This window comes from Pseudomonas sp. MF09156 (assembly GCF_059862305.1).
Window position 1 is genome coordinate 288,000 of record NZ_JCBCUR010000003.1, and the last position, 230,686, is coordinate 518,685.

Genomic DNA, 230,686 nt, shown 5'->3' on the forward strand with positions numbered 1-230,686 from the left:
GCCAGGGGTGGTGCAGGTGGAATGGGCGTTCAACCTGGGCCAGCAACTGCTCGATCTACCGCCGACCTTTGCCGGCATGGAAGTGCTCAAGTTCCAGCAACTGGTGCGCCCTGGCGACGTGATCGAGTTGCACCTGCGTTTTGATCGCGAGCGGGGCAAGTTGTATTTCGCTTATCGCAATGACAGTGCGGCGTGTTCCAGCGGGCGGGTTTTGCTGGAGAATTCTCATGCATAGGTTGGGTAAGCGCACATCCCAAATGTGGGAGCTGGCTTGCCTGCGATGCAGGCAACTCGGTCCATCAGGTGCCCACCACCATGCATAACCCCTGCGCCCTGATCCCGGTCTACAACCATGAAGCCGCCGTGCCCGCCGTGGTCCGCAGCCTGCTGGACCATGGCCTACCCTGCCTGCTGGTGGACGATGGCAGCAGCCCGGCCTGCGCCGCCGTGCTGGCGCAACTGGCAAGCCTGGATGACGTGTCGCTGCTGACCCTGCCCGTCAATCAAGGCAAGGGCGCGGCAGTGATGGCCGGCTTTCGCGAAGCTGCGCGCCTGGGCTTTACCCACGCCCTGCAAGTGGACGCCGACGGCCAGCACGACCTGCGCGAAGTCGCGCTGTTTCTCGACGCCTCGCGCACCCACCCCGACGCGGTGATCTGCGGCTACCCCGAATACGACGACAGCGTGCCCAAGGGCCGCCTCTATGCGCGCTACCTGACCCATGTCTGGGTGTGGATCAACAGCCTGTCGCTGCAGATCCGCGATTCGATGTGCGGCTTTCGCATCTACCCCCTGGCACCGGTGCTGGCCTTGATGGACTCGGCACGGATCGGCAAGCGCATGGATTTCGACTCCGACATCCTCGTGCGCCTGTCATGGCGCAACCAGCCGATGCGCTGGCTGCCGACCCAAGTGCATTACCCGGCCGACGGCCTGTCGCACTTTCGCCTGGTCCACGACAACCTGCTGATTTCATCCATGCACACCCGGCTGTTTTTCGGCATGTTGCTGCGTGCGCCAATGATCCTCTGGCGACGGTGGCAGGCATGAGCGACAACCCCCGGCACTGGGCCGACCGCCAGGAACGCGGCAGTTTCTGGCTGATGAAACTCACCGCATTCGCCGCCAAGGTCCTCGGGCGCCGGGTGCTGAGCCCGCTGCTGTATGGCATCGTCCTGTACTTTTTCGTGTTTGGCCGTGCCGCGCGCCAGAGCATCTGGCAGTACCAGCAGCGCCTGGCCGACTGGAGCGGGCGCGACGACCTGCGCCCCAGCCACACAAGGGTGTTCGGCCAGTTCATGGCTTTCGCCGACGCCTTGCTGGACAAGCTCGACGTATGGAACGGCAAGCTGCGCCTGGAACAGATCGAAATCATCGACCCGGCCCAATTGCGCGGGCAACTGCGCGGCGAACGCGGGCAGATGCTGGTGGGCGCGCACCTGGGCAACCTGGAAGTGTGCCGGGCCCTTGCGGAGCTGGGTGAGAAAGTCACCATGAACGTGCTGGTGCACACCAAGCACGCCGAACAGTTCAACCGCCTGCTGGGCGAAGCCGGGGCGAGCAACCTGCGGCTGATCCAGGTCAGCGAGCTGGACCCGGCGGTGATGCTGCTGCTCAGCCAGCGCCTGGACGACGGTGAGTGGCTGGCGATTGCCGGCGACCGCATCCCGCTGCACGGCGGGCGCACGGTGCGCGTGGATTTTCTCGGCCATAGCGCCGCCTTCCCCCAGGGCCCATGGCTGCTGGCCGGCCTGCTCAAATGCCCGGTCAACCTGCTGATGTGCCTCAAGCACCAGGGGCGCTATCGGCTGATCATCGAGCCCTTTGCCCCATTGATCGAATGGAAACGCAGCGACCGCCAGCAGGTGATCGCCCACTGGGCCGCCCGCTACGCCGAACGCCTGGGCCAGTTCTGCCTGCAAGCGCCCCAACAATGGTTCAACTTTTACCCTTTCTGGAAGACCGATGACGACGCATCTGCTTGAGCCGGTAACCTTCGGCGAACTCCCTTTGCGCATCGAAGACGTGCTGGCCCTGGCCAACCGTCAGGCGCCCACCCGCCTGCAAGACGATGCCGGGTATCGCCAGCGCATCGCCAAGGGCGCGCAGTTCCTCGATTCGCTGCTGGACAAGGAAGGCGTGATCTACGGCGTCACCACCGGCTACGGCGACTCGTGCGTGGTGGCGGTGCCGTTGCAGCATGTCGAGGCATTGCCGCGTCACCTGTACACCTTCCACGGCTGCGGCCTGGGCAAGTTGCTCGACGCCCAGGCCACCCGTGCGGTGCTGGCGGCGCGTTTGCAGTCGCTGTGCCACGGCGTGTCCGGGGTGCGGGTTGAACTGCTGGAGCGCCTGCATGCGTTCCTTGAACACGACATCCTGCCGCTGATCCCGGAGGAAGGCTCGGTGGGCGCCAGCGGCGATCTGACGCCGCTGTCGTACGTGGCCGCGACCTTGTCCGGCGAGCGTGAAGTGCTGTTTCGTGGCGAGCGCCGCCTGGCCGCCGACGTACACCGTGAGCTGGGCTGGACGCCATTGGTGCTGCGGCCCAAGGAAGCCCTGGCGCTGATGAACGGCACCGCCGTGATGACCGGCCTGGCTTGCCTTGCCTTCGCCCGCGCCGACTACCTGCTGCAACTGGCCACGCGCATCACCGCGTTGAACGTGGTGGCGCTGCAAGGCAACCCGGAGCACTTTGACGAACGCCTGTTCGCCGCCAAGCCGCACCCCGGGCAGATGCAGGTTGCGGCGTGGCTGCGCAAGGACCTGGCCATCGACGCCCCGACCGCGCCGCTGCACCGTTTGCAGGACCGCTACTCGCTGCGCTGCGCGCCCCACGTCCTCGGCGTGCTGGCCGACAGCCTGAACTGGCTGCGTTCGTTTATCGAGATCGAGCTCAACAGCGCCAACGACAACCCGATCATCGACGCCGAGGCCGAGCGCGTGTTGCACGGCGGGCACTTCTACGGCGGGCATATCGCCTTTGCCATGGACAGCCTGAAAAACCTGGTGGCCAACGTCGCCGACCTGCTCGACCGGCAACTGGCGCTGCTGGTGGACGAGCGCTACAACCATGGCTTGCCGAGCAACCTGTCGGGCGCCCCGGCGGACCGCGCGATGATCAACCACGGCTTCAAGGCGGTGCAGATCGGCACCAGCGCCTGGACCGCCGAAGCGTTGAAAAATACGATGCCGGCCAGCGTGTTTTCGCGCTCCACCGAGTGCCACAACCAGGACAAGGTCAGCATGGGTACGATCGCCGCCCGCGATGCAATCCGCGTGCTGGAGCTGACCGAACAGGTGGCCGCCGCCACCTTGCTCGCCGCCAACCAGGGCGTGTGGCTGCGCGCCCAGGTCACGGATGCCAGGCCGTTGCCGCCGGCCCTGGCCGCGATGCACATCGAGCTGGCCAAGGACTTCCCGCCGGTGATCGAAGACCGTGCCCTGGAGGGCGAACTGCGCCTGTGCCTGCAGCGCATCGCCGCGCAACACTGGAGGCTGCATGCGTAGCCCCGGCGTGTTGCATTGCGACACTGAAATCCTCGTGCCCTTCTTCGACATCGACACGATGAACGTGGTCTGGCACGGCCACTACGTGAAATACCTGGAAATCGCCCGCTGCGCGCTGCTCGACAAGCTCGGCCACAACTACACGGCGATGCTCGAATCCGGCTATGCGTGGCCGGTAATCGACCTGCAACTGCGCTACGTGCGTGGCGCCACCTTTGGCCAGACCCTCAACGTGCGCGCCAGCCTGGTGGAGTGGGAGAACCGTTTGAAGGTCAACTACCTGATCACCGACCTTGCCAGCGGCGAACGCCTGACCCGCGCCAGCACCGTGCAAGTGGCCGTCGAGATTGCCAGCCGCGAGATGCAACTGGCCTCGCCCACCGTGTTCATCACCGCCGTCGAAAGGGCCCTGGAATGCTGAGCTTGCCCGCGATGGTCGCCAACAATAACGCGGGGGGCCTGACACTGCGCAGCGCCCTCCGGTTTTTCGCGAGCAAGCTCGCTCCTACAGAGGGGCGTCGAAAGGACTTCCCTGTGGGAGCGGGCTTGCCCGCGATGGTCGTCAACGATAACGCGGGGGGCCTGACACTGCGCAGCGCCCTCCGGTTTTTCGCGAGCAAGCTCGCTCCTACAGGGGTTGGGTTGCTGCTGAGCGTTGGGGCTTATGCCTTCGACTTGCAACAACTGAGCGATCAGTTGGCCAAGCCCTCGGTGATCCACGGCAGCTTCATCCAGGAAAAGCACCTGCGCGCCCTGCCCCAGCCGCTGACCAGCAAAGGCACCTTCGTATTGGCCCGGGACCACGGCCTGCTCTGGCTGCTGAAAACCCCACTGCAACAGGACTATCGCTTCAACGCCCAAGGCATAGCCCGGCGTGATGCCAACGGTTGGCAACCGCTGCCGAACAAAAGCGCCGGCGCCGAGCAGAACCGTTTGTTCCTGGCCGTGCTGCAAGGCGACAGCAGCGGCTTGCAGCGCGACTTCGAGTTGCAGCTGCAAGGCGAGGCCAAGGCCTGGAAACTCAAGCTGATCCCCCGCTCGCTGCTGCTCAAGCAAGTGTTCACCCAGATCAATATCGACGGCGGCGAGTTGGTGCACACCATCGAACTGCTGGAAACCCAGGGCGACAGCACCCTGTTACGCATGCAAGACAGCACCAGCACGCAACCCTTGAGCGACGCGGAGCAACACGACTTTGCCCAGTGAGCGTTGGTTGCCGCGCCTGTTCCTGATCCTGCTGGTGGCCGTGCTGGCCCTGGCCGGCTGGCAATGGCGCGAGGGCGCGCCGTTGTCGGCCAACCTGATGGATCTGGTGCCGGGCAACACCCCGGACGCGCTGGAACTGGCGGCCGAGCAACGCATGCAAGAGCCGCTGAACCGCGAGATGCTGGTGCTGGTCGGACATGCCGATCGCCAGCACGCACTGGCCATGGCCCAACAGCTCGGTGAACAGTGGCAAGCCAGCGGCCTGTTTGAAAAGGTCACCTGGACCCTGCAAGCCGACCTGCCAGCCCTGCGCCAACAATTGCTGCAAGGGCGCCTGGCGATGCTGTCGACCAAGGACCGCGAGCAGTTGGTCAGCGAGCCCGAGGCGTTTATCGCGCAGCGGGTGCAGGCGCTGTTCGACCCCTTTACCGGCTTCAGCCTGGTGCCGAGCCAGGACGATTGGCTGGGCCTGACCGGACGCATCCAGAACAGCCAGCCGCAACACGGTGCGGTGCAGCTGGATATCGGCAGCGGCGCGTTGATTGCCGATGCCGACGGCAAAAGCTGGGTGCTGCTGCGCGCGCGTACCCAGGGCAATGCCTTTGATATGAAACTGCCGCTGCAAGTCGCCGACCTGCTGCAAGCCAGCCGCGACCAGGCCAGCGAGCAAGGCGTGCAACTGCTCGCCGCCAGCGGCCTGCTGTACGCGGCCAACGGCCAACAACAGGCCAGCCGCGAGATGACCTGGGTCGGCGGCGGCGCAACAGTAGGGATTCTGTTGCTGTTGCTGCTGGCGTTCCGTCGCTGGCGGGTGTTGCTGGCCTTTGTCCCGGTGCTGGTGGGCATGCTGTTTGGCGCGGTGGCCTGTGTGGCGCTGTTTGGCCATATGCATGTGATGACCCTGGTGCTGGGCGCGAGCCTGATCGGCGTGGCCGTCGACTACCCGCTGCATTACCTGTCCAAGAGCTGGAGCCTGCAACCCTGGCGCAGCTGGCCGGCCTTGCGCCTGACCCTGCCGGGCCTGAGCCTGAGCCTGGCCACCAGTTGTATCGGCTACCTGGCCCTGGCCTGGACGCCATTCCCGGCGCTGACCCAGATCGCCGTATTCTCCGCCGCCGGCCTGGTGGGCGCCTACCTGTCGGCGGTGTGCCTGTTGCCGGCGCTGCTCAACGGCCTGGACCTGCGCCCGGCGCAATGGCCGCTGCGGGTCGCCGAGTTCCTGCTGGGGGTGCGTGAATCCTTGCTCAAGCGCCTGCCGAGCCAGGCGCTGCTGGTGCTGGCCCTGCTGTTCTGCGCCGGCGGCCTGTGGCAGTTGAACAGCAAGAACGATATTCGCCAGTGGATCGGCGCACCGCCGCAGTTACTGCAAGAAGCCCAGGCCATTGCGCGCATTACCGGCTACCAACCCACCAGCCAGTTCTTCCTGGTGCATGCGGACAATCAACAACAGTTACTGGAGCGCCAGGCGGCGTTGAGCCAGCGCCTGGATCAACTGGTGCACATGGACAAGCTGCAGGGCTACCTGGCACTCAATCAACTGGTCAGTACGCCCGGCGAACAGCAACACGTGCGCGAGGCCCTGAATCAACTGCCGGCGCTGTGGCAACCGCTGCTCGACCTCGGCATCCCCGCCAGCGCCCTGCAAGCGGAGGTGGCGCAGTTGCAGGCGCTGCCCACCGCCGACATCGACGCCGCCCTCGCCGGCCCGCTGGCCGAGCCGTGGCGCCTGTTGTGGCTGGGCAATGTCGACAGCGGCGTGGCGGCGATGGTCAGCCTGCAAGGCCTGAACAACCCGGCGCTGCTGCGTATCCAGGCCCTGGACCTGCCGGGCGTGCAACTGGTGGATCGCCTCGGCGACTTGAACCAGGTATTTGCCGCGACCCAGGTCAGCGCCGCCGAACTGAAATTATTGTCCTGTGTACTGATCGTCTTGCTGCTGATCCTGCCCTTTGGCCTGGGCGGCGCGCTGCGCATTGTCGCCCTGCCGCTGTTGGCTGCGCTGTGCAGCCTGGCCAGCCTCGGGTGGCTGGGGCAACCGTTGACCCTGTTCAGCCTGTTCGGCCTGTTGCTGGTGACAGCGATCAGCGTCGACTATGCGATCCTCATGCGCGAACAGATCGGCGGGGCCGCGGTCAGCTTGCTGGGGACGCTGCTGGCCGCGGTCACCACCTGGCTGTCCTTTGGCCTGCTGGCGGTGTCCAGCACCCCGGCGGTGAGTAACTTCGGCCTGTCGGTCAGCCTGGGCCTGGCCTTCAGCTTTATGCTGGCGCCATGGGCCGGCCGCCAGGAACATGCGCAATGATGCCAACTAATTTTTTTTTGTTGAATGTGATGATCGCCAACCCGGCAAGGAGCCACAGTGCCCACAGTTGAAATGGAACGTCGCCAGGTCGTTGTGATCGGGGCCGGCCCGTCCGGTGCCATTGCGGCCGCGTTGCTCAAGCGCAACGGGCATGATGTGTTGATCATTGAGCGCGAACACTTCCCGCGTTTTTCCATCGGCGAAAGCCTGTTGTCCCATTGCATCGACTTTATCGAAGAGGCCGGCATGCTCGAGGCGGTCAACGCCGCCGGCTTCCAGCTGAAAACCGGCGCCGCGTTTGCCTGGGGCGAGCGCTACAGTGCCTTCGATTTCGGTGACACCTTCAGCGAAGGCAAGCCCACTACCTTCCAGGTCCAGCGCGCCGAATTCGACAAGTTGCTGGCCGATCAGGCGGCGTTGCAAGGCGTGGAGATCCGTTACGGCCAGACCCTGGTCGGGGTGGATTTCGCCGCGGGCCACCGCTACCTGCATGTACGCCGCGAAAACGGCCGCGAATACCACATCAAGGCCGGCTTTGTGCTCGACGCCAGCGGTTACGGCCGCGTGCTGCCACGCCTGCTGAACCTTGAGGCGCCGTCAAACTTCCCGTTGCGCCAGGCGGTGTTCACCCACGTCGAGGACCGTATCGAACATCCGGGCTTCGACCGCAGCAAGATCCTCATCACCACCCACCCGACCCAGCGCGATATCTGGTTCTGGACCATCCCGTTCAGCAACGGCCGCTGCTCGGTAGGCGTGGTCGCGGCCAAGGAGCATTTCGACGGTTGCGATGGGGATCTGGATGCCTGCCTGCGCGGCTTTATCGAGCAAACCCCGAGCCTGTCCAAGGTGCTGGCGAACGCGGTCTGGGATACCCCGGCGCGGACCATCGGCGGCTACTCGGCAAACGTCACCACCTTGCATGGCCCGGGCTTCGCGCTGCTGGGCAATGCCGCAGAGTTCCTCGACCCGGTGTTCTCTTCAGGCGTGACCATCGCCATGCGCTCGGCCAGCATGGCGGCAGGTCTCCTGCACCGCCAACTCAAGGGCGAAAGCGTGGACTGGCAAACCGAGTTCGCCGCGCCACTCAAACGCGGGGTCGATACCTTCCGTTGCTACGTCGAAGGCTGGTACGCCGGCACCTTCCAGGATGTGATCTACCACCCTGGCAGCTCGCAGGAAATCCGCCGCATGATCAGCTCGATCCTCGCCGGTTATGCCTGGGACGAGCGCAATCCCTTTGTCAGCGAACCCAAGCGCCGCTTGCGGATGCTCTCGGAAATCTGTGCGGGGGAAAACCTATGAGCAGCCCACCTGTGTCTAAAGAGTACTTGAGCAAAAACTACGTCGAAGAAACCAAGTTCGGCTTCTGGTTCCTGCGCAGCCACACCTGGCAACATCACGTACTGCGCGTGGCAATCAACGACCTGCGCAGCCTGTTCAGCACGCCGTTGCCGGAAGCACCAGTGCTGCTGGATGCCGGTTGTGGCCAGGGCAAGTCGTTTAGCTATTTACAGCAGGTGTTCGCTCCCAAGCGCCTGATCGGCCTTGACGCCGACCCGCACAGCCTCGACCTGAGCCGTGCCGAAGCGGCGCGCCAGGGCATTGAGATCGAGTTGATCGGCAGCGATTGCGCCACCCTCAAAGTGGCCGATGAAAGTGTCGACATCCTGTTCTGCCACCAGACTTTCCACCACCTGGTGGAGCAACAACGGGCGCTCACCGAGTTTTATCGAGTGCTCAAGCCCGGCGGCTACCTGCTGTTTGCCGAGTCCACCGAAGCCTATATCGACACCTGGGTGATTCGCTGGCTGTTCCGTCACCCGATGCATGTGCAGAAAAGTGCCGATGAGTACCTGGAGATGATCCGCGAGCAGGGTTTCGAATTTGGCCCGCAGAACGTGTCGTACCCGTACCTGTGGTGGAGCCGCTCGGCAGACTTCGGCCTGCTGGAGCGTTGGGGCTTGCGCCGGCCCAAGCCGTTTGGCGAGCGTGAAGAGACGTTGGTGAATGTGGTTGCACGCAAGCCACTCACAGGCCCGCCAGCATGATCCGCGCGCTGTTGATCGGCTGCCTGTTGCTGCTGGCCGCATGCGCCAGCCAGCCGCCGCTGCCGGTGCATACACCGAGCCTGGCCTTGCCCCTGCAATTGCATATCGAGCGCGAGCAGGACGGCCAGCGCCAGGACTGGTTGCTGGTGATCCAGCGCGAAGGCGAGGCCTTGCGCTGGTCGCTGATGGACCCGCTGGGCATCCCCCTGGCCCGGCAAAAGCTGGTGGCCGGCAGTTGGCAGGCAGATGGCCTGCTACCACCCAACCCCCAGGCCCGCGAGCTGTTTGCGGCGTTGCTGTTTGCCCTGACCCCGGCCGCCGAAATGCCCGGCAACTACCCCCAAGCCCGTGAAGACGATGGCGTACGGGTACTCAAGCCGCACTGGCAGGTGATCTACCGCGCCCCCTTGACCTTCAGCGTGAACATGCCGGGCCAGCACCTGAACTACCGCGTCACCGCGCTCGAGAGCAGCCCATGACCGCTTATCTCAATGCCCTGGGGATCATCTGCGCCCTGGGCCGTGGCCAGCAGCAAGTGCGGCGCAATCTGTTTGCCGGGGATTGCTCGGGCATGCGCGCCGAGAGCGGCTGGGTGCCCGAGCGAGTACTGCCGGTGGGCAGCGTGCCTGGCGAACTGGCGCCACTGCCGCCGCACCTGGCGCAACAGAGCAGTCGCAACAACCAGCTGTTGCTGGAGGCCGCCTTGCAGATAGAAGGCCCGATCCGGCAGGCGATCCACACCTTTGGCGCCTCGCGTATCGGGGTGGTGCTGGGTACCAGCACCTCGGGCATCGATGAGGCCAGTCGCGGCATCGCCCATTACCTGCGCGAAGGGCAGTTCCCCCAGACCTATGACTACCGCCAACAAGAGCTCGGCGCCCCGGCCAACTTCCTCGCCGACTGGCTGCAACTGAGCGGCCCGGCCTATGTGATTTCCACCGCCTGCACCTCCAGCGCCCGCGCAATGATGAGCGCACGCCGCCTGCTGGACCTGGGCCTGTGCGATGCGGTGCTGTGCGGCGGGGTCGATAGCCTGTGCAAGCTGACCCTCAATGGCTTCACCTCGCTGGAGGCGGTGTCTTCCGAGCGCTGCAACCCGTTTTCGCTGAACCGCAACGGCATCAATATCGGCGAGGCAGCGGTGCTGTTCCTGATGAGCAAAACACCAGCGCCCATCGCCCTGCTGGGCAGCGGCGCCAGTTGCGATGCGCACCATATTTCTGCGCCAGAGCCCAGTGGCAAGGGCGCATTGCAGGCGATGAGCAAGGCCCTGGCCAGTGCAAAATTGGCACCGGCGCAGATCGGTTACCTGAACCTGCACGGCACCGCGACCCAGCATAACGACGCCATGGAAAGCCTGGCCGTGGCCACCCTGTTTCCGGCTGGCGTGGCCTGTTCCTCGACCAAGCCGCTGACCGGCCATACCCTCGGCGCTGCCGGGGCACTGGAGGCTGCGTTCTGCTGGCTGAGCCTGGTCGAGGGCACACTGGCGCCGCATATCTGGGACGGTCAAGCCGACCCGGCGTTGCCCGCCCTGCGCTGGGCCAAGGTCGGCGACACCCTGGAAAAACGCTGCCTGATGAGCAACTCGTTTGCCTTCGGCGGCAACAACGTCAGCCTGATTATCGGAGACGCCCCATGAGCCATTGGCCACTCGCCGAACTGCTGCCCCACGCCGGGGACATGATCCTGATCGACCAGGTGTTGGCGTTCGATGAAGAACAGATCCACACCCGCGTCACCGTCAAGCCCGGCGGCCTGTTCAATCGCCCCGACGGCAGCCTGCCGGCCTGGGTCGGCGTCGAGTTGATGGCGCAAAGCGTGGCCGCCTATGCCGGCTGCCGCGCGCGCCAGAACGGCGAAGCGGTGGAGTTGGGCTTCCTGCTGGGCACGCGCAAGTTCGAATGCAATGTCGAGCACTTTCCCCTAGGTGCCGAACTGACCATCCACGGCCTGCGCTCCCTGGAAGACGACAACGGCATGGGTGTGTTCGAATGCCACCTGACCGGCGACGGGATCCAGGCCAGCGCGCGCCTGAACGTATTTCGACCGCCCCAGGCGGCCAACTATTTAGCTGAATCGAAGGACACGTGTCATGACTGAATCCGTACTGGTCACCGGCTCCAGCCGGGGTATCGGCCGCGCTATCGCCCTGCGCCTGGCCCAGGCCGGCCATGACCTGGTGCTGCATTGCCGCAGTGGCCGTGCCGAGGCGGATGCCGTACAGGCCGAAGTCGAGGCCCTGGGCCGCAAGGCACGGGTGCTGCAATTCGATGTGGCGGACCGTGCCACCTGCAAGCAGATCCTTGAAGCCGACGTAGAAACCCACGGTGCCTATTACGGCGTGGTGCTCAATGCCGGGCTGACCCGCGATGGCGCGTTCCCGGCGCTGTCGGAGGACGACTGGGACGTGGTGATGCGCACCAATCTCGATGGTTTCTATAACGTGCTGCACCCGGTGATGATGCCGATGATCCGGCGGCGCGCGGCCGGGCGCATTGTGTGCATTACTTCGGTCTCGGGGCTGATCGGCAATCGTGGCCAGGTCAATTACAGCGCGTCCAAGGCCGGCCTGATCGGCGCCGCCAAGGCCCTGGCCATTGAGCTGGGCAAGCGCAAGATCACCGTCAACTGTGTGGCTCCGGGCCTGATCGACACGGCAATGCTCGATGAAAACGTGCCGGTGGAAGAACTGATGAAGATGATCCCCGCGCAGCGCATGGGCACCCCCGAAGAAGTCGCCAGTGCGGTGAACTTCCTGATGTCGGCGGAAGCCGGCTACATCACCCGCCAGGTCCTGGCCGTGAACGGGGGCCTGTGCTGATGAAACGTGTGGTAGTCACCGGCATGGCCGGCATGACCTCCCTGGGCTGCGATTGGGACACCATCGTCGCCAACTTCCGTGCCCAGCGCAGCGGTATCCGGCGCATGGACGAGTGGGATCGCTTCAGCGAACTGAACACCCGTTTGGCCGGGCCGATTGACGACTTTGTCGTGCCGGCTCACTGGACCCGCAAACAACTGCGCAGCATGGGCCGGGTTTCGCGCCTGGCGGTGTGGGCTGCCGAACAGGCGTTGCACGACGCCGGCCTGCTGGGCGATGCGTCGATCAAGGATGGACGCATGGGTGTGGCCTGCGGCTCATCCACCGGCAGCACCGATGAGATCAAGGCGTTCGGCAATATGCTGCTCAACTCGGTGGCCGAGGGCCTGAACGCCAACTCCTATGTGCGCATGATGCCGCACACCACGGCGGCCAATATCAGCATCTTCTTTGGCCTCACCGGGCGCCTGATCCCCACCTCCAGCGCGTGCACCAGCGGCAGCCAGGGCATCGGCTACGCCTATGAAGCGATCAAGTTCGGCCGCCTGCCGCTGATGCTCGCCGGCGGCGCCGAAGAACTGTGCCCCACCGAAGCCATGGTGTTTGACGCGCTCTACGCCACCAGCCTGAAAAACGACGCCCCGCAGACCAGCCCACGGCCCTACGACAGTGGTCGCGACGGCCTGGTGATTGGCGAGGGCGGCGGCATGCTGGTGCTTGAGGAGCTGGAACATGCCCTGGCCCGTGGCGCGCATATCCATGCCGAGATCGTCGGTTTTGGCAGCAACGCCGACGGCCAGCACACCACACGTCCCGAGCAGGCCACCATGCGCCGGGCCATGGAGCTGGCCCTGGAAGATGCCGGCCTGGCGCCGGATGCCATCGGCTATGTCAACGGCCACGGTACCGCCACCGAACAAGGCGACATTGCCGAAACCCTGGCCACCAGCAGCCTGTTCGGCAGCCGCATGCCCATCAGCTCGCAAAAGAGTTTCCTGGGCCATACCCTGGGCGCCTGCGGGGCGCTGGAGTCGTGGTTCAGCATCGAGATGATGAACCGCGACCAATACGTGCCGACGTTCAACCTCGATCAAGTCGACCCACGCTGCGGCCAACTGGATTACCTGCGCGGCGAGTTCCGCCAGATGCACAACGATTACGTGATGAACAACAACTTTGCCTTTGGCGGCGTCAACACGTCGCTGATCTTTCGCCGCTGGCAGTAAGCCTTTTATCTGATTGGAGAGAACGCAATGTCTTCGTTGCTACGCGCCACCCTTATCGCCCTGACCCTGCTGACCGCTGCCGGCTGTACCAGCAAGCCGGTGCTCAACACCCAGCACGCACTCGCCGCCAACGAGCAGGTCAGCGAAGCGAAAATGAAACAGAGCATCCTCACCGCGCTGGACAAGCGCAACTGGACCGTACAACGCGCCGACCCACGCCTGATCCAGGCCCAGATCAACGTGCGCAACCGCTACTACGCCGAAATCGACATCCGCTACACCGGCACCAGCTACGCCATCACCTACCGCGACAGCCAGGAACTGGGCTACAAGGACGGCAAGATCCATCGCAACTACAACCGCTGGGTGAGCATGCTCGACCGCGACATCATGGCCGGGCTGCGCTCCAATGGCGCAGCTGAAGCGGGCACGGCGGCGCAGTTGTTCAAGGAGACGGGGACGTCGAAGCAGAACTGATCGGCGCCTGAAAAACCGGCACCTACCTAGCACCAGAAACGACAAAGGGCGCCTTTCGGCGCCCTCTTCACAAGCAGGCTGGCTTGTCATCGCCTTGACAGCCAAAAACTGCTCACTGGAAAGTTCAGCGATTTTGTCAAATCAACACGCTGCCTTCTTTGGGCTGATAGAGAAGTGTCATCCATGTCACTCAGTGAAAAAGAAACGATTCTGCGCAACGCCAAGGTAAATCACTAAATCGGTTCCGTTACCTGATATGTGACCGCGGTTACACCAACGCCTTGCGCGTCAGCAGCTCGACAAACGCCTTGGCCATGGGTGACTGCTGGTCCTTGCGCTGCACCAGCCACACCGCCGTTACCGCCTCCGGGTCGAGCAAGGTGCGGTAGACCACGCCATCGATGCGGATGCGCTGGTACGACGCCGGCAACACCGACACTCCCAACCCCGCCGCCACCAGGCCGATGATGGTCATGGCCTCGCCGGCCTCCTGGGCGAAGTGCGGGCTGAAGCCGGCGTCGCGGGCCAGGCTGAGTAACTGGGCGTACAAACCGCTGCCATAGGCCCGTGGGAAAAACACAAAAGGTTCGTCGGCCAACTGCGTCAGATGCAAGCCCCGCTCGCTGCCTTGCGCCAACGGATGGCCGGCACTGAGCACCGCCACCAGGGGCTCACGCATCAACTCCACGACACTTAGTGAGTCCGGCAACGGCAACGGGCGCATCAAGCCGACCTGGATCGACTCATCCACCAGCGCACCCGCCACTTCGGTACTGCTCATTTCCTGCAGGTTCAGGTGCACCGCCGGGAAGGCTTGGCGAAAAGCAAAAATCGCTTGTGGGATGCTGGAGTTGAACGGCGCCGAAGAGGTGAAGCCAATCTTCAGTTCACCCAGTTCCCCCAACTGCGCACGGCGCGCCACATCCGCAGCCTTGTCGACCTGCGCCAGCACCAGGCGGGCCTCCACGAGGAACAGGCGCCCAGCCTCGCTCAGCTCGACCCGACGATTGGTGCGCTCGAACAGCCGCGCGCCGACCTGCTGTTCCAGCGCCTGGATCTGCTGGCTCAAGGGCGGCTGGGAGATCCCCAAAACCTGGGCGGCCCGGCCGAAATGCAGCTCTTCAGCCACGGCGATGAAGTAGCGCAAGTGGCGCAATTCCATGAAAACCTCATTAGGTCGTAAAAGCTATCAAACAGGTCGAACAATATATTGGAAAGAATCATTAGCCAGCTATATTCTTTTTTGCATGGCCAGTCCTGGCTGCCTTTGCTTGCCGAGGTCCCGCGTGAAAGCTGCTGTCGCTCCACTTGCCCAAGAACGTCCGCCCACTGCCCTGGATGAGGTGGTGGCGCAGCTCAACGACGTGTACATCGAAAAAGGTACGCCGATGTTTATGCGTACAGTGCTGGCGCTGTTTTCCGGCGGTTTTGCCACCTTTGCCCTGCTGTATTGCGTACAACCGATGATGCCGGCGCTGTCCCACGAGTTTTCCATCAATGCCGCGCGGAGCAGCCTGATCCTTTCTGTCTCCACCGCGATGCTCGCCTTTGGCCTACTGATCACCGGGCCAGTTTCCGACCGCCTGGGGCGCAAGCCGGTGATGGTCACCTCGCTGTTCTGCGCGGCCGTGTGCACCATCGCCAGCGGCCTGATGCCGACCTGGGAAGGCATCCTGTGGATGCGCGCGCTGCTGGGCCTGTCCCTCAGTGGCCTGGCTGCCGTGGCCATGACCTACCTCAGCGAAGAGATCCACCCGCAGCACATCGGCCTGGCCATGGGCCTGTATATCGGCGGCAATGCGATTGGGGGCATGAGCGGGCGCCTGATCACTGGCGTGTTGATCGACTTTGTCAGCTGGCATACCGCAATGCTGGTCATCGGCGCGCTGGCGCTGATTGCGGCGACGGTGTTCTGGAAAATCCTGCCGCCCTCGCGCAACTTCCGCGCCAGCAGCCTCAAGCCGCGCAATTTGCTCAATGGTTTCGTCATGCACTTCAAGGATGCCGGCCTGCCCTGGTTGTTCCTCGAAGCCTTCTTGCTGATGGGCGCCTTTGTCACGCTGTTCAACTACATCGGCTACCGCTTGCTGGCCGATCCCTATGACCTGAGCCAGGCGGTGGTGGGCTTGCTGTCGGTGGTGTACCTGTCGGGCATCTACAGCTCGGCGAAGATTGGCTCGCTGGCCGACCGCCTGGGCCGCCGCCGCGTGCTGTGGGCCACCATCGTGCTGATGCTCGCCGGCATCACCCTGACCTTGTTCGGCCCGCTGGCACTGATCATCATCGGCATGCTGATCTTCACCTTCGGCTTCTTCGGCGCCCACTCGGTGGCCAGCAGCTGGATTGGCCGCCGCGCAGTCAAAGCCAAGGGCCAGGCTTCGTCGCTGTACCTGTTCAGCTATTACGCGGGGTCGAGCATTGCCGGGACGGCCGGTGGGTTTTTCTGGCACTACGCCGGCTGGAACGGGATTGGCGGGTTTATCGTCGCGCTGCTGATCGTTGCGCTGCTGGTGGCGTTGAAGCTGGCCAAGTTGCCACCGCTCAAACTGTAGGAGCTGGCTTGCCAGCGATGTGGCCCGAAGAATCACCGCAGGGCTCAGGCATGTCATCGCCGGCAAGCCGGCTCCTACAACAATCGTCAGCTAATAAAAAACCGGCCTGAGCCGGTTTTTTATTAGCTGATGCTTACTCGTGATACTGCGCCGACAACTCATGCACCGCCCGCAGGAACGCGCCCGCATGCTCCGGGTTCACTTCCGGGGTGATGCCGTGGCCGAGGTTGAACACGTGGCCGCTGCCCTTGCCGTAGCTGGCGAGGATACGGCCCACTTCGGTGCGGATCGCTTCCGGCTTGGCGTAGAGCACGGTTGGGTCCATGTTGCCTTGCAGGGCCACCTGGTTGCCGACGCGGCGACGGGCTTCGCCCAGGTCGCAGGTCCAGTCCAGGCCCAATGCATCGGCGCCCGCATCGGCGATGCTTTCCAACCACAGGCCGCCGCCCTTGGTGAACAGGATCACCGGCACTTTGCGGCCTTCGTGTTCGCGGATCAGGCCGCTGACGATTTTGCGCATGTAGGCCAGGGAGAACTCCTGGTACGCCGCCGCCGACAGGTTGCCACCCCAGGTGTCGAAGATCTGTACCGCTTGCGCGCCGGCCATGATCTGGCCGTTGAGGTAGGACACGACCGACTGCGCCAGCTTGTCCAGCAGCAAGTGCATGGCTTGTGGGTTGTCGTAGAGCATGGCCTTGGTCTTGCGAAAGTCTTTCGACGAGCCGCCTTCGACCATGTAGGTGGCCAGGGTCCACGGGCTGCCGGAGAAGCCGATCAGCGGTACGCGGCCGTTGAGTTCGCGGCGGATGGTGCTGACGGCGTCCATCACGTAGCCGAGGTCTTTGTGCGGATCGGGGATCGGCAGGGCTTCGATATCGGCCAGGGTGCTGATCACTTTCTTGAAACGTGGACCTTCGCCGGTTTCAAAGTACAGGCCTTGGCCCATGGCATCGGGGATGGTCAGGATATCGGAGAAGAGGATGGCCGCATCCAACTGTGGATAGCGGTCCAGCGGCTGCATCGTGACTTCACAGGCGAACTCCGGGTTCATGCACAGGCTCATGAAATCGCCCGCGTTGGCGCGGCTGGCGCGGTATTCCGGCAGGTAGCGACCGGCTTGACGCATCATCCACACGGGGGTGACGTCTACGGGTTGCTTGAGCAGGGCACGAAGGAAACGGTCGTTCTTGAGGGCAGTCATGTCGGCATCCGCAAAAAAAGTGCGGGCATTTTCTCAGAGCCGGACGCAAAAGGCACGGTTACAGGTCAGCCTTTTGTCTATCGGGTCAATTTGTCGCAATGGCTGGCAGCACAAACCTCAATAGGCAATGGGGTTTGTGTAGGAGCTGGCTTGCCTGCGATGGCATCAACTGGGCCTGGCTGACAGACCGAGTTGCCTGCATCGCAGGCAAGCCAGCTCCCACATTTTGATCCCGTTTCAACTCGGGATCAGATCAGACCTGCAGGTAGTCCAGGATGCCTTCGGCGGCGTTGCGGCCTTCGAAGATCGCCGTCACCACCAGGTCAGAGCCGCGCACCATATCGCCACCGGCGAAGATTTTCGGGTTGCTGGTCTGGTGCTTGTACTGGCCCTGTTCCGGGGCCACGACGCGGCCCTGGCTGTCAGTCTGGATCTGGAACTGCTCGAACCACGGCGCCGGGCTTGGGCGGAAGCCGAAAGCGATGACCACGGCGTCGGCCGGGATGATCTCTTCGGAACCCGGGATCGGCTCGGGGCTGCGGCGGCCACGGGCGTCCGGTTCGCCGAGACGGGTCTCGACCACCTTCACGCCTTCGACACGGTCTTCACCGACGATAGCGATCGGCTGGCGGTTGTAGAGGAACTTCACGCCTTCTTCCTTGGCGTTCTTCACCTCTTTGCGCGAGCCGGGCATGTTGGCTTCGTCGCGGCGATAGGCACAGGTCACCGACTTGGCACCCTGGCGAATCGACGTGCGGTTGCAGTCCATCGCGGTGTCACCACCGCCGAGCACCACGACCTTCTTGCCTTTCATGTCGACGAAATCTTCCGGCGACTTTTCAAAGCCCAGGTTGCGGTTGACGTTGGCGATCAGGAAGTCGAGCGCGTCGTACACGCCCGGCAGGTCCTCACCGGCAAAGCCGCCCTTCATGTAGGTGTAGGTGCCCATGCCCATGAATACCGCATCGTATTCTTCGAGCAGTTGCTCCATGGTCACGTCTTTGCCGATCTCGGTGTTCAGGCGGAACTCGATGCCCATGCCGGTGAAGACTTCGCGGCGATTGCTCAGCACGGTCTTTTCCAGCTTGAACTCGGGGATGCCGAAGGTCAGCAGGCCGCCGATTTCCGGGTTCTTGTCGAACACCACCGGGGTCACGCCGCCACGTACCAGCACGTCGGCACAACCCAGGCCCGCCGGGCCCGCGCCGATAATCGCGACGCGCTTGCCGGTGGGCTTGACCTTGGACATGTCCGGGCGCCAGCCCATGGCGAATGCGGTGTCGGTGATGTACTTCTCCACCGAACCGATGGTCACCGCGCCGAAACCGTCGTTGAGGGTGCACGCACCCTCGCACAGACGGTCCTGGGGACAAACCCTGCCGCAGACTTCCGGCAGGGTATTGGTCTGGTGCGACAGTTCGGCGGCGGCGAGGATGTTGCCCTCGGCCACCAGCTTGAGCCAGTTGGGAATGAAGTTGTGCACCGGGCACTTCCATTCGCAATACGGGTTACCGCACCCCAGGCAGCGGTGGGCCTGGTCGGCCGAGTGCTGGGGTTTGAAGGGCTCGTAGATTTCCACGAACTCTTTCTTGCGTTGACGCAACAGTTTCTTCTTCGGATCTTTGCGCCCGACATCGATGAACTGGAAGTCGTTATTCAGACGTTCAGCCATGTTAAAACCTCATCAAACTCTTCAGGCGCATATCACTGCGGGTTGGCACGGATGCTGGAAAGCAACGATTTCAAGTTGGCAGCCTTGGGCTTTACCAGCCAGAAACGACGCAGGTAATCATCGAGGTTCTCGGCGAGGTTACGGCCCCATTCGCTGCCGGTTTCCTCGACGTACTCGTCCAGCACGTGCTGCAAGTGGTTCCGGTAGGACTCCATGGCTTCGCCGCTGATCCGCTGGATCTCGACCAACTCGTGGTTGACCTTGTCGACGAAGGTGTTGTCCTGGTCCAGCACGTAGGCGAAACCGCCAGTCATGCCCGAACCAAAGTTGTAACCGGTCTTGCCCAACACGCAGACAAAACCACCGGTCATGTACTCGCAGCAGTGATCGCCAGTGCCTTCGACCACGGTGTGGGCACCGGAGTTACGCACGGCGAAACGCTCACCGGCGGTCCCTGCGGCGAACAGCTTGCCACCGGTGGCGCCGTACAAGCAGGTGTTGCCGATGATGGCACTGTCCTGGGTCTTGTAGATGCTACCCACGGGCGGGACGATCACCAGCTTGCCGCCGGTCATGCCCTTGCCCACGTAGTCGTTGGCGTCGCCTTCAAGGTACATGTGCAGGCCGCCGGCGTTCCACACGCCAAAGCTCTGGCCGGCCGTGCCCTTGAAGCGGAAAGTGATCGGCGCCTTGGCCATGCCCTGGTTGCCGTGCTTGCGCGCGATTTCGCCAGAGATCCGCGCACCGATGGAACGGTCGCAGTTGCAGATATCCAGGGCGAACTCGCCACCGCTGGCGTCATTGATCGAGGAGCCGGCCATATCGACCATCTTCTCGGCCAACAGGCCTTTGTCGAACGGTGGGTTGCGGTCGACCTGGCAGAACTGTGGCTTGTCTGCCGGGATGTGATCGCTGCCCAACAGCGGCGTCAGGTCCAGATGGTGCTGCTTGGCGGTCTGGCCCTGGAGGATGTCCAGCAGATCGGTACGCCCGATCAGCTCTTGCAGGGAGCGCACGCCCAGCTTGGCCAGCCACTCACGGGTTTCTTCGGCGACGTAGGTGAAGAAATTCACCACCATGTCGACGGTGCCGATGTAGTGATCCTTGCGCAGCTTCTCGTTCTGCGTGGCCACGCCGGTGGCGCAGTTGTTCAGGTGGCAGATGCGCAGGTATTTGCAGCCCAGGGCGATCATTGGCGCGGTACCGAAGCCAAAGCTTTCGGCGCCGAGGATTGCGGCCTTGATTACGTCGAGGCCGGTTTTCAGGCCGCCGTCGGTCTGTACCCGGACTTTGCCGCGCAGGTCGTTGCCGCGCAGGGTCTGGTGAGTCTCGGCCAGGCCCAGCTCCCACGGTGCACCGGCGTACTTGATGGAGGTCAGCGGCGATGCGCCGGTGCCGCCGTCATAGCCGGAGATGGTGATCAGGTCGGCATAGGCCTTGGCCACGCCAGCGGCGATGGTGCCGACGCCGGCTTCCGCGACCAGTTTCACCGAGACCAGGGCCTGCGGGTTGACTTGCTTGAGGTCGAAAATCAGCTGCGACAAGTCTTCAATCGAGTAGATGTCGTGGTGCGGCGGTGGCGAGATCAGGGTCACGCCCGGCACGGCATAACGCAGCTTGGCGATCAGGCCGTTGACCTTGCCGCCCGGCAGTTGCCCGCCTTCACCGGGCTTGGCGCCCTGGGCCACCTTGATCTGCAGCACTTCGGCGTTGACCAGGTATTCCGGGGTCACCCCGAAACGGCCAGTCGCGACCTGCTTGATTTTCGAGCTCTTGATGGTGCCGTAGCGCGCCGGGTCTTCACCGCCTTCGCCGGAGTTGGAACGCGCACCCAGGCGGTTCATGGCTTCGGCCAGGGCTTCGTGGGCCTCGGGCGACAAGGCGCCCAGGGAGATACCGGCGGAGTCGAAGCGTTTGAGGATCGACTCCAGCGGTTCGATTTCGCTAATAGCCAACGGCGTGTCCAGGGTTTTCACCTGGAACAGGTCGCGGATCATCGACACCGGGCGGTTATCCACCAGCGCGGTGTATTCCTTGAACTTGGCGTAGTCGCCCTGCTGCACAGCGGCTTGCAGGGTGCTGACCACATCCGGGTTGTAGGCGTGGTATTCGCCACCGTGCACGAACTTGAGCAGGCCACCTTGCTGGATCGGCTTGCGCGCGCTCCAGGCCTCCAAAGCCAGGGCTTTCTGTTCGGCTTCGATATCGACGAAACGCGCGCCCTTGATGCGGCTTGGCACACCACGGAAGCTCAGCTCGCAGACTTCTTCCGACAGGCCGATAGCCTCGAACAACTGCGCACCACGGTACGAGGTGACGGTGGAGATGCCCATCTTCGACAGGATCTTCAACAGGCCCTTGGTGATGCCTTTGCGGTAGTTCTTGAACACTTCGTACAGGTCGCCCAGCACTTCGCCGGTGCGGATCAGGTCGCCCAGCACTTCGTAGGCCAGGAACGGATACACCGCCGATGCGCCAAAGCCGATCAGCACCGCAAAGTGGTGCGGGTCGCGGGCGGTGGCGGTTTCGACGAGGATGTTGGAGTCGCAGCGCAGGCCTTTTTCGGTCAGGCGGTGGTGGACCGCGCCGGTGGCCAGCGAAGCGTGGATCGGCAGCTTGCCCGGGGCGATATGGCGGTCGGTCAGCACGATCTGGGTACGACCGGCGCGCACGGCTTCTTCAGCCTGATCGGCGACGTTGCGCACAGCAGCTTCCAGGCCGAGGCTCTCGTCGTAGTTCAGGTCGATGATCTGCCGCTCGAAGCCTGGACGCTCCAGGGTCATCAACGAGCGCCACTTGGCCGGGGAAATCACCGGCGAGCTGAGGATCACGCGCGAAGCGTGCTCTGGCGATTCCTGGAAGATGTTGCGCTCGGCACCGAGGCACACTTCCAGGGACATGACGATGGCTTCACGCAGCGGGTCGATCGGTGGGTTGGTCACCTGGGCGAACTGCTGGCGGAAATAGTCGTACGGCGTGCGCACGCGCTGGGACAGCACGGCCATCGGCGTGTCATCGCCCATGGAGCCGACGGCCTCGTAGCCTTGCTCGCCGAGTGGGCGCAGCACCTGGTCGCGCTCCTCGAACGTGACCTGGTACATCTTCATGTACTGCTTGAGCTGGTCGACGTCATAGAAAGCCGAACCGTGGTCGTTGTCTTCCATGGTCGCCTGGATGCGCAGGGCGTTCTTGCGCAGCCATTGCTTGTACGGGTGACGCGACTTCAAGCGGTTATCGATGGCATCGGTGTCGAGGATCTGCCCGGTTTCGGTGTCCACGGCAAGGATCTGGCCAGGGCCGACGCGGCCTTTGGCAATCACGTCCTGCGGCTGGTAGTTCCACACGCCGACTTCCGACGCCAGGGTGATGAAGCCGTTGGTGGTGGTCACCCAACGCGCCGGGCGCAGGCCGTTACGGTCGAGCAGGCACACCGCGTAGCGACCATCGGTCATGACCACGCCGGCCGGGCCGTCCCACGGTTCCATGTGCATCGAGTTGTACTCATAGAACGCCCGCAGATCGGGGTCCATGGTCTCGACGTTCTGCCACGCTGGCGGAATGATCATGCGCACGCCACGGAACAGGTCGATGCCGCCGGTGACCATCAGTTCCAGCATGTTGTCCATGCTCGAGGAGTCGGAACCCACGCGGTTGACCAGCGGGCCGAGCTCTTCGAGGTCCATCAGGTCGTTGGCGAACTTGGTGCGACGGGCCACGGCCCAGTTGCGGTTGCCGGTGATGGTGTTGATCTCGCCGTTGTGGGCGAGGAAGCGGAATGGCTGGGCCAGCGGCCATTTCGGCAGGGTGTTGGTGGAGAAGCGCTGGTGGAACACGCAGATCGCGGTTTGCAGGCGCTCATCGCTCAGGTCTGGATAGAAGGCGGTCAAATCCGCCGGCATCATCAGGCCTTTATAAATGATGGTCTTGTGGGAAAAGCTGCAGATGTAGTGGTCGGTGTCCAGGGCGTTGGCCACGGACGAGCGGCGACGCGAGGTGAACAGCTTGATCGCCATGTCCTGGTCGCTCAGGCCGTCGCCTGCGATAAACACTTGTTCGATCTGCGGCAGGCGCTCATGGGCCAGGCGGCCGAGCACGCTGGTGTCGATCGGCACTTTGCGCCAGCCGACGAGTTGCAGGCCGGCGGCGAGGATCTCGCGGTTCATGTTCTCGCGAGCGGCCTGGGCTTTGACCGGGTCCTGATTGAAGAACACCATGCCCACCGCGTATTGCTTGGGCAAATCGGCGCCGAAGGTTTCCTTGGCGACAGCGCGCAGGAACAGGTCGGGCTTTTGAATCAGCAAGCCACAACCGTCACCGGTCTTGCCGTCGGCGTTGATCCCACCGCGGTGGGTCATGCAGGTCAGGGCCTCGATGGCCGTTTGCAGAAGGGTATGACTGGGTTCGCCCTGCATATGGGCTATCAGGCCGAAACCACAGTTATCCTTGAATTCATCGGGTTGGTACAGACCTGCTTTCATAGACACTTTCTCACCAGGCTGCCTCTTATTTCGAGGCAAATTTCTTTTCAATTCAACCGGTTACCTTCCACGCCGAACGTACGCCGGCTTAGCGGGGGCAAAAGGGAGGTCATTGTACACACCGACACAGACGCCCACAAATTTGGCGACGAACTGTCGCAAATCTATGTCGCATTTATGAAAGGTTTAAAGCGATATGCTGTGCTAGTCAAAACTTTTTTAATTTTGACTGCTACTACTCAAAAGCTACTGTGAGGCAGACACCACAAAGCGCGCGGCCTTCAGGGCTGCACGCTTTGTTGTTTTTTTTGAGGTGCTGGGAGGGCGACCTGGGTAAGGTCGCCGGACTTCAGCGAGTTGTTGCGAGTTCTTGTTGAACGCTGGCAACAGTGCGAGGCCAAGGTTTACCAGCCTGAACCTTCGCTGGCAAGGCCTTGATCGCGGAATCGGCTGCCGCGCGGCTCGGGAAACTGCCGTAGGTGATCACGTAGAGAGGCTTGCCGTTGAGCACTTTCTTGAAATAACGGTACTCGCCGCCCTGCTCTTTGACGAACGCCTGGGCGTTGGCTTCGGAGCTGGTGCCGAGGATCTGCACCACGTAGTTCTTCGCCGGTTGGCTGCCGTACCAGCCGCTGCCGGCAGCGGCCTTGGCCACGGTCACCGGTTTTTCAGCAGGCTTGGCGACGGGTGCAGGCTTGGCCGCCGGGGCTGGCGTCGGCTTGACCACGGGTGCCGGGGCTGGCTTGGCGGTGGCAACCTGGGTCGGCGCAGGCGTCGGCTTGGCCGCAGGCACCGGTGCCGGGCTGGCTGTCGCGCCAGGCGGCGGAGCCACGGTGGTGACGGTCGGTGGCGTGGCGCTGGAGCCTTCTACCGGCACGCCGTCGTCGCCTTCGGAAATGGCACCGGCCTCTTCTGCCAACGGGCCACGCATGACCGGCTGGCCGACCATCGGCAGGTTGGTAGGCTGGCCAGAGCCGGCAAACTCAACGGCTGGTGCGCCATTGGTAGTGGGCTTGCCCAGTGGCAGTTGCGCCTGCTCGGTCGGTGCACCTGGAGCAGTCGGGGCCTTGCTACGGCCGGGAATCAGCCAGGCGGCGGCAACGGCAACCACGACAACAGCGGAAATCGCCAGTACGTGTTTCTTCGGCATGGTGAACCCCATCTTTGGACGCTTAACCGCAGAGCGGCTGGCAATCATTGCTTCGATCATCGCATCCCGGGCCACCTGGTTGATGGTGCCAGGCCAGCCGTCGGAGCTTTCGTGAATATCAGAGATCTGCTGGGCAGAGAAAAGTTCGATGCCCTGGCCGGCACCTTCAAGGCGCTGGGCCAGGTACTCGCGGGTTTCTTCTTCTTCGTAGGGCTGCAATTCGATGACGTGAAACAGCTCTTGCTCGCCACTGAGCTGCTCCAGGTCGGCAATCAGCGACGCCTCACCGAACAGGAAGACATGCGGGCGCCCTTCCGGCGTACCCGCCGCCAGGGCGAGCAACGCTTCCAGGGCGGACTCGTCGAGCTGCTCGGCATCGTCCACCAGCAGGTAGACTTCCTGGCCGGTCAGGCCCAGTTGCACTACTTGCTTGAGAATTGCAGTCGGCTCGGCATTGGCCACGTCCAGCGCCTGGGCGACCTGGCGCAACACGCCTGCCGCATCGCCGGCACCACGGGCGGAAACCACCACGCTCTGCACCGATTGCTTGTTGGTGCTGGCCACCAGGGCCTGGCGCAGCAGGGTCTTGCCGCTGCCCAAGGGGCCAGTGACCACCAACAGCAACTGGCTGTAGCGCGCCAGGTGGTGCAACTGCCCCAGCACCGGCTTGCGCTGTGCAGGGAAAAACTTGAAACCGGGGACCCGTGGCGCAAAAGGGTCATGGCTCAACTGGTAATGGCCGAGGAAAGCCTCGTCGGCATGCAAACTAGTCATCGGGATCTGGTTAACCTTTCAGCTGGGCCAGGGCGCGGTAATCCGCTCCCAGCGTGGCCTGTAGAATCTCTTTCGGATAATCGTCGGTCACTACCGCTTCGCCCATTCGGCGCAACAGCACCAGACGCAAACGACCATCGATCACTTTCTTGTCTATCGCCATATGTTCAAGGAAATCGGCTTCAGTCATCTCCTCGGGAGGAATGACCGGCAACCCGGCGCGCTGGAACAGGCGGATACCACGATCACGCTCTTGGACACTGATCCAGCCCAGGCGTTGCGACATCTCCAACGCCATCACTGTGCCAGCCGCCACGGCCTCACCATGCAGCCAGACACCATAGCCCATGTGGGTTTCAATCGCATGGCCGAAGGTGTGGCCCAGGTTCAGGGTGGCGCGCACGCCAGACTCACGCTCGTCGGCATTGACCACCAGCGCCTTGGCCGCACAGGAGCGGGAGATAGCCTCGGTCAGCGCCACCTGGTCCAGGTTGCGCAAGGCATCGACGTGATCTTCAAGCCAGGTCAGGAAAGGCTCATCGCAGATCAACCCGTACTTGATGACTTCCGCCAGGCCCGCCGACAGCTCGCGGGGCGGCAGGGTATTGAGGGTGGCGGTGTCGATCAGCACGGCATTGGGCTGGTAGAACGCGCCGACCATGTTCTTGCCCAGGGGATGGTTGATCCCGGTCTTGCCGCCCACCGACGAATCGACCTGGGACAGCAGGGTGGTCGGCACCTGGATAAAGTCCACGCCACGCTGGTAACAGGCCGCGGCAAAACCGGCCATGTCGCCGATCACGCCGCCGCCAAGGGCCACCACCGTGGTACGCCGGTCATGACGCGCGGTGAGCAGCCCGTCAAAGATCAATTGCAGGGTTTCCCAGTTCTTGAAGGCTTCGCCGTCGGGCAGAATCACCGAGATCACCGAATACGCCGCAAGACTGCGACTCAGACGCTCAAGGTAGAGCGGCGCGACGGTCTCGTTGGAGATGATTGCCACTTGTCGCCCGGCAATATGCGGCGCGAGCAACTCGGGCTGGTCCAACAAGCCTTCGCCAATATGGATCGGGTAGCTACGCTCGCCAAGATCGACCTTAAGTGTCTGCATGTGTCCCCGCGCTGAAGATGGAAGCAGGCGTCCTGCCCTGTATTAACGTTGTCGGCACCGTCGAGATCGGACGCTGCCTGATGGCTCTACGCCACACCTCGGACGGTTGCAACGCGCTGCCGAGGATAGCGCATTTCGGCCCTGGCTTTAACGGGGTGGCAACTGCTGCAAGCGTTCGAGAATGTCGATTACGACCATGCGCGGTGGCCGTTCATCGGTTTCCACCACCAGATCGGCGATTTCCCGATAAAGCGGATCGCGCAGGGTCAGCAAGTCCCGCAGGGTTTTCTCGGGGTTGGCGGTACGCAACAATGGCCGGTTGCGATCACGTGCGGTGCGCCCTACCTGCTGCTCGACCGACGCATGCAAATAGACCACCCGACCGCCATCCCGCAGCGCCCGTCGGTTTTCCTCGCGCATCACCGCACCGCCGCCGGTGGCCAATACCACGCCATCGCAGCCGCACAACTCGGCAATCATCGCCTGTTCGCGGTCACGAAAGCCCAGTTCGCCTTCCTTATCGAAGATCCACGGGATATTGGCGCCCGTGCGCAATTCAATTTCCTTATCGGAGTCTTTGAATGGCAGGCGCAGCTCTTTGGCCAGCAAACGGCCGATGGTGCTTTTTCCAGCCCCCATCGGCCCTACAAGAATCAAATTTCGCACAGAATCAACGACTCACAGCAATCGCCTGGTTATTCATAATACGCGGAGTCAGGAATACCAGCAGCTCGGATTTTCTTTGGGCAACGACATCACGCCGGAAAAGGCGGCCAAGATACGGCACATCGCCCAAAAATGGCACTTTATCTACCACCTTGCTCTGGTTTTTGGAGAAAACCCCGCCAAGGACGATGGTCTCGCCGTCCCTGACCAGCACCTTGGCGTTGACCTCGTTCTTCTTGATCGGCGGCACATCGTTGAGTTTGTTCAGGTAGTCCGGTTCATCCTTGGTCACCCGAACCTCCATGATTACCTGGTCGTCCGGAGTGATTTGCGGCGTCACCTCCAAAGAAAGCGAGGCTTCCTTGAACGAGACCGAGGTCGCCCCCTCGGACGTAGCTTCCTGGTAAGGAATCTCGGTACCCTTGAGAATCCGTGCGGTTTCCTTGTTGGACGTGACCACCTTGGGCTGGGAAATCACCTCGCCATTGCCGCCCTTCTCCATGGCGGTGAGCTCCAGGTCCAGCAGCACGTTATCGGTGATAAACGCGATGCCAAGGCCGGAGCTTGCATTGACGACGCCCAAGTCCACGAAGGGCGAGCTATCGGGAGACTCGCCATCCCCTGTCGGGCTTTTATCCACCCCGCCACCACTCCAGTTACCTTTATTGCGCAGCAACCCGCCCCAGCGCACCCCCACACTTTTGTCATAATCGATATTGGCTTCGACTATCCGCGCCTCGATCATCACCTGGCGCACCGGGATATCCAATTGATTGACGATGCGCCGCAGCTCCTCCAGACGCTCTCCCGTCTGGTAGGCAATGATGTTGTTGGTGCGATCGTCTACCGTCACCGAGCCACGCTCATCGGCCACCCCCTCAGGCCCGCTTACCGACTGGAACAGCTTGGCCAGCTCAGACGCCTTGGCGTAATTGACTTGCAGCAGCTCCCGGCGCAGGGGCGCCAGCTCGGTCATCAATTTGCGCGATTCCAGGGCCAGCAGCTCGCGGGCGGCCAGCTCTTCGGCCGGCGCCACCAGCAGCACATTGGCCGTCACACGCTTGTCGAGGCCCTTGGCTTGCAGCACCAGGTCCAGGGCCTGATCCCACGGCACGTCCTTGAGGCGCAGGGTAATCGAGCCGTGCACATCATCACCGGCCACCAGGTTAAGCCCGGCCACGTCGGCAATCTGCTGCAGTACTGCGCGGACCTCGATGTCCTGGAAGTTGAGGGAAAGCTTGTCGCCGCTAAACGGGCCACGCCCGCTACCCTGGGGCGAAGCACCGGGTGGTGGCAGGTGAATCAGGTCGATCCGATTGGGCACAGCCTCAGTCATCGGTGCCGTGAACGCTATCCATAGCGCCACACCGAAGGACGAAATAATCCTTTTCATTTTTTGCTTCCGTTATGAGTTCACGTTCAACACCAAGGTGCGCGGGCGCTCAAGCCAAGCGCCCTCGCCATCAGGGAAAAGTTCGACCAACTCCAACTGACCTTCATGGATCTTCACGACGCGCCCATGATCGGCACCCAGGTAATCCCCCACCGCCAGGCGATGAACCCCTGCTGCGCCGCGCAGCAGGGCAAATGTCTGCGCGCCCAGGGACAAGGTGCCGACCATCTGGAACTGGTCCACGGCAAACCCTTCGAGAAACTGCCGGGGGCGGTCTAGGTCCGGGGCAGGCCCGGGCTTGCCGGTGGGACGGCTGGCGGGTTGGTCCGGCGGCTGGAAAGGGTCACGCAAGGGAGTCGGGCTGGAGACAAAGCGTAGTCCCGGCAGTGTTGCAGGCGTTTCGTCAGCCAGCGGCACTGCCTGCTGGCGAATCGCTTGCAACTCGGCGTTCAGCGCCTGCAATTGCGGATCACTGTCGCATCCAGCAAGCAAGACCAGGCTAAGGCCCAGGCCCAGGCCCGCAACCTTGAAGCGGCTCATGGTAATGCTCCCTGGTTGCCGTACCGGTAGGTCTTGGCGAGCATCGTCAGGCTCAGCAATGCGCCAGCCTGGGAATCCACAGGGCGAATGACAAAGTCATGCAGGGTCACGATCTGCGGCAACCCGGCCACGCCACTGATGAAGGCCAGCAGGTCGTGATAGGTGCCCACCAGCTTGAGCTGCATCGGCCGCTCGACGAACACCGGTTGCACCTGCTCGTCCAGCACACTGAGCTGTTCGACCAGCACCCCGCTGACCTGACCCAGCCGGGCGAAGTCTTCCAGTAGGCCGGGCATTTGCGTAAGTGTCGGCATTTGGCGCAACTGCTCGGCAAAGGCAGTGCGCAGGGTTTCAAGCTCACGTACCACGCCCTCATGCTCGGCGGCTTGCCGGGCTTTGGCAGCAAACTGCTGGCGCAGCGTTATTTCTCCCGCCTCCTGGCGCTGCAAGACCTCACGGGCACCGCCCAGGTAGACAGCATCCCCCGCCGCCAGCACTAGCAAGGCGAGTACCGCGCCCAGCAGAATCCTGCCAGCCAAGGGCCAGTGGGCGATGTTGCGGTACAGCGTGGACAGTTGCAGGAGTGCCAGCCCTGACGGGCTGGACACAAGGCTCACCGCTGCGTCTCCTGGTGCTCCCCATGGTCCACCATCAACTGGAAGGCACTGCCGGCGGCGCCCTCCTCGGCCCGGACATGACGCAGATTGGGCGCCCGCAGGCTGTTGGAAGCCTCAAGGCTACGCATCAACCGCGCGACATCATCGTTGGACACCGCCGTGCCGGTGACTTGCACCGATGTGCCGCTGACGCTGACCTCACTCAGTTGGATACCATCGGGCATCGCGCGGGCCAACTGCTCGAACAATTCCTGGCCCGATGCACGATGGCCCTGGAGATCTTCGACCACCTTCATCCGCTCCATTAGTTGCTGGCGCTGTTCGCGCAGCTCGTCGATGGTCTTGATGCGCGAATCCAACACCGTGACTTGCTTGCTCAAGTGGTTGTTGCGGGCCACTTGTCGATCAATCGCCCGGTCAATGACCCGGTCGGCCAGCCATACGGCGGCCAATGCAATAGTGGTGATCACCAACAGGAAAATCAGGAAAAACTTGCGACGGCGCTCAGCGCGTTCTTCACGCCAGGGTAAAAGGTTGATTCTTGTCATCAATCGAAACTCCTGAGGGCCAAACCGCAGGCGACCCGCAATCCCTGGGCATCGGCAGCCCATTGTGCACTATTGATCCCACTCCCCGGCGCTATCCGGGCAACCACCTGGTCGGTCATCCGCGCCAGGGCAAACGCCTCTACATCCACCACTCGCGCAACCAGGCCGGCCAGGGCCAACACTGCTTCGCGCGCCTCCACCTGCTCCTTGAGGCACGCCACAAGCAGCACATCAACATAACCGGGTTCACGACCCGATGGGCCCTGCACCTGAAAATCAATTGCAACCTCATCTAACGGATAAGGAATGTACTGGTCGGCTTCACAGCGCAGGCGCTGCTCCATCTCGTCGGCCTCAAGCCCCGCCTCCAGCGCCACCACCCGGCTGATCACCGATGGCCCCGCCACGGCAACTGCCGCATGGGTGACCTGGGTCCGGGCCCGGAACAATGCCTTGGAAAGGGTCTGCGCGACAACCTCCAGATCAACGATATTACTGTCGAGCACCGCATGGCCGGGCAGAGGCTGGCTCGCATACGCGCGCACCGCATAGCCATCGCCGGCGCGGGCCAGCTCCAATATCTTCACGTTGCTGTCCTGGATGTCCACGCCCAGTACGGTATCGGCTTTTCGCCTGAAAAATCCCTTTTTCATAAAACTCCCTAAAGCTTTGCCTGTCTCAGGGCTGGTCAGTTCCGGGTTTGATGCATTCGGTCGGCTCGGTTGAGCGGCGCCCATGACGCCCCGAGGCGAAAAATGCTTTAATGCCCAGCGTTTTTTCCCGCTTTTTATCTGCAGGTCGGGTCGATACATCTTTAGTCATGCCTATCCCGACACCTAACTCATTCTTTTCTCTGGAAATCCAAAAGCCTTGATTCGTCTGCTGAAGTTTTTCGGGTACTCCTTCGTCGCTATCGTTTGCGGGCTGCTGCTCGTGTTCAGCGGCGCCTATCTCTACCTTAGTCCGGGATTGCCCTCGGTAGAGGCCCTGAGAAGTATCCAGTTGCAGATTCCTTTGCGGGTCTACAGCAGCGATGAAAAACTGATCGCGGAGTTCGGCGAAATGCGCCGCACCCCGATCCGTTTCGCCGACATTCCACCCAATTTCATCAATGCCCTGCTGTCGGCTGAAGACGATAATTTTGCCAACCACTATGGCGTGGACCCCAGCAGCCTGGTGCGCGCAGCCACGCAGCTGGTAAAAAGCGGACACATTCAATCGGGCGGCAGCACCATCACCATGCAGGTGGCGAAGAACTTCTTCCTCACCAGCGAGCGCAGCTTCTCGCGCAAGGCCACGGAAATCCTCCTGGCGCTGCAGATCGAACGCCAACTGACCAAGGACGAAATCCTTGAGCTGTACGTCAACAAGATCTACCTGGGCAACCGCGCCTATGGGATCGAAGCGGCGTCCCAGGTGTACTACGGCAAGTCGATTCGCGACGCCAGCCTGGCACAAATGGCCATGATTGCCGGCCTACCCAAGGCCCCGTCGCGCTTCAACCCGCTGGCCAACCCGGCCCGCAGCAAGGAACGTCGCGACTGGATCCTGGGGCGCATGTACAAACTGGGCAAGATCGACCAGAACGCCTATGAGACGGCGGTGGCCGAGCCGCTGAACGCCAGCTACCACGTGCCGACGCCAGAAGTCAGCGCACCGTATATCGCCGAGATGGCCCGCGCCGAAATGGTTGGCCGCTATGGCAGCGATGCCTACACCGAAGGTTTCCGCGTTACCACGACCATTCCGAGCAACTTGCAGGAAATCGCCAACCACGCGGTGCATGAAGGCCTGATCACCTATGACCAGCGCCACGGCTACCGTGGACCGGAATCGCGCCTGCCGGGCAAGACCCTGAGCGCCTGGACCGTCGAACTGGGCAAGCAGCGCTCCATCAGCGGCCTGGATCCAGCCATCGTCACCCAGGTAAAAAAGGATGGCGTGCAGGTCCTGACCCGCAGCGGCGAAGAACATGTGGCGTGGGACAGCATGAAGTGGGCGCGCCCCTTCCTGAACACCAACAGCATGGGGCCGATGCCCAAGCAGCCATCTGATGTGGCCCAGGTCGGTGACCTGATCCGCGTGCAGCGCCAGAAAGACGACAGCCTGAAATTCAGCCAGGTCCCGGTCGCCCAGGGCGCACTGGTCTCCCTGGACCCGCAGAACGGTGCAATCCGCGCCCTGGTCGGGGGCTTCGCCTTCGAGCAGAGCAACTACAACCGCGCCACCCAGGCCAAGCGCCAGCCCGGCTCCAGCTTCAAGCCATTTGTCTACAGTGCCGCGCTGGATAACGGCTACACCGCCGCCAGCCTGGTCAACGACGCGCCTATCGTGTTTGTCGACGAGTACCTGGATAAGGTCTGGCGCCCGAAGAACGACACCAACACTTTCCTCGGCCCGATCCGCGTGCGTGAGGCGCTGTACAAGTCGCGCAACCTGGTATCGATCCGCCTGCTGCAAGCGATGGGCGTGGGCAAGACCATCGACTACATGACCCGCTTCGGCTTCAACAAGCAGGACCTGCCGCCCAACCTGTCCCTGGCCCTGGGCACCGCGACCCTCACGCCAATGGAGATCGCCACCGGCTGGAGCGTATTCGCCAACGGCGGCTACAAGGTCACGCCGTACCTGATCGACAAGATCGAAAGCCGCAACGGCGACACGCTGTTTGTCGCCAACCCGCCGAGCGTGCCCAACGGCGTTGCCGCCAGCGATGGCCTGGCCGCGCCCGCCAATGGTGGCATCACCGTCGAGCCTGCGCCTGGCACGGCACCTACCGATGCCGCTTCTGCCCCGCAGGCACCGGCGGTGGCAGAGCGCGTGGTTGATGGGCGGACCACCTACATTCTTACCAGCATGCTGCAGGACGTGATCAAGCGCGGCACCGGCCGTCGCGCCCTGGCCCTCGGCCGCACGGACCTGGCAGGCAAGACCGGTACCACCAACGAATCCAAGGATGCGTGGTTCTCCGGCTACAACGCCGATTACATCACCACCGTCTGGACGGGTTACGACCAGCCAGAAAGCCTCGGTCGCCGCGAATACGGCGGCACCGTCGCCTTGCCGATCTGGATGAGTTACATGGGCGCCGCCCTCAAGGACAAGCCGGCTCACACCCAGGCCGAGCCGGAAGGCATCCTCAGCCTGCGCATCGACCCGATCAGCGGCCGCGCTGCAGCACCGGGCACGCCGAATGCGTACTTTGAACTGTTCAAGAGCGAAGACACGCCGCCGTCGATGAATGAACTGGGCAATGGCGTGGCACCGGGCAGCCCGCTGCCTGCGGATGAGTCGGCGCCGATCGATCTGTTCTGACAAACACAGATCCAATTGTGGCAGCGGGCCCGCTCCCACATTTTGACGGTGTACCCTCCCACCGTTTTGCACAGCCACAAAAAAGCCCCGACTCGCAAGAGCCGGGGCTTTTTTTGGTGCGCTACAACGGCTTAGCCGTTGAACACATCATCCACGCTTTGCAGCGGGTAGTTCTTCGGATACGGCAGGGTGGCCACACCTGTCTCGATGGCGGCCTTGGCCACGGCATCGGAGATCACGGTGATCAGGCGTTTGTCCATTGGCTTGGGAATGATGTACTCACGGCCAAATTCCAGCTTGGCGCCACCGTAGGCGTCGCATACGTCCTGAGGTACCGGCAGCTTGGCCAGTTCACGCAGGGCGTTGGCGGCAGCTACTTTCATCTCTTCGTTGATGCGCTTGGCGCGAACGTCCAGGGCGCCACGGAAGATGAACGGGAAGCCCAGTACGTTGTTGACCTGGTTCGGGTAGTCCGAACGGCCAGTGGCCATGATCACGTCGTTACGGGTGGCGTGCGCCAGTTCCGGGGCAATTTCCGGATCAGGGTTCGAGCAGGCGAACACGATCGGGTTGGCCGCCATGGACTTCAGGCCTTCGGCGCTCAGCAGGTTCGGGCCGGACAGGCCGACGAACACGTCAGCACCGTCAAGTGCGTCAGCCAGGGTGCGCTTGGAGGACGGGTGGGCAAACATCGCCTTGTACTGGTTCAGGTCGGTACGCTCGGACTGGATCACGCCCTTGCTGTCGACCATGTAGATGTTTTCAAGCCGGGCACCCATGCTCACGATCAGCTTCATGCACGAGATGGCCGCGGCACCGGCGCCCAGGCAGACGATTTTCGCGTCGGACAGGGTTTTGCCAGCGATTTCCAGGGCGTTGATCATGCCGGCCGCAGTAACGATCGCGGTGCCGTGCTGGTCATCGTGGAATACCGGGATGTCGCACTGTTCGATCAGGGCCTTTTCGATCTCGAAGCACTCAGGTGCCTTGATGTCTTCCAGGTTGATGCCACCGAAGGTGATGGAGATGCGCTTGACGGTGTCGATGAAGGCTTGCGGGCTTTCGGAGTCGACTTCGATGTCGAATACGTCGATGCCGGCAAAGCGCTTGAACAGCACGCCCTTGCCTTCCATCACTGGCTTGGAAGCCAATGGGCCGAGGTTACCCAGGCCGAGAATCGCGGTGCCATCAGAAATCACTGCAACCAGATTGCCCTTGCCGGTGTATTTGTAGGCCAGTTCAGGATCGCGGGCGATTTCACGCACGGGCTCGGCTACACCGGGGCTGTACGCCAGCGACAGGTCGCGTGCGGTAGCAGTGGCTTTGGTGAGCTCGACACTCAGCTTTCCTGGACGAGGATGGGCATGATATTCGAGAGCGGCAGTTTTCAAATCAGACATATCGGCATTCCGCTTTTTACTGTTGGACGACGGACCGCCGAGGATACTCGTGTCGCAAAGTCCCTACAAGACTGGGCAGTCACCGGTGTCAAGGGCCCTGCCCTACGACTTTCGGCCAAGAGCCACGGGATACAAGGCCTACAACTGTTCACAATCGACTGAAAAAATGTCTACAATTTTTTCTTATTGTGCCAATTGCAGCATGCCGGGATCGGTCAAGGGGAGCAGCCAGCGTGCCTGGCCACTTTTCAGGCCACCACGTCGGGAACGGTCCAGCACCCAGCCACGAGCCTCGACCTCCTGGCCTTGCAGGCGCTTGAGCAGGGCGTTATCAAATTGCCCGACCAGATTGGGTGCAACCCGTAATACCAGTGAGTCCTGCAATTCGATCCAGATCCCGCCGCGATTGCGTTCGACCTTGCTCACGCGCCCGCTGACCACGGCGAAGCCCGACTGCTGGATTTGCCCGGCTTTCTGCACAGGCGACTGGCGCCACAGGCCCAACCTGGCCGCCCGCGCACTGCGCTCGGCGGCTTGCTGGCAGGCGACCAGATCGACATTGGGCGCCACCGCCACCAGGAACCCGAGGCCCTCGGCGAGCAGTTGCGCCTCCAGATTCGCACCGTTGGCCCCATAAAGGTGCGCCAGGGTTCGCCCATAACGGTCCTTGCCCTCGCGACCCGACACCAAGCCGACCCGGCCACCACTGGCATCCACCAGCCCTTGCAGGCGTTGGCGCGCGGCCACGGCGAATGGCTCGTCCGGGCGGCCTTTCTTGCCGGTCTCAGGGGCGTTGACGCCGATCATGCGCACACTGCGCCCGTCCTTGAGACGGACGGTGTCGCCATCCACCACGCGCTGCACCTCGACGGCGCTGACCGAGGCCGGCGCTGGGCAAAACACCTCGGCCTGGGCGGCCGATAGCCAAATCGCGGGCACAAAAAAGGCGCCCACAAGGGACGCCTTCTTCATAAGCAGGTAAAAGCCCATCAGGCTTTCGAACCTTACTCTGCAGCAGCTGGAGCTTTCTTGCCGAAAGCACCGAAACGGTCGGCGAAGCGCTGTACACGGCCGCCAGTATCCAGAGTCTTCTGCTTACCGGTGTAGAACGGGTGGCACTCGTTGCATACGTCAGTACCCAGTGGCTTGCACAGGTTCGAACGAGTTTCGAACTTGTTGCCGCAGCTGCAAGTAACTTGGATGGTTTCGTACGCTGGATGGATATCGGCTTTCATGGTGTCTTCCTCAGGCTAGCGTGCCGCCACTCGACACTATTGTCGAATACCGCACGTAATTAGGCCGCGGATTCTACCAGAGCTTTTTAATCACGCAAGCGCCGCCATGCCCCCTTTCATCAGAAACTGTGGCAGGACACTCCCCTGCGGGTCTGCTAGGCTCGCGCCCTTCTTCACCGTCTGCCATATGAGAACCTCCCGCGTGCCCGACGCCATTTTGCGCCTCGCCCTGCCCTCGCCCCTGCGCCGCCTCTTCGATTATCGGGCGCCTGCGGGTGTCGTAAGGTCGCAGTTGCAGCCGGGGATGCGCGTGCGCGTACCGTTTGGCCGGCGGGAAATGATCGGGATTCTGATCGAAGTGGCAGACCACAGCGAAGTGCCGGCAGAAAAGCTCAAGCCGGCCCTGGCCATCCTGGACGCCACGCCGCCACTGCCGGCGTCGCTGTTCAAGCTGTGCCTGTGGACTTCCCAGTATTACCAGCACAGCCTGGGCGACACCTTGAGCTGGGCGTTGCCAGTGCTGTTGCGCCAGGGCGAGCTGGCCGAGACCCGCCAGGAGCGCTTCTGGTCGATAACGCCCGGCGCGCGCCTGGACGACCCGCGCATCGCCCGCGCCCCGCGCCAGCGCGAGGCCCTGGCCACCCTGGCGCAGCATCCACATGGCGTGGCGCACCAATTGCTGAGCAAACTGATGCTGAGCAAGGACAGCCTCGACCTGCTGCTGGCCAAGGACCTGGTGCAGGTGGAAATCCGCCGCCACGCCCCCGGCGAGCGCCACGAGCACTGGCTGGCCCAACCGGAACTGCCACTGAACCCGGGACAACGCGCCGCGTTTGAGGCCATCAGCGCCGGCGCCGACAGCTTCCACGCGTTCCTGCTGGCCGGCGTCACCGGCAGCGGCAAGACCGAAGTCTATTTGCAACTGATCCGCGAAACCCTGGAGGCCGGCAAGCAGGCCCTGGTGCTGATCCCCGAGATCAACCTCGGCCCCCAGACCCTGGCGCGCTTCGAGCAGCGTTTCAATGCGCGGATCGCCCTGGTGCACTCGGCCGTCAACGACCGCGAGCGCCTGGAATCCTGGCTGGCCGCCCGGGACGGCGAGGCCGACATTATTATCGGCACCCGTTCGGCGCTGTTCACGCCGATGAAAAATCCCGGCCTGATCATCATCGACGAGGAACACGACGGCTCTTATAAACAGCAGGAAGGCCTGCGCTACCACGCCCGCGACCTGGCCCTGGTGCGCGCCCGCCAGGAAAACATCCCGATTGTGCTCGGCTCGGCCACGCCCTCCCTGGAGAGCCTGCACAACGCCTACACCGGGCGCTACGGCCTGCTGCGCCTCAACGAGCGCGCGGGCGGCGCCAAGCAACCGCGCTTCCTGCGCCTGGATGTGAAAAGCCGGCCACTGGACAGCGGCATCTCCGGGCCGATGCAGCAAGCCATCGGCCAGACCCTGGCGGCCGGCCAGCAAGTGCTGGTGTTCCTCAATCGCCGGGGCTTTGCGCCGACCCTGCTGTGCCACGACTGCGGCTGGATGTCCGAGTGCAACCGCTGCGATGCGCGCATGACCGTGCACCAGCGCTCCGGCGAGCTGCGCTGCCATCACTGCGGCCATGTGGAGCGGGTCCCGCGCCACTGCCCGCAATGCGGCAAAGTCGACCTGCGTCCCGTGGGCGCAGGCACCGAGCGCGCCGAGGAACGCCTGGGGATTCTGTTTCCGGACTTCCCGGTACTGCGGGTGGACCGCGACAGTACGTCGCGCAAGGATGCGATGAACCAGCTGTTCGCCACCATCCAGAAAGGCCAGCCGTGCATCCTGGTCGGCACGCAGATGCTTGCTAAAGGCCATCACTTCCCACGGGTGACCCTGGTCTCGATCCTGGATGCCGACGGCGGGCTGTTCTCCGGGGACTTTCGCGCCAGCGAACGCATGGCGCAACTGATCGTGCAGGTCGCAGGCCGCGCCGGGCGCGCCGAAGAGCCGGGCAAAGTGATCATCCAGACCCACCTGGCCGACCACCCCCTGCTGATTCAACTGACAGAACAAGGCTATTTCGCCTTCGCCGAGCAGGCGTTGAGCGAGCGTCGCTCCGCCGGCTTGCCGCCCTTTGCGCACCTTGCGCTGTTGCGCGCCGAGGCCCATAAACCGGGGCAGGCCGAAGGTTTCCTGGACGAGGCATGCAGCGCCGCTGAACGTTTGCTCGGTGAGCTGGGTCTGAGCGGCATCGAGTTGCTGGGCCCTGTGCCAGCACCGATGGAGCGCCGCGCCGGACGTTATCGCGCCCAGCTCCTGTTGCAAGCCACCGCCCGCGCACCGCTGCATCGGCTATTAAGTAGCTGGTTACTTGCGCTGGAGCAAATGCCCAGCGGGCGACAGGTGCGATGGTCGTTGGATGTCGATCCGGTGGATTTGTACTGATAGATAAATTGCTATCGCAGGCAGGCCGGCTCCCACATTTGACGGTATTCACACATCAAAATGTGGCAACGGGCTTGCCCGCGATGAGGCCCGCAGGTCCAGTAACGGACCTTGAAGGTTGGCAAGCCCGCCCTCGCACCGGATAATGTCCAGTTTTTCCACCTGCGCATCGCGCACCGCCGCTTGCGGTCGAAAGAGAACACCATGAAAGACACAATTCGCCAGTTGATCCAACAAGCCCTCACCCAACTCGTCAACGAAGGTGTGTTGCCTGAAGGCCTGACGCCGGCGATCCAGGTGGAAAACTCTCGAGACAAGACCCACGGCGACTTCGCCAGCAACATCGCAATGATGCTGGCCAAGCCTGCGGGCATGAAACCACGCGACCTCGCGGAAAAAATCATTGCCGCGCTGCCGGCCGACCCACAGGTCAGCAAGGCCGAAATCGCCGGCCCAGGCTTTATCAATATTTTCCAGAACACCCAGGCCCTGGCTTCACGCCTGGACGCCGCCCTGGCCGACGCCAAGATCGGCGTGCGCAAGGCCGGCCCCCTGCAGCGCGTGGCCATCGACCTGTCGGCCCCCAACCTGGCCAAGGAAATGCACGTCGGCCACCTGCGCTCGACCATCATTGGCGACGGCGTGGCGCGGGTCCTGGAGTTTCTTGGCGACACCGTGATCCGCCAGAACCACGTGGGCGACTGGGGCACCCAGTTCGGCATGCTGATGGCGTACCTGCAAGAGAACCCCATCACCAGCAACGAGCTGTCGGACCTGGAAAACTTCTACCGCGCCGCCAAGAAGCGCTTTGACGAATCCGAAGAGTTCGCCAACCGCGCCCGTGGCCTGGTGGTCAAGCTGCAGGCCGGCGACCCGGAATGCCTGGAGCTGTGGGCACGTTTCCGCGATATTTCCCTGTCCCACTGCCAGAAAATCTACGAACTGCTGAACGTCAAGCTGACCATGGCCGACGTGATGGGCGAAAGTGCCTACAACGACGACCTGATCAATGTGGTCAACGACCTCAAGGCCAAGGGCCTGCTGGTCGAGAGTAACGGCGCCCAGTGTGTGTTCCTCGACGAATTCAAGACCGCCGACGGCGAGCCGCTGCCGGTGATCATCGTCAAGGCCGACGGCGGCTATCTGTACGCCACCACCGACCTGGCGGCCGTGCGCTACCGCAGCGGCGTGCTCAAGGCCGACCGTGCGCTGTATTTCGTCGACCAGCGCCAGGCCCTGCACTTCCAGCAAGTGTTCGAAGTGGCGCGCCGCGCCGGTTTCGTCACCCACCCGATGCACATGGAACACATGGGCTTTGGCACCATGAACGGCGCCGATGGCCGCCCGTTCAAGACCCGCAACGGCGGCACCGTGAAGCTGATCGACCTGCTGAACGAAGCCCAGGAGCGTGCCTACAACCTGGTGAAGGAAAAGAACCCGGAACTGGCGGAAGCCGAGCTGCGCAATATCGCCCGGGTGGTGGGCATCGGCGCGGTGAAATACGCCGACCTGTCCAAGCATCGCACCAGCGACTACAGCTTCAACTTCGAGCTGATGCTCAACTTCGAAGGCAACACCGCGCCGTACCTGCTGTATGCCTACACCCGTGTGGCGGGCGTGTTCCGCAAGCTGGGCAAGGATTTCAGCGAAGTCGACGGCCAGATCATCCTGCAAGCACCGCAAGAGCACGACCTGGCCGCCAAGCTGGCGCAGTTCGGCGAAGTGCTCAACAGCGTGGGCGAGAAAGGTACGCCGCACATTTTGTGCACCTACCTGTATGAAGTCGCCGGGTTGTTCTCCAGCTTCTACGAGAACTGCCCGATCCTGAGCGCCGACGACGAAACGCAAAAGCAAAGCCGCCTGCGCCTCGCCGCACTGGCTGGACGGACCCTCAAGCAAGGCCTGGAACTGTTGGGCCTGGAAACTCTGGAGCGTATGTAAGTTGGCAGCCAAGAAAAAACCTGCACCCAAGCGCGGCGCCAGCCGCTACCAGGCACCGGCCAAACAACCGATCCCGGGCTGGATGTGGCTGGCCATCGGCCTGTCGGTCGGTGCGTTTATCGTGTTCCTGATGAAACTGGAGCCGGGCCAGGGCGAAGACGTCAAGCGGGTCAAGCAGGAGCAGCAGAAGGCCAGCAAGATCGCCGAAGCGAACAAGACACCGCCGAGCCCAACCGCGCCTGTGAAGCCGAAATACGACTTCTATACGCTGCTGCCGGAATCGGAAGTGATCGTGCCGCAAGACGCCGTGCCGGAGAAAACCCTGCCGACGCCGCAAGTGCCGACCACCCCGGTAACCCCGGCGGAAGCAGCCAAGATCGACACCGCACGAGCCCAGGCGGCGTTGGCCGGGATTACCCCGCCGCCGGCACCACCGGTTGCCACTACCAAGGCGGCACCGGTCACCAAGTTCTTCCTGCAGGCAGGCTCGTTCCCCAAGCAGGCGGATGCGGACCGGGTGCGGGCGCAGATTATCCTGCTCGGGCAGACGGTGACGGTGGAATCCGGGACGGTGAAGGAAGCGACCTGGTATCGCGTGCTGGTGGGGCCGTTCAGCAATCGTGAACAGCTGACCGTGGCCCAGAAGCAACTGGCGGGTGCGGGCTTTAGCAACCTGTTGTTACAACAACGCCAGAGCCGTTGAGCCACAGGCAACACGGATCAGATGTGGGAGCTGGCTTGCCTGCGATGACGGTGTATCAGTCAATATTTTCAGTGACGGGTGCACCGCGATCGCAGGCAAGCCAGCTCCCACATTGGTTTTATAGTGCTCTTGAGCTTGTGCCGGCCCGCTAGACACCACTCGTCCGCGCACCCTTCCTACGGTTGAAATCTCCCCCGCCACCCCCATATGAGTTCCATCAGGGCATTTTCGCCCCGCAGCGTGGAGACTCTCCCCTTGACCACCATCGTTTCAGTTCGTCGCCACGGCAAAGTCGTCATGGGCGGCGACGGCCAGGTTTCCCTTGGTAATACCGTGATGAAAGGCAACGCCAAAAAAGTGCGCCGCCTGTACCACGGCCAGGTCCTCGCCGGTTTTGCAGGTGCCACCGCTGACGCCTTTACCTTATTCGAACGTTTTGAAGGCCAACTGGAAAAACACCAGGGCCATCTGGTGCGTGCCGCCGTCGAACTGGCCAAGGAGTGGCGCACCGATCGCTCCCTCAGCCGCCTCGAAGCCATGCTCGCCGTCGCCAACAAAGACGCCTCCTTGATCATCACCGGCAACGGTGACGTGGTGGAGCCCGAGAACGGCCTGATCGCCATGGGTTCCGGCGGTGGCTATGCCCAGGCCGCAGCCAGCGCCCTGCTGAAAAAAACCGACCTGTCGGCCCGGGAAATCGTCGAGACCGCCCTCGGTATCGCCGGCGATATCTGCGTGTTCACCAACCACAACCTGACCATTGAGGAGCAGGACCTCGCGGAATAAGCCGTCGGCTTGTTCCTGCTTGAGGACCACACACCACTATGTCCATGACTCCCCGCGAAATCGTCCACGAACTCAATCGCCATATCATCGGCCAGGACGATGCCAAGCGCGCCGTTGCCATCGCCCTGCGTAACCGCTGGCGCCGGATGCAACTGCCCGAAGAATTGCGCGTTGAAGTAACCCCCAAGAACATCCTGATGATCGGCCCGACCGGTGTCGGCAAGACCGAGATCGCCCGGCGCCTGGCCAAGCTGGCCAACGCACCGTTCATCAAGGTCGAAGCGACCAAGTTCACCGAAGTCGGCTATGTGGGCCGCGACGTCGAGTCGATCATCCGTGATCTGGCCGACGCCGCCCTGAAACTTTTGCGCGAACAGGAAATGACCAAGGTCAGCCACCGCGCCGAAGACGCCGCCGAAGAACGCATCCTCGACGCCCTGCTGCCACCGGCACGCACGGGCTTCAATGAAGACGCCGCCCCCGCCTCGGATTCCAACACGCGCCAGCTGTTCCGCAAGCGCCTGCGTGAAGGCCAGTTGGACGACAAGGAAATCGAGATCGAAGTCGCCGAAAGCGCCGGCGTCGACATCTCTGCACCGCCCGGCATGGAAGAAATGACCAGCCAGCTGCAGAACCTGTTCGCCAACATGGGCAAGGGCAAGAAGAAAAACCGCAAGCTCAAGGTCAAGGACGCGCTCAAGCTGGTGCGTGACGAAGAAGCCGGGCGCCTGGTCAACGAGGAAGAGCTCAAGGCCAAGGCCCTGGAAGCGGTCGAGCAGCACGGCATCGTGTTTATCGACGAGATCGACAAGGTGGCCAAGCGCGGCAATTCCGGTGGCGTCGATGTATCCCGCGAAGGCGTGCAGCGCGACCTGCTGCCGCTGATCGAAGGTTGCACGGTCAATACCAAGCTGGGCATGGTCAAGACTGACCACATCCTGTTTATCGCTTCCGGTGCGTTCCACCTGAGCAAGCCCAGCGACCTGGTGCCCGAGCTGCAAGGCCGCCTGCCGATTCGCGTGGAGCTCAAGGCCCTGACGCCGGGCGACTTCGAACGCATCCTCAGCGAACCGCATGCTTCGCTGACCGAGCAATACCGCGAGCTGCTGAAGACCGAAGGCCTGGGGATCGAGTTCCTGCCGGATGGCATCAAGCGCCTGGCGGAAATTGCCTGGCAGGTCAACGAGAAGACCGAGAACATCGGTGCCCGTCGCCTGCACACCCTGCTTGAGCGCCTGCTTGAGGAAGTGTCTTTCAGCGCCGGCGACATGGCGGGCGCGCAGAATGGCGTGGCAATCAGGATCGACGCCGACTACGTCAACAGCCACCTGGGCGAATTGGCGCAGAACGAAGACCTGTCTCGTTATATCCTGTAAGCCTTACACAGGAACCGCTCTGCTTTAATGTGGGAGCGGGCTTGCTCGCGAATGCGGTGGGTCAGTTTATGCAACGGTGACTGACCCACCGCATTCGCGAGCAAGCCCGCTCCCACATTTTAAAGCCGGTTCCTTCAGGATCATCTCTGAGCGGTTCCCCAAATGACCAAACTGCCTACCGCCATCAACCTGCACAAAGCCTCCAAGACCCTCTCGCTGACCTACGGCCCCGACGAGGTCTATCACCTGAGCGCCGAACTGCTGCGGGTCCACTCCCCTTCCGCCGAGGTCCAGGGCCACGGCAAACCGATCCTGCAATTTGGCAAGCTGAATGTCGGCCTGACCAAGATCGAACCTGCCGGGCAGTACGCACTGAAATTGACCTTCGACGACGGTCATGACAGCGGACTGTTCACTTGGGACTACCTCTACCAACTCGCCGTACGTCAGGACGAGCTGTGGGCCGATTATCTTGCCGAGCTCAAGGCGGCCGGAAAAACCCGCGACCCGAGCCAGTCCGTCGTCAAGCTGATGCTCTAACTCAAGCCTCTTGCTCATTAGTGGGCATTTTCTAATTTCATCTGCTTGAATGCCCCTCCGTGTGGCCAAAGATTGGCCCGCTTGCGAAAAAAATTAAACTCGGGTAACCAATGGAATTGGCAAGTTCCCTGCATTTGACGATGCGGTATTTACGGTCACCCGAGCAGCAGTACCAGGCTTGTGTTGTGCCTCGATAATTGGGAGCACAGCGGTACCCGGTACTCGTCTTTCGGACAATGGAGCGTCGTAGATGAGTAACAAGAATAACGATGACTTGAAACGCCAGGCCTCGGAAAACACCCTGGGGCTCAACCCGATCATCGCATTACGGAAAAAGGATTTACTGGCTTCTGCGCGCATGGTGCTGACCCAGGCCATCAAGCAACCGCTGCACAGCGTCAAGCACGTCGCCCACTTTGGCGTCGAATTGAAGAATGTGGTGTTCGGCAAGTCCGAGCTTGCCCCCGAAAGCGATGACCGTCGCTTCAACGACCCGGCGTGGAGCCAGAACCCGCTCTACAAACGCTACCTGCAAACCTATCTGGCGTGGCGCAAGGAGCTGCACGACTGGATCGGCGACAGCAACCTGTCGGAGCAGGACATCAGCCGCGGCCACTTCGTCATCAACCTGATGACCGAGGCCATGGCGCCGACTAACAGCGCCGCTAACCCGGCCGCCGTCAAACGCTTCTTTGAAACCGGTGGCAAGAGCCTGCTCGATGGCCTCTCGCACCTGGCCAAGGACCTGGTGCACAACGGCGGCATGCCGAGCCAGGTGAACATGGGCGCCTTTGAAGTGGGCAAGAGCCTGGGCACCAGCGAAGGCGCGGTGGTGTTTCGCAATGACGTGCTGGAGCTGATCCAGTACAAGCCGATCACCGAACAGGTGTACGAGCGCCCGCTGCTGGTGGTGCCGCCGCAGATCAACAAGTTTTATGTGTTCGACCTGAGCCCGGACAAGAGCCTGGCGCGTTTCTGCCTGCGCAATAATCAGCAAACCTTTATCGTCAGTTGGCGCAACCCCACCAAGGCCCAGCGCGAATGGGGCCTGTCGACCTATATCGAAGCGCTGAAAGAGGCGGTCGATGTGGTCACGGCGATTACCGGCAGCAAGGACATCAACATGCTCGGCGCCTGTTCGGGCGGCATCACCTGCACCGCGCTGCTGGGCCACTACGCGGCGCTGGGCGAGAAGAAGGTCAACGCCCTGACCTTGCTGGTGAGCGTGCTGGACACCACCCTCGACACCCAGGTGGCCCTGTTCGTCGACGAACAGACCCTGGAAGCGGCCAAGCGCCATTCGTATCAGGCCGGCGTGCTGGAAGGCCGGGACATGGCCAAGGTATTTGCCTGGATGCGCCCCAATGACCTGATCTGGAACTACTGGGTCAACAACTACCTCCTAGGCAATGAACCGCCGGTGTTCGACATCCTGTTCTGGAACAACGACACCACGCGCCTGCCGGCAGCCTTCCACGGCGACTTGATCGAACTGTTCAAAAACAACCCGCTGGTGCGGGCCAACGCCCTGGAAGTGTGCGGCACCCCGATTGACCTCAAGCAGGTGACAGCCGACATCTACTCGCTGGCGGGCACCAACGACCACATCACGCCGTGGCAGTCCTGCTACAAGTCGGCGCAGTTGTTTGGCGGCAAGGTCGAGTTCGTGCTGTCCAGCAGCGGGCATATCCAAAGCATCCTCAACCCGCCCGGCAACCCCAAGGCGCGTTACCAGACCAGCGAGAGCATGGGCGAGAAGGCATTGGACTGGCAGGAAAATGCCACCAAGCATACCGACTCGTGGTGGCTGCACTGGCAGGGATGGGTGGGTGAGCGTTCAGGCAAGCTCAAGAAGTCCCCTACGATTTTGGGTAACAAGGCCTACGCAGCAGCAGAGGCTGCGCCAGGCACATACGTTCACGAGCGCTAAGGCCACACTTTTGTGTGATTGCAATGAGATCAAATGTGGGAACTCGGTCAGGGTGGGAGCGGGCTTGCTCGCGATGCAGGCAACACGGTGTATCTGTCAGGCCGAGTTGATGCCATCGCGGGCAAGCCCGCTCCCACACACACCTGCTCCCGCATGGGCCGCATTCCAGCAGTAACACTTCACAGGGCTTGAGCATGCCGCAACCGTTCATCTTCCGTACCATCGACCTGGATGGCCAGACCATCCGCACGGCGGTACGACCGGGCAAGTCTCACTTGACGCCATTGCTGATTTTCAACGGCATCGGCGCCAACCTTGAGCTGGTGTTTCCGTTCGTCCAGGCTCTTGACCCGGACCTGGAAGTGATTGCCTTCGACGTACCCGGCGTCGGCGGGTCGTCGACACCCAGCCGCCCCTATCGTTTTCCCGGCCTGGCCAAACTCACCGCGCGCATGCTCGATTACCTGGACTATGGCCAGGTCAATGCCGTGGGGGTTTCCTGGGGCGGCGCCCTGGCGCAGCAGTTTGCCTACGACTACCCGGAACGCTGCAAAAAGCTGATCCTCGCCGCCACCGCCGCCGGCGCCTTTATGGTACCCGGCAAGCCGAAAGTGCTATGGCTGATGGCCAGCCCGCGGCGCTACATCCAACCGTCCCATGTGGTGCGTATCGCACCGATGATTTATGGCGGCTCGTTCCGCCGCGACTCGAAACTGGCCGCCGAACACGCGAGCAAGGTGCGTTCGGCCGGCAAGCTGGGCTACTACTGGCAACTGTTTGCGGGCCTGGGCTGGACCAGCATTCACTGGCTGCACAAGATCAAGCAACCGACCCTGGTACTGGCCGGCGACGACGACCCGCTGATCCCGCTGGTCAACATGCGCATGCTGGCCTGGCGCATTCCCAATGCCCAACTGCACATCATCGACGATGGCCATCTGTTCCTGATCACCCGGGCCGAAGCCGTGGCACCGATCATCATGAAGTTTCTCCAGGAGGAACGCCTGCGTGCGGTGATCCATCCGCAGCCGGCGCCCTATAGCAACACCTGAGCGGTATCGGGTCAGGACGACCCCTACGCGCAACTTGGCCAGAACCGACTATGGTTCTGAATTGGCGTGCTTGTTGGCGAATTGACGAAGGAGTGTTGACCCATGCGTGACCGACCCGTAAACGTCCCGGCGCCTACACCCGCCGCGTTCATCAATGCACAAAGTGCGATCACCGGGCTGCGCGGCCGGGATCTGCTGTCGACCCTGCGCAGTGTCGCCGCCCATGGCTTGCGCAACCCGCTGCACAGCGCGCGGCATGCGTTGGCATTGGGTGGGCAATTGGGCCGGGTACTACTGGGTGAAACCGTGCACGAACCCAACCCCCACGACAGCCGCTTCGCCGACCCCACCTGGACCCTCAACCCCCTGTACCGGCGCAGCCTGCAAGCTTATTTGAGCTGGCAGAAACAGACCCGGCATTGGATCGACGACAGCAGCCTGAGCGAAGACGACCGCGCGCGGGCGCATTTTGCCTTCTCGTTGCTCAACGATGCGGTGTCGCCGTCCAACACCCTGCTCAACCCGCTGGCGATCAAGGAGTTGCTCAACTCCGGCGGCAACAGCGTGGTGCGTGGCATGAGCAACCTGTTCGATGACTTGCTGCACAACAACGGCCTGCCGCGCCAGGTCACCAAGCAGGCCTTCGAGGTCGGCAAGACGGTGGCCACCACGCCTGGCTCGGTGGTGTTTCGCAATGAACTGCTGGAGCTGATCCAGTACAAGCCCATGAGCGAAAAACAGTACGCCAAGCCGCTGCTGGTGGTGCCGCCGCAAATCAACAAGTACTACATTTTCGATTTGAGCCCCGCCAACAGCTTCGTGCAGTACGCCCTGAAAAACGGCCTGCAGGTGTTTATGGTCAGTTGGCGCAACCCGGACGTGCGCCATCGCGAGTGGGGCCTGTCGACCTACGTGGCGGCCCTGGAAGAAGCCCTGAACATCTGCCGGGCGATCAGCGGCGCCCGTGAAGTGAACCTGATGGGCGCCTGCGCCGGGGGCCTGACCATCGCCGCGCTGCAAGGCCATCTGCAAGCCAAGCGCCAACAACGGCGGGTCGCCAGTGCCACCTACCTGGTAAGCCTGCTGGACAGCCAGATAGACAGCCCCGCCATGCTGTTTGCCGACGAACAGACCCTGGAAGCGGCCAAGCGCCGCTCCTATCAACAGGGCGTGCTGGATGGCCGCGACATGGCCAAGGTCTTCGCCTGGATGCGCCCCAACGATCTGATTTGGAATTACTGGATCAACAACTACCTGCTCGGCAAGGAGCCACCGGCGTTCGACATCCTGTACTGGAACAACGACAACACCCGCCTGCCGGCAGCCTTGCACGGCGATCTGCTGGATTTTTTCAAGCACAACCCACTGAGCCACCCCGGTGGCCTGGAAGTCTGCGGCACGCCCATCGACTTGCAGAAAGTCACGGTGGACAGCTTTAGCGTGGCAGGGATCAACGATCACATCACGCCCTGGGACGCGGTCTACCGCTCGACCTTGCTGCTGGGCGGCGACAAGCGCTTCGTGCTCTCCAACAGCGGGCATATCCAGAGCATCCTCAACCCGCCGGGCAATCCCAAGGCGAATTTTGTCGAGAACCTCAAGCTGAGCAGCGACCCCCGCGCCTGGTACTACGACGCCAGCCACATCGAGGGCAGTTGGTGGCCGCAGTGGCTTGAGTGGATCCAGCAACGCTCCGGGGTGCAGCGCGAAACCCTGACGGCCCTGGGCAACCAGAACTACCCACCGATGGAAGCGGCGCCGGGCACTTATGTGCGAGTGCGCTGAGCTCAACGATCAGATTAAGAAGACTGGATGAAAACCCGCGACCGGATCCTGGAATGTGCCCTGCAGTTGTTCAACCATAAGGGCGAGCCAAATGTGTCAACCATGGAGGTGGCCAATGAAATGGGGATCAGCCCCGGCAACCTCTATTACCACTTCCATGGCAAGGAGCCCCTGGTACTGGGGCTGTTCGAGCGTTTTCAGGGGGAGTTGGCGCCACTGCTCGACCCGCCGGCCGATGTGCAGCTGGCACCGGAGGATTACTGGCTGTTCCTGCACTTGATCGTCGAGCGCATGGCGCACTATCGGTTCCTGTTCCAGGACCTGTCGAACCTGGCCGGGCGCTTGCCGAAGCTAGCCAAGGGCATTCGCAACCTGCTGACCGCGCTCAAGCGCACCCTGGCTTCGCTGCTGGCGCGGCTCAAGGCCGAAGGGCAGTTGGTCAGCGATACCCAGGCACTGGGGCAGTTGGTGGAGCAGATCACCATGACCCTGCTGTTTTCCCTGGATTACCAACGCATCCTCGATCGTGAGGCCGAGGTGCGGGTGGCGGTGTATCAAGTGATGATGCTGGTGGCGCCGCATCTGTTGATGCCGGCGCGGTTGGCTACCGAGCGTTTTGCTCTGCGCTACCTGGACGACACGGACTAGAAATGTGGGAGCGGGCTTGCTCGCGATTGCGGTGGGTCAGCCAACAAATCTGGCACTGATACACCGCTATCGCGGGCAAGCCCGCTCCCACACAAGCCCACACACATTAGGAATGTGTTGTTGCAAGCACCCAGTAAAACGCCCGACCTTTGCAGGCCGGGCGTTTTTATACGTCCCGTGAATCAGGACTGACTGGATGGCGTCGGGGTGGCCGGCGTTACAGTCGGGGTCGCTGCGGCGGGCGTCGGCGCGGTGGCCGAGTTGGTCGCAGGTGCCGGGGTTGCAGGCTTGGCCGCTACAGCAGGCTTGGGCGTTGCAGGTTTCTTGGCTACGGCCGGCTTTTTCGCTGCTGGCTTTGCCGCAGGTTTTGCCGCTGCTGGCTTGGCTGCAGGCTTCGCGGCGGCCGGTTTGGCAGCGGGTTTTGCTGCCACTGGCTTGGCAGCCGGCTTGGCCGCAGCCGTTTTTGCCACAGGCTTGGCAGCAGGTTTCGCTGCCGGCTTGGCCGCTGGTTTTGCAGCAGCTTTAGCCGCTACTGGCTTCTTGGCAGCAGGCTTGGCGGCAGGTTTGGCTGCTGCCGTTTTCGCCGCTGGCTTGGCTGCAGGTTTAGCGGCTGGCTTGGCCGCGGCCTTGACCAGTGGCTTGGCCGCGGTTTTCGCCGCAGGTTTGGCCGCAGCCGTTTTCGCGGCCGGCTTGGCAGCAGGCTTGGCCGCTGCTTTGACGGGAGCGACTTTAGCACCGGTCAGCTTTTCGATTTGCTTGGTCAGGGTATCGACCTTGCTGTGCAGCGCCTTCACTTCATTGCGGCTCGGCACGCCCAGGCGCGAAATAGCACTGTTCAGGCGCTTGTCGAGTGCACCTTCAAGTTCGCCCCAAGTACCCAGTACCTGCTTTTTCGCATCACTGATACGGGACTTGGCCGAACTCGCGCTCGCCTTGGCCGCATCTACTTGTTTACCGACTGTGCTCTTGGTCAACTTCTCGGCCTTCTCGCCGTCTTTAACCAAAGTCTCGAAGAGTTTGCTGCCGTCACTGTCGATCTTCGAGTACACGCCTAAACCAGCCAGCCAGATCTTGCGGGAATATTCTTCAACTTTCCCGACCCAAGAGCTGCCTTCTTTCTGAGTAGTCTTTTTAACAGCCATCCGATGTCTCCTTAGTGTTTACGCGCGACACGTTCGAGCAATGCCGTTAGCTCATCGAGCTTAGCAGAGAGTGTCTCCACGTCATGTTTAGACGCAATGCCGATTCGATTCAAGGCACTTGCAACACGCGCGTCAAAAGCCTTCTCGACTTTATCCAGTCGCACTTCCACGCGACCTTTGACGCTGGAGACATTGCTCTTAACGTAATCAATCTGACTGTTGGCGGCATCAAGTTGTTCATTCACAACTTTTTTGCCTTTGCTTTCAACATGTTGACCAGTCTTAACGAGTTCCTTGAAGTACTCGCTGCCTTCGCTGCCGACCTTCGCGTAAGCCCCCAAACCCGCCAGCCAGATCTTGCGAGCATAGGTTTTAACGTCGCTCAGAGCGCTGATTTGGGTATCGATTTTTTTCTTCAAAATAACTTTGGCCATGGTGCACCTCACGCATAAAAGGGTGGAGGAACTGCCCACAGGAGTTGAGGGCTGAGTACAAAGTAGGGAGAAAAATTAGAATCGGCACCCTAAGAACAGCACAATGAGCCTCCAGCCAATGCGGCGCGCAGTCGCAGATCAGGCCAGGGCTTTATCCAGGGCCTTCTCGATTTCGGACTTGATGGTGCCACTCATGGCCGACATCAACAGGCCCAGTTCCACTTCAATCCTTAACGAATCCTCGGCCACTTTCAGCGTGCCTTTGACGCCGGAACGCTTGAGGTTCAACGTGTCGCCAGACCAAGATGGCTCCAGGCCATATTGTTCCTTGAGTTTATGCGCCAACTTCTCGGCTTTCGCCCTGGCAGCTTCCTTACCCAGTGCGTGGGCACGTTCAATCTGTATGCGGGCCATTTGAATGACTCCTCGTTATAAAGACGTATTGAGCACCCTGCTCACCCGCCATGCGGCAAAAGGTCTCGGCGGCCACCTATCTTACCTTCAGCCTTGCCAAGACAAAGCATGCCTTGGGGATTAGAATGCCCCCATTCTCTTTTGGTGACAGCGATATGACTGATCAGCGCAAAGGCAGCGATGCCGAACCCACCACTCACTTCGGCTTCAAGAACGTCCCGGAAAGCCAGAAAGCGGAAAAAGTCGCTGAGGTGTTCCACTCCGTGGCCGCCAAGTACGACCTGATGAACGACGTGCTGTCGGGCGGCATGCACCGCCTGTGGAAACGTTTCACCATCGAGTTGTCCGGCGTGCGCACCGGCAACCGCGTGCTGGACATCGCCGGTGGCACCGGCGACCTGGCCGCCAAGTTCTCCAAGCTCGTTGGCCCCATCGGCCAGGTGGTATTGGCCGACATCAACGGCTCGATGCTCAAGGTGGGCCGCGATCGCCTACTGGACAAGGGCGTGGCCGGCAACATCGAGTTCGTCCAGGCCGACGCTGAAAAGCTGCCGTTCCCCGACAACCATTTCGACTGCGTGACCATCGCCTTCGGCCTGCGCAACGTGACCCACAAGGAAGACGCCCTGCGCTCGATGCTGCGGGTGCTCAAGCCCGGTGGTCGCCTGCTGGTGCTGGAGTTCTCCAAGCCGACCAACGCGCTGATGTCCAAGGTCTACGACACCTACTCGTTCGCCTTCATGCCGTTGATGGGCAAGCTGATCACCAATGATGCCGAGAGCTATCGCTACCTGGCCGAGTCGATCCGCATGCACCCCAACCAGGAAACCCTGAAGTCGATGATGGTCGAGGCCGGCTTCGACCGCGTGACCTATCACAACATGACCTCCGGTATCGTCGCCCTGCATCGCGGCATCAAGCCCTGATGTTGTTCACGGGCCTTCTCGCCAGTGTCGAACACGGCCTCAACCGTGTCCTGCGCCTGGACAGCACCGCCCTGGCACGGCTGGCGCACCTGAACGGCAAGATCATTGCCGTCGATTGCACCAGCCCGGCCTTGCAGCTGTTTATCCTGCCCAGCGATGAAGGCCTGATGCTCGCCGCGCACTGGGCCGCCGATGCCGACTGCACCCTGCGTGCACCGGCGGCGAGCCTGCTGCGCCTGGCCTTGAGCCGTGACAAGACCGCGATCCTCCACGGCCCCGAGGTGACCCTTGAAGGCGACAGCGCGGTGCTGATGGACCTGGCCGCCGTGCTGCAAGACCTGGAGCTGGACTGGGAATACGAGCTGTCGCGCTGGCTCGGCCCGGTGGCCACCCAGTTGATCAGCGGGCACCTGCGCAGCCGTTCGCGCTGGTACCAGCAGGGTTTCGCCAGTCTCAATCAGAACCTCGCCGAATACCTGAGCGAAGAATCGCGCACCCTCGTCGGACAACGGGAAGCCGAAGCGCGCTTTCGTGAACTCGACCAGGCCAAACTCGACCTGGAACGGATTGAGGCGCGCTTCGAGCGCCTGAACCGCTCCCTTGATCCAAGCGATAACGCATGAAGCTGCTCGCCGTCCGCCGTCTGTTCCGAATCCAACGCGTCGTCATTCGCTACCGCCTCGATGACCTGCTGTTCGCCCTGCCGCTGCCGTGGTTGTTGCTGGCAGTGCGCTACGTGCTGCCGTGGCGCTGGTTCCCGCGCAAGACCCTGGACCTGAGCCGTGGCGCACGCCTGCGCCTGGCCTTGCAGGACCTGGGGCCGATCTTCATCAAGTTCGGGCAGATCCTGTCGACCCGTCGGGACCTGCTGCCCGAGGATATCGCCGACGAGCTGATGCTGTTGCAGGACCGCGTGCCGCCGTTCGACTCACAGCAGTCGATGAAGCTGATCGAAGAACAGCTGGGCAAGAAAATCAGCGAAGTGTTCAGCCGTTTCGACGTCGAGCCCCTGGCCTCGGCCTCGGTTGCCCAGGTGCACGCCGCCCAGCTTAAAACCGGCGAAGAGGTGGTGGTCAAGGTGATCCGCCCTGGCCTCAAGCCGATCATCGGCCAGGACCTGGCCTGGCTGTTCATTCTGGCCCGCGCCGCCGAGCGCTTCTCTGCCGATGCGCGCCTGTTGCACCCGGTGGATGTGGTCGCCGACTACGAAAAAACCATCTACGACGAACTCGACCTGTTGCGTGAAGCAGCCAACGCCAGCCAGCTCAAGCGCAACTTCGAAGGCTCGCCACTGCTGTACGTGCCGCAGGTCTATTGGGACTGGTGCCGGCCAAAGGTGCTGGTGATGGAGCGCATCTACGGCGTGCAGGTCACGGATCTGGCGACCCTGGCCGACCAGCGCACCGACATGAAGATGCTCGCCGAGCGTGGTGTGGAGATTTTCTTCACCCAGGTGTTTCGCGACAGCTTCTTCCACGCCGACATGCACCCCGGCAATATCTTCGTCAGCACGGTAAATCCATGGAGCCCGCAGTACATCGCGATCGACTGCGGCATCGTCGGCAGCCTCACGCCCGAGGACCAGGACTACCTGGCGCGCAACCTGTTTGCCTTCTTCAAGCGTGACTACCGGCGCGTGGCGCAATTGCACATCGATTCGGGCTGGGTGCCGGCCGAAACCAAGCTCAATGAGTTCGAGGCAGCAATCCGCACCGTGTGCGAGCCGATCTTCGAAAAACCGTTAAAAGATATTTCATTCGGCCAGGTACTGATGCGCCTGTTCCAGACCGCGCGACGCTTCAATATGGAAGTGCAGCCGCAACTGGTGCTGCTGCAAAAGACCCTGCTCAATATCGAAGGCCTGGGCCGCCAGCTGTACCCGGACCTGGACCTGTGGAACACCGCGCAACCGTTCCTCGAACGCTGGATGCGCGAGCGCGTCAGCCCGAAAACCCTGCTGGGCAACCTGCAAAGCCAGGTCGAGCAGCTACCGCACCTGGCCAACATGACCCGCGACCTGCTCGAGCGCATGTCCCAGCCCCACGCCAAGGACCCGGCGCCACCGTGGCACCAGCGCAAGGACGACTGGTTCCTGCGCCTGCTGGGCGCGGCGCACCTGGGCGGTGGCGCGGTGCTCGCAGCCGGTGGGCCGTTGAACGAGCTGGGTCATTGGCCGGCCGGGATCATGGTCGCCGTGGGTCTTTATCTGGTCGTGCGTCGATAGGCCGACCGGTTATACACTGTTGCACATTGCCGGGGCGGGTCGCGCACGGCTGTCGGAGTCGAAGATGAAAGACTGGCTGGACGAGATCAAATGGGACAGTGACGGCCTGGTGCCGGCCATTGCCCAGGACCACAAGACCGGGCGCATCCTGATGATGGCCTGGATGAACCGCGAGGCCCTGAGCCTGACTGCCGCCGAGCAGCGTGCCATCTACTGGTCACGTTCCCGTGGCAAACTGTGGCGCAAGGGCGAAGAGTCCGGGCATGTGCAAAAGCTGCACGAAATGCGCCTGGACTGCGACGCCGACGTGATCGTGCTGATGGTCGAGCAAGTCGGCGACATCGCCTGTCATACCGGCCGCCACAGCTGCTTCTACCGAGTGTTCGAGAACGGCGCGTGGAAAACCGTCGAGCCGGTGCTCAAAGACCCGCACGCCATTTACTCGGCAGGACATTGAACATGAGCGATACCCTGAACCGTGTGGCCCAGGTGCTGGAGGACCGCAAAGGTGCGGACGCCGACAGCTCCTATGTCGCCAGCCTGTACCATAAGGGCCTGAACAAGATTCTGGAAAAACTCGGCGAAGAATCCGTCGAGACCATCATCGCCGCCAAGGATGCTGAAATCAGCGGCGATTACAGCGATGTCATCTATGAGACCGCTGACTTGTGGTTCCATAGCCTGGTCATGCTCGCCCAACTGGGGCAGCACCCACAGGCCGTGCTGGATGAACTGGACCGTCGCTTCGGCTTGTCCGGGCACGCCGAAAAGGCCTCGCGCCCGTCCGCCTGAATAACTTTCTGACTGAGGAATTGCAGCATGGGCATTTTTGACTGGAAACACTGGATCGTCATTCTCGTGGTGGTCGTCCTGGTGTTCGGTACCAAGAAACTGAAGAACCTGGGCACTGATGTCGGCGAATCCATCAAGGGCTTTCGCAAGGCCATGAACGACGACGAAAAGCCGGCCGATACCGGCGCCACCCCGGTTCCACCGGCGCAACCTGTACACCCGCAGGCGGCACAGCCGATCACCGAGCGTCGCACCTTCGACGTACAGGCCGAGAAAGTCGAAGAGCCGTCCCGCAAAGACTCGTGAGCACTGACTAATGTTTGGTATCAGCTTCTCTGAACTGCTGCTCGTCGGCCTCGTTGCCCTGCTGGTGCTGGGGCCTGAACGCCTGCCCGGCGCCGCGCGCACGGCCGGCCTGTGGGTCGGGCGCCTGAAACGCAGTTTCAACGCCATCAAACAGGAAGTTGAACGGGAAATCGGCGCCGACGAGATTCGCCGGCAACTGCACAACGAACACATTCTGTCCCTGGAGCAGGAAGCGCGCAAAATCCTCGCGCCCCAGCAACAGGCGCCGACACCGGTTGAGCCGGTGGCCGAGCAGAGCATTGCGCCGGTGGCCGAGACAGCCCCGATCGCCACGCCCGCTCCCCCAGCAGAGCCTGCGCCGACGCCCGCCGCGTCGCCCGCTCCCCACGACCCTACATTGCCGCCGCGAGCCCCATGAGCGCTGATAAACCGGAAAACGACCAGCATATGCCGCTGGTCTCGCACCTCACCGAGTTGCGCACCCGCCTGCTGCGGTGTGTCGCGGCGATCTTCGTGATCTTTGCCGGGCTGTTTGCCTTTACCCAGCAGATCTACACCTTCGTCTCGACGCCGCTGCGCGAGTACCTGCCGGTGGGCGCGACGATGATCGCCACCGACGTGTCCTCGCCGTTCCTCACGCCGCTCAAGTTGACGATGATGGTGTCGCTGTTCTTGGCGATCCCGGTGATCCTGCACCAGATCTGGGGCTTTATCGCACCGGGCCTGTACAAGCATGAAAAACGCATCGCGGTGCCGCTGTTGGTGTCGAGCATCATGCTGTTCTACACCGGCATGGCGTTCGCCTACTTCCTGGTGTTCCCACTGATCTTCAAGTTCTTCGCCGCCGCCACCCCGGCCGGTGTGGAAATGATGACCGACATCACCAGTTACCTCGACTTCGTGATGACGCTGTTCTTCGCCTTCGGCGTGGCCTTCGAGATCCCGGTGGCGGTGGTGCTGCTGGTGTGGATCGGCGTGGTCGACGTGAAGTACCTGCGCAAGATCCGCCCGTACGTGATCATCGGCTGCTTCGTGGTCGGCATGATCCTGACCCCACCGGATATCTTCTCGCAAACCTTGCTGGCCGTGCCGATGTGGATGCTGTTTGAAATTGGCATCTTGTTTGGCAGCCTGATAAGCAAGCGCGGCGAACACCCGGATGACCAACCCGCCGATGACGACCAGCCGCCAGCGACCCAACCGTGAACCTGCTGCTGCTTGAAGAGGCCGACTTTATCGCGCCCGACCGGGTCGTGCTGCGTGACCGGCGCCTGGTGCACATGCAAGAAGTGCATCGCGCCGCGGTCGGCGACAGCCTGCGCGTGGGGCGCATTGGCGGCTTGATGGGCAATGCACAGTTGCTGCGCCTGGAAGCGGGCGAGGCCGAGCTGCAAATCAGCCTCGACCAGCCGCCACCGGCCAAGTTGCCACTGACCCTGCTGCTGGCCCTGCCACGCCCGAAAATGCTCCGTCGGGTGTTGCAGACCGTAGCGTCCATGGGTGTGCCACGGGTGGTGCTGGTCAACAGTTATCGGGTCGAGAAAAGTTTCTGGCAGACCCCGTTCCTGGAGCCCGAAGCCATCCGCGAGCAACTGATCCTCGGCCTGGAACAGGCGCGGGATACGGTGCTGCCCGAGATCGTCATCGAAAAACGCTTCAAGCCCTTCGTTGAAGACCGCCTGCCGGCCCTGGCCCAGGACACCCTGGGCCTGGTCGGGCATCCCGGCGATTACCCGGCCTGCCCACGCGGCCTGGATGAACCGGTGACCCTGGCCATCGGCCCCGAAGGTGGCTGGATTCCCTATGAAGTGGACTTGCTGGCCAAGGCCGGCTTGCAGCCGGTGCAACTGGGCGCGCGGATCCTGCGCGTAGAAACTGCCGTGACCGCCCTGCTCGCCCGCCTCTTCTAACCCCGCCCCTCCAAACACCACGGGGCTTTGTGCCGCTACAGAATCCCGCTCGCATGCCGATACCCTCAGGATAAGTCCAAGCCTTGTTCAGGGGAGTTCACCGCATGTACCGTTGGCTAGCTGAAAAACTGGGGAATGTGAGCGTCAATCGCAAGCTGAGCGTGGGCTTTGGCCTGGTCTTGGTCCTCACGCTGCTGATCACCTTCACCGGCTGGACGGGCCTGAGTGGCGTGATCAGCCGTGGCGATAAACTGGGTTTTATTTCCAGCCTCAACGAACTCACCAAAGACCTGCGCCAGGCCCGGCTGGACTATGAAATGCGCCGTGGCGAACAAGGCCCGGGGCTGGTCAACGATCTGATGGATAAACTCGACAGCGGCCTGAAGACCGCGCGCAGCCAGATCGAACAACCGGCCGATGTCGCCATCATCGATGAGCAGTTGGCCGCCGTCGCCAAGTATCGACAGGCCTTTGGCGCCATGGTCCAGGCCGGTGCCCACCGCGAAGATGCACGCAGCAAGCTTGGCGCTACCGCCGACAACGCCGTCGGGCGCGTCGCGGAAATCGAAAAAGTCCTGCTGCAAGGTGACAGCGTCCCCCAGTTCAACAGCGCGGTCGAACTGAGCAAGTTGATCCAGCAGGCGCGCTTCCAGGTGCGCGGCTATACCTACAGCGCCAAGGTCGAAGCTGAGCAACCGGCGCTGGATGCCATTGCCAACGCCCTGAAGAGCGCCGACAGCCTGCGCAGCCAACTGCCGGATCAATACAGCGCCAACCTGCAGGAGGCCAGCGACTCCCTCAAGGCCTACCTCGCCGCCGTCAGTCAGTTCCGCGATTCCCAGGTGGCCAGCGCCGCGGCCCTCAAGGCCATGGCCGAGCAAGGTGACCTGCTGTTCGAGCGCAGCAAAAAGCTCACCGCCTCCCAAACCATCATCCGCGACGCCGACGCCGCACAGGCCAAGTTCCTGCTGATGCTGGCCACCGCCCTGGCGCTGGTCTTTGGCATGGTGGCGGCCTGGGCGATTACCCGGCAAATCGTGATTCCACTGAGCCAGACCCTCAAGGTCGCCGAGCGCGTCGCCGCCGGTGACCTGACCCATGATCTGGTTTCGCAACGCCAGGACGAACTGGGCCAACTGCAACGCGCCATGCAAAGCATGACCATGGGCCTGCGCGACCTGATCGGCGGGATCAGCGACGGCGTGACGCAAATTGCCAGCGCCGCCGAAGAGTTGTCGGCGGTTACCGAGCAGACCAGCGCCGGGGTCAACAGCCAGAAGGTGGAGACCGACCAGGTCGCCACCGCGATGAACGAAATGGCCGCCACCGTGCAGGAAGTGGCGCGCAATGCCGAGGAGGCCTCGGAAGCCGCCGTCGCCGCCGACCAACAAGCCCGCGAAGGCGACAGGGTGGTCGGCGAAGCCATCGCCCAGATCGAGCGCCTGGCCGGCGAAGTCGGCAATTCCACCGAGGCCATGGGCCATCTCAAGCGCGAAAGCGACAAGATCGGCAGCGTGCTGGACGTGATCAAGTCCGTGGCCCAGCAAACCAACCTACTGGCACTCAACGCCGCCATTGAAGCGGCACGCGCCGGGGAAGCCGGCCGTGGCTTCGCGGTGGTGGCCGATGAGGTGCGCAGCCTGGCGCAGCGCACGCAAAAATCCACCGAAGAGATCGAAGAGCTGATCGTCGGCCTGCAAAGCGGCACCCAGCAGGTGGCGACCATCATGGACAACAGCCGTGGCCTCACCGACAGCAGCGTCGAGCTGACCCGTCGCGCCGGCAATGCCCTGGGGAACATCACCCGCACGGTCTCGGCCATCCAGGCGATGAACCAGCAGATCGCCACCGCCGCCGAGCAACAGAGCGCCGTGGCCGAAGAGATCAACCGCAGCGTGCTGAACGTACGCGATGTGTCCGAGCAGACCGCAGCAGCCAGCGAAGAGACTGCCGCCTCCAGTACCGAACTGGCGCGCCTGGGCACCCATCTGCAATCACTGGTCGGCCGCTTCCGGGTCTGACCCCTGCCCTTCGCGGCGATCCGTCCGGGTCGCCGCTCGCAGCTTGTGAAATTTCCTACACGTTTTTCAGGCCATGATCGGTACACCTGGCGCCTACGCCGACTAGCGTTCAAATGGATTCAATGTGTCCGCGCCCGTCGGCGCCCCGGCACGTCGAACGCCTTTGTTCACTTGCCGGAGGTTGGCCATGCTTCGTCGAATGACTCAACTGCTGGGTAACACCAGCGTCACCCTCAAACTGGTCCTGGGTTTTGCCTTGGTGCTGGCCCTGAGCCTTGTAATCGCCCTGACTGGCTGGCAGTCCCTCGCCGCCTCGCTCTACCGCTCACAAACCCTGACCGTGCTGGCGCAAATGGCAGTGACCGGTGAACAAGTGCGGGCCGACCGCATCGTGTACCGCACCCTGGACAACGCAACCAGCCTCAATAAATTGAGCGTCTCCATGGACAAGGTCGACGGGTACATGAGCGAGCTGTCAAACCGTCTCAAGGCGCCAAAAGCCCTGCAATACCTGCAGAGCATGGCCAGTATTTCAGGCAAGTTCAAAACCACGCTCAAGGATGTGCCCTCACTGGTCAAGCAGCGGGAAACTGCCCGCGAACAGCTGAAACAGAGCTCCATCCGTACCAGCGACAGCCTGGCGCAACTGGCCAGCGACCTGCCCGACCAGGACGACGAAAAAGCCCTCGATGCCATCGAAGCCCTGCGCCTGGCCATTGAACAAGCCGAAGACCGCGCCCTGACCCCGGCCTGGGCGGCCAGCAGCCTGGATACCTATGCCCAGGCCGTCAGCGACGCCGAGCGCAGCCTCGAACTCGCCCAGGCGGCCGTGGAGAAACTGCCCGTGGACAGCAGCGCATTGAAAAATGCCGTGCTCAGCCTGCGCACCCATCTGGCACGCCTGCGCGATACCCAGCTCACCACCGAAACGGCGCAAAACGAGTTGGAGCAGCAGCTGGATCAACTGCTGGTACAGAGTGACCTGTTGAGCCAGGACCAGACCCAGCGCCGCAATCGGGAAGCCGAACAGGCCCGCACCCAGACGCTCGCCATTACCGCTGCGGCTGTGCTCTTTGGCGCCCTGGCCGCCTGGATAATCGCCGGGCAGATCGTCAAGCCACTGCGCAGGGCCCTGGCCGTGGCCAATCGCATTGCCGACGGCGACCTCAGCCACGATGTGCAGACCCGGCGCCGCGATGAGCTGGGCCAGTTGCAATGCAGCATGGCGCAAATGACCCTGAACCTGCGGGGGCTGATTAGCAGCATCAGCGACAATGCCCGGCAGATCGCCAGCGCCGCCGAGGAGTTGTCGGCCGTCACCGAGCAAACCCGGGCGGGCGTGAATAATCAGCGTGACGAAACCGAGCAGGTGGCGACCGCCATGAACCAGATGCTCGCCACCGCCCAGGAAGTCGCGCGGCATGCCGAACAGGCCTCGATTGCCGCCGGCCAGGCCAATCAGCAGACCGAACTGGGCGACCAGGTGGTGACGGATGCGGTGGCGCACATTGAACACCTGGCCCACGAGATGGCGCGCTCCAGCCAGGCGATGCTGGGCCTGCAACGGGAAAGCCAGAAGATCGGCAGCGTGCTGGAGGTGATCAAGTCGGTGTCCCAGCAGACCAACCTGCTGGCGCTCAATGCGGCGATCGAGGCCGCACGCGCAGGTGAAGCCGGCCAGGGATTTGCCGTGGTGGCCGACGAAGTACGCAGCCTTGCCCAGCGCACCCAACAGTCCGCCGAGGAAATCGAAGAACTGATCGGCGGGTTGCACAGCGGCACGCAACAGGTCGCCGACATCATGGACAACAGCCGCGCCCTGACCGACCGCAGCGTCGGCCTGACGCGCAATGCCGGCGACGCCCTGACGGAAATCGCGCGCACTGTGCTGGTCATCCAGGAAATGAACCCACAGATCGCCGCCGCCGCCGAACAGCAAAGTGCGGTGGCCGAGGAGATCAATCGCAGCGTGTTGAAGGTCAGGGATGTGTCGGAGCAAACCGCCGCTGCCAGCGAACAGACGGCGGCGGCGAGTATTGAATTGGCACGGCTGGGCACGAATCTTCAGCAGTGCGTAGGCAAGTTCAAGGTATGAACCTGCCCCCGTGGGTTACAGAACCTGGCGCAGGAACGCCTGTGCCCGTGGGTCCTTCGGTGCATCGAAGAACTGCGCGGGTGCAGCGTCTTCCAACAGTTTGCCGTGATCGAAGAACAGCACCCGGTCTGCCACTTCACGGGCAAAGCCCATTTCGTGGGTCACGCAGACCATGGTCATGCCTTCCAGGGCCAGGGTCTTCATGACGTCCAGCACTTCGCCGACCATTTCCGGGTCCAGTGCCGAGGTGGGCTCGTCAAACAACATGACCTTGGGCTCCATGGCCAGCGCCCGGGCAATCGCCACGCGCTGTTGCTGGCCACCCGAGAGCCGCGAGGGGAACTCGTTGGCTTTTTGGGCGATGCCGACCTTTTCCAGCAATGCCAGGGCCTTGGCCTCGCGCTCCTTCTTGCCGCGCTTGCGCACGACTTTCTGCGCCAGGCACAGGTTTTCCAGCACGGTCATGTGCGGGAACAGGTTGAAATGCTGGAACACCATGCCGACTTCCCGGCGATAGGCGTTCACGTCGGTCTTGGGGTCGGCCAGTTGCAGACCATCAATGCTCACCGAGCCCGAATCGAACTCTTCCAGGCCGTTGAGGCAGCGCAGGAACGTCGATTTGCCGGAGCCGGACGGGCCGATCACCACCAGCACCTCGCCCTTGGCCACCTGGGTGGTGACGTGATCCACCGCGCGCACCACGTGCCCACGGGTGTCGAAGACTTTTACCAGATCGCGCACTTCAATCACTTTGGGCGAGCCTCCGCTCAAGCCGGCTGGCCATTTTCGACAGCGGCAGGTTGATCAGCAGGTACAGGCCTGCGACACAGAACAGGATTTCAAACGGCGAGAACGAGGTGGTGATGACCTCGCGACCGCTCTTGAGCAGCTCGGTAATGGCGATCACCGACACCAACGAGGTGTCCTTGACCAGACTGATAAATTGCCCGGCCAACGGCGGCAGCACGCGCTTGAAGGCCTGCGGCAGCACCACATGGCGCATCGACTGGCTGGCGCTCAAGCCCAGGGAGCGGGCAGCTTCGCCTTGGCCACGGGCAATCGACTGCACGCCGGCACGCACGATTTCGGCCACGTAGGCGCCGGTAAACAGCGACAGCGCGGCGATGCCGGCGAACTCGCGCGACAGGTTCAGCACCGTGCCGATGAAGAAGTAGAAAATGAAGATCTGTACCAATAGCGGCGTACCGCGTACCAGTTCGACATAGATCGTCGACAGATCGCGCAAGGTCGGATTATTCGACAAACGACACAGGCCGGTTGCCAGGCCGATGAACAAGCCCAATACCCCCGAGACCAGCGACAGCCACAGGGTGGTCCACAACCCCCACATCAATGGGCCCAGCGCCCAGTGCCGGGTCACGCCGATCACGTCGCCCTCGGCCACATCGTCGCCACGGGCCACTTGCAGGCTGTTTTCGGCCACCGTCAGGTGCTGTTCGGCGCCGGCGTCGTTGCGCAGGGTGACTTGCGCCACGTCGCCCTTGCGCACCAACTCGACCACCGTGGAAATATCCGCCGCCCGCTTGGACTCTTCAGCCTGGTAGGCGAAGTATTGCGGCACGCGGTTCCAGCGCCATTCGTAGGACATCAGCGAGGTGGCGTAGTACAACGCGCCGGCCATGCCGACCAGCACCAGCACGGTCAGCAGGTGCCAGGGCCATTGGGCTTTTTTCTGTTTCATTGCGGGTTCCGGGATGTGTATCGGCTGTCAGGCCGCCATCGCGGGCAAGCCCGCTCCCACACTGGAATACATTCCAAATGTGGGAGCGGGCTTGCCCGCGATGGGCGCGACGCGGTTTCTAGCTTATTCCATGTCCTTGAGCCACTCGGAGCTCTTGAACCACTTGTCATGGATGCGATCGTAGGTGCCGTCGTTGCGGATCTGGTGCAGGAAGTTATTGATGAAGTTGATGCTGTCGTAGTCGCCCTTCTTCAAACCGAATGCCAGCGGCTCGTAGGTGAAGGGTTCTTCGAGGTACACCAGCTTGCCATTGCCGACTTTTTTCTCGGCAACCACGTTGTACGGCGCGTCGTAGACAAAGGCGTCGGCCTTGCCGTTGACCACGTCGAGCACACCTTCCTGCTCGTTGTCGTAGCCGTGGTACTTGGCCTTGGAGATCAGCTTCTTGGCCACCATCTCACCCGTAGTGCCGAGTTTGGAGGTCAGGCGGTACTTCTCGTCATTCAGGTCTTTGTAGGACTTGATGGTACCTTCCAGTTCCTTGCGGATCAGCAGGGTCTGGCCAACCACGATGAAGGGTTCGCTGAAGTTCAGGCGCAGGTTGCGTTCCTGGGTCAGGGTCATGCCGCTGCCGATCATGTCGAACTTGCCGGTGAGGAAGGCTGGGATGATGCCGTCGTAACCGGTGGAGACCAGTTCCAGCTTGACCCCCATGGACTTGGCCATCGCCTTGAGCAGGTCGACTTCAAAACCAATGATTTCGCCACGCTTGTTGGTCATCTCAAACGGCATGTAGGTCGGATCCATGCCGACTTTCAAGGTGCCGCGCTTGACCGCTTCGTCAATCGCACCGGCCTGGGCCGTATTGACTGCCAGCAGGGCCGTAACGCCGAGCATCAGCATCGAAAGATACTTTTTCATCACCAAGTCCCCTGACTCATTTTATTTTGATGCAGGCCTTCACAGGGCTGCACTATTTCTTCGGGGAGCGATGCTAACCCACTCGCCCACCGGCACAAAGGTCTAGCCGGGATTTGTTGGCGGATATGACAGAAAAACCCCACAAAACCCCGGAGAAAAGCGCAGTTAGACGGCTTGACCTGACGGGTAAGCCCCTAGGAGTTATGTAAGCAGTTGTGACCATCATTCGATCTCCGACAACCAGTCCGTGTCCCGAAACCACTTGTCATGCAGCCGATCGTAGGTGCCGTCCTGGGCTATCTGATTAAGGAAGTGATTGATCCAGTTCAGGCTATCGTAATCGCCCTTTGGCAATCCAAACGCCAGGGGTTCGTAGGTGAAGGGCTGCTCCAGGGCCAGCAGTTCGCGGTTTTGCGGCTTGGCCAGGGCAATCAGGTTATAGGGTGCATCATGGATAAAGGCATCAACCCTCCCGTCGACCAACTGGCGCACGCCTTCCTCCGCCGTGGCAAAGCTGCGCAGTTGCGCAGCCCCCAGGAAGCGCCGCGCCGCCGCTTCGCCGGTGGTGCCGTCTGCGGCAGCAATCCGATAGCCGGCTTCGTTCAGGTCTTCAATGCTGCTGACTTTGCCGGCCAGGCGCGGGTGCAGCAGTACGGTCTGGCCAACGATGATGAACGAGTCGCTGAAGTTGAGCTTGAGGTTGCGCTCCTGGGTTACGGTCATACCGCTGCCGATCATGTCGAAGCGGCCGCCCAGCAGGCCCGGGATCAGCTCGGTATAGGCCACCGGGACCCATTCCAGCGCCACCCCCAGGGCATTGCTCATTTCTTCGAGCAGGTCAGCTTCAAAGCCGATGACACGCCCCTGCTTGTCGGTCATTTCAAAGGGCACGTAGTTGGGGTCGGTCCCCACTTTCAAGACCCCGCGCCGCACGGCCTCATCAATGGCGCCCGCGTGCGCCATCTGTACCTGTAGCAACGCGACAATACCCAGCAGTATCGACCAGTAACCCTTGATCATGAAAAGCCCCTTTTTCATTAAGCAGCCGCGTACCGTGCGTTGCGGGTCTAGCGCAAGCCACAGGCGGTCGAGTCAGATTTGGGGGGCGATCCTAACCCACTGGCAGGCACGGCAATACGCCTTGAACCAGGGTCTTTTGTATCGAAGTTAGAAGGCTAAGGCAGAAGCGAAAAACGCTGTAGGAAGGGCGTTTCAAGCGCCCCCGAGACGAATCCCGGGGGCGTCTGAATCAGGCTGGCTGAGCCTGGGATGACAGCGGCTTGAGCGGCAGCAACGGCGCATGCGGGTCGGCCTTGACCGATTCGCGCCAGGCGCCAAGCCATTCGGCATGCCCCTCGCTCCAGACTTGCTCATGCAGGCGCCCCAGGGCCACCGGGTCGCTGAGCAAAGCCACGCGCTCGTTGTTATTCAGACCCGCGGGGCCGACTTTCAGGGCATGTCGCACGCGATCGGCGCGCAGCCACTCAATCGGCTCCGCATGGCCATGGCGGGAGGTCGCCAGGGCACAGGCCAGGGCGTTCTGCTGCGGATCGACCACTGCCCGGATAAAACCGTCATTCAGTGCATGCCAACGGTTTTCGTGGGTGTAGCGGTCGGTCGACAGCAGCGCCTGCGGCGGATTGTATTCCTCGGGGATCAGGAACAGGCTTTCGTCGCGCGACTTGAGGCCCAGCTTGACCCGGCTGGAGATCACCGAGACCGGGATCGACAACATCAGCGAACCGACAATCGGCACCAGCCACCACAGGAAGCTTGGGTTCAACCACACCACCAGCAGCGCCCAGAAGAAGCCCAGCAAGGTCTGCGGGCCGTGGCGCTTGACTGCCTCGCTCCATGGCGTGGAGTCATCGTCACGTTGCGGCGAGTTCCAGGTCGCGGCCCAGCCGAGGAACGCGGCGAGCACGAAGCGGGTGTGGAAAATCATCCGTACCGGCGCCAGCAGCATGGAGAACAACATCTCCAGCAGCATCGACAAGGTCACCTTGAACTTGCCACCGAACTCTTTCGCGCCCTTGGCCCAGATCAGGATGATGCTCAGCAATTTAGGCAGGAACAGCAGCACGATGGTGGTGGAGAACAGGGCCACCGCCTTGTCCGGATGCCATTGCGGCCACAGCGGGTACAACTGGCGCGGTGCCATGAAGTACTGCGGCTCCATCAGGGTGTTGACCGCCAGCAGGGCCGTGGACAGCAGCAGGAACAGGAACCACAACGGCGCCGACAGGTACGACATCACGCCAGTGAGGAACACCGCACGGTGTACCGGGTGCATGCCCTTGACCAGGAACAGGCGGAAGTTCATCAGGTTACCGTGGCACCAGCGACGGTCACGCTTGAGTTCGTCCAGCAGGTTGGGCGGCAGTTCTTCGTAGCTGCCCGGCAAGTCGTAGGCAATCCACACGCCCCAGCCGGCACGGCGCATCAGCGCAGCTTCAACGAAGTCGTGGGAAAGAATCGAGCCGGCAAACGCACCTTTACCCGGCAATGGCGCCAGGGCGCAGTGCTCGATAAACGGCTTCATGCGGATGATCGCGTTGTGGCCCCAGTAGTGGGATTCGCCCAACTGCCAGAAGTGCAGGCCCGCAGTGAACAGCGGGCCGTAGACGCGGGTGGCGAACTGCTGCATGCGCGCATACAGGGTGTCCATGCCCGAGGCACGTGGCGCGGTCTGGATGATCCCGGCGTCCGGCGTGGCTTCCATCAGGCGCACCAGGCTGGTCAGGCATTCGCCGCTCATCACGCTGTCGGCGTCGAGGACCACCATGTACTTGTAGTCACCGCCCCAGCGACGGCAGAAGTCGTCAAGGTTGCCGCTCTTGCGTTTGACGCGACGACGACGGCGGCGATAGAAAATCTTGCCAAAGCCACCGGCCTCGCGGCAGACGTCGAGCCAGGCTTGCTGTTCGGCGATGCAGATGTCGGCGTCGTTACTGTCGCTGAGCACGAAGAAGTCGAAACGATCCAGATCGCCAGTGGCAGCGACCGACTCGAAGGTCGCGCGCAGGCCGGCAAACACCCGGGGCACGTCTTCGTTGCAGATCGGCATGACCAGCGCGGTACGGGCCTCCTTCGGGATTGGCTCGTCGCCGGCGCTTTTCCCGGAGATCCGGTACTTGTCGTGACCGGTAAGCAACTCAAGGAAGCCCATCAGCGCAGTCCAGAAACCCGCCGAAACCCAGCAGAACAGAATGCCGAACATGATCAGGATGCTGGTTTGCAGGGCGTAGGGCAGGACCTGGGTGGCAGTTTGCAGCAGGGTCTGGTTGCGCACCTCGTCAAAGTCGACGAAGGACCAGCCCTGGTACGGCATGATGCCTTTCATGTACCAGCCGGCCACGATCGTCTGGCCGAGCATCAGCACCAGCAGGATATAGCGGCGAATCGAACCGACCGTGCGCCAGCGCGCAGCCGGCAGCACGCGCTCGTCTTTGGGCGGCGCAGGCGGGTTGCTACGGCCGGTCAGCCGGCGCCAGCCACGCACCAGGATATTGGTGCGCCAAGGCTCGGGCACCACTTTGGTACGCCGGATCGGCGGCGTGGCCTTGAGGCAAACCCGACCGCTGGCGTCGAGCACCAGCATTTCGGCTTCCTCTAGCTCCTCGGCCGTGTTGAGGGTCAGCCTTCGGCCAACCGAGGCCTGCGCCGCGTCCACCGGGGTGTCAAAGGTCGACGACGACAGGCGCTCGTGCAGTTCGGAGAAGGACTTGCAGCCCGCCAGTTCGGCGCGCTGCTCGTCGGTCATCGGAAGATGCGCCAGGTACTCGGCAAGAGTCTCTGGCTGGACTTGGGAGTTACTCATCGGCAGGCAACTGATTGCTCCAGGTTTCGGTCAGGACTTGTTCTGTCTTGACTGGCTCCGGGGTGGCTGGGGCAGCTTCTGGCTGCTTGTCTTGCTTGTCCTTGGCGTCTTTCTTGGCGTGTTTCTCGTGTTGCTTGGCCAGGACTTTGTCAGCCTTCAGGACTTGGGTGGAAGCCTGCTCTGGCTCAGGCTTGACGATGTCCTGGACCAGGGCCGCACGCATTTCGGTCGGTTTGCCTGCATCCTTGATCTTCAAGCGCAGGGTCAGGCGCCAGCCTTTGGTGTGCGGGTTGTAGCGCACGCTGTTTTCCACGACTTCGCCGTTTTCACCGACGCTGACCTGGCTGCGCACTGCCGCATCTGGCTTCAGGGCCTTGAGGGACGGGCCCTCGAAGTCCACCAGATAGGCCACGCTGCCGTCTGGCTGGCGGATCAGGTTGGACTGTTTCACATCACCAGTAGAACGCAGGGTCTGCTTGACCCAGGCACTGTCCGGCGAGTGGAACGGTGCGTCGTTGAGAGTCCAGTGCAGGCGGTAGGCGATATCCAGCGGCTCGCCGGGCTTGGGCAGTTCGGCCGGGCTCCAGAAGGCAACGATGTTGTCGTTGGTCTCATCGGCGGTCGGGATCTCTACCAAATCGACGGAGCCCTTGCCCCAGTCGCCTTCAGGCTCGATCCAGGCGCTTGGGCGCTTGTCGTAGTTGTCGTCGAGGTCTTCGTACTGGCTGAAGTTGCGACCACGCTGCAACAGGCCGAAACCACGCGGGTTTTCTACCGAGAAGTTGCTGACCGACAGGTGTTTTGGGTTGTTCAGCGGGCGCCAGATCCACTCGCCGTTGCCGGCATGGATCGACAGACCGCTGGAGTCGTGCAGTTCGCGACGGTAGTTGAGCACTTTGGACGGCTGGTTGGCGCCGAACAGGAACATGCTGGTCAACGGGGCAACGCCCAGCTTGCTGACCTTGTCGCGCAGGAACATCTGCGACTTGACGTCGACAATGGTGTCGGTGCCCGGGCGCAGGATCAGGCGATAGGCGCCGGTGGCCCGTGGCGAGTCCAACAGGGCAAAGATCACCAGGTGCTTGTCACCCGGTTTTGGACGCTCGATCCAGAATTCGGTGAACCGCGGGAACTCTTCGCCGGACGGCAGCGCGGTATCAATCGCCATGCCACGGGCGGACAGGCCGTAGACCTGGTCCTTGCCCACGACGCGGAAATAGCTGGCGCCGAGCATGGTCATGATTTCGTCTTGCTTGTCGTCCTTGTTGATCGGGTACAGCACGCGAAAGCCGGCATAACCCAGCTGGTCGGTGGCTTTTGGATCAAACTTGACGTCGCCGAAATCGAAACGAGTCGGGTCGTACTTGATTTCCTGGACGTCGGTCGCGGTGATTTCGTTGATCTTCACCGGCGTGTCGAAGTGCATGCCCTGGTGATAGAAGGACAACTTGAACGGGGTTTTCTGATCGGCCCACTCGGCTTTTTCATTGCGGAAACGAATTTTCTGGTAGTCAGCGAACTTCATTTCGCGGAATTCGTTCGGCAGATTGCTGCGCGGGGCTTCGTATTTCTGCCCGGCCAGCTCTTTTGCCTTGGCCGACACATCGTCCAGACTGAATGCCCACAGTTGACCCGCGCCGAACAGGCAAAACAGGGCAGAGCCCGTCACCAGTGCGTTTCGTAACCGTTTGGCAGACAATTTTGGTGCATTACAGGGACTAACAATCACGAGCAACCCTCGCCGAAAACAGATCAAAAAACCAACGGCCAGCTATCTATATGCCAGGTTGGCGAGCATTGTTCCGACTCCGATGGGGCTAAATGATTCCCCACGGGCGAGCGGACAAGTCTCTACCTAAGTCAAAAATGGATCAATTTACGCTGATCCCCGTAGCGCGCGATTATCTAGTAGCCGGTGAGATAACGCAGCAGGGGCAGCGAAGTATTTGTAGCGAAAACTTGCGTTTTTGCGCATTAAAAGTCGTTTTTCATACAATCAGGTCTGTAAAAGGAAGGTGACCGGCCCGTCATTGACCAAATGCACCTGCATATCCGCGCCAAAACGCCCCGACGCCACAGTGCCATGCAATTGTTGCGCTTGTAGCAACAAGTGCTCGAAAAGTGCCTCGCCCACTTCCGGAGGCGCCGCTGTGGAGAAGCTGGGCCGCAGGCCGCTCTTGGTATCGGCCGCCAGCGTGAACTGCGACACCAGCAGCAAACCGCCGCCAACGTCCTTCAACGACAGGTTCATCTTGCCCTCGTCGTCACTGAACACCCGATAGTTAAGCAGCTTATGCAACAGCTTGTCGGCACTGGCCGCTGTATCTGAAGGCTCGACGGCCACCAGTACCAGCAAACCCTGGTCTATCGCGCCCACCACTTGCCCTGCCACTTCGACCCGGGCGCCACGCACCCGCTGCAAAAGGCCCTTCATGCTTCTTCAGGGGGCAGATCAAGCAGACGCCGTGCCATCTGGCTCGCGGCACGCACCAATGCATCGGTGATGCCCGGCTCGGACGCTGCGTGGCCCGCCTCGCGGATCACCTGCAGCTCGCTGTTGGGCCAGGCTTGGTGCAGCTCCCAGGCATTATCCAGCGGGCAGATCATATCGTAGCGGCCATGGACGATGATGCCCGGCAGATGGGCGATCTTGTGCATGTCGCGAATCAGCTGGTTGGGCTCCAGGAACGAGTTGTTGGTGAAGTAGTGGCACTCGATACGCGCAATCGACAAGGCGCGTTGAGGCTCGGAGAAGCGTTCGATCAACTGCGGGCTGGGGCACAGGCCCAGCATGCGGCCTTCCCAGGTGGACCAGGCCTTGGCGGCATGCATCTGGGCGATCTGGTCGTTGCCGGTGAGGCGCTTGTGATAGGCGCTGATCATGTCGTCGCGCTCTTCCAGCGGGATGGGCGCGATGTAGTCCTGCCAGTAATCCGGGAACAGGCGGCTCGCGCCGGCCTGGTAGAACCACTGGATATCCTGGGGGCGGGCCAGGAAGATGCCGCGCACGATCAGGCCATGCACGCGCTCGGGATGGGTTTGCGCATAGGCCAGGGCCAGGGTCGAGCCCCAGGAGCCGCCGAACAGCACCCACTTTTCGATGCCCAAGTGCTCGCGAATGCGCTCAAGGTCAGCGACCAGATCCCAGGTGGTGTTGTTTTCCAGGTTGGCCCGTGGCGTGGAGCGCCCGCAACCACGCTGGTCAAAGGTGACGATGCGGTACAGGTTGGGATCGAAATAGCAGCGGCTGTTGGCATCACAACCGGCGCCGGGGCCACCGTGGATGAAGACCACGGGCAAACCTTGCGGGGAACCACTTTCGTCGACATACAGCGTGTGGGTTTCATCGACGGCCAGATCGTGCCGGGCGTAGGGTTTGATCTGCGGGTACAAAGTCTGCATTGCGCACTCCGTAAGGGGTCGGTTCCATCCCTGGGGGGACGTCTATTATTTTGCCGTCTGGCATCATAAACCCGAATTGTGCAATGAGCATGTCCTTGAAGGCCTGGACCTGGGTCAGCGATCAGCCAGGAAGGTTCACGCAACCACGTGTGGGAGCGGACTTGCTCGCGATAGCGGCGTATCAGTCGACATATTCGTGAACTGACAGACCGCCGTCGCGCGCAAGCCCGCTCCCACCGTTTGATCTTCGTTGCCTCAGGTGTAGTGCTTCTGGCCCCAGGCCAATAGCCCTTGCAGCAACTGCCTCAACACCACCCGCGTCGGTTCGGCCAGATCCTGCCGATACCTGAACGGCTCAAACTCCTCCATATACGTGCACTGCCCCAACTCCAGCTGCACCGCATGAATATCCTGCGCCGGGTTGCCGTAGTGCCGGGTGATATGCCCGCCCTTGAAGCGCCCGTTCAGCACATGGCTGTACTGCGGATGCGCCGCACAGATGGCTTGCAGCTGGCTGGCCAACTCGGGGTCGCAGGCGGCGCCATTGAAGGTGCCGAGGTTGAAGTCCGGCAACTTGCCGTCGAACAGGTGGGGGATCACCGAGCGGATCGAGTGGGCGTCGAACAGCAACGCGTAGCCAAATTCAGCCTTGAGCCGTGCCAGTTCCTGTTGCAGGGTCTGGTGATAAGGCGTCCAGATCTGCTCCAGGTAGGTCGCCCGCTCCGCCTTCGACGGCTCCTTGCCTTCGATAAACAACGGCACGCCATCAAACAGCGTCGCGGGAAACAGGCCGGTGGTCGCGCCGACATACAACGGCTTATCGTCAGACGGCCGGTTCAGGTCGATGACAAACCGCGAATACTCGGCCGCCAGGGTGCTGGCCCCCAGTTCCTGGGCAAAGTCGTACAGCGTGGGGATATGCCAGTCGGTATCCGGCAGGCTTTGCGCCTCGGGGATCAGGCCCGCTGCAACCGCAGGCGTCAGATGCAGGCCGGCATGAGGCATGCTGATCAGCAGCGGCACACGGCCTTGTTTGAAGTTCAGAACCTTATCCACAGCAGTACTCCTTACTCACAAAGGCAGCCTTACACATCGACGTCGACGCCATGGCGCACGACGCGTTTATCCAGCTCGCCGCCCAGCCAGTAGGCCAGGTCGGCGGGGCGATCGATCTGCCAGGCGACAAAATCCGCGACCTTGCCCACTTCCAGCGAGCCGTGGGTGTCGCCCATGCCCAGTGCCGTGGCGGCATGTCGGGTGGCGCCGGCCAGGGCTTCTTCCGGGGTCATACGAAACAGGGTGCAGGCCATGTTCAACATCAGCCGTAATGACAGGGCCGGTGAAGTGCCGGGGTTGAGGTCGCTGGCAATCGCGATCTTCACCCCGTGCTTGCGCAAGGCATCCATCGGCGGCAACTGGGTTTCACGCAGGAAATAGAACGCCCCCGGCAATAGCACGGCGACAGTGCCGGAGGCGGCCATGGCGATGGCGTCTTCTTCGGTCATGAACTCCAGGTGGTCCGCCGACAGCGCCTGATACCGCGCCGCCAGGCTGGAGCCGTGCAGCGACGACAGTTGCTCGGCATGCAGTTTTACCGGCAAGCCCAAGCGCTGCGCGACTTTGAACACGCGCTCTACCTGCTCGGTGGAAAACGCCAGGTATTCACAGAACGCATCCACCGCATCCACCAACCCTTCTGCCGCCAGGGCCGGCAGCATCTCGTTGCAGATGTGTTCGATGTAGTCGTCGGCGCGATCCTTGTACTCCGGCGGCAAGGCATGGGCCGCCAGGCACGTGGCGCGTACGCTGACCGGCAACTCCTGCCCCAGGCGCCGGGCCACTCGCAGCATCTTGCGCTCGTTGGCCAGGTCCAGGCCGTAGCCGGACTTGATCTCTACCGTGGTCACGCCGTCACGCAGCAAACTGCGCAGGCGCTTGCGGCTGCTGTCGAACAGCTCGTCTTCGCTCGCCGCACGCGTGGCGCGCACGGTGCTGGCGATACCGCCGCCGGCCGCCGCGATCTCGGCGTAGCTCACGCCTTGCAGGCGCTGCTCGAATTCGCCGCTGCGGTTGCCGCCAAATACCGTGTGGGTATGGCAGTCGATCAGCCCCGGCGTGACCCACGCCCCTTGCAAGTCATGGGTCTGCGCGTAGTCGCCAGGCGGTAGCTCGGCACGGGGGCCGATCCACTCGATCAGCGAACCGGCCGTGACCATGGCGCCATCCTCGATGATCGAGTACTCGCCCCGGGCCATGGTTGCGATGTGGCAGTGTTGCCAAAGCGTTTTCATCAACGCCTCCCTAAGTTATCGGTGAGACAAAGCCGGGTCGTAATTGACCTTGGCCGCTTGCCCGGCTGCGGGCTTGACCCACAGCAGGTAGGCGAGGACCAGCAACACTATCCATACGGCGCCTACCAGCAGCGCGGCCTGGGTGTCCGGGAAGTAGCCCAGCACGCCAAAAATAAACAGCATGAACACAATGGCCGCCGCCGGCGCATAGGGCCAGAACGGTACCGGGAATTTCAGTTCGGCGATCTGCTCCCGGGTCATCGAGCGGCGCATTGCCACCTGCGTGACCAGGATCATCAGCCATACCCACACGGTAGCGAAGGTGGCAATCGAGGCAATCACCAGGAACACGTTTTCCGGGATCAGGTAGTTCAACACCACACCGCCCAGCAGCGCCGCGCCCATCACCACCACGGTCATCCATGGCACACCGTGGCGCGACAGTTGCGCAAAGCCCTTGGGCGCCTGCCCTTGCTGGGCCAGGCCGTACATCATGCGGCCTGCGCCGAAGATGTCACTGTTGATGGCCGAGACGGCCGCCGAGATCACCACGATATTGAGGATGGTCGCCGCCGAGCCAATCCCCAGGTTGCTGAAGATCTGCACGAATGGGCTGCCCTGGCTGCCGATCTGCGGCCATGGGTAGATGGCCATCAGCACAAACAGGGTCAGCACGTAGAACAGCAGGATGCGCAGCGGCACCGCGTTGATCGCCTTGGGGATCACCCGCTGCGGGTCCTTGGCTTCACCGGCGGTGATGCCGATGATTTCGATGCCGCCAAAGGCAAACATCACCACCGCAAACGAGGCGATCAGCCCGCCCACGCCATTGGGCATGAAGCCACCATGGGCCCAGAGGTTGCTCAACCCGGTGGCCGGGGCTTCGCCGGCCGAATGCACGCCGAACAGCATGATGCCGAACCCGCCGAGGATCATTGCGACAATCGCGCCGACCTTGAGCAGTGACAGCCAGAACTCCATTTCGCCAAATACCTTGACGTTGCACAGGTTCAGCCCGCCGATCAGCAGGACGATGCCGAGCACCCAGACCCAGCGTGCGACTTCGGGAAACCAGAAGCCCATGTAGATGCCAAAGGCGGTGACGTCTGCCAGGCAGACGATGATCATCTCGAAGGCGTAGGTCCAGCCGAGAATAAAACCGGCCATCGGGCCCAGGTAAGTGCTGGCGTATTGGCCGAACGAGCCGGACACCGGATTGTGCACGGCCATTTCCCCGAGGGCGCGCATCACCATGAACACGGCAGCGCCACCGATCAGGTAGGCCAGCAACACCGCCGGGCCAGCCATCTGGATGGCCGAGGCGGAGCCGTAGAACAGCCCGGTGCCGATCGCCGACCCCAGTGCCATGAAGCGAATATGGCGGGCGGTCAGCCCGCGTTTGAGACCTTGTGCTTGCTGGTGCATTTCTCGTCCCTAATTATTGTTATCCAGAGAGAATCCGAACCTATGGGCGATCACCTGGGGGAGCTGTCGAGCCTTGGCGAGACAGCTCCCACACGGGATCGGGGTGGTGCTTAGAGACTTGGCAGCAGCTTGGCCGGCACCAATTCGTTCAGGCAGCGGCTGGCCAACAGCTCGCTGGCAGCGTTGATGTCCGGGGCGAAGAAGCGGTCCTTGTCGTAGAAGCCCACTTTGGCGCGCAGGATCCCACGGGCCTTTTCCAGCTTGGGTGAGGTTTTCAGGCCATCGCGCAGGTCCAGGCCCTGGCAGGCGGCCAGCCATTCCACTGCGAGAACCCCACGGGTGTTTTCGGCCATTTCCCACAGGCGCTTGCCGGCAGCCGGCGCCATCGACACGTGGTCCTCCTGGTTGGCCGACGTCGGCAGGCTGTCGACGCTATGGGGATGGGACAACGCCTTGTTCTCGCTGGCCAACGCCGCCGCCGTCACCTGGGCGATCATGAAGCCGGAGTTGACCCCGCCATTGCCCACCAGGAACGGCGGCAATTGCGACATGTGCTTGTCCATCATCAGCGAGATGCGGCGCTCGCTCAGGGAGCCGATTTCAGCGATGGCCAGGGCCATGTTGTCGGCGGCCATCGCCACCGGTTCGGCGTGGAAGTTACCGCCGGAAATCACATCGCCTTCGGCGGCGAACACCAGCGGGTTATCGGATACGGCGTTGGCTTCGACCACCAACACCTCTGCCGCCTGGCGGAACTGGGTCAGGCAGGCGCCCATGACTTGCGGCTGGCAACGCAGGGAGTACGGGTCTTGCACCTTGTCGCAGTTCTGGTGGGACTGGGACACCTGGCTGCTGTCGCCGAGCAAGTCGCGATAAGCGGCGGCCGAGTCAATCTGCCCACGCTGGCCACGGGCCGCATGAATGCGCGCGTCGAACGGCGAGCGCGAGCCCAGCACCGCTTCCACGGTCAGGCCGCCACAGGCGATAGCGGCGGCGAACAGGTCTTCGCCTTCAAACAAACCGCGCAAAGCGTAAGTGGTGGAGACCTGGGTGCCGTTGAGCAGCGCCAGGCCTTCCTTGGCGGCCAGGGTCAGGGGCGCAAGGCCGGCGACTTTCAGCGCTTCGGTCGCCTCCAGCCACTCGCCTTTGTAACGGGCCTTGCCTTCGCCCAGCAGCACCAGGGACATATGGGCCAGCGGCGCCAAGTCACCGGAAGCACCGACCGAGCCCTTGAGCGGGATATGCGGGTAGACCTCGGCGTTGATCAGGGCGATCAGCGCATCGATTACCTGGCGGCGAATCCCGGAAAAACCCCGGCTCAGGCTGTTGACCTTGAGCACCATCACCAAACGCACCAGCGCATCGCTGATCGGCTCGCCAACGCCGGCCGCGTGGGACAACACCAGGGAACGCTGGAGGTTTTCCAGGTCTTCGCTGGCGATACGGGTCGAGGCCAACAGGCCGAAACCGGTGTTGATGCCATAGGCGGTGCGGTTCTCGGCGAGAATCTGCTCGACACAGGCCACACTGGCTTCGATCTGCGCCGAGGCGCTGTCATCCAGGCTGAGGGTTACCGGCTGCTGGTAGATGGCCCGCAGTTGGGCAAGGGTCAGTTGGCCTGGAATCAGATTTAGCGCAGTCACATTCATGCTCCTTTTGAAATAGGGTTCAGTGCAAATTCGGTAAAACGTGGTTCAGCAAATCAGGGGTGTTGAGCAGCTTTGCGGTGGTCGCGATATCCGGTGCCAACCAGCGGTCCTGCTCATAGGCCGGGACGTGCTCGCGCAGCAGGCGCCAAGCCGCGTGGGTGCCGGCGCCGAAGCCTTGGTGCTTGAGGAACTCAAAGGCCTGGGCCGCCAGCAGGTATTCGATGGCGAGGATCTGGGTGACGTTTGCCAGCACCGAATGCAGCTTGAGCGCAGCGTTGGTGCCCATGCTCAGGTGGTCTTCCTGCAGGCCCGAGGTGACGAAATTGTCGAGCACCGCCGGCTGCGCCAGTTGACGATTCTGCCCACAGAGGGAAGCGGCGACGTACTGCACGATCATCATCCCCGAGTTGACCCCCGGGTTGCTCACCAGGAACGCCGGCAAGCCGCTGACGTGAGGATTGATCAGGCGGTCCAGGCGGCGCTCGGCGATGGAACCGATCTCGGCCATGGCGATGGCCAGCATATCCGCCGCCAGTGCCACGGACTGCCCGTGGGGGTTGGCCTGGGACACCACGCGGTAGTTGTCTGGCGTGCCGAGCAGTAACGGGTTGTCGGTGGCGCCGTTGAGTTCGGTTTCAATCTGGCGGGTGGCGTGTTCCAGCTGATCGCGGGCGGCGCCATGGACCTGGGGGATCGAACGGATGCTCAGTGCGTCCTGGGTACGGATGCCCCGGCTGGCGGCAATCACCTCGCTGCCCGCGAGCAAAGCCCGCAGGTTGCTGCCGACCTGCTGCATGCCAGGGTGTGGCTTGAGGGCGATGATCTGCTCGTCGAACGCATCGATCTGCCCGCGCTGCGCTTCAAAGCTCATAGCGCCGATCACATCGGCCCATTGCAGCAAATGGTGGGCATCGGCCAGGGCCAGGCAGCTCAGGCCACTCATGCACGGCGTGCCATTGACCAGGCACAGGCCGTCCTTGGCGCCGAGCACCACCGGCTGCAGGCCTTCGGCGGCCAAGGCGGCCTGGGCGGTAACGATCTGGCCGCGATAGCTGACATTTCCTACACCCAGCAAGGCAATACCGATATGGGCCATATGGGTCAGGTAGCCCACCGAACCCTGGGACGGCACCTGCGGGGTAATGCCATGGTTGAGCAGCGCCAGCAACGAATGCACCACCTGCGGATGCAGGCCGGACTTGCCCTGGCTGTAGTTGAGGACAGCGGCGCAGATGATGGCGCGAGTCTGCTCATCGGTAAGCGGCGCACCGACACCGCAGGCGTGGCTGAGCAAGGTATTGCGCGACAGCTGGCTCAGTTGCTCGCCCTTGAGCGACACATTGCACAACGCGCCCAGACCGGTGTTGACACCATAGGCGCGCTCGCCGCCGGTGACGATGCGTTGCACGATGGACTGGGCATTGTCGATGCGCGCCCAGGCCTGGCCCGACAGCGCAAGCTCGGCGCCGAAGCGCGCGACGGCGACCACGTCCTGCCAGTGCAGGGGGGTGTCGGCGATGACGATTTTTTTAGCCTGGGACATCTTCATACCTTCTTCAAATTTTTGCGGCCTTGCCGGCCTCTTCGCGAGCAAGCCCGCTCCCACATTTGGAATGCGTTCCCCTGTGGGAGCGGGCTTGCTCGCGATGAGGCCGGCCAATTCACCACAAGGCTCGGTTCAGACCACCGCCGCCCGCCGCTGAACAAACCGATCCACGTACTCATCGGCCGGCGAATGCAAGATCTCCCGCGGCGTGCCGACCTGAATCAGCTTGCCGTCCTTGAGGATCGCGATGCGATTGCCGATGCGCACGGCCTCGTCCAGGTCGTGGGTGATAAACACGATGGTCTTGTGCAGGGTCTTTTGCAGTTCCAGCAACTGGTCCTGCATCTCGGCGCGGATCAGCGGGTCGAGGGCACTGAACGCTTCGTCCATCAGGATGATGTCGGTGTCAGCCGCCAGGGCCCGGGCCAGGCCCACCCGTTGGCGCATGCCGCCTGACAACTGGTGCGGGTATTTGTTTTCATACCCCTTCAAACCCACGGTTGCGATCCAGTGCAAGGCACGCTCGGCGCACACTTGCTTGGTTTCGCCGCGCACTTTCAGGCCATAGGCCACGTTGTCCAGCACGCTCTTGTGCGGCAGCAGGCCGAAGCTCTGGAACACCATGCTGATCTTGTGCCGACGGAACTGGCGCAAGGCGTCCATATCCAGTTGCAGAATGTCTTCGCCGTCCACCAGGATCGCGCCGCTGGTGGGGTCGATCAGGCGGTTGAAGTGGCGCACCAGGGTGGACTTGCCGGAACCCGACAGGCCCATGATCACAAAGATCTCGCCGGTGCCGATGCTCAGGGACAGGTCATTGACCCCCACCACGCAACCGGTCTGCGCCAGCACCTGGTCCTTGGTCTGGCCCTGGCCAATCAGCGCCAGGGCTTCCTTGTCACGGGCGCCGAAAATCTTGAATACGTTTTTAACTTCGATCTTGCTGACAGTAGTCATTTGCTCGCCTCATGCCGTGGACGACCATAGGCCTGGGTAATGCGGTCGATGACCACTGCGAGAATCACAATCGCCAGGCCAGCCTCCAGGCCGCGCCCGACGTTAAGGGTCTGGATGCCCACCAGTACGTCTTCACCCAAACCACGGGCGCCGATCATCGAGGCGATCACCACCATCGACAGGGCCATCATGGTGGTCTGGTTGATCCCGGCCATGATGCTCGGCAGGGCCAGCGGCAGTTGCACGCCAAACAGCTGCTGCCAGCGGTTGGCGCCAAAGGCATTGATGGCTTCCATCACTTCCCGATCCACCTGGCGAATGCCCAGGTCGGTCAGGCGAATCAATGGCGGCGCGGCGTAGATCACCGTGGCGAAAATCGCCGGCACCTTGCCCAGGCCAAACAGCATCAATACCGGGATCAGGTACACGAAGCTGGGCATGGTCTGCATGATATCCAGCAGCGGCATCAGCACCGAGCGCAGGCGATTGCTGCGCGCCGAGAGGATGCCCAGGGGAATGCCGATCAGCACTGAGATCACCGTGGCCACCATCATCAGCGCCAGGGTTTGCATCAGCTTGTCCCACAGGCCGACCGCGCCCACCAGGAACAACAGGCCGACGATCACCGCCGTGGTCAGCACCTTGCGGGTGGCGTGCCAGGCAACGCCGCCGACTATCGCCAGCATCAGCCACCAGGGCGCCGCGCGCAGCAGGCCTTCCAGGTTGACGATGGCCCACAGCAAGGTGTCGGAAATCTGCCGGAACACATCGCCGTAGTTGGTCACCAACCCATCGACCCAACCGTTGACCCAGTCGGCGATGGAAAACGTAAAACTCTCAGGAAACATAACGTGCTCTCGATCCAGTGGAGTGTGGCCGGGTGTCCGGCTGCCTGTTCAGGGTAGCCGGGAGCACTGTGCCTACAAGGCCGCGTCTATTTTCTTGGCTGCGTCTTCACTGACCCAGGCGTGCCAGACCTCTGGATGCTCCTTGAGGAAAATCTTCGCCAGCTTCGACGAATCAATCCGCTCTTTGCTCATGCGCGCCAGGTTCTGGTTGAGCAGGTCGATCGGCAGGTTGACCTTCTCCAGCACCGCCACCAGTTCCGGGGCCTGCTCGTGGAACGTTTTGGACAGGCCGACCTTGATGGTCACGCTTTTATCCACGCCGGGTTTTTCGTCGAGCTTGACCAGGTCCACCTGGCCCATCAGTGGCGTCGGCGACCAGTAGTAGAACAGGATCGGTTCGCCACGCTTGTAGCTCGACAGCACCGCTGCATCCAGCGCCGGGCCGGTGCCTGGGCGGAAGTTGGTGTAGGAATTTTCCAGGCCGTAGCTCTTGAGCATTTCGCTGTTGTCCAGCTCGCAGGTCCAGCCGGCCGGGCAGTTGTAGAAGCGGCCTTTGGCGGGCTCTTCCTGGTCCTTGAACACTGCGGAATACTTGGCCAGGTCGGCGATGCTTTTCAGGTCCGGGGCCTTGGCTTCGAGCTTGCGCTTGGCGTCGCCTTCGATCACGTAGCGCGGCACGTACCAGCCTTCAACCGCGCCGACCACGGGCGCACCGACACCCACGACCTTGCCGGCCTTCTCGGCCTTTTTCCACACTTCACTGCGGCCAACCCACTCTTCGGCGAAGATCTGGATATCGTTACTGCCCAGGGCGTTTTCCATGGTGATGGAATTGCCCGGCAGGCTATCGGTTTTACAGTCGTAGCCTTTTTCCAGGACCACTTGCAGGACGTCAGTCAGCAACATGCCGCTTTCCCAGTTCAGGCCGGCGAACTTCACCGGCTTGCCCGACTCGCACCAGCCGGCCGCCTGGGTGGCGCCAGCGCTGGCCAGCAGGCCGGCGGCGAGCAATGGGGTCAGCAGGGTCTTATGCATTCTCATTATGTGACGCTCCCAATCATGAAATGGATTACGGCAGTCAAAAGGCATCCTGCCTTGTCCACGTCCCATCAGGCTTGTGCACTCAGCCCGTTGTTTTTAGGGGTAACTTGGGGTGCAGCGCCCTGCTCTACCGGCAGGATCAGCCGCTCAGGAATCGCACCGTGCCATTTTTTCGCACACAGGTAATACAGGGCGGCGGGCAGTACCAGGCCGATGATCCAGGAAATATCCACACCCCCCAGGCTGGCCACCAGGGGACCGGTGTAGAACTTGGTGGCGATGAACGGCAACTGCACCAGCACCCCGAACACATAGACGCTGATCCCCAGCGGGTTCCAGCGGCCGTAGCGACCATTTGGATCGGCCAGCGCCGGCACGTCATAGCGATCGCGGGTGATGCAGTAGTAGTCCACCAGGTTGATCGCGCTCCAGGGCGTAAAGAACGCCAGCAAAAACAGGATGAAGGACTTGAACGCACTGAGGAACGAGTGCTGGCCGAGCAACGCGATCAACGTCGCCGCGCCGACGATGGCCAGCACGAAAACCAGGCGCTGCATGCGCGACACCTCCATGCGCCCGCGAAAACCGCTGACGATGGTCGCAATGCACATGAAGCTGCCGTAGGAGTTCAGCGTGGAAATGGTGACTTTGCCGAACGCGATGCTGAAATACAGCAGTGCCGCCGTAGCCCCCGTGCCGCCCAGGCCCACGATGTAGGCCACTTCGTTACCGGCAAATTTGCCGTTGGACATCGCAGCGGCAAACACACCGAGAATCATCGCCACCTGTGCGCCAATGACCGAGCCGGCGCCTGCGGCCAGGAAGGTTTTCACCGAGGACGTGTTGCGCGGCAGGTAGCGGGAATAGTCCGCCACATAGGGCCCGAAGGCGATCTGCCAGGAGGCCGCGAGCGATACCGCGAGTAGGAAGCTGCTCCAGCTGAAGTGACGGATTTGCAGGAGTGCGCCAACGTCGGTCTGGCTCATCAGACGGCTGAACAGGTACACAAAGGCAATCACGCCAATGACGCTGGCGACACGACCGATGAAATGGATCACCCGGTAACCGAGCACCGTGACCAGCACGATGACACTGGCGAAAATCAGAATGCCAACGCTGTCGCTGACCCCAAACAACTGGCCCAGCGCCTGGCCGGACAGCACGGTCCCGGTGGCGGTGAAACCGAGGTACATCAAGCACACCAGCACAATCGGGATGGCTGCGCCATACACACCGAACTGCACCCGGCTGGAAATCATCTGCGGCAGGCCAAGCCTGGGCCCTTGCGCCGCATGCAACGCCATCACGCCGCCGCCCAGCAGTTGACCGACCAACAGACCGATCAACGACCAGAACACATCCCCGCCCAGCACCACGGCCAGGGCCCCGGTGACAATCGCGGTGATTTGCAGGTTGGCACCCATCCACAGGGTGAACTGGCTCAATAGACGACCGTGTCTTTCCGCTTCCGGGATGTAGTCGATCGAACGCCTTTCGATCAACGGGGTGGAGCTTGCACGCGCGTCTTTTGCAGCCATGGGTATTCAACCTCTAATGGATTGTTTTCGGTGGTGCGGCTCAAACATGTTTCAAATACACAGCAGGTCAAATGTGGGAGCTGGCTTGCCTGCGATTGCATCACTGTGATCTGCCTGACAGACCCAGTCGCCCGCATCGCAGGCAAGCCAGCTCCCACAGGAACCGAGCCAGGCGTTACTTGATCATTGGCAGGTTCAGGCCCTGCTCCTTGGCGCAATCGATAGCGATCTGGTAACCCGCATCGGCATGACGCATCACCCCGGTGGCCGGGTCGTTGTGCAGCACGCGGGCAATGCGCTCGGCGGCTTCGTCGGTACCGTCGCAGACGATGACCATGCCGGAGTGCTGGGAGAAGCCCATGCCCACGCCACCACCGTGGTGCAGCGAAACCCAGGTCGCGCCGCTGGCGGTGTTGAGCAAGGCGTTGAGCAGTGGCCAGTCGGACACGGCGTCGGAACCGTCCTGCATGGATTCGGTTTCGCGGTTGGGGCTTGATACCGAGCCGGAGTCCAGGTGGTCACGGCCGATCACCACCGGTGCCGACAGTTCGCCGCTGCGCACCATTTCGTTGAATGCCAGGCCGAGCTTGGCGCGCTGGCCCAGGCCAACCCAGCAGATGCGCGCCGGCAGGCCCTGGAAGCTGATGCGCTCGCGGGCCATGTCCAGCCAGTTGTGCAGGTGGGCGTCGTCGGGGATCAGTTCTTTGACCTTGGCGTCGGTTTTGTAGATGTCCTGCGGGTCGCCCGACAGTGCCGCCCAGCGGAACGGGCCGATGCCACGGCAGAACAGCGGGCGGATGTAGGCCGGTACAAAGCCTGGGAAGTCGAATGCGTTTTCCACGCCTTCTTCCTGCGCCATCTGACGGATGTTGTTGCCGTAGTCGAAGGTCGGCACGCCCATTTTCTGGAAGTCCAGCATCGCCTTGACGTGTACGGCCATCGACTGCTTGGCGGCCTTGATCACGGCGGCCGGTTCGGTCTTGGCGCGGGCGCGGTATTGGTCCCAGGTCCAACCGGCGGGCAGGTAGCCATTGAGTGGGTCGTGGGCGCTGGTCTGGTCAGTGACCATGTCCGGGCGCACGCCGCGCTTGACCAGTTCCGGGAGGATTTCGGCAGCGTTGCCCAGCAGGGCGATGGAGATGGCCTTGCCTTCCTTGGTGTACTTGGCGATGCGCGCCAGGGCGTCGTCGAGGTCGCGGGCTTGTTCGTCGACATAACGGCTGTTCAAGCGGAAATCGATACTGACCTGCTGGCATTCAATGTTCAGCGAGCACGCGCCGGCCAGGGTCGCGGCCAGAGGCTGGGCGCCGCCCATGCCGCCGAGGCCGGCAGTGAGCACCCAACGGCCCTTGAGGTTTGAATCGTAATGCTGGCGACCGGCCTCGACGAAGGTTTCGTAGGTGCCCTGAACGATGCCCTGGCTGCCGATGTAGATCCAGCTGCCGGCGGTCATCTGGCCGTACATGGCCAGGCCCTTGGCATCCAGTTCGTTGAAATGCTCCCAACTGGCCCAGTGCGGCACCAGGTTGGAGTTGGCGATCAACACACGCGGGGCATTGCTGTGGGTCTTGAACACGCCGACCGGCTTGCCCGATTGCACCAGCAGGGTTTCGTCGTCGTTCAGGTTGGTCAGGCTTTCGACGATCTGGTCGTAGCACTCCCAGTTACGCGCCGCACGGCCGATACCGCCGTACACCACCAACTCTTTAGGGTTCTCGGCCACTTGCGGGTCGAGGTTGTTCATCAGCATGCGCAGCGGCGCTTCAGTCAGCCAGCTTTTGGCGGTGAGCGTGTTGCCACGGGCGGCGCGGATTTCAACGTCGCGGTACTTGGTAGGCTTGTTCTGGGAAAAGTCAGTCACAAAAAACTCCTCAGCAATCGATGCGCGAACACGATGGTGCGAAGAGGATGTTTAGCGACTCTTATGCACACACCTTTACTTGTACATACAAGCATATGCAATCGAGCGGCCAACTTGATGAGGGAGAGCTTAAGATTTTTTTGGGGTGGGCGTGCAGGCCTCTGAAATCAAGGCTTGGGGGCTTGATGAAATTTCTTAAAGCATTGGTTTGGACAGTTGGGGAGTTGTTACAAAAGCAGGGTATTGCGCCATGCTGGGGCATTCGGTAACAACTTGGTGCGGGGCTGGAAACAGATTGTGCAGCCTATACATAACCCATGTGGGAGCTGGACTGCCTGCGATAGCCATTTGTCTGACACACCGCAATCGCAGGCAAGCCAGCTGCCACATGTTTAATCGCGTGCGGTCAGTTCGATCAGGCAGCAGCGACCTGTCACGCTGATATCCAGCAAGTCACTGTTACCGTCCACCTGCAAACAATCATGATGGCCCAGCACTTCGCCCAGCACCTTCACCTCATCGGCCACACTGAACACCAGCACGGTGTGAGCGGTACTGAAAAACTGCTGCACTCCGTCCACCCATTGCAAACGTGCGTGGTAACGCTGGGGCGAATAGATCAGGTTGAAGTCGCGAATCGGCCCGGTGATCAGGCGGCACGCCACCTGGCTTTCACCCTTGAAGGCAAACGGCTGCAGAGGCAGCAGGCCGCGCTGCTCTTCGCCGTCCACCGTCAGCACCATGCCGGCACCCTGGATCACGGTGATGATCCGCTGATACCCGGCAAACGTGGAAAAACCACCCGACTCGCCGATGTCGGCAATCGACAGGCGCCAGCCAAAACCGTCGAGGCCCAAGCCTGCATCACGGGTGATTTCTTCGGTGCTGCCACCGCCGTTTTTCCACGGCATGCGTACGTAATCGGCGGCGCGCCAGACCTTGACTGCACTCATTTGCTGAAGCGTCCTTCGAGGCTATGCCGCGAACCTGGGTGGATCAGCCGCGCAGCGGTCACCGGCTGGCGCCCGGACCAGGTGCGCCGGCGAATCAGCAGGCACGGCTCGCCCGCCTCGATCTGCAGCAGCTTGCATTCCTGTGGGTCGGCCAGGATCGCTTCCACCACATGCTCACCCTCGGTCAGCGGCGCCACCTGGTTGAGATAGGCGTAGGGGGTTTGCTGGGTGAAATCCTGTTGCAGGTACTGGGGGGCGACCAGGGCGTTGACGAAACGGTCTTCGATTTGCACCGGGATATCGTTTTCGTAGTGCACGATCAGCGAGTGGAACACCCGCCCGCCTTCACGCATTTCCAGGGCCACGGCGCGCTCGGAACCAGCAGCCTCCTCGCCCAGGGTAATCACCTTGCAGGTGTGGCGATGGCCGCGGGAGGCGATCTCATCGGCGATGTTATGCACCTCGAACAGCGCCGACTGGCTCTTGGGCTCGGCAACGAAGGTGCCGACGCCTTGCATGCGCACCAGCAGACCTTCGGCGGTCAGCTCCCGCAGGGCGCGGTTGATGGTCATGCGGCTGAAGCCCAACTGGTTGACCAACTCGCTTTCCGACGGCACACGATAGTGCGGCGGCCAGTTGCCGTTGAGAATCTGCTGGCTGATCATCTGCTTGACGCGGGCATACAAGGGCGCCGGACTTTCGTCCATGTGGGCAGCCAGCGGGGACTTGGCGGGCGGAGTCGGCACGGGGAATCCTTGCAGGAGGAAAAGATGCATAGATTGCCGGAGTTTACCGAGCAGGCAAACGTCTGTATATGTATATACAAATAAACACACGACCGGGGTGCCTTGATCATGTCCGCTTTCTTTGCCGAACGCGCGCTGCTGCCTAATGGATGGGCCACTGATGTACGCCTTGAAGTCAGCGCCGATGGCCTGCTGACCAACGTGACGGCCAATGCCAGCGCAGACGGCGCCGAACGACTGAGAGGCCCTGTGTTGCCGGGCATGCCGAACCTGCACTCCCATGCGTTTCAACGGGCCATGGCGGGGCTAGCGGAAGTCGCCGGCAACCCCAATGACAGTTTCTGGACCTGGCGCGACCTGATGTACCGCATGGTCGGCCAGATCAGCCCCGAGCAATTGCAGGTCATCGCGCGCCAGCTGTATATCGAGATGCTCAAGGCTGGCTACACCTCGGTCGCCGAGTTCCACTATGTGCACCACGATATCAGCGGCCAGCCCTACAGCGACCCCACCGAACTGTCGCGCCAGATCAGCCTGGCCGCGGCCAGCAGCGGGATCGGCCTGACCTTGCTGCCAGTGCTCTACAGCCACTCGGGCTTTGGCGGCCAGGCGCCGAACGACGGCCAACGCCGCTTTATCAACAGCACCGATAACTATCTGGAGCTGCAAGCGCGCCTGCAACCGATCCTGGCGGCACAACCGGCCCAGCAACTGGGCCTGTGTTTCCACTCATTGCGCGCGGTAACGCCGCAACAGATCAGCGCAGTGCTGGCCGCCAGCGACCAGGCCTGCCCGGTGCACATCCACATCGCCGAGCAGCAAAAGGAAGTCGATGACTGCCTGGCCTGGAGCGGCAAGCGCCCACTGCAATGGCTGTATGACAATGTGCACGTCGACCAGCGCTGGTGCCTGGTGCACGCCACCCACGCCAACCCCGACGAAGTGACATTGATGGCCAACAGCCGGGCGATCGCCGGGTTGTGCCTGACCACCGAGGCCAACCTGGGCGACGGGATCTTCCCGGCGGTGGACTTCCTGGCCCAGGGTGGGCGCATGGGGATTGGGTCGGACAGCCATGTGTCCTTGAGCGTGGTCGAAGAACTGCGCTGGCTGGAATACGGCCAGCGCCTGCGCGACCAGCGGCGCAACCGGCTGTATCGCAGCGATCAACCGATGGTCGGCCGCACCCTGTATGACGCAGCCCTGGACGGCGGCGCGCAGGCGCTTGGGCAACCGATTGGCCGCCTGGAAGTCGGCAAGCGTGCGGACTGGCTGGTGCTCGATGGCAATGATCCGTACCTGGCGACGGCCCATGAGGATGGCATTCTTAATCGCTGGTTGTTTGCCGGAGGGGATCGGCAGGTGCGCGATGTGCTGGTCAACGGCCAGTGGGTGGTGCGCGATGGGCATCATGCGGGCGAGGAAGAGAGCAGCCGGGCCTTCACGCAAGTCCTCAGAGACCTACTGTCTTAAGAACAACACATAACCCCTGTGGGAGCGGGCTTGCCCGCGATAGCCGTGTGTCAGTCGAAATCGTCATCGACTGGCCCGCCGCCATCGCAGGCAAGCCAGCTCCCACATTGGGTAATGTGATGCCCTTCTGGTTTTGCAAAAAACCAGCAAAAAAAAGAGCGGGCTTTATGGCATGCCCGCCCTTCTTTACTCGACCTTGTTTCGGGTTACTGCGAGGTCTTGGCCATCTGTTTGTCCGACGTACGCCAGATCAACCGTGTGGTGTCGTAACCCTGCTGGCGCGCCCGGCTCAGCAGGTCTTCACGGGTGTCGGCGCTGACGGTCGGCGTGCGTGACAGCAGCCACATATAGCGCCGGCTCGGGCTGCCGACGATGGCGGTCTTGTAGTCATCGCTGACATACAACACCCAGTAATCGCCCTTGGCCACGCCCGGTAGCAACGCGGTGAACCAGTTATTGAATTCGACCCACAGCTTGTCGGTCTTGCCCGGTACCTGCGGCGTGGCCGTGCCCTTGGCTTCTTCCCACTTCCACTCGGTGGTCAGGCAACGGTTGAACACTGACATGTCGCCATCGGGCAACAGGGAGTAGCGGGCCTCGGATTGCGCGCAGTTGCGCTGGAAATACATGGGCAAGCGGGCCAGTTCGTACCAGGTGCCCTGGTAACGCTTGAGGTTGACGCTGCCGACAGTCTTGGGCTGCAGATCATCGCCAGAATGGCTGGCGCAGCCTGCCAAAAACAGGCTGGCGCAAAGGTATAAAACGAAACGCATCATTCTTCTTCTCCCGCAGGCTTGCGCCCCGGTTTACTTCAGGCCTTGCCCGGAAAACATCAGAACTTTGTCACCGGCGTACTGCACGCTGATAAAGCTGTTTTTATCGCCCCAGGTGCAACTGGACATGCCCAGTGCGCCAGAACAATCGGTGGGCTTGCCCAGCAACGACTCCACTTCAGCCTTGGCCATGCCAGCCGAGAGCTTCTGGTAATTTTCCTGGGTGACCTTGCTGCAAGCGGCCAACAGCACGCAAAAGCACAAGAGGGCGAGACGGCGTAACGACATGGTAGAGCTCCTGGAGGGACACGCAGCAGTGGGGGTCTGCCAGAAGCTTAGAAGGGAAAAGGGGGGTCTGGTTCCCGCAAGGCAAAAACAAAAAAAGCCCCGAATCGCTGAAACGTTTCGGGGCTTGATCTGACGTGCAAGGTTCACTGTAGGAGCGAGCTTGCTCGCGAAAAAGGTACAGCCAACGCAGCAATGCGCCTGGAATACTTTCGCGAGCAAGCTCGCTCCTACAGAAGGCGTTAAGCCTTCTTGTGGTAACCGGTCACACGCGCCACTTCTTCCTTGGACCCCAGGAACACCGCCACACGCTGGTGCAGGCCTTCAGGCTGGATGTCGAGGATGCGCTGGTGGCCGTCAGTCGAGGCACCGCCCGCCTGCTCAACCAGGAACGACATCGGGTTGGCTTCGTACATCAGGCGCAGTTTGCCCGGCTTGGACGGCTCGCGGCTGTCGCGTGGGTACATGAACAGGCCACCACGGGTCAGGATGCGGTGTACGTCGGCAACCATCGCGGCCACCCAGCGCATGTTGAAGTTTTTCTTCAGCGGGCCTTCTTCGCCTTCCATCAGCTCGTTGACGTAGCGCTTGACCGGTTCTTCCCAGTGGCGCTGGTTGGACATGTTGATCGCGAATTCCTGGGTCGAGGCAGGAATGGAGATGTCTTCGTGGGTCAGCACGAAGCTGCCCATTTCGCGGTCCAGGGTGAAGCCCTTGACGCCATCACCCAGGGTCAGCACCAGCATGGTCTGCGGGCCGTAGATCGCGTAGCCAGCGGCAACCTGTTCGGTGCCTGGCTGCAGGAAGGCCTTTTCGTTCAGCGCTTCGTTCTGGCTCAGGTATTCGTTAGGGCAACGCAGCACCGAGAAGATGGTGCCGACTGGCGCGTTGATGTCGATGTTCGACGAGCCGTCCAGTGGGTCGAATACCAGCAGGTACGCGCCTTTAGGGTATTTGCCCGGGATCTGGTAGGCATTGTCCATTTCTTCGGACGCCATGCCGGCCAGGTGACCGCCCCATTCGTTGGCTTCGAGCAGGATTTCGTTGGAAATCACGTCGAGTTTCTTCTGCACTTCGCCTTGCACGTTTTCAGTGCCCATGCTGCCCAGGACGCCGCCCAGCGCGCCCTTGGACACGGCGTGGCTGATTTCCTTGCAAGCACGCGCCACCACTTCGATCAGGAAGCGCAGATCGGCAGGGGTGTTGTTGCTGCGGGTCTGCTCAATCAAATAGCGACTCAGGGTAACGCGGGACATGGACGGCTCCGGAGAATGGGGGGGCTAAAAACCCGCGCAGTTTAGCGCGAGTCGGGGCGCATTTCCTCCTATCAGACGAGATAAGACTGACAGAGTTCATGTAGGCCCCGGCTCAGGGCCTGGCCGGCGGCTTGCGCAGCAGACTGTAGGCCATCGCCCCAAGTGCCGCCACGCCCAGTAACAGCACGGCCCACAGGCCGATTGTCTTCCAGTGGATACCTGCGGCATTTGGCGCAGGCGGTGTACTGGCGCGCCACGCGCCATCGACCCGGGCCTGGCCCAAAGTCGCGAGGCGCTGCGGGGTGTAGCCGGGAATCAAGGTGGTCAGTGCCAGGTTCGCGGCCTTGGCCGACGGGTTGCCCAGCGCCAGGGTAAACGGTGGTTCGCCCCGCGCCAGGAACACCACTTGCGTGGCCCGCACGGCAAAGCTCAACGCCGGCGCCTGCGCCCCCAGGCCACCGCCCCGTTCGTCCACCTCCAGCTTGAGCTGCCGCACCGGATAGCCCGGCAGTTGCAGTTGATCCTGGGTGACTTCTTGCCCGCCTTGCGCCAAGCGATAGAGCAAACCACGGCTCAACGGCTGCCATCCCTGCTTGCTGTCCTGACGCCCTTGCAGCCCCACCGGCGCCAGGCTGTTGGGCTGGCGCAACTCAACGCGCACCCGCTCGATATTCAACACCCCAGGCAGCTGCCAGCTGTACTGCCCAGGCTCAAGGGTGCTGCCGGCCAAAGGCTCGGACCACACCAGCGACAGCGGCAGGCTGCTGGTGCTTTGCACTTCAATGGAGGTCAACTCGGGCGCGGCCTGACCTTGCCATAGCAGGCGCAGGTAGCGCGCCGACTGCCCTGGCAAGGCGACTTCACGCTGCTCCACCCGATCCTCGGCAAATGCCAGGCGCGCCACCTGCCCGTCGCCCCAGGAGCGCCACTGCTGCAAATCGTCACTGGCTTCGATGCTGAAACGCTGGAAACCCTCGTGCTCGGCGGGCCAATCGAGGATCAGCTTTTGCAACGGCGCCTTGACTGCACTGGCATCAAGCAACCAGCCACGGCGCACCTGCGCACCGGTCGGCACCTCGCTGGACGGCTGCACCTGCACCAGGGTGCCCGTGGCGCTGGATTGCACGCGCACGCTGGGCACACTGTCGCTGGCATTATCGGTGGCATACAGCGGGAAGCCCTTCAGCCGGGCCCGGTTGTTTGCGCTTGCGGCCGACTGCCGCACTAATGCATATGCCTGGGGTTCGCCCGCCGCGTTGAACACCCGCAGGTCACCGAGATCCGCCTGGCTGGCGCTCAATTGCACCGCCAGCGGCAACTCCAGGCGATACCAGGGGCCGTCGCCGCTGACGGTCAGCGGCACTTGGGTGGTGAAGTCGGCGAGGCCTTCTGCGGCCGACGCCGATAACACGGCGCACAGGCCCACCAGTGCAATACTCAGTTTGCCGATCAAGAGGACGCTCCTTGGGTTTGAACCTCGGGTTCACTGCGTTTGGGCGGCAGCGGAGCAAAATAGCCCACCACCAGCAACAGCCCGCCCACGCCGATAAACGACACGATCCGCTCCAGCCCGCCACGGTTGCTCAGCTCGACGAGGAACAACTTGGCGACCACTACGCCGATCAGCACCGCGCCGACCAGCCACACTTCCCGGCGATTGCGCAGGTGCCCGCCGATCATCAGGCCCAAGGCAATCAGGGTCCAGACAATCGACAGGCCGGCCTGGACCAACATTGAGTCGAGCAACGCATCCAGATGAAACGGCACGCCGCCCCAATGGTGCGCCGCGCGCATCACCAATGCGGTGAAAAAGGCGAACAGCGAGACCCCGGCAACGCCCTGGGCAATCCACGGGGTGCGGCTGCCCAGTTGCGGCGCCGCGCTGCGCGCCCACAGGTACACGCCCAGCAGCGCAAACAGCAGGCCCAGGTCCAAGGGGTTGAGCAACGGCACATACGGCAATGGCCTGGCCGTGCCGTCGCTGAAAATATTGGCCAGCCAGAACCACACCAGCATCAGCGCGGCCAGCGGCAGCGCGGCCAGCAGGCGGTATTCACGCGCATAAGCAGATATCGGCCATGGCCACTGGCGCGGCGTAGCGACGGCTATCAGGTACAGGCTGGGGAAAATCGCCCAGCCCAGCCAGCGCCAGGCGTTGTAGTGCACCGAAAGCACCAACAGTCCATAGCGCAGCTCCAGGGCGAGCATGCCGATCAGCATCCAGCAGCCCAGCACATGGGCGACGCTCAGGGCCTTTGCCGCCGCCAGGTCGGCCAAATAACGCAGCGCGATGAAATGCACGGCGAACACCGCCAGCCAGGCCAACCAGCCCAATTCGGCCGCCGGGTGGTAATAGCGATGCAACGACACCAGCACCACCAGCGCCGCCGCTGGCATCAGCAACAGGCAGAGGGTACCCAGCGCGGCCCAGCGCAGGCGCAACGCCAGCAACATCCACAACGCCGCGCTGGCCGAAGCCGCCGCCAACAGGAACGCGGCTTGCAACTCTGGCGGGGTGAAGCGCAGCACTTCATGGTTCAGCGCCAATACCCACCACGCCGCGCCCCAGGCCAGCAGGCCGTTGGAAAGATGGGGCAACTTGAGCCGTCGATCACTGCCCTGCAAGCGCCAGGCGCCGACAAATGCGGCCAACCCCACCAGCATCGGCGCCCAGAAACCGATATGCCGAAACGCCGGCAGTTCTTCGCCGCCCCATGACGTGAGCATGAGCAACGCCCCCGCCAGCACTTGCACGCCAAGCGCGCAGAACAGGAAGGTGCGCGAAGCGATCTGCCAGCCGACGAACACCGTCACCAGCCCGGCCAGCGCCCAACTGATCGCGGTGCCCTGCTCGGCCAACAGCAACGGTGCCAATAGATACACAAAGCCCAGGCCAAGGCCGGCCAGGACCGGCAAGCCCTGGCGCTCCCACTTCGAGGTCTGCTCCAGCGCGGCCGTGCGCAGTTGCTGGAAGCTGAACAGCAACGCCACGCCGAGCAACAAGGCGCCCAGCGCCGCGCCGTCCAGCAGCGTGTGTTCGCCCACGTCCAGCTCACTGAGAAAGGCCAGCGCCGAGCCCAGTTGCAACAGCAGGCCGAACCCGCGCGCCAACGCTCGCTGCTGACGCAGGCCAAGCCAGAGGATGCCAGCGCCTTCCACCGCCCAGGCTGCGGCGGTCCAGCGCGCGTCCAGGCCCAGGGGGATCGCCAGGCTGGCGAAGATCACGCCCAGGGCCAGGCAGGTTTCTGCCAGCAACACGGTGCGCCCACCGCTGAGCACACGCGCCAGGACCATATAGATGATCCCCAACGCCAGTGCGCTGAATGCCGGAGCGAAGGCCAGGTGTTGCACCAAGGTGAACTGCAAACCAAACGCCACCAGCGGCGGGCCGAACAACAGGCCGCCATCCACATAATCACCCTTGGCCGCCGACCAGCGCAGCAGCGCGCCACGGCTGTCATCGGCCGGGGCGTCGGGGGGTTCCAGGAGTTTGCGCCGCGCAAACAGCAGGCCGATGGCCAGGTACATCAGGAAGAACAGGATCAGGAACGGCTCGGTACTCCACAGCAGTTCCGGGGTGTAGGAACGAATCCCCCAGGCGAAGCCAATGCCGAAGGTGCCGGCAAAGCCAATCACATTGAGCAGGCGCCAGGCCTTGAACCAGGCGATGGCGAGGATCCCGGCGTTGAGCAGGGCGAAGTAACTGAACAGCGCCACATGGCTGCCTTCGCCAGTGGACGCCAGGATCGGCGCGGCAAACCCGCCGAGGGCTGCGGCGCAGGCCAGGCCGATGGCGTCCTGGGTAATCGCCAGGATCGCCGAAAACACCGTCACCGCCACCAGCAGGCCCAGCGCCGCACCCGGATCGAGCAGCGGGTGCAGGCGCATGGCGGCGAACACCGTCAGGTACAACACGGCAATGCCCGTGCCTTGCAGGATCAGCGCGTAATTGCCCCGGCGCAGGCGCAGCCACCAACCCAGGCCCAGCAAGCCCAGGGCGCAGGCCGCGACACCGGCGTAGCGCATCTCGATCGGCACCACCATGCCTTCGGTGGCATAACGCAGCAAAAATGCCAGGCCCAAGAACAGCAACACCACGCCGACCCGCAGCACGGTATTGCCGCCCAGCAGCCAGTTGCGCGCGGCGCCGATGGCACGTTCGATCAGGTTGGGGCTACGGGGGATTTCGGGTTCAGCTTCGCGGGCAACGGCGGCCGGTTTCCACAGGTCGTCCGGCAGCGGTTGGCTCGGTTCGGGAGCAGGGGTGGATTGCAGTTCGGCGGGCAGCTCCCAGACCAGCTCTGGGGCGGGCGCGGGTTCGGCCCTGGACGGTTCAACCTGAGGCGGCTTTTCCAGCAGCGCGAGGCGTTGTTCCAGCGCCTTTACGGCACTGCCCAGGTTCGACAGGCGAATGGCCTGGCCAACCCCCAAACCCAGTAGTGCACCGAAGCCTGCATCACTAAACGATTCATCCAGCGCCCAGCCGAGCACCAGGCCAATGAGCATGAACATCCATTGCATGGTCCAAATCCCTAAGCAAACCGAGGCCCAGTATATAGACGCATAACCAATGTGGGAGCGGGCTTGCTCGCGATAGCGGTGCATCAGTCACCTATTTGCTAACTGACGCAGCGCTATCGCGAGCAAGCCCGCTCCCACATTTTTCCCCTGCGGCGTTTAGTCCAGGGCTTTCCAGATTTCGGTCGCATACTCGCGGATGGTACGGTCCGACGAGAACCACCCGGTACGCGCGGTGTTGAGCACCGCTGAACGCCACCATTCCTTGGAGTCATGCCAATGGGCTTCGACCCGCGCCTGGGCGTCCCAATAGGCGTCAAAATCGGCACACACCAGGAAGCGATCGTAGGCGATCAACGAGTCGATCAACCCCACATAGCGCCCCGGATCGTCCGGCGAGAACACCCCGCCACGAATCGCCTGCAGCACGTCGTTCAAGCGATGGGAGGCCGCGATATCCGGGCCGGCATTGAATTCACCCGCCTGTTTGCGCGCTTCGACCTGCTCGGCGCTGAGGCCGAAGATAAACATGTGCTCGCCGCCGATGCGCTCGTGCATCTCGACATTGGCGCCATCCATGGTGCCGATGGTCAGCGCGCCATTGAGGCCGAACTTCATGTTGCTGGTGCCCGAGGCCTCGAACCCGGCGGTGGAGATCTGCTCTGACAGGTCCGCCGCCGGAATGATGTTTTCCGCCAGGCTGACGTTGTAGTTGGGCAGGAACACCACCTTGAGCAGGCCGCGCACGGTCGGGTCGTTATTGACCGTACGCGCGATGTCGTTGGTCAGCTTGATGATCAGCTTGGCCTGGTGATAACTGGCCGCTGCCTTGCCGGCGAAGATTTTCACCCGCGGCACCCAATCCACCTCCGGCTCGGCACGAATCGCCTGGTACAGGGCGACGGTGTGCAGCAGGTTCAGCAACTGGCGCTTGTACTCGTGGATGCGCTTGACCTGCACATCGAACATCGCCGCCGGGTTGACCGAGATCCCCAGGCGCTCATGGATGATATCGGCCAGTACGCGTTTGCTGTGCAGGCGCTGCTCGGCGAAGGCCTTGCGGAACGCCTGCTTCTCGGCAAAGGTTTCCAGCTCCACCAGGCGCTGTTCCATGTTGTCGAGAATGTCCGGGCCCAGGGCTTCTACCAGCATCGCGGTGAGCTTGGGGTTGGCCTGGAATAGCCAGCGGCGGAAGGTGATGCCGTTGGTCTTGTTGTTGATACGCTCGGGGTAAAGCTTGTGCAGTTCGGAAAACACCGTGCTGCGCATCAACTGGGTGTGCAGCCCGGACACGCCGTTGACGCTGTGGGAGCCAAGGAACGCCAGGTTGCCCATGCGCACGCGGCGACCGTTGTCTTCTTCGATCAGCGACACTGCGCGCAGCACGTCGAAATCGTGGATGCCCTTGGCCCGCAGCGAATCGATGTGCTGGGCGTTGATCAGGTAGATGATCTGCATATGCCGGGGCAGCATGCGTTCCATCAGGCCTACGGGCCAGGTTTCCAGAGCCTCGGGAAGCAGCGTGTGGTTGGTGTAGGAAAGCGTCTCCACCGTAACCTGCCAGGCCGCATCCCAGGCGATGTCGTGCAGGTCGACCAATTGGCGCATCAACTCGGCCACGGCGATGGACGGGTGGGTGTCGTTGAGCTGGATGGCCGCGTGTTCGCCCAGGCTCAGCACCGAGCCGTGCATGTTTTTGTGGCGCCGCAGCAGGTCTTGCAGGGAAGCCGAGACGAAGAAGTATTCCTGGCGCAGGCGCAATTCCTGCCCTGCTTCGGTGCTGTCGGCCGGGTAAAGCACCCTGGAGATGCTTTCGGCACGGGCCACTTCGGCAACGGCGCCCAAATGGTCACCGGCGTTGAAGCGCTCCAGGTGCAGGTCTTCGACGGCTCGCGCACGCCACAGGCGCAAGGTGTTCACACTGGCACCGCGCCAGCCGACTACCGGGGTGTCGTAGGCCACCGCGCGCACGGTTTCATTGGGCGACCAGACCTGTATCGACTTGCCGGACGCATCCAGCACGGTCTCGACGCTGCCGCCGAAGCCGATCGGGTAGATCACTTCGGCGCGCTCGAACTCCCAGGGGTTGCCGAAATCCAGCCAGCGCTCGGTCTGCTCCTGCTGCCAGCCATCGACAATCGCTTGGCGAAACAGCCCGTGTTCATAACGAATGCCATAGCCATGGCCAGCAATGCCCAGGGTCGACATGCTTTCCATAAAGCACGCGGCCAGGCGGCCCAGGCCACCGTTGCCCAGGGCCGCATCGGGCTCCAGCAGGCGGATGCGCTCCAGGTCCACACCCAACTCGCCGAGGGCTTCGCGCGCCACCTCCAGCAGGCCGAGGTTGCTCAGGCTGTCAAACAGCAAACGGCCGATCAAGAACTCCAGGGACAGGTAATACACCCGCTTCTGCCCACGCCGGTAGATGTGCCGGGTGTGATCCATCCAGTGGTCGACCATGTGGTCGCGCGCCGCCAGGGCAATGGCTTCGAACCAGTCATGGTCGAAGGCGTGATCGGGATCCTTGCCCACCGCATAAGTGAGTTTGGTCAAGACAGCATCGCGAAACGCGGCTACCTCTGCTTCTCGTACAAGCGGTTCCTGAGACATCGGTGCGACCTCGGGCGAGATAGAAGAAGGGAAATCCTAGAGCCTAGACGGTCTGACCCATGGCATGGCTGACGGTTCGGCAGTTTTTTCACTCATTCACGCATGCAGGTTTTAGATGCAGGGGCCGTGCCCGTTTACGCCACCAAGCAGCCTTTGAGCCGAAACCCGCAAAATATTGTTCAAAAAATCACCAATCCCGGTATGATCGCGCGCCCGGACAAAGCCCCTCTTGGAAACCTGATGAAGCCTCAACTGATCGCCGCCGCGGAACTCGACCGTCTCGAAACGTGGCAGAAATACTCCAGCCACATGTGCGGCGGCTGCACGTCCAACTGCTGCACCCTGCCGGTTGAGGTGAAGATCAAGGATTTGATCCGTATTGGCATCGTCGATGAATTCGAGCGTGGCGACCCGCCAAAGAACATCGCCAAGCGCTTGCAGAAGGAAGGCATCGTCGAGCGCTTCAACTCCAAGTCCGAGATCTTTACCCTGCAGCGCATGAGCAACAACGATTGCCTGTACCTGGATCGTAAGACGCGCTTCTGCACTATTTATGACAAACGCCCGGATACCTGCCGCAATCACCCGAAAATCGGGCCGCGCCCAGGGTATTGCGCGTACAAGCCCAAGGAAGTGGTGCGCGAGACCAAGTTGCGCACGCTCGACAAGTTCTAAATGTTGGTTGCCTGACAGATCGCCATCGCAGGCAAGCCAGCTCCCACAGTTGATCGCGTTCATCCTCAATAAACTCGGTCAATGTGGGAGCCGGGCTTGCCCGCGATGAGGCCAGGCCAGACACCACACAATCTGCAGGCATAAAAAAACGCCCCCGGCCAACAGGCCGGGGGCGTTTTTATTCAGCTGGAACTAAGTATCAGTTCTTAGCCTTTTTGGCAGCGCGGGTACGCTCGCCTTCGTCCAGGATCTTCTTACGAAGACGGATGGACTTAGGCGTCACTTCGCACAGCTCGTCGTCCTGGATGAATTCCAGGGCCTGTTCCAGGGTGAAGCGAACAGGTGGAACCAGGGCGATGGTTTCGTCTTTACCCGAAGCACGCATGTTGTCGAGCTTCTTGCCTTTGGTTGGGTTGACGCCCATGTCGTTGTCACGGCTGTTCAAGCCAACGATCTGACCGTTGTAGATCTCTTGACCGTGTTCAACGAACAGCTTGCCACGCGCCTGGAGAGTTTCCAGGGAGTAGGTCAGCGCCTTGCCGGTTTCTACCGATACCAGAACACCGTTCTGACGGCCGGACATGTCGCCGGACTTCATGGTGTCGTAGCGATCGAAGATCGAGGTCAGGATGCCAGCACCGTTGGTCAGGGTCAGGAACTGGTTACGGAAACCGATCAGACCACGAGCAGGGATGTTGTATTCCAGACGCACACGGCCTTTGCCATCCGGCACCATGTTGGTCAGGTCGCCCTTACGCAGGCCCATCTCTTCCATGACCTTGCCCTGGGATTCTTCAGGGGTGTCGATGGTGACGTTTTCGAACGGTTCCTGCTTCACGCCGTCAACGGTACGGATGATCACTTCCGGACGACCAACGCCCATTTCGAAGCCTTCGCGACGCATGGTTTCGATCAGTACCGAGAGGTGCAGCTCACCACGGCCGGAAACCTTGAACTTGTCAGCCGAGTCGCCTTCTTCAACGCGCAGTGCAACGTTGTACAGCAGCTCTTTGTCCAGACGTTCCTTGATGTTACGGGAAGTCACGAACTTGCCTTCTTTACCGCAGAAAGGCGAGTCGTTTACCTGGAAGGTCATGGAAACGGTTGGCTCGTCGACGGTCAGAGGCTTCATCGCCTCGACAGTGTCCGGCTGGCACAGGGTGTCGGAGATGAACAGCGAGTCCATACCGCTCACGCACACGATGTCGCCGGCGAAAGCTTCTTCAACGTCGATGCGGTGCAGGCCGTGGTGACCCATCAGCTTGAGGATACGACCGTTGCGCTTCTTGCCGTCGGCGCCGATAGCCACAACCGGGGTGTTCGGCTTGACGCTACCGCGAGCGATACGGCCAACACCGATAACACCCAGGAAGCTGTTGTAGTCCAGTGCCGAGATTTGCATCTGGAACGGGCCTTCACGGTCAACCTTCGGCGGTGGAACGTGGTCAACGATCGCCTGGTACAGCGGGGTCATGTCTTCCGCCATGGCGGTGTGTTCCAGACCGGCAATACCGTTCAGGGCAGAGGCGTAGATCACTTGGAAATCAAGTTGCTCTTCGGTAGCACCCAGGTTGTCGAACAGGTCGAAGATCTGGTCCAGAACCCAGTCCGGACGCGCGCCTGGACGGTCAACCTTGTTGATGCACACGATCGGACGCAGGCCGGCTTCGAAAGCCTTCTTGGTCACGAAACGGGTTTGCGGCATAGGGCCGTCTTGAGCGTCAACCAGCAGCAGAACGGAGTCAACCATCGACATTACGCGTTCTACTTCGCCGCCGAAGTCGGCGTGGCCCGGGGTGTCCACGATGTTGATGTGGTAGCCGTTCCAGTTGATGGCGGTGTTTTTCGCCAGGATGGTAATACCGCGCTCTTTTTCCTGGTCGTTGGAGTCCATCACGCGCTCGTCGTTGAGCTCGTTGCGCTCCAGGGTGCCGGATTGACGCAGGAGTTTGTCTACCAGGGTGGTTTTACCATGGTCAACGTGGGCAATGATGGCGATGTTACGTAGATTTTCGATCACTTGTGTATCTCGATCAGAGGATTCGGTGTGCTGACAGGTCGTGGCAGCGATTAACAGTAGAGTCAGGCCTTGCCGTTACAGCTTGACGGCAGAGTCGGGGGGCCGGTGACGCAGGCCACAGGCAAACAGCCCCGGGCTCTTAGCTCGGTCGATAAACGCGCACATTGGCATGCCCCTCACTGAGCAAATGGTGGGCATGCAGGCGACTCATCACGCCTTTGTCGCAATACAGCAGGTACTGACGGCTGTTATCCAGTTCCTTGAAACGCGCGTTCAGTGCATAGAACGGCAGCGTTTGCACGTCGATGCCAGCGACTTCCAGCGGCTCGTCGCAAGCGGCATCCGGATGACGGATGTCGATGACAATCTGGCCGGCCAGTGCTTCGCTGACTTCTTCGATCTGCACATCCTGGCCCAGTTCGTCGATTACCCGATCGATCGGCACCAGTTTGGCGTTCTCGAGCGCTCGCTCCAGAATCGCCATGTCGAATTCTTTCTCTTCATGCTCCACGCGGTAGCGCTTGGCATGGGTCTTGGGGTTCACCGAAATGACCCCGCAGTACTCTGGCATGTGCTTGGCGAAATCAGCGGTGCCGATTTCGTTGGCCAGGTCGATGATGTCTTGCTTGTGGCTGGCGATCAGCGGGCGCAATACCAACTTGTCGGTCACGCAGTCGATCACAGACAGGTTCGGCAGGGTCTGGCTGGAGACCTGGGAAATCGCCTCGCCGGTGACCAGCGCTTCGATTTGCAGGCGGTCGGCGATTTTCGACGCTGCGCGCAACATCATACGCTTCAATACGACGCCCATATGACCGTTATCGACTTTTCCGAGAATTTCTCCCAGGACTTCCTCGAACGGCACGCTGACAAACAGCACGCGCTGGGAGCTGCCGTACTTCTTCCAGATATAGTGCGCGACTTCCATCACGCCCAATTCGTGTGCACGCCCGCCCAGGTTAAAGAAGCAGAAGTGGCTCATCAGGCCGCGGCGCATGATCTGGTAGGCCGCCACGGTGGAGTCGAAACCGCCGGACATCAGCACCAGAGTCTGCTCCAGCGCGCCCAGCGGGTAGCCGCCGATGCTGTTGTGCTGGCTGTGGATCACAAACAACCGTTGGTCGCGAATTTCGATGCGCACTTCGATTTGCGGCTCTTTCAGCGAGATTCCAGCCGCGCCGCACTCACGACGCAGCTTGCTGCCGACGTATTTCTCGACGTCCATGGAGCTGAACGGGTGCTTGCCCGCGCGCTTGCAACGCACCGAAAAAATCTTGCCCGCAAGGCTGTTGCCAAAGTGCAGTTTGCATTTTTCAGTGATGTCGTCGAAGTCGCCCAGCGGGTACTCGTCAACCTGCAGGAAATGCGCGATGCCCGGCATGCAGCTCAGGCGCTCGGTCATATCTTTCAAGGCTTTAGGGTCGCTGACGCGGGTTTCCAGCTCGAGATTGTCCCACACACCGTTCACCACCACGGCCGGGTCCAGGTCACGGAGCACAGCGCGGATGTTCTTGGCCAATTGACGGATGAAACGCATCCGTACCGGTCGGCTCTTGATGGTGATCTCGGGGAAGACTTTAACGATTAATTTCATGGAAACAGCGCGCGCAGGGCCAGCCGAAAAAGGGGGGCGCGGATTATAGCGGAAATCGCTCAAGGTTTAACCAGTTAATATACAAACGGCATGCAGCGCACCAAAGAGGTGCATTTAAGACTGTTTGCGCTACATTGCAGTGCGCGATTTTTGCCGTTTTGACGATTTGCACCTTTATAGGGGCCATTTTGAGCCAAAAAACCCATGTCGGGGCACTGGCATGCAATTTGCTCTCTTGTGAGGCAGGTTGCCATGGCGGACTATCCGCGCCGGCATCACCCACATTCTAAGGGCTACTCCACTACCCAAGCCCGAAGCCACCCGGAGGACACTATGTCGAAGTCGGTTCAACTCATCAAAGATCATGACGTTAAATGGATTGATCTGCGCTTCACGGACACCAAAGGCACTCAGCACCACGTGACCATGCCGGCTCGCGACGCGCTGGATGACGCCTTCTTCGAAGAAGGCAAAATGTTCGACGGCTCCTCCATCGCTGGCTGGAAAGGCATCGAAGCCTCCGACATGATCCTGATGCCGGACGACTCCACCGCCGTACTCGACCCGTTCACCGAAGAGCCGACGCTGATCATCGTCTGCGACGTGATCGAGCCTTCGACCATGCAGGGCTACGACCGCGACCCACGTGCGATCGCCAAGCGTGCCGAGGAATACCTCAAGTCCACCGGTATCGGTGACACCGTATTCGTGGGCCCGGAGCCTGAGTTCTTCATCTTTGACCAAGTGAAGTTCAAGTCCGACATCTCCGGTTCCATGTTCAAAATCTTCTCCGACCAAGGTTCGTGGATGTCCGACCAGGACGTGGAAGGCGGCAACCATGGCCACCGTCCAGGCGTCAAAGGCGGCTACTTCCCGGTTCCACCGTTCGACCACGACCACGAAATCCGTACCTCCATGTGCAACGCCATGGAAGACATGGGCCTGGTCATCGAAGTTCACCACCACGAAGTGGCGACTGCCGGCCAGAACGAAATCGGTGTGAAGTTCAACACCCTGGTGGCCAAGGCTGACGAAGTACAGACCCTCAAGTACTGCGTACACAACGTGGCTGTGGCCTACGGCCGTACCGCTACCTTCATGCCTAAGCCTCTGTACGGCGATAACGGTTCGGGTATGCACGTTCACCTGTCCATCGCCAAAGATGGCAAGAACACCTTCGCTGGCGAAGGTTATGCCGGCCTGTCCGACACTGCCCTGTACTTCATCGGCGGTATCATCAAGCACGGTAAGGCCCTGAACGGCTTCACCAACCCGTCGACCAACTCCTACAAGCGTCTGGTCCCAGGTTTCGAAGCGCCAGTGATGCTGGCCTACTCGGCGCGCAACCGTTCCGCTTCGATCCGTATTCCTTACGTGTCCAGCCCTCGCGCTCGCCGTATCGAAGCACGCTTCCCGGATCCAGCAGCCAACCCGTACCTGGGCTTCGCTGCCCTGCTGATGGCTGGCCTGGACGGCATCCAGAACAAGATCCACCCAGGCGACGCCGCCGACAAGAACTTGTACGACCTGCCGCCTGAAGAGGCCAAAGAGATCCCACAAGTGTGCGGCAGCCTGAAAGAAGCCCTGGAAGAGCTGGACAAGGGCCGTGCGTTCCTGACCAAAGGCGGCGTGTTCAGCGACGACTTTATCGATGCCTACATCGCCCTGAAAAGCGAAGAAGAAATCAAGGTCCGCACCTTCGTACACCCACTGGAATACGAGCTGTACTACAGCTGCTGATCCGGTAGCGCCGCTTAGTGGCGTGACAAAAAGGCCTCCTTCGGGAGGTCTTTTTTTTGCCTGAAACAATGACTATCCACCTTTGCAACCCCCATCAAAACTGTAGGAGCTGGCTTGCCTGCGATGGCGGTGTATCTGTCGCATCACGACTGACTGAACCACCGCTATCGCAGGCAAGCCAGCTCCTACAGTTTGATGGGGTGCTTCCAGGAAATATTTGATCGCTGAACAGAATGTGGGGATTCGCACTATATTGGTGCGATAGGTTGCACCCATGCCCACCAGCCAACCCATTTTGGGTCGAAATCTCCCGAGCAGGCTGGCAGAGCGCCATAGTTTCGCGCCTCAAGCCCCCATTTCAGGGCTTTTACGCTTCTTTTCGGAGCCTTGGTTTGGTTTTTGCATTTTCCTGGTATCAGCGTGTGCCTCAAGCCCACGCCTTGCTCCAAAAGAGGTCCTAATGACCATCAGCGACGCACTGCACCGCTTGCTACTCGACAACCTGACCACCGCGACCATCCTGCTCAATGACGAACTGCGCCTTGAGTACATGAACCCCGCGGCGGAGATGCTCCTGGCCATCAGCGGCCAGCGCAGCCATGGGCAATTTATCAGCGAGCTGTTCACCGAGTCCGCCGAGGCCTTGAGTTCCTTGCGCCAGGCCGTGGAGCAGGCCCACCCGTTCACCAAGCGTGAAGCGATGCTCACGGCCCTCACCGGCCAGACCCTGACCGTCGACTACGCGGTAACGCCGATCCTGAGCCACGGCGCCACCTTGCTGCTGCTGGAGGTGCATCCCCGTGATCGCCTGCTGCGCATCACCAAGGAAGAGGCCCAGCTATCCAAACAGGAAACCAGCAAGATGCTGGTGCGTGGCCTGGCCCATGAGATCAAGAACCCGCTGGGCGGGATTCGCGGCGCCGCGCAGCTGCTGGCCCGCGAGTTGCCGGATGAAAACCTCAAGGACTACACCAACGTCATCATCGAAGAGGCGGACCGCCTGCGCAACCTGGTGGACCGCATGCTCGGCTCCAACAAGCTGCCGTCGCTGGCGATGACCAATGTGCATGAAGTGCTGGAGCGCGTCTGCCAGTTGGTGGAGGCCGAAAGCCAGGGCTGCATCACCCTGGTGCGCGACTACGACCCAAGCATTCCCGACGTGTTGATCGACCGCGAGCAGATGATCCAGGCGGTGCTCAATATCGTACGTAACGCCATGCAGGCCATCAGCAGCCAGAACGAGCTGCGCCTGGGCCGCATCAGCCTGCGTACCCGCGCCTTGCGCCAGTTCACCATCGGCCATGTGCGCCATCGCCTGGTGACCAAGGTCGAGATCATCGACAACGGCCCGGGCATCCCGGCCGAACTGCAAGAAACCATTTTCTTCCCAATGGTCAGCGGTCGCCCGGACGGTACCGGGCTGGGCCTGGCCATTACCCAGAACATCATCAGCCAGCACCAGGGCCTGATCGAATGTGAAAGCCATCCCGGCCACACGACCTTTTCGATCTTTCTGCCACTGGAACAAGGAGCCCCATCGACATGAGCCGTAGTGAAACTGTCTGGATCGTCGATGACGACCGTTCCATCCGCTGGGTCCTGGAGAAAGCCTTGCAACAGGAAGGCATGACCACCCAAAGCTTCGACAGCGCCGACGGGGTGATGAGCCGCCTGGCGCGCCAGCAGCCCGACGTGATCATCTCTGATATTCGCATGCCCGGCGCCAGCGGCCTGGACTTGCTGGCGCGGATCCGCGAGCAGCACCCGCGCTTGCCGGTGATTATCATGACCGCGCACTCGGACCTGGACAGCGCTGTCGCGTCGTATCAGGGCGGCGCCTTCGAGTACCTGCCCAAGCCGTTCGACGTTGATGAGGCGGTGGCGCTGGTCAAGCGCGCCAACCAGCACGCCCAGGAACAGCAAGGCCAGGCCGTGGAACCGACCCTGACCCGCACCCCAGAAATCATCGGTGAAGCACCGGCGATGCAGGAAGTGTTTCGCGCCATCGGGCGCCTGAGCCACTCCAACATCACCGTGCTGATCAACGGTGAGTCCGGGACCGGTAAAGAGCTGGTGGCCCATGCCCTGCACCGTCACAGCCCGCGGGCGGCCTCGCCGTTCATCGCGTTGAACATGGCGGCGATCCCCAAGGACTTGATGGAGTCCGAGCTGTTCGGCCATGAAAAAGGCGCGTTCACCGGCGCGGCCAACCTGCGTCGCGGGCGCTTTGAACAGGCGGACGGCGGCACGCTGTTTCTCGATGAAATCGGCGATATGCCCGCCGACACCCAGACTCGGCTGCTGCGAGTGTTGGCCGATGGGGAGTTCTATCGTGTCGGCGGTCATACGCCGGTCAAGGTCGACGTACGGATCATCGCCGCGACCCACCAGAACCTGGAAACCCTGGTGCACGCTGGCAAGTTTCGCGAGGATTTGTTCCATCGCCTGAATGTGATCCGCATCCACATCCCGCGCATGTCGGACCGTCGCGAAGATATCCCGACCCTGGCCCGCCACTTCCTCAGCCGCGCCGCCCAGGAGCTGGCGGTAGAGCCCAAGCTGTTGAAGACGGAAACCGAGGAGTACCTGAAGAACCTGCCGTGGCCGGGCAACGTGCGCCAGCTGGAGAACACCTGCCGCTGGATCACGGTGATGGCGTCCGGGCGCGAGGTGCATATCAGCGACCTGCCGCCGGAGTTGTTGAACCTGCCGCAGGATTCGGCGCCGGTGACCAACTGGGAACAGGCCCTGCGCCAGTGGGCCGACCAGGCCCTGGCCCGTGGCCAGTCGAGCCTGCTGGACAGCGCCGTGCCGACCTTTGAGCGGATCATGATCGAAACCGCCCTCAAGCACACCGCCGGCCGGCGTCGTGATGCCGCCGTGCTGCTGGGCTGGGGCCGCAACACCTTGACCCGCAAGATCAAGGAGTTGGGGATGAAGGTCGATGGTGGGGATGATGATGAGGGCGAAGAGGGCTGAACACAGCTTTCCTTTGTAGGAGCTGGCTTGCCAGCGATGCATGCACCTCGGTTTTTCAGTGAGACCGCGGTGATGCTATCGCTGGCAAGCCAGCTCCTACATTGTTTTGTGCAATCGCAAAAAACCATGCACCGCTTCAACGCACCATGAACCGCTATCGCGCACGAACTCCAGGCCGCTTTCAAAAAACTCTGAACCCTGAAAACGCCAAAGCCCCGTAATCCGGGGCTTTGCGCTTTATAAAATATATTTCCCAGACAATCTCGCCACTCTGGCACGCCCCCTGCAATAACCCTGGTACTACCCAGTTTCGGGGACCTTGGTACAGGCAGGCCGAGAATCCCCTCTTTAATTCGAGCGTCAAACCGTTTTGGGAGCCCTGGTACAGGCAGGCCGGGAACTCCCTCTTTTATTGCTCCAGGAGATGGATCTCCAGTCGCCAGCGGTCATCGACCGCCTTGCCCGACCATTCCCCGCGCAGCGGCCGTGCCGCCACCAGGTTCAACAGCAAGCCGCCATCGGTCTTGCGCACGCGCCAGTTCACATCCTTGTCATTGACCTTCAATTGCCCCGCCTGGGCCTGGCCCTGGGCGTCGAACAGCAGCGCCACGGTGCCGTCGATATGCTCGCCGTGCAGCTTCGGCTCGCTGTTGAACCACACCACCAGGCCATCGCTGCCAGGCTCTACCTGCAGCAAGGCGGTTGGGTCCGAGGTGGTCAGGCGACCGATCATCAAGCCCACCATCAGCCCGACAATCGCCAGCGAACCCAGGACGCGGGGCAATAGCTGCGGCCTGGGGTCGTCTTCAGGGGTAGAATGCGCTGCATCTTTATCTTCGGAGCCGTGCATGTTTCACGTCATCCTTTTTCAACCAGAAATTCCGCCGAATACCGGCAACGTTATCAGGCTGTGCGCCAACAGTGGCTGCCACCTGCATTTGATCGAGCCGCTGGGCTTCGAGATGGACGACAAGCGCCTGCGCCGCGCGGGCCTGGACTATCACGAGTACGCCACCCTGCAGCGTCACGCCGACCTCGCCAGTTGCCTGGAGAGCCTGGGGCAGCCGCGCCTGTTTGCGTTCACCACCAAGGGCTCGCGGCCGTTTCACGATGCCAGCTTTGCCGAGGGCGATGCCTTCCTGTTCGGCCCCGAAAGCCGTGGCCTGCCGGCAGACGTGCTCGACGCCCTGCCCGACGGCCAGCGCCTGCGCCTGCCGATGCGCGAGGGCTGCCGCAGCCTGAACCTGTCCAACACCGTGGCCGTCGCCGTCTACGAAGGCTGGCGCCAGCTCGGTTTCAAATAACCCGCCTAAACAAATGTGGGAGCGGGCGTGTGTGGGAGCCGGGCTTGCCCGCGATGCAGGCACCTCGGTGTGTCAGTCACACAGAGGTGATGCTATCGCTGGCAAGCCAGCTCCCACACACGCCCGCTCCCACATTTAGAGCGGCGTCGGGTTCAGCTTACTGAACCGTCGGTGCGCCTTCCTGTTGCATGCGCTGCAGCTCTTGCGCATACAGGGCATCGAAGTTCACCGGGGCCAGCATCAGGGCCGGGAACGAACCACGGGTAACCAGGCTGTCCAGGGTCTCGCGGGCATACGGGAACAGGATGTTCGGGCAGAACGCGCCCAGGGTGTGGCTCATGGACGCATCGTCCAGGCCCTGGATCAGGAAGATACCGGCCTGTTGCACTTCAGCGATGAATGCCACTTCTTCACCGTTCTTCACGGTGACCGACAGGGTCAGTACCACTTCGTGGAAGTCGCCTTCGAGCTGCTTCTGACGGGTGTTCAGATCCAGGCCGACGCTTGGGGTCCACTCCTGGCGGAAGATCGCCGGGCTTTTCGGCGCTTCGAACGACAGGTCACGCACGTAGATACGCTGCAGGGAAAATTGTGGGCCTTGAGCCTCTTCTGCTGCCGCTTCGATGTTCGGTTGGTCAGTCATCTCGCAGATCCTTCTTGATCTTGGGGTCTTTTAGGTTTTTGGAGTCAGACGTGAAGCAGCGCGTCGAGTTTACCGGCGCGCTCCAGGGCGAACAGGTCGTCGCATCCACCGATATGCTTGGTACCGATCCAGATTTGCGGCACAGAGGTGCGCCCCGCCTTCTGGGTCATCTCGGCACGCACCGCAGGCTTGCCATCGACCTTGATCTCTTCGAAGGCAACCTGTTTGCTCTGGAGCAACTGCTTGGCTCGCATGCAATAGGGGCAATAATCGCTGGAATAAACGACAACCTGGCTCATATCACTTCACCAACGGCAGGTTATCGGCGCGCCAGCTGGAGATACCACCCGACAGCTTGGCGGCGGTGAAACCGCTCTTCATCATTTCGCGGGCATGGCCACCGGAGTGCTGGCCCTGGGCGTCGACCAGGATAATGGTCTTGGCCTTGTGCTTTTCCAGCTCGGCGATGCGGGCGATCAGCTTGTCCTGGGGGATATTCAGCGCGCCAACGATATGGCCGGCGGCAAAGTCCTTGGCCGGACGGATGTCGACGACAACGGCCTGGTCCTTGTTGACCAGCGCGGTCAGCTCGGCGGTGCTGAGGCTACGGCCGCCACGGCTCACTTCATGAGCAATCAGCAGCGCCAGCAGTACAACGAAGGCACCGACCAGCAGATAGTGAGAGGTAGCAAATGCAATCAGGTGATCAACCATCAAGGAGGTTCCAGGGCGTTAAAATGGCGGTAAGTATACACAGCCGCCATGGGGGGCCAACCCCCGTAAAGCGGTGACGGCATCGGAACTTCGCTTTAAACTGCCACTCCCTTTTCAATCGCCTTCCTTTAATACCGCCGCGAGAGGATCTATGACTACCACGCCTAAACCTTTGGTCCTGATGATTCTCGATGGCTTCGGTCACAGTGAAAACCACCACGACAACGCCGTATTCGCGGCGAACAAGCCCGTACTGGACCGCCTGTGCGCCAGCGTACCCAATGGCCTGATCTCCGGATCGGGCATGGACGTCGGCCTGCCGGACGGCCAGATGGGCAACTCTGAAGTCGGCCATATGAACCTGGGCGCCGGACGAGTGGTATATCAGGACTTCACCCGCGTGACCAAAGCCATCCGCGATGGCGAGTTCTTCGAGAACCCGACCATCTGCGCCGCGGTGGATAAAGCCGTCGCCGCCGGCAAGGCCGTGCATTTCATGGGCCTGCTGTCCGACGGTGGCGTGCACAGCCACCAGGACCACCTGGTGGCCATGGCCGAACTGGCCTACAAGCGTGGCGCCGAGAAGATCTACCTGCACGCCTTCCTTGATGGCCGCGACACCCCGCCCAAAAGCGCGCAATCGTCTATCGAACTGCTGGACGCGACCTTCGCCGCCCTCGGCAAGGGCCGCATCGCCAGCCTGGTTGGCCGCTACTTTGCCATGGACCGCGACAACCGCTGGGACCGTGTGTCCCAGGCCTACAACCTGATCGTCGACGGCAACGCCGAATTCAACGCAGCCACCGCCCAGCAAGGCCTGGAAGCCGCCTACGCCCGTGGCGAGAGCGATGAGTTCGTCAAGGCCACCACCATCGGCGAGCCGGTGAAGGTCGAAGATGGCGACGCCGTGGTGTTCATGAACTTTCGCGCCGACCGTGCCCGCGAACTGAGCCATGTGTTCGTCGATGAGGGTTTCAAAGACTTCGAGCGCGCGCGCCAGCCGAAAGTCGAGTTCGTGATGCTGACCCAATACGCCGCCAACATCCCGGCCCCATCGGCCTTCGCCCCGGGCAGCCTGGAAAACGTGCTGGGTGATTACCTGGCGAAAAACGGCAAGACCCAACTGCGTATCGCCGAAACCGAGAAATACGCCCACGTCACCTTCTTCTTCTCCGGCGGGCGTGAAGAACCGTTCCCCGGCGAAGAGCGCATCCTGATCCCGTCGCCGAAAGTCGCCACCTACGACCTGCAACCGGAAATGAGCGCACCGGAAGTTACCGACAAGATCGTCGACGCCATCGAACACCAGCGTTATGACGTGATCGTGGTCAACTACGCCAACGGCGACATGGTCGGCCACAGTGGCAACCTGCAAGCCGCGGTCAAGGCCGTGGAATGCCTGGACCTGTGCGTAGGCCGGATCGTCGACGCCCTGGAAAAGGTCGGCGGCGAAGCACTGATCACCGCCGACCACGGCAACTGCGAGCAGATGTCCGACGAGTCCACCGGCCAGGCCCACACCGCCCACACCACCGAGCCGGTGCCGTTCATATATGTCGGCAAGCGCGACTTCAAAGTGCGCGAAGGCGGCGTGCTGGCAGACGTGGCGCCGACCATGCTCATGCTGATGGGGCTCAAGAAGCCTGCCGAAATGACCGGCACCTCGATTCTGGTCTAAACCAAAACACCCTGTAGGAGCCGGCTTGCCGGCGATGGCGCCTGATTGATCACCACAAGGTTCAAGGCCCCCATCGCTGGCAAGCCAGCTCCTACAGTGAGTTAGAGGTGTTTTTGAGGGTGGCGTTTAGCCATACCCTGCCGTATGGCAGCTAACTTACCCATTGGGCGTTTTTTTTGCAGCGTGGGGCGGGCATACTAGGCCGTCCCTTTCCCTGGTGTCGCCCGCCTCTATGCTTCGCGCCTTGATTACCCTTGCTCTTGTCTGCGTGCTCCAACCGGCCTTGGCCGACGAGCGTGCGCAAACCCAACAACAGTTGGACGCTACGCGTCAGGACATTACCGAGCTGAAGAAACTGCTCGGCAAGCTCCAGGAAGAAAAATCCGGGGTGCAGAAAGACCTGCGCGGCACGGAAACCGAAATGGGCAAGCTGGAGAAGCAGGTCCAGGAGCTGCAAAAAGAACTAAAGAAGAGCGAGTCGGAACTGGAGCGACTCGACGGTGAGAAAAAAAAACTCCAGAGCGCGCGCGTTGAACAGCAACGCCTGATCGCAATCCAGGCCCGTGCCGCCTACCAGAACGGCCGCCAGGAGTACCTCAAGCTGCTGCTCAACCAGCAGAACCCGGAAAAATTCGCCCGCACCCTGACCTACTACGACTACCTGAGCACCGCGCGCCTGGAGCAACTCAAGAGCTTCAACGAGACCCTGCGCCAGTTGGCCAACGTCGAGAGGGAAATCGCCGATCAGCAAAGCCAGTTACTGGCCCAGAAAAGCAGCCTCGACACCCAGCGCGACGAGCTGGACAAGGTGCGCAAGGAGCGCCAGCAGGCCCTGGCCAAGCTCAACAGTGACGTAAAAGCCCGTGATGCCAAATTGCAGGCGCGCCAGCAGGACCAGGCCGACCTGGCCAAAGTACTGAAAACCATCGAGGAAACCCTGGCACGCCAGGCCCGCGAAGCCGAACAAGCGCGGCAGAAAGCGCTGATCGCCCAGCAGGAAGCAGAAAAACAGCGCCAGCGTGAAGCCGAGGCGCTCGCCAGCGACGCCCCGCGTAAACCGGCGCGTGCAGCCCCCGGCCCACTGGTTTCCAGCGCCGGTGAATCGTTTGGCGGGCCTTTTGCTACTGCCCGAGGCAAACTTCCATGGCCAGTTGATGGTCGACTACTGGCACGCTTTGGTGAAACCCGTGGCGATGACACCCGCACCAAGTGGGATGGCGTGATGATCAGCGCCTCTGCGGGCAGCCAGGTGCATGCCGTGCACGGCGGGCGCGTGGTGTTCGCCGATTGGCTGCGCGGCGCCGGTTTGCTGGTGATTCTTGACCACGGCAATGGCTATTTGAGCCTTTACGGCCACAATCAGACGTTACTCAAGGCCGCAGGTGATGTTGTAAAAGCCGGTGAATCCATCTCCACTGTCGGTAACAGTGGCGGCCAGGACACCCCGGCGCTGTACTTCGCTATTCGTCAGCAGGGCCGCCCGAGCGACCCTGCACAATGGTGTCGCGCCCAAGGATAGGCCGCACCTACATTAGGAGTTCGTTCGACATGCTGCATTTGTCCCGCCTCACTTCGCTGGCCCTGACGATCGCCCTGGTGATCGGCGCGCCTATGGCATTCGCCGACCAGACCGCCCCGTCAGCCACGGCAGCGACCACCAAGGCACCGCTGCCGCTGGACGAATTGCGCACCTTTGCCGAGGTCATGGACCGGATCAAGGCAGCCTATGTCGAACCTGTGGACGACAAGACCCTGCTGGAAAATGCCATCAAAGGCATGCTCAGCAACCTCGACCCGCACTCTGCCTACCTGGGCCCGGAAGATTTCGCCGAGCTGCAGGAAAGCACCAGCGGCGAATTCGGTGGCCTGGGCATCGAGGTCGGCGCCGAGGACGGCATCATCAAGGTGGTATCGCCAATCGATGACACCCCGGCGTCCAAGGCCGGCATCCAGGCCGGCGACCTGATCGTCAAGATCAATGGCCAGCCGACCCGTGGCCAGACCATGACCGAAGCCGTCGACAAGATGCGCGGCAAGGTCGGCCAGAAAATCACCCTGACCCTGGTGCGTGACGGCGGCAGCCCGTTTGACGTGACCCTGACCCGCGCCACCATCGTGGTCAAGAGCGTGAAGAGCCAGTTGCTGGAATCGGGTTACGGCTACATCCGCATCACCCAGTTCCAGGTCAAGACCGGCGACGAAGTGGCCAAGGCCCTGGCCAAGCTGCGCAAGGACAACGGCAAGAAGCTCAACGGCATTGTCCTGGACCTGCGCAACAACCCCGGCGGCGTGCTGCAATCGGCAGTGGAAGTGGTCGACCACTTCATCACCAAAGGCTTGATCGTCTACACCAAGGGCCGCATCGCCAACTCCGAACTGCGCTTCTCGGCCACCGGCAAGGACCTCAGCGAAAACGTCCCGCTGGCGGTGCTGATCAACGGCGGCAGCGCCTCGGCCTCGGAAATCGTCGCCGGCGCCCTGCAAGACCAGAAACGCGGTGTACTGATGGGCACCACCAGCTTCGGCAAGGGCTCGGTGCAAACCGTGCTGCCGCTGAACAACGAGCGTGCGCTGAAGATCACCACGGCGCTGTACTACACGCCTAATGGTCGTTCGATCCAGGCCCAGGGCATCGTGCCGGATATCGAGGTGCGTCGGGCCAAGATCACCAACGAGAGCGACAACGAATACTTCAAGGAAGCCGACCTGCAAGGTCACCTGGGCAATGGCAACGGCGGCGCCGACCAGCCAAGCGGCAGCGGACCGAAAGCCAAGCCGATGCCACAGGACGACGACTACCAACTGGCCCAGGCGTTGAGCCTGCTCAAGGGCCTGAGCATTACGCGCAGCCGTTGATATGCGTTTTGCGCTCATCCTCGCTCTGTTGTGCAGCCTGGCAGGAGTCGCCCAAGCGACTCCTGCCGACCAGCCCCACAAAGCCTACCTGACCCTGATCATCGACGACCTTGGGCAAAACCTGCCCAGGGATCGTCGCGTGCTGGCCCTGCCCGGCCCGGTGACGGCGGCGATCATGCCCGATACCCCGCACGCCGCCGAGTTCGCCCGCGAAGCCCATCGCGCCGGCAAGATCGTGATCCTGCACATGCCCATGGACCCGGCCACCGGCCCGTTCGCCTGGCACCCCGAGCTGCCTGTCGAAGAACTGGGCAAGCGCCTGGATGCAGCGTTCAAGGCCGTGCCCTACACCGCCGGCATCAACAACCATATGGGCAGCCGCATGACCGCTGAGCCTGGCGCCATGGCGTGGTTGATGGGCGAGTTGCAGCGCCGGCACAAGTTTTTCGTCGACAGCCGCACCAGCGCCAAGACCGTGGCCGCCGCCGAGGCACAGAAGATCAACCTGGCCCACGTCTCGCGGGATGTATTTCTGGATGACGAACGCACCGAAGCGGCCATCACCACGCAGTTGCAGACGGCTATCAAGCTGGCGCACAAACAGGGTTCGGCAGTGATGATCGGCCACCCATACCCACAGACCCTGGCGGTGCTGGAGCGCGAGCTGCCCAAGCTCAAGGCCCAGGGCGTCGAGTGGATTGATATCAAGCTGATGATCAGTGTGCGCAGCAACCAGGCCATGAGTGGCCACGGCAAAAATGGCATCTACCGCTAGATAGCTACCGCACCGCCGCACGTGAACACCTGAATAGTGAGCGGACAACACTCAACTATCAGGATGATCATGACCCCCTCTCGACACCTTCTCTCTGGGCTGTTGCCCAGCACCCTTTACACAGCCCTCATCGCTGCGCCCAGGCTTCTGCACAATAACCGGCAACAGCACCAAAGCCAGGCCCTGTGTACCGCCAGCCTGCTGGATACGCGCAATGCGCACGGAAAATCCGGTCCGGCCTATGTGGTGACCAGCAGCCATTGTCTGCATCGTCTCGGCGGTCTGGTGCATGAGGATCTGCCGATCAAGGGCAGCGTCAACTTCAACTATTTCGACGACACCCTGGAAACCATCAAGGCTTATCCACTCAAAACCCTCAAGTGGAGCAGCAGCCAAGGGGTGGACCTGGCCATCGTCGAGCTGCACACCTCGCTGGCAAGCCTGATTGACGATGGGATCACGCCCTTGAAACTGGCTGAGGCCGCGCCCGCCGATGGCGCTGACATTCTGGCCCTGACAGCGCGCCTATCGACGCCCGCAACGCCTATATCAACGACCCTATTGGCCCGCAAACCGCCCAGAACCCATCGCTCTGTTTCGCCCACTCGATGACGCGGTCAGCGGGCCAGAGGACCACCTCACCAAGATCCTTTTTGTAAATAACAAGCCTGTCAAAGTCTGCACCTATGCCTGTGATCAGGCCGACCAACCCTCAACCCTACGGGTTGACTTCATAAAGCCTCGCTAACAACCGGAGCCCCACGAATGGAATCGATAAAATTTGGCAATCTGCTCATTAATTTCACAACGGAGTTCAGTCGACTCTGGGACAACAAGGGTTCACCCAACGCAGCACCCGTCAGTTTTTGGCGCCCGGTACCGTCCGCCGACTTCCTCACCGACTATTTTCCGCTCGGCGACCATGCGATTGCCGGACACGACGGTATCAACCATAAAGCCACGGTCGCTGTGGTATCGGAGGCCCCTGCACTAACCGAAGAAGAGCGCAGTAAAGGCAACGCACTCATGCCACCCATCGAGTTCGAAAAAGTGTGGGATGACAAAGGCTCCAGTGCCCATTCGAACGGGGCCATCTGGCGCCCGCTTCCACCCACCGGCTATGTAGCAATGGGACTGGTGGCCACTGACGGCTACGAAAAGCCCTCACTCAACACGATCCGGTGCGTTCGAGCGGATCTGGTGATTGCCTCATACATCAGCGACCCGATCTGGAACAACAAGCGCAGCCCCGCCCGGCTGGACTTCAGCGCCTGGGGCATCAGCCCTCCAGGGGCGGCGGCAGGCGAGGTGTACCTGTCGGCAGGAACCTTTGTCGGAGTCGCCAGCTATACCAAACCCTCGGTACACATTGCAGCTTATTCATTGCGCATGCAGATCCCCCTGCAGGCCAAGGCCCCGCCTCCGGCGCCAGCACTTGCAAGCGAGAGACAGCCTTCGCCTTTCGAAAAGGCCGAAGTGACCTATATCGCAAAACTGGCCTGGTTTACCGTCACGGACCCCAATCTGTCGCCCCTCCAACAACTGCGTACGTCCCCCACTTACCGACTGGAACGATCGGACAAATACATATTGGTCGGGTTTGGTCATAACAACAGCTCGCTGAACCAGACCTTCAAATGGACCGCTACGCGAGGGCAGAACGGCAGTAGCCTCAAGACACTGACCGACACCACGGCCATCGAAATTGGCACTGAATGGGGTTTCAACGTGTGGGGCGCTTCGGGCAAGGTCTCGGCAAAACTCAGCGGCAGCCTCACGCACACGCAAACGTCCTCCGAAGGGTGGACCAGCTCGACCACTTTTGAAGTCAACGCCACAGTTCCCGCGCACAAGGCGGTAGCCGTCTATCTGGTGCAAAGCAATTACAAGCTGCTGCGGGAAAACGGTACGCAAGTGTCAACTAGCATCAGCTACACCGACGGTGACAGTGTGTATTGGAGCGAATACCCACCGGCCCGTGAATGCGCGGTCACTTGCAAGCCGTTGCCAGCGCCTGCCTCATGAACCGCTAGAGATAGCGCGCCATGATCTGATCGACCACGCCTTCCTTACGTAGCTGGTCCAGCGCCGCCTGCAGTTTGGCCACCACCTCATCCGGCACGTCCTTGTTCAGTGCCAGATACAGCTGGGCGCTGTTGAAGCGCAGCACCGTCTTGAGCCCGGAAACACCGACCTGGCGCGCCAGATACCGCCCGGCGGGGTCGCCGGTGGCCCAGAGGTCGATCTGCCCCTCCATGAGCTTTTGCGCATTGTCCTGGTCGCGCAGCACGATAATCGGCTTGAGCCCGCGTTTTTCCAGGGTCTGGGCAATGGCATCGCCTTTATAGGCACCGATCTTGTAGGTGCGGGCGTGCTCAAGGTCGGTCAGTTGGATGCTGCTGTCGGCCCTGGCCAGCAGCACCCAGTCATCCGGGCCGATGGGGCCGACCCACTTGAACAACGCTTCGCGGTCCGGCAGGCGCGCCATCACGAATACGCCGTAGCCTGGCTGTTCCAGGGCGAGTTTATAGATCCGCTCCCAGGGGAAGCGCAACGTGAGGTTGTAGGAAATGCCGGCCTGCTTGAAGGTCTCGCGGACAATGTCCACCGCAATGCCTTCGATGTTCTCGTCCTTGGCAAAATTCTTGCCGTTTTTCGCCATGTTGTAAGGCGGAAAGTTTTCCGTCAGCAGCACCAGGGAGGTGCCGGAAGGCTCGGCGGCGTTGGCCGAGCCCGCCAACAGAATGGAAGAACTGGCGAGGGCAAGCAGCAGGTCTTTGAACATGTAGGGTTACCGGAATCCATGGCAGGCCCCAGAGTGCCGCGAGCCTGTCATGGTGTCCAGTGGCGTTTAGCGTACGACGATGCCGCGTGCAGCCATGTAGGCCTTGGCCTCGGGAACGGTGTATTCGCCAAAGTGGAAAATGCTCGCCGCCAACACCGCACTGGCGTGGCCTTCGATAACGCCGTCGGCCAGGTGTTGCAGGTTGCCCACCCCACCGGACGCAATCACTGGAATACCCAGCGCATCGCTGATGGCGCGGGTCACGCCCAGGTCGAAGCCATTTTTCATGCCGTCCTGGTCCATGCTGGTCAGCAAAATTTCACCGGCGCCCAGGCCTTCCATCTTCATCGCCCACTCCACCGCATCCAGGCCGGTAGGCTTGCGCCCGCCGTGGGTGAAGATCTCCCAACGCGGGGTTTCACCGGGGCCTGAGACTTTCTTGGCGTCGATGGCGACGACGATGCATTGTGAACCGAAATGCTGCGCGGCCTCGCCGACAAACTCCGGGTTGAACACCGCCGCAGTGTTGATCGAAACCTTGTCTGCACCCGCGTTAAGCAGGTTGCGGATGTCTTGCACGGTGCGCACACCACCGCCCACGGTCAGCGGGATAAACACCTGGCTGGCCATGCGCTCCACGGTATGGAGCGTGGTGTCGCGGCCGTCGACGCTGGCGGTGATGTCGAGAAAGGTAATCTCGTCGGCACCCTGCTCGTCGTAGCGACGGGCGATTTCCACCGGGTCGCCGGCGTCACGGATGTTCTCGAACTTGACGCCCTTGACCACCCGACCGTTGTCGACGTCCAGGCAAGGGATGATGCGTTTGGCCAGCGCCATGGTCAGTCCTCAGCCTTTGTAGGCATCGCAGTAAGCCTGGGCTTCGGCGACGTCCAGGGTGCCTTCGTAGATCGCGCGGCCAGTGATGGCGCCAATGATCCCCGGCGCCTTGGCGTCCAGCAGCGACTTGATATCGCCCAGGTTGTGGATGCCACCGGAAGCGATCACCGGGATTTTGGTGGCGGCGGCCAGCGCCGCGGTAAACGGTACGTTGCAGCCCTGCATCATGCCGTCTTTGGCGATGTCGGTATAAACGATGGCGGACACACCGTCGGCTTCGAACTGCTTGGCCAGGTCGATTACCTGCACGGTGCTGATTTGCGCCCAGCCGTCTGTAGCGACGAAACCATCCTTGGCGTCCAGGCCCACGATGACCTTGCCCGGGAACGCGCGGCAGGCCTCGGCGACGAAGGCCGGGTCTTTCACGGCCTTGGTGCCGATGATCACGTAGCTCACGCCCGCCTTGACGTAGTGCTCGATGGTTTCCAGGGAGCGGATACCGCCACCGATCTGGATCGGCAGGTTCGGGTAGCGCTTGGCGATGGCCGTCACCACTTCGCCATTGACCGGCTGGCCTTCGAAGGCGCCGTTCAAGTCCACCAGATGCAGGCGACGGCAGCCGCCCTCCACCCACTTGGCAGCCATGCTCACCGGGTCATCGGAGAACACCGTGGAATCTTCCATGCGGCCCTGGCGCAGACGTACGCAAGCGCCGTCCTTGAGATCGATAGCGGGGATAATCAGCATCTGGCAAACCTTATTCGATATTCAGCATTGCTCGGAAAATCAGGGTTTTTCGAGCGCCCACAAGTCGCTTTCGATGCTTTCGAACCTTTCTTTAAGGTGCGTCTGCACATCGAAAATCGCCCTGTTGTAATAGTGCGGAGCAATTTCAGTGGTGAACAGTTCGAGGATCTCAGCCACCTCGAACGACCCGAGACGGAGCTCGAAGCGGTCTTCCATGAAACGCTTGATCTTGTCGGTCGCCTCACTCTCTTGCTGGGGAGTGAGGTTGAGGATCGGCGGCTTGATCTTCTTGGCCATTACCAGCGCCCGTCCCAGCTGGCGAAGTTCTGCAGCAACTGCAGGCCATGGGTATGGCTTTTCTCCGGGTGGAACTGCACGGCAAAGCGCGAGCCTTCGGCCAGGGCTGCGGCGAAATCGACGCCGTAGTGCCCGCCACCCACCACCTGGCGCGGGTTACCGGCGGCAATGTAGTAGCTGTGTACGAAGTAGAAACGCGCCATGTCCGGGATGTCGTGCCACAACGGGTGATCGACGGTGCGGCGCACTTCGTTCCAGCCCATGTGCGGGACTTTCAGGTGTTCGCCGTCTTCGTGCAGGTCCTTGCCGAAGAACTTCACATCCCCCGGGAACAGGCCGATGCAGTCGACGCCGCCGTTCTCTTCACTGCGGTCGAGCAAGGCTTGCATGCCCACGCAGATCCCGAGGAACGGCCGGTCCTGGCTGACTTCGCGCACCAGGCTGTCAAAGCCCAGGCGGCGGATTTCGGCCATGCAATCGCGAATCGCGCCCACACCGGGGAACACCACACGGTCGGCTTCGCGGATCACCTGCGCATCGCTGGTGATCAGCACCTTGCCGGCGCCGACGTGTTCGAGGGCCTTGGCCACCGAATGCAGGTTGCCCATGCCGTAGTCGATAACCGCGACCGTCTGCATTACAGAACGCCCTTGGTCGACGGCATTTGCCCGGCCATGCGGTCATCCAGCTCCACCGCCATGCGCAGGGCGCGGCCGAAAGCCTTGAACACGGTTTCGATCTGGTGGTGGGTGTTGGTGCCGCGCAGGTTGTCGATGTGCAGGCTGACCAGGGCGTGGTTGACGAAGCCCTGGAAGAACTCCTGGAACAGGTCCACATCAAAGCCGCCCACGGTGGCGCGGGTGTAGGGCACGTGCATCTGCAGGCCTGGGCGGCCCGAAAAGTCGATGACCACACGCGACAGCGCCTCATCCAGCGGGACATAGGCGTGGCCGTAACGGCGAATGCCTTTTTTGTCGCCGATGGCCTTGGCAAACGCCTGGCCGAGGGTGATGCCGACATCCTCCACGGTGTGGTGGTCGTCGATATGCAGGTCGCCCTTGCTGACGATATCCAGGTCGATCAGCCCATGACGGGCGATTTGATCCAGCATGTGCTCAAGAAAAGGGACACCGATATCAAATCGGGCCTTTCCGGTGCCATCCAGGTTGATCGAGGCTTTGATCTGGGTTTCCAGAGTGTCGCGCTCGACGGACGCCTTACGTTCGGCCATCACCAGCTCCGCAAAATCATTGGGCGAAAAAGGTGGCCATTATAGGGGCTGCGGGCGCTAAACAGAAACATCGAAGGGGATAAGACTGACGGCCTGTCGGGGATAGACATGTGCATACAACCCCCGACAAGCACGCAACAACCCTTGTAGGAGCCGGCTTGCCGGCGAAGCATTCGCAAGATCAGCATCGACCTCACTGACGCCATCGCCGGCAAGCCGGCTCCTACAGGTTTTTACATCAGTGGAATAGCACTGCAGTCTTCTGCAAGGTCACCCACACGCCCCACGCCAGCGGGATACCTACAACCAGCCAGGCAGCAATGGCCAATGGCACGGTGCCAGAGGCTGCTTTCCACTCCAGGGAAGTGCTGGCATCGGCGCCCTTGTCATGGCCCAGGGCCTGTTCGGCAGCCAGTTCGGCGTCGGTCATGAAGTACTTGTCGGCCACCGGGCGTACCAGCAGGTTGCAGATAAAGCCCAGCACCAGCAGGCCGGCGAGGATGTACAAGGTGATGTCATAGGCCGCGGCGCGTTCGACGCCGATGCTCAACTGATACTCACGCAAGTAGTTCACCAACACCGGGCCCAGCACGCCGGCCGCCGCCCAGGCGGTGAGCAGGCGACCGTGGATCGCGCCGACCATTTGCGTGCCGAACAGGTCCGCCAGGTAGGCCGGTACGGTCGCGAAGCCGCCGCCGTACATCGACAGGATGATGCAGAACGCCGCCACGAACAGCGAGACGTTGCCCAGGTGGCCGAGGTTCGGGATCAGCGCATACAGGGCAAAGCCCAGGGCGAAGAACACGAAGTAGGTGTTCTTACGGCCCAGGTAGTCGGAAAACGACGCCCAGAAGAACCGCCCACCAATGTTGAACAGGCTCAGCAGCCCGGTGAAACCCGCCGCGATGGCGGCGATGGAGGCCAGTTGCCCGGCATCCAGTTGACCAAATGGCACGTCCACGCCCAGCAGCTTGCCGCCAAACACTTCCTGCAACAGCGGCGACGCCATGCCGAGGATGCCGATACCGGCCGATACGTTCAGGCACAGCACCAGCCAGACCAGGCGAAATTGCGGGGTTTTCCAGGCCACGTTCACGTGCACGTGACGGTGGGTGATCATCGCGTTGCTGGCTTTTTTCGCCGGCGCGGTCCAGCCCTCAGGCTTCCAGCCGGTCGGTGGCACGCGGTAGGACAAGGCACCGCCGATCATGAACACGAAGTAGATCGCGGCCATTACCAAAAAGCTCTGCCACACGCCCACGCCGGTCGGCGAGGCAAAGTGGCCCATCAGCGCTGCCGCCAGCGGCGCACCGACCATCGCCCCGCCGCCAAAGCCCATGATCGCCATGCCGGTGGCCATGCCGCGCTTGTCCGGGAACCACTTGATCAGGGTCGAGACCGGCGAGATATAGCCCAGGCCCAGGCCAATACCGCCGATGACCCCGGAGCCGAGCCACATCAGCCAGATCTGGTGGGTATAAATCCCCAGCGCCGAGATCAGCAGGCCACCACACCAGCACAGTGCCGAGACCACACCCGCCTTGCGCGGCCCCGCGTGTTCCAGCCAGCCGCCCCAGATCGCTGCCGAGCAGCCCAGGAAGATGAAGAACAGGGTGTAGATCCAGCCCAGCATGGAGATCGGCCAGTCGCAGGACGACGAGAAGATCTGCGCGATAAAGCTCATGTCCGGCGCACAAACCACCGGCGCGGTCACACCCAGCGCCTTGGACAGTGGCAGCCAGAACACCGAGAAGCCGTAGGCCATGCCGATGCACAAGTGGATGGCAAGGGCGGCCGGCGGAACCAGCCAGCGGTTGAAACCGGGCTTGGCGATGATGCGCTCCTTGGACAGGAACGCAGGCTGCGCAGCAGTAACGCCGGCCGCAGTGCTAGTGTTCATTGGTGTTTCCCCCAGTTATTGGTCTGTGTTCGCCAGGCGCTCTCCTCCTCGGCCTTTGCACGCAATGCGTGGCCGTTTTGTCGAGTGAAGCTCCTTGTAAGCGCGACGTTTCGTCGCAGAAGGCGGGCGAACGCGCAAAGATTAGCATCTGGCGCAGCGAGAGAAACCAAACTGACACTACCTTTTTCGGTTCATCTGTTTTGTTTGACACTATGTAACGATGCGTAAACAGCCGTGGACCTCGCGGCGTTATACTCTGCGGCTAAATTTTAAAATCGACACACAAGGACTCGCCCATGAAAGCGTTCGGCAAAATCCTGGGTCTGGTACTTCTCGGGCTGTTGCTGATCATTGTGGCTCTGGGCTTTGCCCTGACCCACCTCTTCGATCCCAACGACTATAAAGACGAGATTCGCCAGATTGCCCGCGACAAGGCCCACATCGAGCTGACGCTCAATGGCGATATCGGCTGGAGCCTGTTCCCCTGGCTGGGCCTGGAGTTGCATGAAGCCAGCGTGGCTACCCTGAGCAATCCTGCCCAACCATTTGCCGACCTGCAGATGCTCGGCCTGTCGGTACGCGTGCTGCCGCTGCTGCGCCGCGAAGTGCAGATGAGCGATGTGCGCGTCGAGGGCCTGAACCTGCGCCTGACCCGCGACAAGCAAGGCCATGGCAACTGGGAAGATATCGGCAAGGCACCGCCCGTTGCGGCTACCGGTACCGCCGAGGCACCTGCGACGACTGCGCCAACCACGGCGCCAGCGCCGGAGAAAGCGGCCCAGCCGATCCGCCTGGACATCGACAGCCTGACGGTCAACAACGCCCGCATCGAGTACAACGACGAGCAGACCGGCAAGCAGTTCAGCGCCGAAAGCATTCAGTTGAGCACCGGTGCCGTGCATGAAGGCGCAAGCATTCCGGTCAAGCTCACCGCGTTCTTCGGAAGCAACCAGCCGGTAATGCGGGTCAAGAGCGAGCTCAACGGCGAGCTGCGTTTTGATCGTGCCCTCAAGCGCTATCAGTTCGAAGACATGAAAATCGCAGGCGAAGCCACTGGCGAGCCGCTGCAAGGCAAGACCGTGACGTTTGCCACCCAGGGCCAGTTGCTGGTGGACCTGTCGGCAAACATTGCCGAGTGGACCAGCCTCAAGCTCTCGCTCAACCAACTGCGGGCACTGGGCGAACTGAAGGTCAACGACCTGGATAAAACCCCGCAGATCAGCGGCGCCCTGTCGATTGCCCAGTTTGACCTGGCCAAGTTCCTCGACAGCGTCGGCCAGCCGCTACCGGCCATGGCCCCAGAGAGCCTGAGCAAGGTCGAACTGGTCAGCCGCCTGCAAGGCACGCCGTCGAGCATGGCCCTGGAAGACCTCAACCTCAAAGTCGATGGCAGCACCTTCACCGGGCGCCTGGCGGTGGAGGACTTTGCCAAGCAAGCCCTGCGCGTGCAGTTGAAGGCCGACACGTTCAATGCCGACCACTACCTGCCCGCCAAGTCCGAGGCCGCCAACAGCGCCGCCGTTGCGCGCAAGGCCGAAGTGCAGAGCAGCGAAGCCGGGGCCATGGCCGCCGGTGGCACCACGCCGTTGCCGGACGCGCCGACCAAAGGCGCCTGGAGCACCGACAAGCTACTGCCACTGGCGCGCCTGCGCAGCCTGGACGTGATTGCCGACCTGTCCTTCGGCCAACTGACCCTGAGCCAGTTGCCCATCGAGAATGCAGCACTCAAGGCCTCCGGCCAGGGTGGCCAGCTCAAGCTCGACACCTTGAGCGGCGGTCTCTACAACGGCACGTTCCAGGCCAGCGGCAGCCTCGATGCACGGGAGGATGTGCCGGTGCTGGCGCTACAGACCAAAATCAAGCAAGTGCCGGTCGAGCGCATCCTGCAGGCCCAGGGGCAGACCCCGCCGGTCAAGGGCCAGATCACCCTCGACAGCAACCTGAGCGGGCGTGGCAACAGCCAGAAAGCGCTGATCGACAGCCTCAACGGCACCGCCAGCTTCGTCATCAACAATGGCGTGCTGCTCAATGCCAACCTTGAGCAACAACTGTGCACCGGCATTGCCCTGCTCAACCGCAAGACCCTGGCCGCCACACCGCGCAGCAAGGACACTCCGTTCCAGGAACTCAAGGGCAACCTGACCTTGCGTAATGGCGTGGCCAGCAACCCGGACCTGAAAGTGCGCATCCCCGGCCTGACCGTCAACGGCAATGGCGACGTGGACCTGCGCGTACTGGGCATGGACTACCGCGTGGGCATCATCGTCGAAGGCGACAAGCGCGACATGCCGGACCCGGCCTGCCAGGTCGGCTCGAACTTCCAGGGCATCGAAGTACCGCTGCGCTGCCGTGGCCCGCTGGAGCTGGGTGCCAAGGCCTGCCGCCTGGACAAGGACGGCCTGGGCCAGGTGGCCGCTAAAATGGCGGGCAACAAGCTCAGCGAGAAGATTGAAGAGAAGCTCGACAAGGTCAATCCCAAGCTCAAAGACGCCCTCAAAGGTTTGTTCAACCGATGAGAAACGAGCAATTTTCAGCGGCCGTGCTCGACTGGTACGACCGTCACGGCCGCCATGACCTGCCCTGGCAACAGGGCATCACCCCGTATCGGGTGTGGGTCTCGGAAATCATGCTGCAACAGACCCAGGTCAGCACCGTGCTCAATTACTTCGATCGCTTCATGGCTTCGCTGCCAACGGTCGAAGCCCTGGCGGCCGCGCCGGAAGATGAAGTGCTGCACCTGTGGACCGGGCTGGGCTACTACACCCGGGCACGCAACCTGCAAAAGACCGCGAAGATTGTCGTCGCCGAATACGGCGGCGAGTTTCCCCGCGATGTAGAGAAGCTCACCGAGCTGCCGGGCATCGGCCTGTCCACCGCCGGCGCCATCGCCAGCCTGAGCATGGGCCTGCGCGCGCCGATCCTCGACGGTAACGTCAAGCGCGTGCTGGCACGCTTTACCGCCCAGGAAGGCTACCCGGGCGAGCCCAAGGTAGCCAAGCAGCTGTGGGCCACTGCCGAGCGCTTTACCCCCCACGACCGCGTCAACGCCTACACCCAGGCCATGATGGACATGGGCGCCACCCTCTGCACCCGCAGCAAGCCCAGTTGCCTGCTGTGCCCCCTGGAAAAGGGCTGCGAGGCGCACATGCTGGGCCTGGAAACCCGCTACCCGATCCCCAAGCCACGCAAGACCATCCCGCAAAAGCGCACGCTGATGCCGATGCTGGCCAACCAGGAGGGCGCGATCCTGCTTTACCGTCGCCCCTCTACAGGGCTGTGGGGCGGGCTGTGGAGCTTGCCGGAACTGGACGACCTGAACGACCTGGAACACCTGGCCAACCAGCACTCACTGGCGCTGGGCAAACATCAGGAACTACCTGGGCTGGTGCACACCTTCAGCCACTTCCAGTTGGCTATCGAACCCTGGCTGGTGCAGGTCGAGGAATCGGCCCATCACGTGGCCGAGGCCGACTGGCTCTGGTATAACCTCGCCACCCCGCCGCGCCTGGGCCTTGCCGCCCCGGTGAAAAAACTGCTGAAGCGCGCGGCCGACGTATTGAACGCAGGAGTTTCGTCATGACCCGCACCATCATCTGCCGCAAGTATCACGAAGAACTGCCCGCCCTTGAGCGCGCCCCATTCCCGGGCGCCAAGGGCCAGGACATTTTCGACCACGTCTCCGCCAAGGCCTGGGCCGACTGGCAGAAGCACCAGACCCTGCTGATCAACGAAAAACGCCTGAACATGATGAACGCCGAAGACCGCAAATATCTGCAGGGCGAGATGGACAAGTACTTTTCCGGCGAGGATTACGCCAAGGCCGACGGCTACGTGCCGCCTGCTCAATAATTGAGCAAAAACCGGGGTTGGCACGTAAGCGACGGTAATAATTAAATATTTTTTGAAAACTTGCTTGACGACCCCCTGAAAAACCCGTTTAATGCGCCCCGTTGCCCAGATAGCTCAGTCGGTAGAGCAGGGGATTGAAAATCCCCGTGTCGGCGGTTCGATTCCGTCTCTGGGCACCACTTATTAGTTTCAGGTGGTGCAAACATCATCTGAAACACACAAGAAACCCGCCTAGTGCGGGTTTTTTGTTGCCTGCGATTTAGTGCGCCAGCGCCCCTCTGGTTACTTTTAGGTTAACGCCAAGCCTCACGGGCATCCGATGTGTTATTTATCGCGCTGCTCAACCGTCTAGCCTTAATCCACTCTTCAGCAAGGTAGTTACTTCATGACCCGGTATTTGTTCTGCACGCTGTTAATGCTGACAGCGCTGCTCAGCGGATGCGCCACGACGATGGACGTCGCGATCAATGCAACCCCTGATCCGGACTATCACTTTGACCGACAGGCGCCCGTGCTGGTGACATCGGTCGGCGGCAATAGCGAGAATGCGCTCAATGCCCGCTACTACCTGCGCGACATGGTCAGCGCCATGAAGGACCAGGGGTTTCGCGAGGTCTATACCGACGTGACCCTGCCCAAGAATCGCACGCCAAAAATCACCATCACCCTCGATATCGACAGCCACCAGGTGACCTACCGCTATACCGCCACCGAGTATGGGCAGGTGCCAACCAGCACCTCTACCGTGTGCAAGAACAGCAAGAAAAAAAGCGACCAGATGATCTGCACCAGCACGCCGAACACCACCTATGGCCCGGTAGGCAGTTCGGAACGCACCGGCTACACCACCCTCACCACCTTCACCGCCACGGCTCGGGATGAAGCGAGCAAACGCGCGGTGTACCTGCTGCGGGTAACGTCCTACAACGAGGACTGCCAAGCGGCCAAGGTCGAGGCCTTCCTGGTGCAGCAGGGCCTGCAGAACCTGAACTTCCAGGACCGTGTGCAGCGCAACTACAGCGTCACGATGCCCGAGGGGTATCGCTGCAAATAGTTCGTCGCCCCATTCCAGGTAGTGCACGGCGAATGTCACTTCGCAGTCCTGCCTGACGGCCAGCCTTGATTGCCCCTCCCCGCACAGGGCGACCCCACCCGGTCGCCCGCATCAAACATCCCCCCCGCCAAAAAGCCAGGCTCGACTGAAGCCCATAGTTGCTAATAGCAATTATTATCATTTAAGCTGGCGCGCAAAATCCCCCCTGCACCACTAAAAATAATCAAGGAGCTGCGATGCCTTCTGCACGCGAGCCAGGTTCATGGTTGAAGGCACTTGGCCTTGCCCCCTTGGGATTCGCTTCGATGCTTGCCCCCGCCGCCTTCGCGGCCGAGGAAAAAGGCCAGCTCGAACTGCCCAGCCAAAGCATTACGGCAACTGCCTCAGAAGAAACGGCCGACGGCCCGGTCAAAGGCTATGTTGCCAAGCGCAGTGCAACGGGGGTCAAGACTGACACCCCAATCACTGAGATCCCCCAGTCGATCTCCGTCATCAGCGCCGACCGCATGCGCGATCAGGGCGCACTGACCGTGCAAGACGCATTGCGGTATGTTTCCGGGGTGCGGGCCGAGACCTTCGGGCTCGATAGCCGGGGAGACTGGTCGAAAGTGCGAGGCAGCTCGCCGGCCCTGTTCCTGGATGGTTTACAGCAGAGCTTCGGTACTTACACCAACGTGCGCACCGACCCCTTCACCCTGGAGCGCCTTGAAGTGCTCAAGGGCCCCGCATCGATGCTGTATGGGCAAAGCCCCGTGGGGGGCCTGATCAATCAGGTCAGCAAACGCCCCAAAGCCGAACAGCACACCGAAGTGCAACTGCAGTACGGCAATTACAACCGCAAGCAGGTCGCCGTGGACACCACCGGCTCCCTGAACCCACAAGGCACGCTGCTGTACCGACTGGTGGCGATCCAGCGCGACAGTGACACTCAGGTTGATCATGTCAAAGACAACCGCCAGGTCCTGATGCCATCGCTGACCTGGCGCCCCAACGACGATATCGACTGGACCCTCCTGGCCAACATCCAGCACGATGACAGCGGCTCCACCACGCAGTTCTTCCCACACAAAGGTACCGTCTGGAACGCGCCATATGGCCGGATCCACAGCAACCGGTTCGCCAGCGAGCCAGGCTTTGACGAATACGACAGTGACCAGACAGCGCTGACGTCGCAATTTTCGTGGCATCTGAACGATACGTGGACCCTGCGCCAAAACCTGCGCTGGCAAAAAAGCAAAGTCAGCTACCAATCGATTTACTCGGTATTTGCCAAAAACCCACCGTTCAAGCCCGATAACCAGACCCTCGACCGCGTCTATTACGTTTCCAAACCCGAGGTCAAAGTGTGGGTCGCCGACCAAAACGCCGAGGCTCGATTTGACACCGGCCCGCTCCAACACACCCTGTTGCTGGGAGGCGATTACCAGCATGCCGTCTCCAACCGGGACGGCGCCAGCGGCAACGCAACACCCCTGAATGTGTACGACCCGGTGTATGGCACCTTTGACCCCTCTGTCATTCGCCTCACCGCAGACCCGGAACAACGGGTCATGCAAAAAGGGCTTTATGCCCAGGACCAGATCAAATACGAGCAGTGGTTGTTGACCCTGGGCCTGCGCAAGGACTGGTCCGCCAGCCAGACCCAAGGTAGCGCCCGACAAAAGGACGACAAGCTGACCGGCCGCGCGGGCCTGACCTATCTGTTCGACAACGGCATAGCGCCCTACTTGAGCTACAGCGAATCATTCCAGCCCCAAATCGGCCTCAACCGGCGAACGCTGGAGCCCTACATACCGCTCAAGGGCAAACAATGGGAGCTGGGCGTGAAATATCAGCCGGTTGGCAGCAACAGTCTCTACACCGCAGCGGTGTATGACATTCGCGAGCAGAACCGGCGCATGCCCGACCCCCTGGATGCGATGAACACCCTGCAAAGTGGTGAAACCCGTGCCCGTGGCCTGGAGCTCGAAGCCCTGGTGACAGTCACGCCCGCCTGGGACCTGATTGGCACCTACAGCTACACCGACACCACCGTCATCAAGGGCTCGCCCGCCGAGCAAGGCAAACGCCTGGCCAGCGTTCCAGAGAACATGGCGTCGGTATGGAGCCAGCATCGATTCAGCATCGGCGACATTTCCGGGTTCAGCGTCGGCGCAGGCATTCGCTATGTAGGAACCAGCTGGGATGGGGCCGACCGGCTGAAAACACCGTCTTCCACCCTGGTGGACGCGATGCTCGGGTATCGCTACCAGAACTGGAACCTGAGCCTCAACGCGACCAACCTTGAAGACAAGACCTACTACACCACATGCCTGGCACGAGGTGACTGCTTCATCGGCAACCGTCGTACGCTCGTCGGTACACTGGCCTACAACTTTTGATCGAGCTGTAAGGCCACGACACTGCGGCGGCTGATCACGGCACCCGGAACACCAACAACGGGTTGTCATTGAGTCGCCCATTGAACGCTGGGGCCAGGTGCTCCAGCGGCGTGGCCTGCAGCAGTTCGGTTTCCTTGCGCGCGACGATGACCCAGGACGAACGCGGCAGCGCGTTCAGTTGCGCAAGGTCGTCACGCCCGACAAACAGCGGCTGCTCGTCATGGCCCAGGTTCATGATGTAGCGAATGGCCCAGGTGTCCTTGCCGAGGTTGAGAAACACCAACGGTCCGGGGTGTTCGGCCCGCAGGTTTTCCACCGCACCCACAAAGTTCCTGGTGTCGAATTGCAGATCCTTGGCCGGCTCCACGACCGTCACCAGTACCAGCCATTGAGTGGCCAGCGCGATCAGGCTGAGCGTCACCAGTCGCGGCCCCACACGGCCGTGCAAACGACGCCAGGCAGCCACCGCCGCCAGTTGCAGGACGACCAGCAGCGCAATCAATCCCGGCGCTGAAACATCAGGCCAGTAACCGTGCTTGCTCCACAGCTGCCGGCAGACCAGGACCACGACAAGCCCCAGCAGCGGCAGGACCGCCACCAGCCACTCATAACCCCGACGCACCCCAAGCAACCAGCCCCGGGCCTGTAGCAGCCCGTAGGCCGCCACCGCGGCAAACATCGGGACCATCGGCAGGATGTAGTAGGCGCGCTTGAAGTTCGGCACCGATAACCCCAGCAGGATCATCAGGCCACAGCCGCCCAGGCGCAGCATCAGCCGCACATCGGCATCGTCGTTGCGCGCCGACCAGGTGTGGCGCAGGGCAATCAACGTCGCCAGCGCCAGCGGGATCACCGGGAAATAGCGATACAGGCTCAGCTTGAAGTAGAAGTAGAACGGTTCGCCGCTTTCATCCAGGCGGCCGGCCACCTGCATCTTCATCACCTCATCGGCAAAAGCATCACCCCCGGTGATCCGCGCCAGCTTCAGCAACACCCACCAACAGGCAAGGAGTAGGACCAGGCCGATCACGCCGTGGGCAATCACCTTTTTCAGCAAGCCAATCTTCTCTTCCCGCGAGCGGGCAGGCCCCAGCGCCCAATACACGCAGGCAACACCACAGACCTCGATCAACCCCAAAGGGCCACGAATGGCAAATGCCGCCACAAACAGGGGAAAGATTGCGTATTGGCGCAGCCGCGAGCCCAGGCGCTCGCCGGTGTGCAGCAGGTAGAAACAGCCCAGGCACAGCAGGGAGACCATCTGGTCCAGGCAGACTGAACGCGACTTCTCCAGCAATTGCGCGGTCAAGGCCGTCAGCACTACCGTCAGCAACGCCCAGGCCCGCCCGGAGGGCACCAGCAAACGGTAGACCAGGGCCATGACCCCGGCCGACGCCAGGGCGGTGGGCAGCACGTTAGCCAGGTCGTTAGGCGCACCGAACAACCGGGCAAAGAGCAGGCTGAAATAAGTCGCCGTCCCTGGGTAATCCGGGTAAGGCTCACCGTAGGTGGTAGGGAAAAGGCTCGCGCCGTGGCGGAACATCTCCTGCATGAACACCGCCCAACGCCCGTCAAACCCTTGCGGCTGTTGATCCCAGATGCCCAGGGTAAATAACAACAAGGCCACCAGGAAAACACCCAGGGCCTCCACACGAAAACGGTTGCGGTGTTCCATGGTTTAACCTGCCAGGGCGGGGGAGATGCTGGCGTATATTGCCGGCAGCACGCCTGAATCGCGCCTGAACCAAACGCAACATTGCGATGGCACAGACAACAACTCACTGTAGGCGCTGGCTTGCCAGCAAAAAATCGTCAACGATCACAAGAATGCTGGCTCACTCCCCCTATCCACAGCGCATGGATCAAGGCCTTTCATGAACCTGCCCACCCGCCCTCACCCCGAGACATTCCGCGAGCCCGCCGCCGACCACTACCCCATCGGCGGTTTCACCTGGCGCCATATCCGCCGCGACATCGAGCGCCCAGTGGTGATCATCAACGCCGCCACCTCGGTACGCTGCCGTCACTATTCGCGCTTTGCCGCGTACTTGTTTGCCAATGGCATGGACGTCATCACCTACGACTATCGCGGTATCGGCGAGTCGCGTAGTGGCTCATTGCGCGGGTTCAAGGCCTCGTGGTCAGACTGGGGCCGGCTGGATTTCGAGGCCATCGTGCAACGGGCGCAGCGCGAGTTTGCCGGGCAGCCCATTGATGTGGTCGGCCACAGCTTTGGCGGCTGCGCGGCCGGGCTCGGGGCGTCGGGGGCGGCGATCAGGCGCTTGGTCACCGTAGGGGCACAGTTCGCCTACTGGCGCGACTATCAAGCGGACGGGCGCTGGCGGATGTTTGCCAAATGGCACCTGGTGATGCCACTGGTCACCGCCGTGTGCGGATATTTCCCGGGCAAGCGCCTGGGTTGGCTGGAAGACACGCCCGCCGGGGTGGTGCGCGACTGGAGCACGCCCACGCCTACCTACGAGACACGCCCCAGCGGGCGGGCCTTGGGCGTGTTGCCCTTTGCCCGGGTGCAGGCACAGATCCTGGCGATCAGCATCAGCGACGACCCGTTTGGCACCGTGCCCGCCATCGAGCGTCTGCTGAACTACTTCCAGGCCAGCGAGCGCACGCACCTGCGTATCGCGCCCATGGATATTGGCGAAAAGGCCGTCGGGCATTTCGCGTTTTTCCGTAGCGAATATCAAGATCGGTTGTGGCCGATTGCACTGGCCTGGTTGCAGCATGGCCAGTTGCCGGCCGACACGCCGGGGTCACGGCTGTAGAAACCCTTGGGATTTCGCCAGACCTGCGCTTCAATACGCCACCCAGATCCTGAACCAAGGACGTGAGCCCATGGCTTCGCTAGACAAGCAGCAAAAACGTGCCCAGCGGGCAAAAGCCAAGGCCAAGCAGAACCGCACCCAGCGCGCCAATGCGCCCAAGCAGGATGCGTTTGCAGGTGACGACGAGCGTATTGACCTTGAGTCGGTGGATTTGACCGAACTGTTCGTGCAAATGCGCGCGGCCGGCGAGACCAGCCAGCAGGCGCTGTGTGCGGCATTCCTGGCGCACCCGTTGCTGGCGCTGGTGCTGGAGCAGGAAGGCGAAGAAAACGCCACGGACTTTATCCTGGCGGCGCTGATCGAGTATCGGCAGTGGTCCACCGACAGCGATGATGAAGCGGCGGCGTTGGCGTGGATTGAATCGCCAGAGTTCCAGGCGGACTACGTGGCGGCATCCCAGGCGCTGACCAGCGCGCAGGATTGATACAACACCAATGTGGGAGCGGGCTTGCTCGCGAAGACGTCGGCCCAGCCAACATTGATGTTGACTGACCCACCGTCTTCGCGAGCAAGCCCGGCTCCCACAGTGCTTTGTGGCGCTAGACAGCAAGCATTTCAACTCATCAGTTGAGTACCGCAGCCCCCAACTTCTGGGCCCGGCGCCGACTTGCCACCAGCAACCCCGCCAACACCACCAGCAGGCTCAACACACCGGTCGCGATAATCTCCACCCGATGCGCTTCCTGGAGCAACATGATGGTCAACGCGCCGACGATAAACACGATCACCGCGTAAGTCAGGCCGGGGAACAACCACATCTTGAAGGCAATCTTCTCGCCCGCCGCAGTACGTTTCTGCCGCATGCGCAGTTGCGACACGGCAATCACCAGGTACACCAGCAGCGCAATCGCGCCGGAGCTGGCCAGCAGGAATTCAAACACCGCCGCCGGCGCCACGTAGTTGGCAAATACCGCGAGGAACGCCGCGCCGGTAGACAGCATCACCGCCCAGTAAGGCGTGCCGCTCTTGTTGGTGCGCTTGGCTACCGCCGGTGCATCACCACGACGCCCCAGGGAAAACAGCATGCGTGACGCGGTGTACAGCGCCGAGTTCAAGCAACTGGTCACGGCGACCAACACCACCAGGTCGACGATCAGCTTGGCATTCGGGATGCCCATGCGTTCCAGCACAGTCTGGTAGGAACCGACGGCAGCCAGGGTCGGATCGTTCCACGGCACCAAGGCCACAACGATGAAGATCGACACCAGGTAGAACAAGCCGATCCGCCAGATCACCGAGTTGGTGGCCTTGGTGATCTGCTGGCCAGGGTTCTTCGATTCTGCAGCCGCGATGGTCACGATTTCGGTGCCCATGAACGAGAACATGGTGGTCAAAATCGCCGCCAGCACTGCACCCATGCCGTTGGGCAAAAAGCCTTGGGTGTCGAACAGGTGCGAGACGCCGCTGACCTGGCTGCCCGGCAGCAAGCCAAAGATCGCCAGTACGCCGAGGATCACAAAGCCGATGATCGCCACCACCTTGATCAGGGCAAACCAGAACTCGAACTCGCCGTAGTTCTTCACGCTGAACAGGTTGGTCGCGGTCAGCAGCAGGGTGATGACCAGGGTGAAAGCCCAGATCGCCACGTCGGGGAACCAGGCATGCAGGATAGTTGCGGCGGCGTTGGCTTCCAGGGGAATCACCAGCACCCAGAACCACCAATACAGCCAGCCGATGGTAAAGCCGGCCCAATGGCCGATAGCCCGGTCGGCGTAAGTGGAAAATGAGCCAGTGTCTGGCGAGGCAACGGCCATCTCGGCCAGCATGCGCATCACCAGCACCACCAACGTACCGGCTGCGGCATAAGCCAACAGTACGGCGGGCCCGGCTGCCGCAATCGCGTGGCCGGAGCCGACAAACAAACCAGCGCCGATCACACCGGCAATCGACAACATGGTGACATGCCGCGGTTTGAGCCCCTGTTCGAGGTCATTGGAGCTTTGCGTACTACTCATTGACACACCTTTGCGAGGAATTGCGTATACGGTCCACCCGGCCTGCCGCCTCTTCGTGAAAAGAAACAAACGGGGCGTTCTTTATTTTTTACGCAAGATTTGCGCCAAAATGTTACAAAGCCAAGGTTGACGCGGCCTGTAGGACAATCCCTCAGCGCTCGCAAGCCATTGAGATTACTGGCAATCCGCCACAGCGTTACCGCTCGACTCACTTCAAGAACGAATGAGCGCACCAAAAACACACACAAAAAGTAAGTGACGCCCAATTAAAGGGCCGATAGGCACCGTTTACCCGTTTAACCCTTCCAACACCCGGCCAAAGCTGGCACCATCGCGCCCTTTTTTACGCGACTGCCACGGGTTTATCGGTTAAAACGGCTGTTCGGTTGTTGATGGCGCGACACGCTACTGTGCCGATGCGACAACCTGTCACACACCGTCTGTTTAACGCCCGTGGCGCTGTTGGCTGTCATCCGGACGCTATGCTAGCTTGGCGCCACGCCAGGAAGGCGACCCAACAGCAGGAACGCAATGAACACAATGAGGACCGCACATGGCTTTGGCCGCGCCCGCGCTTGAAATCCGCAACTTGCATAAACGCTATGGTGAGCTGGAGGTGCTTAAAGGCATCTCGCTGACCGCTCGCGACGGCGATGTGATCTCGATCCTGGGTTCGTCCGGTTCCGGCAAGTCCACCTTCCTGCGCTGCATCAACCTGCTGGAAAACCCGCACCAGGGCCAGATCCTGGTGGCCGGCGAAGAGCTCAAGCTCAAGGCCGCGAAAAACGGCGAGCTGATGGCCGCCGACGGCAAGCAGATCAATCGCCTGCGCAGCGAAATCGGTTTTGTCTTCCAGAACTTCAACCTCTGGCCGCACATGAGCATCCTCGACAACATCATCGAGGCCCCACGCCGCGTGCTCGGCCAGAGCAAGGCCGAAGCCATCGAAGTGGCCGAGGCGCTGCTGGCCAAGGTCGGCATTGGCGACAAGCGCCACGCCTACCCGGCGCAATTGTCTGGCGGCCAGCAGCAACGCGCCGCCATCGCCCGCACCCTGGCGATGCAGCCTAAAGTCATTCTGTTCGATGAGCCCACTTCGGCACTTGACCCGGAAATGGTTCAGGAAGTACTTAATGTGATCCGCGCGCTGGCCGAAGAAGGCCGCACCATGCTGCTGGTCACCCACGAAATGGGCTTTGCCCGCCAAGTGTCCAGCGAAGTGGTGTTCCTCCACCAGGGTCTGGTCGAAGAGCAAGGATCGCCACAGCAGGTGTTTGACAACCCGCTTTCGGCGCGCTGCAAACAATTCATGTCCAGCAACCGCTAACGGAGCAACATGCATGCAGAACTATAAAAAATTCCTCCTGGCCGCCGCCGTTTCCATGGCGTTCAGCGCCACGGCCATGGCCGAGACTTTGAAAATGGGGATCGAGGCGGCCTACCCGCCCTTCAACAATAAAGACGCCAGTGGCAACGTTGTCGGCTTCGACAAAGACATCGGCGACGCCCTGTGCGCCAAGATGAAAGTCGAGAAGTGCGAAGTGTATGTCTCGGACTGGGACGGCATCATCCCGGCCCTGAACGCCAAGAAGTTCGACTTCCTGGTGTCGTCGCTGTCGATCACCGACGAGCGCAAGCAAGCCGTTGACTTCACCGACCCGTACTACTCCAACAAGCTGCAATTCATCGCGGCCAAGTCCATCAAGGACTTCAAGACCGACGCCGACTACCTCAAGGGCAAGATCATCGGTGCCCAGCGTGCGACATTGGCCGGTACCTACCTGGAAGACAAACTGCCAGACACCACCGCCAAGCTCTATGACACCCAGGAAAACGCCTACCTCGACCTGACGTCCGGCCGCCTGGACGGGATGCTCGCCGACAAGTACGTGCAATACGAGTGGCTCAAGAGCAAAGACGGTTCGGCCTACGAGTTCAAGGGCGATCCGGTTGTAGAAAGCGACAAGATCGGCATCGCCGTGCGTAAAGGCGACCCGCTGCGCGAGCGCCTGAACAAAGCCCTGGCGGAAATCAAGGCCGACGGCACCTACAAGAAGATCAACGACAAGTACTTCCCTTTCAGCATCGAATGATCCTGATTGGCCAGACCGGCGCGCTCCGTTGAGCGCGCCGGTTTTTCGCAAGCCTTGCGCGATATGAAAAAACCATGAATTTCGATCTCTACGGATTCGGCCCCGCACTCGCTGCCGGCGCGCTGATGACCGTCAAACTGGCACTCACGGCGTTATGCCTGGGGCTGGTGCTCGGCCTGGCCGGCGCCTTGGCCAAGACTTCCCCGTACAAGTTCCTGCAATGGCTTGGCGGCGCTTACTCGACCATTGTCCGGGGCATTCCCGAACTGCTGTGGGTGCTGCTGATTTATTTCGGCACGGTCAATATGATGCGGGCCCTCGGGGAGTTTTTCGGTAACCCCGACCTGTCGCTCAGCGCCTTCGCTGCCGGCGTGATTGCCCTGGGCCTGTGCTTTGGCGCCTATGCCACCGAAGTGTTCCGTGGCGCGATCCTGGCGATCCCCAAGGGCCACCGTGAAGCGGGCATTGCCCTGGGCCTGTCGAAGCTGCGTATCTTCACCCGGTTGATCATGCCGCAGATGTGGCGCATCGCCCTGCCGGGCCTGGGCAACCTGTTCATGATCCTGATGAAGGACACCGCACTGGTCTCGGTGATCGGCCTGGAAGAAATCATGCGCCACGCGCAAATCGGCGTGACCGTCACCAAGCAGCCGTTCACCTTCTTCATGGTCGCAGCCTTCATGTACCTGGGCCTTACCGTCCTGGCCATGGCCGGCATGTACTTCCTGGAAAAACGCGCCGCTCGCGGCTTTGCGAGGAGCACGCAATGAACGGCGACTATAGCTGGCTGGCGCATTTCGACCTGGGCCTGAACTGGGCCGTGATCATCAAGTGGCTGCCACGACTGGCCCAGGGCGCGACCTTGACCCTGGAACTGGTGGCCATCGCGGTGATCGCCGGGCTGCTGCTGGCGATCCCCCTGGGCATCGCCCGTTCTTCACGCCTGTGGTACGTGCGCACCCTGCCTTACTGCTACATCTTCTTCTTCCGTGGCACGCCGCTGCTGGTGCAGCTGTTTTTGGTCTACTACGGCCTGGCGCAGTTCGACGCCGTGCGCGAAAGCGCCCTGTGGCCCTACCTGCGGGACCCATTCTGGTGCGCCACCGTCACCATGACCCTGCACACCGCCGCCTACATCGCCGAGATCCTGCGCGGCGCGATCCAGGCTATCCCACCCGGGGAAATCGAAGCGGCGCGGGCGCTGGGCATGTCCAAGCCCAAGGCGCTGTTCTACATCATCCTGCCGCGCGCCGCGCGCATCGGCCTGCCGGCCTACAGCAACGAAGTGATCCTGATGCTCAAGGCCAGCGCCCTGGCCAGTACCGTGACCTTGCTGGAGTTGACCGGCATGGCCCGCACCATCATTGCCCGCACCTACCTGCCGGTGGAGATCTTCTTTGCCGCCGGCATGTTCTACCTGCTGATGGCCTATGTGCTGGTGCGCGGCTTCAAGCTGCTGGAACGCTGGTTGCGGGTCGATGCCTGCCAAGGACGCTGACAGCGGGTTGACGGGCGAGCGACTGCTAACCCGTTTTCTCGCACTGGATGCGTTCCTCACCGAACATCAAGGGCTGTGGCGACCACGGCCCTTCACCCATCTGCAATTGCCTTGGGAAGCCCAGCATCCAGCGCTGGCCCAATGGCTGCGCCAGCGCTCGCTGGCAGAGGCCGAAAGCAGTCACAACCTGCCCACCGAACTACAAGCCCCGGCGCCGTTTCCCCAATGGGCGCAGCTGGCGGCGCGTCTCAGTGCTGTGGATAAGTTACCGTCGAGCGCGCTGCATGCGCCGTCGTCGCGCCTGAATGTGGATGTACCGGGGCGCAAATGGCAGCAGATCGAGGCGTTTGGCGCCGCCTTGCAGTTTGCCGAGCACCCCACCCATTGGCTCGATTGGTGCGCCGGCAAAGGCCACCTTGGCCGGCGGCTGCTGCAACCGGGGCAAAGCCTGACCTGCCTGGAGTACGATCCGGCGCTGATCGGCGCAGGCCAAATCCTCAGCGACCATCATCAAATGCCCGCCCGCCACCTCCAGCAAGATGTGATGGCTGAAAGCGCTGTGCAGCAACTCACCGATAAACACACCCCAGTGGCCCTGCATGCCTGTGGCGATCTGCACGTACGCCTGCTGCAATTGGCCAGCGCCGCCGGCTGCCAGCACCTGGCCGTGGCGCCCTGCTGTTACAACCGCATCAGTAGCGAGCAGTACCAGGCGCTGTCGGCCCCGGCTCGTGCTTCGGCGCTGCGTTTGTCGCGCGAAGACCTCGGCCTGCCCCTGAGCGAAACCGTCACCGCAGGCCTGCGGGTGCGCCTGCAACGCGACACCTCCATGGCCCGGCGCCTGGGTTTCGATCAGTTGCAGCGGCAACTGCGCGGGTGTGACGAGTACCTGCCCACGCCTTCGTTGCCCAGCGAATGGCTGCACCGGCCCTTCGCTGATTACTGCCAACACCTGGCGGCGCTCAAGGGTTTATCCACAGGGCAGCAGGATTGGGCAACCCTGGAACAGCACGGCTGGCAACGCCTGGCCCATGTACGAAACCTGGAACTGGTACGTGGCCTATTTCGCCGCCCGCTGGAATTGTGGCTGGTGCTGGATCGGGCATTGTTCCTGCAAGAAAACGGCTACAAGGCTCTAGTCGGTCGCTTCTGCGAATCGTGCCTGACACCGCGCAACCTGATGGTGCTCGCCGAGCGCGATCAAAGGGCAGCAAGCCCTGTGGATAACTCTGTTGATGAAATTCTGTAGGACGCCGTAAAAGCGGGCGCCATAGGCCAAAATCCTGACTGATCATTTTTTGTTCATAAAATAAAACGCACGAAAAACAGGCAGTTGCAGCGTAATGAGAACAACTCCACAAAATGACTGTTTCAACACCTGTCCGACCAACAGATTGTGCATAAGCATCTGCGGTTAACCGTATAAGGCGTGGGTCAGGGCACGTTTGGCGGGCTATCCAGCAACTGGCACAGCCCATGGATATCGTCACAGGCCAGGCTCACCGCCTCGTTATCCAGGGGGTCCTCGCCAAAGGCCAGCGCCTCGCTGATCTGCGGGTCGCGATGGATCACCTCCAGGCCATCCTCCCCGAGGCGCTGCTTGAATATGTCCAGCATATCCAGGCTGAAGGCACTGCCCTCATCCAACTGGTTGACGAACACATGGCAACGCGGTGCCGACGGGCGCGCAAGGTACGGCGCCAGCAACCGCTGCATCTGCTCGAGCGCACCCAGTGACGCCGCGTCTGCCAGGGCAACCACCACCACCCTGTCGGCGACGTGCAATGCCTGGTGCAGGTAGACGTTATTGCCGGCGGGGGTGTCGATGATGACCGTGGCCTGCTCACTCAAGCCCAGGCGCGACAAGTGCTGCGCCAGCCACTGCGGATCCTGCTTGAGCCAGCGTTGCAGGTCTTCCTGCTGTTGCAGGTCGGTCTCGCCAAAGACCACTACCCGACAGCCACAAAAGCCGGGTTGGGCGATCGGCCCCCAGGGTTGCTTGCACAGGCTGGCACGCCCGATTCCCAGGGTGTCGTGGGGCAGGCCAAAGTGCAGGTGCAGGGCGTTTTGTGGGTCCAGTTCCAGCACCGTCACTGCGCGCCCCAGGCGTTGCAAACCACTGCCCAATGCCGTCGCCAGGGTGCTGCGCCCTACGCCGCCATTGCCCGACACCAACGCCACAACCTGCGCGCGACAGGCCGGCATGGCGGTTGGTTGGGGTTGCTCAATGGAGGAAGGCGCATCGTCGATGGGGGTATCTTCGAAGAACTGCAGCGTCGACGTCACCGGGTGATCATGACTGGCAAGATTCTTGGCAAAACGTTCGTCGGCATGGCTCACAGACCACCCTCCTTTGTCACGGCACCTCTTTTAGGACATGGGTGCACTTGTTGTTCAAGCAGTGTGTGACAGGAGTAGGTGAGTGTCATTATTTTGGTATTTTTTAGCGCAGCAATTTCGACGAGCGGTTAAAAGTCAATTTAATGACAATCCTTTATCCGCTCCCACTGCTGCGCAACCTGCTCGGCACTGGAGGCCCCGACCCGCGCCAGGTCAACGGGATAATCCACCCCCGGATTCTCGACAAACCGCGTCGCGGTAAATTGACCATTGCTGGCGCGCAGAACATAGCCGGTGTCCTGGCAGCGCTCCGACGCCAGAAACACCACCCCCGGCGCTACCCACTCTGGCTTGAGATTGCCCGGCTCACCCTCAACGCCCCACATGCGCGTCTTGGCCACCGGCGACACCGCATTCACCAGAATCCCGGCGTTTGCGCCTTCCATACTCAAGGCATTCATGATGCCCAACTGCGCCATCTTCCCCGCCGCATAGGCCACCAGCCCGGGCTGGGCATATTGCTGGTACATCGCCCGATCAGAAGACGTCAGCACCACCCGCGCAGCGGTGGATTGCTTGAGGTGTTTCCAGGCATGTTTGCACAGCCATATGGGCGTATAGAGATTGATATCCAGCGCACGCCCGATAAACGCCGCGTCCGCCTCCTCAATGGATTGATAACCCACCCAGCCGGCGTTATGAATCAGGATGTCGAGCTGCCCAAACGCCGCGATGGCCGTCTCGACCAATTGCCGACAGCCTTGCTCGCTGGACAAATCCCCCTGATGAGCAACCGCGCTCAAACCCTCGGCCTCAAGGCGGCGTGCCGCGTCGAGGGCGATGGAGGCATCGCTTCCCGAACCGAGGTTATCGGCGCCGATATCACTGATCACCACATTGGCCCCGCGCCGGGCCAACGCTTGTGCGTAGACAAACCCCAAGCCACGGCCTGCGCCGGTGATAACGGCGGTTTTTCCTGCGAAGTTCATTGGCTTTTCCTCATTGAGTGCCCCCTCAACTTAGCAATGAACAACGGCGTTGTTTAATACTGATCAAGGGGCGGTTTGATACCTTCTGCGTATCAAGCCTCAGGCCTCGCCATCGGCCCTCATCACCCTTTGTGAAACCGCTGGAGCGTGCGACTGCCAGCGAAAAAACCACGCACTGAAAAATAGTCAGAATTCAGGGGTTTACAGAACCTTTCCAATCGCTATAATCGTCGCCCTAACACGCCGGTATAGCTCAGTTGGTAGAGCAACTGACTTGTAATCAGTAGGTCCCGGGTTCGACTCCTGGTGCCGGCACCATACAAGGTTCCAGAGAAGGCTTTCAAAATCTCTGAAACCCCCGAAAAACCCGCCTTCTGGCGGGTTTTTTCGTTTTGGGGTTCCATCGGTTTCCGTCAGAAACTGGTGGATTCCAACCGTTTTAAGGGTAGAGTTTGGGATACAGGTCACTTCGATAAAAGGGAGTACCCTTATGTCGCGCACCACAGCTCCGCTCTCCGACGCAGCTTGCCGCTTGGCAAAACCTACAGTCCGCGCCTACAAGCTTTTCGACGGCGATGGCCTCTATCTTCTAGTCCAACCCAATGGCCGCAAAGGCTGGCGGCTCCGTTACGTCAAACCTGACGGACGCGAAGGACTGACCTCGTTCGGTAACTACCCCGTCATTGGCCTCGCCGATGCGCGCCGCAAGCGCTTGGAAGTCAAGCGAATGCTGGCAGATGGCGTTGATCCCATAGAGACCAAGCACCAAGCCAAGGCGGAAGCCGTGATCAAAGGCAGAACCTTTGAAAGCGTTGCGCTGGACTGGCACACGGAAATGTCGGCCAAGTGGGCACCAGGCCACTCCAAGACAGTGATGAGCCGCCTCAAAACCCACGTATTCCCGCTGATCGGCGCACGCGCCATTGTTGATCTCGACACCCATGACCTTATGCAGCCCTTGGAAGCGATCAAGAAGCGCGGAACGATCGACGTTGCTTTAAGGGTACAAAACTACCTGCAGAGCATCATGCGCGAGGCAAAGCGCCTCCGGCTTATCACCATAAACCCTGCTTACGACCTCGAAGGCTCGATCAAGGCCCCGCGGGTGGTGCATCGCCCCGCTCTACCCTTATCGCGACTGCCGGAACTGCAGGAGCGGATCGACACCTATAAAGGCCGGGCACTTACCCGTCTGACGGTGATGCTGTCGCTGCATGTGTTTGTACGATCCAGCGAGCTGCGTTTCGCACGCTGGAGCGAGTTCGACCTCAAGCGCGGCACCTGGGAGATACCGGACACTCGCCCCGCGCTGGAAGGAGTACCCTTTTCCACAAGGGGTACGAAGATGGCAGGGGATATCCATTTAGTACCCTTATCGCCGCAAGCAGTGGCGCTACTCGAAAAAATCCATGCACTCACAGGCAAATTCGCACTGGTCTTCGCAGGGGATGCCAAACCCTGGAAACCCATGTCCGAAAATACCGTGAACAACGCGCTTCGGACGATGGGATACGACACCAAAACCGATATCTGCGGGCATGGATTTCGTTCGATGGCCTGTAGCGCACTGATCGAGTCAGGATTGTGGTCGGAGACAGCCATTGAACGGCAGATGAGCCACAAGGAGCGCAACAACGTCCGCGCCGCTTACATCCACAAGGCCGAGTTCATCGAGGAGCGCAGGCTGATCATGAACTGGTGGAGCCGGTACCTGGAGGCCAACCGGCAGGAGCATGTCACTCCACACGAATTCGCGAACCAGACCGGACCGAACGTCACTCGCTTAAAAGCAAAACGTGGCGCAACTGAGTAAGCGCTCGGTCTTTATATCTCAGTGATCCGCTTGTCCACGCGGGTCCATCCAAACAGGGCGGCAAAGCCGCCCTGTTTGGATGGACCTCACTTAAAAAATCTAAAGCCCATACAGCTGTCTGTGGAAAACCACTGATTTCCACCGGTGGATAATTTCATCCACAGCCGCAGAACTCCCGAAAATTGGAGTCTTGACCCGAATTATCCACAGGCGTAGAAAAGATCGGGCAAAGCGCTGTCGCCGACAGCAACCCAGGTAGCCAGAACCTTTAAGGCTACGCCACACGGTGGTGGTTCTCCCAAAGTGCGATTAGCGTCCGGCGGCTCGCACGGTCACTGCGATGTGATGGATGCCTACTTTTTCCAGTGTGCCCACTGCGGCAACTCATCCCCTTTCATAGCTGCCCTGCAGCAACCTATCCGCTTGGCCATTCCCGTGCGCCAACCTGCGCCCGTCTCTTTCTCCCGGAAAGAGACGGGCGCTCCTACCGCTGCTGCAGCCCACCTCGTACAAGGCTTTGCGGCATTCCCCCTCGTGACAATTGGCGTGACAAACACCGAAGTCACCAGCAACAGCGATGCAGATGATGGTGCCGCAGCCCACGGAATGGACTGCACCTGACTGACAGTCAGGCATGCCCCCGGTCATCGCATCACTGCCTTCACCCGACTCAGGATCTCGCGGCGCCGGTCTCGTCAGCCAGTGCAACCTCCACCCGCCCACTTCTTCGGAAGTGCTCAGGAGGTCAGATCATGAGATGCCCAAGCTCCCGGTCGTAAGGAGCCGCAAGTCCCGCGTTAGTGGACAACCCCCACAGGTCGCAGGGACCTTGATCCCTGATAACACTCAACATCCTTGGCGGGATGACGTGGGGATTGGCTTTAAAGGTTTGGCTTCGAGAGGAGTTTGATCATGGCACTGGTGGGCAGGCGAGATGGACGCAATTTTGGCTATGGGCGACAACTGAGTTATGCCGGGCCGCAGGCGCTGAAAGATCTATTTGGCGGCGGGCATTACGGCACGGTCAAGGCGCACAGTGATCGGTGGCTGGCGTTTGTGCGCTGGTGTCGCTCGGAGGATGGGCCGAGGGTTAACGATGCGCGGCAAATTGATCGGAAGACCTTGTTGGACTATGCCGAACATCTGCGCCAGCAAGTTGAACAAGGTGAACTCGCCATCGCCACTGCGCAAAACCGATTGTCCAGCGTCAACCGGACCCTGGCAGCGCTTCGAGGTGATCAGCATGTGAAAGTGCCGAGTCCGAGCAAGGCGCTAGGAATGCGGCGCACCAGTGTTCGTCGTTCGGTGCCGCAAGGCCAAGACCGTGAACATGTGAAGAGGGTCGTAGAGGTGCTTTGCGCACACCAGCAGCCGCGTGCCGCGGCCATCGCTCAGTTAGCGCGAGCCACCGGCATGCGCTTACGTGAGGCCATTTTGGCCGACCTTCCGCGCCTGAAGCGTGAGGCCGAACAGTACGGCAAGATCAACATTCAGGACGGCACCAAAGGTGGTCGATCAGGCGCATCAGCCCCTCGCTGGATAACAGTGAGCGATCACATTCGTGATGCACTCATCTTCGCCCTTCAAGCCTCGCCTGACGGAAGCTGCAACCTGTTAGCCCCTACCGATCGCTACCGGAACTTCATACGCGACTCCATTCGCCCTGCTCGGGCAATACTCCATTCGCACGGACTAAGCGGCTTTCACGAGCTGAGGGCCGCGTATGCGTGCGAACGCTATGAGCAAATGACCCATCATCCCGCGCCCATTTACGGTGGGAACTGCTACCAGCTTGACCCACACCTCGATAAAGAGGCCAGAGAACAAATCAGCCACGAACTGGGACACGGACGTATAGACGTGGTTTCTGCTTACATAGGGGGCCGAGTATGAGCAAGGAATTCGATATGGAATTATTCCTAACGGGTATTCTGACAGGCTCTCATACCACGCGCCGGCGCCACCTTAGACAAGCTAACGCTATTCAAGAAGCGATCTCGGATCGATGGCACCGGGATAATCCTTGGACCTGGCAGCGAAAGCACCTTGCGTGGTTTCTAAGCTGCCACGTGGACCGGCACGCCAAACCGACGAACTATTACTACCGCCTTACAGTAAACCTGATCACTCTTCGCTTAGGAAAACCGTGGCAGTTCAACCACCCGTCGAAGAGTTAGCACAACCTTGGCATCGCAATGAATAACAACTGAGCTAGGCTTCCTGCACCCTGTCTGAACCATGCTGGGAGGCAAGATATGCTGCGCATCCATTGTTAGCCCTTCTTAAGTTCCTTCGGAAGAAATGCATCAATCTCCGCATCGGAAAACGTCATGTCTTCGAGTTTCTTCAACGCTTCTTGCGCCTTCTTATATGCTTGATATGTTGTACTTGGAGCACCTGAGTAAACTGCATGTAATTGCTCCAACAGGCTATCTCTCACCTTTTGTAGAGTTTCGATGGGTTTCTCGCCCATTCGTAAATCCGTGATGAGAGAAAGATATCTTTCTCTGATAATCCAGAGATCAGCGCCTGCCTGTCGATGCTTTTGAGCGAGCTCTCCTAAGTCGTAATTCTTTGTGTAGGCGTTCAATATAAGCAGTATTGTAGACACAACGATTCCAACAAGCGCTGCATTCTCACCGCCACCCAAAGCCGCCGCGACAAAGCCTCCGGTTGTTACAGCCGATAGGATGATCTGCCACAGCTTGATGTTGGAAAGCCTACCCAAGAGGATGTCTGCACACTTCTCATGCGTTTTATGAGAGTACACAACACGTCCATAGCACTCGCGTAATTGTCCCTCTAGGACGGCTCTTGAGTCTAGAGAGTCATTAGTCTGGGAATGAGGTTCCAAATATTTCTCTCCATTTTTGCTTTGCTGACCACTCACGCTTTGGACTAGCAACTTCATGTTCTATTGCCTCGCGTGCAAGATTGTAGCACCTGGTGGCTTTCCATTGAAATAATCCTTTGCCGTAAACGTGCTGCCCGCTTCCGGGAGCTTTCCAATACTCCTTTTGACTATCTTGATTTGACATAAAGTAAAAAAAGTCGCGACACATAAAATCGTAATACAAGTATGATTTATCTTTATGCTGCCACGTATCAATAAACTGATAAGCGAGCGTATCAACGAGCAAGCCACTAATCGGTACGTCCCACTTTTGTTTCCATGCCCGCATCATTCGACAAAGTAGGACCAGATTTCCGTTGCAGGCTGCATTTCTCGTTCTTATTGCAGAAATCTCTGGCTTTGGATTCGTAACCCGCCAACATCCCCCACCGTTCGCGTCGGGGTAGGTGTAGCTGTCATCATCGTTGATGAACGCGGGTAATACTTCGAATGTTATTCCATCAGTAAAAGGGATAAGTATGACTTGGCCATCGCCTCTGATACTTGTAGTTGAATATGTTTTTTCGATGGACTTTTTGACCGCTTGGAGCAGAGAGGATTGACCGTTGCCATTATAGTTGTTGTACTGCTGATAAATTGAATATGGAAGTTGAAAAAGTACATCCAGATCGCTGATGCCCTGGATCGCAGTGTTTCGCCCATACGACCCCAAATAAAGTCCGTGAGCAACATCGGACGTAGTATTCCAGAATTCAGTGTTTAGACGGCGAGTAATGGCCTTATAACGACTAGGAATAGTTCCTGCATCCTGCGTTCTAATATTGTAGCAAAACGTACTAAACCACTCTGCCAATGCCATAATAAAGCTCCTTTATTAACCTTTCAGAGCAGCGTATTTTTTTGGACCACCCACAAAATAAATTCCAGCTTACATTCTTCACCTTCAACTAATTACTCTTGATATGTCGAGCTAGATTGAAGGCCATGGTGACGTAGGACATTGCATCTTCCTCGCTTAAATTCAGCTCTTCCGCATGAGCTGCCTTATTGCGGAGCTTTTGAAGCTTTTTGTATATACTTAGCTGCTTATCATCGATTACTTTGCACTGATGTAAGTATTCTCCCAAATTGGGTAGATTACGCATTGTCTCGTTAGGCGACTGACTCCAAAATGAACTTGCAACCTCTACTGCCGCTGTTTCAACATCAATCCACGCCTCCATAATTGCCGCACGCGTAGACAGGGACACCAAGTCCAATGCTTTGGAGGTGGTAGCGGATAGATCCTCTTTTTGTGGCGAATCAAGAACAGGTGATGCTTCAGTCTTTAAGGCAAGTACCTCTTGTGAAAACTCAAGCTCAAGCTCTTTATACTTAAGCTTTCTCATTAGCGGGACAAGCCCCACTAATGGTTTCCGCAATAGACATGCCAAAATAATTGTTGCAGCGGGCCAAGCTAAAGCCTTGATGAGCTCTGATGTAAAGGTAAGTCCGTCCATATTCTCTCGAGATCTAAGTCAGTTTTTATCACTGAAAATAACGCCTGCACTCGCATAACCAGCAGAAAGCACGATAGATATTTAAGTTGCCTACGCACCAAGTTTCAGACGAAGCAAAAGCAGATTTGATCTAAATATCACAACCAATAAAATCACTATTACCACCATACACCAAAACATAAATGACAGTGGTATTTTATCCCTCAACAACCGAAAATGCTTTTTCTCATCCACCCAATCTATCTGATATTGCCAGAAGAATTTGTAATGAGCATACCAGTCACTAAACAAAATCTGTTTGCTAATGGCGGCATTATAATATTCGTCTTTCAACACTGAAAGCCTTTCGCGGTAAGGCATAAGAGGTTCATCCGCTAGCCCTTCAACTTCTCTGTACAAGTCTCTTAAAGACTCATATATACGAGTCAGCTTTACCGCCGTGATTTCATAATCTTTTTTCTTGTGATCATAGAATGAAATGTATAAGCCAATAACACCTAATACTAGCAGTGACGCTGAAGGGATTTTTGTCCCTAACTCATCCCAAACCAATGCAAAGATACCAATAGCCATCGAGAAAAAGCTGATAAGTCCTGGAACCTTGTCTACTATGTCGAATGTTGCCCAATGCTTTCTTCCACCGAAACCAACATTATACCCGGTGTCGGCGACTATTTTTAATAGAGCATCCTTATTCATATTTGCTCACTCAATAGGGACATGAATTCTATCCTTTGCAACGACGACATTATTTTTGACTATGTAGCATTCTACAATGTGATCGCCAGAAAAATTAGTATGTTCCTCTATCTTCTCCAAACCAGAATCTTGGACAACTTGCCCACGAACACAATCTCTGCGTTTAGCTTCATCGCCTCGATTCAAGACTTTCCAATACACATCATAGTCACCCGCCGTGTCATTTTCCACGATGTTGAATTTCAAAGACTTTTTCGGGCTTAGCTTAAAACTCCTCATTAGCATATTACGAAGTGAGTCTGGGCGATACCCATTCTGCGTTACTTCACAGTCGATCCTAAGTTTATTTCGAATATCAACAGAATAACTATTTTCGACAAACTCTTCTGTACGCTTATAATCTTGTTTATAAGTGCTAGCTTCGGCCTTCTCCACAACAACAGCCGAAGGAAATTGGCGCCCATAAATTTTTTGCCATTTCGCATTTTCGGTATCGTTACCGTTATCTTCAATAGCCTTCAAGCATAACTCATAGGCCTTGTTTGCAGACTTTTGAAACTTCTCTTTAACCTTAACACGCTGTCCACTTCCAAGAGCGGCGTAATATTCTTTATCAGGTTGATCTGCCAAAAACTTAAAAAAATCCCTGCTCATCCAATCATAATAGAGATAGCTTTTTTCTTTGTAGTCATCATTCGCTTTGATAAAATTATGAGCGAGGGTATCGATAAGTAACCCACCCATCCCTACACCGTGTTTATTCTTCCAAGCTCTAACCATTTTGCAAAGTCGACGGAGGTTACGATTATAATCTTCATTAACCGTCTTCATGGCATCCATTTCTTCACGAGGCTTTGTAGTTTTCCAGCTTCCTCCATTTCTAGTATCTGGATATAGATAACTTCCATCATCTTGCTTAAATACGGGCTGCACCTCCACATGGAAGTTCGTATACAACACCCTCACCACGGGACTATCTACGAAAATATCAGTCCTTGAATATCGGGCTTTTATAGCATTCTTTGTATCCTGTAACAATTTAGACTGTCCACCATTTTTATAATCGTCCCACTTTCCAGCGGGCATAATATAGAGCATATCTAAATCGGAAATGCCCTTAATGGCTGTCCATCTACCGTAGGATCCGACCCGAAGGTTATTAGCTGTACTAGAATCGGAATCCCTAAACTCTTTATTTAACGCTAGCGTGATTTCGCCATATCGATCGCTAATCTGTTCATCGTTAGAAACTTTTATATTATCCAAAAAGCTTTTGAATTTATCTGCAATACTCATATTTCATCCCTGAATTTAGGTCTTGAGCTGATGCTACTGAAGGGCCACCATCAATGTCTATTTCTTTATGCGCAGACGTGCAAAAGATCTGCATAAAGGCTAATTACTCCCATAACGCACAACTTAACGGTCAAAGGAATCACGCCCACTACCACTCAGCGAGCCAATTCGGGCTGTTCTGACTATGTATAGGAATGGAGGTTACGAGGACTGCGCTACGAATGACTGTGCCAGGATCGAATGAAGGCTGCGGGTATTTTATGAGGTAGCACCACGAATAATTAAGATTAACTTATTTAAAAACAAGTGGTTAGCTTATGCTTCGACTCCTGGTGCCGCACCATACAAAACAAAGCCCCCACAGAAATGTGGGGGCTTTGTTGTTTCTGGGGTTCGGGTTTGTGCCCCCCACAAAATGTCCACACCTTTCCCTCCCTGGCGCAGAAAAGTCTCTTGCATAAAAATCATGCCATCACGACAATGAGAGCGATTACCATTTACGCATCGGTGGCACGCTCATGTCAGCGCTTGATCAATCAGCTCTTCATCAGCTGTATAGCGAACACAACAGCTGGCTGAAAGGCTGGTTGCGAGTCCGCCTGGGCAATGCCGCCGATGCTTCGGATCTGGCTCAGGACACGTTTGTGCGGGTCATGACGGCCCGCAATGACGCGCCGATCCGCGAGCCTCGAGGTTATCTCAGTGCCATTGCGCGTTCTCTTCTGATCGATAAGGCCCGCCGCCGCACTATTGAGCAGGCTTATCTGCACGCGCTGGCTCAAAGGCCAGAACCTGTGGATGTCTCACCAGAGATACGGTTGTCGATCATCGAAATGCTGGTTGCCGTCGATAGCCTGCTCGATGAGTTGGGCACCAGGACTCGGGAGATTTTTCTCGCCGTGCAACTGGAAGGGCTGAGTTATGTTGCAGCAGCTGAGCGATTCGAGGTGTCAGTGACGACGGTCAAAAATCACTTGATTCGTGCCATGACCCGTTGCCTGTTGCTGGTCGACAGTTGATGACCTCCTCTCTGGATCTCAAGACGCTCGAGGCTGCGGCTACCTGGTACGTGCAACTCAATGACGGTACGGTCAATGAAGCCAGAACCCAGGCCTGGCAGGCTTGGATAACGTCCGACCCACTGCACTCGCAAGCCTGGGAAAGGGTCGAAACGCTTCAACGGCAATGGGCGTTGATGCCCAGGCGAGCCGCCCTCTCCAGCCTGGACGCAGCGAAGACACAGCGCCGTGATGTTCTGAAACTGCTTGGCATGTTGGTGGCCGCTGGCGGCTGTACTTGGATGGCGGCGGACCAGATACCGTACCGCTCGATGCTCGCTCAACAACGCACCGGGTCCCGTGAGCGTCGCACGCTGCAGCTTGACGATGGCTCGCAGCTGGAACTGAATGCCGGCACCGCCCTGGATGTCCGCTTTGACTCAAAACAGCGCGTGATCCAGCTATACAGTGGTGAGATTGAGGTTCAGACCGCCAAAGACCCCGCCCTGCGTCCGTTTATCGTTCAAACTGGCGAGGGCAGCGTACGCGCGCTGGGTACTCGGTTCAGCGTCCGTCAATTGCCTGAGCAAACACTCGTCGGCGTACTGCAATCGGCTGTGCAGGTATGCCCAAGTCAGCATGTCGAGCGGACGCTGCGCCTGGAAGCCGGGCAGCAAGTGACTTTCAGTCGCGATGAAGTCCACAAGGTGCGCCCGTTACCCGCGGGCTCAACTGCGTGGGTCCAGGGGATGTTGAGTGTGGATGACTGGCGCCTGGGAGACTTTATCGAAGAGCTGGGTCGCTATCGTCCAGGCGTATTGCGCTGTGCCGCGTCTGTACGGGGTATGAGTATCTCGGGCGCGTTCCGTATCGATGACACCGATACGGTGTTGGAAAACTTGAGCAAAACCCTACCCGTTAAGGTGAGCTATCTGACCCGGTATTGGGTCAGCATCGAGCCGGCATAATCCCCTGGTGCTGATTCTTGCCCAACGACCTTGCTGATTTTGATTCTCATCCGTCAATGACATAAGCCGCGATAACAGCGGGTTTCTGCCATGACAACGCAAGGATCAACGAATGCTCCCGCTCCCCCTCAATGTCACTCCCAAGATAACGCGCGCCATACGCTTTGCAGTATTTGGCATGTCCCTCGCCGGGTTGCCGGGTTTGGCACTGATGCCGCTGCCGGTGCTGGCCCAGAGCCTAAAGGCTTACCAGATTCCTGCAGGCCCGCTGGGTAGCGCCCTGACCCGGTTTGGGGTGCAAGCGGGGGTCACTATTTCATTCGACACCGAGCAAACACGCCGCCTTTCTACCGCGGGCCTTACTGGCACCTACAGCATCGAGGAGGGGTTATCGCGCCTGTTGGCAAACAGCGGATTACTGGCGCAACGCCAACGCAACGGGGGCTTTGTGTTAATTGCTGGCAATAACGAATCAGCGGTGCTACTCGGCACAACCAGCATCTCAGGGCAGAGCCTGGACGCAACGACCGAAGGTACCGGTTCCTACACCACAGGTTCCATGAGCACCGCGACCAAACTGGCCACCTCGATGCGCGAGACGCCGCAGTCAGTAACGGTCATCACCCGCCAGCGCATGGATGATCAGAACATGCAGTCCCTGGAGGACATTTCGACCTACACCCCGGGCCTGACCATGCGCAAGACCGGCGGCGAACGCCCGCAGTTCTACTCGCGTGGCTCGGCCATCGACAACATCATGATCGATGGCCTACCCGTGGCATATGACACCGACACTCTCGGCACCTCGACAATGGCGATGTTCGACCGGGTCGAGGTGGTGCGCGGTGCGTCGGGCCTGATGATCGGTGCCGGCAACCCGTCCGGCACGCTCAACCTGATCCGCAAACGCCCGACCGTCGAGCCACAAGTATCGGTGACCGTAGGTGCCGGTTCGTGGGACAACTACCGCACCGAACTCGATGCCAGCAGCGCACTCAATTCCAGCGGCTCGATCAGGGGGCGTGTGGTCGGCGCCTTTCAGGACAAAGACAGCTTTACCGATGGCTACAGCAGCAAGCGCCAGTTGCTGTACGGCATCACTGAATTTGACCTGAGCGAAGCCACTACCCTGACCCTGGGCGCGTACTACAACCGCGAAGACAACCCAGGGGCCGACTGGTCGGGCATACCAACCAAAGCCAATGGCACGTTCCTGCCCATCTCCCGCTCGACGCGCATGAGCCCGAAGTGGACCTACTGGAACAAGAAAAACACCAGTGCCTTTGCCGAACTCGAACACCGTTTTGACAACGACTGGAAACTGCGCCTGAACACCACCTGGTTGCGAGGCGACCTGGACATGCTCGGCACCAGTTTCTACCGACTGGACCCCGCAGCCGACCAACTGAACCTGAACGTGGGCCGATACACCTACCAACACACGCAAAAAAGCGTCGACGGCTACGTTTCCGGGCCCTTCATCCTCTTCGGCGCCACCCACGAACTGGTGCTTGGCGCCAGCTATCGCACCGATAACACCGACGATGGTCCCGGCGGCGGCTTCCTCAACGACCCGAACGTCGTGCTCGACCCGTCCAATTTCGACTATCACGGCGTGGATAAACCCACCATCAACTACAACTGGTCGCGCAAAGGCCAGGTCGATCAGTACAGCACCTACGCCACCACGCGCTTGCACCTGCGCGATGACTTGAAACTGATCCTCGGCTCACGCCTGGATTGGTACGAGTACGAACAGAACACTATTTCCGGTGAATACACGTTCGGCGCCGACTACAAGGATACGCGCGAATACACCCCCTATGCCGGCCTGATCTACGACATCAACGACACCTACTCGGTGTACACCAGTTGGACAAAAATCTTCCAGCCCCAGGCCAACGTGAATTACTACGGCAGCCTGCTGCCGCCAGTCACGGGCACCAACCGTGAGGTCGGGATCAAAGGCGAATACTTCGAGGGTGCCTTGAACGCCAGCGTGGCCTATTTCCAGCTGACTCAGGAGAACCGCGCCCAAAGCCTGGACACGTGCTTGCCGGGGGTCGCGTCTTGCTCGGTAGCATCCGGTGAAGTGCAGACCAAAGGTGTCGACATGGAGCTGCAGGGCATGCTCGCTCGTGGCTGGCAGGCCTCGGCCGGCTACACCTATGCCGCCGCCAAGAACGTCAAGGGCGGCAGCGGCCGCTTCGACAGCGACACGCCGTACAACTTGCTCAAACTGTCCACCACTTACCAACTGCCGGGCGACCTGGAAAAATGGTCCATTGGCGGTTCATTGCGCAGCCAGAGCAGCACCTATACCTCGTTCGGCGTTACTCAGGGCGGCTACAGCATCTTCGACCTGATGACTGGCTACAACGTGAACAAAAACCTCAAGGTACAAGCCAACCTCAACAACGTGTTCGACAAGCGCTACTACCAAAGCATCAGTAACCCTGCCGGCGCGAACCTCTTTGGCGACCCACGTAACGTGGCGGTGACCATGAGGTGGAGCATGTAAGGCGCAGCCGTTGAAAACGACAATACCCTGCTTGCGCACGGTATTGTCGCGCTTAACAGGCGTGATACCTCAAGGCACGTTCTTCGCAAAATACCGACTCGGCACCTCCCCCAACACCCGCCTGAAGACACTCGTAAACGCACTCGAGCTGCTATACCCCAAATCAATCGCCACCCGTGTCACCGACTCCCCATTCCCCAATCTGACCACCGCCGCCAACAGGCACGCTTGCTGGCGCCATTCCACAAAGCTGATGCCCGTCTGCTGGCGAAACAAGCGGGTGAAGGTGCGGCGGCTCATGCCGAGGCGTTGGGTCATGTCGTCGATGCTGGTTTCCAGTGATGGCTGTTCCAGCAGGTGGCGGCAGATGTCGGCCAGCCGGGGGTCGTTGGGAAGTGGGGCGTTGAGTGACAGGGGGCGCATGTCGGCTATTTCGTCGAGCAGCAGGGTCATCAGGCGGCCGTGCAGATGGTCCTTTTCGTACAGCGCCGGTACATCGATGGCGCGGCTCAGCAGTTCGCGCAGCAGCGTTGATACGCCGAACACCTGGCACTGCGCGGGCAGGTTGAGGCGGGTTGCGGCGTGGGTGCGGATGTAGGTGTTGAGCATGGTCACCGGGCCGCTCATGCTCATTTCGTGGGGCACGCCCGCCGGGACCCAGATGGCACGGTGGGGTGGCACCACCCAGTTGCCCTGTTGGGTGAAGACGGTGATCACGCCGCAGGCGGCGTAGGCGAATTGCCCGCGCCGATGGGTATGCAACGCAAAGTGCTGGCCGTCGGCATAGTCGTTGGCCGTGACCACGGCGTCGCGGGGGGTGTTTTCGTAAGGGTCGATGTCAGTTTCGCGCATGGCCCGAATTTAATGATTTATGACCTGATAGTGCAAGCGAGCCAGCTCACCTATTGCGCATAGTTGCGCCTTGGCTGACGCACACAGGAATCAGAACACTATGCAAAAGAAACACTTGGCCCTGGCCGTGTTGGTGACGGCTGTCTGGGGGCTGAATTTTCCGATTACCAAGCTGGGGCTGGCGGGGATCGATCCGCTGTTGCTGACCGCCCTGCGCTTTACGCTGGCGGCGTTGCCGTGGGTGTTTTTTGTGCGGCGTCCGGCGGTGGCGATGAAGTGGCTGGTGGCCTATGGCTTGATCTTCGGGGTGGCGATGTGGGCCTTGATCAACCTGGGGATTGAATGGGGTGTGCCGCCAGGTACGGCAGCCTTGTTGATCCAGTTCAGTGCCTTTTTTACCCTGGGTTGGGGAGTGTTGTTGTTTCGCGAGCAACTGAGCGTCGGCCAGATCCTCGGAGTGGGGCTGGCGGCTGTAGGACTGATCGGCATTATCGCCGGCAGTCCGGGCGAGGCGACAACCCTGGGTTACGGCATGCTGCTGGTAAGTGCGTTCAGTTGGAGTGTGGGCAACGTCATCATCAAGCAATCAAAAGTGCGCGAGATGTTTGCCTTTGTGGTGTGGGCCAGCCTGTTCCCGCCGCTTCCGTTGCTGCTGCTGACGTGGCTGGCCCATGGATCGGCGCCGTTCACTGCGCTGGTCACCCATATGGAGTGGCTGACGGTGTTCTCGCTGTTATTCCAGGTGTATGCGGCCACGCACTTTTGTTACTGGGGCTGGAACCTGCTGCTGCGCGAGTACCCGGTCTCCAAGGTGGCGCCGTTGTCGTTGCTGATCCCGGTGTTTGGCGTCACAGGTTCCATGCTGTTGCTGGGGCATCGGGTCGATCTCAACGAGGGGATCTCGATTGCGCTGATTTTGTCTGCATTGGCCGTGGGGCTGGTGAAATCGCGCCCGGCGGGGACGTCATCTGCCGCTTGATGCCGAGGGCGGCGGGCGCCAGATGGCACTTAGCCATATTTCTAATTGACACCCCCCTCCCCGTCCTTTAAAACCCCATGCATTCGCTGCGGGAAACCTGCCCCCAACAGCACCCGCCGTTTTTTATCGAGACATGGATGTCGAAGAACCCCCCGCTTTTTAATCGTCGTCGCTATTTGCTCGCGTTTTTTATCGTGTTGCTAGCGGTGCTCGACCCCTTCGGCCTGGCCAGTTCCAGTGACAAGGCATCCGCCCAGTGGCTCAACCGGATGTTCTCCAGCAATTACCCCGGCACCGGCCAGCAACATATCACCGTGGTGTTGATCGACGACGCCTACCTGATGCGCAACAACACCTCGTGGCCGATGCCGTATAGCGAGCAGAGCAAGTTGTTCAAACGCTTGCTGGCCTACAAACCCAAGGCGGTGTTTGTGGACTTGCTGTACAGCCACGATCACTCCCTGGGCGATCCGACGCGGGGCAGCCAGTTGTTGGCGAATGTGTTCGAGCGCTATCAGCGCCGGGGCATTCCCCTGCTGCTGGCCAATACCGGGGTGACGCGGGGCGAGAATGGGCAGGCCAATACCCTCGAGCAGTTTGCCGCGTTCAGCCAGCCGGGGCTGGTGGTGTGGGACGGTGTGGACGACAAGTACCCCTTGGCGATGCCGACCGCACTGGGGGTGATGGAAACCCCGGCCCTGGCCCTGTACCGCCAGTTCTGCAAGGGCCAGCCGTGTGCCAGCCAACTGCCCCGGGATGCTGAAGCCGCGGCGCAGCTACAGCCGATCGCCGTGCAGTGGGGCTTGAAGCTGGCGCCGCAGCAGGCGCAGATCGCGGATATCCGGCACTGCGCACCACCGCGCAACTTTGTGCTGGATTGGGTGGCGCAATTTTTCCAGGCAGTGTTCTGGAAACTCGACGACTCCGCCCAGGCCCGTTGCCCTTATAGCCTGACCCTGTCGGCCAGCGACCTGGAGGTCAGCTCACCGGAAGACCAGGCGTTGGTGGCCGGGTTGCTGCGCGACCGACTGGTGATGGTCGGGGCCAGCATCACCTCCACCGGCGACCTGGTGCAGTCGCCCGTGCATGGCCTGATCCCCGGGGTGTACCTGCATGCCATGGCCCTGGACAACCTGATCAACAAGGGCATGGATTACGACCGCGAGCCGGCCAATTTCCCGAGGTTGAACCTGCACTGGGTAGACGTCCTGGAGCTTGGGCTGCTGGCGCTGATTATCGTACTCAAGGCCCTGCATGCCCGGCGCCTGGCCGGCTTGCCCACCTGGACGCGCTGGCAGGATCAAGAGAGTCGCTTTTTTACCTCGCCCTACCCGTCGTGGGGCGTGGTGATGCTGGTGCTGCTGATTGTGTGCGGGGTGCTGTATCTGAACCACATCACCCTGGTCAACGTGCTGGGTATTGTTTTGCTGTCATTGGCGCTGTTCAGCGAGCGGATCGAAGCTTTCTTCGACCGTGGCCGCTGAGGGTGCCGCCATGTCGTCTCACTCAAGGAAACCAAGGATGAACAGAATCCTCATCGTGTTACTCGCCGCGCTCTACAGCCAGGGTGTGCTGGCCGAAACCCACGTCATCAAGGAATTCCTGGCCGACCCGGTGGAGGTGGTAGACGAGCAGGGCAAGCTGCTGCGGGAAATCGCCCGCAAAGACACACCCAAGCAACCCGTTCAGGTGTTGCAACTCAACAAGGAGCTGGAGTTGGTCCTGGTGGAGCTGGCTGGGCAGAAAGTCTGGCTGGACACCAGGGACCTGCGAATCGACCCGCCCCTGAATGTCACAAAGCTGCCGTGCCAGCTCATGCCCCAAAGCCTGGCCAAGGACAGTAACAACAAGTCCACCCTCGGCTACGGTGCCGGCTGCAATCAATAAGGGAGTACCGCGGTGAAGGGATATCTATTGCTGGCCAGTGCATTGCTCAGCGGCTGCGCCACCTTGAAGGGTGCAGACCAGGCGTTTCTGAACCTGGTGGGGCCGTCGACCCAGTCGCGCGTCGAAGGCCACTATGTGGACAACGCTGACGTGCGCCAGTACTACAAGCTCGACCCGCAGCGCGCGGGCCAGCAGCGCTTGAGTTACGACGGGCGCACCGTGCCTGCGGCCGAGGCGCGCCAGCAGAACCTGGTGGATATCCCGATGTTGCAGGTGTACTTGCAGGGCATCGTCACGCGCCTGTCCAAGGGCTGGCCGGGGCAGTTGCCGCTGTTGCAGGTGAAGATCACCGACAGCTACAGCTTCGGACCGTCGGCGGACCCGTACGGCAATATCTTCGTGCCCCTGGGCATGCTGGAGAACGTCGGCAGCGAAGACGAAATCGCCGCCATGCTCGGCCACGAAATGAGCCACGTGCTGCTGCACCACCATGATCGTGCCGCTGCCTTCCAGCAACAGAAGGACATGTTCACCACCGTGGCCTCCACCGTGGCCCTGGCAACCGTGGCGGCCAATACCGGGGTGGACCGCAGTTCGGGCACCATGAAACTGTTCAGCAAGGACCCGGCCGGCACGCAAAAAACCATCGGCAATACCGTGTTGTATACCTCGCTGGCCAACAGTTTTTCCGACAACGTGTGGAGCACTGCCTGGGGCCGCAGCCAGGAGGACCAGGCAGATTTGCTCGGCACCGACCTGATGATCCGGGCCGGCTACGCGCCCCGTGCGGCCACCCACAGCCTGGAGCGCCTGAATGATTTCCAGGGCAAGCAAAAGCCGCTGCTGACGGGCTTTCTCACCGCCCGCAAGGACGCGATGCAAGATTCATTGCAGCAGTTCAACCTCGACCGCTTTACCAAGGAGCTGGACGTGCTGGTCAAGGACGGCCTGACCAATACCATCACCGCCACCACCGATTACTTCAACCGCTCCCACATGTCCGCCATCGACCGGGACACCGAGCTGCGCCAATACCTGCAACGCGAGTACCGCAAGGAGCGCCGCGCCCGGGTCAACACCACGAGCTGGCCGAAGGTGCGTGACGCCGCGCCTGTGGCCAAGGCCATGCAGGGTTACAAGGACGCCTACGCCGCCACCGCCGCCCTGGCCAAAAACAAGGTGCCCGAGGCCGATGCGTTTATCCGGCGCGCCTTGAGCTCGCCGGTCAAGGACCAGCCGAACATCCGCCGCACCGCCTACGCCGTGCGCCTGGCCCAGGGTAGAAATGCCGATGCCCTCAAAGAATTGCAGGCGATCAAGGACTGGTCCCTGGCCGGGCCTTCGACCTATGACTTGATGATCAGCTACTACCTCAAGCGCGGCGACGGCAAGGCCGCCCTGGCAATGATCGACACGGCCGAGCGTCACCTGGGTTCGGAGGAGCTGTTTATCACCGAGAAGCTATTGGCCAACCAGCAACTGCAGAACACCCAGCAGGTGCAAAGCGTGTTGCGCAAATGCGGGCAGTACCCGGCGCGCAAGGCCAACTGCCAGAAGTTGGCGCAGGTCAAGGCGTAGGGTTTAGGCAGCCATAAAAAAAACCCCGACAAGTCGGGGTTTTTTATTGCCTGGTATCAGGCACGACGCACGATCTTAGAACACGTTGATCGGGTAGTCGGCGAACAGGCGGATTTCGTTACCACCAACGTTGTAGTTGTTGGCGTTGGTCGAAACACGCAACCAGGAGGCACGGGCACGCAGGCTCAGGTCTTTAGCCGGGCCGCTCTGTACTACGTACTTGAACTGGTTGAAGATTTCACGCTCGGTGCCATCGCCACGGTTGCTACCGTCGTCGATGTTGGTGCCACGCACGTAAGCGATGTTGTAGGTCAGGCCCGGTACGCCGAAGGTGCTGAAGTCAATGCCGTAGCCGACCTGCCAGGAGCGCTCGTCTTTACCGTTGAAGTCAGACCAGTAGGAGTTGGCCAGCAGGATGGTGTTACCACCGTCGCCGATACCACTACCCTTGGTGTTGTTACGGTAGCCGCCGTACATGTAGCCGGTGTCACCGGTGCTGCGCTGGTGAGCCAGGGTCAGGCTGTGCGGACCGAAGGCCCAAGTGGCGCCCAGGCTCCAGATCTTGTTGTCGCGGGCGTCAGCATCACCTTGGGTCAGCTGGGCGAAGCTCTTGTCCAGCTTGGTCTTGTAGCCGTTGAAGTCAAAAGTCAGCGACTGCTCTTGTGGCAGGGCCAGCACGTAGTTGACGTTGACGTATTGCTTCTTCAGCACGTCTTCCATGTCGGATGCGTACAGCGCGGCCGACAGGCTTTCGGTGAATTTGTAGCTACCGCCCAGGTAGGCGATGTTTTTCAGGTTGCCGCTGTCGGTGCCTTCGGCGCCTTTTTGGGCTTCCTTGGTGAAGTAACCACCTTGCAGCTCCAGACCCTTGATCTCTTTGGAGACGATCGAGGTACCGGTGTAGGTTTCCGACAACAGACGGGAGTTGTCGTACTGCAGGACCGGCACGGCTGGCATCTGGTCACCGTACTTCAGCACAGTGTTGGAGATGCGTGCCTTGACGGCTGCGCCGCCCTTGGCCAGGTCGTGTGGTGCTGCGCCGCTGTCGCCTTGCTTGAAGAAGTTGATGCCGCCAGCGCCGCTGCGACCTTTACCACCGTCCAGACGGATGGCGTATTGGCCGATCACGTCCACACCCACACCAACGGTGCCTTGGGTGAAGCCGGACTCGAACTTACCGATGAAGCCTTGGCCCCACTCGGCTTTATCTTTACCACCGTCTTTGTAGTCGCGGCTGATATACGCATTACGCGCCGCGATGTTCAAGTGGCTGTCTTCCACGAAGCCTTTGGATTGCTCCTGGTCGTTTGCCATTGCCTGAGTAGCGCTCAAAATCCCCAGAGCAATCAGACCCATCCGTTTATTCAACATTTTTTTATTCCTTATTACTGGTTGAGTACGCGCTGTGACACCTGGCTCCATTTGGCTTTTTTGGTATCGACTTTCCCCGGATAAAAAAAGGCCCGCGGACGACCGAATATGCCGCGGGCCTTTTTTATAGAGAAGTCATGGCGGTTAGCCACAGGCGTTGAGGCGAATCCTATCCGCGCCCTGAACCGCGTGTCAATTTAGTGAATCGTCTGTATTTAGGCAAAAAAAGTCTAAGCGATATTATTTAGCCATTATTTACGCGATATATACGCTCGGCCAATTCATCGTGTGAATAAGCCGCTGGTGGGTAACGCATTTTCCATTGATGCGTAAAATTCCCTCAAAAACACATTTTGTAACAAATGCCCGAACAGGCAGCGTAAGAATAAATCACGCGCGCAAATAGCAAGCATTATCATTCGCGCATTATTTACCCTCCCTCTTACGGATGCGCCCCTAGATGCCTGCCTCTCGCCTGACGCCCATGACCCTTGGGCTTTCTGCACTGCTGTGTGCCGAATTTGCCTGCGCCGCGACCACACTGCCCGCCACCGCCATCAGCGCCGAAGCTGACGAAGACGACCCACGCGTCAAAGACACCAACACCGCCACGCGCACAAGTACGCCGGTGCGCTACGTGCCCCAGGCGATCGACTCGGTAAAGACCGAGAACCTGCGCGCCTACGGCACCAACGACCTGGGCCAGGCGTTGAGTGGCATCCCCAACGTCAGCAGCGGCGCCGACACACGCTTCGACAGCTTGCGCATCCGCGGCTTCGAGGCCAGCAGCGACTTCTACCTCGATGGCATCCGCGACGACAGCCAATACGTGCGCGACCTGCACAACATCGAGCGCATCGATGTGCTCAAGGGCCCCGCCGCGGTGTTGTACGGCCGTGGTGGCCAAGGCGGGATCGTCAACCGCGTCAGCAAGCTGCCCCAGGCCGGGCGCACCTCCAGCGTCGAGGCCCAGGGCGGCACGAACGGGCTGCGCAGCCTGTACACCGACTTGAGCGCCGATCCGACCGAAAACATCAGCCTGCGCCTGAACATGGGTAACGAAGACACCGATAGCTTTCGCGATGGCATCAGCGGCAACCGTAAATTATTCGCCCCGTCGATGAGCTGGCAACTGACCCCGCAACTGAACTGGCTGGTGCAATACGAATACAGCCGCTACGACCGCACCCCGGACCGGGGCATCCCTGGCGTGCGCGGGCGCCCGGCCGATGTGAGCCGCGACACTACCTACGGCGACCCACGGGACTATATCGACGACACCACCCAGTCCCTGCGCTCCAAGCTCGCCTATGAACTCAACGACAGCTGGCAACTGCGTCACACCCTGGGTGTGTTCAAGCTCGACAGTGATTTCGACAACACCTACCTGACCGGCTACGACCCCAAGACCAACACCGTCGGGCGCCAGCGCTGGCAGCAGGACCTGACGACGCGCAACGTATTCAATAACGTCGAGCTCGAAGGGGGCTTCAATACCTTTGGCCTGGAACACCGCCTGCTGACCGGCGTGGAGCTGGGCAGCCAGCGCCGTGATCCGAAGTTGTACAGTGGCCAGGGCGTCCCGGCAGTGGATCTGAACCACCCCAACCGCCATCTGAGCCATACCGGGCCGATGACGATCTCCAGCAACAACCACACCGAGGTCGAAAGCCAGGGCCTGTATGTGCAGGACCAACTGCGCCTGAACGATCAGTGGCAGTTGCTCGCCGGTTTGCGCTACGACCGTTTTGAAGTGGACACCACCAATAAAATCATCAACCTGCGCAAAAAGGTCGACAGCCACAACACCAGCCCACGGCTGGGCGTGGTGTGGACGCCGCTGGAGAACCATTCGTTCTACGCGTCGTGGAGCAAGACGTTTTCCCCCACCGGCGGCGGCCTGATCGGCATCACCCCGAATGCCACGGGCAATACCAATGACCTGAGCCCCGAGCTGACCAAGCAAAAGGAAATCGGGGTCAAGAGCGACTGGCTCGACGACCGCCTGAGCACCACCCTCGCCGTGTATGAACTGGAACTGTACAACCGCCGCACCCGCGACCCGGAGAACCCGCTGATCACCCTGCTCAGCGGAATCCAGCGCTCCCGTGGTATCGAGCTGACCACCACCGGCAAAATCGTCGGCAACTGGTATGTGCGCGGTGGCGTCGGCGTGCAGGATGCCAAGGTGGTGAAAGACAACAATGGCTTTGAAGGCAAGCGCATCAGCGACGTGGCCAAGCGCAACGCCAGCCTGTTCGTCACCTGGAAACCGAAGATGGGCTGGTACGCCGAAACCGGCCTGACCCTGGTGGGTGATCGTTATGCCGATAACGCCAACACCGTGGTGTTGCCGGGCTATGGCCGCTGGGACGCCCTGGCCGGGTTCCGGCACAAGGACTGGGATGTGAAGGCGGCGCTGAACAACATCAGCGACAAGACGTACTACGCGTCGGCGACCAGCGCCAACCAGATCCAGTTTGGTGAGCCGCGCAGCCTGGTGGTGACGGGGACGTACAACTTCTAAGCCACATGCAGTTCCTGTGGGAGCGGGCTTGCCCGCGATAGCGGTGTATCAGTCACATATGCATCAACTGACACACTGCTATCGCGGGCAAGCCCTCTCCCACATTTGGATATCAGCGTCCGTCAGTCCTGGATCAATTCGCACAGCACCTGCACCTCATCCTCACTGAACAACCCCAGCGGGTAGCGCTCACTCATCACCCTGCGTGGATCCGCCTGCCGGATCCGGCGCGAGCCGTTTGCCTTCAACCAAAGTGCCAGCGTGTGAATCGCGTCACCTCGCACGACCGAAGGATGGGGCGCGCGTTTATAGACCAGGTTGATATCGGCGTTCATTTCAGCGCTCTCTCCTACTGCTTGAGCGGCTAACTTACTCAAGGTTTATGACAGAACTGCGCAGTCACAAACCCCGATCACTGTCACAACGCCGATACAAGAGCTGTGCCAAAGCGTCCGGTTTATAGGCCTGCGGACACAAAAAAGCCCACGACCCCGACGGGCCATGGGCTTGCTGTTATTACCCGGCGCACTTGCCGGCAATCAGCCGAGGTGCAGCGAAATTGCCTGTTACAACTGCACTCAGTTTTTGTGCGGCGCGGGCTGTTGTTGAGTCAGGCAATGGATATTGCCGCCACCCAGTAACAGTTCACGGCCCGGCACCATCACCACTTCATGCTGCGGGAACAGGCCCTGGAGGATTTCCTGGGCGCGGCTGTCCAGCGGGTCATCAAAACTCGGCGCGATAATGCCGCCGTTGACGATCAGAAAGTTGACGTAGGAACCGGCCAGACGCACGGTCGGATTACGCTCCTGGGAACCGTCCACCGGGTCGACACCGGCGCATTCTTCCTCAGTGGCGTACAACGGCCCCGGGATCGGCATTTTATGCACGGTAAACGCGCGGCCCTTGGCGTCGGTGCTGTTTTGCAGCACGTCCATGGCAGCATGGCAGCGTGCATAGTTCGGGTCTTGCGGATCGTCCGTCCAGGCCAGCAACACTTCACCCGGGCGCACGTAGCAGCAGAAGTTATCCACATGGCCGTCGGTTTCGTCGTTGAACAGACCGTCGGGCAGCCAGATGATCTTATCCACAGCCAGGTTGGCGCTCAGGACCGCTTCGATCTCTTCGCGGCCCAGATGGGGGTTGCGATTGCGATTGAGCAGGCATTCCTCGGTAGTGATCAGGGTGCCTTCACCGTCGACGTGAATCGAACCGCCTTCGAGCACAAAACCCTCGGTGCGATAACGCGGGCTGCGCTCGATCTCGAGGATCTTGCCGCCCACCTGGGAGTCGCGGTTCCACGGCGCATACAGGCCACCGTCAAACCCGCCCCAGGCATTGAAGTCCCAATTCACGCCACGGACTTCGCCGTGGTCATTGATCACGAAGGTCGGCCCGCTGTCGCGTACCCACGCATCGTCGCTGGACATCTCCACCACCCGGATATTCGGCACATCCAGGCGCGCCCGGGCGTTTTCGTACTGACCGGCGGAAACCGCAACCGTCACCGGCTCAAAACGCGCAATGGCCTTGGCCACTGCCACGTGGGCCGCCTGCGCCGGTTTGCCGCCCAGGCGCCAGTTGTCCGGGCGCTCGGGCCAGATCATCCAGGCCTGGGTCTGGGGTGCCCACTCGGCTGGCATATAGAAGCCGTCAGCGCGAGGCGTGCTGTGCAAAGTGGTCATGGCGATCAGGACTCCAGGGAACCGTCGAGGGTCTTGAGCGCGCCGTACAGGTTCGGCCGGCGGTCACGGAACGAGCCCCACGCGCTGCGGATGTGCTCCAGTTCATCGAGGTCGAAGCTGTGCACCAGGATGCCTTCTTCGGTTTCGTTGAGCTCTTGGACTTTTTCGCCGAACTGGTTGGCAATGAACGACGAGCCGTAGAAGTCGATGTCGTAGCCGTCCTGCTCTTCGTTGCCGATGCGGTTGCTGGCGATCAGCGGCATCAGGTTGGCGCCGGCATGGCCTTGTTGCACGCGCTGCCAGTGGTCACGGGACGAGATGGTCTTGTCGTGTGGCTCGCTGCCGATGGCGGTCGGGTAGAACAGGATCTCCGCGCCTTGCAACGCCATGCTGCGGGCGCATTCCGGGAACCACTGGTCCCAGCAGATGCCCACGCCGATTTTCGCGTAGCGGGTGTTCCACACTTTGAAGCCGGTATCGCCCGGGTTGAAGTAGTACTTTTCGTGGTAGCCAGGGCCGTCCGGGATGTGGCTTTTACGATAAATCCCGAGGTTGGAGCCGTCCGCGTCGATGATCGCGATGCTGTTGAACCGCGCACGGCCGGCCAGCTCGAAGAAGCTGATCGGCAGGACCACTTGCAGTTCCTTGGCGATTTTCTGGAAGTGCTTGATGGCCACGTTTTCTGCAACCGGGGTTGCCAGTTGCAGATAGTCCGGGTTTGGCTTCTGGCAGAAGTACGGGCTTTCGAACAGTTCCTGGATCAGGATGATCTGCGCGCCTTTGGCTGCGGCCTCACGGACCAGCTTTTCAGCGGTCTCGATATTGGCTTCGAGGTCCCAGGAACAAGCCATCTGGGTAGCGGCGACGGTAACGATACGGCTCATGAATCATCTCCTGGGCGGTGGTCAGCGGCCAGGATAACCGGGGCCGATGACAGAAAGGGGAATGCTGGCCGACTTTATAGCGGATAAAAATCGGCTTTTAAAGCTTGCAAACATCCAACCGTCTAAAAAACTCAAAATATTCCCGATAACAATCGGGTTAACGTCTGAAACCCCATCACCCTTGTGGGAGCGGGCTTGCTCGCGAAAGCGGTGTGTCTGTCTACAAATCTGTCACTGATACACCGCTTTCGCGAGCAAGCCCGCTCCCACAGGGGTGATCTCATTTCAACTCATAGAAAGGTGTTTACAACCCTTCATCCAACACCTTCGACAACATGTCGACAAAGAAATCCACACTGCGTTTAGACGTGACCATCGGCGGCTTGATCTTGAGGATGTTCAGATAGTCCCCGGTCGGCTGCATGAAAATCCCCAGCTCACGCAAGCGATCACACAGCTTGGCGGTTTCTTGCGTTGCCGGCTCCAGGGTCTGGCGGTCGCGCACCAACTCCAGTCCCAGATAGAAGCCCGAGCCATGCACCGCCCCCACCAGGGGATGGCGCTCGATCAACGCCTCCAGCCGCGCCTTGAAGTGCCCGCCGACCACCTGGGCGTTTTCCCAAAGCTTTTCTTGCTCCATCACATCCAGCACCGCCATGCCAATCCGGCAACTCACCGGGCTGCCCCCCGAGGACGAGAAGAAATACCCTTCGGCCTCCAGCGCTTCGGCGATTTCCCGGCGGGTAATCACGGCGCCAAGGGGCTGGCCGTTACCCATGCCTTTGGCCATGGTGATGATGTCCGGCACCACGCCCTGTTCTTCAAAACCCCAGAAGAAGTGGCCCATGCGGCCGTAGCCGACCTGCACTTCATCGGCGATGCACACCCCACCCTGGGCACGCACCAGGGCATACACCTGCTGCAAATAGCCCGGCGGCAGGGAGATGCCACCGGCATTGCCATACACCGGCTCGCAGATAAAACCCGCCAACTGGCGCTGGCTGGCGGCGATTTTCGCCAGGTTGTGCTCCACGCTGCGCACATAATCCGGCGCACTGTGCGGGCCACGGAATTGGCCGCGATAGGTATTGGGTGCGGTCACCGGGTGCACCCAATCCGGCCGGCTGCTCAGGGCCTGGGGGTTGTCGGCGATCGAGGTGGACACCGCATCGGCGGCCACCGACCAGCCGTGATAGGCCTCCAGCACACTGAGCATGTCGCGCCCGCCGCTGTAGGCCCAGGCCAGGCGGATCGCCAGGTCGTTGGCTTCGGTGCCACTGTTGACCAGGAACACCCGGTCCATGGACTCGGGCGCCAGCGCCAGCAGCCGCTCGGAGAACTCGGCAATCGCGGCGTAATGAAAGCGCGAGTTGGTATTGAGCAGCGACCACTGCCGCGCCGCCACCTGGGCCATGCGTGGATGGCCGTGGCCCAGCACCGCGACATTGTTGAGCATGTCCAGATACGAGCGGCCCTGCATGTCGATCAGATGGTTGCGCCAGCCGCGTTCGATGCGCGGCGGGTCGACGTAATAGTGCTTTTGCGAGCGCGCAAAGCTGGCGTCGCGTCGGGCCAGCAAGGCTTCTGGATCCAGCTCCGACTCGGCGTCACAGGCAAGGCCCAGCAGCGTCGCCGGCGAGGGGCACAACACCTGCCAGGCCGCAGCGCGGGACGGTGTGCAAAACAGTGGCGGATCAAGGTCAACCCGGCACATCTGCACAGTCAATGCCCCGCCCGCCTCCCCCAGGACCTGGCCCTTGAGCACCGCGGCGCCGGGTTGCAACGCATTTTTCAGGCCCAGCAGCCGTACATTCAGTTGCGCGCTATGCAGACTTAATACGCCATCGGCAGTGCTGCGCAGGATGCCGGCGAACGGCGCCTCTACGACACTGCCCTGGGGCACATACAGTTCAACGTGCAGGGCGAACGTTTGCGGTTCGCTCGCGCAGTCGGGACGCGTGCGGGACAAGCGATACTGACCATAACGACTGGCCGCCAAGCCATGGACCGTTGCGGCCTGCTGCAATAAATGTTGGTCGATGCCAGGGGTTTCCCAGTTTCCGGCTTCGAAATGCTCACTGAGCACACCCAGGTCAATCAGCGCGAACTCGCGCCCCACCAACCCCGGCAGCAGCGGGGCGAAGCCTTCGCTGGCCACTGGTTTGGGGGTTGCACCGACGCACACCTGGATCGCCGCCTCCATCAACTCAAACGGCACCGAGGTGGCAACCTGGAAGATTTCCCACTCGTGCTCGGCATTCTTCAACAGGTAGGTGTTATCCGGGTCCAGGCGCTGCTGCTGTTCGCTGCTCAGCACCAGGACCGCCGCACGGGCCACGATCAGCGGCCACAGCGCCTGCAATTCCTGGGGTTGCAAAGGGGTCAACGCGTGACAGGCCCGGATCGCCGGCAGGATCGCAAACGGGTCGCCCTCGGCGTGGTGCAGCAAAGCGGCACAGGTCACCGACAAGTCCGCAATCCGCCAGGTGTGCACCAGGTCGCCGAAATCAATGACACCCTGCACTTGCCAATGCCGCTCGGCATCGCGCTGCCACACCACATTGTCGTCGGTGATATCCATATGCACGGCCTGCCAGGGCAACTGATCGACCAAGGGCCGCAGGCGCTGCTCGACCTCTACCGCGACCCGCTCCAGGACCGCGCGCTGCGGCAGGTTGTCGAGCGTCGACAATAAATGGCTGATCAGCTCCCGGGCATGGCGCGGGTCCCATTGCAGGGTGCGCTCCAGGCCCGCGTGCGCAAAATCGGCCAATGCCTGGCTCATCTGCCCGCACAGCCGGCCAAAACCTGTGATCAACGCGCGGCCCAGATGCGGCAGGTGGGTCAGCGGCTGGCCTTCGATATAGTCCAGCAACCGCAGGTGCAAGGCCTGCCCGGCCAGCGTCACGCTCAGTAGTTGCTCGCCGCCGAGGGTGCTGATGACCTTGGGCACCCGGACGCCGGCGTGTGCCTGCAAGTGCGCAAGAGCGGCGTGCTGGGCGTGCAGCTCAACGGCGGCGTACTCGCCCCGGCAGATTTTCAGGACGAAGCGGCCACGATCGCTGTCGACGCGGTAATTGAGGTCTTGCTGGCTGCCCAGGGACTGCAGGGTGCCGCTGAGGCCGTAATGCTGCTCAAGCAACTGCAAGGCTTGCTCCGCGCTGACCTGCGGGCACGGCAAACGGGTGCGATGGATCAATGTATCGAGCAGCATGTGACGGTCCCTGGTTTTTTGTTGGGCGCTTATATCGCCATTGTTAATAGGTCAGATGCAACCCCGACCCCATTGAGATTGTCTTCTTTAAAGCACGCAAGCTGGGCCAATCTGACCACCGCCCCTTGCACGCCCCATCGCAAGCCCGCAAGCTATGCCCCATTCGCTCAATGTCCGTCTAAGGAAAAGGCCTCTCGACATGCGTATTCTTGTTACCGGTGGCGCCGGTTTTATCGGTTCCGCACTGATCCGCCATTTGATTCAAAACACTGAACATGAAGTTCTCAACCTCGACAAACTGACCTACGCCGGCAATCTTGAGTCGCTGACCAGCATCGCGACCAACACCCGCTATGAGTTCGTCCAGGCCGATATCATCGACCAGGCCACCGTCAGCGCAGTGCTGGCGCGTTTCCAGCCCCAGGCCATCATGCACCTGGCGGCCGAGTCCCATGTCGACCGCTCCATCGACGGCCCGTCGGACTTTATCCAGACCAACATCGTCGGCACCTACAGCCTGCTTGAGGCCACTCGTGCCTACTGGCAACAGCTGGCAGAGCCGGCCAAGAGCGCCTTCCGCTTCCATCACATCTCCACCGACGAAGTGTATGGCGACCTGCATGGCGTGGATGACCTGTTCACCGAAACCACGCCTTACGCGCCAAGTTCGCCTTATTCCGCGAGCAAGGCGGCGTCCGACCACCTGGTCCGCGCCTGGCAGCGTACCTATGGCTTGCCGGTACTGCTGACCAACTGCTCGAACAACTACGGGCCGTTCCACTTCCCCGAGAAATTGATCCCGCTGGTGATCCTCAATGCCTTGGCAGGCAAGCCGCTGCCGGTATATGGCGATGGCCTGCAAGTGCGCGACTGGCTGTATGTCGAAGACCACGCCCGTGCGCTGCTCAAAGTGGTCACCGAAGGTGTGGTAGGCGAGACCTACAACATCGGCGGGCACAACGAGCAGAAGAACATCGACGTGGTGCGTGGTATCTGTGCGCTGCTCGAAGAGCTGGCGCCACAGCGTCCGGCCGGCGTTGCCCAGTTCAGCGACCTGATCACCTTCGTCAAGGATCGCCCAGGCCATGACCAGCGCTACGCCATCGATGCCAGCAAGATCGAACGCGAGCTGGGTTGGGTCCCGGAAGAAACCTTCGAGACCGGCCTGCGCAAGACCGTGCAGTGGTACCTCGATAACCTGCAATGGTGCCGCCGGGTCCAGGACGGCAGTTATCAGGGCGAGCGCCTCGGCAACACCGATGCGAAGGACCTGATTGCATGATGAAGGGAATCGTACTGGCCGGTGGCTCCGGGACGCGCCTGCACCCCATTACCCTGGGGGTTTCCAAGCAGTTGCTGCCGGTGTACGACAAACCGATGATCTACTACCCGATTTCCGTGCTGATGCTCGCCGGAATCAAGGAGATCCTCGTGATCTCCACGCCCGTGGACTTGCCGCAATACCGCAACCTGCTGGGCGACGGCAGCCAGTTCGGCGTGCAGATCAGCTACGCAGAGCAGCCTTCGCCAGACGGCTTGGCGCAAGCCTTCCTGATTGGCGAAGCGTTCATCGGCAATGACCCGGTATGCCTGATCCTGGGTGACAACATTTTCCACGGCCAACACTTCAGCGAGCAACTGCGCACCGCTGCCAAACGCCCAACCGGCGCCACAGTGTTCGGCTACTGGGTCAAGGATCCGGAGCGCTTCGGGGTGATTGATTTCGATGGTGAAGGCCGCGCCCTTTCCATCGAGGAAAAACCCGCCAAGCCCAAGTCCAGCTATGCCGTGACCGGCCTGTACTTCTATGACAACGATGTGGTCAAGATCGCCAAGGCCGTCCAGCCATCGCCACGCGGCGAACTTGAAATCACCGACGTCAACAATGCCTACCTCAAGCGTGGCGACCTGCATGTCGAGCGTTTCGGCCGTGGTTTTGCCTGGCTCGATACCGGCACCCATGACAGCCTGCTGGAAGCCTCGATCTATGTTCAGACCATTGAGCATCGGCAGGGCCTGAAAGTGGCTTGCCTCGAAGAAATCGCCTACGAGAACGGTTGGATCGATCGCGACCATTTGCTTAAGCGGGCCAAATACTTTGGCAAGACAGGCTACGGCCAGTACCTGTTCACCCTCGCCGGGGAAACCAAATGACTGGGAGCGGGACACCGTTGAAAATCCTCATCACCGGCCAGCACGGCCAGGTTTCCCGTGAACTGCAACAGCGGCTCCAGGGCCTGGGTGAACTGGTCGTGCTCGGTCGCGACCAGCTCGACCTGGCCAACCCCGAGCAGATCCGCCAACAGGTACGCAGCCATCGCCCGGGGCTGATCATCAACGCGGCGGCGCATACCGCTGTCGACCAGGCCGAGAACGAGCCCGATGTGGCCTTCGCGATCAATGCCACGGCGCCCGGCATCCTGGCCGAAGAAGCCAAGGCCCTGGGCATTCCGTTGATCCACTACTCCACCGACTATGTGTTCGACGGCAGCAAGCCCGCGCCCTACACCGAAGACGATGTGCCCAACCCCTTGGGTGTCTACGGCCAGAGCAAGCTGGCGGGCGAGCAGGCCATTGCGGCGGTGGGCGGTCAGTACCTGATCCTGCGTACCAGCTGGGTGTATTCGAGCCACGGCAAGAACTTCCTGCTGACCATGCAGCGCCTACTCCAGGAAAAGCCGCAGATGCGCATCGTCGCCGACCAGATCGGCGCGCCGACCTGGGCCGGGACCATCGCCAACAGCACCCGTGCCCTGATCGAGCGCTGGCAGGCCGGCCAGGCCGCAGATTGGGGTGTCTATCACCTGACGGCCCAGGGCGAGACCTCATGGTTCGGCTTTGCCCAGGCCATTGGCGAGCACCTGCTGGCCGAAGGCAAGGCGTGCGCCGAGCTGGAAGGGATTCCCGCCAGTGACTACCCAACGCCCGCCAAGCGTCCGTTGAACTCGCGCCTGGATTGCAGCCGCCTGCAACAACAATGGCAAGTCGGCCAACCGCAGTGGCGCGAAGCATTGCGCGAGTGTCTTGCACAGCAGCACTAGGCATAATGCGCCTGTACCCTCAGGCGCAGACCTACATGACTCCACCTCTTCCACGAAGACCCCGCTGGCGCAGCCTGGCCTTGCTGGCACTGTGCCTGGCGCCGTTGCTGTGGCCGCTGGAGCATCTGGCCGAGCGCTACTATCGCAGCGAACTGGCCGGGCAGAACCGCCAGACCCTCGACCTGTACGTCGCCAACCTGCTGGGCACCCTGCATCGCTACGAAGTACTGCCGCAGATCCTTGGCGACTTGCCGGCCCTGCGTACCGCCCTGGCAGCGCCCCACGTCAGTACCAACCTGGTCGCGGCCAACCAGTTGCTCAAGGAGGTGGCAGCCCAGGCGGGCGTGGAAGTGATGTACTTGATGGACACCCGTGGCAAGACCCTGGCCGCTTCGAACTGGGACAAACAGGACAGCTTCGTCGGCCGCAACTTTTCCTTTCGACCTTATTTCAGCGAAGCCATGGCCGGGCGCCTGGGGCGCTTCTTCGGCCTGGGCACCACCTCGGCCAAGCGCGGGTATTTCTTCGCCGCTGCGGTGCGTGAAGATGAACATGTGATCGGCGTGCTGGTGGTCAAGGTCGACCTGGACCACACCGAAAGCCTCTGGGGCCAGACTCCCGAGCAATTGCTGGTCACCGACCACAACGGCGTGGTGATCCTGACCTCGCGCCCACAATGGCGTTTTCGTGCGACCCGGCCCCTGACCGAGGCCGAGCGCCAGGCGATCATCGCGATCCAGCCCTATCCGACCCGCGATCCGCAACCGCTGGTTTTCAGCTCCAGTGCCTGGCTGCGCCAATCCACCGAAATTGCCGAAACCGGCTGGAATGTGGAGATCCTTGCCCCGCGCACCTTGATCGACCGCCCGGTGCGCACAGTGGTCGCCGTCGGCGGCGCGACCTTGCTGGTGCTGATGCTGCTGCTCGGCCTGATGATGCAGCGCCGTCGTCATTACCTGGAACGCATCGCCTTTGAAGCCAAGGCCCGGCGCGAGCTGGAAATGCGCGTGGCCGAACGGACCAGCGACCTCGAAGGCCTCAACCGCCGCCTGCGCCAGGAAGTGCTGGAGCGCGAAAATGCCCAGCAGGAACTGGTGCGCGCCCAGGATGACCTGGTGCAGGCGGGCAAGCTGTCGGCGCTGGGCACCATGTCGGCGAGTATCAGCCATGAACTCAACCAGCCCCTGGCCGCCATCCGCAGTTACGCAGAAAACGCCGAGATTCTCCTCGACCACCAGCGTACCGACGACGCCCGCGGCAACCTCAAGCTGATCAGCGAATTGACCGGGCGCATGGCCTCGATCATCGCCCACTTGCGCGCCTTTGCCCGCCGCGACCGGCATGCCCCGGAAAGCGTGGCCCTGCAACCGGCCCTGGACGACGCGCTGGCATTGCTGGCCAAGCGCCGGCGGGCCATGGAAGTGGAACTGATCCGCGACTTGCCAGAGGCATCCCTGTGGGTAGAGGCCGGCGAAACCCGCCTGCGCCAGGTACTGGGCAACCTGTTGGCCAATGCCCTGGACGCCCTGACCGAAAAAGGCCCGCCGCGCAAACTGTGGCTGAGTGCCGAATCCACCGAGCAGGGCGTCAACCTGTACATCCGCGACAACGGGCCTGGGTTCTGCATGGAAGCCCTGGGTCGCGCCGGCGAGCCTTTCTACACCACCAAGACCCGCACCCAGGGCCTGGGGTTGGGCCTGGCCATCTGTGACACCCTGATGCGCGCCTTTGGCGGTGAACTGTTGTTTGCCAACCACAAGGAAGGCGGCGCACTGATAACCTTGAAACTGCGCGCCGGCGCCCCCGGCGTCAGTCTGCAACCGTCCGAGGACCGCAGTGTATGAGTATCGATAACCAGATTCAGGTGGTGTTGATCGACGATGATCCACACCTGCGTCAGGCCCTGTGCCAGACCCTGGACCTGGCCGGGCTGAAAGTCCTGCCCCTTGGCGAAGCCACCGGCCTTACGGCGCGCCTGTCGCGGGACTGGCCGGGGGTGGTGGTCAGCGACATCCGCATGCCCGGCATGGACGGCCTGGAGCTGCTCACTGAGCTTCACAGCCAGGACCCGGAGCTGCCGGTGCTGCTGATCACCGGCCACGGCGATGTGCCACTGGCGGTGCAGGCCATGCGCGCCGGCGCCTATGACTTCCTCGAAAAGCCCTTCGCCAGCGACGCCCTGCTCGACAGAGTGCGCCGCGCCCTGGCCCTGCGCCGGCTGGTGCTGGACAACCGCAGCCTGCGCCTGGCCCTGAGTGATCGCCAGCAACTGAGCACGCGCCTGGTGGGGCAATCGGCGCCAATGCTGCGCCTGCGCGAGCAGATTGGCGCGCTGGCGGCGACCCGCGCCGATGTGCTGATCCTTGGTGAAACCGGCGCCGGCAAGGAAGTGGTGGCACGCGCTCTGCACGACCTGTCGAACCGTCGCACCGGGCCGTTTGTCGCCATCAACGCGGGCGCCCTGGCCGAGTCCGTGGTCGAAAGCGAGCTGTTCGGCCATGAACCGGGGGCCTTTACCGGTGCGCAGAAGCGGCGGATCGGCAAGTTCGAATTTGCCAACGGCGGCACGTTGTTCCTCGATGAAATCGAAAGCATGAGCCTGGATGTACAGGTCAAGTTGCTGCGCCTGTTGCAGGAGCGCGTGGTCGAGCGCCTGGGTGGCAATCAGCAGATCCCCCTGGATATCCGCATCATCGCCGCGACCAAGGAAGACCTGCGCCAGTCCGCCGACCAGGGCCGCTTTCGCGCAGACTTGTACTACCGCCTGAACGTTGCGCCGCTGCGCATTCCGCCCCTGCGCGAGCGGGGCGAAGATGCCTTGATGCTGTTCCAGCACTTCGCCGACGAGGCCAGCAGCCGCCACGGCCTGCCGCTGCACGAGTTGCAGCCTGGCCAACGGGCAATGCTGTTGCGCCATAACTGGCCGGGCAACGTGCGGGAGTTGCAAAACGTTGCCGAACGCTTCGCCCTCGGCCTGGAACTGGCCCTGGACAGCACACCGGACGGCCCGGCGCCGGGTGTGCCGATGTCTACCGGGGGCTTGAGCGAGCAAGTCGAGCACTTTGAAAAAGCCCTGATCGCCGCCGAGCTTGGTCGCCCCCACAGCTCCGTGCGTAGCCTGGCCGAAGCCCTCGGGGTGCCGCGCAAGACCCTGCATGACAAGTTGCGCAAGCATGGGCTGAACTTTGCCGACAGCGGCAACGCTCACACCGATGACGAGTGACCCTTTCCACCAGCCAAGAGACCACCATGAGCCGCGATAGCCGTTACCTGGAATCCATTCTGCACCATGACATCCCCCTGACCCGGGAGATGGGCCTCAAGGTGCTCGACTGGCAGGACCGGCAATTGCGCCTGCACTTACCGTTGCAGGCCAATATCAACCACAAGAGCACTATGTTTGGCGGCAGCCTGTATTGCGGCGCGGTCTTGGCCGGCTGGGGCTGGCTGCACCTACAACTGCGCGAGGAAGGGATTGAAGACGGGCACATCGTGATTCAGGAAGGGCAGATCAGCTATCCGCTGCCTGTCACCCAGGACGCCACCGCGATTTGCCAGGCGCCGGAGGACAAGGTGTGGAAGCGGTTTTTGGCGACCTACCGGCGCCATGGCCGGGCACGGCTGGCCCTGCAGACGTGGATTGTGAATGAGGGCAGTGAAGAGCAGGCGGTGGCGTTTACCGGGCAGTACGTGTTGCACCGCTAAACCTGCAACACATAAACAATGTGGGCACAGGGCTTATGTGGGAGCGGGCTTGCTCGCGAAAGCGGTGTATCAGTCAGCACTTGTATTGGCTGATACACCGCTTTCGCGAGCAAGCCCGCTCCCACATTTTTGATCGCGGCGGTTTATGACCTTGCCAGGGCCAGCAAACGCTCGCGCCAGGCGGCCTTGGCCGGCAAGGCCAGGAAGAACGGGTTCAGCAGCGACTCGCGCGCCGGGTAGCTGAACGGCTGGCCATTCAACTCCAGCACTTCGCCACCCGCACCTTCCAGCACGCCCTGGGCCGCAGCGGTGTCCCACTGCGACGTCGGCGCCAGGCGCGGATAGCAATCAGCGCTGCCTTCGGCCAACAGGCAAAACTTCAACGAGCTGCCGATATTGGCCAGCTTCAACTCCCCCAGCCCTTGGCTCAACCCGTCGAGCAAGCGCTCCTGTTCGGGGCTGGTATGGCGACGGCTGGCGACCACGGTGAACGCTTCGCCTGCGACTGGCTTCTGGCGCACCTGGATCGGCCGGGGCGCGGCATTCACGTCGGAGCGCCACGCCCCAAGGCCCGCGCCGCCGAAGTAGCAGCGGCCACTGGTGGGCATCGACACCACGCCGAACACCACCCGTCCCTGTTCGATCAAGGCGATGTTGACGGTGAATTCTTCACTGCCGCTGATAAATTCCTTGGTGCCATCCAGCGGGTCCACCAGCCACCAGCGCTGCCAACGGGCACGCACGCTCTGGTCAATGTCGGCATCTTCTTCCGACAGCACCGGGATGCTGGGGTCCAGCGCGGTGAGGCCGGCGAGAATCAGGTGGTGGGCGGCCAGGTCGGCGGCGGTGACTGGCGAATCATCGGCCTTGGCTGTCACGGCCACATCGGCGCGCCAATACGGCAGGATGACCTCGCCGGCCTGGCGAGCCAGTTCAATCACGGGGGCGATGTAGGCGTGGCCGAGGAACAATTCGCTCATGGCTGGTAGGCCCCGCGCTGGGTCAGCAGGTCCCGCACCAGGTACAGCGCGGCGAGGGCACGGCCTTCGCTGAACTGCGGGTTCTGCGCCAGTTGCGCCAGTTCGCGCAGGTTGACCCGGTCCACGCGCATCGGCTCGGGCTCGTCGCCCTCCAGGCGTTCTTCGTACAGCTCGGTGGCCAGCACCACCTGGATTTTCTGGCTCATATAGCCGGGGGACAGGGACAGCTCGGTCAAGTGCTCCAACTGCCGTGCGCCGTAGCCTGCTTCTTCCTTGAGTTCACGATCTGCCGCCGCCAGCACATCTTCGCCCGGTTCGATCAGGCCCTTGGGCAAGGACAGTTCATACTCATCCGTGCCACCGCAGTATTCCTCCACCAGCAGCGCGTGGTCAGCGTCGATCATCGCCACGATCATCACCGCGCCATACCCTGCACCCCGGCCCACCAGGCGCTCGTAGGTCCGTTCAACGCCATTGGAAAAGCGCAACTGCACTTGCTCCACGCGGAACAAACGACTACTGGCGACAATTTCGCGGGCGAGGACGGTGGGTTTCTGGCGCATAAAGGGCTCCTTGGCGTGATCGGGTTACTATACCGTGGCTTTTCCGATTGTCTGTGTCGGATGTATTTACTTACCTGCTTGAGAGCCCACCATGCCGCCACTGCCCTGGTCTGATATCGATACCGTCTTGCTGGACATGGACGGCACCTTGCTCGACCTGCATTTCGACAACCACTTCTGGATGGAACACCTGCCCCGGCGCTATGCCGAACTGCACGGGGTGAGCCAGGCCATGGCCGAGATGGAGTTGCAGCCGCTGTTCGAGCGTAACGCTGGCCAGTTGCAATGGTATTGCCTGGATTTCTGGAGCGCCGAACTGCAGATCCCGGTGCGCGAACTCAAGCTGGAAACCGCCCACCTGATCGCCCTGCGACCGGACGCCGATACCTTTCTGGCGGCAATCAAACAGGCTGGCAAGCGCGTGATCCTGATCACCAACGCCCACCGCGACTCGCTGTCGCTGAAGCTGGAACGCATTGAGCTGGCGCCGTATTTCGAGCGGCTGATCAGCTCCCACGACTATGGCTTTGCCAAGGAAAACCCGCAGTTCTGGGACGCCCTGCAAGCGGATATCGATTTTGACCCGGCGCGCAGCCTGTTTATCGACGACACCTTGCCGATTCTGCGCAGTGCGCGGGATTTCGGGGTGGGGCATTTGCTGGCGGTCAAACAGCCGGACAGCCGCAAAGGGCCCAAGGATACGGCGGAGTTCGATGCGGTCGGGGATTACCGGGAATTGATTGTCGGGCTCTAAAACTATATGTAACACCCCTGTGGGAGCGGGCAAGCCCGCTCCCACATTATTTAGTTGCCTTGGGTATTACTCAGGAATACGCAGCGTCTGCCCTGGGTAGATTTTGTCCGGGTGCGACAACAGCGGCTTGTTGGCCTCGAAGATTTTGTTGTACTTGTTGGCGTCGCCGTACTCAATTTTGGCGATCGCGCTCAAAGTGTCGCCCTTTTTCACCACGACAAAGCGGGCAGCCGCAACAACAGGGCCCGACACGGTGATTTTATCTTCCACGGTAGCCACGCCAGCAATATTGCCCAGCGCCAGCAGAATCTTCTCTTTCTCCTCCTGGGTGGCGACTTCACCGGTCACCGTCACCTTGTCGCCATCCACCGTGGTCTGCACATTCGGGTTACCCAGGCCGACCTTGGCAACATGATCCTTCAACTGTTCACTCGCGTTCGCATTACCCGGCGTCAACAGATCAACGATTTTCTCGCCGGCTTCTTTGATAAAGCTAAAAAGACTCATAGTGCGCTCTCCTTGGGATTAGGTTTCCAGATGCCAAAGACTAGACCAGTCTTACAGACCTTGGTTCCAGCCCGACCAATGACGCAAACGCGCTAGAATCCCCCCGCTATTGGAATAAGAGCCCCGGAGCGAAGATGGACATCAAACAGCTGAAATTCCTCATCGCCCTCGACGAAACCCGTCACTTCGGCCAGGCAGCCGCGCGCTGCCACATTACCCAGCCGACCCTGTCGATGCGCCTGCGCAGCCTGGAAGAAGAGCTAGAGCTGCCGCTGGTCAACCGCGGCCAGCGTTTCGAGGGCTTTACCGCCCCCGGCGAGCGGGTGCTGGCCTGGGCGCGGACGGTGCTGGCAGCCTACGACGGCCTGCAGGCCGAAGCCGCCGCCTGCCGGGGCAACCTGGTGGGGACACTGCGCCTGGGCGTGGTGCCGCTGTCGAGCTTTGATCCGCTGGCCTTGATGCAACAACTGCACAAGCAACACCCCAGCCTGCGCTTTGAGTTGTCGGCGTTGAGCTCCGAACAGATCCTCGAACAACTGGCGAGCAATCGCCTGGACCTGGGCGTGTCCTACCTCGAGCGCCTGGACGCCGAGCGCTTTGACTCCCTGGCCCTGGAAGAAACCCGCATGGGCCTGCTGTACGACCAACGGTTCTTCAGCTTCGGCGAAAAGCCCCTGAGCTGGGAGGCGCTGATCGAACTGCCCCTGGGCATGCTCACCAGTGGCATGCACTTTCGCCAGTCCATCGACCATAACTTCCACAGCCGGGGCCTGACGCCGCAACCTCTGCTGCAAACCGATGCCGTCCATCAGTTGCTGCAGGCCGTGCACGGCGGCCTGTGTTGTGCGGTGATGCCGCTGGATGGCGGCCTCGACGCCCTGACCGAACACCTGCGCCTGCAACCCATCGAAAACGCGCAAACCCTGGCCAAGCTGGGGCTGATCATGCGCCGCAGCGCGCCGCGCTCGGCGTTGGCCGAGGCGTGTTTCGCGCTTTATCAGTAATCGCTGGTAAAGCCTTGATCGACGTCATCTATCGGCAGATCAGTACTGACGATTAGACGCGACCCTTTGTCGCGCCTAGTCTTCACTCTGAACACTTCGCCGGTGACTAGACTTGATGAACGCCCAGCGCCCAGCATGCGCGGCGCCCGCCCTGACAACGCCCGCGCCTGCCGCCAGCCAGAGTTATCAATACTGCAACCTCGACCATACGGAATCGGCCAGCACCGCGCTGGCCGAGGAAGTCGCGTTGGCGATTGCCTATAACGACATCAACCAGGCGGTAATGCTGGTGACGCCCACCGATCTTGAAGACTTTATCGTCGGCTTCAGCCTGGGCAGCGGCATCATCAGCGACATCAGCGATATCTATGACCTGCAACTGAGCGGCGCAGGCTCGGCCCAGTACGCCCAGGTGCAGATCTGCAGCCGCGCCTTCTGGAACCTCAAGCAACAGCGCCGGCAACTGGCCGGCACCAGCGGCTGCGGCCTGTGTGGCGTGCAAGCCCTGGAGCAGGCGCTGCCGGACCTTCAGGTGCTGCCGGGCGCACCGCTGCCGCCTGCTGCCTGGCTGGAGGGCTTACGCCAGCGCATCAGTGCCTTTCAGCCGCTGGGCCAGTACAGCGGCGCGGTGCATGCGGCGGTGTTCATGGATAACCAGGGCGAACTGCTGCTGGGCCGCGAAGATATCGGCCGGCATAACGCCCTCGACAAACTGATCGGCGCCCTGGTCCGCCAGCGCATCCCGACCGCAGGCGGCGTGGCAATTGTCACCAGCCGTTGCAGTCTCGAATTGATCCAGAAAGTCCTGCGCGCGGGCATCCAGACCCTGGTCAGCCTGTCATCGCCCACCGGCCTGGCCCTGCAATGGGCGCGCCGGCATAACCTCAATCTCATCCACCTGCCGCAAAAAAGCGCGCCGCGGGTCTACAGCCCTGCGATGGAGTACCAGCCATGAGCAATCATCACCAAGCCGACCAAACCCCGACCCCGCGCTACAAGCCCTATAAAGGCCCGGCTGGCGGCTGGGGCGCGCTGATCAGCGTGGCGCAGGCGTGGCTGACCAGCGATAACGCGCTGAAAAATATCCGCATGATGCTCAAGACTAACCAGAACGGCGGCTTCGACTGCCCAGGTTGCGCCTGGGGTGACTCGCCGGAAAGCGGCATGGTCAAGTTCTGCGAGAACGGCGCCAAGGCGGTCAACTGGGAAGCCACCAAGCGCCGGGTAGATGCGGCGTTCTTCGCCAAACACAGTGTCAGCGCACTGCTGGAGCAGAGCGACTATTGGCTGGAATACCAGGGCCGCCTGACCGAGCCGATGAGCTATGACGCCCAGACCGACCGCTACAAACCCATCAGTTGGGAGTCGGCCTTCGACCTGATCGGCCAGCACCTGCGAGCCCTGCCAAGCCCGGACATGGCCGAGTTCTACACCTCGGGCCGGGCCAGCAATGAAGCGGCGTACCTGTATCAGTTGTTCGTGCGCGCCTACGGCACCAACAACTTCCCGGACTGCTCGAACATGTGCCACGAAGCCAGCGGCGTGGCCCTGGCGCAAAGCGTAGGTGTCGGCAAAGGCACTGTGACGTTTGATGATTTCGAGCACGCCGACGCGATTTTCGTCTGGGGCCAGAACCCCGGCACCAACCACCCGCGCATGCTCGAACCGCTGCGCGAAGCGGTGAAGCGCGGCGCCCAGGTGGTGTGTATCAACCCGCTCAAGGAGCGTGGCCTGGAACGTTTCCAGCACCCGCAGCACCCGCTGGAAATGCTCACCAACGGCGACAAGCCGACCAACACCGCGTATTTCCGCCCGGCGCTGGGGGGCGACATGGCGATCCTGCGCGGCATGGCCAAGTTCCTGCTGCTGTGGGAGCGCCAGGCCCAGGCCGAAGGCAAGGAGACAGTGTTCGACCACGACTTCCTCAATGAACACACGATCAATGTGCTGGATTACCTGGCCAAGATCGACGACACCTCCTGGGATGAAATCGTCGAGCAATCCGGCCTGAGCCTGGTGGAGATCGAGCAAGCGGCGCGCATGTACGCCAAAGGCAAGAACGTGATCATGTGCTGGGCGATGGGCATCACCCAGCATCGGCACTCGGTGCCGACCATCCAGGAAATCGCCAACCTTATGCTGCTGCGCGGCAACATTGGCCGCCCCGGTGCCGGCCTGTGTCCGGTGCGTGGCCACAGTAACGTGCAGGGCGACCGCACCATGGGGATCAACGAACGGCCACCCGTGGCCTTCCTGGATGCTCTGGAGCGTCGCTTCCAGTTCAAGGTACCCCGGGACAACGGGCATAACGTGGTCGAAGCGATCCACGCCATGCTCGAAGGCCGCGCCAAGGTGTTTATCGGCCTGGGTGGCAACTTCGCCCAAGCGACGCCCGACAGCCCTCGCACCTTCCAGGCCTTGAGCAACTGCGACCTGACGGTGCAGATCAGCACCAAGCTCAATCGCAGCCACCTGGCCCACGGCAAGCAGGCCTTGATCCTGCCGTGCCTGGGCCGCACCGACATCGATATCCAGGCCGATGGCCCGCAAGCGGTAACGGTGGAAGACTCGTTCAGCATGGTGCATGCCTCCAATGGCCAGTTGCAGCCGCTGTCGAAACTGATGAAGTCGGAACCGGCCATTCTCGCCGGCATCGCCGCCGCCACCCTGGGTAGCAAGCCGGTGGACTGGAACTGGCTGGTGGCCGATTACCGCCGCATCCGCGACTTGATCGCCGACACCATCCCCGGCTTCAAGGACTTCAACGAGCGTGTGCAGCACCCAGGCGGTTTCTACCTGGGCAACAGCGCCGGCGCCCGCCGCTGGAATACCCCGTCAGGCCGGGCGAATTTCCGCGCCAACATCCTGCCCAAGGACTTGGTGCATGAACGCACTCGTGCCACTGGCCAGTTGCCCGACCTGATCATGCAATCCATGCGTTCCCACGATCAGTACAACACCACCATCTACGGCCTGGATGACCGTTATCGTGGGGTCAAGGGCCAGCGCGACGTGCTGTTCGTCAACGAAGCCGACATCATCCGCCTGGGCTTCAAGCCGGGGCAGAAGGCCGATATCGTGTCGATCTGGGATGATGGCCGTGAACGCCGGGTCAAGGGTTTTACCTTGCTGGCGTTCGATATTCCGGCGGGGCAGGCAGCGGCCTATTACCCGGAGGTCAACCCGCTGGTGCCGTTGGAAAGCACCGGGGATGGTAGCCATACGCCTACCTCCAAGTTCGTGGCGATTCGCCTGGAAGCGGCCAGCGACAAGGGTTTGATCATGGCCCGAACTGCCTGATCGTCTCCATGGCTGGGAACGATCTTCACGGGCACAAAAAAGGCCGCTTTTGTATAAAAGCGGCCGTTGCGAAGTAACTAAAGACCGGCAAAAACGACTTAAGTTCCCTAGATAAAACAGCAACTTAGCTAATTGTATACAACCTGCACCACTGGTCGGAATTCGATTGTAAGAATATTCCGACAACCTCAGGATCGCGCCGTCATCCCCTTGAGGTTCACCTATGAAGTTCTCCTCGATTCTCTTGTTGTCCCTTGGCCTGGTCAGTGGCGCAGCCATGGCCGGTGGCACCACCGAAGCCGGTGTAGGCGGCGCATTGGGCGGGGTTTTAGGTTCTGTCGTCGGCCAGCAGATCGGCGGCAATACCGGTTCGGCCATTGGTGCAGCCCTGGGCGGCGCTGGCGGTAGCGCAGTAGGCGCAGACAAACGCAGCCGTGGCGAAGCAGCCATTGGCGGTGCACTGGGCGCAGCGGGCGGCAACGTGGTCGGGCGCAGTGTCGGCGGTAGCACCGGCAGCTTGATCGGCGCAGCAGCAGGCGGTGGCGCTGGCGGCGCACTGGGTAACTATATGGGCAACAAGAGCGATGACGACGACCGCCGCGATCGCGGGCGTGATAACCGTCGCTATGACCGTGATGATCATCGTGGCCGTGGGCATGCTTATGGCCATCGCAAGAACAAGCATCACTACCGTCACCGGTAAACACAGCAAACTCAATGTGGGAGCTGGCTTGCCTGCGATAGCGCAATGCCAGCAACCAATAGGTGGCCTGACACTGCGCTATCGCGGGCAAGCCCGGCTCCCACATTAGCTCTTCATTGTTTCGCAGGCCGCAGTCAGACCGCCAGGTGTTGCAGTGCTTCGCGCAGTACCTGTGGAATCGTCACCGGCTGGTTCGTCGCCCGGTCCACAAACACATGCACAAACCGCCCCGCCGCACAGGCCTCATCCTCGCCGGCCTTGAACACCGCCAACTCGTACTGCACTGAACTGTTGCCCAACTTGCCCACCCGCAGGCCGATATCGATACGGTCGGGAAAGGCAATCGAGGCAAAGTAGTCGCACGCCGAACTCACCACAAACCCCACCACTTCGCCGTCATGGATATCCAGCCCGCCCTGTTCGATCAGGTAGGTGTTCACCGCCGTGTCGAAAAAGCTGTAGTAGGTGACGTTATTCACATGCCCATACACGTCATTGTCGTGCCAGCGCGTAATGATCGGCTGGAAGTGACGGTAATCGGCACGCTGCGGCATTGAGTCAGGCATGGACAAGTCTCGTTGAAGTGAATTTACAGGTCGCTCAGATGGGTCTCGGCCCAATCCCGCACCTGGGCATACGGATATTCTTCCAGCACGCCAGATCCTGGAATCCCCCGGGCCTTGAGCTTGGTAAACAGCGGCACGCTGATCCCACATAGAAACCGCGTCAGGCGTTCCGCCCCTGGCAGGCTGCCGGTGTGCTGATGATGCCTGTGGATAAAATCCCCGCACAGCCCCTGGAAATTTTTATCCACAAGCGGTGCCAGCCCCGGTGGTGCCGGCAGATGGGCGACCTGGCCATGACACACCGAACAATGCCCGCACTGGCGCGGCGCCTCGGCATCGCCAAAGTACTCCGCCAACCGATAACCCAGGCAGCGTTCGCTGGCAAACAACGCCAGCATCCCATGGATGCGCGCCACTTCCGTGGCTTCGTGCTGCTTGAAGCCTGTGTATAACTCTTCGCTCAAGGCCTGGGGGTCAAACCCGCTATCGAGCAGGCTGTAGACTTCGGTCATCTGCTTGCTTTCCAGCTCGATCAGGCCCTGTTCCTGGAAATAGTCCAGCGCCTTGACCACCCGGCCACGCTCGGCCTGGTGCTGTTGATAAAGCGCGTCGAAATCCACGGTAGCCCAGCTCCTGGCCCGTTTGCACACCTGGATGATCGCGGCGACAAACTGCTGCCGCTCCCCGGAAAAACGCGCCAGCAACACCTCCGGCTCCACCAGGTACTTGAAGCGATACTCGGCATAAAACGCATAGCGCGGTGCAATGACCCCCTTGAGTTCCAATTGCACCAGCAAGGTCTTGAGCGGTAGCTCGCGGATGTTGCTCAGCTCTGCCAATGACCTCAGCAGAAACTCCCATTGCCCGTCATCAGCGGCCGCCAGCAGTTCTTCCAGCACCAACCGAATGCCTTCCTGCTCCGGCGTATCGCCGTACACAAAGTTCTCCAGCACATTAAGGCTGTCGCGGTTGGCCAGCACCAGGCACTCGGAAGGCTGGCCATCGCGCCCGGCCCGGCCGATTTCCTGGCTGTAGTTCTCGATGGATTTGGGCAGGTCGAAATGCACAACGTTGCGGATATCGCTCTTGTCGATACCCATGCCAAAGGCAATGGTGGCGACGATGCAATTGGACTGGCCGCCCATGAACCGATGCTGGATGCCCTCGCGCTTATCGTGGGGCAAACCTGCGTGATAGGCCTCGGCCTGGATGCCATGGCGATTCAGATGCTCGGCGATCTGCTCGGCGGTTTTCTGCAAGGTGACGTAGACGATGCTCGGCTGGTTGGCCCGCTCGCCCATCCACTCCACCAGGCGCCGGCGTTTGTCTGCGCCGCTGACCGGTTCCACCAGCAGGTTGAGGTTGGGTCGATAGAAACCGGTGGTGATCACGTCTGCGGGGGCGATGGCGAACTTGGCCTGCATGTCCACAATCACCTTGGGTGTGGCGGTGGCGGTCAACAGCAGCGCCTGGGGAATCTTGAACTGGCGCTGGTAGTCGGGGAGCTTGAGGTAGTCCGGGCGGAAATTATGGCCCCATTCGGAAATACAGTGCGCCTCGTCCACCACCAATAATGAAATCGAAACGCTTTGCAAAAAGTTGCGAAAGCGCTCGTTCTTCAGGCGCTCTACGGAAATCATCAGGATCTTCAGCTCGCCGGAGCGAGCGCGGGCCATTACGTCATTGGCCTGATCACGACTTTGCGTCGAATCGATGCTGCCGGCCGAAATACCATGACGCTGCAAAAAGCCCAGTTGGTCCTGCATCAACGCCAACAGTGGCGACACCACCAGTGTCAGGTGCGGCAGCAGCACGGCTGAGAGCTGGTAACAGAGGGATTTGCCGGAACCTGTGGGAAAGATCGCCGCCGCCGAACGACCGGCCAGCACGGCGCTGACAGCCGCCTCCTGGCCAGGGCGAAACTGTGGATAACCAAAGACCTGTTGGAGGGTGTCGTGCATGAGCTGTCACTCCATTGACCGCTGAACAGGCCTAAAACATAGCCCGGTATTTTCAGCGGATCGAAAAAGGTCGCGAGGAAAAGAGAGACAGGATGATACACAGGCTGCGAGGGTGAACCGACAATCTACAGAACACCGCAAAACAAATGTGGGAGCGGGCTTGCCCGCGATAGCGGTGCCCCAGTCGATACTTCTGTTGACTGTTACACCGCTATCGCGGGCAAGCCCGCTCCCACATTTTCAGACCTTTGCTACCGCTCGATCAGCGGTTTTGCACACGCTCAATGGCTTTGTCATACACCGGGTTGGCCTTCTGTTCCTTGGCCAATTGGTAGTGACGCAACGCATCGGCAAACTGCCCGGCCGCTTCGTAGATTCGCGCGATGTTGTAGTAGGACCCGGCACGCACGGTGGCGGCTGTCGGGCCGCTGGCCAGGGCAATCGCCTTGCGGTTGGCCCAGATCGACTCGGCGGTGTTTCCGGCTTTCTGATAGGCCAGGCCGAGATTGCCGTAGGCTTTACCGAAGGAATTATCCAGCTCGATGGCCTGGCGGAAGTAGTCGATCGCCTGGTCCAGGTTACCGGCCTGGTAGGCCGCTTCGCCTTTGAGGTTCAGCTTTTTCGCATCACCCTGTACCGCTGAACTGACCACCACGGCATCCACGGCAACGCTGTCGTTGAGCAGGGGTTTGACTTCGTTGAGCACATCCTTGGCCTCGACCAGCACGCCGGTGAAGGTATTGATGTCCTGGAAGTCACCGCTGCCGGTCATGCGGAACACAGTCCACAAGTTACCGGTGCGATTGGTCGGCACGTAGTAAGTGCGGACCAGGGACTGGCCCATGTACACAAACACCTTGGCCTGGCTTTCGGACAGCGCCGTGGAACCGGTATTGGTGCGGTTGGAGAAGTCATGCACGGCGTACACGTAGCTTTCGCCGTAGTGTTTTTTCTGCAGGGTGATGGTTTCCGGGCCGTAGCTGTCGGTGTCATCCACATCCAGCTCGGCATCGGTGCCGGTCTTGCTGTTGAAGTAGATGTTGTTGCCGGGGAAGATCATGTGGGAGTCGAGGTCCGAAGGCGATCGCCCCCAGGTCAGCACCACACGCAGGCCGTCGAGGTTTTCCATCACCGGGCTGATGGCATAGGTCATGCCTTTGCACGGGCACTTGACCACCAGGTTGGAGTAGCCGGGCTTCTTGATGATCAGCAGGTTGTCGGCACCATCGGCAACTTCGCTGGTGAGAGTGACTTGGCCCTGGGCATTGGTGCGCCCCACCACATTCTGTGCGCCGTTGCGTTGCAACAAGACTTCGGCGTCGGCGATTTTCTGGTCCTTGACCACCGCACTGAGCACCTCGATCGGCAACTGCTCGGCCTGGACCGAAAACGCCACCGCACACAATGACATCGCCGAGGCGACACGAAGCAAACCCATGCTTAACTCCCTTTAAGTAGTGGGCGGAATCGCCCTATAAGATTTTGCGGTGAAACATACGCTGAATTCAGGGGTTTTGCCGGGATTTTATACAGAATGTGACGTGGTTTTTATCCCACCTGCGCCAGGGTGCCCCGCAGCCAAATCGCAAACTTCGGAAGCCTCCGTAGGAAATCGCCAAGCCGGGCCCCATACGCTTCCCAAACTTCCTCCAACCTACACTTGACCCTCTACAGAATCAGCCAACCCTGACCGAAACTAGCGCCTTCGCCATCTGCTCGGTAAAAGTCCGTGAGCGATGCTCAGCCATCAAGCCTCTCAATGCATGTGTACACACATGAGTCCTAGTCCGACGCTCTTCTTACAGTCGGCGATCTTCTTTGCCCTGATCTTGATAGGCTTGGCGCTCTTCATCAGCCGAAACAAACTGCGCCAGCAAGGCGACCATCCCTCTGACCCACTCCCGCGTGCCCCCACCATGAACCTGGCCCCCAACTTCCCCCAAGACCCTGTCATGCAGCAGCTCCTGCAATTACTGCACGAAGAAATCGGCCTGCCCAAGCACAAGACCATCCGCCTTAAAACCTCGCTCAACTTTGACCTCGGTTGCGACGGCGCAGAAGCCAGGCAGTTTATGGAGACTCTGGAGCAGGCATTTGATCTCGACCTGGGTGACTATGATGCTTATCGTTACTTCAATCCGCCGGTGTTCGATGTATTCCTGAAACACCGCGCCAAGGGCCGCGGCGAGAAGACGCCGCTCACCATCGGCATGCTCTACCTGGCTATCAAGACCCATAGCTGGGATACGCAGACGCTGGAAAACCTGAGCTGAAGAGCTCTGGGGAATTAATGTGGGATGACTGGTGCACCGCTTTGTTCTCAGGCTCTTCGCCCGCAAGCCGGGTTCCTACAAAACTGTTTCGCGCACAAAAAAGCCGCCCACTAGGGGCGGCTTTTTAACAGCTACCGAATCTTACAACTTCGGACCCGCTGCCTTGATCGCGTCGCTGACTTCAAACTTCTTGAAGTTCTCGACGAACAGGCCGGCCAGGGCCTTCGCTGCTTCGTCGTAGGCAGCCTTGTCAGCCCAGGTGTTACGTGGGTTCAACAGGCCGGTCTCAACGCCCGGTACGGCCAGTGGCACGTCGAGGTTGATGGTGTCCAGGTGCTCGGTTTGCGCACCGATCAACGCGCCGCTCTGGATCGCTGCGATCACCGCACGGGTGGTCGGGATGTTGAAGCGTTTGCCAACACCGTAGCCGCCGCCGGTCCAGCCGGTGTTGACCAGGTAGACCTTGGAGCCGAAGCCACGGATGCGCTTGATCAGCAGCTCTGCGTATTCGCCAGCCGGGCGCGGGAAGAACGGCGCGCCGAAGCAGGTGGAGAAGGTCGACTTGATGCCGCTGCCCGAACCCATTTCAGTCGAGCCCACCAGTGCGGTGTAGCCGGACAGGAAGTGGTAGGCCGCCTGTTCTTCGTTGAGGATCGACACCGGTGGCAGCACGCCAGTCAGGTCGCAGGTCAGGAAGATCACTGCGTTTGGCTCGCCGCCCAGGTTCTTCTCGGAACGCTTGGCAACGTGCTCCAGCGGGTAGGCCGCACGGCTGTTCTGGGTCAGGCTGACATTGGTGTAATCGGCGTGCTTGGCATCGTCGATCACCACGTTTTCCAGGACGGCGCCGTGCTTGATGGCTTTCCAGATGACCGGCTCGTTTTTCTCGGACAGGTCGATGCACTTGGCATAGCAACCGCCTTCGATATTGAACACCACGCCCTCGCCCCAGCCGTGTTCGTCGTCACCGATCAGGTAACGGCTTTCGTCGGCGGACAGGGTGGTCTTGCCAGTGCCCGACAGACCGAAGAACAAGGTCACATCGCCTTCTTCGCCGATGTTGGCAGCGCAGTGCATTGGCAGCACGTCAGCGGCCGGCAGCAGGAAGTTCTGCACCGAGAACATGGCTTTTTTCATCTCGCCGGCGTAACGCATGCCAGCAATCAGGACTTTTTTCTGGGCGAAGTTGAGGATCACGCAACCATCGGAGTTGGTGCCGTCACGCTCAGGGACGCATTCAAAGTTGGCAACGTTGAGCACTTGCCACTCTTCACGCCCGGCCGGGTTGTACTGGGCCGGGTTGATGAACAGGCAGCGACCGAACAGGTTCTGCCAGGCAGTCTGGGTGGTCATTTTCACGGCCAGGTAATGCTCTTCGGCAGAACCTACATGCACGTGGGAAACGAAATGCTCTTGCGCGTTGTTGAAAGCCTCGACGCGAGCCCACAGGGCATCGAACTTGTCGGCCGGGAACTTGCGGTTGATCGGGCCCCAGGCGATGGCAGCCTGGGTGGACGGCTCTTCAACGATGAAACGATCGACCGGCGAACGACCGGTACGGTGACCGGTTTCTACGACCAGCGCGCCAGTATCGGCAAGCACGCCTTCACCGCGCTGCAGGGCTTCTTTGACCAGATCGTCAACACTCAGATCGGTGTATACGGCGTTATTGGCTTGCGTCATGAGGTTCCCCGTCGGCCTATGGCCGAGTGCTCCAAACGTTTTGTAGTAGAAAGTTGCGCACTACTACCGCGAAAAAAGTGGGCCGGATTATGCCAGAAAAGCCCAAAAAGAGTAGGGCCCTCCCGTCAGAACACCTCTAATCCGGCGTTTGTCAGGTGATTTACCTGTGCTTAAACGTTTTAGTGGTGGGTGCCCGAAGGGGTGTCAACGCCAGCGCCAGCGAACAATTGGGCGATATCGGCAGCGTCGAACAGGTAGCGCTGGTTGCAGAACTGGCAATCGATCTCGATTCTGCCGCCGTGCTCTACCGCCAGGTTTTGCGCATCTTCCAGGCCCAGGCTCACCAGGGCATTGCCCGAACGCTCGCGGGAACAGCTGCAGTGGAAACGCAGCGATTGCGCATCGAACAGGCGCACTTCTTCTTCGTGGTAAAGGCGGTGCAGGATGGTTTCGTTGTCCAGGCCCAGCAGCTCTTCAGCGGTCAGGGTACCGGCCAGGGCGGTCAGACCGCGCCAGCTCTCTTCGCGCTCATCCTCATCCTTGATACGGTCCGCCGGCAGCTGTTGCAACAGCAGGCCACGGGCACGCTTGCCGTCCGCGTTGAGCCAGAAGCGGGTGCCCACTTGCTGGGACATGACGAAATAGTTGGTGAAGCAGTCGGACAGGGTTTCACCGTCCAGGTCGACAATGCCCTGGTAACGCTGGCCAACGGTCGGGTCGATGGTCAACGCCAGCACGCCGTCGGGCATCAGGTCGGCCAGGGTCGCGTCCGCCGGGATCCGGTCTGCGTCATACCGGGCCAGGCCACGGATTTCGCGGTTGCTGGAGCACTCGATCATCAGCATGGGCACCGGGCCTTCGGAACGGGCCTGGAGAATCAGCAAGCCATCGAACTTCATGGTGCCCACCAGCAGCGACGCGGCGGCCATCAGTTCGCCGAGCAACTGCGCGACCGGCTCCGGATAGGGGTGCTTGGCAAGGACTTCGGCATAGCTGCGCTCCAGGGCAACCAGTTCGCCACGCGCGTCGTTGTCGTCAAAGAGGAAACGTTGGGTGAAGTCGGTATCCGGTAGATCAGTCATAGGTCTGGGTATCTGAATTGATGACAAAGTGATGACAATGTTTCTAAAATTATGCGCTTTAGCACCAATTTGGTGCGATTTTCTTCTGATAGGTGAAGAGAGTTTAGAGCGAAGAGGAAACAGTTTATGAACAATCCGGGTTTGTTCCAAGCCAAGTGGAACCTCGGGCGATTGGCCCTGTGCAATTTACTCGCTCTGGGGCTGCTGTGTTTTTGGCTATGGCCCGCGGGCCAGATGCTTTGCGTGATATTCGACGAATGGCTGTTTCATCTGCTCAACGACCCGCTGGCCAGCAACCCGGCCTGGCTGCATGTATGGGCGATCGCCAGCCTGCGCCCCTTTGATGCGGTGGTCGGGGTGATTCTGCTGATGCTGCTGATTCGCGGCGAATGGGTATTCAAGGCGATTGAAGTGCGCCAGGCGTTTTTCGGCTTCCTCGCGATTCTGCTGTTGCTGCTGTTTATCCGCATGCTGTTTTCCAAGCTCGCGGCGCAGATGGGCTGGCAGCACAACAGCCCGTCAATGGTGATCAGCGGGGCGATCCACATGAGCGATTACTTCCCTGACCTGGAAAAAACCTGGGAATTGAAGGATCGCTCCAGCCAGAGCTTCCCCGGTGATCATGCTTCGGTGCTGCTGATCTGGGGGATGTTCATGAGCGTGTTTGCCAAGCGCGTTGGCCAGGTTGTGCTGATCTGGGCCCTGGCGCTGCTGTTCATGATGCCGCGTCTGGTGGCGGGTGCGCACTGGGGGCAGGACGACTATATCGGCGGTGTGCTGCTGGCGTTGTTGGCACTGGGCTGGGGTTATTACACGCCGTTTGCGGCGAAGGTGTCGGGTTGGCTGCTGCGCGTGACCGCACCGTTATTCGGGTTGTTGCAACGAGTACCTGTGATCAATCGCTTGAGCGTGATCCGCAACGCCTGACCTGTAGGAGCCGGCTTGCCGGCGAAGAGGCCCTCGACGGCACTGCAACTGTTGCAACCGCCATTGCTGGCAAGCCAGTTCCTACAGCAGATAACCGATATTCAGTCGTCATTGCCGCTGCCGCGAAACTTGAACAGGTCGCGGCGCTGTTTCTTGCTGGGCTTGCCATCGGTGCTCATGCCCAAGGCTCCGGCCTTGCGCATGGCCGCCGCATTCTCGCGCTTGGCAATACTGGCAGGTGTCTCGGTGTACAGTGCCTGGGCTTCGGGTGCGCCACGGCGAACGACGGAAAGCGCCTCGACCAACACCGTTTTTTCATCAAACCCGACGCGGATCTGCAACTCATCACCCACACGCGGCTCCTTGCCTGGCTTGCAGCGCTCGCCACGGCAATGCACCTTGCCGCTCTCGATGGCGGCCTTGGCCAAGGCCCGGGTCTTGTAGAAACGTGCAGCCCACAGCCACTTGTCCAAACGGACTTTTTCGTCCTCTTCCTGCTTTTGAGCCACTTGAATTCCTCGCTCTGAAAAATGTCGCAACTTAACAGTCGAAGCCCTTCGACGCACAAACGCCAAGGCTCACCTAAGATACGCCAGCTGTCAGGCAGTTTCCCCTCAGCCGTGGTTTTTTGTGGCGTGAAGATATCTGTCGCCATTTGGTGAATATTCTGCGTGAATACCGCGAATTCGGCGCCAAGCGCTCGTCAACGTTCCTGGGTTGTCACAATCTGTGAGCAGTAGGACGCTAGTGTCGTGTGACGTCGAAACATTTCTGATTGCCGGTTGTTCATATTGAAGACATTTGACCATTTGACCGTTGTCGGTCTGCGTGAATGGGTGGCACTGCCCGATCTGGGAGTGGCGGGCCTGCGCGCGAAGATCGACACCGGGGCCAGTACCTCCAGCCTGCATGCCACCGAGATCGAGCCTTTTGAGCGTGACGGTGAAAGGTGGGTGCGTTTCACCGCCCACCTGGGCAGCGTGGTGCAGCTGCGTCACCGGCGCTGCGAGGCGCCGCTGGTGGCGATGAAAACCATTAAAAGCTCCAACGGCCAGGCGCAGGTGCGCTACGTCATCAGCACCACCCTGGCCCTGGGTGATCGGGTATGGCGGGTGGAGTTCACCCTGGCTTGCCGCAAGACCATGCGTTACCGCCTGTTGCTAGGTTCCAAAGCCCTGATCGACGGCCAGTTGGTGGTCAACCCGGGGCTCAAGTACGTTCAAGACAAGCCGGTGTTCCCGGTCTCTACTATTGCTGCCACAGGTGTTGCATGAAGATCGCTGTGCTGTCGCGTAACCCGCGTCTGTATTCCACCCGTCGTCTGGTCGAGGCCGGCACCGAACGGGGCCATGAGATGGTGGTGATCGATACGTTGCGCGCCTATATGAACATTGCCAGTCATAAGCCGCAGATCCACTACCGGGGCAAACCACTGGAAGGCTTCGACGCGGTGATCCCGCGTATCGGTGCCTCGGTGACCTTCTACGGCTGCGCGGTACTGCGCCAGTTTGAAATGATGGGGGTGTTTCCACTCAACGAATCGGTGGCCATTGCCCGTTCCCGGGACAAGCTGCGCTCCCTGCAATTGCTCTCGCGCCGGGGCATCGGCTTGCCAGTGACTGGCTTTGCCCATTCCCCCGATGACATTCCCGACCTGATCGAGATGGTCAACGGTGCCCCATTGGTGATCAAGGTACTGGAAGGCACCCAGGGCATTGGCGTGGTGCTGTGTGAAACCGCCACGGCGGCAGAGTCGGTGATCGAGGCGTTCATGGGCCTGAAGCAGAACATCATGGTCCAGGAGTACATCAAGGAGGCCGGCGGTGCCGATATCCGTTGCTTCGTGGTGGGAGACAAGGTGATTGCGGCGATGAAACGCCAGGCCAAGCCGGGAGAATTTCGCTCCAACCTGCACCGAGGCGGCAGCGCCAGCCTGATCAAGATTACTCCGGAAGAACGCATGACCGCCCTGCGTGCAGCCAAGGTCATGGGCTTGAGTGTGGCGGGCGTGGATATCCTGCGCTCGAACCACGGGCCACTGGTGATGGAAGTGAACTCTTCACCGGGCCTGGAAGGGATTGAAACCACCACCAACAAGGATGTGGCGGGGATCATCATTCAGCATCTGGAGAAGAACAGCGGGCCGAACATGACCCGTACCAAAGGCAAGGGCTGAAATACTCCCTTTAAGGCAACACAAACCAGTGTGGGAGCCGGCTTGCCTGCGATGACTGACTAACATTCAACATCACTGTTAGGTTTTTCGCAGGCAAACCAGCTCCCACATTTGATTTTCGTCGTGGCTTAGACCGCATCTCTTGGCAGCATCAGCCCCAATGGCAAGCGCACTCGCGCTTCCAACCCGCCATCGGCACGGTTACGCAGTTCGACATTGCCACCATGCATCGAAGCAATCCGCCGCACAATCGCCAGGCCCAGGCCGGTGCCTTTGCCACCACGGGCACGATCACCGCGGGTAAAGGGGTTGAAAATGCCTTCCAGCTCTGCCGGATCGATCCCGGCGCCACGGTCCATGACACTCAGCACCACATAAGGCGCATTTGTGTCACCCGACACATAGGCGGCGACTTCCACCTCGGTGCCCGCGTGATGCAAGGCGTTGCCGATCAGGTTGTTCAGCAGGCGCTTCATCGAGACCCGGCGCAACGCAAAGGGCTGGATCGGCTCCAGGCGCATGTGCACCTGCTCGCCATTCTGGTTGTAGGGCGCCACGACCTCGCGGACCAGGTCGGTCAGGTCCACCTCTTCCACCACCTCGTCACGACCATCGCGGATAAACGCCAGGAACTGGTCGAGAATCGCATCCATGTCTTCGATATCACGGACCATGTCATCGGTCAGGTCGGTATGGTTGCCCATCAACTCCAGGGACAGACGCAAACGTGTCAGCGGCGTGCGCAGGTCGTGTGAAACCCCGGCCAGCATCAGCTCACGCTCACGACCGGCCTGTTCGACATCCTCGGCCATCTGGTTGAACGCGCTGTAGACCTCGGTCATTTCGCTGGGAGTGTCGCTGATCGGCAGGCGCACGCTGCGACCCTGCCCCAATTGCCTGGCCGCAAATACCAGGCGCTTGAGTGGCTGGTTGAGCTGACGCACGAAGATCCAGGCCGACGCAGTGGAAAGCAAGCCAATGGCCAGGAACCAACCGAGCACGTTCCAGATCTTCTGACCCCGCAGCGGGTGGGGATACAACGGCACTTTCAGCCATCCATCCCCCAGGCTCGGGGCTCGCACCCACAAGGCTGGCGAAACATGCATGCGCAGCCGCACCTCAGTGTCTTCGCCCAATTCGGCCTGCATCTGGCGCTGGTAGATCTCGCTGTAGGGCCAATGCTGTTCGCCCTCCGGCACGCCCGCACCCACCACGCGAGTCAAGGTTGCCGCCTTGGCGATTTTTTCACGATTCTCCGGGTCGGCAGCCCAGTAGGCACGCAACGTCAACGCAACACCGTGACTGTACTGGCGGTCTACCAACACGTCTTCGTTCATCAGCAGGTAAACGAGGGTCAGCGCCTTGGAAAACAGCACGACGATCAGCACCAGCCAAAGGGTGCGGGAGAAGAAACTTTGCGGGAACCACAGCGGGGTTTTCATAGAAGACAGCTAGACACCTGGCAAGAGCGAGCCACGCTCGCAGAATTGCAGACGCCGGGCATCCGGCCGACCCGCTGGGATCGAACTCCGGAATACCCGCATGTGCAAATCATCGGTTACTTGGTTGCCGTGCCATCCGGCACAAACACGTAACCCACGCCCCACACTGTCTGGATATAACGCGGCTTGGACGGGTCCGGCTCGATCATCCGGCGCAGACGGGAAATCTGCACATCGATGGAGCGCTCCAGGGCGTCCCATTCACGACCACGGGCCAGGTTCATCAGCTTGTCACGGGTCAGCGGTTGGCGAGCGTTCATCACCAGCGCCTTGAGTACCGCGAATTCGCCCGTGGTGAGCATGTGGACTTCTTCGCCACGCTTGAGCTCACGGGTGGCCAGCGACAGCTCGTAGTCACCAAAGGTCACGCTTTCGTCTTCGCTGCCTGGAGCGCCCGGAACCGGAGCCGCCTGGCGACGCAATACAGCCTTGACCCGCGCCATCAGCTCGTCGGGGTTGAACGGCTTGGCCAGGTAATCGTCGGCGCCCAGTTCCAGGCCTTTGATCCGGCTCAGTTCATCGCCCTTGGCGGTCAGCATGATGATCGGAATCTGGTTGTTGGTGCTGCGCAGGCGCTTGCAGGCGGTCAGGCCGTCTTCACCGGGCAACATCAGGTCGAGTACGACCAGGTTGAAGACCTCGCGCCCCAGCAGGCGGTCCATCTGCTCGGTGTTCGGCACCGCGCGGGCACGGTAGCCCTTGGAGGTGAAGAACCGCTCCAGCAGGCTGCTCAGCCCCGGATCGTCATCAACGATGAGAATTTTTTCGCCTTCAGCAGTTTGTGCAGTGCTGCTCATTGGATGCTCCTCTTATCTGGCGCGCATTATGGCTTAGCTGCCGTTATACGCACGGTACGCATTGTTAGCAGATTTTTCTCCAACCACCAGTACGCCTGCTCCTGGCGCAATCCCCCCAAGGACGGATCGCTGGTTATAATGCCGCGCCTCAGTGCCGGGCAATACCAAGGCCGGCCTGGTGTTTTTTTCATCTGCTAGTCGTGACTTTTTCGATTTCGAGGGTCAATAGGCTGCCTCTTGACCCAGGCAGCGGCGCCAGTCGGGCCGCTCAACCAGCCGCGCAGGGCCTTGTTTTGCGGGCCTGCACACTGCTTTCAAGAATTTCAGGTGGTTTTATGGACAGCATCAACAGCCGCATCGCCGAGGAACTCGGTGTACGCCCACAACAGGTCGAAGCGGCCGTCGCTCTACTGGATGAAGGCTCCACGGTGCCCTTCATCGCCCGTTACCGTAAAGAAGTGACCGGCAGCCTCGATGATATCCAGCTGCGACATCTGGAAGAACGCCTGCGCTACCTGCGAGAACTCGACGAACGGCGTGTCAGCATCCTCGCCAGCATCCAGGAGCAGGGCAAGCTGACCCCGCAACTCGAACGCGACATCAAGCTCGCCGACACCAAGACCCGCCTCGAAGACCTGTACCTGCCGTACAAGCAGAAACGCCGCACCAAGGGCCAGATCGCCCTGGAAGCCGGCCTCGGCGAACTGGCAGACGGCCTGTTCAACGACCCGTCCCTGGCCCCGGAAACCGAAGCTGCGCGCTTTGTCGATGGCGAAAAAGGCGTGGCCGACGTCAAGGCGGCCCTCGAAGGCGCCAAGTACATCCTCATGGAGCGCTTCGCCGAAGACGCCAACCTGCTGGAAAAACTGCGTAACTACCTGAAACAGGAAGCCACCCTCAGCGCCCGCGTGATCGCCGGCAAAGAGGAAGAAGGCGCCAAGTTCCGCGATTACTTCGAGCACGACGAACCGCTCAAGAGCATGCCGTCCCACCGCGCCCTCGCCATTTTCCGCGGGCGCAACGAAGGTATTCTCAGCTCCGCGCTGAAAGTCGGCGACGAACTGCCGGGCACCATGCACCCGTGCGAAGGCATGATCGGCCAACAATTCGGCATCCAGAATCAGAATCGTCCTGCAGATAAATGGCTCGGTGAAGTCGTGCGCTGGACCTGGAAGGTCAAGCTCTACACCCACCTGGAAACCGACCTGCTGGGCGAACTGCGCGACGGCGCCGAGACCGAGGCGATCAACGTATTCGCCCACAACCTGCACGACCTGCTACTCGCCGCGCCGGCCGGCCCGCGCGCGACCCTGGGCCTGGACCCGGGCCTGCGCACCGGTTGCAAGGTCGCCGTGGTCGACGCCACCGGCAAGCTGCTGGACCACGCCACCGTGTACCCGCATGTACCCCACAACAAGTGGGACCAGACCATCGCCATCCTGGCCGCCCTGTGCGCCAAGCACGCGGTAGACCTGATCGCCATCGGCAACGGCACCGCCAGCCGAGAAACCGACAAGCTGGCCCTGGAGCTGATCAAAAAATACCCAGGCATGAAAATGACCAAGGTCATGGTCTCCGAAGCGGGCGCTTCGGTGTACTCGGCGTCGGAGTTGGCCTCCAAGGAATTCCCGGACCTCGATGTATCGATCCGTGGCGCAGTGTCCATCGCGCGCCGCCTGCAGGATCCACTGGCCGAACTGGTGAAGATCGACCCTAAATCCATCGGCGTCGGCCAGTACCAGCACGATGTGTCGCAGCTGAAACTGGCGCGCGGCCTGGATGCAGTGGTGGAAGACTGTGTGAACAAGGTCGGCGTCGACGTCAACACTGCCTCGGTCGCCTTGCTCGCACGGATTTCCGGCCTCAACTCCACCCTGGCGCAGAATATCGTCACCCATCGTGATGAAAACGGCGCGTTCAAGACCCGAGCGGCACTGAAAAAAGTCGCACGCCTTGGCGAAAAAACCTTCGAACAGGCCGCAGGCTTCCTGCGCGTGATGAACGGTGACAACCCGCTGGACGCCTCGGCGGTCCACCCCGAAGCCTATCCGCTGGTGCAACGCATTGCCGCTGAAACCGACCGCGATATCCGCTCGCTGATCGGTGACGCCGGGTTCCTCAAGCGCCTGGATCCGAAGAAGTACACCGACGAAACCTTCGGCGTGCCGACCATCACCGACATCCTGCAAGAGCTGGAAAAACCCGGTCGCGACCCGCGTCCCGAGTTCAAGACCGCCGAGTTCCAGGAAGGCGTCGAAGACCTCAAGGACCTACAGCTGGGAATGATCCTCGAAGGCGTGGTGACCAACGTGACCAACTTCGGTGCCTTTGTGGACATCGGCGTGCATCAGGACGGTTTGGTGCATATTTCTGCGCTTTCGGAGAAGTTCATCAAGGATCCGCGTGAGGCGGTGAAAGCCGGGGATGTGGTCAAGGTCAAGGTCATGGAAGTCGATATCCCGCGCAAACGCGTGGGCCTGTCGATGCGTATGAGCGATACCCCCGGCGAGAAAATCGACGGCGCCCGTGGCGCACGCCCAGGTTCAGCGCCGCGCCAGTCGCAAAACCGCTCTGAAAACACTGCACCGCGCAAGGAAACCGCCACCGCAGCCCCGGCCAACAACGCCATGGCTTCGTTGTTCGCCAACGCCAAGCAACTGAAAAAACGCTGATGGAGCTGCCAGCCGGCCTGACCCACAGCGCTTTCAGCGAACTGCTCGGCTGCCGCCTGCAACGCCTGGACCAGGGCGTTGCCGAGGTTGCCCTGAGCCTTGAGCCGCAACTGCGCAACCGCGCGGGCAAGCTCCATGGCGGGGCGATTTTCAGCCTGGTGGACATTGCCATGGGGCTGGCCTGTTCCAGCGCCCATGGTTTCGACCAGCAGAGTGCGACCATCGAGTGCAAAATCAATTACATCCGTGCCGTGTCCGACGGTGACGTGCTGTGTACCGCCCGGGTCATCCACCCCGGCCGGCGCACGCTGGTGGTCGAGGCCGAGGTGTATCAGGACGAAAGACTCGTCGCAAAAGCACAAGGCACCTTCGCTGTCCTATAGCTCCCGGTCATCAATTTGGGTTAATTTCGGCGCTGCAAAAACAGCGTCGGAATTTTCTTCCTGCGCGATAGCCTAATTCAGGGAATGAAGTCGGCACTTTCAGAGCAGGTTATTCCGGCTCGAAAACCAGGCGATAACGCCAGTTTTAACTTCACCCTTGTAGACCGTCTTGCCCACCCCCATATTGGGGCGACTGACGCGTGAAGGAATCCAACTTGAGCGAACTTCTCAACCGCCGCCTGGCTCTGCTCGGCAAGCGCGAACACCTCTCTTTGCTTGAGCATTGCCTGCACGGCATCGAGCGTGAATGCCTGCGTGTCACCGGCGAAGGCCGCCTGGCTCAAACGCCGCATCCAGAGGCCCTGGGCGCGGCATTGACCCATGAATCGATCACCACCGACTATTCCGAGTCGCTGCTGGAGTTCATCACGCCGGCGCTGCCCAACCCGGCAGATACCCTGCGCAGCCTCGACAAGATTCATCGTTTTGCCTACAGCAAGCTCGGCAACGAGTACCTGTGGAGTCCATCGATGCCGTGCCCGTTGCCGGCCGAGGAAGATATTCCGATTGCCTACTACGGCACCTCCAACATCGGACAGCTCAAGTACGTGTATCGCAAGGGCCTGGCCCTGCGCTACGGCAAGACCATGCAGTGCATCGCCGGGATCCACTACAACTTTTCCCTGCCGGAAGAGCTGTGGCCGCTGCTCAAGGAAACCGAGGGTTTCGTGGGCACCGACCGTGACTACCAGTCCACGGCCTACATCGCCCTGATCCGTAACTTCCGCCGCTACAGCTGGCTGCTGATGTACCTGTTCGGTGCCTCGCCGGCCCTGGATGCGGGTTTCCTGCGCGGACGTTCCCATCAGCTTGAACAGTTCGATGCCGACACCCTGTACCTGCCATATGCCACCAGCCTGCGCATGAGCGACCTGGGTTACCAGAGCAACGCCCAGGCGGGCCTGACCCCTTGCTACAACGATCTGGCCAGCTACACCGACAGCCTGCGCGAAGCGGTGGCAACGCCCTACGCGCCCTACGTCGAAGTCGGCACCCATAAGGATGGTGAGTGGGTCCAGCTCAACACCAACATCCTGCAGATCGAAAACGAGTACTACTCCAACATCCGCCCCAAACGCGTGACCTACACCGGCGAGCGGCCGATCCAGGCGCTGATGGCCCGTGGCATCCAGTACATCGAAGTGCGCTGCCTGGACATCAACCCGTTCCTGCCGATGGGCATCGACTTGCCGGAGTCGCGCTTCCTCGACGCGTTCCTGCTGTATTGCGCGCTGAACGACAGCCCGCTGTTCGAAAACAACGAGTGCGCCAATGCCACGTCGAACTTCCTCAGCGTGGTCAAGGAAGGCCGGCGCCCGGGCCTGCAATTGCAGCGTCGCGGCGAATCGGTGGAAATGAAGGAATGGGCCGCCGAGCTACTGGAAAAAATCGCACCGCTGGCTGCGCTGCTCGACCAGAGCCAGGGCATCAACGAACACAGCCAGGCACTGGATGCCCAGTTGGCGAAGATCAAGGACTCCTCCCTGACCCCGTCGGCCCAGGTGTTGGCGACCATGCAGGAGCGCAAGGAAAGCTTCGCGCAGTTCTCCCTGCGTCAGAGCGAAGTGCATGCCGAGTACTTCCGTAGCGAGCCGTTGCCGGCAGACGAGCAGGCGCGCTTTGAAGAGCTGGCCCGCAGTTCCCTGGCACAACAGGCCGAGCTTGAGCAGAACGAAGTGGGCGATTTCGATGTGTTTGTCGGGTCTTACCAGGCCAGCATCCTGGCGATCAGCAACTGACACGCCCTTTGTAGGAGCGAGCTTGCTCGCGAAAAACTCAAGCACGCCGCGTTTATCCAAGCCGAACGCGTCATCGTTAAGGTTTTTCGCGAGCAAGCTCGCTCCTACATAAGCTAATTCGAAAATGTTATTTATTTTCGGATTCTTAGATCATTTAGTCTCCTCACACGCCGACCTGCGGCCGCCTGATGAGGAGCTTTTCCATGCTACGACCTTTCCCTTTACGCCTCCTGGCGGCCCTGTCCCTGGCCGGCGCCAGCCTGCTTGCCCAGGCGGCCGACGTGACCATCGCCTATCAGACCACCGTTGACCCGGCCAAAGTCGCCCAGGCCGACGGTGCTTATGAAAAAGCCACAAACGCCACTATCGACTGGCGCAAATTCGACAATGGCGCCGATATCATTGCCGCCATCGCTTCCGGCGATGTGCAGATCGGCTACCTCGGTTCCAGCCCGCTGACCGCGGCCATCACCCGCAAAGTGCCGGTGCAGACCTTCCTCGTCGCCACCCAGATCGGCGGCGCCGAAGCCCTGGTGGCGCGCAACGGTTCCGGGATCAACAGCCCGCAGGACCTGATCGGCAAGAAAATCGCCGTACCGTTTGTCTCAACCGGCCACTACAGCCTGCTGGCCGCGCTCAAGCATTGGAACATCGACCCATCGAAAGTCACCGTACTCAACCTCGCCCCGCCCGCCATCATTGCCGCCTGGAAGCGTGGCGATATCGATGCCACTTATGTCTGGGACCCGGCCCTGGGCGTGGCCAAGGAAAACGGCAAAGTGCTGATCACCTCCGGCGAACTGGCCAAGTTCGGCGCGCCGACCTTCGATGCCTGGATCGTGCGTAAGGACTTTGCCGAGAAGCACCCGGAAATTGTCAGCGCCTTCGCCAAAGTCACCCTCGATGCCTACGCCCAATACCGTAAAGACCCACAAGCCTGGCTGGCCGACAAGGGCAATGTCGACAAACTGGTGAAGCTCTCCGGCGCCAAGGCCAGCGACATTCCGCTGCTGCTGCAAGGCAACGTCTACCCGCTGGCCGCTGATCAAGTAACCCTGCTCGGCGCCCCGACCACCAAGGCCGTGACCGACACCGCCGCGTTCCTCAAGGAACAAGGCAAGGTCGAGGCCGTGCTGGCGGACTACGCCCCTTACGTCAGCGCCAAGTTCATCACTAACTGATCAGGAGTTCACCGCGATGGCCTTGCTACAGCTGGAGCGCATCAGCGCACAGTACCCAGGCGCGACCACGCCCGTGCTGGCGGACATTTCCCTGACCCTTGGCCCCCAGCAATTGCTGGTGGCCCTCGGCCCTTCCGGCAGTGGCAAGACTTCGCTGTTGAACCTGATTGCCGGCTTCGTCGAACCCAGCGCCGGGCGCATCACCCTAGATGGCGTGCCCGTCCAAGGCCCGAGTGCCGAGCGCGGCGTGGTGTTCCAGGACGATGCCTTGCTGCCCTGGCAGGATGTGCTGGCCAATGTCGGCTTCGGCCTGGAGCTGGCCGGCGTGCCCAAGGCCCAGCGGCAAGTCCGCGCCCGGGAAATGCTCGCCCTGGTGGACCTGGCCGGCTTTGACAGCCGGCGCATCTGGCAGCTGTCTGGCGGGCAGAAACAACGCGTCGGCCTGGCCCGCGCCCTGGCGGCCGACCCACGGGTGCTGCTGATGGACGAACCCTTCGGCGCCCTCGATGCCTTCACCCGCGAACAGATGCAGGAGCTGCTGCTGCAAGTCTGGCGGCGCACGGCCAAGCCGGTGTTCCTGATCACCCACGACATCGAAGAAGCGGTCTTCCTCGCCACTGACCTGATTTTGCTGGCACCCAACCCCGGGCAAATCGTCGAGCGCCTGAGCCTGGATTTCGGCCAGCGTTACGCGGCCGGCGAGCCGGCCCGCGCGATCAAGTCCGACCCACGGTTTATCGAAACCCGCGAACATGTGCTGGGCAAAGTGTTCTCGCAACGGCAGGTGTACGCATGAGCAGCTATGAAATCCCGGCCACCGCCGCCAACCCAATCACCCCGCCGTTGCGCCGCAGCCTGAGCACGCGCTGGATCAGCCTGCTGACCCTGGTTGCGCTGCTGGCGCTGTGGTGGGCCGTGACCGCCAGCGGGCTGATCGAGCCGCTGTTCCTGCCGCCACCGTCTGCCGTGCTGCAAAAAGGCTGGCTGCTGGCGACCAGCGGCTATATGGATTCCACCCTCTGGCAGCACCTGGGCGCCAGCCTTGGGCGTATCGGCCTGGGCCTGGGCTTTGCGGTGCTAACTGCCGTGCCGATCGGCATTGCCATCGGCGCCAACCGCATCGCCCGCGGCATTCTCGACCCGCTGATCGAGTTCTACCGGCCGATCCCGCCGCTGGCCTATCTGCCGTTGATCGTGATCTGGTGCGGCATCGGCGAGCTGTCCAAGGTGTTGCTGATCTACCTGGCGATCTTCGCCCCGATTGCCATCGCCACCGCCACCGGCGTACGCACGGTCGACCCGGCCAAATTGCGCGCAGCACAGTCTTTGGGCGCCACCCGGGCGCAGTTGATTCGCCATGTGATTCTGCCCAGCGCCCTGCCCGACATTCTCACCGGTGTGCGCATCGGCCTGGGTGTGGGTTGGTCGACCCTGGTGGCCGCCGAGTTGATCGCAGCTACCAGCGGCCTGGGGTTCATGGTGCAGTCGGCGGCGCAGTTTCTGGTGACCGATGTGGTGGTGCTGGGCATCCTGGTGATCGCGCTGATCGCCTTTGCCATGGAAATGGGCCTGCGCGCCCTGCAGCGTAAATTGGTGCCGTGGCATGGCCAGGCACACTAAGAAGAGAACAACATGAGCCGCCTGACCGTTACCCCTTTAAGCACCGCCCTGGGCGCCCAGATCAGTGGCGTCGATATCAGCCAGCCGCTGAACCTCGAACAGCGCGACGCCATCGAGCAGGCGTTGCTCCAGCATTCGGTGCTGTTCTTTCGCGACCAGCCGATCACCCCGCAGCAGCAAGCGCGCTTCGCGGCGAATTTCGGTGACCTGCACATTCACCCGATCTACCCCAACGTGCCCGAGCAGCCAGAAGTGCTGGTGCTCGACACTGCCGTCACTGACGTGCGCGACAACGCCATCTGGCACACCGACGTGACCTTCCTGCCCACCCCGGCCCTGGGCGCAGTACTCAGCGCCAAGCTGCTGCCAGCCTTTGGCGGTGACACACTGTGGGCCAGCGGTATCGCGGCCTTTGATGCGTTGTCAGAACCGATGAAGGCTTTTTTGACCGGCCTGACGGCAACCCATGACTTCACCCGCTCGTTCCCTCTGGAGCGTTACGGCAACACCGCCGAAGACCTGGCCCGCTGGGAGGAGGCCCGCAGAAAGAACCCGCCACTGTCCCACCCGGTGATCCGCACCCACCCGGTCAGCGGGCGCAAATCGCTGTTTGTCAGTGAGGGCTTCACCACCCGGATCAACGAACTGGAGCCGGCCGAAAGCGAAGTCATCCTCAAGCTGCTGTTCGCCCACGCCACCCGGCCGGAATTCACCATCCGCTGGCGCTGGCAAGCCAACGACGTGGCCTTCTGGGACAACCGCGTGACCCAGCACTACGCCGTGGACGACTACCGCCCACAGCGGCGAGTGATGCACCGGGCGACGATTCTGGGTGACGTCCCCTTCTAACAAACCCTTGTAGGAGCGAGCTTGCTCGCGAAAAACCCAAAGACGCTGCGGGGCATCAGATGCCCCGCGTTTTCGTTGGCGATCTTCGCGAGCAAGCTCGCTCCTACCGTTTGTTCAGCGGACCAAATGCAGGAACTGCAAGTGCCGCTCGTACTGGTCGAGGATGTCGTTGATGATCTGCTCCTTGGTGTAGCCCACCAGGTCGTAGTCCTGGCTGCCCTCGCTCAAGTGCACTTCGGCGCGGTAGTAGCGACGGTTGTTCATCTCTTTGGAACCCATGCCGCCACGGGCAAAGGACGGCGTGAAGTAGCCGCGCATCTGCACCTGGTAGACAAACGGATGCTCTTCGCCGTGGCCGATTTCCAGGCTGACGCTGTCGTTGGACGGGTCGGGCTGGGTGACCACGTTCAGGCCCTTCTCGACAAACACGGCGGTCACTTCTTCAATCGCCGGGCGGACCGTGGTTTCGAGGAAGCGGTAGACCTCGTCCCGTGAAGGGAAATGCACCGCCTGGCTCAAGCGCTGGCGCCAGCCGCCACGGCCCTTGCGTGATGCCGACACCGGGGCCAGGGAGTGCAGTTGGGCGATCTGCTTCTGGGATTCGAGGTAGAACGCCTTGTGCAGCCCCCACATCATCAACAGCAGGATCATCGAGAACGGCAGCGAAGTCAGCACCACCGCGGACTTGAGCGAGTCGATGCTACCGGCAAACAGCAAGGCGCTGGTCACCAGCGCCGTCATCGCGCCCCAGAACACCCGCAGCCACTTGGGCCCGTCTTCATCGGCGTTGCCGCCCTTGGACGACAGGGTCGACAGCACCACGGTGCCGGAGTCGGCCGAAGTGACAAAGAACACAAAGCTGATAAACACCGTGACGGCGATCACGGTCTTGCTCCACGGGTAGGTTTCCAGCAGCAGGTACAGGCTCATCGACGGGTCGTCGATGGCCGACTGACCCAGGGCAACCATGCCGTGGTTGAGCACCTGGTCAATCGCGCTGTTGCCGAAGATCGACATCCACGCCAGGGTGAAGCCCAGCGGGATCAGCAGTACGCCAAAGACGAACTCGCGGATGGTGCGACCACGGGAGATCCGTGCGATGAACAGGCCCACGAACGGCGACCAGGCGATCCACCAGGCCCAGTAGAACACCGTCCAACCGCCCAGCCAGTCGCTGGGCTTGTCGTAGGCGTACACATCAAAACTCTTGCTCGGCAACGCGCCAAGGTAGTCACCGATGTTCTGGATCAGGGTGTTGAGCAAATGCTGGGTGGGCCCGGCGAACAACACAAACAGCAGCAGCGCACAGGCCAGCAGCATGTTGATGTCGGACATGACCCGCACGCCCTTGTCGACACCGGCCACCGCAACCAGGATCGCCGCGCCCATCATCAGGGTGATCAGGCCGACCTGGATCCATTGGGTGTGGGCGATGCCAAACAGGTAGTCCAGGCCCGAGTTGAGGTGCAGCACCCCAAAGCCCATGTCAGCCCCCAGGCCGAACACCGTGGCGATAATGCCGAAGCCATCCACCGCGTAGCCGATGGGGCCATTGATGCGCTTGCCGATCAGCGGATACAGCGCCGAACGCAAGGCCAGCGGCAGGTTATGCCGGTAGGCGAAGTACGCCAGGGCCATGCCGACAAACGCAAATACCCCCCAGCCATGCAGGCCCCAATGCAGGAACAGCACCTGCATGGCCTGGCGCGCCGCGTCGGCGTTCAAGGCCTCGCCCTGGGGCGGTTGCACCAGGTGGGTCAAGGGTTCCGAGACGCAGAAGAAAAACAGCGTGATGCTGATCCCGGCGGCAAACAGCATGCCGGCCCAGGACAGGTAACTGAATTCGGGCTCGTCGTGGTCGGCACCGAGTTTGATCTTGCCGTAGCCAGACAACGCGGTGACCACCACGAAGACCAGATACAGGGTCATCGCCAGCATGTAGTACCAGCCGACCGTATTGGCCGCCCAGTTTTGCGCGGCCAGCAACCAGGCGCCGGCCTGTTCGGGGATCGCGATTACGGTGACACCAAACAGCAGGATGAAGCTGGCGGCGAAGTAAAACACCGGCGCATTCATGCGCACCAGGCCGCTTGGAGGGACAGACGATGCACTCATGAACCGTGCACCTCGAGGGTGTGGGATGTGGCTGTATAAAACGGACTCAGCAAAGGTAAGCCTCCTGTTGTGAGCGGGCAGCGAACCACCGGTTTAACTTGAACGAACGTTCAAGTTAAACATGGATAGGCGGTCTGGGACTAATCGCAGGGCTGAGTGGTAGGTAATTCCTACACTAGCTCAAGGAAGGGTATGACGGATGGGAGAGGCAAAACGTTCAGCGATTGCTTACCTAAATTGAAATGCTATCCCCTGTGGGAGCGGGCTTGCCCGCGATAGCTTGGAGTGTCAGGTTAGCGGCATTTGACTGGCCTACCGCCATCGCGGGCAAGCCTGCTCCCACACAAGCCCGCTCCCACATTAGGTCGTCACTACTTCTGCGTCCCATCATCATGCTGCAAATTCGCCTGCGTGATGTTCGCCCCCGCCGGCACGCTGCGCGTCAGCCACACGTTGCCGCCAATGGTCGAGCCCTGGCCGATGGTGATCCGCCCCAGGATCGTCGCCCCGGCGTAAATCACCACATCGTCCTCGACAATCGGGTGCCGTGGATGGCCCTTCTGCAACTGCCCGTCCTCATCCGCCGGGAAACGCTTGGCGCCCAGGGTCACCGCTTGATAAATGCGCACCCGCTCACCAATGATCGCCGTCTCGCCAATCACCACACCCGTGCCGTGGTCGATAAAGAAACTCGGGCCGATCTGCGCACCGGGGTGAATATCGATGCCGGTCGCCGAATGGGCGATTTCCGCGCTGATCCGCGCGAGCAAAGGCAGCCCGGCGCGATACAAATGGTGGGCCAGGCGATGGTGGATCACCGCGAGGATCCCCGGATAGCACAGCAACACCTCATCCACACTGCGCGCGGCCGGGTCGCCGTGATAGGCCGCCAGCACATCGGTGTCCAACAGGCTGCGCAGCGCCGGCAAGGCCAGGGCAAAATCCTGGATCAGGCGAATGGCCAATGCATCGACTTCATTATCGGCCCGGCCGCCTTGGCGTGCGGCATAGCGCAACTCCAGGCGTGCCTGGGCGAGCAGGGCATTGAGCGCCACATCGAGGGTATGGCCGACGTAGAAATCCTCACTCTCCTCGCGCAAATCCACCGGCCCCAGGCGCATGGGGAACAGTGCGCCGCACAGCGCTTCAAGAATCTGCGCCATCGCATCACGGGAAGGTAACTCGCGACCGCCCTGCTCGCCGCTGACCCGGCCGTTGCGCGTACGCCACTGATCCCGGGCGCCGCGCAACTGGCTGACGATGGTCTGTAATTGCCAATGACTGGAACGCTCGCTCACGGTAATCCCTCCTGAGGTAATGGCCATCACTTTACGGTATGCAACCGGGCCGCTCTTAATAACCAATGGTGCGATGCTCATAACGTTCTGGCATAAGCAACTGGCGGTTGCCCGCGCAAAAAGCCCTGCCTATAGTCCCTCCCATCTTCTATTACCCGTGCGTAACCATGATCAAACAACAGCTCGAGCGTTTTAACCGTCTGGAACTACTGGGTGGCGCCACCGCCCTGGAAAAACTCGAACGACTGTCGACCTGGCTGGGCCGTGATATCTACGTCAAGCGCGACGACACCACGCCGCTGGCCATGGGCGGCAACAAACTGCGCAAGCTCGAATACCTCGCCGCCGATGCCCTGGCCCAGGGCGCCGATACGCTGATCACCGCCGGCGCGATCCAGTCCAACCATGTGCGCCAGACCGCAGCCCTCGCCGCCAAGCTGGGCCTGGGCTGTGTCGCCCTGCTGGAAAACCCCACGGGCACCGACGACCCCAACTACCTGGGCAACGGCAACCGCTTGTTGGTCGAGTTGTTCGACGCCAAGGTCGAACTGGTCGAAAACCTGGACAACGCCGACGAGCAACTCCACGCCCTGGCCGAACGCCTGCGCAGCAACGGCAAGACCCCCTATCTGGTGCCAATCGGCGGCTCCAACGCCCTGGGTGCCCTGGGCTATGTGCGGGCCGGGCTGGAATTGGCCGGGCAGATCCAGGACAGCGGCCTGCAGTTTGCGGCGGTGGTCCTGGCCTCCGGCAGCGCCGGCACCCACAGCGGCCTGGCCCTGGCGTTGAGCGAAGTGCTGCCGGACTTGCCGGTGATTGGCGTCACCGTGTCGCGCACCGACGAGGCGCAACGGCCCAAGGTCCAAGGCCTGGCCGAACGCACGGCGCAATTGCTGGGGGTGGCGGTACCCGACGCGTTCAAAGTGATTTTGTGGGACGAATACTTCGCCCCGCGCTATGGCGAGCCCAACGCCGGAACCCTGGCGGCAATCAAGCTGCTGGCGAGTCAGGAAGGCCTGTTGCTGGACCCGGTCTACACCGGCAAGGCCATGGCCGGGTTGCTCGATGGCATCGGTCGCGACGCGTTCGGGGAAGGCCCGATCATCTTCCTGCACACCGGGGGGGCGCCGGCGTTGTTTGCCTATGATTCAGTGTTCTGACTGGACACATTGAATCTGCACCTGATATGCAAAAATGGAATATAAAACTTAATTTATATTATTTTTAACGCTTTAAAACTCGCCCTATAGTCGCGCTCCCACACACCGCGTTTTTAGGGCAGGATACGACCACTGCGTCACCTGCTTCGCACACCATAAAAAGCACAGGGGCTTGTCATGACTATTTCTGTATTGCGTCGTACGTTGCTGGTTGGCACTTTGGGCCTGGCCCTTGGCGCCGGGTTGTTGGGCCAGGCGGTTGCCGGCGAACAGCTGGGCAATATCAAGAAGGCCGGCGAGATCAAGATCGGCCTGGAAGGCACCTACCCGCCGTTCAGCTTCGTCGATGAAGACGGCAAGCTCAGCGGCTTTGAAGTCGAGCTGTCCGAAGCCCTGGCCAAGGAGCTGGGCGTCAAGGTCAAGCTGCAGGCCACCCCGTGGGACGGCATCCTCGCGGCCCTGGAATCCAAGCGCCTCGACGCGGTGGTCAACCAGGTGACGATCTCCGAAGAGCGCAAGAAAAAATACGATTTCTCCAAGCCCTACACCGTCTCCGGGATCCAGGCGCTGACCCTGGCGAAAAACGTCGACACCATCAAGACCGCCGACGACCTGGCCGGCAAGAAAGTCGGGGTGGGCCTTGGCACCAACTACGAACAATGGCTCAAGGACAACCAACCCAAAGCCATCATCAAGACCTATAACGACGACCCGACCAAGTTCCAGGACCTGCGCATCGGCCGTATCGACGCGATTCTGATCGACCGCCTGGCGGCCCTGGAATATGCGAAAAAAGCCAAGGACACTGCCGCTGCCGGTGACGCCTTCTCCCGCCAGGAATCAGGGATTGCCCTGCGCAAAGGCGAGCCTGAGCTGCTTGAGGTGGTCAACCAAGCTCTCGATAAACTGCGCGCCGACGGCACTTTGAAGAAGCTGTCCGAGAAATACTTCAACGCTGACGTCACTCAATAATGGAAGCAGGTTTCCAACTCGCGCTCGACTCCGCGCCCTTTTTGCTCAAGGGCGCGTATTACACGGTGATCCTCAGCCTCGGCGGGATGTTTTTCGGCTTGCTGCTGGGCTTCGGCCTGGCCTTGATGCGCCTGTCGCGCTTCAAGCTGTTGAGCTGGACGGCCAGGGTCTATGTCTCGTTCTTTCGCGGCACGCCGTTGCTGGTGCAGCTGTTTTTGATCTACTACGGCTTGCCGCAAGTGGGTATCGAGCTGGACCCGATCCCGGCGGCGATGATCGGCTTCTCGCTGAACATGGCCGCCTACGCCTGTGAAATCCTGCGCGCGGCCATCGGCTCCATCGAGCGTGGCCAGTGGGAAGCTGCCGCCAGTATCGGCATGACCCGCGCGCAGACCCTGCGCCGGGCCATCCTGCCGCAGGCGATGCGCACGGCCCTGCCGCCCTTGGGCAATAGTTTTATTTCGCTGGTCAAGGACACGGCGCTGGCCGCCACCATCCAGGTGCCCGAGCTGTTCCGCCAGGCCCAATTGGTATCGGCGCGCACCTTCGAAATTTTCACCATGTACCTGTCTGCGGCCCTGGTCTACTGGGTCCTGGCAAGCATCCTGGCGCATTTTCAGAACCGCCTGGAAGACCGGGTCAACCGGCATGACCTGGAGTCTTGAAGCATGATCGTGGTTGAAAAACTGACCAAACAATTCAAGGGTCAGGTGGTGCTCAATGGGATCGACCTGGAGGTCAAGGAAGGCGAAGTTGTCGCCATCATTGGCCCCAGCGGCTCCGGCAAGACCACCTTCCTGCGCTGCCTGAATTTCCTCGAAGAACCCACCAGCGGCCGGATCAAGGTCGGCGACATCGAGATCGACGGCAGCCGTCCGCTCAACCAGCAACAGGCCCTGGTGCGGCGCCTGCGCCAGCATGTGGGCTTTGTGTTCCAGAACTTCAACCTGTTCCCCCATCGCACCGCCCTGGAAAACGTCATCGAAGGCCCCCTGGTGGTCAAGAAGATGCCGCGCGACGCCGCCGACCGTCTCGGGCGGGCCCTGCTGGCCAAGGTCGGCCTGGCAGGCAAGGAAGACGCCTATCCACGGCGCCTGTCCGGTGGCCAGCAGCAACGGGTGGCCATTGCCCGGGCCTTGGCGATGGAGCCGGAAGTGATCCTGTTCGATGAGCCGACCTCGGCCCTCGACCCGGAGCTGGTGGGCGAAGTACTGGCGACCATCCGCAGCCTTGCCGAAGAGAACCGCACCATGGTCATCGTCACCCACGAAATGAGTTTTGCCCGGGACGTGGCCAACCGCGTGGTCTTTTTCGACAAGGGCGTCATCGTCGAGCAAGGCGACGCCAAGGCGTTGTTTGCCAACCCCAAAGAAGAACGCACCCGACAGTTCCTCAGCAAATTCCTCACCCACTGACCCTGCCCTTGTAGGAGCCGGCTTGCCGGCTCCCACATGTATCCTCCCTTTCGGAAAAGTCCCCGTAATCATTGGGCAAAGCGCCTATCAAAGCCGCCTTTAATAGCAGCCATCAGTAAGACCCTTCTGAATAATCCCCAACCCGCCGTTTAGCCTTTTGCCTCCATTGACGCCCCCTGGCCAACCCTCTTATCTAGGGCCCACTGGATTGGATCCTATCCTGGCTTTTCAAAAAAACGTTCCTTTCGAACCCCATGCCTGAGGTTCGGAACGATCGCTGCTGGCTGCATCAAGGAGATTATTTATGAAGCACATTCCCCCCCTGGCCATGCTCGCCGCGCCGACAGTGCCCCAGGCTCTCAAACAAGGTATCAACGCGCAGGCCGCCACCTATTTGCAGGTCGATATCGCCCCCTACCCGGACATGGGCAAGGGCGACTTGATCGAGCTGTTCTGGAACAACTGCTTTGCCGCCTCCAAGCGCGTGAGCGCCGCCGATATCGGCCAGCCCAGCAGCCTGCGGGTACCGGAAAGCTTTGTGCAAAATGGTGCCGCACGGATTCACTACCGGGTCATGCAAGTGGGGCGCGGCCCGGCGCGCTCGATGATTACCCGGGTGCAGGTCAAGACCGCCTGCCCGGGCGGCCCTCCATCGGTGCTGTGTGGCGCAGAAAACCAGAACCTGGCCCCCGTGGGCCTGCCTGAAACCATCCGCCGCCATGGCGTCAACCCCAGCCAGATCCGCCGGGGCGTGCCATTGACCATCGAGCCCTACCTGAACATGGCCGCCGGAGATGCAATCACCCTGCGCTGGGGCGATGCGCGCCTGGACCTGCCCCCCATCCACCCCACCGGGGTGGGGCGGCCCGTGCAGGTTTGGGTGCCTTCGACGCTGATCCTCGAAGCGGGGGACGACGCGCGCCAGGAGGTCACCTACTGCGTGATCGACCGCGTGGGCAACAACTCGCGGTGGGCGCCCGGGCGCATCGTGAGCATCGCCCAGGCCAAAGCCCCAGGCCCGGCCGAGCCCTTGTCGGTGTACCAGCCACGGCGTCCTGGCTCACCGTGCGAGCCGGGGTGACAGACCTTCTATGCATATTCCTAAAAGTTAGTTTATTTAAAAAATAAACACGCTTAGGGTATATGCACCGGACCACCGGACATTCCTGATTTTTTAGCTTTTCCACGGATGTGAGGTAGGTATGGTCAAAATTACCCCGGTGCACAACGCCAGGGCATTACGTGTAGCCACGCAGGGGCGCACCGATGTCTAACTTGGCGCAATCGCCCCTCCAGAGCGATCTGGATATCGCCCCGCTGCTACTGCCCGCCAAGGTGCTGCGCAACGACAGTGAAGCCCTCGCCGCCGCTCACGAGCTTGCCCAGGCCGCCCGCCTGCAAGCCGGCCTGCGTGACCGCCAGCGCAAACTGCCTTGGGCGGAAATCGAACAGTTCACCCGCAGCGGCCTGGGCAGCATTTCCATCCCCCGCGAATACGGTGGCCCACAAGTGTCGTTTGTGACCCTGGCCGAAGTGTTCGCGATTATCAGCGCCGTCGACCCGGCCCTGGGGCAGATCCCGCAGAACCACTTCGGCATCCTCCACGTGCTGCAAGGCGCCGCCAGCCAGGAACAGAAAAAGCAGCTGTTCCAAAGCGTCCTCGACGGCTGGCGCATCGGCAACGGCGGGCCGGAACGCGGCACTAAAAATACCCTGGATTTGAAGGCCCGGATCAGCGCCGAGGGTGACGGCTTTGTCATCAACGGCCAGAAGTTCTACTCCACCGGCGCACTGTTTGCCCATTGGGTCGCGGTCAAGGCCCTGGACGACGAAGGCCGCCAGGTCATGGCTTTTGTACGGCGTGGCACCCCGGGATTGCGTATCGTCGATGACTGGTCGGGCTTTGGCCAACGCACCACCGCCAGCGGCACCGTGCTGCTGAACAACGTGCCGGTAGATGCCGACCTGGTGGTGCCGACCTGGCGCCTGGGGCAGACCCCAGGCATCCAGGGCGCGGTCTCGCAATTGATCCAGGCCGCCATCGACGCCGGTATCGCCCGTGGCGCCCTCGACGACACCATCAGTTTTGTCCGCGAACGCTCGCGGCCGTGGATCGACGCCAAGGTCGAACGGGCCAGCGACGACCTCTATGTGATTGCCGACATCGGCAAGCTGAAAATCGAACTGCATGCCGCCGAAGCCCTGCTGCGCAAGGCCGGCCAGGTGCTGGACCAGGTCAGCGCCGCGCCCATCACCGAACACTCCGCCGCCCGGGCTTCGATTGCCGTGGCGCAAGCCAAGGTGCTGACCACCGAAGTCTCGCTGCTGGTCAGCGAGAAGCTCTTCGAACTGGCCGGCAGCCGCGCCACCCTCGCCGAATTCAACCTCGACCGTCACTGGCGCAATGCACGGGTGCACACCTTGCACGACCCAGTGCGCTGGAAATATCACGCGGTGGGCGCCTGGCACCTCAACGGAACATTGCCGGCCCGGCATTCCTGGATCTGACGACCAGACATCTGGAGAAAAACATGACGCTTTCCCATCCCGTCGCGGTCATCACCAGCGACGAGCAAGCCCTGATTGTCGCCAGCGACCTGGCCGAAGACTTTCGCCGCGACAGCGCCCTGCGCGACCGCGAACGCCGCCTGCCACACGCCGAGCTGGAAGCCTTTTCCCGCTCCGGCCTGTGGGGCATCAGCGTACCCAAGGCATACGGCGGCGCTGGCGTATCCAACGTCACCCTGGCCAAGGTCATTGCCCTGATCGCCCAGGCCGATGCCTCGTTGGGGCAGATTCCGCAAAACCATTTCTATGCCCTGGAAGTGCTGCGCGTAAATGGCAGCCCGGCGCAGCAACAACGCCTGTACGCCGAGGTGCTGGCCGGCCAGCGCTTTGGCAATGCCCTGGCGGAACTGGGCACCAAGACCGCCCATGACCGGGTGACGAAACTTGTGCGCGAGGGCGACGGATTTCGCATCAGCGGCCGCAAGTTCTACGCCACCGGCGCGATCTACGCCCAGCGCATTCCCACCTCGGTGGTGGATGAACTCGGCGTGCAGCAACTGGCCTTCGTGCCGCATGACAGCCAGGGCCTGACGGTGATCGACGACTGGAGCGGCTTTGGCCAGCGCACCACCGGCAGCGGCTCGGTGGTGTTCGACAATGTGTGGGTCGCCGCCGAAGACGTGATCCCGTTCCAGAGCGCCTTCGAGCGCCCGACCACAGTAGGCCCGCTGGCGCAGATCCTTCACGCGGCCATCGACACCGGCATCGCCCGCGCGGCCTTTGAAGACGCCCTGCATTTTGTGCGCACCAAGACCCGCCCATGGATCGACTCGGGCAATGACAAGGCCAGCGAAGACCCGCTGACCCTGAAAAGCTTCGGCCACCTGAGCGTCCGCCTGCACGCCACCGAAGCCCTGCTGGAGCGCTCCGGCGAATTCCTCGACCGCGCCCAGGCCGACAGCACCGCACACACCGTCGCTGCGGCATCGATCGCCGTGGCCGAAGCACGCGCCCTGAGCACCGAGATTTCCCTGGCCGCCGGCAGCACCCTGTTTGAACTCGCCGGCAGCCAGGCAACCCTCGCCGAACATGGCCTGGACCGCCACTGGCGCAACGCCCGGGTGCACACCCTGCACGACCCGGTGCGCTGGAAGTACCACGCAGTCGGCAATTATTACCTCAACGATGAAAACCCGCCGCTGCGGGGGACCATCTGATGGCGAAGAAAAAGATCCTGCTCAATGCCTTCAACATGAACTGCATCGGGCATATCAACCATGGCCTGTGGACGCACCCACGGGATACCTCGACCCAGTACAAGAGCGTCGAATACTGGACCGAACTGGCGCAACTGCTGGAGCGCGGGCTATTCGACGGCTTGTTTATCGCCGACATCGTTGGCGTGTACGACGTCTATCAAGGCTCGGTCGATGTGCCGCTCAAGGAGTCGATCCAACTGCCGGTCAACGACCCGCTGCTGCTGGTCTCGGCCATGGCTGCGGTGACGAAAAACCTCGGCTTCGGCCTGACCGCCAACCTGACTTACGAGCCGCCGTATCTGTTCGCCCGGCGCATGTCCACCCTCGATCACCTGAGCCGTGGCCGGGTGGGCTGGAACATCGTCACCGGCTATCTGGACAGCGCCGCCAAGGCCATGGGCCTCACCGAGCAGGTCGAACATGACCGGCGCTACGACCAGGCCGACGAGTACCTGGAGGTGCTGTACAAGCTGTGGGAAGGCAGTTGGGAAGACGACGCGGTACTCAACGACCCGCAACAACGGATCTATGCCCAACCGGGCAAGGTGCACAAGGTCGAGCACCACGGCGAGTTCTATCAGGTGGAGGGTTATCACCTGTGCGAGCCGTCGCCGCAGCGCACGCCAGTGTTGTTCCAGGCCGGCAGTTCGGAGCGCGGCCTGCTGTTCGCCGGGCGCCATGCCGAGTGCGTGTTCATCAGCGGGCAGAACAAGGCCGCGACCAAGGTGCAAGTGGACAAGGTGCGCGCCAGCGCGGTCGAGGCCGGGCGCAACCCGGACGATATCAAGGTGTTCATGGGCCTCAACGTGATTGTCGGCGCCACCGAGGCACTGGCCTGGGCCAAGCATGCCGAGTACCTGAGCTACGCCAGCGCCGAGGCCGGGGTGGCGCATTTCAGCGCCTCCACCGCCATCGACTTCTCGCAATACGAGCTGGATGAACCCATCCAGTACGTGAAGAGCAACGCGATCCAATCGGCCACCAAAGCCTTGCAGAACAACGACTGGACCCGTCGCAAGTTGTTGGAGCAACACGCGTTGGGCGGGCGCTATATCACCCTGGTGGGCTCACCCGCGCAGGTGGCTGATGAGCTGGAATCCTGGATCAGCGAGACCGGCCTGGATGGCTTCAACCTGACGCGCATTGTTACGCCGGAGAGCTATGTGGATTTCATCGAGTTGGTGATTCCGGAGTTGCAAAAACGGGGGTCGTACAAGACCGCTTATGAGAGCGGGACGCTGCGCGAGAAAGTGTTCCACCGCGATGCTCGCTTACCCGAACAACACACCGGCTCTCACTACCGCCACTAAACCAAAAATGTGGGAGCTGGCTTGCCTGCGATAACGGTGTGCCAGTTGATGCAGTTGGCACTGACACACCGTTATCGCAGGCAAGCCAGCTCCCACATTAGATCTTCGTTGTTTTTCCCCACACCTTATGACTGGAAATCGACCATGAAAAAAACACTGCTGTCCCACCCAGTCAAAGCACTGGCCCTGGCCCTCGGCCTGTTCAGCTCGGCGGTGTTTGCCGCCGATGCGCCGCTGAAAGTCGGCACCACGGCGGCCTTCGCCATCCCCCTGGAAGCCGCCGTCGAAGAGGCCGGCAAACAGGGCCTGAAAGTCGAGCTGGTGGAGTTCACCGACTGGATCGCGCCCAACGTCAGCCTCGCCGCCGGCGATATCGACGTGAATTACTTCCAGCACATTCCGTTCCTGGAAAACGCCAAGGCCGCCGCCGGTTTTGACCTGGTGCCGTTCAAGCCGGGGATCATCAACAACGTCGGCCTGTACTCGAAAAAATACAAAAGCTTCGATGAGCTGCCCCAGGGCGCCAGCGTGGCCATCGCCAACGACCCGATCAACAGCGGGCGCGGCCTGCAACTGCTGGCCAAGGCGGGCTTGATCACCCTCAAGCCGGGCGTGGGCTACAAGGCCACCGAAGAAGACATCGTCGCCAACCCGAAAAAGCTCAAGATCCTGCAAGTCGAAGCAGTGCAGCTGGTACGCGCCTATGACGATGCCGACCTGGTGCAGGGCTACCCGGCCTACATCCGCCTGTCCAAGACTTTCAATGCCGAGTCGGCGCTGCTGTTCGACGGCCTCGACCACCCGGAATACGTGATCCAGTTCGTGACCCAGCCCAAAGGCACAACCGACCCGCGGGTGATCAAGTTCGTCGAGATCTACCAGCATTCGCCGGTGGTGCGTGCTGCCCTGGATAAATCCCTCGGCACGCTGTACCAAGTCGGTTGGGAAGGCTGAACATGAGCGCCGCCAACAGCCAACTGCGCGACCTGGGCACACCGCCCAGGGACGCCCGGCAGACCGAACTGCACCCAGACCTCAACCGCGCCCATGTGCGTTTTATCAACCTGGGCAAAACCTATGACGGCACGGTGCATGCGCTGCAAGGCATTGACCTGGCGATCCAGCACGGCGAAGTGTTCGGCATCATCGGCCGCAGTGGCGCCGGCAAGTCGTCGCTGATCCGCACCATCAACCGCCTGGAGCAACCCAGCAGCGGCCGGGTGCTGATCGACCAGGTGGATATCGGCGAGTTCGACGAAGACCGCCTGGTGGCCCTGCGCAGGCGCATCGGCATGATTTTCCAGCACTTCAACCTGATGTCGGCCAAGACCGTGTGGCAGAACGTCGAGCTGCCGCTGAAAGTCGCCGGTGTGCCCAAGCCACAGCGCGCACAAAAAGTCCGCGAACTGCTGGAGCTGGTGGGCTTGCAAGACAAGCACAAGGCCTACCCGGCGCAGTTGTCCGGCGGGCAGAAGCAACGGGTAGGCATCGCCCGCTCGCTGGTACACGACCCGCAGATCCTGCTGTGCGACGAAGCCACCTCGGCCCTGGACCCGGAAACCACCCAGTCGATCCTCGGCCTGTTGCGCGAGATCAACCGGCGCCTGGGCCTGACCATCGTGCTGATCACCCACGAGATGGCGGTGATCCGCGAAATCTGCGACCGCGTGGTGGTGCTGGAACACGGGCGGATCGTCGAGCAAGGGCCGGTGTGGGAAGTGTTTGGCAACCCCAGGCATGAGGTCAGCAAAACCCTGCTGGCGCCCCTGCAACATGGCTTGCCCGATGAGCTGCAAAAGCGTTTGCAGGCCACGCCGCCGTCGGCGCAGGCGGCCGTGGTGCTGCGCCTGCAATTTACCGGCGCCAGCGCGGATGAACCGGACCTCGCCGCACTGTTCGGCGCTCTGGGTGGGCGCGTGCGCCTGCTGCAAGGCGGGGTCGAGCGCATCCAGGGCCACGCTCTGGGGCAGTTGCTGCTGGCGGTGAGCGACTCCACCCTGGATCCCGATACATTACGCACCCGCGCCGAGCGCTGGGCACAACAGGCCGAGGTGCTGGGCTATGTGGTTTGATCGTTTATTGCAGGGCGCCATCGACACCTTGTTGATGGTCGGGGTGTCGTCGTTGATCGCGCTGTTGGTGGGCATCCCGCTGGCGGTGTTCCTGGTCACCAGCGACAAGGGCGGCATCTACCAGGCCCCCGCGTTGAACCGGGTACTGGGGGCGTTCGTCAACCTGTTCCGCTCCATCCCCTTCCTGATTCTGATGGTGGCGCTGATCCCGTTCACCCGCCTGATCGTCGGCACCACCTACGGCGTATGGGCCGCCGTGGTGCCGCTGACCATCGCCGCCACGCCATTCTTTGCGCGAATCGCCGAGGTCAGCCTGCGCGAGGTCGACCATGGCCTGATCGAAGCCGCCCAGGCCATGGGCTGCCGGCGCTGGCATATCGTCTGGCATGTGCTGTTGCCGGAAGCGCTGCCGGGGATCGTCGGCGGGTTCACCATTACCCTGGTGACCATGATCAACTCGTCGGCCATGGCCGGGGCGATCGGCGCCGGTGGCCTGGGGGATATTGCCTACCGCTACGGTTACCAGCGTTTTGACAGCCAGATCATGCTCACGGTGATTGTATTGCTGGTTCTGCTGGTGGCCGCGATCCAACTGGGCGGCGATCGCCTGGCGCGCGGGCTGAACAAGCGCTGAGGTATAGTCGGCACCTTTCTTTGCCCTGGTGCCGACTGCCATGAAACTCGCCCCCGACGACCTCGACCAGATCACCTCCACCACCCTGGGCCACTACAACCAGGTGGCCGAGGACTTTCGCGAAGGCACCCGCGACCATGATGTAAGCCAGAACATCGACGCACTGCTGCGGCATATCCAGGCGCCCGCACCGTTTACCGTGCTGGACTTCGGCTGCGGGCCGGGGCGGGATTTGCAGACCTTCACCCGGCTTGGGCATATCGCCGTAGGCCTGGATGGCGCCGAGCGTTTCGCGCAGATGGCGCGCCAGGACAGCGGCTGCGAGGTACTGCAGCAGGACTTCCTCAAGCTGGATCTGCCGGCCGCGCGCTTCGACGGGATTTTTGCCAATGCGGTGCTGTTCCATATCCCCAAGCAGGAGTTGCCGCGCATTCTCCAGCAACTGCATGCTGCGCTGAAACCGGGCGGGGTGTTGTTCAGCTCCAATCCCAGGGGGCAAAACCAGGAGGGCTGGAACGGGCCGCGTTATGGCTCGTATCACGACCTTGCGGCCTGGCAGGCGCTGCTGGCGGCGGCGGGGTTTGTGGAGTTGGAGCACTACTATCGCCCGGCGGGGCTGCCGCGCGAGCAGCAGCCCTGGTTGGCCAGTGTGTGGCGTAAGGTAGAGGTTGTCTGAGCGGACGCTATCGCAGCGATGCGGCGACCCGACAAGCCAGCTCCCACATTGGTTTTGTGGTGCGTCCAGAATTCCCTGCCTGATCGAGAACCCCTGTGGAAGCGGGCTTGCCCGCGATGGCGGTAGTACAGGCACTATCTTTGGTGGCTGACATACCGCCATCGCAGGCAAGCCAGCTCCCACATTGGTTTTGTGGTGTGTCCAGAACTCCCTGCCTGGTCGAGCCCCCCCTGTGGGAGCGGGCTTGCCCGCGATGGCGGTAGTACAGGCACTATCTTTGGTGGCTGACATACCGCCATCGCAGGCAAGCCAGCTCCCACATTGTTTTGTGGTGTGTCCAGAATTCCCTGCCTGGTCGAGCCCCCCTGTGGGAGCGGGCTTGCCCGCGATGGCAGTAGTACAGGCACTATCTTTGGTGGCTGACATACCGCCATCGCAGGCAAGCCAGCTCCCACATTGTTTTGTGGTGTGTCCAGAGCTCCCTGCCTGGTCGAGCCCCCCCCTGTGGGAGCGGGCTTGCCCGCGATGAACTCAAGGGCGCTGCTGATCCACCTGATACACCACCGGACTTTCACCCACCACCCACGCCGTCACACTCCGCCCCGGATACCCGTCCCTCTGCTCCTGCGCAAAGTTGGCCACCAACCGCGTGCCATCGGTAAACGTGGTCTGCTGCACCAGCCGGTCGTTGCTCAGCCAGCGAAAATCCGTCATTGCCTGGGTCGCCAGACGCTCATGCAACGGGCGGAAAAACCCATCCTGACGCTGGATCATCGGCAAGCGTTGCTTCAAGGTAGCGGCGCTCAAGTGATAGAGCGGCGGCACGTTGTAAAGCAGCTGGGTCAACTCGTTTTCCGCCTGCACATTGCTCAGCTTCAGGCTGTCGAACAGCCAGTGATGGCTGGTAATGACCGAGCCATGGAACACCGCCTGATACAGCGGCAGGCGCATCGCCGGGGCAAAGTACACGCTGCGCAGCGGCTCTTTGAGCGGCACGCGCTTGAAGAACACCGCCGGTTCCTCCGGTGGATACCAGGCGCCCACGTAGTAAGGCGATTGCTTGTCCTGGGTCATCTCGCGGTCGCCCCAGCCCATGACCGGGGTTTGCATGCCATGGGCGAACAACACGCCGCGGGCGGTGGTGGCATTGCCGTCTTCGGAGCCCACCGGCAACTGGAGGTGGCTACCAATCCAGCGCGCCGCGTCGATATTGCCCTCGGCGTTCTGCGCCTGGGTCATGCCCAGTACCGAGCGATAGCTGTCAAACAGCATGCCGGTGGCGTAGGCATCGAGAAACCAGGCATTGAACCCGGCCCTGGCCTGCACCGCTGTCACCCGTGCCTGCAGCAGCGGGCGCACGCAACGCGGGTCGGTGTAGTGCCCGGACTTCTGGAAGCCGGTCTTGAGCTGGCCATTTTTCAACATGATCGCGCAGTCGCGGTACGCCCGGCTGCCCAGGTGCGCGGTGGTCCAGTCGGGGTTCTCCGTGTCCGCCAGCGCGGTTTCATAGGAATCATAAGGCGCCATCAAGTACCCGGCCTCGACACCCTTGCGTACCGCCTCAGGGTGCCAGAGCCCGCCCTCCCAGCCTTCGCCCAGGGTCAATAGCAAGCGTGGTAGGCCACTGTCTTGCAGGGTCTTTATAGTTTTGGCGGATAAGGTGCTACCCCAGGTTTCGGGGGGCGCGGTCAAGGCGCTGGCAAACTCCTGCGCCAATGCCTGACGGACCACCCCATAGCCTTCGGCGAGGGCCTGCATATCGGGCTCGGTCTTGGCTTGCCAGCCCTGGCGCGCCTTTTTGTCGAGGGCCGCGTTGAGCCCTCTTAACAACACGGCTTGCTGGTAACGATCCAGAAACGGCTGGGTGACGTGCACCACCTGCGTCGCCTGCGGGTCAAGCAGGCCCCTGAGTTGCGCGCCCAACCCATCAGCCGCGCGCAGCAATGTGCGTAGCTGCTGCCAATCGCGTACATCACCAAGGCCCAGCAGGTCGTTGCCCCACAGGTACACATGGCTGGCACCCAGCAGTTTTTCGCCGTCAGGCAGGCGTTGCAGCTTTTGCGCCAACGGCTCGTAAAGGCCCTGCTCCACCAGCCACTGGCGATAGCGCTTGGCACCGGCCAGCAAGTCGGCTTCGCCCAGGTTCAGGCGCAGTGTCATCGGTGCGCCAGGGTCCAGGGCGGTGAACTCATGGCGCAACGTCAAGCCCAGGCGCTGGCCCTCGGCATGCCACTGCAAGCGATTGTTGTAGGGGTTGGTCAGCAGCCAGTTGAGGGTAAAGCTGGCGTGGTCGACGCCCCATAACGGCAGGCTGAGGTCTTGGGTGCTGTTCACATCGCCGTAATCGAGCAGGAAGTCTTGCCACAGGCGATTGCCGGCGGGGATGTAATGCCCCTCGGCGAGCGGCCAGATCAAACCCTTGCCCATGGCGCTGGCCGGTTGCCGGAGGATGTCCAGTTCAGCAGCCTCGCGTGCGGTGACGCTAAGGATCAGGTCGCGCTGCTCCAGAGTGGCGCTCAGGTGATAGGCCCCCTTGTCCCATTGCCAGTTGGCCTGTTGATCGGCCTGTTGCAACTGGCTGACCTCATGGGCCGCCACGCCGCTTGAGGCCAGTACCGGTTCGCCGCCAGCGGGGGTAACGCGTACAGCCAGGGTCGCCGCGTCGAGTTCGATACGCCATTGGGCGTTTTCCAGCACGGTGCCGGCAACCGCCAGGGGTGAGAGCAGTAGCATGCAAACCATTAAGGTAAGGCGCAGACAACGAGGCATGGCAAAGACCTTCACACAAGTGAAAGCCTGGAGGGTAAAACAATTGGTTACCTGAGAAACGCCCCATTAGGACTTTGAGACGTTTCCCACGGCCCCTACCGCGCTGTAGGAGCCGGCTGGCCGACTCCTACGCGGGCTCGCGAATTTTGTACCAGGCCACATACAACGCCGGCAAAAACAGCAGCGTCAGCAGGGTGGCGATGATGATGCCGCCGATCATCGCGTAGGCCATCGGCCCCCAGAACACTTCCCGGGCGATGGGGATCATGCCCAGGCTGGCGGCCGCCGCCGTCAGCAGGATCGGCCGGCGCCGGTGTTCGGTGGCCTGCACCACCGCCTCCCACGGTGTGTAGCCATCACGCTCGTAGGCGTCGATCTGGGTCACCAGGATCACCGAGTTGCGGATGATGATACCGATCAACGCCAGGATCCCCAGGATCGCCACAAAGCCCATGGGCGTGCCCGTGGGAATCAGCGCCAACACCACGCCGATCAGGCCCAGTGGGGCCACGCTGGCCACCAAGAACATTTTCTGCACGCTGTGCAACTGGATCATCAGGAAGGTCGCCATCAAGAACAGCATCAACGGCACCACACTGGCAATCGGGCCCTGGGCCTTGCCGCTTTCCTCCACGGTGCCACCGGTAGCGACCGTGTAGCCCACCGGCAAGCCGGCGCTGAATTTCTCGATTTCAGGCTTGAGCTGCTTGACCAGGTCGGTCGGCTGCATCTCGTCGCGCACGGCGGCCTTGATGGTGATGGTCGGCTTGCGATCACGGCGCCACACCAGCGGCTGCTCCAACTCGTAGCGCACGGTGGCAAAGGCCAGCAATGGGATCGAGGTGCCGCTGGGGGTGACGATCTGCAGGTTCTGCAAGGTTTCCGGGGTGCCGCGCTCGGCGTCTTCGGCGCGGCCGACCACGTTGATCAGGTAGATATCGTCGTGTACCTGGGTCACGGCCGAGCCGCTGACCACGCTGTTCATCAACTGCGCCACGTCTTCGGACGACAGCCCAAGCTGGCGCGCCTTGTCCTGGGCGATATCGACCCGCAGCACTTTGCCCGGCTCGTTCCAGTCATAGATGATCTCGCCCAGGTGCGTATTTTTATCCAGCAACGTCGCCAGTTCGATGGCGTGTTTGCGCACCTGGTCGATGTCCTTGCCAGACACCCGGTACTGGATCGGCCGCCCGACCGGCGGGCCCATTTCCAGGGGTTGGACAAAACTGCCGACGCCCACGAAGTCATCGCGCAAACGTTTTTGCAGGCGCTCGATCAACGCGCCGCGCTCCTCCAGGCCCTTGCTGACAATCACTAACTGCGCGTAGTACGGGTTCTCCAGTTGCTGGTCCAGGGGCAGGTAGAAACGGATCGCCCCTTGGCCGATATAGGTGCTCCAGCGTGCGATGTCGGGGTCGTCCTTGATGATTGCCTCAAGCCGATCCACGGCCTTGCGGGTTTCGTTGATCGAGGCGTTTTGCGGCAGGTTGAGGTCGACGAGGATTTCCGGGCGATCCGACGACGGGAAAAACTGGTTCTGCACAAACTGCATGGAAAACACCGACGCCACGAACAGCAGCACCGTCAGGCCAATCGCCCACCAGCGGTTGCGCATGGCCCACAGCATACCGGCGTTGAACACCCGCCCGATCCGCCCCGGCTCTTCACTGTGGGGTTTGACCTTACTGCTGAGGATATGCACGCCAATCACCGGCGCAAACAACACGGCCACCACCCACGACACCAGCATCGCCACCGCAATCACCGCAAACAGGGTGAAGGTGTATTCGCCGGCCGAGCTGGCATTGAGGCCAATCGGCACGAAGCCGGCCACGGTCACCAGGGTGCCGGTGAGCATGGGGAACGCGGTGGAGGTGTAGGCGTAGGTCGCGGCCTGTTCCAGGGTTTCGCCTTTTTCCAGGCGCGTGATCATCATTTCCACGGTGATCATCGCGTCATCCACCAGCAAACCGAGGGCGATGATCAACGCACCCAGCGACACCCGCTGCATGGTGATGCCGCTGTACTCCATAAACACAAACACCAGTGCCAGCACCAGCGGGATCGAGCACGCCACCACCAACCCGGCACGCAGGCCCAGGCTGATAAAGCTCACCACCAGCACGATGATCACCGCTTCGAACAGCGCACTGGTGAAGCCGCCGACGGCCTCTTCCACCACCTCTGCCTGGTCCGACACCTTGTGCACGCCGATGCCCACCGGCAGGTCGGCAGTCAGCTCGTCCATGCGCTGGTGCAGGGCCTTGCCGAATTCCTGGATATTGCCGCCCTTCTGCATGGCGATGGCCAGGCCAATGGCTTGCTGGCCGTTGAAACGAAACATCGGCCGCGCCGGATCCACATAGCCACGGCTGATATCCGCGATATCCGCCAGGCGGTAGAAGCGGTCATTGAGCCGCAGGTTGACATCAGCCAGATCCTTTTCCGAGGCGAATTGCCCGGAGGTACGCACCGAAATCCGCTCCGGCCCGGCCTCGATCACCCCGGCCGGGGTCACCGCGTTCTGCGCTTGCAGGCTCTGCACCACTTGGCGCTGGTCAATCCCCAGGGCGGCCAGTTTGCGCGTGGAAAAATTCAGGTAAATCACTTCGTCCTGCTGGCCGATCATCTCGACCTTGCCCAGCCCCGGCACCGCCCGGATTTCGGCGCGCACCTGCTCGACGTAGTCGCGCAACTGGCGCATCGACATGCCATCGGCGGTAAAGGCATACACCGAGCCAAACACATCACCGAACTCGTCGTTGAACGACGGTCCCTGCAAGCCCTGGGGGAAGGTGCCGCGAATGTCGTCGATTTTCTTGCGCACCTGGTACCAGATCTCGGGGATCGCCTTGGCGCTGGTGGTGTCCTTGAGGAACACAAAAACCGTGGATTCACCGGGCCGGGTGTAGCTTTTCACATAGTCCAGGGAGTCCAGCTCTTCGAGCTTTTTCTCGATGCGGTCGGTGACCTGCTTGAGGGTTTCTTCCTGGGTCGCGCCCGGCCAGCGGGTCTGGATCACCATGGTCTTGATGGTGAAGGACGGATCCTCCTCGCGTCCCAGGTTCATGTAGGAAAACACGCCCATCAGCAGCGCAACGAACATCAGGTACCAGACGAAGGACTGATGCTTGAGTGCCCAGTCGGATAAGTTGAAGCTCCCTTTCATCGCGGGCTGTCCTCGTCGGTTTTGACTTTTTGTCCGGGTTTGAGGCTGTTGACGCCGGCGCTGACCACCCGCTCGCCAGGCTGCACGCCGCCGTTGAGCACGACACTGCTGGCATCACGGCTGACCAGGGTCACCTCACGGGGTTGCACGGTCTGCTGCTGCATATCGATGACCCAGATGCGGGCCTTGCCCTCGACATCCTGCACCGCGCTGGCGGGCAACTCGATGCGTGGTGCGATGGCCGAACTCAAGGTCACACTGATCGCCGTGCCCAACCGGAACGCCGGGGGCGTCTGGGCCAGGGTCAGGCGCGCGCGACGGGTGCGGGTTGCGCTTTGTGCCTGGGGCTCGATCTCGCGCACGGTGGCGGTGGTGTTGATGCTGGGGTCCAACTGGCTGGCCACCAGGAACACCACATCCGGCGGCAGACGCTCGGCGAGGCCGGCGGGCAGGTCGATCACCGCTTCCTTGATATCCGGACGGGCCAGGGTCACTACTTGCTGGCCGGCGCTGACCACCTGGCCGGCCTCGGCATTCCAGGCGGTGACGATGCCACCGTGGTCAGTGCGCAACTCGGCGTAGTTGAGCTGGTCCTTGGCCTGGTCCACCGAGGCCTTGGCCTGGTCGAGGGAGGCCTGGGTAGTTTTCAGGTCGGTCTGGGCAATGTCCAGTTGCGCCTGGGCGCCGACGCCACGGTTGAACAACTCCTGCTGGCGCCGCGCATTGGCCTGGGCGTTGATAAATTGCGCCTGGATCCGCGCCAGGTCGCCCTGGGCGGCGCGCAGTTGGTTCTGCTGGTCGGTGGGGTCGAGCACCGCCAGCAAGGCGCCTTTTTCGACTTCGGCCCCCACATCCACCGCGCGCCGGGCGATGCGCCCTGGCACCCGGAAACCCAGGTTGCTTTCATAACGCGCCTGGATGCTGCCGGCAAAGCGCCCGAGGTGAGCCTGGTCTTCGGCCTTCACCTCGACCCAGAGCACCGGCCTTATAGGCTCCGGCGCCGGCTCTTCCTTGGAACAGGCGATCAGCAACAGGCTGCTGGCGAGGATCAGCGTCAGGTGCTTCATGGCTGCACGCCCTTGGCCTGGGCCTGGTCCGGCGCCTGGGCGATCTCCACCACCATGCCTGGATGCAACAATTGCCCACCGGCCACTACGACTTTTTCGCCGCCCTTGAGGCCATCGCTGATGATCACCTTGCCGGTCAGGTAGCGCGCGACAGTGACCTTGTGTAATTGCGCCTTGCCGTCGCCATCCACCAGCCACACGGCGGGCTCGCTGAGATCCTTGGTCAGTGCAGCCCAAGGCAGTTCGATGCTGGCCTTGGCTTGCCCGTTGGCGGTGGCGCTGACCACCGAACCCAGTTGCATGCCCTTGGGCAAGGCCTCCAGGGCGATCTTCACCTGCACCGTGCCGCTGCTGGCCGCAACGGCCGGGGTCACTTCACGCACCCGGCCCACGGCCTTGATGCTCGGGTTATCCAGCAGGCTGACGGTGATTGGCGCATCCGGCGGTGGCTCCGCCAGCAGCGATTCGTAGACGTTGAATACCGCGTCGCGCTCGCCGTCACGGGCCAGGCTGAAAATCGGCACGGTGGCCTGTACCACCTGGCCGACTTCGGCCTGGCGCGCGGTAATCACCCCCGGCGCTTCGGCGATGAGGGCGGTGTAGCCCAACTGCTCGCGGGCGTTGGCCAACTGCGCCTGCGCCGCCGCCAGGGCACTTTGGCTGCTGCGCAAGGCGGCCTCGGCCGCGTCGTACTCGCTGCGGCTGGTGTAGCCCTTGGGCAGGAGTTTCTCCTGGCGCACAAAGGCCGCCGCCGTCTGTTTGACCCGCGCCTGTTCCGCCACCACCTGGGCCTGGGCGGAATCGACGTTGGTCTGCAAATCCTTGGGATCGAGCCTGGCCAGCACTTGCCGGGCCGTCACGCGGTCGCCCACATCCACCATGCGCTGGATAATCTTGCCGCCCACGCGAAACGACAAATCGGTCTGCACCCGCGCCTGGATATCCCCGGTAAGGGTCACCGCCGCCGCGAAATCGGTCGGCTGCACGGTTTGCACAAACACCCTGGAATGGGCCTTGGGTTCAGGCTTTTGCTGGCCACAGCCGCTCAGCAATGCCAGCAGGGCAACGCCACAAATAACTGTTGAGGTGGGACCGCCCATGCAGGCTCCTTTTGCGTGATACCGACGTGCCAGTGTGTATGCGACTGTGAGCTTAGTTCAGGGTTCCGCCTTCGACTATGGGAATTACATGGCCTCGGTTGATCGCCGGCAAGCCGACTCCTACAGGGTAAGATGGCGGTCCATACCGGCCGGGAACGCCCCTGATGCTGAAAACCTTAGCGGTGGCCAATTACCGCTCGATCAATAAATTGGTGGTACCGCTGGATCGGCTGAACCTGATCACCGGCCCCAATGGCAGCGGCAAATCCAACCTGTACCGCGCCTTGCGCCTGCTGGCGGAAACCGCCCAGGGCGGCGTGATCAATGCCCTGGCCCGTGAAGGAGGCCTGGACTCGACGTTCTGGGCCGGCCCCGAAAACATCAGCCGGCGCATGCTAAAGGGCGAAGTCGCGGTGCAGGCCAGCGTGCCCCAGGGCGTCAAGCGCTTGCGCCTGGGCTTTGCCGGCGAAGACTTCAGCTACGCGATTTCCCTGGGCTTGCCAGTACCCAGTTCGTCGTACTTTTCCCTGGACCCCGAGATCAAGAAGGAATGCATCTGGGCCGGCCACGTCTATCGCCCGGCCAGCCTGCTGGTGCAACGCTCGGGGGCGATGATCCGCGCCCGAGACGGGCGGGCCTGGGATGTGCTGGCCCAGCACACGCCCGACTACCACAGCCTGTTCGACCAGGTCGGCAGCCTGCGCGGCTCGCCCGAAGTGCTGATGCTGCGCGAAAGCATTCGCGGCTGGCGCTTCTACGACCACTTTCGCAGCGACGCCGATGCGCCGGTGCGCCTGCCCCAATTGGGTACGCGCACACCGGTGTTGCACCACGATGGCCGCGACCTCGCGGCCGCGTTGCAGACTATCCGCGAAATCGGCGACACCGAGGCCTTGCAGCGCGCAGTCAGCGATGCGTTTCCCGGCGCACGCCTGAATATCCAGCCGTTGCAGGGCGGACGTTTTGCCATTGAGTTTTATCAGGAAGGGTTGCTGCGGCCACTGTCGGCGGCGGAGTTGTCGGACGGCACCCTGCGCTACCTGCTGCTGATCGCCGCCCTGCTGACGCCACGCCCGCCAACGATGATGGTGCTCAACGAACCGGAAACCAGCCTGCACCCGGACCTGTTGCCGGCCTTGGCGCGCCTGATCATCCAGGCATCAAGGCAATGCCAGGTGTGGGTGGTGTCCCATGCCAGCCGCTTGATCGCGGCGTTGCAGCAGGACGAGGGATGCAATTCGATTGTGCTGGAGAAGGTGATGGGCCAGACGCAGATTGTGGGGCAGCGGGTGTTGGATGAGCCGGCGTGGCATTGGCCTCAGTAAGCGGCGTCTGTCGTGCCGCCATCGCGAGCAAACCCGCTCCCACATTTGAATGTATTCACTAATCAAATGTGGGAACGGGCTTGCTCGCGATGGCAGTAGATCAAACAACACAGAGGCCAGGGTTCAACCCTGCCACTTACCCCCTTCAACAATCACACTCTCAGGCTTGGTGTCGTCGCTCAGTTCTTTACGCACGTACTGGTCATACAGCTTGAGCAAGAACTTCTCTTCACCCAACTTCGCCAACTCGGCATTCACCCAGTCGCGCAGTTCGATATTGCCCTTCTTCACCGCCGGTGCAATCGGCGCTTCGTCGCCCAGCTTCTGTTCGAGCACGCGGTAGCCCGGGTTCTGTTTGGCCCAGCTGAACAGCACCAGGTTGTCCTGGGCATAGGCATCGCCACGCCCAGCCGAGAGGGCTTGTAGCGACTCGGAGTTTTTCTCGAACTTGAGCAGTTTCCAGTCTGGATGGTTCTTGGTCAGCCAGATATCGGCCGTGGTGCCGGTGGTGACGATGGTGGTGCGGGTCGCCAGGTCGTCGAGGCTTTTGACCACGCTGTCGTTAGGCACCAGGGCCTGGACCGCGACTTTCAGGTTGGGGTTGGTGAACTCCACCGCTTCCTTGCGCTCCGGGGTCACGGTCATGTTGGCGAGGATCAGGTCGACCTTGTCGCTCTGCAAAAACGGGATGCGGCTGGCCGGCTCCACGGCCACGAACTCGACCTTGTTCTCGTCACCCAGCAGGTCCTTGGCAAACCGGCGGCCGATGTCGGTATCAAAGCCCACGTAGCGCCCGGCTTCATCGACAAAGCCAAACGGCGGCTTGTCGGTAAACACGCCGACGATCAGCTTGTCGCGGGCCTTGATCTTGTCGATGTAACTCACCGCCGCCGGCGCGGCAGCGGCGGGTTTGGCCGGTTCTTCAGTTTTATTGCAGCCGGCCAGTAAGGCGAGGCCGAGCAGCGGCAGTAACAACTTGGCAGTTTTCATGACAGCTCCAGTTCCTTGATTTTCTTGGGCAGTGTTGAAACAAACGAGAATTTCTCGAGGAACTGCTGCGCGCGTGCGGTCTGCGGGTTCGTAAAGAAGGCCTCGGG

196 protein-coding genes, 2 tRNA genes and 3 pseudogenes (2 of these 201 only partly in view) are annotated in these 230,686 nt (G+C 61.3%); 110 read left to right on the forward strand and 91 right to left on the reverse strand.

Translation table 11 applies throughout. From position 1 onward, the window contains the following. From AC19YY_RS10380 to AC19YY_RS10450, 15 genes are all read left to right on the forward strand, one after another. On the forward strand, window positions 1-235 hold the 3' portion of the coding sequence (locus tag AC19YY_RS10380; protein ID WP_172312536.1) for an acyl-CoA synthetase family protein. 1,436 nt of this gene lie to the left of the window's left edge; 235 of the gene's 1,671 nt are visible here — the last part of the coding sequence; its start codon lies beyond the left edge, outside the window; it ends in the stop codon at window positions 233-235. Window positions 236-315: 80 nt separating this feature from the next. Next, window positions 316-1,050 carry a glycosyltransferase family 2 protein gene (locus AC19YY_RS10385; protein ID WP_500604143.1) on the forward strand — a complete coding sequence of 245 codons (735 nt, stop codon included), beginning with the start codon at window positions 316-318 and terminating at the stop codon, window positions 1,048-1,050. Continuing rightward, the gene (locus tag AC19YY_RS10390; protein ID WP_169952347.1) at window positions 1,047-1,985 is read left to right on the forward strand and encodes a lysophospholipid acyltransferase family protein; all 939 of its coding nucleotides are present in this window, start codon (window positions 1,047-1,049) and stop codon (window positions 1,983-1,985) included. Before AC19YY_RS10385 ends, AC19YY_RS10390 begins: the two co-directional genes overlap by 4 nt. Further along, window positions 1,966-3,510, forward strand: coding sequence for an HAL/PAL/TAL family ammonia-lyase (locus tag AC19YY_RS10395; RefSeq protein ID WP_169952349.1), 1,545 nt, complete (start codon window positions 1,966-1,968; stop codon window positions 3,508-3,510). The genes AC19YY_RS10390 and AC19YY_RS10395 overlap by 20 nt, the downstream gene beginning before the upstream one ends. Beyond that, window positions 3,503-3,931: an acyl-CoA thioesterase gene (locus AC19YY_RS10400; RefSeq protein ID WP_169952351.1), complete on the forward strand. Its 429-nt coding sequence runs from the start codon at window positions 3,503-3,505 to the stop codon at window positions 3,929-3,931. The genes AC19YY_RS10395 and AC19YY_RS10400 overlap by 8 nt, the downstream gene beginning before the upstream one ends. Before the next feature lie 134 nt (window positions 3,932-4,065). Further along, on the forward strand, window positions 4,066-4,716 hold the full coding sequence (locus AC19YY_RS10405) for an outer membrane lipoprotein carrier protein LolA (protein WP_500604204.1): 651 nt from the start codon (window positions 4,066-4,068) through the stop codon (window positions 4,714-4,716). Beyond that, window positions 4,706-7,018, forward strand: a complete 2,313-nt coding sequence (locus AC19YY_RS10410; protein WP_500604144.1) for an MMPL family transporter — start codon at window positions 4,706-4,708, stop codon at window positions 7,016-7,018. Before AC19YY_RS10405 ends, AC19YY_RS10410 begins: the two co-directional genes overlap by 11 nt. A 57-nt stretch (window positions 7,019-7,075) precedes the next feature. After that, complete coding sequence (locus AC19YY_RS10415) at window positions 7,076-8,323, forward strand: NAD(P)/FAD-dependent oxidoreductase (RefSeq protein WP_500604145.1); 1,248 nt, start codon at window positions 7,076-7,078, stop codon at window positions 8,321-8,323. Window positions 8,324-8,334: 11 nt separating this feature from the next. After that, the gene (locus AC19YY_RS10420; protein ID WP_500604205.1) at window positions 8,335-9,069 is read left to right on the forward strand and encodes a class I SAM-dependent methyltransferase; all 735 of its coding nucleotides are present in this window, start codon (window positions 8,335-8,337) and stop codon (window positions 9,067-9,069) included. After that, window positions 9,066-9,548, forward strand: coding sequence for a DUF3261 domain-containing protein (locus tag AC19YY_RS10425; RefSeq protein WP_169952355.1), 483 nt, complete (start codon window positions 9,066-9,068; stop codon window positions 9,546-9,548). Before AC19YY_RS10420 ends, AC19YY_RS10425 begins: the two co-directional genes overlap by 4 nt. After that, window positions 9,545-10,711, forward strand: coding sequence for a beta-ketoacyl-[acyl-carrier-protein] synthase family protein (locus AC19YY_RS10430; RefSeq protein WP_432754936.1), 1,167 nt, complete (start codon window positions 9,545-9,547; stop codon window positions 10,709-10,711). Before AC19YY_RS10425 ends, AC19YY_RS10430 begins: the two co-directional genes overlap by 4 nt. Further along, window positions 10,708-11,172: a hotdog family protein gene (locus AC19YY_RS10435; protein ID WP_432754935.1), complete on the forward strand. Its 465-nt coding sequence runs from the start codon at window positions 10,708-10,710 to the stop codon at window positions 11,170-11,172. Before AC19YY_RS10430 ends, AC19YY_RS10435 begins: the two co-directional genes overlap by 4 nt. Next, window positions 11,165-11,893 (forward strand): 3-oxoacyl-ACP reductase FabG, encoded by a 729-nt coding sequence (fabG, locus tag AC19YY_RS10440; RefSeq protein ID WP_169952361.1) that lies wholly within the window; start codon window positions 11,165-11,167, stop codon window positions 11,891-11,893. The genes AC19YY_RS10435 and fabG overlap by 8 nt, the downstream gene beginning before the upstream one ends. Next, on the forward strand, window positions 11,893-13,119 hold the full coding sequence (locus AC19YY_RS10445) for a beta-ketoacyl-ACP synthase (protein ID WP_492634005.1): 1,227 nt from the start codon (window positions 11,893-11,895) through the stop codon (window positions 13,117-13,119). The genes fabG and AC19YY_RS10445 overlap by 1 nt, the downstream gene beginning before the upstream one ends. Window positions 13,120-13,146: 27 nt before the next feature. Beyond that, window positions 13,147-13,596, forward strand: coding sequence for a hypothetical protein (locus AC19YY_RS10450; protein ID WP_169952365.1), 450 nt, complete (start codon window positions 13,147-13,149; stop codon window positions 13,594-13,596). Window positions 13,597-13,864: 268 nt separating this feature from the next. Here the strand turns inward: AC19YY_RS10450 and AC19YY_RS10455 are convergent, their stop codons facing one another. Then, complete coding sequence (locus tag AC19YY_RS10455) at window positions 13,865-14,758, reverse strand: LysR family transcriptional regulator (protein WP_169952367.1); 894 nt, start codon at window positions 14,756-14,758, stop codon at window positions 13,865-13,867. A gap of 172 nt (window positions 14,759-14,930) precedes the next feature. Here AC19YY_RS10455 and AC19YY_RS10460 point away from each other — a divergent pair, with 172 nt between their 5' ends. Next, window positions 14,931-16,148: an MFS transporter gene (locus tag AC19YY_RS10460; RefSeq protein WP_262381095.1), complete on the forward strand. Its 1,218-nt coding sequence runs from the start codon at window positions 14,931-14,933 to the stop codon at window positions 16,146-16,148. A 133-nt stretch (window positions 16,149-16,281) separates the two neighbouring features. Here the strand turns inward: AC19YY_RS10460 and hemE are convergent, their stop codons facing one another. From hemE to pilM, 11 genes and pseudogenes are all read right to left on the reverse strand, one after another. Beyond that, a complete protein-coding gene (gene hemE / locus AC19YY_RS10465) occupies window positions 16,282-17,349 on the reverse strand; it encodes a uroporphyrinogen decarboxylase (RefSeq protein ID WP_169952372.1) in 1,068 nt (355 codons plus the stop codon). A gap of 253 nt (window positions 17,350-17,602) precedes the next feature. Continuing rightward, complete coding sequence (locus tag AC19YY_RS10470; RefSeq protein WP_010213750.1) at window positions 17,603-19,021, reverse strand: FAD-dependent oxidoreductase; 1,419 nt, start codon at window positions 19,019-19,021, stop codon at window positions 17,603-17,605. Between the two features lie 32 nt (window positions 19,022-19,053). Then, a complete protein-coding gene (gltB, locus tag AC19YY_RS10475; protein WP_500604146.1) occupies window positions 19,054-23,499 on the reverse strand; it encodes a glutamate synthase large subunit in 4,446 nt (1,481 codons plus the stop codon). A 349-nt stretch (window positions 23,500-23,848) separates the two neighbouring features. Then, complete coding sequence (locus tag AC19YY_RS10480; protein ID WP_500604147.1) at window positions 23,849-25,423, reverse strand: SPOR domain-containing protein; 1,575 nt, start codon at window positions 25,421-25,423, stop codon at window positions 23,849-23,851. A 10-nt stretch (window positions 25,424-25,433) separates the two neighbouring features. Then, window positions 25,434-26,534, reverse strand: a complete 1,101-nt coding sequence (gene aroB, locus AC19YY_RS10485) for a 3-dehydroquinate synthase (protein ID WP_500604148.1) — start codon at window positions 26,532-26,534, stop codon at window positions 25,434-25,436. 147 nt (window positions 26,535-26,681) lie between these two features. Then, complete coding sequence (gene aroK, locus AC19YY_RS10490) at window positions 26,682-27,200, reverse strand: shikimate kinase AroK (protein WP_169952380.1); 519 nt, start codon at window positions 27,198-27,200, stop codon at window positions 26,682-26,684. A 4-nt stretch (window positions 27,201-27,204) separates the two neighbouring features. Beyond that, complete coding sequence (locus AC19YY_RS10495; protein ID WP_500604206.1) at window positions 27,205-28,536, reverse strand: type IV pilus secretin PilQ; 1,332 nt, start codon at window positions 28,534-28,536, stop codon at window positions 27,205-27,207. Between the two features lie 69 nt (window positions 28,537-28,605). After that, a pseudogene (locus AC19YY_RS10500) lies at window positions 28,606-29,031 on the reverse strand (pilus assembly protein PilP); the annotation flags it as partial. 98 nt (window positions 29,032-29,129) lie between these two features. Continuing rightward, window positions 29,130-29,750, reverse strand: coding sequence for a type IV pilus inner membrane component PilO (locus AC19YY_RS10505; protein ID WP_500604149.1), 621 nt, complete (start codon window positions 29,748-29,750; stop codon window positions 29,130-29,132). Next, window positions 29,747-30,298, reverse strand: coding sequence for a PilN domain-containing protein (locus AC19YY_RS10510; protein ID WP_169952387.1), 552 nt, complete (start codon window positions 30,296-30,298; stop codon window positions 29,747-29,749). The genes AC19YY_RS10505 and AC19YY_RS10510 overlap by 4 nt, the downstream gene beginning before the upstream one ends. After that, on the reverse strand, window positions 30,298-30,951 hold the full coding sequence (gene pilM, locus AC19YY_RS10515; protein ID WP_170042387.1) for a type IV pilus biogenesis protein PilM: 654 nt from the start codon (window positions 30,949-30,951) through the stop codon (window positions 30,298-30,300). The genes AC19YY_RS10510 and pilM overlap by 1 nt, the downstream gene beginning before the upstream one ends. A 220-nt stretch (window positions 30,952-31,171) precedes the next feature. On the opposite strand from pilM, the gene AC19YY_RS10520 reads away from it, so the two are divergent. Further along, complete coding sequence (locus tag AC19YY_RS10520; RefSeq protein ID WP_407073411.1) at window positions 31,172-33,613, forward strand: penicillin-binding protein 1A; 2,442 nt, start codon at window positions 31,172-31,174, stop codon at window positions 33,611-33,613. 131 nt (window positions 33,614-33,744) lie between these two features. Here AC19YY_RS10520 and AC19YY_RS10525 read toward each other — a convergent pair whose 3' ends face one another. The 3 genes from AC19YY_RS10525 to rpmE all read right to left on the reverse strand — a co-directional run bounded on the left by AC19YY_RS10525 (window position 33,745) and on the right by rpmE (window position 36,248). Next, complete coding sequence (locus AC19YY_RS10525) at window positions 33,745-35,013, reverse strand: malic enzyme-like NAD(P)-binding protein (protein ID WP_057958076.1); 1,269 nt, start codon at window positions 35,011-35,013, stop codon at window positions 33,745-33,747. A gap of 183 nt (window positions 35,014-35,196) precedes the next feature. Then, a complete protein-coding gene (locus tag AC19YY_RS10530) occupies window positions 35,197-36,003 on the reverse strand; it encodes a thermonuclease family protein (RefSeq protein WP_169952395.1) in 807 nt (268 codons plus the stop codon). Window positions 36,004-36,017: 14 nt separating this feature from the next. Continuing rightward, window positions 36,018-36,248: a 50S ribosomal protein L31 gene (gene rpmE, locus AC19YY_RS10535; protein ID WP_029296053.1), complete on the reverse strand. Its 231-nt coding sequence runs from the start codon at window positions 36,246-36,248 to the stop codon at window positions 36,018-36,020. Window positions 36,249-36,450: 202 nt separating this feature from the next. Here rpmE and AC19YY_RS10540 point away from each other — a divergent pair, with 202 nt between their 5' ends. From AC19YY_RS10540 to AC19YY_RS10585, 10 genes are all read left to right on the forward strand, one after another. Continuing rightward, window positions 36,451-38,670 carry a primosomal protein N' gene (locus AC19YY_RS10540; protein WP_500604150.1) on the forward strand — a complete coding sequence of 740 codons (2,220 nt, stop codon included), beginning with the start codon at window positions 36,451-36,453 and terminating at the stop codon, window positions 38,668-38,670. 204 nt (window positions 38,671-38,874) lie between these two features. Beyond that, the gene (argS, locus tag AC19YY_RS10545) at window positions 38,875-40,611 is read left to right on the forward strand and encodes an arginine--tRNA ligase (RefSeq protein ID WP_500604151.1); all 1,737 of its coding nucleotides are present in this window, start codon (window positions 38,875-38,877) and stop codon (window positions 40,609-40,611) included. Window position 40,612: 1 nt separating this feature from the next. After that, window positions 40,613-41,314, forward strand: a complete 702-nt coding sequence (locus AC19YY_RS10550) for an SPOR domain-containing protein (RefSeq protein WP_029296044.1) — start codon at window positions 40,613-40,615, stop codon at window positions 41,312-41,314. A 255-nt stretch (window positions 41,315-41,569) separates the two neighbouring features. Then, window positions 41,570-42,100: an ATP-dependent protease subunit HslV gene (gene hslV / locus AC19YY_RS10555; RefSeq protein WP_017738857.1), complete on the forward strand. Its 531-nt coding sequence runs from the start codon at window positions 41,570-41,572 to the stop codon at window positions 42,098-42,100. 38 nt (window positions 42,101-42,138) lie between these two features. After that, complete coding sequence (gene hslU, locus AC19YY_RS10560; protein ID WP_169952401.1) at window positions 42,139-43,476, forward strand: ATP-dependent protease ATPase subunit HslU; 1,338 nt, start codon at window positions 42,139-42,141, stop codon at window positions 43,474-43,476. A gap of 162 nt (window positions 43,477-43,638) precedes the next feature. Further along, complete coding sequence (locus tag AC19YY_RS10565) at window positions 43,639-44,016, forward strand: gamma-butyrobetaine hydroxylase family protein (RefSeq protein WP_169952404.1); 378 nt, start codon at window positions 43,639-43,641, stop codon at window positions 44,014-44,016. 250 nt (window positions 44,017-44,266) lie between these two features. Then, on the forward strand, window positions 44,267-45,946 hold the full coding sequence (gene phaC, locus AC19YY_RS10570) for a class II poly(R)-hydroxyalkanoic acid synthase (RefSeq protein WP_170058125.1): 1,680 nt from the start codon (window positions 44,267-44,269) through the stop codon (window positions 45,944-45,946). 194 nt (window positions 45,947-46,140) lie between these two features. After that, window positions 46,141-46,998 carry a poly(3-hydroxyalkanoate) depolymerase gene (phaZ, locus tag AC19YY_RS10575; protein WP_029296035.1) on the forward strand — a complete coding sequence of 286 codons (858 nt, stop codon included), beginning with the start codon at window positions 46,141-46,143 and terminating at the stop codon, window positions 46,996-46,998. A gap of 102 nt (window positions 46,999-47,100) precedes the next feature. Next, entirely contained in the window at window positions 47,101-48,783 is a 1,683-nt protein-coding gene (gene phaC, locus AC19YY_RS10580) for a class II poly(R)-hydroxyalkanoic acid synthase (RefSeq protein WP_169952408.1), read from the forward strand. 27 nt (window positions 48,784-48,810) lie between these two features. Beyond that, window positions 48,811-49,431, forward strand: coding sequence for a TetR/AcrR family transcriptional regulator (locus AC19YY_RS10585; RefSeq protein WP_169952410.1), 621 nt, complete (start codon window positions 48,811-48,813; stop codon window positions 49,429-49,431). Window positions 49,432-49,613: 182 nt separating this feature from the next. Here the strand turns inward: AC19YY_RS10585 and AC19YY_RS10590 are convergent, their stop codons facing one another. The 3 genes from AC19YY_RS10590 to AC19YY_RS10600 all read right to left on the reverse strand — a co-directional run bounded on the left by AC19YY_RS10590 (window position 49,614) and on the right by AC19YY_RS10600 (window position 51,421). Next, window positions 49,614-50,573: a phasin family protein gene (locus AC19YY_RS10590; protein ID WP_169952412.1), complete on the reverse strand. Its 960-nt coding sequence runs from the start codon at window positions 50,571-50,573 to the stop codon at window positions 49,614-49,616. Between the two features lie 11 nt (window positions 50,574-50,584). Continuing rightward, window positions 50,585-51,007, reverse strand: coding sequence for a phasin family protein (locus AC19YY_RS10595; RefSeq protein ID WP_432754926.1), 423 nt, complete (start codon window positions 51,005-51,007; stop codon window positions 50,585-50,587). Window positions 51,008-51,145: 138 nt separating this feature from the next. Next, complete coding sequence (locus tag AC19YY_RS10600) at window positions 51,146-51,421, reverse strand: polyhydroxyalkanoic acid system family protein (protein WP_032862236.1); 276 nt, start codon at window positions 51,419-51,421, stop codon at window positions 51,146-51,148. A gap of 155 nt (window positions 51,422-51,576) precedes the next feature. Here AC19YY_RS10600 and ubiE point away from each other — a divergent pair, with 155 nt between their 5' ends. From ubiE to AC19YY_RS10660, 12 genes and pseudogenes are all read left to right on the forward strand, one after another. Then, complete coding sequence (gene ubiE / locus AC19YY_RS10605) at window positions 51,577-52,347, forward strand: bifunctional demethylmenaquinone methyltransferase/2-methoxy-6-polyprenyl-1,4-benzoquinol methylase UbiE (RefSeq protein WP_500604152.1); 771 nt, start codon at window positions 51,577-51,579, stop codon at window positions 52,345-52,347. Next, complete coding sequence (locus AC19YY_RS10610) at window positions 52,347-52,970, forward strand: ubiquinone biosynthesis accessory factor UbiJ (RefSeq protein ID WP_500604153.1); 624 nt, start codon at window positions 52,347-52,349, stop codon at window positions 52,968-52,970. The genes ubiE and AC19YY_RS10610 overlap by 1 nt, the downstream gene beginning before the upstream one ends. Then, entirely contained in the window at window positions 52,967-54,571 is a 1,605-nt protein-coding gene (gene ubiB, locus AC19YY_RS10615) for a ubiquinone biosynthesis regulatory protein kinase UbiB (protein WP_169952416.1), read from the forward strand. The genes AC19YY_RS10610 and ubiB overlap by 4 nt, the downstream gene beginning before the upstream one ends. A gap of 64 nt (window positions 54,572-54,635) precedes the next feature. Beyond that, window positions 54,636-55,028 carry a phosphoribosyl-AMP cyclohydrolase gene (gene hisI / locus AC19YY_RS10620; RefSeq protein ID WP_169952418.1) on the forward strand — a complete coding sequence of 131 codons (393 nt, stop codon included), beginning with the start codon at window positions 54,636-54,638 and terminating at the stop codon, window positions 55,026-55,028. Between the two features lie 2 nt (window positions 55,029-55,030). Then, on the forward strand, window positions 55,031-55,363 hold the full coding sequence (locus AC19YY_RS10625) for a phosphoribosyl-ATP diphosphatase (protein WP_029295998.1): 333 nt from the start codon (window positions 55,031-55,033) through the stop codon (window positions 55,361-55,363). A 27-nt stretch (window positions 55,364-55,390) separates the two neighbouring features. Next, window positions 55,391-55,669 (forward strand): twin-arginine translocase TatA/TatE family subunit, encoded by a 279-nt coding sequence (locus tag AC19YY_RS10630; protein ID WP_170042383.1) that lies wholly within the window; start codon window positions 55,391-55,393, stop codon window positions 55,667-55,669. 10 nt (window positions 55,670-55,679) lie between these two features. Further along, the gene (tatB, locus tag AC19YY_RS10635) at window positions 55,680-56,087 is read left to right on the forward strand and encodes a Sec-independent protein translocase protein TatB (protein ID WP_170042382.1); all 408 of its coding nucleotides are present in this window, start codon (window positions 55,680-55,682) and stop codon (window positions 56,085-56,087) included. Further along, window positions 56,084-56,875, forward strand: coding sequence for a twin-arginine translocase subunit TatC (gene tatC / locus AC19YY_RS10640; RefSeq protein WP_170058129.1), 792 nt, complete (start codon window positions 56,084-56,086; stop codon window positions 56,873-56,875). The genes tatB and tatC overlap by 4 nt, the downstream gene beginning before the upstream one ends. Further along, the gene (locus AC19YY_RS10645; RefSeq protein ID WP_500604154.1) at window positions 56,872-57,579 is read left to right on the forward strand and encodes a 16S rRNA (uracil(1498)-N(3))-methyltransferase; all 708 of its coding nucleotides are present in this window, start codon (window positions 56,872-56,874) and stop codon (window positions 57,577-57,579) included. Before tatC ends, AC19YY_RS10645 begins: the two co-directional genes overlap by 4 nt. A gap of 104 nt (window positions 57,580-57,683) precedes the next feature. Further along, window positions 57,684-58,697: pseudogene (locus AC19YY_RS10650) on the forward strand (methyl-accepting chemotaxis protein); the annotation flags it as partial. A gap of 198 nt (window positions 58,698-58,895) precedes the next feature. After that, a complete protein-coding gene (locus tag AC19YY_RS10655) occupies window positions 58,896-59,600 on the forward strand; it encodes a methyl-accepting chemotaxis protein (RefSeq protein WP_500604207.1) in 705 nt (234 codons plus the stop codon). Between the two features lie 187 nt (window positions 59,601-59,787). Further along, window positions 59,788-61,695: a methyl-accepting chemotaxis protein gene (locus AC19YY_RS10660; RefSeq protein ID WP_500604155.1), complete on the forward strand. Its 1,908-nt coding sequence runs from the start codon at window positions 59,788-59,790 to the stop codon at window positions 61,693-61,695. Window positions 61,696-61,710: 15 nt separating this feature from the next. Here AC19YY_RS10660 and AC19YY_RS10665 read toward each other — a convergent pair whose 3' ends face one another. From AC19YY_RS10665 to hutC, 20 genes and pseudogenes are all read right to left on the reverse strand, one after another. After that, on the reverse strand, window positions 61,711-62,445 hold the full coding sequence (locus tag AC19YY_RS10665; RefSeq protein WP_057437198.1) for an amino acid ABC transporter ATP-binding protein: 735 nt from the start codon (window positions 62,443-62,445) through the stop codon (window positions 61,711-61,713). Then, window positions 62,438-63,397, reverse strand: a complete 960-nt coding sequence (locus tag AC19YY_RS10670; protein ID WP_170058134.1) for an amino acid ABC transporter permease — start codon at window positions 63,395-63,397, stop codon at window positions 62,438-62,440. The genes AC19YY_RS10665 and AC19YY_RS10670 overlap by 8 nt, the downstream gene beginning before the upstream one ends. A 123-nt stretch (window positions 63,398-63,520) precedes the next feature. After that, window positions 63,521-64,318 (reverse strand): transporter substrate-binding domain-containing protein, encoded by a 798-nt coding sequence (locus AC19YY_RS10675; protein WP_032862246.1) that lies wholly within the window; start codon window positions 64,316-64,318, stop codon window positions 63,521-63,523. Window positions 64,319-64,540: 222 nt separating this feature from the next. Further along, window positions 64,541-65,338, reverse strand: coding sequence for a transporter substrate-binding domain-containing protein (locus AC19YY_RS10680; protein ID WP_169955673.1), 798 nt, complete (start codon window positions 65,336-65,338; stop codon window positions 64,541-64,543). Between the two features lie 155 nt (window positions 65,339-65,493). Then, a pseudogene (gene mdoH, locus AC19YY_RS10685) lies at window positions 65,494-68,138 on the reverse strand (glucans biosynthesis glucosyltransferase MdoH). After that, a complete protein-coding gene (locus AC19YY_RS10690) occupies window positions 68,131-69,867 on the reverse strand; it encodes a glucan biosynthesis protein G (RefSeq protein WP_346266880.1) in 1,737 nt (578 codons plus the stop codon). Before AC19YY_RS10690 ends, mdoH begins: the two are co-directional and overlap by 8 nt. A 267-nt stretch (window positions 69,868-70,134) precedes the next feature. Further along, window positions 70,135-70,572 carry a D-aminoacyl-tRNA deacylase gene (gene dtd / locus AC19YY_RS10695; protein ID WP_169955670.1) on the reverse strand — a complete coding sequence of 146 codons (438 nt, stop codon included), beginning with the start codon at window positions 70,570-70,572 and terminating at the stop codon, window positions 70,135-70,137. Next, on the reverse strand, window positions 70,569-71,540 hold the full coding sequence (pip, locus tag AC19YY_RS10700; protein WP_169955669.1) for a prolyl aminopeptidase: 972 nt from the start codon (window positions 71,538-71,540) through the stop codon (window positions 70,569-70,571). Before pip ends, dtd begins: the two co-directional genes overlap by 4 nt. Before the next feature lie 255 nt (window positions 71,541-71,795). After that, window positions 71,796-72,596 (reverse strand): N-formylglutamate deformylase, encoded by an 801-nt coding sequence (hutG, locus tag AC19YY_RS10705; protein WP_172312500.1) that lies wholly within the window; start codon window positions 72,594-72,596, stop codon window positions 71,796-71,798. A gap of 29 nt (window positions 72,597-72,625) precedes the next feature. Beyond that, complete coding sequence (gene hutI, locus AC19YY_RS10710; protein ID WP_500604156.1) at window positions 72,626-73,831, reverse strand: imidazolonepropionase; 1,206 nt, start codon at window positions 73,829-73,831, stop codon at window positions 72,626-72,628. Between the two features lie 15 nt (window positions 73,832-73,846). Further along, window positions 73,847-75,256 (reverse strand): amino acid permease, encoded by a 1,410-nt coding sequence (locus AC19YY_RS10715; protein ID WP_169955666.1) that lies wholly within the window; start codon window positions 75,254-75,256, stop codon window positions 73,847-73,849. Window positions 75,257-75,366: 110 nt separating this feature from the next. Next, window positions 75,367-76,905, reverse strand: coding sequence for a histidine ammonia-lyase (gene hutH / locus AC19YY_RS10720; protein WP_500604157.1), 1,539 nt, complete (start codon window positions 76,903-76,905; stop codon window positions 75,367-75,369). A gap of 19 nt (window positions 76,906-76,924) precedes the next feature. Then, on the reverse strand, window positions 76,925-78,448 hold the full coding sequence (locus AC19YY_RS10725) for an HAL/PAL/TAL family ammonia-lyase (RefSeq protein ID WP_170058143.1): 1,524 nt from the start codon (window positions 78,446-78,448) through the stop codon (window positions 76,925-76,927). A 135-nt stretch (window positions 78,449-78,583) separates the two neighbouring features. Further along, on the reverse strand, window positions 78,584-79,408 hold the full coding sequence (locus AC19YY_RS10730) for a quaternary amine ABC transporter ATP-binding protein (protein ID WP_500604158.1): 825 nt from the start codon (window positions 79,406-79,408) through the stop codon (window positions 78,584-78,586). Further along, window positions 79,405-80,256 carry an ABC transporter permease gene (locus AC19YY_RS10735; protein ID WP_076961686.1) on the reverse strand — a complete coding sequence of 284 codons (852 nt, stop codon included), beginning with the start codon at window positions 80,254-80,256 and terminating at the stop codon, window positions 79,405-79,407. The genes AC19YY_RS10730 and AC19YY_RS10735 overlap by 4 nt, the downstream gene beginning before the upstream one ends. 72 nt (window positions 80,257-80,328) lie before the next feature. Beyond that, complete coding sequence (locus AC19YY_RS10740; RefSeq protein WP_169955662.1) at window positions 80,329-81,297, reverse strand: ABC transporter substrate-binding protein; 969 nt, start codon at window positions 81,295-81,297, stop codon at window positions 80,329-80,331. A 68-nt stretch (window positions 81,298-81,365) separates the two neighbouring features. Next, window positions 81,366-82,835, reverse strand: a complete 1,470-nt coding sequence (locus AC19YY_RS10745; RefSeq protein WP_169955661.1) for a purine-cytosine permease family protein — start codon at window positions 82,833-82,835, stop codon at window positions 81,366-81,368. 175 nt (window positions 82,836-83,010) lie between these two features. Beyond that, window positions 83,011-84,696, reverse strand: a complete 1,686-nt coding sequence (gene hutU, locus AC19YY_RS10750; protein ID WP_170042371.1) for a urocanate hydratase — start codon at window positions 84,694-84,696, stop codon at window positions 83,011-83,013. 392 nt (window positions 84,697-85,088) lie between these two features. Continuing rightward, entirely contained in the window at window positions 85,089-85,649 is a 561-nt protein-coding gene (locus AC19YY_RS10755) for a HutD/Ves family protein (RefSeq protein WP_169955659.1), read from the reverse strand. Further along, window positions 85,646-86,356, reverse strand: coding sequence for a histidine utilization transcriptional repressor HutC (gene hutC, locus AC19YY_RS10760; RefSeq protein ID WP_262381098.1), 711 nt, complete (start codon window positions 86,354-86,356; stop codon window positions 85,646-85,648). Before hutC ends, AC19YY_RS10755 begins: the two co-directional genes overlap by 4 nt. A 147-nt stretch (window positions 86,357-86,503) precedes the next feature. Here hutC and AC19YY_RS10765 point away from each other — a divergent pair, with 147 nt between their 5' ends. Continuing rightward, the gene (locus AC19YY_RS10765) at window positions 86,504-87,868 is read left to right on the forward strand and encodes a formimidoylglutamate deiminase (RefSeq protein WP_170042370.1); all 1,365 of its coding nucleotides are present in this window, start codon (window positions 86,504-86,506) and stop codon (window positions 87,866-87,868) included. A gap of 206 nt (window positions 87,869-88,074) precedes the next feature. Here the strand turns inward: AC19YY_RS10765 and AC19YY_RS10770 are convergent, their stop codons facing one another. The 6 genes from AC19YY_RS10770 to AC19YY_RS10795 form a co-directional block, all read right to left on the reverse strand. After that, window positions 88,075-88,644 carry a lipocalin family protein gene (locus AC19YY_RS10770; RefSeq protein WP_032862264.1) on the reverse strand — a complete coding sequence of 190 codons (570 nt, stop codon included), beginning with the start codon at window positions 88,642-88,644 and terminating at the stop codon, window positions 88,075-88,077. A gap of 30 nt (window positions 88,645-88,674) precedes the next feature. Beyond that, the gene (locus AC19YY_RS10775) at window positions 88,675-88,929 is read right to left on the reverse strand and encodes a lipoprotein (protein WP_038445326.1); all 255 of its coding nucleotides are present in this window, start codon (window positions 88,927-88,929) and stop codon (window positions 88,675-88,677) included. A 239-nt stretch (window positions 88,930-89,168) separates the two neighbouring features. Further along, on the reverse strand, window positions 89,169-90,182 hold the full coding sequence (locus tag AC19YY_RS10780) for a class 1 fructose-bisphosphatase (protein WP_032862268.1): 1,014 nt from the start codon (window positions 90,180-90,182) through the stop codon (window positions 89,169-89,171). 112 nt (window positions 90,183-90,294) lie between these two features. Beyond that, complete coding sequence (locus tag AC19YY_RS10785) at window positions 90,295-91,632, reverse strand: DUF3999 domain-containing protein (protein ID WP_500604208.1); 1,338 nt, start codon at window positions 91,630-91,632, stop codon at window positions 90,295-90,297. Further along, the gene (locus AC19YY_RS10790) at window positions 91,632-94,703 is read right to left on the reverse strand and encodes a DUF2339 domain-containing protein (RefSeq protein WP_169955654.1); all 3,072 of its coding nucleotides are present in this window, start codon (window positions 94,701-94,703) and stop codon (window positions 91,632-91,634) included. The genes AC19YY_RS10785 and AC19YY_RS10790 overlap by 1 nt, the downstream gene beginning before the upstream one ends. 156 nt (window positions 94,704-94,859) lie before the next feature. After that, window positions 94,860-97,310: a glycogen/starch/alpha-glucan phosphorylase gene (locus AC19YY_RS10795; protein ID WP_500604159.1), complete on the reverse strand. Its 2,451-nt coding sequence runs from the start codon at window positions 97,308-97,310 to the stop codon at window positions 94,860-94,862. Window positions 97,311-97,550: 240 nt separating this feature from the next. On the opposite strand from AC19YY_RS10795, the gene AC19YY_RS10800 reads away from it, so the two are divergent. After that, window positions 97,551-97,985, forward strand: a complete 435-nt coding sequence (locus tag AC19YY_RS10800; protein WP_032862271.1) for a YkgJ family cysteine cluster protein — start codon at window positions 97,551-97,553, stop codon at window positions 97,983-97,985. 199 nt (window positions 97,986-98,184) lie between these two features. On the opposite strand, the gene typA is transcribed toward AC19YY_RS10800, so the two are convergent. Both typA and thiI read right to left on the reverse strand, forming a co-directional pair. Further along, a complete protein-coding gene (gene typA, locus AC19YY_RS10805; RefSeq protein ID WP_053140412.1) occupies window positions 98,185-100,005 on the reverse strand; it encodes a translational GTPase TypA in 1,821 nt (606 codons plus the stop codon). Between the two features lie 139 nt (window positions 100,006-100,144). Further along, window positions 100,145-101,599, reverse strand: a complete 1,455-nt coding sequence (gene thiI, locus AC19YY_RS10810; RefSeq protein ID WP_169955652.1) for a tRNA uracil 4-sulfurtransferase ThiI — start codon at window positions 101,597-101,599, stop codon at window positions 100,145-100,147. Window positions 101,600-101,932: 333 nt separating this feature from the next. Between thiI and glnA the strand changes: the two genes are divergently transcribed. From glnA to ntrC, 3 genes are all read left to right on the forward strand, one after another. Further along, window positions 101,933-103,339: a glutamate--ammonia ligase gene (gene glnA / locus AC19YY_RS10815; RefSeq protein ID WP_029295916.1), complete on the forward strand. Its 1,407-nt coding sequence runs from the start codon at window positions 101,933-101,935 to the stop codon at window positions 103,337-103,339. A 460-nt stretch (window positions 103,340-103,799) separates the two neighbouring features. Then, entirely contained in the window at window positions 103,800-104,885 is a 1,086-nt protein-coding gene (gene glnL, locus AC19YY_RS10820) for a nitrogen regulation protein NR(II) (protein WP_003218001.1), read from the forward strand. Next, window positions 104,882-106,318 carry a nitrogen regulation protein NR(I) gene (ntrC, locus tag AC19YY_RS10825; RefSeq protein ID WP_169955651.1) on the forward strand — a complete coding sequence of 479 codons (1,437 nt, stop codon included), beginning with the start codon at window positions 104,882-104,884 and terminating at the stop codon, window positions 106,316-106,318. Before glnL ends, ntrC begins: the two co-directional genes overlap by 4 nt. 409 nt (window positions 106,319-106,727) lie before the next feature. On the opposite strand, the gene AC19YY_RS10830 is transcribed toward ntrC, so the two are convergent. Further along, entirely contained in the window at window positions 106,728-107,168 is a 441-nt protein-coding gene (locus AC19YY_RS10830) for a hypothetical protein (RefSeq protein ID WP_169955650.1), read from the reverse strand. Between AC19YY_RS10830 and AC19YY_RS10835 the strand changes: the two genes are divergently transcribed. Next, window positions 107,167-107,622 carry a tRNA (cytidine(34)-2'-O)-methyltransferase gene (locus AC19YY_RS10835; RefSeq protein ID WP_057437141.1) on the forward strand — a complete coding sequence of 152 codons (456 nt, stop codon included), beginning with the start codon at window positions 107,167-107,169 and terminating at the stop codon, window positions 107,620-107,622. The two genes, AC19YY_RS10830 and AC19YY_RS10835, sit on opposite strands and share 2 nt — an antisense overlap. Before the next feature lie 157 nt (window positions 107,623-107,779). Here AC19YY_RS10835 and secB read toward each other — a convergent pair whose 3' ends face one another. Genes secB through AC19YY_RS10850 form a run of 3 tightly spaced genes read right to left on the reverse strand, consistent with a single transcriptional unit; the run spans window position 107,780 to window position 108,979 of the window. After that, window positions 107,780-108,265: a protein-export chaperone SecB gene (gene secB / locus AC19YY_RS10840; protein WP_057437139.1), complete on the reverse strand. Its 486-nt coding sequence runs from the start codon at window positions 108,263-108,265 to the stop codon at window positions 107,780-107,782. Window positions 108,266-108,309: 44 nt separating this feature from the next. Continuing rightward, window positions 108,310-108,564: a glutaredoxin 3 gene (gene grxC / locus AC19YY_RS10845; protein WP_500604160.1), complete on the reverse strand. Its 255-nt coding sequence runs from the start codon at window positions 108,562-108,564 to the stop codon at window positions 108,310-108,312. 1 nt (window position 108,565) lies between these two features. Continuing rightward, window positions 108,566-108,979 (reverse strand): rhodanese-like domain-containing protein, encoded by a 414-nt coding sequence (locus tag AC19YY_RS10850; RefSeq protein WP_029295907.1) that lies wholly within the window; start codon window positions 108,977-108,979, stop codon window positions 108,566-108,568. Between the two features lie 151 nt (window positions 108,980-109,130). Here AC19YY_RS10850 and gpmI point away from each other — a divergent pair, with 151 nt between their 5' ends. From gpmI to AC19YY_RS10880, 6 genes are all read left to right on the forward strand, one after another. After that, window positions 109,131-110,657 (forward strand): 2,3-bisphosphoglycerate-independent phosphoglycerate mutase, encoded by a 1,527-nt coding sequence (gene gpmI / locus AC19YY_RS10855; protein ID WP_169955648.1) that lies wholly within the window; start codon window positions 109,131-109,133, stop codon window positions 110,655-110,657. A 232-nt stretch (window positions 110,658-110,889) separates the two neighbouring features. After that, window positions 110,890-112,176: a murein hydrolase activator EnvC family protein gene (locus AC19YY_RS10860; protein WP_169955647.1), complete on the forward strand. Its 1,287-nt coding sequence runs from the start codon at window positions 110,890-110,892 to the stop codon at window positions 112,174-112,176. A gap of 29 nt (window positions 112,177-112,205) precedes the next feature. Beyond that, window positions 112,206-113,513, forward strand: coding sequence for a S41 family peptidase (locus tag AC19YY_RS10865; RefSeq protein ID WP_169955646.1), 1,308 nt, complete (start codon window positions 112,206-112,208; stop codon window positions 113,511-113,513). Window position 113,514: 1 nt separating this feature from the next. Beyond that, window positions 113,515-114,288 carry a divergent polysaccharide deacetylase family protein gene (locus AC19YY_RS10870; protein WP_169955645.1) on the forward strand — a complete coding sequence of 258 codons (774 nt, stop codon included), beginning with the start codon at window positions 113,515-113,517 and terminating at the stop codon, window positions 114,286-114,288. Window positions 114,289-114,357: 69 nt separating this feature from the next. Then, window positions 114,358-114,900, forward strand: a complete 543-nt coding sequence (locus tag AC19YY_RS10875; protein WP_178121770.1) for a hypothetical protein — start codon at window positions 114,358-114,360, stop codon at window positions 114,898-114,900. A gap of 153 nt (window positions 114,901-115,053) precedes the next feature. Next, complete coding sequence (locus tag AC19YY_RS10880) at window positions 115,054-116,313, forward strand: Vps62-related protein (RefSeq protein WP_500604161.1); 1,260 nt, start codon at window positions 115,054-115,056, stop codon at window positions 116,311-116,313. Between the two features lie 4 nt (window positions 116,314-116,317). Here AC19YY_RS10880 and AC19YY_RS10885 read toward each other — a convergent pair whose 3' ends face one another. The 7 genes from AC19YY_RS10885 to AC19YY_RS10915 form a co-directional block, all read right to left on the reverse strand. After that, a complete protein-coding gene (locus AC19YY_RS10885; protein ID WP_169955643.1) occupies window positions 116,318-117,073 on the reverse strand; it encodes a substrate-binding periplasmic protein in 756 nt (251 codons plus the stop codon). Window positions 117,074-117,139: 66 nt separating this feature from the next. Then, entirely contained in the window at window positions 117,140-117,910 is a 771-nt protein-coding gene (gene hisF / locus AC19YY_RS10890) for an imidazole glycerol phosphate synthase subunit HisF (RefSeq protein ID WP_003171107.1), read from the reverse strand. Window positions 117,911-117,919: 9 nt separating this feature from the next. Next, window positions 117,920-118,657 (reverse strand): 1-(5-phosphoribosyl)-5-[(5-phosphoribosylamino)methylideneamino]imidazole-4-carboxamide isomerase, encoded by a 738-nt coding sequence (gene hisA / locus AC19YY_RS10895; protein ID WP_038445290.1) that lies wholly within the window; start codon window positions 118,655-118,657, stop codon window positions 117,920-117,922. A 39-nt stretch (window positions 118,658-118,696) separates the two neighbouring features. Next, entirely contained in the window at window positions 118,697-118,954 is a 258-nt protein-coding gene (locus AC19YY_RS10900) for a DUF2164 domain-containing protein (protein WP_029295898.1), read from the reverse strand. Further along, entirely contained in the window at window positions 118,954-119,592 is a 639-nt protein-coding gene (gene hisH / locus AC19YY_RS10905) for an imidazole glycerol phosphate synthase subunit HisH (protein ID WP_169955641.1), read from the reverse strand. The genes AC19YY_RS10900 and hisH overlap by 1 nt, the downstream gene beginning before the upstream one ends. Further along, complete coding sequence (hisB, locus tag AC19YY_RS10910; RefSeq protein WP_003218037.1) at window positions 119,592-120,185, reverse strand: imidazoleglycerol-phosphate dehydratase HisB; 594 nt, start codon at window positions 120,183-120,185, stop codon at window positions 119,592-119,594. The genes hisH and hisB overlap by 1 nt, the downstream gene beginning before the upstream one ends. A gap of 238 nt (window positions 120,186-120,423) precedes the next feature. Next, window positions 120,424-122,085, reverse strand: coding sequence for an OFA family MFS transporter (locus AC19YY_RS10915; protein WP_500604162.1), 1,662 nt, complete (start codon window positions 122,083-122,085; stop codon window positions 120,424-120,426). A gap of 296 nt (window positions 122,086-122,381) precedes the next feature. Between AC19YY_RS10915 and AC19YY_RS10920 the strand changes: the two genes are divergently transcribed. From AC19YY_RS10920 to AC19YY_RS10945, 6 genes are all read left to right on the forward strand, one after another. Next, entirely contained in the window at window positions 122,382-124,601 is a 2,220-nt protein-coding gene (locus AC19YY_RS10920; protein WP_500604163.1) for an AsmA family protein, read from the forward strand. Next, on the forward strand, window positions 124,598-125,665 hold the full coding sequence (gene mutY / locus AC19YY_RS10925) for an A/G-specific adenine glycosylase (RefSeq protein ID WP_492633983.1): 1,068 nt from the start codon (window positions 124,598-124,600) through the stop codon (window positions 125,663-125,665). The genes AC19YY_RS10920 and mutY overlap by 4 nt, the downstream gene beginning before the upstream one ends. After that, window positions 125,662-125,934, forward strand: coding sequence for an oxidative damage protection protein (locus AC19YY_RS10930; RefSeq protein ID WP_038445278.1), 273 nt, complete (start codon window positions 125,662-125,664; stop codon window positions 125,932-125,934). The genes mutY and AC19YY_RS10930 overlap by 4 nt, the downstream gene beginning before the upstream one ends. 103 nt (window positions 125,935-126,037) lie before the next feature. Then, window positions 126,038-126,113: transfer RNA gene (locus tag AC19YY_RS10935), tRNA-Phe, on the forward strand. A gap of 206 nt (window positions 126,114-126,319) precedes the next feature. After that, entirely contained in the window at window positions 126,320-126,988 is a 669-nt protein-coding gene (locus tag AC19YY_RS10940) for a YajG family lipoprotein (RefSeq protein ID WP_169955637.1), read from the forward strand. 305 nt (window positions 126,989-127,293) lie between these two features. Continuing rightward, entirely contained in the window at window positions 127,294-129,369 is a 2,076-nt protein-coding gene (locus AC19YY_RS10945; RefSeq protein ID WP_500604164.1) for a TonB-dependent siderophore receptor, read from the forward strand. Window positions 129,370-129,403: 34 nt separating this feature from the next. Here AC19YY_RS10945 and AC19YY_RS10950 read toward each other — a convergent pair whose 3' ends face one another. Then, entirely contained in the window at window positions 129,404-131,044 is a 1,641-nt protein-coding gene (locus tag AC19YY_RS10950) for an ArnT family glycosyltransferase (protein WP_500604165.1), read from the reverse strand. A gap of 199 nt (window positions 131,045-131,243) precedes the next feature. Between AC19YY_RS10950 and AC19YY_RS10955 the strand changes: the two genes are divergently transcribed. Together AC19YY_RS10955 and AC19YY_RS10960 are read left to right on the forward strand one after the other, a co-directional pair. Further along, window positions 131,244-132,152 (forward strand): alpha/beta hydrolase family protein, encoded by a 909-nt coding sequence (locus tag AC19YY_RS10955; RefSeq protein WP_169955634.1) that lies wholly within the window; start codon window positions 131,244-131,246, stop codon window positions 132,150-132,152. Between the two features lie 70 nt (window positions 132,153-132,222). Then, a complete protein-coding gene (locus AC19YY_RS10960; RefSeq protein ID WP_169955633.1) occupies window positions 132,223-132,636 on the forward strand; it encodes a hypothetical protein in 414 nt (137 codons plus the stop codon). A gap of 139 nt (window positions 132,637-132,775) precedes the next feature. Here the strand turns inward: AC19YY_RS10960 and gabP are convergent, their stop codons facing one another. Continuing rightward, window positions 132,776-134,167, reverse strand: coding sequence for a GABA permease (gene gabP / locus AC19YY_RS10965; protein ID WP_170042359.1), 1,392 nt, complete (start codon window positions 134,165-134,167; stop codon window positions 132,776-132,778). A gap of 553 nt (window positions 134,168-134,720) precedes the next feature. On the opposite strand from gabP, the gene AC19YY_RS10970 reads away from it, so the two are divergent. The 5 genes from AC19YY_RS10970 to AC19YY_RS10990 all read left to right on the forward strand — a co-directional run bounded on the left by AC19YY_RS10970 (window position 134,721) and on the right by AC19YY_RS10990 (window position 139,007). Continuing rightward, complete coding sequence (locus tag AC19YY_RS10970) at window positions 134,721-135,494, forward strand: ABC transporter ATP-binding protein (protein ID WP_057437115.1); 774 nt, start codon at window positions 134,721-134,723, stop codon at window positions 135,492-135,494. A gap of 13 nt (window positions 135,495-135,507) precedes the next feature. Next, window positions 135,508-136,260 carry an ABC transporter substrate-binding protein gene (locus AC19YY_RS10975; RefSeq protein WP_057437113.1) on the forward strand — a complete coding sequence of 251 codons (753 nt, stop codon included), beginning with the start codon at window positions 135,508-135,510 and terminating at the stop codon, window positions 136,258-136,260. Between the two features lie 74 nt (window positions 136,261-136,334). After that, the gene (locus tag AC19YY_RS10980) at window positions 136,335-137,030 is read left to right on the forward strand and encodes an ABC transporter permease (protein ID WP_076961640.1); all 696 of its coding nucleotides are present in this window, start codon (window positions 136,335-136,337) and stop codon (window positions 137,028-137,030) included. Window positions 137,031-137,068: 38 nt separating this feature from the next. Continuing rightward, window positions 137,069-137,758 (forward strand): ABC transporter permease, encoded by a 690-nt coding sequence (locus AC19YY_RS10985; protein ID WP_029295855.1) that lies wholly within the window; start codon window positions 137,069-137,071, stop codon window positions 137,756-137,758. Further along, entirely contained in the window at window positions 137,739-139,007 is a 1,269-nt protein-coding gene (locus AC19YY_RS10990; RefSeq protein ID WP_500604166.1) for a methyltransferase, read from the forward strand. The genes AC19YY_RS10985 and AC19YY_RS10990 overlap by 20 nt, the downstream gene beginning before the upstream one ends. 185 nt (window positions 139,008-139,192) lie before the next feature. Here the strand turns inward: AC19YY_RS10990 and bcsQ are convergent, their stop codons facing one another. Continuing rightward, the gene (gene bcsQ, locus AC19YY_RS10995) at window positions 139,193-140,098 is read right to left on the reverse strand and encodes a cellulose biosynthesis protein BcsQ (RefSeq protein WP_500604167.1); all 906 of its coding nucleotides are present in this window, start codon (window positions 140,096-140,098) and stop codon (window positions 139,193-139,195) included. A gap of 140 nt (window positions 140,099-140,238) precedes the next feature. Further along, complete coding sequence (locus AC19YY_RS11000; protein WP_500604168.1) at window positions 140,239-141,087, reverse strand: SDR family NAD(P)-dependent oxidoreductase; 849 nt, start codon at window positions 141,085-141,087, stop codon at window positions 140,239-140,241. 242 nt (window positions 141,088-141,329) lie between these two features. Here AC19YY_RS11000 and AC19YY_RS11005 point away from each other — a divergent pair. The 3 genes from AC19YY_RS11005 (at window position 141,330) to AC19YY_RS11015 (ending at window position 144,793) form a co-directional block, all read left to right on the forward strand. Continuing rightward, window positions 141,330-141,405, forward strand: a tRNA-Thr gene (locus AC19YY_RS11005). A gap of 172 nt (window positions 141,406-141,577) precedes the next feature. Then, the gene (locus tag AC19YY_RS11010; RefSeq protein WP_500604169.1) at window positions 141,578-142,900 is read left to right on the forward strand and encodes a tyrosine-type recombinase/integrase; all 1,323 of its coding nucleotides are present in this window, start codon (window positions 141,578-141,580) and stop codon (window positions 142,898-142,900) included. 912 nt (window positions 142,901-143,812) lie between these two features. Next, window positions 143,813-144,793 carry an integrase domain-containing protein gene (locus tag AC19YY_RS11015; RefSeq protein WP_500604170.1) on the forward strand — a complete coding sequence of 327 codons (981 nt, stop codon included), beginning with the start codon at window positions 143,813-143,815 and terminating at the stop codon, window positions 144,791-144,793. A gap of 379 nt (window positions 144,794-145,172) precedes the next feature. Here the strand turns inward: AC19YY_RS11015 and AC19YY_RS11020 are convergent, their stop codons facing one another. The 5 genes from AC19YY_RS11020 to AC19YY_RS11040 form a co-directional block, all read right to left on the reverse strand. Continuing rightward, window positions 145,173-145,811 carry an SLATT domain-containing protein gene (locus tag AC19YY_RS11020; protein ID WP_153004087.1) on the reverse strand — a complete coding sequence of 213 codons (639 nt, stop codon included), beginning with the start codon at window positions 145,809-145,811 and terminating at the stop codon, window positions 145,173-145,175. Continuing rightward, window positions 145,732-146,613: an SMODS domain-containing nucleotidyltransferase gene (locus AC19YY_RS11025; protein ID WP_465822174.1), complete on the reverse strand. Its 882-nt coding sequence runs from the start codon at window positions 146,611-146,613 to the stop codon at window positions 145,732-145,734. Before AC19YY_RS11025 ends, AC19YY_RS11020 begins: the two co-directional genes overlap by 80 nt. Before the next feature lie 88 nt (window positions 146,614-146,701). Beyond that, on the reverse strand, window positions 146,702-147,253 hold the full coding sequence (locus tag AC19YY_RS11030; RefSeq protein ID WP_058823368.1) for a hypothetical protein: 552 nt from the start codon (window positions 147,251-147,253) through the stop codon (window positions 146,702-146,704). Between the two features lie 90 nt (window positions 147,254-147,343). Beyond that, complete coding sequence (locus AC19YY_RS11035; RefSeq protein WP_058823369.1) at window positions 147,344-147,952, reverse strand: SLATT domain-containing protein; 609 nt, start codon at window positions 147,950-147,952, stop codon at window positions 147,344-147,346. A 6-nt stretch (window positions 147,953-147,958) separates the two neighbouring features. Further along, window positions 147,959-149,248, reverse strand: coding sequence for an SMODS domain-containing nucleotidyltransferase (locus tag AC19YY_RS11040; protein WP_500604171.1), 1,290 nt, complete (start codon window positions 149,246-149,248; stop codon window positions 147,959-147,961). Between the two features lie 518 nt (window positions 149,249-149,766). Here AC19YY_RS11040 and AC19YY_RS11045 point away from each other — a divergent pair. The 3 genes from AC19YY_RS11045 (at window position 149,767) to AC19YY_RS11055 (ending at window position 153,735) form a co-directional block, all read left to right on the forward strand. Beyond that, complete coding sequence (locus AC19YY_RS11045) at window positions 149,767-150,267, forward strand: sigma-70 family RNA polymerase sigma factor (RefSeq protein WP_169953863.1); 501 nt, start codon at window positions 149,767-149,769, stop codon at window positions 150,265-150,267. Then, the gene (locus AC19YY_RS11050) at window positions 150,267-151,214 is read left to right on the forward strand and encodes a FecR domain-containing protein (RefSeq protein WP_500604172.1); all 948 of its coding nucleotides are present in this window, start codon (window positions 150,267-150,269) and stop codon (window positions 151,212-151,214) included. The genes AC19YY_RS11045 and AC19YY_RS11050 overlap by 1 nt, the downstream gene beginning before the upstream one ends. Window positions 151,215-151,326: 112 nt before the next feature. Next, window positions 151,327-153,735: a TonB-dependent siderophore receptor gene (locus tag AC19YY_RS11055; protein WP_500604173.1), complete on the forward strand. Its 2,409-nt coding sequence runs from the start codon at window positions 151,327-151,329 to the stop codon at window positions 153,733-153,735. 69 nt (window positions 153,736-153,804) lie between these two features. Here the strand turns inward: AC19YY_RS11055 and AC19YY_RS11060 are convergent, their stop codons facing one another. Beyond that, the gene (locus tag AC19YY_RS11060) at window positions 153,805-154,587 is read right to left on the reverse strand and encodes an AraC family transcriptional regulator (protein ID WP_170042355.1); all 783 of its coding nucleotides are present in this window, start codon (window positions 154,585-154,587) and stop codon (window positions 153,805-153,807) included. A gap of 100 nt (window positions 154,588-154,687) precedes the next feature. Here AC19YY_RS11060 and AC19YY_RS11065 point away from each other — a divergent pair, with 100 nt between their 5' ends. The 4 genes from AC19YY_RS11065 (at window position 154,688) to AC19YY_RS11080 (ending at window position 159,031) form a co-directional block, all read left to right on the forward strand. Continuing rightward, window positions 154,688-155,566 carry an EamA family transporter gene (locus AC19YY_RS11065; protein WP_500604174.1) on the forward strand — a complete coding sequence of 293 codons (879 nt, stop codon included), beginning with the start codon at window positions 154,688-154,690 and terminating at the stop codon, window positions 155,564-155,566. Window positions 155,567-155,703: 137 nt separating this feature from the next. Next, window positions 155,704-157,050 carry a CHASE2 domain-containing protein gene (locus AC19YY_RS11070; protein WP_432754894.1) on the forward strand — a complete coding sequence of 449 codons (1,347 nt, stop codon included), beginning with the start codon at window positions 155,704-155,706 and terminating at the stop codon, window positions 157,048-157,050. A gap of 37 nt (window positions 157,051-157,087) precedes the next feature. Continuing rightward, complete coding sequence (locus AC19YY_RS11075; RefSeq protein ID WP_169953867.1) at window positions 157,088-157,453, forward strand: hypothetical protein; 366 nt, start codon at window positions 157,088-157,090, stop codon at window positions 157,451-157,453. A 12-nt stretch (window positions 157,454-157,465) separates the two neighbouring features. Continuing rightward, complete coding sequence (locus tag AC19YY_RS11080) at window positions 157,466-159,031, forward strand: M48 family metalloprotease (protein WP_169953868.1); 1,566 nt, start codon at window positions 157,466-157,468, stop codon at window positions 159,029-159,031. Window positions 159,032-159,106: 75 nt separating this feature from the next. Here AC19YY_RS11080 and AC19YY_RS11085 read toward each other — a convergent pair whose 3' ends face one another. Continuing rightward, complete coding sequence (locus AC19YY_RS11085; RefSeq protein ID WP_169863984.1) at window positions 159,107-160,402, reverse strand: OprD family porin; 1,296 nt, start codon at window positions 160,400-160,402, stop codon at window positions 159,107-159,109. A gap of 460 nt (window positions 160,403-160,862) precedes the next feature. Here AC19YY_RS11085 and AC19YY_RS11090 point away from each other — a divergent pair, with 460 nt between their 5' ends. After that, window positions 160,863-162,929, forward strand: coding sequence for a TonB-dependent receptor (locus tag AC19YY_RS11090; RefSeq protein ID WP_500604175.1), 2,067 nt, complete (start codon window positions 160,863-160,865; stop codon window positions 162,927-162,929). A gap of 122 nt (window positions 162,930-163,051) precedes the next feature. On the opposite strand, the gene AC19YY_RS11095 is transcribed toward AC19YY_RS11090, so the two are convergent. From AC19YY_RS11095 to AC19YY_RS11110, 4 genes are all read right to left on the reverse strand, one after another. Next, entirely contained in the window at window positions 163,052-163,264 is a 213-nt protein-coding gene (locus tag AC19YY_RS11095; RefSeq protein WP_432754892.1) for a hypothetical protein, read from the reverse strand. Window positions 163,265-163,507: 243 nt separating this feature from the next. Continuing rightward, window positions 163,508-164,614, reverse strand: coding sequence for an agmatine deiminase (gene aguA / locus AC19YY_RS11100; RefSeq protein WP_172312458.1), 1,107 nt, complete (start codon window positions 164,612-164,614; stop codon window positions 163,508-163,510). 5 nt (window positions 164,615-164,619) lie between these two features. After that, window positions 164,620-165,498: an N-carbamoylputrescine amidase gene (gene aguB / locus AC19YY_RS11105; protein ID WP_169953872.1), complete on the reverse strand. Its 879-nt coding sequence runs from the start codon at window positions 165,496-165,498 to the stop codon at window positions 164,620-164,622. A 304-nt stretch (window positions 165,499-165,802) separates the two neighbouring features. Then, the gene (locus tag AC19YY_RS11110; protein WP_500604176.1) at window positions 165,803-168,712 is read right to left on the reverse strand and encodes an aminotransferase; all 2,910 of its coding nucleotides are present in this window, start codon (window positions 168,710-168,712) and stop codon (window positions 165,803-165,805) included. 199 nt (window positions 168,713-168,911) lie between these two features. On the opposite strand from AC19YY_RS11110, the gene rfbB reads away from it, so the two are divergent. The 6 genes from rfbB to AC19YY_RS11140 are packed head-to-tail and all read left to right on the forward strand — an operon-like array spanning window position 168,912 to window position 175,458. Continuing rightward, entirely contained in the window at window positions 168,912-169,994 is a 1,083-nt protein-coding gene (rfbB, locus tag AC19YY_RS11115) for a dTDP-glucose 4,6-dehydratase (protein WP_169953874.1), read from the forward strand. After that, window positions 169,991-170,866: a glucose-1-phosphate thymidylyltransferase RfbA gene (rfbA, locus tag AC19YY_RS11120; protein WP_500604177.1), complete on the forward strand. Its 876-nt coding sequence runs from the start codon at window positions 169,991-169,993 to the stop codon at window positions 170,864-170,866. The genes rfbB and rfbA overlap by 4 nt, the downstream gene beginning before the upstream one ends. After that, window positions 170,863-171,753 carry a dTDP-4-dehydrorhamnose reductase gene (gene rfbD, locus AC19YY_RS11125; RefSeq protein WP_169953876.1) on the forward strand — a complete coding sequence of 297 codons (891 nt, stop codon included), beginning with the start codon at window positions 170,863-170,865 and terminating at the stop codon, window positions 171,751-171,753. The genes rfbA and rfbD overlap by 4 nt, the downstream gene beginning before the upstream one ends. 35 nt (window positions 171,754-171,788) lie before the next feature. Then, window positions 171,789-173,597 carry a sensor histidine kinase gene (locus AC19YY_RS11130; RefSeq protein WP_169953877.1) on the forward strand — a complete coding sequence of 603 codons (1,809 nt, stop codon included), beginning with the start codon at window positions 171,789-171,791 and terminating at the stop codon, window positions 173,595-173,597. Beyond that, the gene (locus AC19YY_RS11135; protein WP_500604178.1) at window positions 173,594-174,976 is read left to right on the forward strand and encodes a sigma-54-dependent transcriptional regulator; all 1,383 of its coding nucleotides are present in this window, start codon (window positions 173,594-173,596) and stop codon (window positions 174,974-174,976) included. Before AC19YY_RS11130 ends, AC19YY_RS11135 begins: the two co-directional genes overlap by 4 nt. 26 nt (window positions 174,977-175,002) lie before the next feature. After that, a complete protein-coding gene (locus AC19YY_RS11140) occupies window positions 175,003-175,458 on the forward strand; it encodes a thioesterase domain-containing protein (protein WP_169953879.1) in 456 nt (151 codons plus the stop codon). 143 nt (window positions 175,459-175,601) lie between these two features. Here the strand turns inward: AC19YY_RS11140 and cysQ are convergent, their stop codons facing one another. Next, a complete protein-coding gene (cysQ, locus tag AC19YY_RS11145; RefSeq protein ID WP_170042348.1) occupies window positions 175,602-176,438 on the reverse strand; it encodes a 3'(2'),5'-bisphosphate nucleotidase CysQ in 837 nt (278 codons plus the stop codon). After that, on the reverse strand, window positions 176,435-177,001 hold the full coding sequence (gene nudE, locus AC19YY_RS11150) for an ADP compounds hydrolase NudE (protein ID WP_169953881.1): 567 nt from the start codon (window positions 176,999-177,001) through the stop codon (window positions 176,435-176,437). Before nudE ends, cysQ begins: the two co-directional genes overlap by 4 nt. Window positions 177,002-177,092: 91 nt before the next feature. On the opposite strand from nudE, the gene yrfG reads away from it, so the two are divergent. Continuing rightward, complete coding sequence (gene yrfG, locus AC19YY_RS11155; protein WP_169953882.1) at window positions 177,093-177,755, forward strand: GMP/IMP nucleotidase; 663 nt, start codon at window positions 177,093-177,095, stop codon at window positions 177,753-177,755. Window positions 177,756-177,821: 66 nt separating this feature from the next. Here yrfG and lysM read toward each other — a convergent pair whose 3' ends face one another. Beyond that, complete coding sequence (lysM, locus tag AC19YY_RS11160; RefSeq protein ID WP_170042345.1) at window positions 177,822-178,262, reverse strand: peptidoglycan-binding protein LysM; 441 nt, start codon at window positions 178,260-178,262, stop codon at window positions 177,822-177,824. A gap of 134 nt (window positions 178,263-178,396) precedes the next feature. On the opposite strand from lysM, the gene AC19YY_RS11165 reads away from it, so the two are divergent. From AC19YY_RS11165 to AC19YY_RS11180, 4 genes are all read left to right on the forward strand, one after another. Continuing rightward, window positions 178,397-179,266 (forward strand): LysR family transcriptional regulator, encoded by an 870-nt coding sequence (locus AC19YY_RS11165; RefSeq protein WP_169953884.1) that lies wholly within the window; start codon window positions 178,397-178,399, stop codon window positions 179,264-179,266. Window positions 179,267-179,381: 115 nt separating this feature from the next. Beyond that, window positions 179,382-180,221, forward strand: a complete 840-nt coding sequence (gene fdhD, locus AC19YY_RS11170; protein ID WP_170042344.1) for a formate dehydrogenase accessory sulfurtransferase FdhD — start codon at window positions 179,382-179,384, stop codon at window positions 180,219-180,221. Next, window positions 180,218-182,566: an FdhF/YdeP family oxidoreductase gene (locus tag AC19YY_RS11175; protein WP_432754887.1), complete on the forward strand. Its 2,349-nt coding sequence runs from the start codon at window positions 180,218-180,220 to the stop codon at window positions 182,564-182,566. Before fdhD ends, AC19YY_RS11175 begins: the two co-directional genes overlap by 4 nt. Window positions 182,567-182,789: 223 nt before the next feature. Beyond that, entirely contained in the window at window positions 182,790-183,269 is a 480-nt protein-coding gene (locus tag AC19YY_RS11180) for a glycine zipper domain-containing protein (protein ID WP_169953887.1), read from the forward strand. A 134-nt stretch (window positions 183,270-183,403) separates the two neighbouring features. Here the strand turns inward: AC19YY_RS11180 and AC19YY_RS11185 are convergent, their stop codons facing one another. The 3 genes from AC19YY_RS11185 to AC19YY_RS11195 form a co-directional block, all read right to left on the reverse strand. Further along, window positions 183,404-183,835 (reverse strand): acyl-CoA thioesterase, encoded by a 432-nt coding sequence (locus AC19YY_RS11185; RefSeq protein WP_170058168.1) that lies wholly within the window; start codon window positions 183,833-183,835, stop codon window positions 183,404-183,406. Between the two features lie 23 nt (window positions 183,836-183,858). Beyond that, window positions 183,859-185,796: a RecQ family ATP-dependent DNA helicase gene (locus AC19YY_RS11190; RefSeq protein WP_492633973.1), complete on the reverse strand. Its 1,938-nt coding sequence runs from the start codon at window positions 185,794-185,796 to the stop codon at window positions 183,859-183,861. Between the two features lie 262 nt (window positions 185,797-186,058). Next, window positions 186,059-187,234, reverse strand: coding sequence for a tetratricopeptide repeat protein (locus AC19YY_RS11195; RefSeq protein ID WP_500604179.1), 1,176 nt, complete (start codon window positions 187,232-187,234; stop codon window positions 186,059-186,061). Between the two features lie 478 nt (window positions 187,235-187,712). Here AC19YY_RS11195 and AC19YY_RS11200 point away from each other — a divergent pair, with 478 nt between their 5' ends. Further along, the gene (locus tag AC19YY_RS11200) at window positions 187,713-188,069 is read left to right on the forward strand and encodes a DUF1493 family protein (protein WP_169954007.1); all 357 of its coding nucleotides are present in this window, start codon (window positions 187,713-187,715) and stop codon (window positions 188,067-188,069) included. Between the two features lie 141 nt (window positions 188,070-188,210). Here the strand turns inward: AC19YY_RS11200 and AC19YY_RS11205 are convergent, their stop codons facing one another. Both AC19YY_RS11205 and hslO read right to left on the reverse strand, forming a co-directional pair. Continuing rightward, on the reverse strand, window positions 188,211-189,752 hold the full coding sequence (locus tag AC19YY_RS11205; RefSeq protein ID WP_057437065.1) for a phosphoenolpyruvate carboxykinase: 1,542 nt from the start codon (window positions 189,750-189,752) through the stop codon (window positions 188,211-188,213). A 179-nt stretch (window positions 189,753-189,931) separates the two neighbouring features. Beyond that, a complete protein-coding gene (hslO, locus tag AC19YY_RS11210) occupies window positions 189,932-190,834 on the reverse strand; it encodes an Hsp33 family molecular chaperone HslO (RefSeq protein WP_170042341.1) in 903 nt (300 codons plus the stop codon). A 126-nt stretch (window positions 190,835-190,960) separates the two neighbouring features. On the opposite strand from hslO, the gene AC19YY_RS11215 reads away from it, so the two are divergent. Then, complete coding sequence (locus tag AC19YY_RS11215) at window positions 190,961-191,761, forward strand: phosphatase PAP2 family protein (RefSeq protein WP_170042340.1); 801 nt, start codon at window positions 190,961-190,963, stop codon at window positions 191,759-191,761. Between the two features lie 101 nt (window positions 191,762-191,862). Here the strand turns inward: AC19YY_RS11215 and AC19YY_RS11220 are convergent, their stop codons facing one another. Continuing rightward, the gene (locus tag AC19YY_RS11220) at window positions 191,863-192,270 is read right to left on the reverse strand and encodes a S4 domain-containing protein (RefSeq protein WP_169953893.1); all 408 of its coding nucleotides are present in this window, start codon (window positions 192,268-192,270) and stop codon (window positions 191,863-191,865) included. Between the two features lie 282 nt (window positions 192,271-192,552). On the opposite strand from AC19YY_RS11220, the gene rimB reads away from it, so the two are divergent. Together rimB and rimK are read left to right on the forward strand one after the other, a co-directional pair. Beyond that, window positions 192,553-193,035, forward strand: coding sequence for a retropepsin-like aspartic endopeptidase RimB (gene rimB / locus AC19YY_RS11225; RefSeq protein ID WP_492633971.1), 483 nt, complete (start codon window positions 192,553-192,555; stop codon window positions 193,033-193,035). Then, the gene (rimK, locus tag AC19YY_RS11230; protein ID WP_038445187.1) at window positions 193,032-193,937 is read left to right on the forward strand and encodes a 30S ribosomal protein S6--L-glutamate ligase; all 906 of its coding nucleotides are present in this window, start codon (window positions 193,032-193,034) and stop codon (window positions 193,935-193,937) included. The genes rimB and rimK overlap by 4 nt, the downstream gene beginning before the upstream one ends. A 128-nt stretch (window positions 193,938-194,065) precedes the next feature. On the opposite strand, the gene AC19YY_RS11235 is transcribed toward rimK, so the two are convergent. Both AC19YY_RS11235 and ompR read right to left on the reverse strand, forming a co-directional pair. Next, window positions 194,066-195,379 (reverse strand): ATP-binding protein, encoded by a 1,314-nt coding sequence (locus AC19YY_RS11235; RefSeq protein ID WP_169953894.1) that lies wholly within the window; start codon window positions 195,377-195,379, stop codon window positions 194,066-194,068. Window positions 195,380-195,495: 116 nt separating this feature from the next. Next, complete coding sequence (gene ompR / locus AC19YY_RS11240; RefSeq protein ID WP_032856582.1) at window positions 195,496-196,236, reverse strand: osmolarity response regulator transcription factor OmpR; 741 nt, start codon at window positions 196,234-196,236, stop codon at window positions 195,496-195,498. 335 nt (window positions 196,237-196,571) lie between these two features. Here ompR and AC19YY_RS11245 point away from each other — a divergent pair, with 335 nt between their 5' ends. The 7 genes from AC19YY_RS11245 (at window position 196,572) to tauD (ending at window position 204,740) form a co-directional block, all read left to right on the forward strand. Further along, the gene (locus AC19YY_RS11245; protein ID WP_169953895.1) at window positions 196,572-198,908 is read left to right on the forward strand and encodes a Tex family protein; all 2,337 of its coding nucleotides are present in this window, start codon (window positions 196,572-196,574) and stop codon (window positions 198,906-198,908) included. Then, a complete protein-coding gene (locus tag AC19YY_RS11250) occupies window positions 198,908-199,291 on the forward strand; it encodes a PaaI family thioesterase (RefSeq protein WP_169953896.1) in 384 nt (127 codons plus the stop codon). Before AC19YY_RS11245 ends, AC19YY_RS11250 begins: the two co-directional genes overlap by 1 nt. Window positions 199,292-199,506: 215 nt before the next feature. Further along, window positions 199,507-201,090: a glutamate--cysteine ligase gene (gene gshA, locus AC19YY_RS11255; RefSeq protein WP_170058172.1), complete on the forward strand. Its 1,584-nt coding sequence runs from the start codon at window positions 199,507-199,509 to the stop codon at window positions 201,088-201,090. 203 nt (window positions 201,091-201,293) lie between these two features. Next, window positions 201,294-202,271, forward strand: a complete 978-nt coding sequence (tauA, locus tag AC19YY_RS11260; protein WP_170042337.1) for a taurine ABC transporter substrate-binding protein — start codon at window positions 201,294-201,296, stop codon at window positions 202,269-202,271. 16 nt (window positions 202,272-202,287) lie between these two features. Further along, on the forward strand, window positions 202,288-203,067 hold the full coding sequence (gene tauB, locus AC19YY_RS11265) for a taurine ABC transporter ATP-binding subunit (RefSeq protein ID WP_170058173.1): 780 nt from the start codon (window positions 202,288-202,290) through the stop codon (window positions 203,065-203,067). Beyond that, window positions 203,064-203,891, forward strand: coding sequence for a taurine ABC transporter permease TauC (tauC, locus tag AC19YY_RS11270; protein ID WP_169953900.1), 828 nt, complete (start codon window positions 203,064-203,066; stop codon window positions 203,889-203,891). The genes tauB and tauC overlap by 4 nt, the downstream gene beginning before the upstream one ends. A 12-nt stretch (window positions 203,892-203,903) precedes the next feature. Continuing rightward, on the forward strand, window positions 203,904-204,740 hold the full coding sequence (tauD, locus tag AC19YY_RS11275) for a taurine dioxygenase (RefSeq protein ID WP_170042335.1): 837 nt from the start codon (window positions 203,904-203,906) through the stop codon (window positions 204,738-204,740). 114 nt (window positions 204,741-204,854) lie between these two features. Here tauD and betT read toward each other — a convergent pair whose 3' ends face one another. After that, on the reverse strand, window positions 204,855-206,816 hold the full coding sequence (gene betT / locus AC19YY_RS11280; protein WP_170042557.1) for a choline transporter BetT: 1,962 nt from the start codon (window positions 206,814-206,816) through the stop codon (window positions 204,855-204,857). 410 nt (window positions 206,817-207,226) lie between these two features. Further along, window positions 207,227-208,153 (reverse strand): serine O-acetyltransferase EpsC, encoded by a 927-nt coding sequence (epsC, locus tag AC19YY_RS11285; protein WP_170042334.1) that lies wholly within the window; start codon window positions 208,151-208,153, stop codon window positions 207,227-207,229. 167 nt (window positions 208,154-208,320) lie between these two features. Here epsC and AC19YY_RS11290 point away from each other — a divergent pair, with 167 nt between their 5' ends. The 12 genes from AC19YY_RS11290 to AC19YY_RS11345 all read left to right on the forward strand — a co-directional run bounded on the left by AC19YY_RS11290 (window position 208,321) and on the right by AC19YY_RS11345 (window position 220,159). Beyond that, window positions 208,321-209,313: a D-cysteine desulfhydrase gene (locus AC19YY_RS11290; protein WP_500604180.1), complete on the forward strand. Its 993-nt coding sequence runs from the start codon at window positions 208,321-208,323 to the stop codon at window positions 209,311-209,313. Between the two features lie 177 nt (window positions 209,314-209,490). Next, the gene (gene tcyJ, locus AC19YY_RS11295; protein ID WP_500604181.1) at window positions 209,491-210,285 is read left to right on the forward strand and encodes a cystine ABC transporter substrate-binding protein; all 795 of its coding nucleotides are present in this window, start codon (window positions 209,491-209,493) and stop codon (window positions 210,283-210,285) included. Further along, window positions 210,285-210,950, forward strand: coding sequence for a cystine ABC transporter permease (gene tcyL, locus AC19YY_RS11300; protein ID WP_169953905.1), 666 nt, complete (start codon window positions 210,285-210,287; stop codon window positions 210,948-210,950). Before tcyJ ends, tcyL begins: the two co-directional genes overlap by 1 nt. A gap of 3 nt (window positions 210,951-210,953) precedes the next feature. Beyond that, window positions 210,954-211,700: an L-cystine ABC transporter ATP-binding protein TcyN gene (gene tcyN / locus AC19YY_RS11305; RefSeq protein ID WP_169953906.1), complete on the forward strand. Its 747-nt coding sequence runs from the start codon at window positions 210,954-210,956 to the stop codon at window positions 211,698-211,700. Window positions 211,701-212,004: 304 nt separating this feature from the next. Beyond that, window positions 212,005-212,781 (forward strand): hypothetical protein, encoded by a 777-nt coding sequence (locus AC19YY_RS11310; protein WP_500604182.1) that lies wholly within the window; start codon window positions 212,005-212,007, stop codon window positions 212,779-212,781. A 185-nt stretch (window positions 212,782-212,966) separates the two neighbouring features. Continuing rightward, window positions 212,967-214,208, forward strand: coding sequence for an SfnB family sulfur acquisition oxidoreductase (locus tag AC19YY_RS11315; RefSeq protein WP_172312436.1), 1,242 nt, complete (start codon window positions 212,967-212,969; stop codon window positions 214,206-214,208). Between the two features lie 23 nt (window positions 214,209-214,231). Further along, on the forward strand, window positions 214,232-215,425 hold the full coding sequence (locus AC19YY_RS11320; protein ID WP_169953909.1) for an SfnB family sulfur acquisition oxidoreductase: 1,194 nt from the start codon (window positions 214,232-214,234) through the stop codon (window positions 215,423-215,425). Further along, the gene (locus AC19YY_RS11325; protein ID WP_170042330.1) at window positions 215,425-216,777 is read left to right on the forward strand and encodes an LLM class flavin-dependent oxidoreductase; all 1,353 of its coding nucleotides are present in this window, start codon (window positions 215,425-215,427) and stop codon (window positions 216,775-216,777) included. The genes AC19YY_RS11320 and AC19YY_RS11325 overlap by 1 nt, the downstream gene beginning before the upstream one ends. 144 nt (window positions 216,778-216,921) lie before the next feature. Further along, a complete protein-coding gene (locus AC19YY_RS11330) occupies window positions 216,922-217,731 on the forward strand; it encodes a MetQ/NlpA family ABC transporter substrate-binding protein (protein WP_169953911.1) in 810 nt (269 codons plus the stop codon). Window positions 217,732-217,733: 2 nt separating this feature from the next. Then, the gene (locus tag AC19YY_RS11335; RefSeq protein WP_500604183.1) at window positions 217,734-218,849 is read left to right on the forward strand and encodes a methionine ABC transporter ATP-binding protein; all 1,116 of its coding nucleotides are present in this window, start codon (window positions 217,734-217,736) and stop codon (window positions 218,847-218,849) included. Next, window positions 218,839-219,483, forward strand: coding sequence for a methionine ABC transporter permease (locus AC19YY_RS11340; protein ID WP_169953913.1), 645 nt, complete (start codon window positions 218,839-218,841; stop codon window positions 219,481-219,483). Before AC19YY_RS11335 ends, AC19YY_RS11340 begins: the two co-directional genes overlap by 11 nt. Before the next feature lie 40 nt (window positions 219,484-219,523). After that, window positions 219,524-220,159, forward strand: a complete 636-nt coding sequence (locus AC19YY_RS11345; RefSeq protein WP_170042327.1) for a class I SAM-dependent methyltransferase — start codon at window positions 219,524-219,526, stop codon at window positions 220,157-220,159. Between the two features lie 531 nt (window positions 220,160-220,690). On the opposite strand, the gene AC19YY_RS11350 is transcribed toward AC19YY_RS11345, so the two are convergent. The 4 genes from AC19YY_RS11350 to AC19YY_RS11365 form a co-directional block, all read right to left on the reverse strand. Continuing rightward, window positions 220,691-222,928 carry a glycoside hydrolase gene (locus AC19YY_RS11350; protein ID WP_500604184.1) on the reverse strand — a complete coding sequence of 746 codons (2,238 nt, stop codon included), beginning with the start codon at window positions 222,926-222,928 and terminating at the stop codon, window positions 220,691-220,693. A 127-nt stretch (window positions 222,929-223,055) separates the two neighbouring features. Then, window positions 223,056-226,097, reverse strand: coding sequence for an efflux RND transporter permease subunit (locus AC19YY_RS11355; RefSeq protein WP_500604185.1), 3,042 nt, complete (start codon window positions 226,095-226,097; stop codon window positions 223,056-223,058). Continuing rightward, the gene (locus tag AC19YY_RS11360) at window positions 226,094-227,164 is read right to left on the reverse strand and encodes an efflux RND transporter periplasmic adaptor subunit (protein WP_500604186.1); all 1,071 of its coding nucleotides are present in this window, start codon (window positions 227,162-227,164) and stop codon (window positions 226,094-226,096) included. The genes AC19YY_RS11355 and AC19YY_RS11360 overlap by 4 nt, the downstream gene beginning before the upstream one ends. After that, on the reverse strand, window positions 227,161-228,264 hold the full coding sequence (locus AC19YY_RS11365; protein WP_500604187.1) for an efflux RND transporter periplasmic adaptor subunit: 1,104 nt from the start codon (window positions 228,262-228,264) through the stop codon (window positions 227,161-227,163). Before AC19YY_RS11365 ends, AC19YY_RS11360 begins: the two co-directional genes overlap by 4 nt. A gap of 164 nt (window positions 228,265-228,428) precedes the next feature. Here AC19YY_RS11365 and AC19YY_RS11370 point away from each other — a divergent pair, with 164 nt between their 5' ends. Then, window positions 228,429-229,589, forward strand: a complete 1,161-nt coding sequence (locus AC19YY_RS11370) for an AAA family ATPase (RefSeq protein WP_500604188.1) — start codon at window positions 228,429-228,431, stop codon at window positions 229,587-229,589. A 123-nt stretch (window positions 229,590-229,712) separates the two neighbouring features. Here AC19YY_RS11370 and AC19YY_RS11375 read toward each other — a convergent pair whose 3' ends face one another. Further along, window positions 229,713-230,579 (reverse strand): transporter substrate-binding domain-containing protein, encoded by an 867-nt coding sequence (locus AC19YY_RS11375; protein ID WP_169953925.1) that lies wholly within the window; start codon window positions 230,577-230,579, stop codon window positions 229,713-229,715. After that, window positions 230,576-230,686 carry the end of an amino acid ABC transporter ATP-binding protein gene (locus tag AC19YY_RS11380; protein ID WP_169953926.1) on the reverse strand. Its footprint extends 666 nt past the window's final position, so only the last 111 of its 777 coding nucleotides appear in the window; its start codon lies off the right edge, out of view — the gene reads right to left on this strand; it ends in the stop codon at window positions 230,576-230,578. The genes AC19YY_RS11375 and AC19YY_RS11380 overlap by 4 nt, the downstream gene beginning before the upstream one ends.

Coding starts and splice junctions, on each gene's coding strand:
- AC19YY_RS10385 (WP_500604143.1), top strand. CDS start 316: ATGCATAACCCCTGCGCCCTGATCCCGGTCTACAACCATGAAGCCGCC.
- AC19YY_RS10390 (WP_169952347.1), top strand. CDS start 1,047: ATGAGCGACAACCCCCGGCACTGGGCCGACCGCCAGGAACGCGGCAGT.
- AC19YY_RS10395 (WP_169952349.1), top strand. CDS start 1,966: ATGACGACGCATCTGCTTGAGCCGGTAACCTTCGGCGAACTCCCTTTG.
- AC19YY_RS10400 (WP_169952351.1), top strand. CDS start 3,503: ATGCGTAGCCCCGGCGTGTTGCATTGCGACACTGAAATCCTCGTGCCC.
- AC19YY_RS10405 (WP_500604204.1), top strand. CDS start 4,066: ATGGTCGTCAACGATAACGCGGGGGGCCTGACACTGCGCAGCGCCCTC.
- AC19YY_RS10425 (WP_169952355.1), top strand. CDS start 9,066: ATGATCCGCGCGCTGTTGATCGGCTGCCTGTTGCTGCTGGCCGCATGC.
- AC19YY_RS10430 (WP_432754936.1), top strand. CDS start 9,545: ATGACCGCTTATCTCAATGCCCTGGGGATCATCTGCGCCCTGGGCCGT.
- AC19YY_RS10435 (WP_432754935.1), top strand. CDS start 10,708: ATGAGCCATTGGCCACTCGCCGAACTGCTGCCCCACGCCGGGGACATG.
- fabG (WP_169952361.1), top strand. CDS start 11,165: ATGACTGAATCCGTACTGGTCACCGGCTCCAGCCGGGGTATCGGCCGC.
- AC19YY_RS10445 (WP_492634005.1), top strand. CDS start 11,893: ATGAAACGTGTGGTAGTCACCGGCATGGCCGGCATGACCTCCCTGGGC.
- AC19YY_RS10450 (WP_169952365.1), top strand. CDS start 13,147: ATGTCTTCGTTGCTACGCGCCACCCTTATCGCCCTGACCCTGCTGACC.
- AC19YY_RS10455 (WP_169952367.1), bottom strand. CDS start 14,758: ATGGAATTGCGCCACTTGCGCTACTTCATCGCCGTGGCTGAAGAGCTG.
- hemE (WP_169952372.1), bottom strand. CDS start 17,349: ATGACTGCCCTCAAGAACGACCGTTTCCTTCGTGCCCTGCTCAAGCAA.
- AC19YY_RS10470 (WP_010213750.1), bottom strand. CDS start 19,021: ATGGCTGAACGTCTGAATAACGACTTCCAGTTCATCGATGTCGGGCGC.
- gltB (WP_500604146.1), bottom strand. CDS start 23,499: ATGAAAGCAGGTCTGTACCAACCCGATGAATTCAAGGATAACTGTGGT.
- AC19YY_RS10480 (WP_500604147.1), bottom strand. CDS start 25,423: ATGACTAGTTTGCATGCCGACGAGGCTTTCCTCGGCCATTACCAGTTG.
- aroB (WP_500604148.1), bottom strand. CDS start 26,534: ATGCAGACACTTAAGGTCGATCTTGGCGAGCGTAGCTACCCGATCCAT.
- AC19YY_RS10495 (WP_500604206.1), bottom strand. CDS start 28,536: ATGACTGAGGCTGTGCCCAATCGGATCGACCTGATTCACCTGCCACCA.
- AC19YY_RS10510 (WP_169952387.1), bottom strand. CDS start 30,298: ATGACAAGAATCAACCTTTTACCCTGGCGTGAAGAACGCGCTGAGCGC.
- pilM (WP_170042387.1), bottom strand. CDS start 30,951: ATGAAAAAGGGATTTTTCAGGCGAAAAGCCGATACCGTACTGGGCGTG.
- AC19YY_RS10525 (WP_057958076.1), bottom strand. CDS start 35,013: ATGTCTGATTTGAAAACTGCCGCTCTCGAATATCATGCCCATCCTCGT.
- AC19YY_RS10530 (WP_169952395.1), bottom strand. CDS start 36,003: ATGGGCTTTTACCTGCTTATGAAGAAGGCGTCCCTTGTGGGCGCCTTT.
- rpmE (WP_029296053.1), bottom strand. CDS start 36,248: ATGAAAGCCGATATCCATCCAGCGTACGAAACCATCCAAGTTACTTGC.
- argS (WP_500604151.1), top strand. CDS start 38,875: ATGAAAGACACAATTCGCCAGTTGATCCAACAAGCCCTCACCCAACTC.
- hslU (WP_169952401.1), top strand. CDS start 42,139: ATGTCCATGACTCCCCGCGAAATCGTCCACGAACTCAATCGCCATATC.
- AC19YY_RS10565 (WP_169952404.1), top strand. CDS start 43,639: ATGACCAAACTGCCTACCGCCATCAACCTGCACAAAGCCTCCAAGACC.
- phaC (WP_170058125.1), top strand. CDS start 44,267: ATGAGTAACAAGAATAACGATGACTTGAAACGCCAGGCCTCGGAAAAC.
- phaZ (WP_029296035.1), top strand. CDS start 46,141: ATGCCGCAACCGTTCATCTTCCGTACCATCGACCTGGATGGCCAGACC.
- phaC (WP_169952408.1), top strand. CDS start 47,101: ATGCGTGACCGACCCGTAAACGTCCCGGCGCCTACACCCGCCGCGTTC.
- AC19YY_RS10585 (WP_169952410.1), top strand. CDS start 48,811: ATGAAAACCCGCGACCGGATCCTGGAATGTGCCCTGCAGTTGTTCAAC.
- AC19YY_RS10590 (WP_169952412.1), bottom strand. CDS start 50,573: ATGGCTGTTAAAAAGACTACTCAGAAAGAAGGCAGCTCTTGGGTCGGG.
- AC19YY_RS10595 (WP_432754926.1), bottom strand. CDS start 51,007: ATGGCCAAAGTTATTTTGAAGAAAAAAATCGATACCCAAATCAGCGCT.
- AC19YY_RS10600 (WP_032862236.1), bottom strand. CDS start 51,421: ATGGCCCGCATACAGATTGAACGTGCCCACGCACTGGGTAAGGAAGCT.
- ubiE (WP_500604152.1), top strand. CDS start 51,577: ATGACTGATCAGCGCAAAGGCAGCGATGCCGAACCCACCACTCACTTC.
- AC19YY_RS10610 (WP_500604153.1), top strand. CDS start 52,347: ATGTTGTTCACGGGCCTTCTCGCCAGTGTCGAACACGGCCTCAACCGT.
- ubiB (WP_169952416.1), top strand. CDS start 52,967: ATGAAGCTGCTCGCCGTCCGCCGTCTGTTCCGAATCCAACGCGTCGTC.
- hisI (WP_169952418.1), top strand. CDS start 54,636: ATGAAAGACTGGCTGGACGAGATCAAATGGGACAGTGACGGCCTGGTG.
- AC19YY_RS10625 (WP_029295998.1), top strand. CDS start 55,031: ATGAGCGATACCCTGAACCGTGTGGCCCAGGTGCTGGAGGACCGCAAA.
- AC19YY_RS10630 (WP_170042383.1), top strand. CDS start 55,391: ATGGGCATTTTTGACTGGAAACACTGGATCGTCATTCTCGTGGTGGTC.
- tatB (WP_170042382.1), top strand. CDS start 55,680: ATGTTTGGTATCAGCTTCTCTGAACTGCTGCTCGTCGGCCTCGTTGCC.
- tatC (WP_170058129.1), top strand. CDS start 56,084: ATGAGCGCTGATAAACCGGAAAACGACCAGCATATGCCGCTGGTCTCG.
- AC19YY_RS10655 (WP_500604207.1), top strand. CDS start 58,896: ATGGCCGCCACCGTGCAGGAAGTGGCGCGCAATGCCGAGGAGGCCTCG.
- AC19YY_RS10660 (WP_500604155.1), top strand. CDS start 59,788: ATGCTTCGTCGAATGACTCAACTGCTGGGTAACACCAGCGTCACCCTC.
- AC19YY_RS10670 (WP_170058134.1), bottom strand. CDS start 63,397: ATGAAACAGAAAAAAGCCCAATGGCCCTGGCACCTGCTGACCGTGCTG.
- AC19YY_RS10675 (WP_032862246.1), bottom strand. CDS start 64,318: ATGAAAAAGTATCTTTCGATGCTGATGCTCGGCGTTACGGCCCTGCTG.
- AC19YY_RS10680 (WP_169955673.1), bottom strand. CDS start 65,338: ATGATCAAGGGTTACTGGTCGATACTGCTGGGTATTGTCGCGTTGCTA.
- dtd (WP_169955670.1), bottom strand. CDS start 70,572: ATGAAGGGCCTTTTGCAGCGGGTGCGTGGCGCCCGGGTCGAAGTGGCA.
- pip (WP_169955669.1), bottom strand. CDS start 71,540: ATGCAGACTTTGTACCCGCAGATCAAACCCTACGCCCGGCACGATCTG.
- hutI (WP_500604156.1), bottom strand. CDS start 73,831: ATGAAAACGCTTTGGCAACACTGCCACATCGCAACCATGGCCCGGGGC.
- AC19YY_RS10715 (WP_169955666.1), bottom strand. CDS start 75,256: ATGCACCAGCAAGCACAAGGTCTCAAACGCGGGCTGACCGCCCGCCAT.
- hutH (WP_500604157.1), bottom strand. CDS start 76,905: ATGAATGTGACTGCGCTAAATCTGATTCCAGGCCAACTGACCCTTGCC.
- AC19YY_RS10725 (WP_170058143.1), bottom strand. CDS start 78,448: ATGTCCCAGGCTAAAAAAATCGTCATCGCCGACACCCCCCTGCACTGG.
- AC19YY_RS10730 (WP_500604158.1), bottom strand. CDS start 79,408: ATGACTACTGTCAGCAAGATCGAAGTTAAAAACGTATTCAAGATTTTC.
- AC19YY_RS10735 (WP_076961686.1), bottom strand. CDS start 80,256: ATGTTTCCTGAGAGTTTTACGTTTTCCATCGCCGACTGGGTCAACGGT.
- AC19YY_RS10740 (WP_169955662.1), bottom strand. CDS start 81,297: ATGAGAATGCATAAGACCCTGCTGACCCCATTGCTCGCCGCCGGCCTG.
- AC19YY_RS10745 (WP_169955661.1), bottom strand. CDS start 82,835: ATGGCTGCAAAAGACGCGCGTGCAAGCTCCACCCCGTTGATCGAAAGG.
- AC19YY_RS10755 (WP_169955659.1), bottom strand. CDS start 85,649: ATGAGTGCAGTCAAGGTCTGGCGCGCCGCCGATTACGTACGCATGCCG.
- hutC (WP_262381098.1), bottom strand. CDS start 86,356: ATGGACGAAAGTCCGGCGCCCTTGTATGCCCGCGTCAAGCAGATGATC.
- AC19YY_RS10765 (WP_170042370.1), top strand. CDS start 86,504: ATGTCCGCTTTCTTTGCCGAACGCGCGCTGCTGCCTAATGGATGGGCC.
- AC19YY_RS10770 (WP_032862264.1), bottom strand. CDS start 88,644: ATGATGCGTTTCGTTTTATACCTTTGCGCCAGCCTGTTTTTGGCAGGC.
- AC19YY_RS10775 (WP_038445326.1), bottom strand. CDS start 88,929: ATGTCGTTACGCCGTCTCGCCCTCTTGTGCTTTTGCGTGCTGTTGGCC.
- AC19YY_RS10780 (WP_032862268.1), bottom strand. CDS start 90,182: ATGTCCCGCGTTACCCTGAGTCGCTATTTGATTGAGCAGACCCGCAGC.
- AC19YY_RS10790 (WP_169955654.1), bottom strand. CDS start 94,703: ATGCAATGGATGTTCATGCTCATTGGCCTGGTGCTCGGCTGGGCGCTG.
- AC19YY_RS10795 (WP_500604159.1), bottom strand. CDS start 97,310: ATGTCTCAGGAACCGCTTGTACGAGAAGCAGAGGTAGCCGCGTTTCGC.
- AC19YY_RS10800 (WP_032862271.1), top strand. CDS start 97,551: ATGAAGCCTCAACTGATCGCCGCCGCGGAACTCGACCGTCTCGAAACG.
- thiI (WP_169955652.1), bottom strand. CDS start 101,599: ATGAAATTAATCGTTAAAGTCTTCCCCGAGATCACCATCAAGAGCCGA.
- glnA (WP_029295916.1), top strand. CDS start 101,933: ATGTCGAAGTCGGTTCAACTCATCAAAGATCATGACGTTAAATGGATT.
- glnL (WP_003218001.1), top strand. CDS start 103,800: ATGACCATCAGCGACGCACTGCACCGCTTGCTACTCGACAACCTGACC.
- ntrC (WP_169955651.1), top strand. CDS start 104,882: ATGAGCCGTAGTGAAACTGTCTGGATCGTCGATGACGACCGTTCCATC.
- AC19YY_RS10835 (WP_057437141.1), top strand. CDS start 107,167: ATGTTTCACGTCATCCTTTTTCAACCAGAAATTCCGCCGAATACCGGC.
- AC19YY_RS10830 (WP_169955650.1), bottom strand. CDS start 107,168: ATGCACGGCTCCGAAGATAAAGATGCAGCGCATTCTACCCCTGAAGAC.
- secB (WP_057437139.1), bottom strand. CDS start 108,265: ATGACTGACCAACCGAACATCGAAGCGGCAGCAGAAGAGGCTCAAGGC.
- grxC (WP_500604160.1), bottom strand. CDS start 108,564: ATGAGCCAGGTTGTCGTTTATTCCAGCGATTATTGCCCCTATTGCATG.
- AC19YY_RS10850 (WP_029295907.1), bottom strand. CDS start 108,979: ATGGTTGATCACCTGATTGCATTTGCTACCTCTCACTATCTGCTGGTC.
- gpmI (WP_169955648.1), top strand. CDS start 109,131: ATGACTACCACGCCTAAACCTTTGGTCCTGATGATTCTCGATGGCTTC.
- AC19YY_RS10860 (WP_169955647.1), top strand. CDS start 110,890: ATGCTTCGCGCCTTGATTACCCTTGCTCTTGTCTGCGTGCTCCAACCG.
- AC19YY_RS10865 (WP_169955646.1), top strand. CDS start 112,206: ATGCTGCATTTGTCCCGCCTCACTTCGCTGGCCCTGACGATCGCCCTG.
- AC19YY_RS10870 (WP_169955645.1), top strand. CDS start 113,515: ATGCGTTTTGCGCTCATCCTCGCTCTGTTGTGCAGCCTGGCAGGAGTC.
- AC19YY_RS10875 (WP_178121770.1), top strand. CDS start 114,358: ATGACCCCCTCTCGACACCTTCTCTCTGGGCTGTTGCCCAGCACCCTT.
- AC19YY_RS10880 (WP_500604161.1), top strand. CDS start 115,054: ATGGAATCGATAAAATTTGGCAATCTGCTCATTAATTTCACAACGGAG.
- AC19YY_RS10885 (WP_169955643.1), bottom strand. CDS start 117,073: ATGTTCAAAGACCTGCTGCTTGCCCTCGCCAGTTCTTCCATTCTGTTG.
- hisF (WP_003171107.1), bottom strand. CDS start 117,910: ATGGCGCTGGCCAAACGCATCATCCCTTGCCTGGACGTCGACAACGGT.
- hisA (WP_038445290.1), bottom strand. CDS start 118,657: ATGCTGATTATCCCCGCTATCGATCTCAAGGACGGCGCTTGCGTACGT.
- AC19YY_RS10900 (WP_029295898.1), bottom strand. CDS start 118,954: ATGGCCAAGAAGATCAAGCCGCCGATCCTCAACCTCACTCCCCAGCAA.
- hisH (WP_169955641.1), bottom strand. CDS start 119,592: ATGCAGACGGTCGCGGTTATCGACTACGGCATGGGCAACCTGCATTCG.
- hisB (WP_003218037.1), bottom strand. CDS start 120,185: ATGGCCGAACGTAAGGCGTCCGTCGAGCGCGACACTCTGGAAACCCAG.
- AC19YY_RS10915 (WP_500604162.1), bottom strand. CDS start 122,085: ATGAACACTAGCACTGCGGCCGGCGTTACTGCTGCGCAGCCTGCGTTC.
- AC19YY_RS10920 (WP_500604163.1), top strand. CDS start 122,382: ATGAAAGCGTTCGGCAAAATCCTGGGTCTGGTACTTCTCGGGCTGTTG.
- mutY (WP_492633983.1), top strand. CDS start 124,598: ATGAGAAACGAGCAATTTTCAGCGGCCGTGCTCGACTGGTACGACCGT.
- AC19YY_RS10930 (WP_038445278.1), top strand. CDS start 125,662: ATGACCCGCACCATCATCTGCCGCAAGTATCACGAAGAACTGCCCGCC.
- AC19YY_RS10940 (WP_169955637.1), top strand. CDS start 126,320: ATGACCCGGTATTTGTTCTGCACGCTGTTAATGCTGACAGCGCTGCTC.
- AC19YY_RS10945 (WP_500604164.1), top strand. CDS start 127,294: ATGCTTGCCCCCGCCGCCTTCGCGGCCGAGGAAAAAGGCCAGCTCGAA.
- AC19YY_RS10950 (WP_500604165.1), bottom strand. CDS start 131,044: ATGGAACACCGCAACCGTTTTCGTGTGGAGGCCCTGGGTGTTTTCCTG.
- AC19YY_RS10955 (WP_169955634.1), top strand. CDS start 131,244: ATGAACCTGCCCACCCGCCCTCACCCCGAGACATTCCGCGAGCCCGCC.
- AC19YY_RS10960 (WP_169955633.1), top strand. CDS start 132,223: ATGGCTTCGCTAGACAAGCAGCAAAAACGTGCCCAGCGGGCAAAAGCC.
- gabP (WP_170042359.1), bottom strand. CDS start 134,167: ATGAGTAGTACGCAAAGCTCCAATGACCTCGAACAGGGGCTCAAACCG.
- AC19YY_RS10970 (WP_057437115.1), top strand. CDS start 134,721: ATGGCTTTGGCCGCGCCCGCGCTTGAAATCCGCAACTTGCATAAACGC.
- AC19YY_RS10975 (WP_057437113.1), top strand. CDS start 135,508: ATGCAGAACTATAAAAAATTCCTCCTGGCCGCCGCCGTTTCCATGGCG.
- AC19YY_RS10980 (WP_076961640.1), top strand. CDS start 136,335: ATGAATTTCGATCTCTACGGATTCGGCCCCGCACTCGCTGCCGGCGCG.
- AC19YY_RS10990 (WP_500604166.1), top strand. CDS start 137,739: ATGCCTGCCAAGGACGCTGACAGCGGGTTGACGGGCGAGCGACTGCTA.
- AC19YY_RS11000 (WP_500604168.1), bottom strand. CDS start 141,087: ATGAACTTCGCAGGAAAAACCGCCGTTATCACCGGCGCAGGCCGTGGC.
- AC19YY_RS11010 (WP_500604169.1), top strand. CDS start 141,578: ATGTCGCGCACCACAGCTCCGCTCTCCGACGCAGCTTGCCGCTTGGCA.
- AC19YY_RS11015 (WP_500604170.1), top strand. CDS start 143,813: ATGGCACTGGTGGGCAGGCGAGATGGACGCAATTTTGGCTATGGGCGA.
- AC19YY_RS11020 (WP_153004087.1), bottom strand. CDS start 145,811: ATGAAGTTGCTAGTCCAAAGCGTGAGTGGTCAGCAAAGCAAAAATGGA.
- AC19YY_RS11025 (WP_465822174.1), bottom strand. CDS start 146,613: ATGGCATTGGCAGAGTGGTTTAGTACGTTTTGCTACAATATTAGAACG.
- AC19YY_RS11030 (WP_058823368.1), bottom strand. CDS start 147,253: ATGGACGGACTTACCTTTACATCAGAGCTCATCAAGGCTTTAGCTTGG.
- AC19YY_RS11035 (WP_058823369.1), bottom strand. CDS start 147,952: ATGAATAAGGATGCTCTATTAAAAATAGTCGCCGACACCGGGTATAAT.
- AC19YY_RS11040 (WP_500604171.1), bottom strand. CDS start 149,248: ATGAGTATTGCAGATAAATTCAAAAGCTTTTTGGATAATATAAAAGTT.
- AC19YY_RS11045 (WP_169953863.1), top strand. CDS start 149,767: ATGTCAGCGCTTGATCAATCAGCTCTTCATCAGCTGTATAGCGAACAC.
- AC19YY_RS11050 (WP_500604172.1), top strand. CDS start 150,267: ATGACCTCCTCTCTGGATCTCAAGACGCTCGAGGCTGCGGCTACCTGG.
- AC19YY_RS11055 (WP_500604173.1), top strand. CDS start 151,327: ATGCTCCCGCTCCCCCTCAATGTCACTCCCAAGATAACGCGCGCCATA.
- AC19YY_RS11060 (WP_170042355.1), bottom strand. CDS start 154,587: ATGCGCGAAACTGACATCGACCCTTACGAAAACACCCCCCGCGACGCC.
- AC19YY_RS11065 (WP_500604174.1), top strand. CDS start 154,688: ATGCAAAAGAAACACTTGGCCCTGGCCGTGTTGGTGACGGCTGTCTGG.
- AC19YY_RS11070 (WP_432754894.1), top strand. CDS start 155,704: ATGTCGAAGAACCCCCCGCTTTTTAATCGTCGTCGCTATTTGCTCGCG.
- AC19YY_RS11075 (WP_169953867.1), top strand. CDS start 157,088: ATGAACAGAATCCTCATCGTGTTACTCGCCGCGCTCTACAGCCAGGGT.
- AC19YY_RS11085 (WP_169863984.1), bottom strand. CDS start 160,402: ATGTTGAATAAACGGATGGGTCTGATTGCTCTGGGGATTTTGAGCGCT.
- AC19YY_RS11090 (WP_500604175.1), top strand. CDS start 160,863: ATGCCTGCCTCTCGCCTGACGCCCATGACCCTTGGGCTTTCTGCACTG.
- AC19YY_RS11095 (WP_432754892.1), bottom strand. CDS start 163,264: ATGAACGCCGATATCAACCTGGTCTATAAACGCGCGCCCCATCCTTCG.
- aguA (WP_172312458.1), bottom strand. CDS start 164,614: ATGACCACTTTGCACAGCACGCCTCGCGCTGACGGCTTCTATATGCCA.
- aguB (WP_169953872.1), bottom strand. CDS start 165,498: ATGAGCCGTATCGTTACCGTCGCCGCTACCCAGATGGCTTGTTCCTGG.
- AC19YY_RS11110 (WP_500604176.1), bottom strand. CDS start 168,712: ATGCTGCTCGATACATTGATCCATCGCACCCGTTTGCCGTGCCCGCAG.
- rfbB (WP_169953874.1), top strand. CDS start 168,912: ATGCGTATTCTTGTTACCGGTGGCGCCGGTTTTATCGGTTCCGCACTG.
- rfbA (WP_500604177.1), top strand. CDS start 169,991: ATGATGAAGGGAATCGTACTGGCCGGTGGCTCCGGGACGCGCCTGCAC.
- rfbD (WP_169953876.1), top strand. CDS start 170,863: ATGACTGGGAGCGGGACACCGTTGAAAATCCTCATCACCGGCCAGCAC.
- AC19YY_RS11130 (WP_169953877.1), top strand. CDS start 171,789: ATGACTCCACCTCTTCCACGAAGACCCCGCTGGCGCAGCCTGGCCTTG.
- AC19YY_RS11135 (WP_500604178.1), top strand. CDS start 173,594: ATGAGTATCGATAACCAGATTCAGGTGGTGTTGATCGACGATGATCCA.
- AC19YY_RS11140 (WP_169953879.1), top strand. CDS start 175,003: ATGAGCCGCGATAGCCGTTACCTGGAATCCATTCTGCACCATGACATC.
- cysQ (WP_170042348.1), bottom strand. CDS start 176,438: ATGAGCGAATTGTTCCTCGGCCACGCCTACATCGCCCCCGTGATTGAA.
- nudE (WP_169953881.1), bottom strand. CDS start 177,001: ATGCGCCAGAAACCCACCGTCCTCGCCCGCGAAATTGTCGCCAGTAGT.
- yrfG (WP_169953882.1), top strand. CDS start 177,093: ATGCCGCCACTGCCCTGGTCTGATATCGATACCGTCTTGCTGGACATG.
- lysM (WP_170042345.1), bottom strand. CDS start 178,262: ATGAGTCTTTTTAGCTTTATCAAAGAAGCCGGCGAGAAAATCGTTGAT.
- AC19YY_RS11165 (WP_169953884.1), top strand. CDS start 178,397: ATGGACATCAAACAGCTGAAATTCCTCATCGCCCTCGACGAAACCCGT.
- fdhD (WP_170042344.1), top strand. CDS start 179,382: ATGAACGCCCAGCGCCCAGCATGCGCGGCGCCCGCCCTGACAACGCCC.
- AC19YY_RS11175 (WP_432754887.1), top strand. CDS start 180,218: ATGAGCAATCATCACCAAGCCGACCAAACCCCGACCCCGCGCTACAAG.
- AC19YY_RS11180 (WP_169953887.1), top strand. CDS start 182,790: ATGAAGTTCTCCTCGATTCTCTTGTTGTCCCTTGGCCTGGTCAGTGGC.
- AC19YY_RS11185 (WP_170058168.1), bottom strand. CDS start 183,835: ATGCCTGACTCAATGCCGCAGCGTGCCGATTACCGTCACTTCCAGCCG.
- AC19YY_RS11190 (WP_492633973.1), bottom strand. CDS start 185,796: ATGCACGACACCCTCCAACAGGTCTTTGGTTATCCACAGTTTCGCCCT.
- AC19YY_RS11195 (WP_500604179.1), bottom strand. CDS start 187,234: ATGGGTTTGCTTCGTGTCGCCTCGGCGATGTCATTGTGTGCGGTGGCG.
- AC19YY_RS11200 (WP_169954007.1), top strand. CDS start 187,713: ATGAACCTGGCCCCCAACTTCCCCCAAGACCCTGTCATGCAGCAGCTC.
- AC19YY_RS11205 (WP_057437065.1), bottom strand. CDS start 189,752: ATGACGCAAGCCAATAACGCCGTATACACCGATCTGAGTGTTGACGAT.
- hslO (WP_170042341.1), bottom strand. CDS start 190,834: ATGACTGATCTACCGGATACCGACTTCACCCAACGTTTCCTCTTTGAC.
- AC19YY_RS11215 (WP_170042340.1), top strand. CDS start 190,961: ATGAACAATCCGGGTTTGTTCCAAGCCAAGTGGAACCTCGGGCGATTG.
- rimK (WP_038445187.1), top strand. CDS start 193,032: ATGAAGATCGCTGTGCTGTCGCGTAACCCGCGTCTGTATTCCACCCGT.
- AC19YY_RS11235 (WP_169953894.1), bottom strand. CDS start 195,379: ATGAAAACCCCGCTGTGGTTCCCGCAAAGTTTCTTCTCCCGCACCCTT.
- ompR (WP_032856582.1), bottom strand. CDS start 196,236: ATGAGCAGCACTGCACAAACTGCTGAAGGCGAAAAAATTCTCATCGTT.
- AC19YY_RS11245 (WP_169953895.1), top strand. CDS start 196,572: ATGGACAGCATCAACAGCCGCATCGCCGAGGAACTCGGTGTACGCCCA.
- AC19YY_RS11250 (WP_169953896.1), top strand. CDS start 198,908: ATGGAGCTGCCAGCCGGCCTGACCCACAGCGCTTTCAGCGAACTGCTC.
- tauA (WP_170042337.1), top strand. CDS start 201,294: ATGCTACGACCTTTCCCTTTACGCCTCCTGGCGGCCCTGTCCCTGGCC.
- tauB (WP_170058173.1), top strand. CDS start 202,288: ATGGCCTTGCTACAGCTGGAGCGCATCAGCGCACAGTACCCAGGCGCG.
- tauC (WP_169953900.1), top strand. CDS start 203,064: ATGAGCAGCTATGAAATCCCGGCCACCGCCGCCAACCCAATCACCCCG.
- tauD (WP_170042335.1), top strand. CDS start 203,904: ATGAGCCGCCTGACCGTTACCCCTTTAAGCACCGCCCTGGGCGCCCAG.
- betT (WP_170042557.1), bottom strand. CDS start 206,816: ATGAATGCGCCGGTGTTTTACTTCGCCGCCAGCTTCATCCTGCTGTTT.
- AC19YY_RS11290 (WP_500604180.1), top strand. CDS start 208,321: ATGATCAAACAACAGCTCGAGCGTTTTAACCGTCTGGAACTACTGGGT.
- tcyJ (WP_500604181.1), top strand. CDS start 209,491: ATGACTATTTCTGTATTGCGTCGTACGTTGCTGGTTGGCACTTTGGGC.
- tcyL (WP_169953905.1), top strand. CDS start 210,285: ATGGAAGCAGGTTTCCAACTCGCGCTCGACTCCGCGCCCTTTTTGCTC.
- tcyN (WP_169953906.1), top strand. CDS start 210,954: ATGATCGTGGTTGAAAAACTGACCAAACAATTCAAGGGTCAGGTGGTG.
- AC19YY_RS11310 (WP_500604182.1), top strand. CDS start 212,005: ATGAAGCACATTCCCCCCCTGGCCATGCTCGCCGCGCCGACAGTGCCC.
- AC19YY_RS11315 (WP_172312436.1), top strand. CDS start 212,967: ATGTCTAACTTGGCGCAATCGCCCCTCCAGAGCGATCTGGATATCGCC.
- AC19YY_RS11320 (WP_169953909.1), top strand. CDS start 214,232: ATGACGCTTTCCCATCCCGTCGCGGTCATCACCAGCGACGAGCAAGCC.
- AC19YY_RS11325 (WP_170042330.1), top strand. CDS start 215,425: ATGGCGAAGAAAAAGATCCTGCTCAATGCCTTCAACATGAACTGCATC.
- AC19YY_RS11330 (WP_169953911.1), top strand. CDS start 216,922: ATGAAAAAAACACTGCTGTCCCACCCAGTCAAAGCACTGGCCCTGGCC.
- AC19YY_RS11335 (WP_500604183.1), top strand. CDS start 217,734: ATGAGCGCCGCCAACAGCCAACTGCGCGACCTGGGCACACCGCCCAGG.
- AC19YY_RS11340 (WP_169953913.1), top strand. CDS start 218,839: ATGTGGTTTGATCGTTTATTGCAGGGCGCCATCGACACCTTGTTGATG.
- AC19YY_RS11345 (WP_170042327.1), top strand. CDS start 219,524: ATGAAACTCGCCCCCGACGACCTCGACCAGATCACCTCCACCACCCTG.
- AC19YY_RS11350 (WP_500604184.1), bottom strand. CDS start 222,928: ATGCCTCGTTGTCTGCGCCTTACCTTAATGGTTTGCATGCTACTGCTC.
- AC19YY_RS11355 (WP_500604185.1), bottom strand. CDS start 226,097: ATGAAAGGGAGCTTCAACTTATCCGACTGGGCACTCAAGCATCAGTCC.
- AC19YY_RS11360 (WP_500604186.1), bottom strand. CDS start 227,164: ATGAAGCACCTGACGCTGATCCTCGCCAGCAGCCTGTTGCTGATCGCC.
- AC19YY_RS11365 (WP_500604187.1), bottom strand. CDS start 228,264: ATGGGCGGTCCCACCTCAACAGTTATTTGTGGCGTTGCCCTGCTGGCA.
- AC19YY_RS11370 (WP_500604188.1), top strand. CDS start 228,429: ATGCTGAAAACCTTAGCGGTGGCCAATTACCGCTCGATCAATAAATTG.
- AC19YY_RS11375 (WP_169953925.1), bottom strand. CDS start 230,579: ATGAAAACTGCCAAGTTGTTACTGCCGCTGCTCGGCCTCGCCTTACTG.